Here is a 230686-nt window from a genome sequence, read left to right on the forward strand (position 1 = left end):
CCCATCGTCTGGATGGTCGGACTGTGCATCCCGATGAACCCGGCGAACACGCGATCATCGTGCCGGTCACCAGGACGGCGGCGCCCGTCCCCGCCTCGGCGCCGGAGACCGAGCCCCGGATCGCGTGCACCAGGTCCTTGGTCTCGCCGCTGTTCGGCGCGGTCCGCGGAACGGCGGTGAGGACGGCCGTGTCCTTGGTCCGGCTGAGAACCGGCTCACCGACGGACGCGACGCCGTCCACTCCCCGTACGGTCTTGGCGACCAGGTCCGTGGTGGCCCGGGTGTCCTCGGACTCCGACGTGTCCACGACCACGGTCAACTGGCCGTTGAAGCCGGGGCCGAAGCCTTCCGACAGCAGGTCGTAGGCACGGCGCTGGGGTGGTCTCCACCGACTTGGACTCGTCTCCGGGCAGCCCGAGTTCCAGGCTCAGTGCCGGTAGGGCGACGGCGCCGAGACCGAGTACGGCGATCACCAGCACGGCCGCACATCTTGGTCAGTGCGGGGATCCCGACGACCCCCAGCCCTACCAGGGCGATTGTCAGCCGGTCAGGCAGGGTCCAGGTTTTCAGCAGCCAGCGCCCGCCGCTGCGCCAGAAGGCGTTGATGACGCCGAACTCTGTCCCCGGCCGGCCGGCGTCGCACTTCTCGTCCTTAGTGGTCGGCTCCGACAATCCTTCGGGGCTGCCTGTGGAGCCTCGTGTTGTGTGTGTTGCGGGGTCAGATGCCGGGGCCGGTGAGGTAGAGGGCGAAGCCCAGATACTGGCGGATCCGCCGCAGCGTAGACGCATCTGTTCGCCGTCATTCAACTCGAGGCGTCTGACAGCGAATCCAGTCGTTCAGGCTTCCTCGTCAGCGAACCTGGTCGCTCCTCGGCCCGATGCCATTGACCCTGGTCGGAGTTCCCTCCGGGGCGAACGAGTGGTGGAAGGTGAAGACGTGCGGTGCGGAGCCGTGGTCGTGGAGGTGTTCCAGCCTGGAAACCCCGTCCTCACGCCGTCGGAGACCCACCAGATCACGTAATTTGGGTGCTCTGTCCTCTCGAGCTTCCGCACGCGCGAGATACCCGGGGTTGCTGACTGATCTTCCGGTAGAGCGCAGTGCTCGCCGTGACGAATACGGGCCTTGCTCTCGTCATCATGGTCCACAGCACCGAACCCACCGGGACCAGGGGACCGGCCGGCGATCACTTTGCGGCGCGTGCTGCCGTAACTGTGCGGTCAAGCGGGTGCCCAACTCGGTCGTCAAAAACCGATGTTGGCCACTCGCCTGCCTTCGTGAAGCCCGGAATGTGGAACTACTGGTCTAGCCGAGCCAGGCCTTGACCTTGTCCGGGTTCGCCTCGATCCACTTCTTCGCCGCCGCCTCCGGTGTCATCTTGTCGAGCGCGATGTACTTGGCGACGGTGTTCTGGTCGTCGTTGGCCCACGTGAAGTTCTTCACCAGCTTGTAGCCAGGGCTGCCCGACTTGGCGAACTTCGTGCTGACGATCTTGTCGAGGTCGAACACGGGGTAGTCGCAGGCGACCTTCGCCTTGTCCGCGTCGCAGCCTTCCGTGTGCTTGGGCAGGTCGACCTTGACCAGCGGTACCTCGGACAGGAACCACTGCGGCTCGTAGAAGTAGCCGATCACCCACTTCTTGTTCTTCTCGGCGTCCCGGAAGGCCTGGATCAGGGCGGTCTCACTGCCCGCGTACACCACCTTGAAGTTCAGCTCGAGGTTCTTCGCCAGGGCCTCGTCATTGGTCTGGTACGACGGGTCGCCGTCGAGGAGCTGGCCCTTGCCGCCCGACTCGGAGGTCTTGAAGTTGGCGGCGTACTTGCCGAGGTTCTTCCAGCTGGTGATGTCCGGGTACTTCTTCGCGATCCACGGTGGGATGTACCAGCCGATGATGCCCTTGTTGCCGGTCGAGCCGAGGTTCACGGCGATCTTCTGCTGATCGATGTACTTCTTCTTCAGGTCCTCGTGGCCCCAGTTCTCCACGATGGCGTCGACCTCTCCCGTCTCGAAGCCCTGCCAGCTGATCTCCGCCTTCAGATCCTTCGTGACGACCTTGCAGCCGAGTTCCTTCTCCGCGACGTACTTGATGACCGCCGCGTTGGCCTCGTAGCCCACCCACGGGTTGACCGCGAGGTTGAAGGTGCCGCACTTGCCCGAACTGCCGGCGTCAGCGGCGGAGTCGTCGCCGATCTTCGCCCCACTGCAGGCGGTCAGGGTGAGACCGAGTACGGCCATCCCCGTCGCGCCGGAACGCCAGTTTCCTGTTCGTATTGCCATGGTGCTGCTCCTTGTGCGCCGGGCGCCTCGCGCCGTTGCCGGGGTAATGGGGTCGAAAGAGGTCACGGCATGTCCAGGACGCACCGGAATCCCACGTTGCCGGTTGCCGAGTCCGGGAAGAGGCCCTGCCGCGCGGCGACCCGATATCGGCGGCAGTAGGACGCGTGGCACAGGTAGGAGCCGCCCTTGGCGACGCGCTCCTGTCCGGTTGGAGAGGGAGAGAAGCGGTCCTCGCACCATTCCCAGACATTGCCGGTGGCGTTGTACAGGCCGAAGCCGTTGGGCTCGTACGCATCGACGGGGCAGGTGCCGTACCAGCCGTCGGCAGTGGGGTGGCGGTGGGGGAAGTCGCCCTGCCACACGTTCATGCGGGGACGCCCGCCGGGCTCGAACTCGTCACCCCAGGGAAACACCTTGGCGTGCAGCCCTCCTCGGGCGGCGCGTTCCCATTCCGCCTCGGTGGGCAGGCGTTTGCCGGCCCAGGCGGCGTAGGCGCGGGCGTCGTCCCAGTCGATGTGGACGACGGGATGATCCGGCCGGTCCGCCCAGGTGGAGTGCGGTCCGTCGGGACGGCGCCAGTCGGCGCCCTCGACCTGCCGCCACCAGGGCGCCGCCGCCACTGCCCGGGTGGGCGGGAAGTCGTCCGGGAGCAGCCCGGCGAAGACGAACGACCAGCCGGTGCGCTCGGCCGAGGTGCGGTAGCCGGTGTCAGTGGCGAAGCGCGCGAACTGGGCGTTGGACACCGTGCAGGCGTCGATCCGGAAGGCGTCGACATACACCGTGCGCACCGGGCCTTCCCCGTCGGCCGGGTAGGAGAGCGCGTGCTGGCTGCCCATGAGGAACCGGCCGGCGGGGACGGCCACCATACCCTCGGTGACCGCCGGGCGTACCGTGGACTGCCGGAGTGGCGACGGCCGGTCCGCACCGGGACCGCCGGACGGTGCACAGCAGTTCACTGTGCCCCCATGACGCGTCGGTGCAGTCCGCCGTCGAACTCGGACGACTCGGCGCTCTGGGCGTCGAGGTCGATGCGCACCGTGTGGATGGTCCCGGTGAACTCGTTGTCGAGTACGGGATAGTCGTCGGTCACCGGTGTGCCGAGGTCCACGCCGACGTCCAGCGTCTCGTCGAACGAGAAGTAGTACGGGATGGTCTGCTCGACCCGTCCGTTCGCGTGCTTCTCACCGTCCACCAGGAGCGTGGCGTTCCCGCCCTTGCCGAGCCCTCCGCCGTCGTAGTCGAACTCGAGCCGGATCTCGTGCCGTCCCGGTGCCAAGGGCTCGCCCCCGCGCACGGTGTACAGGTTCATGCCGAAGTAGTTGTACGCGTAGGCCGGCCTGCCCTCGGTGAAGTAAAGGGTCCAGCCGCCGAACCGGCCGCCCTGCGCGATGATCACGCCCTCGGCCGCCGTCCGAGACAGCTCGATGTCGGCCGTGATGCTGTGCGAGCGGTTCTTGACGTTGAGTGTGGTCTCCTCGGTGAACCGCCGCATTCCCGCGCGGTAGGTGACGCAGGAGCGGTCGCCGAGCAGATCGATACGGCCGGCCATGGCCGGGTTCTCCCGCTCGGTGACGCGGTCGTCCAGGGGGAAAACCTGATGCTTCGCCGCCTCGATCAGGAACAGGTCCTGCAACCGGCGCAGCCTCTCGGGCTGTTCGGCGGCAAGGTCGTGCGCCTGACTCCAGTCCTTGCTCAGGTCGTAGAGCTCCCACACGTCGTCGGCGAACTTCCGGTCGTTGTCCGGCACCATCTCCCAGGGGATGCCGTGCCGGGTGACCGCCATCCAGCCGTCGTGGTAGATGCCCCGGTTGCCGCACATCTCGAAGTACTGGGTACGGCGATGCTCGGGCGCGTCGGGATCGGCGAGCGTCTGCCGCATGCTCGTGCCCTCGATGGGCTGCTGTGCGACCCCGTCCACGCTGAACGGTGCTGGAATCCCCACGCAGTCCAGGATCGTCGGCAGGACGTCGATCACATGTGAGAACTGGTGCCGCAGCCCTCCGCGCTCGGAGACTCCCCGCGGCCAGTGCAGGATCATGCCGTCCCGGGTGCCGCCGAAATGCGAGGCCACCTGCTTGGTCCACTGGTAGGGAGTGTTCAGCGCCAGTGCCCATCCCGCCGGGGCGATCGGGTAGCTGAGCGGGCCGCCGATCTCGTCGATGTGGTCGATCATCTCGTCCGGGTCGTCCACCACGCCGTGGCCCAGCCGGTGCTCGACGATCGTCCCTTCGAGGCCCCCCTCGCCCGAGGCGCCGTTGTCGCCCAGGATGTAGAGGACGATTGTGTTATCCAGCTCGCCGAGTTCCTCCAGTGCCTCGAGGAACCTGCCGACCTGCACGTCGGCGTGTTCGGTGAAGCCGGCGAACGTCTCCATGAATCTGGCCGCCAGCCGGCGCTGGTTGTCGGTGAGTTCGTCCCAGTGGGGAACACCCTCCGCCCACGGGGCGAGCTCCGTCTCCGGGGGCACGACGCCGAGTTCCCTCTGCCGCTGCAGGGTCACCTCGCGCTGCCGGTCCCAGCCGTGGTCGAACCTTCCGCGGTACTTCTCCTGCCATTCGGGGCCTACGTGCAGCGGTGCGTGCGCGGCGCCGAGCGCGAGGTAGGTGAAGAACGGCCGGCCGGGAGTCAACGTGCGCTGAGTGCGCACCCAGTCGATGGCGTGGTCGACAAGGTCCTCGGACAGGTGGTAACCGTCCTCCGGCCGGCGGTCCGGCTCGACCGGAGTGGTGCCTCGGTACAGCAGCGGGTACCAGTGGTTCATCTCGGCGCCCATGAACCCGTAGAAGGTGTCGAAACCCTCCCCGGTCGGCCAGCGGTCGAACGGCCCGACCGCGCTGATCTCCCGCGGCGGGGTCTGATGCCACTTGCCGAAGGCGGCCGTACTGTAGCCGTTGCCCTGCAGGATCTGGGCCATGGTCGCCGCACTGCGCGGCCTGAATCCGTTGTACCCGGGGGCCGCGGTGGTCATCTCGGTGGTGCCGCCCATGCCCACCGAGTGATGGTTGCGGCCGGTCAGCAGGGCTTGCCGGGTCGGCGAGCACAGCGCCGTCACATGGAAGCGGGTGTAGCGCAGCCCGTTGTCCGCGAGTCGGTCCGCGGCGGGCATCTCGCACGGGCCGCCGAACGCGCTGGAGGTGCCGAACCCGAGGTCGTCGACGAGCACGATCACCACATTCGGGGCACCATCGGGCGGAGGGACCGGGCCGACCGGGGTGAAGGGCGTCTCCTGATCGTGGACGTCCATGGCGGTCGTCAGGGGCGGACGGGTATCCGGCCGCGGAAGTATGTGCCGACCGGCGTCGAACTCAGTCATGTATTTCTCCGATTCATGCCCGGCCGGAAAATGTCACACCCTATTGGCACGGCTGAATTACGGGCGCAATGCAGCTGTGCTTCAGCGGCCTGGAATGCCTCTACGTGCGACGCAGTCAAAGTGTCAGTGGCCTCCGACGGCGGTCAACAAGGCGCCCTGAATGATGGTGAACCGGTTTTCAATGGAGGCAATAGAAAGCTTCTATACCTCCATGGCCCCAGACCGCGGCGGTGAGGACGCCAGATCCACAAACGCCTGGACGACCGGCGACAGCGGGCTCGACCGCCGGACCGGTCGGGCGTGCGCAGAACCAGCGGCACGATTGATGGCGGCATGTTCTGCCGAGCGATAGAACGATTCTATGGAACGTCGCCAAGTCGAGTACTTTCTCGCCGTAGCCGCGCACCGGAGCTTCACCAGCGCCGCCCACACCCTGCGTGTGGCGCAGCCGTCGCTGTCGCACGCGATCCGCCTGCTCGAGCGGGAACTGGGCACCCCTCTCTTCCACCGGCTCGGTCGCGGAGTCATGCTGACTTCGGCGGGCGTGGCGTTCGTGGAGCCGGCCCGGCAGATCATGCGCGATCTGGAGACTGCTCGGTCGGTGGTGCGCACCATCGCCGGACTGGCGGGCGGCACGCTGGACATCGTCGCGCCGACGACGCTGGCGGTCGATCCGCTGGCGGACCTCGCCGGGGCCTTCCGCCGGCGCCATCCCGCGATTGACATCGTCATCGTCGAGCCGCCGCACGCAGCGGCGGTCGCGGACGTGGTGCGTACCGGCGAGTGTGAGTTGGGGCTGGCCGATGTGAGGACGCACGGCACGGCCGTCGAGACCTTGGAGCTGTGCCGGCAGGAGGTGCTGGCGGTGGTGCCACGGTCCGACCGCTTTCCCCAGGCCGGACCGGTGGAGCTCGGTGAGGTGGCCCGGATGGACCTGGTGGCGACCGCGCGCGGCACCGCGACCCGGGCTCTGATGGATCAGGCGCTGGGCGGAGAGGGGCGCAGTCCACGCATCGCGGTGGAGACGGTTCATCAGGCCGCGGTCGTCCCCCTGGTGCTGGCCGGAGCGGGGGCGACGCTACTGCCGCGCTCTCTCGCCGAGGAGGCGGCGCGGCGCGGCGCGGTGGCGCTGGCGCTCCGTCCGCGCCTTGCCCGGCCGGTCTGGCTGATGTGGCGGCGTGGGCCGCTCTCGCCTGCCGCGCAGGCGTTCATCGAGGTGGCCCGCGAGGTCTTCGCGCGCCCGGTGGCAGCGTTGTCGGAGGACGACAAGCCAGAGTGATGTTCTATCCCTTCAAGCGCAAAGTTCTTCCCATTCGCCTCCTTGGCCGCATTGCCCGTTCGGATCGAGCCCGAGAGCCTGGGGCACGCGTCGCGCCGGCGGCCCGTCGGGAACTCCGAAGGGAAAGCCGGAGCCCGTGCACGCCGCAATCGGGATGGCCTCCGACCGGAGCGCGATCACGGTTGGCCGGCTGGTCCGCGCGGCCTGGGCCGAGGAGGCGGGCAACCGCTTGACGTGAGGATCGTCCGGGGAATCGTGCAGCGGCGGCTCTGGCAGCCGACGTGCAGCATGCAGGAGCCGACTCTCAGCAGCGGTAACGGCTCGCTGCAGCAGGACGGGTGCAGCGAGGCTGTGTTGTACGGCCGTGCTGCACGCGCGCGAAAGTCGTCGGTGCCGCGGTAGCGCAGGCACCGGGCCGGCGGGAGGCCTCGGCCGTCCCCGGCCATTGCCGGCCCGGCGGTATCGGGGACGTCAGTCGGTCGCCGCCGCAGGCCGACGGCACCGGCGCCTCTCCCGCGCCGGCGGGCTCGCAGGGCGGCGCCGCGGTATCCGGGCGATGTCCACCTCGCCGGCGTTGATCAGCGCCTCGCGCTGCCGTATCCAGGTCACCATCGGTGACTGCGCCCGCGCCGTCCACGCTTGCGTCGGCGGCTCGATGGCAGCGTGAGACATCACGGGGTACGGAGGCCCGGCAAGACGACCTGGGCGAGGACCGCGTCCGCTATCTGTTCGATGGTGTGCGCGTCGGTGTCGATGCGCAAATCGCCGATCGCGGCGGCTTCCAAAGCGGTGGCGGATGCCACCGCTTGGTCGGCGGCCTGGACCAGGCGTGTGCCGGACTGCCCGAGCAAGGGGTCGCCCGGCTGCAGCCAACTACCGCCTTGCCCGCGAAGCATGATCCGCCTGGTCAGCTGATCCCGCCCGGCGTGCAGTCGGCATACCGTGAGGTCCGTCGCGGACAGCGCATCGGCGTACGCCTTGGCCACGGACTCGTCCTCAACCGGTCCGGTCATGATCAAGCATTGAGCCCCAGCTGCCCGGTAGGTCCGCCACACAGCAGCCATGTTCCGGGCCTTGACCCGGTGATTGCCGGGATCATCGTTCGGAACCGGGTGGCAGAAGCCGAGTTGGTCGAGATCGAGATAAGCGGCCATGACCCCGGCCCGCAGCACCCTTTGGTAGACCTCGAAGCCGACCGTCGACTTGCCGACGCCGGTCGCACCGCACAGCCACAGAACCGGATCATGAACCAAAGACGCCGCCTGCGCCGAGACCGGGCTCCTGTCCGGTGCGGTCACCGCCGCGACCGTAGGCGGCTTGACCGCGCCGCCCGGCTGGACCGGAGTGAGGGCCGGCCATCCACCGGTGCGCTCCCTGACCAGCTGCGTCACTTCGTGCACCGGCAGGCCGCTGGTGTCAACGCACGTGTCCGCGAAGCTGCTCGCGTCCAGGGCATCGGCTTCCCGCAACACTCCGTCCATCAGCTCGGCAGGCCCACCGCGGCCCGTGAACCGCTGCCGAAGCTCGTCCCGGTCCGCACGCAGACGACACACCGTCACCGCGGCCTGCGGAATCTGGTCGACATGCACTCCACGGACGGGATCGACGACGCCGGAAACGATGAGACACCGCGCGCCGGCCGCCCTGAACCCTGCGGTCACCGCATCAAGGTTGCGCGCCTTCATTCGATGCCGGCCCGGATCCGTCGCGGGCTCGGGGTAGCAGATGCCCAGCTGGTCGATGTCGACGAAGCCGGCCTCTATCCCGGCCCGCGTGAGCTGGGAGTACATCGCCCAAGCGGCCGTGGTCTTACCCACTCCTGGCGGGCCGCACAACCACAGCACGGGAAGCAAAGCACCCCTCACCGACATGCCTCCAGATCCGGGTGACACGCCCCTCCGGGTGACGCGCCCCGACTGCGGGGACAGCCGACCAGATGGGCAGAGATCACGGCACGGATTCTCGCGACCGCAGACGTACCTGTCGACCGATTTAGCTCCCAGGGAGAGTTAGACGAATCCGACGGATGCCCGTCCCTACGCTGCCCAGCGAAGAATGATCATTCAGTACCGTCCACCTACCCAGACCCGCCTGGACGGACGAGCAGCAGACCTCGTGGGAGACCGCTTGGCGGGCCTGGCGAGACCTCGCCGGCGACGTCCAGGCCGCGGTTACGGATTGCGCGAAGGAGCAGGGAACTGCGCGCCACGAGGTCGAGGCGGATGTGAAGAAGGTCCCCGCCCGCCACCCGGGCCTCCTGGCCGGTGGCTGACCTACGAGCCCTCCGGCCAGCTCGCGAGCACCTGCTCGCCGTCGTCGGCGCACTCGGTCAGAGCGATCCGGGCGCCGTCGATGCTGCCCCTTGGGCGGTCGCGGTGATCGTGACGAACGGGCGGGTGACCGCGCCGGCCGTGGACTTCGTCAGGCAGCAGCGGCTGCATGTGGTGGAGCGCCAGACGCCGGCTGTTTGGGCGTCGGGCTCCCGGCCGTTGTGGGAGCTGCTGCGGGCCGTCCCGCCCCCTGGACGGCCAACGTCTTTGAGCTGGACTGCGCTGCGAGTCGGCTCCTGCGCCGTGTGCCCGTCCGTGGCCGGGCGCTGCTGCGCCGGCTGAAACGCTTGCGGCGGGTTCCCGCGCTCTTCCGGTGCGAGAACCCGCCGCTGGCGTGTCAGGGGACGGGGTTGACGGTGACCTCTGTGCCTCACTGGAGTTTCACGGCGGTCCAGTTGGCCAGGTAGTGGCAGCGTTCGGCGGGGTTGTCGGGCACGAGCCAGGTGGTGGGGTCTTGGTCGGCCTTTTGCCGGTCGGAGCGGGCGCTGACTGCCTCGAGGTGCCGCTCGTCGTCGAGGTAGTTGGCGGTTGGTGACACGGCGTTGCTTGGTCCAGGCGGAGGCTCCGGAGTCCCAGGCTTCGGCGAGTGGGACCAGGTGGTGGCAAACCCATCGGGTTGGCCCATGCCGAAATGGAGCCCGGAGGCACACCTGAAGTTCATGCACTCACGACTCCGGCGACTGGGCGTCCACAAGCCCATCCGTGAGACATGTGGACGCCCACGGAATCGTCTACCGCTGCGCTATGCCGGATTTGGGGCACGAGGTTGGCATCAGCGACGGTGTGTCAGATTGGTGTTCATCCACCTGCGCGAACCGCACCACGGTCCTCCGTGGGCCGCGTCCTCGCACGTAGCGCTGTCCCACCCGGTGTTCGCCGTCCGGCCCGACGGTCGGTCAGGCGGGCCACCACCCATTGTCATGCAAGCGACGGATGGACGGGTACCTGCGTTCGGCGGCCCGTCGACGAGGGGCGTCCGAGCGGTGCGAGTGCGCGGAGTGGGGAGATCGAAGATGGGATTGCGCGAGGTGCGGGGCGCCCGGGCCTTTCAAGGCTGCACCCGAGTTCTGGCGGGCCGCTACCGTCTGGATGCGCGGGAGCGCTGCTGAACGCTTCGCGGGTGGATTCAGCGACTCCTACGGGCCCGGCAGGCTACCGACCAGCCAATTGAGATGACCTGTAAATACCTGGCGGCTCACAACGTGGGCGAACAGCCTGGAAAACGGCCCGGCGACACCTCGCGACCTCGATCTCTAGGAGGAAGACGAACGTGATCTCAAGACGGAACAGAAAGACCGACCGGGGGACCGGCCGCCGGGGGTGGCGCGCGCTGCTCGGCGTCGCCTTCGCGTTCGGCCTGGCTGCGCTGACGCCGCTCCAGGCCCAGGCGGCCCCCATCCAGAGCGTTGGCTACGGCGCCCTCCCCAACGAGGGCCTCTACCCCGAGCAGACCTCCTGCTCGGGGAGCTACTACCAGCCCGGCGTGCCCGGCGGGGCGACGAAGACGGCGGTGTACGGCGGGCGCACCATCACCCTGAAGTACTTCTACAGCCCCGGCTGCGGCTCGTTCGCCCGCATAGAGAACGCGCCCCAGGGCTGCGCCGCACACAGCAACCGCCTCACCGATTCCGGGATCGTGTGGGTGCTCGAAACGGTCGACCCGGGCATCAACTACGCCTACACCAAGGTGATCAACAACCTCAACGGCCGGCAGAGCAAGGCGGTGCTGTTCTGCGACAACCAGCGCCTGGCCGAGACCGCCTGGTACTAGGACCCGGGGCCCGGTCCGTTCCCGTCCGGGCCCGCCCCGGACGGGAACGGACCGGGAAGGACCGCCGCCTGCGGACGCGGGGAGCATGAGCGGCGGGCGCCGCAGGACGTCGCCGCGGTGGGACCAACCCCGTCGGTGTGTAGGGAGCAGTCGTTCACGGTCTCCGCGAGGTCGTCGGCCTTGGGACCATCCCCTGGGTGCGCGAGCAGGCTTTTTACCTGCGAGTTTCCGAGAACCGGGCCCCGCTGTCAGCACTCGTCTGCGTGCCCGGAGAAGTACGCGGATGAACGTGCCCAGCTCGCGACACCTGCCGTTCCTTCTTGATCTGAAGCTTGGTTGAGGTATTAACGTCACGGCACGTTGATCACCGTTTGATGACAGGAGAAGTCCTCATGATCCTCGTGACCGGAGCCACCGGGAATATAGGAAGTGCCCTCTTGCAAGAGCTCCAGGCGTTCGGCGCCGGACAGTTGAGGGGGCTCACCCGTGACATTGCACGGGCCGCGTTCCCGGCAGGGGTCGAAGCCGTTGCAGGTGATTTCGATGAGACGGCCTCATTGAAGCCCGCGTTGGAGGGGGTCCGATCGCTGTTCCTTGTGTCACGCATGGGTTCGGACGCCGAGATCATCGAGGCGGCCAGGCGGGCAGGCGTGGAACACGTGGTGCTGGTCTCGTCCATTACCGTCCAGACCCATCCGCACCTGGGCCCCGCCGGCGAGAACCTGACTGTCGAGCAGCTGCTCAAGGACAGCGGCATGACGTGGACGATCCTGCGGCCGACGCAGTTCGCCTCGAATGCCCTGTGGTGGGCGGGAACGATCCGCGAACACGAAACGGTCCGCGTGCCCTTTGCGGACATCGGTCTCCCCACGATCCACCCGGCGGACATCGCATCGGTGGCTCGGGTGGCACTGACCGAGTCCGGCCACCAAGAGCGGACGTATGCGCTGACTGGTCCGGAGAGGGTCACGGCTCGGCAGCAAGTCGGTGCCATCGCGGCAGTGCTGGGGCGGGAAGTGCCGTTCGCCGAGATCAGCCGGCAGGAAGCCCATCGTCAGATGGCCGTCTTCCTGGGCGACGAAGCCGCTGACGCAGTGCTCGACCTGACGGGTGGCAACGTCAACGACGAGCTGCTCATGGTGCGTGACACCGTTCCCCAGATCACGGGTGCCCCGGCCAGGACGTTTCAGCAATGGGCCGCGGAGAATGCCACCGCCTTCCGCTGAGCCGCCCGATCCTCAGCACGTTCATCGTGCCCCGACAGCAGGACGGCTGGCCGTCGGGGCAGGCAGTGAGGCAGAGATCAGCCGGCCTTGGCGGGCTCTGCCCCGGAATCCCCGCGGGCGCGGGGAGGAGTGTCTCGACTCGAACGTTCCGGTGCCGGCCGCGGGACCAGCCTCGCGTGCGCGAGGAGTTGGCGTGTTGGTCCTGGCCAGACACTAAATGCGCGGTCGGCCCTGCTGGTGAGGGCATTGTCGCGTCCGGTCCAGCCGCCGGTGCGTGGTCCGCCGTGCTTGAGGAGGTCGTCGAGGAGCTGCATGTAACGGCCATAGCGTCCCGGTGCGCGAGTGAGGGTGAGGCCGAGGTCGTCCAGAGCGTGTTGGACACGGCGGTCGTAGACGGCCATCCGTGTGGGCGCCGCTGCGGTCAGGACAGCTGACGCCAGGGCATCGCCGGTACGGAAGCCGGGCAGCTCCCACATGATGTCGCGCCCGCGCGGGCAGCCTCACCGCGCGGTACCGCGGTGTCGCGGACGGCCGTGACGGGCCGCTCGGTGACTGCTCGCACGTGGGCGTCGGAGAGTGACATGAGCGCCGACACCCACGGGGTCTGTGCGGACAGCCGTTTCCAGACCACCAGGGCTGCGATGTCCATCTTGCCGAGACTCCCTCCGCGCAGGGCCCTGCTCCCCGCGCCCCCGGGGATGGTCCCCCGCTCAGCACCGACTGCTCTTCTGTCTACACACCGATGATCATCGGTCGCCATTCCGGTTCCCGGACCAGCCCATCAATACGATCACGCCCTGCGGGCGAAGTGAGGCCCGGCCCAACCGGTGGCGGCCACTACCTCCCGCGCGATGTCAACGACGAGCCGTGCGTCCGTCGCCACTCGCACGGTCTCTGCGTGGGCCCGCTGGTCCAGAAGCCGTGCCTTGCGGGCACTTCCTTCCAGCTCCTGCTCCAGTTCTGAGCCGAGTTCTCGTCCCACCAGCCGCTCCCGGGCGGTGGTATCCGAGGCGGTAAGCAGGACTCGTGTGATCCCCACTCCGCCCCCCATGGCACGCTCAAACATGCTCGTCGCCTCCGGCAGCACACTCATGGTGTTCGTGTAGATGAGGCGTCGGTAGCCGCGCTGGGCGAAGTTCGCCCACACGGCAGATAGATTGGTCTCGGTGATCTCCGCGCGGTGGGGGTCTCCCACTGGAGCTGGATGCACCTGGCCCATGAAGTCACCGTCGATGATCGCGTGAGCGACCGCCTCGGAGCGCAGCAGCGCCGAAACCTCCCACCCCACCGTCGTCTTGCCGACGCCAGCTCGTCCGCCGATGAGCAGTACTTCTGCGTGATCCATGGGGGCAGCGTGCCAGGGGGCGACCACCTCACGCGATCTGATATCGATCCGTTCGGGGGGGCCCGCGGCATCGATGAACAAGGTGTGTACGCATTACGCACGAGAAAGGCACCAGGCCGGTCGCCGATCTCCTCGCGGTGTCCCAGCGCACCGTGGAGCGGTACGTCGCGGGCAAGCTCAAGCGGCCCCGCCGGGACCTGCGCGAGCGCATAGAACGTGAGGTCAAGAGGCGGTGGCAGCCGCAGATCCGGGCGAAGGCGAAGAAGGGGGCCGCGAGCACCGGCGGCCTGGTCGTCTCCACTCGCGCATCGTTCGGGTTCACCGCCGCGCCGGGCACGACCGACGACGCCCGCGTCCGCGACATCACCCAGGCCCTCCCGCCACGCTGGGCAGACCGTCTCTTCGAGGCCGGTGACGCCGGCGCCAACGAGCGGCAGCTCCAGCGACCACGCGGACGCACTCCCGTGTGGACGGGTCCCACAGCCGGGTCGTCTGCTCCTGGCAGACCGGGAAGAAGGCGCCCAGTTCTGGCTCCAGTTTCGCCGCCGGGGGCGGCCAGGCCACCGGTGCCATCTGCCTCTACCTCATGCACCTGCGCCGCGGTGAATGGCGGGATGCGAAGTACTGGGCGAGGCAGATCGAAGCCCTGGAGGGGGAACCTTGCCAGTGCGCGCCCGTCCCGCACGAGGTTGTCGACACCAGCACCAGCGCTGCCGGCCCCGATGGCGCCCTGACCGTTTTCCTCGACATCCGGTGCTCTGCTCGGCGGTGTGTCGGGCCAGGCAGTGGCGGCGTGCACGCCCGATTCGACGGCGTGCCGCGGCTGAGCTCGGCCGACCTCGTAGCGGTGACGCTCTCGCATCTCGTCCGGGACGACGATGGCCTGCACAACCCCTACGGGGTCGCACAGGCCGTCGTCATGCAGGTTCCAGATTTACCACCAGCGTCCCGACAGTTGGGCTGGGGTGCCGGCGTGCCTCGTCACTGGTAACGGGCGCGGTGTTCCATGTGCCGACCGTTCTTGGTGAGGCACACTTCGCCAGTACCATCCGGTCCGGCACCTGCCATGAGACCGTCGCACAGCAACGGTTGCGAACCGTTCATTCAGCGATCAGCTGGTCTGGACGAAACGCTTCAGCAGCCGTCGACGTACCACACGGGACGCCAGTCGGCTCGCGCATCCGAAGAAGGAGCGCCCGGGGTGGTGTAGATGAGCCTCTTGTTCTTGTCGTACATGCGGGCCTTCGTCCCGGCCGACTGGTTATTGTACCAGGACCCGCCGCCGTTCAGGCCGTCGGGGATCTCCTGGAGGTAGCAGTCCTTGAACTTGAAGGCCAGGACCTTGAAGTTCGCCTGCTTGTAACCACAGAAGTAGTACTTCGGGCAGTCGGACGGCGCCGCCGCCACCTGAGGCTACGCCGAGGCGGTGGTGGTGAGGGTGCCGGCCAAGCCGAGCACCACGGCCGACGCTGCCAGGCCGAACTTGTGCGATGTCCGCATGGGAAATCACCTTTCAACGGTAGCCACCTGCCACACGGCTGATGGCGCAGATCCGACCTTCGATTCACGGGCACGGCTTGTGCCCACGGCGGCACGCCGTCGGATCCCGGGGCGTGCCGTTCGGTTGGTTCGGCATCGAGTTCATAGGACTGAGGGTTGTTGCACAGCCGGGCCCCGGGCGTGAAACAAAGCAGGTCACAAGCCCGGGTTGGCGAGATGGTGTCTTTCGCGGTGGTGGGGCGCGTGCTGGGATGAGACGCCGCTGCAGGTCACGGGGCGGCACGGGGAGAAGGAAGCGACACGGGGCGTCCGGAGGCGGACGTCGATCCGGGGCTGGGTCCGGTTCAGCGGTTCGCGTTCGAGCTGCGCAAGCTGCGTCAGGAAGCGGGCGTGAGGCTCGACGTTGTACCGACGGATGGGCGGGGGCGGAATGGGCCGTAGTGAACGCGAGCTGGACCCGGCGGCAGGCCCGGTTCAGGCGTTCGCTTTCGAGTTGCGCAAACTGCGTCGAGAAGGCGGGGCTCTCACCTACCGGGTCTTGGCGCAGCGCACGTCGTATTCGGCGGCCACCCTGTCACGGGCGGCGTCGGGGGAGAGGTTGCCGTCCCTCGCGGTGGTACTGGCCTATGTGCAAGCGTGCGGTGCTGATGTCTCGGAGTGGGAAGATCGCTGGCACGCGGCGGCCCGGGAGGTGGCCGCCGAACCGCAGTACGGGGAGGATGCACAGACTGCGCCCTACCGTGGGTTGGCCCGCTTCGAAGCTGCCGACACTGAAATGTTCTTCGGCCGGGACCAGCTTTCGGCTCAGCTTGCCGAGTGGGTGCATGCCCATCGTCTGGTCGCTGTCGTCGGGGCTTCTGGGAGTGGTAAGTCCTCTCTGCTGCGTGCGGGACTGATTCCTCTGCTGCGGAGCGAGGCAGCCACGGATAGGCGGCCGGCGGCGATCCGCATCCTCACTCCCGGTCCCCGGCCCCTGTCCGCCCTCGCCGCCGTGATGAAGGCGAGCGATGAGCGCGGGGACACGGTCGTCATAGTCGACCAGTTCGAGGAGCTGTTCAGCCTCTGCGCCGATCCCGCTGAACGACGGGCCTGCCTGGACCTGCTGCTGACCGCGACGGACCCGGAGAACAACGTACGGGCCGTGATCGCGGTACGCGCGGACTTCTTCGGCCACTGCGCCGAGCACCATGCATGGGCCGCGGCACTGCGCCGCGCCACTCTGCTCGTCGGACCCATGAGTCCCACCGAACTACGCCAGGCGATCGTCAGGCCCGCAGCTGCCGCCGGTCTGATCGTCGAGCGGGACCTGACCGCACAGATCATCAAGGACGTCACCGAGAAACCCGGCGGGCTGCCGTTGATGTCCCACGCCCTGCTGGAGACCTGGCGCCGACGCAAGGGACGCGCCCTCACCCTGACGGCCTACAAAGCCGCCGGAGGCGTTGCGGGCGCTCTCGCCCAGACTGCGGAGCAGCTCTACACTCGCCTGTCCACCCACGAGGCCCGAGCAGCCCGGCTCATCCTTCTGCGGCTGATCACTCCCGGAGAAGGCGTGCAGAACACCTGCCGGCCCGTGTCGCTCAAGGAATTGGACCCGGCCAACGCAGACGCCTTCGCCGCCACCGGTGAGGTTCTGGAGCGGCTGGTCAAGGCCCGCCTCGTGACACTTGACGGGCAGACGCTCAGCCTCGCGCACGAAGCCCTCATCGCGGCCTGGCCGCGCTTGGGCGGATGGATCGACGAGAACCGCGAACGCCTGCGTCTGCACCGGGGACTGACCGAAGCAGCCCGGAATTGGGAGGAACTGGGCCGAGATCCAGGCGCCTTGTACCGGGGCAGCCGCCTGACCGCCGCCGACGAGTATCTGGAGCGCCGGGAGCTCACAGGTCTGGAGCACGCCTTTCTCACAGCCAGCCTTGACGCTCGCGACCACGAGCAGTGGGCGACTCGCCGGGCGGCGCAGCGGCTTCGTCGACTGAGGACGGCCCTGTGCATAGCTGCTGCACTAGTGGTGATCGCAGGTTTGGTGGCCTGGCAGTGGAATCGCATCGGCGAGCGGCGGCTGGCTGAGGCGACATCCCGGCGGGTCGCGTCGGCCGCGGAGAGCTTGCGCTATGCCGACCCGCAGACCGCGCTGCGGCTGAGCGTCGCAGCCTGGCGTATCAGCCCCACCCTGGAAGCCAGGGCTGCCCTGATGAGTGCGTTGACCCAGCCCGAGCAGGACGCCTTCACGGAGCCCGGCACGGCTGTCAATGACCCTGTCATGGGCCCTTTCTTGAGCAACGACGGCGACATGCTGGTCTCCGGTGGCGCCGGACGGGTACGGCTGTGGAACCTGAGCACGCATCGGCTCATCCGTTCCGTGCACGTCGGGAAGGACGACGACTTGTTCCGCATCTCTCCCGACGGGCGGCGGCTGCTGCTTTTCGCGGCGGGCAGATGGCAGCTGAGAGACGCTACGTCCGGCGCGGCGACCCAGCTTCCGTTTACGTTGACCGACGGCACGGTGAGCTTCGGGCCCACAGACGACATGCTCTTTCTGCATGACGACAACGGCCGCTTGACAGCCTTGTGGGATCTGCGACGGCACCGCAGACTGCCGCCGCACGGATCCGCGCAGACCTCGGGTACCTCGCGCGAGGGCCGGAAGCATCAGGCAGAGTGCACGCCTTCCGGCGAACTCCAACTATGGGACGGCAGCTCTGAGCGCCGCTTCCGCAGCACGGGCCCCTTGGCCCTCGCCGTTCGCCTGTCCTGTGGCCCGCGTCCCCCCGACGTCGTCCAGCCGTACCCCCTGTATCCGGGCAAGGAACGCCTGATCGTCGTCACCGGCTCCCGGATACGTACCTGGGACGTGCGAACCGGTAAAGAGGGGCCGCCCGTCCGCACATCCCCACACTCTCCCGTCACCGTGACGGCCGATGGAGATTTCCTTACCCACGCAGATAGAGGGGCCATCCTGGTACGGCGGCTCAGCAACCCCGGCAAGCCGGTCTACCGATACCCGCTGCACGGCCGAATCGTCTCGGACGTGCGGCTGGAACCGCGCCACAAAGTGATCCGGTACATAGAGCAGCAGCCCGCCTCAACACCCGTCGTGCGCTCCCTGTACCTGGGTGACGCCGTGGATCCTGGTTGGAGAGTCCAGGCCTCGGAGGATGCATCTTCGCCCGTGGAACCCGGAGGCCAAGTCACCACCCGCCTGACCTCCGTTGCTGCTGACCCGGTGCACAGGGACCGGATTGCGGTCGGTGACGAGTACGGGTGGGTGACCATCTGGGACCGCCCGCTCAAGCACCGCTTCGCCATGTTCGATGCTCTCTCCGCAGGCAGGGAGAACAAAGCCCCCCAGGCGGTCTCAGCACTCGCCTACTCACCCGACGGCCGCATCCTGGCCGTTGCGGGCGGCAGCACCGTGCGGCTGTGGGATACGACGACGACAAGGCCTCTCGGAGACGGTCTGCTTACATCCGGGGACCAGGTGGGCTCCCTCGCTTTCAGCCGCGACGGAGCCACACTCACAGTCCGTGGCGACCACACCCCACCGCGCACCTACCCTGTAGCCCCCGACCTGGTAGCCAAAGCTGTGTGCGCCCGGGCAGGAAGCGGCTTGTCCGGCCGAGACTGGAGGGCCTACATACCGGGCTTCCCCCACCAACGGACCTGCTGACCGTCCATGGTCCGCGACGTCCTGGAGATCGCTGTGCGCTCCCCGTGGGGTTGGCCCCAGCGGAACGTCGGCGATCCATGAGGCGAGGACGTCGTCCGCGCCGCTTCCATCGGGCAGCTGTCCGCCGTCTGCGTGATCAACCGCCTCACGGATCAGGTCGATCGCCGCGGCCCACGCCGCCGAGTCGGCGCCCTTCGGAGTCACGACGGTGTCGGCGGTCGTCAACGATGCCGCCGCGCAGGGGGGAGCAGCCCGCCACCCGCTGTCCGGGAGTTTGTTCCGCTTTGACGGACACATCGGTGGGGTGGTCAGGTCGCCGAGGCAGCCGGCTCCGCGCCTGAGGTGCTCTCGGCCTTCTTCGGGTGGTGGGGCAGCAGTGCCACCGCCAGGGCGGGGACGGCGGCGAGGATGAGCCATGGGACGGCGGCCGGGAGGTCGAGGAGGGAGCCGGTGACTGAGCTGCCGATGAGGACGATCAGGCCGGAGACGGAGGACAGCGCGCCGGTGTAGAGGCCGATGCGGCCGTCCTCGGCGAGGTCGGGCGCCCAGGCACGGGCGGCGGGGACGACCAGCATCTGTCCGAGGGTGAGCAGAACGACGTACCCGGCGGCGGGCAACAACCCCGCCACCCCCGTCCAGCCGGCGGGCCGGGCGGCGGCCACGACCCCGAAACCGGCCGCGATGAGCAGCAGCCCGGCGATCATTGAGCGGCGCAGGCCGAGCCGGTCACCTGCCCAGTGCGCGAGGGGCAGTTGGGCGCAGACGACCAGCAGGGAGGACAGGGCGAACAGCCAGGACAGGGCCGCCTGGGAGCCGGTCGCGCGCCGCACCTCGTCCGGCAGGGCGAGGTAGAGCTGGTAGTAGGCGAGCAGGTAGGTGCCGTAGGCGCAGCACAGGGCGAGGAAGCTGCGGTTGCGCAGCAGTGCGCGCGTGCCGCCCCGCTGTCGGGTGCGCACCCGGCCGGGGATGTGCTGCGGCATCAGCCATATGTGCCCGGCCAGGACGAGGACGAAAACAGCGGCTCCGGCGAGGTAGGTGGTGCGGAAGTCCACGGCGAGCAGCAGGGCGCCGAGCAGCGGGCCGATGAAGGCACCGGCCTGTCCGGCCGCGCTCAGCAGAGCCAGCACCCGAGTGCGTGAACCGTGGCCCTCCTCCTCCCTGATCACCGCCTGCCGGGCCACTTCGGACTCCACCGCCGGTGAGAACAGCGCGGCGGCGAAGCCGATGAGGAGCACCGCGCGATCACCGTCCAGGTCTGTTCCGCGTACCCCAGCCATGCGAATCCGGCGACCCGCAGCCCGCAGCCGGCCAGCACGATCGGGCGTACGCCGATGGGGGTCCCTCCCGCTCGAGCGAAGCCGAGAGTGGGGGAGGTCGACGAGTGTGCCGCCGACTACGAAGAGGCCCTGCTGGCTGAAGGTGCGCAGACCCAGGACGAAGCCGACCATCCATCCCGCCATGCCGAGCGCGGTGCCGAGGTGCTCGGCGAGGAACGGCAGAACGGCGAAGGAGCCGATACCGGAGGTGAGTTGGGTAAGGATCAGCAGCCGCAGCAGCGGTGACAGATGCTTCCAGGTCCGCTCGCGTGAAGGCTTGGGTCGTCCGGACGGTTCGGCGGGTCAGGGCGCGGGAGATGAGATCGGACATGGTGGTGTCCGTCTGTTCCTGGGTTGTGTGAGTACGGGCGTACGCGGTCGTTCCGACACCGTCTGCGCCGTCCCGCTGGGATGGTCCGTATGCACTCCGGGGTGGGCCGACGCCCGCCGCCTCAGCCGCGGGATGCGTACTCCACCGGCCGCCGTGACCGCGAGCGCCCCGAGCAGGGCCCCAGGACGGCGGCCGGGGCGAGGACGGCCCAGAGGGCGCGTTCGGCATACGGCTGGTTCTCGGCACCGTTGCGGGACATCAAGAGTTGAGTCCTGCAACGACCGTCAGCCGGATGGCGATACCGAGGCCATTGCGCCGAGGCGGCAGGAGTGGGCGGTTACCTGGTCTTGAACCGGTCCGGACGCACGAAGTCCAGGCCTTCCATGGTCTGTTTGCCGAGCGCCTCGTGTGCGGCGATGTGGCCATAGCCGGTCGCCATTTTGAAGCCCTTTCCGGAGAACCCGGTGGCACAGTAGATCCTGCTGTTCTCGTCCAGCCGGCCGACGAGGGGATGCCTGTCCTCGGTGAACAGGTCGGGGAAGGCGTCCGAGCGCGCGATGGTGGGGATCAGGCCGGGGAAGAATTCGGTGACGATCTCGGTGACCTTTTCGACTTCTTCCCGGGTGAGTTCCCTGGGTACGGAGTCCGGGTCGGGGGTTGCCCTTGCGCGCCCGGCCAGCGGTCCGTCCACCGATGCCTTGACCGTCACGCCGTCGACGGCGGGTGCGCCGTACATGGAGCGATCCTCGTACCACCGGCTGAAGGCGGGGAAGTTCTCCGGCGAGAACTGTGTGCCGTCCTGGGCGATGAACCAGGTCAGGACGAGACGATGGGTTTCGGTGACGGCCTTGAGGTGGTCGGGCATGAGTTTTCGGGACCAGCCGCCCGAGGCGACGATGACCTTCTCGAACGTCCAGGTTCTGTCGCCCGAGGTGACGACGACGCCATGGTCGGTTTCGGTGATGCTGTCCACGGGTGTGTTCTGAAGAACGGTGGCACCGTTCGCCTGGCCCGCCGAGATGGCGGCGCTGACGGCGCGGTCGGTGCGCAGAACGCCGCCGTGGGGGTCGTAGACGGCGCAGTCGTCGGGGCGGAGGTTGTGCTGCGGGTAGCGTTCGGCCATCTCCTCCCGGCTGAGGACGTAGTGCTCGGCTCCGGTGATGCGCGTTGCCTCGAGGAGGCTGTTGATGTAGCTGCCGTTCGCTGTCCCGATGGACAGGCCCCCGGTAGGCGTGAGGATGTCCTGCTGCCCGGTTTCGGCTTCGAGCTCGGCCCAGAGGCTGCGGGAGCGTTCGATGATGGGGTAGTACTCGGGCCTCCCGAGGTAGATCATGCGGAACAGGCGGGTGTCCCCGCCCACGGCACTGCGGCCGTGGGCAGGGGTGGCTGCCTCGAAGCCCACCACCGAGCCGGACAGCCGGGAGGCCTGCCACAGGGCCATGCTCCCGATGCTGCCCAGGCCGATGACTGCGAGTTGTGCGTCCATGAGAGCAGTTTCCTTTTCGTCTACTCGTGGAGTCCGGCGAGGCGGCTGCCGAATCGGGCCAGGAGTGAGGTCTTGCTGGAGCCCCTGCGCTCTTCCCACCGGTCGGCGATACCGAAGAGCCGGTACATGGCATGAACACCCAGCCAGCGGATGGGCTCCGGTTCCCACTTCGGCGCCCGGTGGCCCACCCAGGGAAGCGTGGTCCGTTCGGTTTCCTTCTCGAAGGCGAGCTCCACGAGAGTCCTGCCGCCGACATAGGCCGCCGTGACACCGTGTCCCGCGTAGCCGGTGGACGATCCGACCCCGGATGCCGGGTCCCAGTGCACGCCGCCGTTCCAGTCCCGCGTGACGCCCAGGACTCCCGACCAGGCGTGATCCACCTCGAAGGGGATGCCCGGGAAGAAGGTACTGAGCTTGTGCGAGATCAGGTCGATGGTGGACTGGGCGGTCGCACCGGCTCCCCCAGTGCCGGACCCGAAGCGATAGGGGACACCACGGCCCCCCATGGCGATACGGCCGTCCGACGTCCGCTGGGAGTAGATGAACGTGTGAGCGGAGTCGTTGAGGCACTGGGGCCCGTCCCAGCCGATCTGCTGCCACGCCTCCTTCGGCAGGGGCTTGGTCACGATCATCGAGGAATTGACCGGGATCAGGCTCCGGCGGCCCAGCAGCTGTCCCGAATAGCCTTCGGTGCAGATGAACGTCTTGGCCGCGGTGACACGCCCGTCGGCCAGGGTGAGGGTCTTGCCCTCGACACGGTCCACGCGGCTGCTCTCGTAGATCCTGACGCCCATGGAGGTCAGGGTGTCGGCGAGGCCGTAGACGAGTTTCGCGGGGTGGATCCGCGCGCAGTGCTTGTAGAAGAGCCCGCCGTGGACGGTGGAGATGTTGATCCGGGACTGGAACTCGTCCCGGTCGAGCAGGTGGACCTCGTCGTCGGTCAGCCCGTACTTCAGTTCGGCATCACGCCGGGTGACAAGCCGGCCCAGCCCCGCCCGCGTGTGGGCGGCGACGAGCGCTCCGCCCTTGTGCTGATCGGCATCGATCCCCTCGGCCTCAAGGATGTCCAGGACCGCGTCGACGCCGGCGACGAACTCCTGCTGCAGCGCCCGGCTCGCCTCCAGCCCTCCGCCGGCGCGGGCGAAGGTGGCACGGTTTCCCGGCGGCATGGCCGAGAGCCAGCCACCGTTGCGCCCCGACGCGCCGTAGCCCACCTGCTCGGCCTCGAAGACGGCGACCGAGAGCGACGGTTCGAGCTTCTTGGCGAAGTACGCCGCCCACAGTCCGGTGTAGCCGCCGCCGACAATGGCCACGTCGACGGAGTCCTGGCCGGTGAGACGGGGGAACGAGGGCTTCTTGTCGGCCAGTTGGGCCATCCAGAAGCCGAGCTCTCCGTTTCGGGGTGGTGCCGCAAGCGCGTTCATGTCGTGTCCTTCTTCTGTGTCTGGGAACCGTGTGGGCCGGTGCTGGAAGGCGGTGTGGCCGCCGTCGACGGGGCGGGTTGCCCCGGTGATGTACGAGGACTCAGACGACGCGAGGAAGAGGACGGCGGCGGGCGATCTCCACGGGGGAGTGGCGAGGTGCCTGAGCGGCTGCCGGCGCCGGCCCCCAGGCCCCCCACGCCCGCGGATGGGGGCCTCGGGGCCGCTGACCTGCGCTGGAGGGAGGCCTTGATATGTGAGTTGTGACGTATGGCCTGGAGTCGAGGCTGTGCTCGGCGCCGAAGTCCTGCACACGGCCGATGGTTCCCGCATCACGTCGACCGGCACCATCGGCGCTTCGGTACGCGCCGCTACACCGCGGTGCAGATCATCTGGATCTCCACCGGGGTGTTGAGCGGCAGCCCGGCGACACCGATCGCGGTACGGGCGTGCCGTCCGTTCTCGCCCAGTACCTCGATGAGCAGTTCACTGGCCGCGTTGGCGACCTGCGACTGCTCACCGAAGTCCGGCGTACTGGCCACGAAGACCAGCATCTGCACGATCCGGACCCGGTCCAGATCGCCCACCGCCTGCACGGCGGCGGCAAGGCAGTTCAGCACGGCATGGCGCGCGAGCTCCTTCGCGGTCTCCAGCTCCACGTCCCGGCCGACAACGCCCTGACCCAGCAACTCACCGTCCCGATAGGGGAGTTGTCCGGAGATGTGGATGCTGGAGTCCACCGCCCGGTGGTGCACGAAGTATGCGTTGCCGGGAAGGTCGGGCAGCTCCAGTCCGATGTTCTGGAGCCTTTCCGAAGCCGAGTCGCCCTTGACGGTCTGAGGCAGGGGCAGGCTCATGCCGCCACCGCCTTGCTGTGGACCATTTCCTCAGTTCTCCTGTTTTCGGGTTCTCCAGTTCTCCGCTCGGACGTCAGGGGCGCGGCAGGCCGAAGAGGACCGGGAGGTCGGCGATGTCGGTGATCCGCTCGTAGCCGAGCCAGTGCTCGTCATGCTCGAAGCCGCGGTCGACGTACACCTTGTTCTCGATGCCCATGACGGTCGCGGATCGGTGGTCATACATGGGGCTCGCGGAGACGTGGACGATCTCGTCGGGTGTCACGCCGAGCTTGTCAAACATGTACTCGAACGCGCTGAGTCGCGGCTTGTAGACGCCCATCTCCTCGGCGCTGATGACGACCTCGAACGGGGCCTTGAGGTTCTCCGCGAGGCGCACGGCGTGCGCGGTGTCGCTGTTGGTGATGATGACCAGCGGGACCTCCTCGGCCAGGCGGTTCAGCGCCTCGGTGACACCGGGGTAGGGGCCCCAGGTGGGGATGCGCTCGTACACCGCCCGCGCCTCGTCCTCGCGGTACTCGAGGCCGACCTTGCGCGAGGCGCGTTCCATGGAACGCGCGACGACCTGGTGGAACGGCTGGTACGCGCCCGTGCACTCGTCGATCCGGTACGCCTTGCAGATCCGCAGGTACTCATCGGCGACCTCGGCCGGCAGTCGGTCGCCCAGGATCTCGCGCATCGTGTCGTTGATGCTGAACTTGATCAGCGTTCCGTTCATGTCGAACGTCGCGAACTTGGGCTTGATGTCGAATGCCACTGGTCCTCCTGTGTGTTTAAGTGGAGCCGCCTGACACTGTGGTCGATTGTCGACCATCTGTTTGGTCGATTGTCGACCAAACGTGTCTGAGCTGTCAACAGCGCCAGAGGAGCGCCTTGGGCAGGACGGCGCCGACCCCCTTCCGTGCGCATGAGGTGATCCACCGGCGCAGCCCACTCGATGACGTTGATGCAACCGGCGGAGGTATAGTCGACAAACGACCAAGTGGTCGGCAATCACCGAGGGAGGGCCACGGGGTGGACCACAAGTTCGAGTGGCAGGAGCAGCGGATGACGACGCCGGACGGCGTCTACCGCACACTGCGTGCCGCCATCCTCGATGGGACCGTGCCTCCTGGTGGCCAGCTGCGCGAGGCGCACATCGCCGCGGATCTCGGCATCAGCCGGTCCCCGCTGCGCGAGGCGCTGACCAAGCTGGAGGAGGAAGGCCTCGTCGTGAAGATCCCCTACCGTGGGGCGTTCGTCGTGGAGGTGAGTGCTCGGGAGGTCGCCGAGATCGACTCGGTCCGGCTGCGCGTCGAGCCGTACGCCGCCGAGCTCTCGGCCGAAGCGCTGCGCGGTCCTGAGCGGCCCCAGCTGCTGCAAACCGTCGAGGATCTCCGCCGGGCCATGGAGAAGGACGACATCCCGGCCAGCATCGACGCGCACCTCCGATTCCACCGGCTCTTCTACGAGCTCTCGGGGCACGGCGTCCTGCAGAGTCTCTGGAACGGCTGGGAGACCAAGCTGCGCCTCCACCTCAGCGTCGACCACCGCACCTACAGCGACGACCCGCAGCAACTGGTCGTCGAGCACGAGCGGTTGGCCGCGGTCGCCCTGGAAGGCGACACCGACGCGTTCCGCCAGGAACTGGCTGCCCATTTCCCCGTGGGGCTGGGAGCCCGGGCGGGAGACCCGGGGGAGCCCGCGTCCCGGCATGTCTGAGTCCATGCCGCCTGCGTGAGACATCCAAGCCCGCTCGCCACGGCGTCGACGTCGCTGCGTTCGGTGATCGAGGTGTGCGACCACGGGCAGGGCATCGATGAAGGGTCCGCCGGCGGGCGCATGCCGGATCGAGCGGCTGGGCCGAGTCCTGGGTGCCTCCTGTCGTGGCCGCGATCGGTCGGCTTCCGTCCGGCAACTGCCGCGCGCACGGTGACGGACCCGCCCGCGCACCGCGACCAGGCAATGCGCCGATGTCGCCGACTCCGTTCGGGGTGGGGCAGCCGTGGCCGGTCGCGGCTGGTGAGGCGCATGCGTAACCGTTGATCGGCATGCATTCCGGCGGCGCCGTCCGCGCGGTGCCGAGGTTGCCGACGTATCTGCGGGCGACTCCCCCTGGAGCGCGGTGTCGCGAGGCTCGGGGACGCGGGCCGCGTTCGCTGTGCTGTTGAACGGCAAGCGCTGACTGGTAGTCAGGTCGGGCGGATCAAGAGGGCCAAGCGGTTCAGGCGGGTCAGCGGGTCACGGGGCAAGAGGATCAAGGGGCTTCACTTATCGCGCACTGGCCATGCGATCGCGATCGAATCTCAGTCTTGACAAAGTCTAAACTGGAGTTTACTTTTCAAGCTCCTTGAGTAGGTGTGCGTGGCCTGGGTGGGTTTGTTCTTGGGGGTTGGCTGCTGCACCGGGCCCCTGCTGAAATCGGAGTTGAGCATGATGTGCTACGACTGCCTCCAGGAGGCGCGCAGCGACACCACCGGCATCGGTGTGTGCTCGCGCTGCGGCTTGGCCACCTGCGAGAACCACGCCCGCGTACGTCAGGTGCAGGTCACCCGCCCGATCGGCATGGGCGCTTCGTACGGCCGCATCCCGGCACGCAGGGTGGTCTGCCACACCTGCGACATGGCCGAGACGGCGCACTGACCCGCGTGGTGCGCTTGTCGCACCGCATCATCGGTCGCCGAACGCGCGCTGCCCGTCCGGGCGCCCCGTTCTTGGCCTGCCCGGATGCCGCCCCGCACACTGGTGCGGCGTCCGGGCCTCAGTCGCGGCCATGGTGGGTGCGCCGTGCTGGAGGCGCGACCGCGGACGGCAGAGTATCCATGATGTCCTCGCCGGCGGTCGTCCCGGCGCGGTGATGGGGCCGGCGTTCCTCCCGGCCCGCGAGTGCCCGTAGGCACTCGGTGCGTCCCGAACCCGCCTGGCGTCTCACGCCACAGGCGCTTCCCTGAACGGCCGCTACGCAGTGCCTGAACGGCCGCTGCGCGCTTGCCCTGAACCGCCACGTCGCACTCTCGAACTGATTCCGCGGCCGCGTTCGAGGGCGAAGCTCGTATTGACAGTGCTCGACGGGCAGCCATATGGTCGACAAACGACAATAGGTTGACGGTTTTAAGCCAACATAAGGGGTTTTGTCGCCGCCGTTACTCGAGAGGAGAGCCGAGTACAGATGATCAAGAATCATGAGACTTCGGCAGCGAACACCGACTCGGCTTCCGATCGGCTTCAGGCCCTGGGGCTGGCCCTTCCCGAGCTCCGGGAGAACTCGTACTACGTGCACCACCGGACGGTGGGCTCCAGCATCTACATTTCGGGCCAGCTGCCTTACCGGGACGGTTGGCTGCTGGGGCAGGGCACTGTCGGCAGGGACATCGACCTCGAGACGGCGCGGTCACTCGCGCACGATGCCGTGCTGAACTGCCTTGCCGCCGCCGTGCAGGCGGTGGGCGATCTGGACCGGGTCCGGATCGTGCAGATGCTGGTCTTCGTGGCCAGTACGCCGGACTTCGGTGAGCAGTCGCAGGTCGCCAACGCGGCCAGTGAACTGCTCATCGAGGTACTGGGCGAGAACGGACGGCACGCCCGCACCGCGATCGGTGTCGCCGGGCTGCCGCTCAACAGTCCGGTCGAGATCCAGATGGTCATCACCGCTGCGTAGGGCGGCCCCGACGGCGGTGTACCCGAGTGCGCGCGATATCGCGGGGCACGCGCGTTCGGCATCGAGGGGAGTCAGCACCCGCGCCCCCCGATCATTTCCCCTCGATCGTTCCCCTCGATCGTTCCAGGCAGAACCACAAGGAGGGCAGCGTGAATCAGCTGCAACGAGCACTCGACGCTCTGGTCGAGCGGATCGACACCCCCGCGCCGATCGTGCTGGTCGACGTCATGCAGGGCAACATCGACCGCATGCAGGGCTTCGCCGACCAGCACAACATCAAGGTCAGGCCGCACGTCAAGACACACAAGTGCGTGGAGATCGGTCGGCGCCAGATCGAGGCCGGCGCGGTCGGGATCACCGCGGGAAACGTCGGTGAGGCAGAGGTCTTCGCCGCGGCCGGCTTCGACGACATCTTCCTCGCCTACCCGATCTGGGCCTCGGGATCGAAGAAGCCCCGGATCCGCCGGCTCGCCGAGTCCGCCCGGCTGCGGGTCGGCGTCGACAACGTCGCGGCGATCGAGGCCCTCGCCGACGCGATGGGAGACGAACCGGACCGCCTGCAGGTCGTGATCGAGGTCGACTGCGGCGCCCGTCGTTCCGGGGCGCCGCCCGAGCTCGCGGGCGACCTCGCGCTCGCCGCCCGCAAGCGCGGTCTGGTGCCGGCGGGCGTCTTCACCTATCCCGGTCACGGCTGCCTCGGTCGCGACGCTCGCCAGCGTGCCGCGCAGGACCAGGAGGCCGCGCTCACCACCGCGGTACGCAGCCTCGAAGGCGTCGGGGTCACCGCAGAGGTGGTCAGCGCCGGCTCCACGCCCACCGTCGAGTTCTCCACCAGCAGCAGCGTGATCACCGAGATCCGTCCCGGCGAGTACGTCTTCGGCGATCTGAACAACGCCCGGCTGGGCTCCTGCACGGAGGACCAGATCGCGCTGTTCGTCGCCGGGACCGTGGTCAGTGACTGGGTCCCCGACCAGGTCATCGTCGATGTGGGCAACAAGGCCCTCAGCAAAGAAGGCAGCCCCGAGATCGGCTACGGCGGCATCGCCGGCACGAAGGCGGTCCTGTCCAAGGTCAACGAGTACCACGGGTTCCTCCCGCTGCCGGACGGCGACTTCCGCCCCAGCGTCGGAAGCGTCGTACCGGTGGTGCCCAACCATGTATGCCCCGTCGTCCTCGGTTTCGAGGAACTGATCGTCACCGACAGCACGGGCACGTCGCTGGAGCGGTGGCCGGTCGACGCCCGCGGATTCCTCAACTGACCGGCACGGGACGAGACCCCCGTCCTCCCCAAGACCCCACCCCCGACCGACCTCCCCCGTAATGAGGAGTGCCTGACATGAGACTCGAGAACGTCACGGCCTTGGTGACAGGCGCCAGCAGTGGCATAGGGCAGGCGGTGAGTTCCCACTTCCGCCGTGAGGGCGGGCGGCTCCTGCTCACCGGCCGCAGGGAGCGGCTCGACAGCGCTGAGCCCGACGATCTGTACGTTCCCGGAGACCTCAACGACGAGACGTTCGTCGAGCACCTGGCCAAGCAGGCCGCAGAGACCTTCGGCACCGTCGACGTCGTCGTCCTCAACCACGGCCTGCAGGCCGACAGTCCGCTCACCGAGATGGCCTGCGACGACGCGAGGAACGTGCTCGAGAGCAACCTGCTCAGCGCGTTCCTGGTGATGAAGCACTTCGCCCCGCTGATGCCCGAGACCGGCGGCTCGTTCGTCTGCGTCAGTTCACGGCTGGGCATGGTCGGCATGTCCGGGCAGGTCCTGTATTCCGCCGCCAAGGGGGGCCTCATCATGCTCGCCAAGGGCGCCGCGATCGAATGGGCCCCGCGCAACATCCGGGTCAACGTCGTCGCTCCGGGTCTGACCGCCACACCGATCATCGAAGCGGCGTTCCAGCGCAGGCCCGACCCCGAGGGCTACCGCCGTCAGCGCGAGAGCACGATCCCGCTCCAACGCCTCGCCACCCCCGAAGAGGTCGCCGACGCGGTGCTCTTCTTCGCCTCGCGGGAGTCGTCGTACGTGACCGGATCGGTCCTGACCGTCGACGGCGGGTACACCGCTGGCTGAACACCTTGCTGGGCATCACCATCAGCAAGGAGCTGAACGACCTGTTCTCCGTCGCTCCTTCTGCCTCGGGCGTCCGCCGATTGCGACATGAACCGTCGAACAAGCGTCGAGCGCGTGCCCCATTCGCCTGCCCCGCTCGAACGGCGTCACCCTCAGTGCGCCCGTGCCGACAACCGTATCCGAGCCACCCGGGCACCTCGGCACGAGCCACGATGCCTCGTATCGGCCTCCGCACATCGGGAAAGGGCCATGCCCACGAGCGTGTGTCAGATGCCGCTCGGCAGCAGCTCGTCGACCGTGGCCGCGGCCACCAACTTCTCAAGCTCCAAAAGGAAAGACATGTCGCTCCTGAAGGCCATCGACACCAATCCCTCCTTCACGCCGCGAGAGTCCGGCCCGCTCCCGGAACGCCTGATGTCCGGCAACCCTGCTTTTCGGACCTGGGCCCAGGACGTCGCCCGTGGGGAGTCGATCCATACGGGCGTCTGGGAAGCGACGCCCGGCGAGATGCGCTCGATCAAGGGCGAGACCTTCGAGTTCTGCCACATCCTCTCCGGCATCGTCGAACTCACACCCGAAGGCGGCGAGCCGGTGATCTACAAGGCCGGCGACAGCTTCGTCATGAAGCCGGGCTACGTCGGCGTCTGGAAGACCATCGAAACCGTGCGCAAGATCTACGTGACCGTGACGTGATGCCGATGCCCGGCCCCGATCGCCTTCAGGGTTTACGCGAAGCTACCTGCTGAGCAACGTCGCCGTAGCCGATGGTCCGCTCGGCCCGTCCCTCAGCCCCAGGCCAGGATCTGCTTCATCCCTCATCAGAGCCCTCATGCTCCGGCTCTGCTGAGGACCACCCCCACTCCGCTGGTCACCCCCTGTCCCGGCTCCAGTTTCCCCACCGCCACCCACCCGGTCACCCAGCCGACGTCGCTCCCGCGACAAGCTCGTCGGGAACTTCGAGCCACGGCGAACACGCGCCCCAAACGGCGATCGGCAAGGCAAGCGGGCGATGTTCTGTCCGCGTTCGCCGCCCTGAACAATCCCCCCCCCGCATGCGAGGTAAAGCCCCCGCACAGCTGGTCCCAATGCGTCCCCAGATGAGGAGTATTGCCATGAGTGATGCCCAGATCGGTCGTAGAGCGCTCCTGCGCGGAGCAGGCGGTCTGGCCGCCCTCGCCGCTCTTCCCTCCCTCGCCGCCTGCGGCACCGGCTCCAGCCGGACAGCCGGTGGGAGTGGTGGCAAGGGCGGCAAGACGGTGGTCGTCCGTGACAGCGGCGGTTCCTACGGTGCCGCCCTGCAGAAGGCGATCTACACGCCGTTCACGCAGGAGACCGGCATCAGCGTCAAGGTGCTGAACCTGGATGACGCCCCGCTGCTGGCCCAGATCAAGCAGGGCCGGCCGCAGTGTGACCTCATCAACAACTCGATGATGTCGCACACCAAGTACGTCAAGCAGGACGCGCTGGAGGCGCTGGACCTCGACCGGATCAAGAGCGTGAAGAGCGCGAAGATCCCCGAGGCCCAGATCACCGACCACGCCGTCGGCCACAGCTTCTACGGTCAGTGCATCGCGTACCGCACGGACGCGTTCGGGGGTAAGAAGCCGGAGTCGTGGGCGGACTTCTGGGACACCAAGGCGTTCAAGGGCGCTCGGGCGATGGTCCACCCGGACGGTGACCTGCCGGAGCTGGAGTTCGCGCTGCTGGCCGACGGCGTCCCCATGGACAAGCTGTACCCGCTCGACCTGGACCGCGCCTTCAAGATGCTGACCCGGCTGCGGGGCGACATCAAGAAGTTCTGGGACAGCGGCCCGCTGCCCGGTGTGCTGCTGAGCCGCGAGGAGGTGACGATGTCGACCGTCTGGGACGGCCGGATCGCGGATCTGCAGAAGCAGGGTGTCCCGGTCGAGCGGCAGCTCAACGGCATGCGCCGCCAGTTCTCGGGTTACGCCATCGCCAAGGGCGCGGCCAACGCGGACAACGCCTACAAGCTGATGGACTTCGCGCTGCGTGCCGAGAGCCAGGCCAACCTGGCCAAGGCGTTCCCGTCGAACCCGTCGTCTCCGGTGGCTTACGCCAAGCTCACCGAGGAGGAGCGCAACGCGCTGGCGGGTGCGCCGAAGTACTACGACAAGGGTTTCGATGCGGATGTCGACTGGTGGCTGAAGAACGAATCGGCCGTCACCAAGCGCTGGTTGGAGTGGGCTCGTGGCTGAATTCGGTATCGCGGCACCGTCGGTGAAGGTGGCCGGCGTCAAGTCGGCCACGGCGACCGGCAAGGCGCTGTCGGTGGTGGCACTGCGTAAGACGTACGGGGACGTGGTCGCTGTCGACGAGGCGTCGATGGAGATCGCCGCGGGGGAGTTCGTCACCTTCCTCGGCTCCTCCGGGTCGGGCAAGACCACGACCCTGATGATGATCGCCGGGTTCTGCGAACCCGACTCCGGCACCATCACCGTCGGCGGCCGTGACGTCACCCGCCTGGCGCCGCAGAAACGGGGCCTCGGTTTCGTCTTCCAGCAGTACCTGCTGTTCCCGCACATGACGGTCGCGGAGAACGTCGCTTTCCCGCTGACGCTGCGCGGGGTGCCGAAGGACGAGATCCGTCGGCGTGTCGGGGAGACGCTGGAGATCGCGGGCCTGTCCGGGTTCGGGGGCCGTAAGCCGCGTGAGCTGTCCGGTGGTCAGCAGCAGCGTGTGGCGTTGTGCCGGGCGCTGGTCTACCGGCCGCCGGTCATCCTGATGGACGAGCCGCTGGGCGCGCTGGACAAGAAGCTGCGTGACCAGCTGCAGGTGGAGATCAAGACCATCCAGCAGGAACTCGGCCTGACCGTCATCTATGTGACGCACGATCAGGAAGAGGCGCTGGTGATGTCGGACCGTATCGCGGTGATGCGCAACGGTCTTATCGAGCAGTTCGACACCCCCCGCGAGCTGTTCGAGCGGCCGAGGACGCCGTTCGTGGCGGACTTCCTCGGCGCGGCGAACTTCCTGCCCGGGCGTATCGAGCAGCACGACGGCGAGCACACCCTGGTCCGTCTCGACAACAGTGGTGGCCTGATCAAGGCCCGCCATCACGACCTCGCCTCGGGCACCCGGGTCAAGGTCGCCGTCCAGCCCGGCCGGCTGCGGGCCTGTGCCGCCGGCGACGGGTTCTGTACCGGCACGGTGGAGAACGCCACCTACGTCGGCACGCTGGTGCGCGCCGGGATCCGGATCGACGGTGGTGACGGGCCGCTGCTGCGCCTGGAGGTCCCCGCCGGCCGCGGGCCCGTGGCCGGCGAGCGGGTCGGGATCAGTGCGGACCCCGAGGACGTCAACCTCTTCCCCACCGACGAAAAGGCGGGGTGAGTCATGGCAGCAACCCTCACCGCGGGCGCTCCGGCTCGTCCGCGCAAGCTGCTGGCTTCGCGGCGGACGCGGGTCGGGATCCTGTACGCGCTCCCCGTCGTCGTGTATCTGCTGGTGCTGTTCGTCTACCCGATCTTTTCCACACTGCTGCTGAGCCTGAAGGACGCCGACGGCTCGTTCACGCTGCACTGGTACGCAGACGCGCTGACCGGCGTGAACCTGTCGGTGCTGTTCACCACGCTGCGGATCTCCGCCGAGACGGCGGTGCTGAGCCTGGTCTTCGGGTTCGTCCTGGCCCAGGCGATCACCCGGCTCAAGCCCATCCTGGCCGGTCTGGCGATGCTGGTCGTGGTCGTCCCGCACTTCGTCAGCGCGCTGGTGCGCACGTACGGCTGGATCATCATGCTCGGTGACAAGGGCCTGGTGAACGAGTCCCTGACCAGCATGTCGGTTCCCGGTGCCCCGTTCCAGCTGCTCTACAACGAGCTGGGTGTGGTCATCGGTACGACGTCGATGATGCTCCCCTACACGGTGCTGCTCCTTTACGGGGTGATGCGCGGGGTGGACCGCCGGCTGCTGGCGGCCGCGTCCAGCATGGGCGCGGGCAAGGTGACGATCTTCCGGCGTATCTATCTGCCGCTGGTCGCCCCCGGGCTGGCCAGTGCCGGGCTGCTCAGCTTCATCCTGTCGCTGGGCTACTACATCACCCCGGCCCTGATGGGCGGACCGAACCAGACGATGATCGCCACTCTCATCAACCAGCAGGTCACCAAGGAGAACCAGTGGAACGGAGCGGCCGCCCAGGGCGTCATCCTGCTGGTCCTCACCCTGGCCGGACTGCTGCTGGTCAAGGCCGTGACCTCGCTGGGCGCGAGCCGTAAGAAGAGGAGCGCGTGATGATGGAACTGCGCAAGACCCTCGCCGGCCGCATCGCCCTGACCGCGGTCGCCACCGTGGTCCTGCTGTTTTTGGCGCTGCCGATCGTCGTCATCCTCGTCACCTCCTTCAGCAACAACGCCTTCGCCTCCTTCCCCCCGGAGACGTGGACGCTGAACTGGTACAAGGCCCTGTTCGCCGACGGCAGCAAATGGCCCGCCGCACTGTCCCTGTCCGCCCTGGTCGCCGCCCTGAGCACCGTGTTCTCCCTGGTCATCGGGGTCACCGCGGCCACCGCGCTGGTCCGCAGTGAACTGCCGCTGCGCTCGGCGGTGTTCGCCCTGGTCCTGGGACCGCTGGTCATCCCGCAGATCGTCACCGCGCTCGGGCTGTTCCTGTTCTTCGAACCGGCCGCGATGCTGGGCAGCCCCATCGCGATCGCGCTGGGCCACACGGTGCTGGCCTCACCGATCGCGGTGCTGATCCTGATCGCGACCCTGCGCGGCATCGACGAACGCCTCGAGGACGCCGCCGCCAGCATGGGCGCCGGCCGCCTCACGATCGCCCGGAAGATCACCTTCCCGCTCGCTGCGCCGGGCATGATCGCGGCGGCGATCTTCTCCTTCATCACCAGCTTCGACGAGTTCTACATCTCCCAGTTCCTGTCCTCGGTCGACACCGTCACCCTGCCCGTGCAGGTCTACAACTCGCTCACCTTCGAGATCGACCCCAGCGTGACCGCGGTCAGCGCGATCCTCATCGCCTTCGCGATCCTCGCCCTGGGTCTGGTGGCCCTGGTGCGCTGGCTCGGCTCCGGACGGCAGGACTCCCTGCTCTCGGTCGAGAACACCGTCGGTGTCGCCAACCCGGGAGGCGAGGCCGTATGACCACCCACCGATCGTGCTCTCTCAACACACCATCCTGCGATCAGCGAAAGAGCCACGCGCATGACTGACACCCTCACCGCTCCCTCAGTGGAGTCGGCAGTCCTGGAAACCGTCCCCCGTGGCTTCCTCGCCCACGACTGGCAACCCGCCACCGGCGGTCGCACCTTCGAGGTGCGCAACCCCGCGACCGAGGAAGTCATAGCCACCGTCGCCGACTGCGGCGCACAAGACGCGCTGAAAGCACTGGACGCGGCGGCCGCGGCCGCCGACCAGTGGGCCCTCAGCAGCCCGCGGGACCGGGCGACCGTCCTGCACCGGCTCACCGACGCCCTGACCGAACACCGTGAGCGTCTGGCCCGCATCATCACGCTGGAGATCGGCAAGACGATCACCGAAGCCCGGGGCGAGGTCGACTACGCCGCGGCCTATTTCCGGTGGTACGCCGAGGAGGCGGTCCGCCCCCACGCACGCAGCACGCCCTCCCCGGACGGCAAGAGCCACATCGTCACCGTCGCCGAACCGGTCGGGCCCTGCCTGCTGATCACCCCGTGGAACGTGCCGCTGGCCATGGCCGCCCGCAAGGCCGCCGCCGCCCTCGCCGCAGGCTGCACCGCCGTGCTCAAACCGGCAGCGCTCACTCCGCTGTCCTCCCTGATGCTGGGCGAGCTGGCACGCGAGGCCGGCGCGCCCGCAGGCGTCCTGACCGTGATCACCAGCAGCGACGCGGCAGCGGTCACCACGGCGCTGCTGGCCGACCCCCGGCTGCGCAAGCTGTCCTTCACCGGGTCCACTCCGGTCGGCAGGCTGCTGCTTCAGCAGAGCGGTGCCCGGGTGCTGCGCACCTCGATGGAGCTGGGCGGCAACGCGCCGTTCCTGGTCTTCGACGACGCCGACCTCGACCTCGCGGTCCGCGAAGCGATGATCGCGAAGATGCGGCTGGGCGGCCAGTCCTGTGTCGGCGCCAACCGGTTCCTGGTGCAGGAGGGGATCGCCGACGAGTTCGCCGCGGCGCTGGGCGAACGGATTGCCGCCATTCGGGTCGGCTCCCCGGACCGGGAGGACACCGAGCTCGGGCCGCTGGCCGACCACCGTGCGGTGGACAAGGTCCGCCACCTCGTCGAGGACGCCGTGACCCGGGGCGCCGTCGTCATCGGCAAGGCGGAGATCCCTGAAGGGCCGGGCCACTGGGCCGCCCCCACCGTGCTGGACCACGTCCCCGCCGACGCCGCGATCATGCACGAGGAGGTCTTCGGACCCGTTGCCGCCATCCACCGGTTCTCCACCGAGGCCGAGGCCATCACGGTGGCCAACAACACCGAGCACGGCCTCGCGTCGTACGTGATGACGTCCCACATCGACCGCGCCCGCCGGGTCGCCGCCCGGCTGGAGGCCGGAATGGTCGGCATCAACCGCGGCCTGGTCTCCGAGGTCGCGGCACCCTTCGGCGGGATCAAGCAGTCCGGCCTGGGCCGTGAGGGCGGGCCCGAGGGCCTCCACGAGTACCAGCAGCTCAAGTACCTGTCATTGCCCGGCTTTCACAGCTGAGCAAGCCGACACCAGCGGAGCCTTCTCCCCCCCCGTCGTGCAGGGCAAGGCAGTGACCGGGGTGAGGGTCCATTCCACTACGTCCTGGTCACCGACAGCAAAGGACATCCAGCAGTTGGCGGGGCAGGGCGTCTGGGACGTCAAGCAGCCACGGCAGCCCGGTGGGGAGTCTCGGTTCTTCCTCACCGGCACCCCACCATGCTCCGCAGCCCTCATGGCACCCGTGATCCGAGTGCCGTGGGACGGCCATCTCCACCGACTTGACGAAGTAGACGGTTGGCCGTGGACGCCATCGACGAGAAGATCATCGCCGAGCTGACCCGCAACGCCCGCCTCTCGCACTCGGAGCTGGCCAGCAGGGTGCTGCTCTCCCGTAATGCGGTGCGCCAGCGCATCGAACGGCTGGAGCGGCACGGCCACATCGCCGGCTACACCATCGTCCGCCCGGGCGAGGACACCGGCAATGTCGTCTCGGCGCTCGTCCTCGTCTACCGCCAGGACTGCATGCGCGGAGGCGACGTCCTGGCCGCACTCAAGAGCATTCCGGAGGTCGTCATCTGTGAGATCCTCAGCGGCGACTACGACATCATGGTGCGTTTGGAGGCAGCCTCGCTGGAACGCGTACGAGTCGTCTGGGAGAACATCGCCCAGATGCCCGGCGTACGGGACACGGTCACTCACCCTGTCAGCATCGTCAACCGTCCGCGAAGAAAACGGCGTACCACGCCATCGGGGTGAGCAGCGCCGCCATCGCCACTTCCCCGTCCAGTTCACCGTGACCATAAAGACCACCACCTCCACCCCGGTGGCCAGGGTCTCTTCGACACCCAGGCGGTCGCCATAGCGATGTGGGGAGAAGGACAGGCGGCGAGCACACCGACCGGGCGGCTTGGCGGGCCAAGTACTCCTCCTTGGTGGTGATCCTCCGTCGACGTGCAGCACGGCACTCTTGGCGTCGACCATTCCGCCGTGGAAGCGGTCGGAGCCGATCTCGGAGTGGATCCCGCTTCGGGGGATCAGCCGGGTCTCGATCCCGAGCTGGCCGGACATGATCTCGTGGGTCTTGCGCAGGCCTTCGACGTGGGCCGGGCGGCAGCTCCATCCCCGTGGCCGCCGGCGCGGCGGCTTCGTTCGGCTGCTACGGCACGATGAGTGCCATGCCGGGCCGTTCGATCACGCCGGAGTCCTCCGCCCAGAAGCTGCTAGGCATCACCCCGCGGACCACGAGCCAGTGGCTGGCTGACATCGGGCTGTAATCGCGATCGCTGCCGGCTTCCGCTGGGCGGCAGCGATGACGTGGGAGGTCTCCGTTGCGGGCAGCCTGCCACCTGTCCCGAGCAGTCGACCGCCCGCGGCGAGACCCGCTCCGACTTCAACACGCTGAACCTGACAGGGAAGTGCCGGGCGTGCCGCGCCCGGTAGGTCTCGGGCATGCCGGTGACCGCGGTCCGCTCCCGCCCGAACCGCTTGATGATCGTGTCGTACACCTCCAGCAGGCGCTCGGACTCCACATCGATGTCGATGTCCGGCAACGGCGTACGCCGCTCGCTGAGTAAGTGCTCGAACAGCAGCCGGTGTTCGAGCGGGTTGGCCGTGGCGACGAACAGCGCGTGATTCACCATCGAGCCGGCGCTGTGATCCGCACGCTGTAACGCGGATTCCCAGCGCCCGGGTATCCGCCACCACACGGGCCACGGCCAGGAAGTACCCCTTAGGGGTCCTTGCAGAATGATCCTCTTGTGGCACGGTGGGAGGTCAGTGACGAGTTGTGGGCGGTGATCGAGCCGCTGCTGCCGAAGCAGGAGCGGTTCCGGCACCCGGGGTGCAAGCGGATCGATGACCGCAAGACGCTCCAGCGCGTGCTGTTCGTCCTCTACACCGGCGTCCAGTGGGAGTTCCTGCCGCAGGAGTTGGGGTTCGGTTCGGGTCCCACCTGCTGGCGGCGTCTGGCCGAGTGGCAGCGGGCCGGAGTGTGAGAGGAACTCCAGCGGGTGCTGCTGGACCGGCTTCGGGCAGCGGACCGCCTCGACTTCTCCCGCGCCACGATCGATGCCTCGCACGTGCAGGCCAAGCGGGGGCGAGGCAGCCCAAAAGTCGGCCCGAGCCCGGTTGACCGCGCACGGCCGGGCTCGAAACACCACGTGCTGACCGACGCCTGCGGCATCCCGTTGCGCGTGTCCCTGATGGGCGGTCACCGCAACGACATCACCCAGCTCCTGCCCCTGGTCGACGGCCTGCCGCCGGTACGTGGCAAACGAGGCAGGCCCCGGCGCAAGCCCCGCACGTTATACGCCGACCGCGGCTACGACCACGACATCTACCGCCGCCGGCTGCGCGAACGCGGCATCACACCGAAGATCGCCCGGCGCGGCGAGCCGCACGGCTCGGGCCTGGGGTAAATCCGATGGGTTGCCGAGTCCGCCATCGCCTGGCTCCACGGCCCCCGCCGACTGCGGATCCGCTGGGAAGCACGCGACGACATGCACGACGCCTTCCTCCACTCGCCCACTGCATGACCCTCGCCCGGAAGAATCCGGCATTCTGAAAGGACCCCCGAAAGCCCAACCGGCCGATGACCTCCAGCTCGCCGTGCAGAGGCCCTGAACTCCTGGGCACGGCCACCGCAGTCGTCGCAGCAGCGTGTAGCCCGAGCCCGGGACCTGCTGGAGCCGAGCGACCTGTCGGTGGACCAGATCGCCGACCGGGTTCGGCTTCCCCAGGAGCACCTCCCTGCGCCAGCACCTGCACGCGGCGATCGGCATCTCACCCCAGGCGTACCGGCGTACGTTTCAGGCGGCACGCTAGTGCTCACCCCTAGCCACTACTTCGGTGAACTGATTCGGTGCGGGAAGTGTGCCGGCCGGGCCCGCCGGCCTGTCGGCGCGGCGCGGTTCCGCCGGTCGGCGGGGCAGTCCCAGCCGGTCGGCGGGGGCGTTGCCGAAACCTGTCGGATGTTCCACCTCCTGGCGGCACCGAAGGATTCGTCGTATGACACAGGTAAAGCCGCCGCAGGAGCTGTCGGCTCCGTAGAGGAACGCGACTCCACCGCCGAAGGCCTCGTCCGAGTCCGCCGGGCAAGTCTCGGGCCGCCCCTCGATGGGACGCCTGGTCGGGCTGGATCTGGCCCGTGCGCTGGCGGTGTTCGGCATGTACATCGTGCACATCGCCCCGATGGACTCCCCCCAGGGCAGCGTCGGCAGCTGGGTGTACTTCCTGGCCGAGGGACGCTCCTCGGCCCTGTTCGCCACCCTCGCCGGGTTCTCGCTGATGCTGATCGCCGGCCGCCGTGAGCCGAAGACCGGCCTGGCGGGCCGGCAGGCGAGGGCCCGCATCGCGATCCGCGCCGTGATCCTGCTGGCCCTGGGCACCGTGCTGGCGATGGAGTACGGGGACATCATCATCCTCGCCTACTACGGCGTCTACTTCCTCCTCGCACTGCTCCTGGTACGACTGAGCGCCAGGACACTGGCGCTCATCGCGGCCGGGATCGCGCTGGTCATGCCGCAGCTGGCGTTCGTTTTGAAGATGTGGCTGAGCGACTCCGTCCAGCAGACCATCAACGCCTACGACCCGCTGGAACGCCTCAGCACCGTGGGAGTACTCGATCTGCTGCTGACGGGCCTCTACCCGACCATCACGTGGATGGCGTTCGTGACCACCGGCATGGCTCTGGCCCGCCTCGACCTGTCCGCCCCCGTCGTCCGGCGGCGCCTGGCCGTCCTCGGTGCCGGCCTCGCCACAGCCGCCTACGGCCTGGCCACACTGCTGACCGGCGCGAGCGCGGTATGGAACGTCGGCGGAGGTGGGGGACCCTCCAGCGGCTCCGGTCCGGGCTCCATGGGCAGCGGCTCCGCGGTCTCCGGCTCCATGGGCAGCGCACCCGGCGGGCCCGAGCTGTCGGCCTCGGACCTGCTGGGCGCCGTGTCCCACACCGGCACCACCTTCGACACCATCGGCTGCGCGGGCATCGCGATCCTCGTGATCGTGGCCGCGACGGCGGCGATGGACCGCCTGCCGCTACTGCGCCGCCTGGCGAAGCCGGTCATCGCCGTGGGCACCATGTCCCTGACCGCCTACGTAGGCCACTTCCTCGCACAGTCCGCGTGGCCCGCTTCCGGCGCTGGCACCACGACGTCCTGGGTACCCGTGCTCACGTACATCGTGACAGCGATCGTGTTCGCCACGATCTGGTCCCGCTTCTTCCGCCGCGGCCCTCTGGAGTATCTGCTCAACGCCGCAACCAAACCCGCCAAGTACATCCGCTGATGTCCGGTCGGGGTGGCTCGGCTTCCTGCCCCACCCCGGCCTGCACGGCCCGCTCGGCCCGCAAGGGGACAGCCCTTGCGGGCCTCGGCCGTGGACCTGGCCGACTGATCTCAGCTCCGCCTGACGCCGACCTGCCGTCCGCGGCGCGGCCTGGGCAGTGGCCGGCCATGCCTGGCCAGGGGCCGGGACATGGTCCCCGGGGCAGGTTGCCTTACCTGATGGGCGCCACCGTGGCAGGTCCAGATATGCACCTTGATGCCCTTAGTGGTGCCCCCGCCGGCGGCATCGAGGCACTTGCCCATGGAGCGCACGGTGCCGTCGGTGCAGAGCGACCAGGCCTGATTGCACTGACGCTGCAGCCCCAGACCTGGGCGGCGGTCCTCATCGGCGGTGCCGGCACCGTTGAGATCCATTCACTTGCCGGCGATGCCGGACCGCACGAGTGCGGATGCGGGGGCCGGGTTCTTCAGCCAACCGGCGCTGCCCGCGGCTTGGACGCCGCGGTGGAAGGCGTCCGCCATCTTCTGATAGCCCGAGTCGTTGGGATGCAGAGGGTCAGCCAGGTCGGCCGTGGTCAAGCCGCTCATGTCAACGTATGCGACGCGCTTGCCCGCCTCCTGGGCGTCGCTGGCGATTTGGCGGACGGCCTGGCAGCCACGGCTTGGGCGACCAACGCCGCTTGAGGCTACGGGGCTTGGGGTGGTTCACGCCCAACCGGTTGACCGGCCCGACCGCCTGCTCCAGGGACATCCAGGGACTCCCAAGGTCGTTGCCGCCGATCCGGACCAGAGAGAACAGGAGCCCCTGAAGACAGGGCGCCGATGCGGCGCCCGTTGAAGCGCCTTGAGGGCCGCCGAAGAACCACAGACTGTTCGTGAGGCCCGCAGCGCGACCGCCCCACCCGGGCGAAGGGCTCCGGGCACGCTTCTCCGGCTGCGTTTTATCGAATGCGTCGGGCGATCCCGGTCGCCTTGCCCATCAGCCATTCGAGTGGCCCGCGCTGGAAGAAGCGGGACCAGAGGGTGGCGAGGAGGGTGATGGACGCGCTGAAGCCGAGCAGGACGTACAGCGGCGGGACGGCCGAACGCTCGGTGTCCAGTAGCCAGATGGCCACGATGTGGTAGACGTACGCGGTCAGTGACATCGAGCCGACCGCGATGACGGGCTTGGCCAGGCGGCGCAGCCTGGGGAAGGCGTCCATGACGGCCAGGCATGCGGTGATCACCAGGATCGCCACACCCGTGGCGGCCATGATGGACAGGGTCGCCTCGCTGTGCGGGGCTGAGGCCAGCATCCCGGCTGGGGTGTCGCCGAAGATGCCGATGCTGTCGGGCGATACGGATGACACGGACGACATGCCCGACCCCTCTTCGGCTTTCCGGACGGCTTCGGCGGCACCGGGTACGAGACGCACCGCCAGCCAGGAGCCGCCGTAGCCGGTGACGGCGAGGGCCACGCCGGTGAGGGCGAGGCGTATCCGGACGGCCGTGGCAGTCAGGTCGCAGCGGGCGACAGCCATACCGGCGATCACGAACGGGACCCAGGTCAGGGCCGGATAACCGCCCTTGAAGAACAACGAGACGGGGCCGTCGGCCTGGCCGTAGGAGAGGAACACGCGGCCGCCGACCACCGGCTTCAGCGCGTACAGCAGTTGCGGGCCCACCAGGGCCCATCCCGCGGCGACAAGCGCCAGTGGCTTGGCGTCCAGCCGGTACAGCGGCAGCACGAGCAGGAAGAACAGTCCGTAGAAGGCGAGGATCGGCACGACCGGGGTGCCGGTCATGGTCAGGGCGGTGCCGAGGGCCAGCAGGATCACGGCCCTGATGATCACCTTGGCGACGGCCTGACGGCCGGCCAGGCCGGTCTTCGGCGTGCGGCGCCCGGTGATGAGAGCGACCGAGAAGCCGGCCAGGACGGCGAACAGGGCGGAGGAGCGGCCTTGCGCCAGCTCCATCAGGAAGCCGATGACACCGCCCTGAGCCGGGGCGGGGCCCACGTGGACCGCGTACATGCCGAAGACGGCCAGGCCGCGGGCCAGGTCCAGCCCGATCAGCCGGCCCACTCCGGGCGCACCGGTCGAGGGCTCACCACGCTCACCTCCAGAAGACGGGGTATCGGCCGGGAGCAGCGCGGAGTCCGGGTGATGGGTCATAGCCCTCAGACTGGAGGCCGGGCCGATCACGGCCCATCCGACAGAAGGCTGCCGCGGCCCTGCCGAGTGGTGGGTGCTACCCCGCCGTGTGGCTGGAGCTGCAGCTCAGCGGGCCGCCGGGACCGATCGGGGCTTTACGGTCGAGTCGGCGTGGGCCGGACGGTATGAACGAAGGGTAGGGGGAGCGCATGATCCGGGTAGTGGTGGTTGACGACGAGGCTCTGGTCCGCTCGGGCTTCCAGCTGATTCTGGGCGCGTCCGAGGACATCGAGGTCGTCGCGACCGCGAGTGGCGGCCAGGCGGTCGAGACGGTCCGCCGGGAGCGGCCCGACGTGGTGCTGCTGGACACCCGGATGCCGGACGTCGACGGGCTCACCGTGCTCCGGGAACTCCGCACGATGCCGGACCCGCCGGTGGTGGCGATGCTGACCACGTTCGACGCCGACGAGTACATCCTCACCGCACTGCACTCCGGCGCGGCCGGTTTCCTCCTCAAGGACACCGAGCCCGAGCAGCTCGCCCACCTGGTGCGCACCCTGGCCGCGGGCGGTGTGGTGCTGTCCCCCAAGGCGTCGCGGACGCTGCTGCACAGCCACCCCGGCACCGGGACGGCCGTCGACGAGGAGGCCGCGCGGGTCCGGCTGCTCACCGCGCGGGAGCGCGACGTCCTCGTCCTGGTGGCGGAGGGGCTGTCGAACGCCGACATCGGGGCGCGTATCCACCTGGGGGCGGGCACGGTGAAGGACCACGTCAGCGCCATCCTGACGAAGCTGCGCGTGGCGAGCCGGGTGCAGGCGGCGCTGCTGGCGCAGCGGGCCGGGCTACTCGACGAGCGCCTGCGGTCGGAGGTCGGGGGATGAGCCGTGCACGCGCCCTATGGCAGCGGGTTCCCGCGCCGGTCATCGACCTCGCCCTGGTGGCCGCGGCGGCCGTGGACGTGGCTGCTGAACAACTGGGAGCCCACGCGCCTCGAGCTCGCGCTGGCGGCTGTCGGGTGCACCGCGCTGGCCTTCCGGCGCCGGTTCCCGCTCGTCGTGTTCCTGCTCACCCTGCCCGTCGCGCTGATGCAGGATGTCGCCGTCGCTGTGCTCGCGGCGCTGTTCACCCTGGCCGAACGCTCCCGCAACCGCGCTCTCCTCGCCGTGTGCGTCGCCCTGGCCGCCGTCGCGAGCAGCACTCCGTGGCCCCTGGCCGAGGTCGACCGGACCATGACATTGGTCTTCTTCGTGTACGGCCTGGCTACGGCCGCGGCACCGGTCCTCTTCGGCCAGCTACTCCAGGCACAGCGGGACCTGGCGCGGCGGTTTGCCGAGATCGAGGAGGCAAGGGAACACGAGCGGACCCTGCACGCCCAGGCCGTCCTCGCTCGCGAACACGCCCAGCTGGCCCGGGAGATGCACGACGTGGTCTCCCATCAGGTCAGCCTGATCGCCGTACGGGCCGGGGCGTTGCAGGTCGCCGCCCGGGACGTGGACGCCAAGGAGGCCGCCCGCACGATCCGTTCGCTGAGCGTCACCACGCTCGACGAACTGCGCACCATGGTCACCCTGCTGCGGGCCTCCGGCGGCGACGCCACCGAGCTGACGCCTCAGCCCACCCTTGCCGACCTGCGTAAACTCGTGGAATCGAGCGGCACTCACGTACAGCTGACTGGGGAACTGCCGCCCACTGTGAGCACACCCACCCAACGCGCCCTCTACCGTACGGCTCAGGAAGCGCTGACCAACGTCCGCAAACACGCACCTGGCGCCACGGCCAGCGTCGAATTGTGGCAGGACGGCGAGGGCATCGGAGTGACCGTCACCAACACCCCATCCCGCACGGCGTCGAGGAACGCCATCATCACGATCGCCGCGACGAACGCGACCGCACCCGTGGCCGCGGAGACGACCGCCTCCGTGCTGACCGCCCGCAGCAGCGTCGTGTCCGAGGTGACGCGGGACATCAGATCACCCGGCGGGATCCGCTCCTCCGCGATCCGCAGCCGCAGCAACCGCCCCACAAGGGTGCGCCGGGCGGCCAGGACCACCGACTCCGCCGTCCGCTCCAGCACATACGCGCCGAACGCCTCGACCGCCGTGCCCACCACCACCAGCACGGTGAGCCCGATCAGGATCCCGGCGATGGTCCCACCGGAGGCCATCCGGTCCACCAGCGCCTTCGTGGCCAACGGCTGCAGCAGCGCCCCGGCGGCCCCCACCAGGGCACACAACAGACCAAGGGCAACGGCCCAACGGTGCGGCCGGACATACTCGTACAGCGCCCTGACCGTCTCCCGGGCAGACAGGGACGTCGCATCCTTCGCCGGGGCGGATGCGGTGTTCACAACATTCCTTCCTTCTGCGGTCCGCCCGGCACCGCATAGACGGTGCCGGGCGGACCGGGCGTGATGGTGTGCCGGCTCAGCGGACGAGTCCGGCTGTGCTCGAGGAAAGGGCGCGCATCAACGCTTCGGGGAGCTCAGGGCGTACGACGACCAGGACGAGGGCGCCCGCAGCCAGCACCAGGCCGAGGAACTCCAGGAAGTCGCCCCTGCGAGGGACCACGTCATGCCCCGGTTCGTCAGCTGGTGAGGCGTGGGAGGTGTCGGGCTCCCTGTGCCGCGCACGGTGTGTCATGCCTCCACCCTGGAAGCCCGGCCGCCCCGCACCCATCCGGCAACCGTCGGGTCCACCCCCGCCGAGTGGCTGGACAAGACCACCGCCCGGTCGCACCGGACCGGGTCGGGGACGAGGTTCCGCCGGTCGGCAGGGCGGTACCCGCCGGTCGACGGGGGCGTTACCGACGCCTGCCGGATGGCCTGCCCCCTGAGCTCCGCGCGAGGTTTGCCGTATGACACAGACGCAGCCGCCGCAGGAGACGTCAGCTCTCCCGGAGAACTCACCTCCGCCGCCCCGAACCTCCCCCGAGTCCGCCGTGCCGGCCTCGCCCGGTCCCTCGATGGGACGCCTCGTCGGGGTGGACCTGGCCCGCGCACTGGCGGTGTTCGGCATGTACGTCGTGCACATCGGCCCCCCGCTGTCCGCCACGACCGGCGTGGCGAGCTGGATCCGCTACATAGCGGATGGCCACTCGTCGGTCCTGTTCGCCACTCTCGCCGGGTTCTCGCTGATGCTGATCGCCGGCCGCCGTGAGCCGAAGACGGGCCTGGCGGGTCGGCAGGCGAAGGCCCGCATCGCGATCCGCGCCGTGGTCCTGCTGGTGCTGGGCACCGTGCTGGCGATGGAGTACGGGGGAGTGATCATCCTCGGCTTCTACGGGGTCTACTTCCTCCTCGCCCTGCCGCTGGTGCGACTGCGTGCCAGGACACTCGCGATCATCGCGGCCGCCTTCGCCCTGGTCACACCGCAGCTGGCGTTCGCCCTGAACTCGCTGCTGACTTCGTCGGTCCAGGAGAGCATCAACGCATACGACCCGCTCCGCCGCCTCAGCGAGGTGGGAGTGCTCGACCTGCTGCTCACCGGCTTCTACCCGGCGCTCACGTGGATGTCGTTCGTGATCGCGGGCATGGCCCTGGGCCGCCTCGACCTGTCCTCCGGCACCGTTCAGAAGCGCCTCGCCGCGCTCGGCGCCTCCCTCACCGCGGCCGCCTACGGCATGTCCCTGCTGCTCGCCGGATCGGGCGCGTTGAGGAGCCTCGCGGAAGACGGGTCGTCGTCCGGCAGCTCCGGGGCGATGCCCCCCGCCAGCGGTTCGATGCCGCCCGACGGGGGGTCGTTCCCCGAGATGTCCGCGTCGTTCCTGCTGAAGGCCGGGCCGCACAGCGGGACCACGTTCGACATCATAGGCAGCGTGGGCGTCGCGATCCTCGTGATCGTGGGCGCCACGGTGGCGATGGACCGCCTGCCGCGACTGCGCCGCCTGACCAAGCCGGTCATCGCCGTGGGCACCATGTCCCTGACGGCCTACGTCGGCCACTTCGTCGCCCAGTCCCTGCTGCCCGCGGCCCCCGGCACCGACACCCCAGGCTCCTGGATACCCGTACTCACCTACATCCTGGGCGCGATCGTGTTCGCCGCGATCTGGTCCCGCTTCTTCCGCCGAGGCCCCCTGGAATACCTCCTCAACGCCGCCACCAAGCCGGCGAAGCGCATCCGATGAGACCCGGCCGGGGTGGGACGCCCCCTCGCTCCACCCCGGCACCGAGATGCCCGAGCAGTTCCTCATCCCCTTCCCCGACTCCGACTCCGAGCCCCTGTCGGCCCTCGACAGGACGGCACTGCGGGCCCTGAAAAGCACCGCACCGACATGGAGCCCTCGATCTCACTACCGAGCGGCTGCGCCACCTCCAAGACGCCGTCTCATCTCCACCAGCACCGACGGCACGAACTTCACCCAGGTCGCCTCCGGCACCTGGGCCGGCAACCAGGCCCTCAAGGTGGCCGAATGGCCCGCCCGGAACATCGGCTTCGTGCGGCACAGCGGCAAGGCCGCCGACGTGGAGCGCGGGGGCACGGCGAACCGCACCAACGTCCTGCAGTGGCCCTGTCTCAACAAGGCGAACGAGAAGTGGACCTTCTCCAAGACCGGCGACGGCTAATACGAGATCAAGGGTGGGCAGCGGCAAGCTCCTGGAGGCCGCGGGTCTCTCCCGCGCCGACGGCGGCAACGTGGCCATCTGGGGGGACGCCAACGCCGCCAGCAGCACTGGGCCCTCACGCCCACGGGTGACGGCTACTACTTCCTCATCAACCGCTACAGCGGGCTCTGCCTCGCCGTCGACGAGGGCAGCACCGCCGACGGAGCCACCATCGAGCAACAGCCGTACCCGTCACTGACGCGGCAGCAGTGGTAGATCATCGCCGTCTGACGATCCCGACGACGGTCGTCGCCTCTACCGACGCCCACCGCTGGTGCCGATGCGGAGCCGTGCGAGCGTCCGCTCGCACGGCCCGGCGCGCGTTCGGTGGGGGTGGGGGGGGCACCGCAGGCGGTCCGGGCCCGGGCACCGGCCGCTGGACGAAGCGCAGGTGGCGCAGTTCCGGGACAGCGCCAGACGGGCGACCACGGCCCGGCTCGCTGCGGTGGCACGGACCGCACCGCGTGGCGGTCTGCCCGTCCAACGGTCTGCCACCAACTCGTCGCCGGTCTCCCCATACGGCGCGCCCAGCAGGGTGCCCCGGTTCTCGTTCGTCACATGACGCCTCTTGGGCACCCCCTGCTCCTCTCGGATGCAGTGGTGCCGACCACCGGTGGGCGGCAGAGCGGCTCAGGTACGGGGTTCGAGGCCTGGGCACCACTCGCACGGAGGTGCGTCATCCCCCGAAACCGGAAGCCTCCGGGAAGAAGTCGGCACCCTGGACGTAATCCATCGCCTCGGCCCACATGTACACGGCCTCCCACACCCCGCACGGGATGAAGTGCGTGAACAGCGCGATGTAGGTGTCCGAGACGTGGTGGTAGGCGATGCCGCCCGGCTTGCCGTACCTGACGCTCGTCTCGGAGAGCAGGTTGTCGAGATAGGTGTCCATATGGGTGCCGTCTGCCGCAACGGCGGTCCCGTCACCCCACGCCTGCGAGATGTCCAGGCGGGCGTGCGCATTGACCAGGTCGGAGACCGCCTCGTTCAGCAGCGCGATCGAGAAGTGCCGGTTCGCCGTGTACGACAGCTCATGCCCGCTCTCGCCGGGGGATGTGCCGGGCGGCCTCGTACGGGCCCATGTTGGTGCCCTTCACGAACATCGTGATGACGTACCGGCCGAACGGATCATCCAGCTTGGGCTCGTTGCCGGAAGGCGGGCCGAAGCGGCGCCACCATTCCACCCAGTACGCGGTCCGGGCCACGATCCCCATCAGGGAACGCTCCGGCATCCTCGCCTTGATCTCTTGCTCCAGCCGCTTCGCCGAGGGCCGCTGGCCTTCCGCCCGGTATGCCTTCAGCGACGGCTCGCTGAGCCTGGTCAAGCAGTAAGTGATCCCCGCCATCAGCCGGGAGACCCTGCGCCGGATTCTGCGCGCCGGGAAGGTCTCCTGGAAGACCACCACCACGTGCAAGGCGTCCACCGACCCCGATTTCATCGCCAAGATGCAGCGTGTCCTGGCGCTGTAGGACCCCCGCCGGCCGACGGGCGATTGATCTGCGTCGATGAATTCGGGCCGCTGAACTTGATGCCCCGCAAGGGCAAGGCATGGGGGCCGGTACGGCGTCCGCGCCGGCTGCGGGCCACCTACAACCGCTACGGTGGTGTGAGACACATGCTCGCCGCCCTCGATCTGGCCACCGGCAGGCTGTACTACCGCATCCGCCCACGCAAGCGGTGGCGCGCAAAAGCTTTCATCGGAGGCGATGGCGGCACTGCTCCGGTGAACTCCGGACGGCGGCGGTTGCGGTGGCGCCTGCGCGGTCCCCAGGGCCTCACACCGCTGCGCGCCGATCTTGGGCGCAACACCGCCAACGTGATCTGTCCAATCACCGCGCCATGTCAATGCGGTTGCGGAAGTCTCGTAGAATTTTGGTGATCATGCTCAGGGGTTTCGGTGACGGCATGACGGTGAGGATGGGGGCGGGGTGGGCGGTGAACAGGCGTCGTTCGGGGCTGTATTGCGAGAGTTCCGGCTGGCCGCGTCGTTGACCATGGAGGGCCTGGCGGAGGCGTCGGGCGTGAGCGTGCGGGGCATCGGGGACCTGGAGCGGGGGCGGCGGGCCGCTCCGCAGCGACGTACGGTGGCCGCGCTCGCCGACGGTCTCGGGCTGAGCGAGGCGGACCGGGAGCGGCTCCTGGAAGTGGCCCGCAGCGGTCGCAGCGCGGGCTACAGCCCCACGGGAGTACGGACCTTTCCCCGCGGCATAGACGACTTCGTCGGGCGCGAGCAGGAACTCGCCCGGCTCACGAAACTCGCCGAGCGGGCTGTCTCCCGGAGCCTGACCGAGGTGACCAGCGGACCGGGGAGCGGCAGTTCCCACCCGGTGGCGGTCGCCGTGTCCGGCCCGCCGGGCACGGGCAAGACGACGCTGGTCCTGTACGCCGCGAGGGAACTCGCCGACCGGTTCCCGGACGGGCAACTGGTACTGGATCTGCGCGGGATGGACGATGCGCCGCCGGGCCCCGCCGAGTTGATGCTCGGTGTGCTCAAGGCGCTTCAGGTGGCCGACCGGGAGCTCGCGAAGGCCGGGCCCCAGGGACACGCCGGACTGTACCGGCGGCTGCTGGCCGACCGGCGGGTCCTGCTGGTCCTCGACAACGCCCGCGACGAGGCGCAGGTCCGCCCGCTGCTGCCGGGCGCCGGGGCGGGGATGGTCGTGGTGACGAGCCGCCGCATGCTCACGGGCCTGGAGAGCGTGCACCGCATCCCGCTGGGCGAGCTGAGTCCTGACGAGGCCGCCACGTTCCTGACCACGCTCGTCGGGCCGAAGCGGGTGGAGGCCGATCCGACCGCCCTCGACGATGTCGCCCGGCGCTGCGGACATCTCCCGCTGGCGCTACGGGTGGCGGGCAACTGGCTCGCGACCCGCACCGGTTGGTCGCTGCGCCGCCTCGCCGACCGCCTCGCGCTCGACGAGCGGCGACTGGACGCGCTGGCCGCCGGTGACGTACGCGTGTCCGCCGCGTTCGACCTGTCCTATCGGCAGCTCACCCCGACGGCCGCCCGCCTCTTTCGCCGCCTCTCCCTCGTCCCGGGGCCGGACACCGGCGCTCCTCCTGCCGCCCGGCTGACCGGACAGCACCTGTTCGACGCCGAGGACACCCTTGAGGAACTGGTGGAGGCCGGGCTGTTGGGCACCGACCGGGACCGCTACCGCCTGCACGACCTGCTGTGCCTGTTCGCCCGTAACCGGCTGGAGGCCGAGGAGAGCTCGGACGACATCCAGCGGGCCCGCACCGATCTGTACCGGTGGCTGCTGGAGACCGCCGTGGTCGCCGGCCGCTGGTTCGAGCCGGACCACGGTGCCCCGCCCGCCACCTGGCGCGGGACCGTGGACCTGTCCTCCGCCGACAGGGCGCTCCAGTGGCTGAAGGCCGAGAGCGCCAACTGGCTGGCCGCCTTCCGCGCGGCCGCGGAGGCCGGTGAGCACGCCACGGTGGTGGAGGTGGCCGAGGCGCTGCACTGGTTCTCCGACCAGTGGATCTTCTGGGGGCACTGGCCGGAGGTCTTCGCGACCGCCGCGCGGGCCGCGCGGGCGCTGGGCGATCCGCTTCCCGAAGCGACCCAGACCAACTACCACGCCTGGGCTCTCATCGTGTGCGAAGGGCGCCCGCGCGAGGGCGTCGACCGTGCTACCGAAGCCCTCGCCGCCGCGCGGCGAGCGGGCGACACGTCGCAGCAGGCCTGGGCCCACAGCTACCGGGCCTGGGGCCTGCGCAAACTCGGCGAACAGGAGGCGGGGCTCGAAGACATCCGCGAGGCCGCGGGCCTCTTCGAAGCGGCTGGAGACCTGCACGGAAGCCTTCAGGCGAAGCAGGGCCACGCCCTCGGTCTCATGGAACAGGGCCGGACCGAAGAGGCCCTCACCGCCTATCAGGGTGTCGACGCCCTCCTGGAGGAGGCCGGCGATCGCATCGAACCGCACGTCGCCGTCATCACCCGCATTGAACTGCACTCGAACATCGGCGTGACCTACGCGCAGCTCGAACAGTGGGACGAGGCGGTCGCGCACCTGCGGATCGCCGTCGACCTGTACCACGAGAACGGCAACACGGCCATGGAGAGCCGCCGTCTCCACACACTGGGCATCGTCCTGCTGGACGCCGGACGAACAGCCGAGGCGCACGAGGCCTTCCGGCGTACCGCGGCCATGGGTCCCGGTGCCGATCCGCGGATCGTCGCCGACGCCCGCGAGCGCGTCGCTCGCCTCGAAGCGTCCGGCGCTTGAAGTCTTCTCGGTCTTCTGCGATCTCTGGCCTTCTGACGTCTCCTGACAACTCCTGACGGCTCCTGAACGAGAGGCTATGTCGGCCGGGCGCAGAAGTCCGTTCTCTGAGCGCACTGGTTCCGTTCTCTCCCTGCACAGCACCGGTCATCCGCACCGGCAGGACTTTCTGCCTGCTTTCTGCCTGGAGGTCGCTACAGCCCGCTGATTGTCTGGACACGGCGGAGAAACCGGGCGGCGACGTTGCCGACCGGACATCCGCGCAGGACCAGGTACCGGCCGACGCCCTTTCGCGGCAGCGGCGCCGGCCCCGGATCCTTGTGCGCTCGGATCCGAGGTCTCCGTCACAGCGCGTGGAGGGAGAGGAGAACCGGATGGATCTGGTGCTGACCACTGCCGCGGTTTCCGAGAACGATCAACTCGCCTACTGGTGCGAGGCGATGGCCGGAACGCGGGTGCCCATGGCCGTCACACCGAGAGGCGACGGACCGTTCGCCGGCCGGATCACCATCGGACGGGTGGGGTACCTCCGGGTCGCCACCGTGGAAGCGGACGCGTACCGCGCCGGCCGGACGGCGTCGCACATCGCGCGCTCGGCCGAGCAGTTCGTGGGGATCGGCGTGCAGGTCTCGGGCCGGACGGCCCTCGCCCAGGGCGGTCGGCGGGCCGACGCGGGACCGGGCGACCTCTACGTGTACGACACCGCGCACCCGTACATCCTGGAACACCCGGAGCGGTTCTCCGTCCGTATCGTTCATATGCCCCGCCGGGCGCTGGGCCTGTCCGACGCGGAGCTGCGCCGTGTCACCGGCACCGCGATCGGCACAGGGCAGGGGTGCGGCGCGGTCCTGATGCCGTTCCTGACGACGCTGGTCAACTCCACGGACTCGTACTCCCCGACGGCCGCGGGCAGGCTGGCGGCCAGCGTCATCGAACTCTTCGCCACCCTCGTGGCCGAGACGGCCCCGGACGCGGGCGCCGAGGAGGAGACCTCGCGCGGTCACCTGGTGGCGCGTATCCGCGACCACATCGACCGGAACCTGGGCGATCCCGCCCTGGCACCGGAGGGCATCGCGAAGGCGCACCACATCTCCGTGCGCTACCTGCACCGGTTGTTCGAGGACGAGGGGATCACCGTCGGGCGGCTCGTCCAGCGGCGTCGGCTGGAGGAGTGCGCCCGCGAGCTGGGCCGGGGCGGAAGGGCCGCCCCGACCGTGTCGTCCGTGGCGCAGCGGTGGGGTTTCGTCAACCCCGCCCACTTCAGCCGGGTGTTCCGCGGCGCCTACGGAATCTCGCCCCGCGAATGGCGCAGCGTGCGGGCCGCGTGGAACGGCGACGGGAGCGGTCCCTTCGTCGTCCCGGACCGCCGTTCGCTGCGCCAACTGCCCCGGCTGCCCTAGACCGGTGACTGGCCCCGCACCGGCGACGTCTTGCCGAGCCGCCGGAGCGGGTCGCCTCGCCTCGCAGGTCATCGCCGCAGCAGGAAGACCGTGCACGGCGGGTGCGGTGTGGCCCGACGGGCCCACTCGGCGTCGTAATGCACCGGGTGGTTGTCCGCCGCACAGTCTGTAACGCGGCGGCGTGGGCGTCGGTCAGGGTGCGGCAGGAGGCCCGGAACACCTCGCCGATCCTCAGGTCCGCGAATGTCCTGGCCGGGACCACCAGGAACGCCCGGGGTCGAACTCGGCTGCGGGGGAGGGGGTTTGGGTTTCGGAGTGCTGCGTGTTCACCATCACGGGCTCCTCCAGCTGGATACGACTGACGATTGACGGCTACGGCTACGGTGCCTATCGGCCGGGCGCGATCCGCGCGGCCAGCACATGGGGATCCTCGTCGGTGAAGTGCACACCGCTGGCGACGTAGGCGGTGGCGCCCCGCACGGCGAGGGAGGTCGGATTCTCCAGGCCGTCGGCGCCCGTCAGGACGACACGGTGGCTGCCGTCCGGCCGTACCAGGGCGACCTCGTTGTCCGCGTTGACCCGCGGCCAGCGTGACGGCGCGATGTGGGATCGGTGAGTTCATGGGTTCAGCTCCTCGAAGTGGCGGGCGGAGGCAGGCGTGGAGGGCGGTGGGTCAGGCGGTGGTGGCCCGGACGGCCTTCTCGATGAGGTCGACGACCGCCTCGGGGTGGGCGAGCATCACCAGGTGCGAGGAGTCGACCTCGACGGTGGTCATGCCGGCCCGCTCGTAACCGAAGCGCTCCACATCGGGGTTGATGGTGTGGTCGGACGAGGAGACCAGGCCCCACGAGGGCTTCGTCTCCCAGGCCGCAGCCGGGGCCGCCTCGGTGAACGCCTGTGCGGCCAGCGGGCGTTGGGAGACGGCGAGCACGGAGGCGAGCTGCGGGTCGACGTCGGCGGCGAAGACGGCCGGGAACTTGTCGACCTGGACGGACACGTCGGTGCCGGGGGTGGTCGAGCCCTCGATCGGGAAGGGCGTCTGGACGAGCGCGGCGGCGAGGTCGGAGTCCGGGAAGCGGCCCTGCAGCTCGCCGAGGCTCTCGCCCTTCTGCAGGGCGTATCCGGCCAGGTAGACGAGCGCCCGCACGTTGTCCTCCACGCCGGCGACGGTGATGACGGCGCCGCCGTAGGAGTGCCCCACCAGGACGACGGGGCCGGGGATCTGGCGGACGATCGAGGCGACGTACGCGGCGTCCCCGATCAGGCTGCGGTTGGGTACGGCGGGTGCCACGACGTCGAGTCCGCGGGTGATCAGTCCGGGGATGACGCGGGCGTAGCTGGAGGCGTCGGCGAAGGCGCCGTGGACCAGGACGACGGTCGGCTTCTCGGTGGTGGACATGGGTGACTCCCTTGAAATGTGGGCTTGTTGGTGGGTGGTTCGTGGGCTGTGGTGACCGGGTGCTGAAGTCCTCACCCCAGTTGGTCAGGACGGGGCAGTCGATGAGCCGGTCGGCGTCCTCGTCTCGGGGCTGAGCATCTCGGGGTCGTAGGACCAGCTCCGGTAGAAGTGGGTGAGCCAGGTCTCCTCACGGCCGGCGATCAGCGCCTCGGGCAGGTCGGGCACGCCGAGGAACGTGAAGAACCAGTAACCCATCCGCGCCAGACGCACGTCGTACGTCTCGGCGATGACACGGGTGGGGATGTTGTCCATCGCCACGAACCTGTCGACGCGCTCCCGGTGGTCCTTGGCGAACCGCGTGCCGACACGGGCCCCGCGGTCGTGGCCGACGAGGGCGATCCGCTCGTGGCCGAGGTGGTCCATCAGCGCGACGACGTCGTTGGCCATGGTCCGCTTGTCGTAGCCGGCGGCGGGCTTGTCGGTGTCGCCGTAGCCGCGCGGGTCCGGCGCGATCACGGTGAATCGTTCGGCCGGCACCGGGATCTGCTTGCGCCAGCCGTACCAGGTCTCGGGGAAGCCGTGCCGCAGATGGACTGGCGGGCCCTGCCCGGCGCTGACCCAGTGCTGCTTGATCCCGTTGAGTTGCGCGGTGTGGTTTGTGAGGTCGGGCGGTTCCGGCATGGGCGGTCCTTCGCGGAAGCGAGGGGAGGCCGGCGGAGGGGCCCGGCCGCGCGGCGGCGGGGCAACTGGTGGCGCCGCGTCAGCGCGTGCCGAGCATGCCGCGGAGGGTGGAGATCGCCAGCGCGATGGCGGTCCCGGCGGCGTGCGTCTCGCGCAGGGCGTTGAGCATCACGAAGTCGTGGATGACGCCCTGGAAGCGGACCGCGGTGACCGGGACACCGGCCTGACGCAGCTTGTTCGCGTACGCCTCTCCCTCGTCGCGCAGCACGTCGGCCTCACCGGTGACGACCAGCGCCGGCGGCAGACCGGCCAGCTGCTCGGTGGTGGCCCGCAACGGGGAGGCGGTGATCTGCGCCCGCTCGGCCTCGTCGGTCGTGTACTGGTCCCAGAACCACTGCATGCCGTCCCGGCGCAGGAAGTAGCCCTCGGCGAACTGGCGGTACGAGCCGGTGTCGAAGCTCGCGTCGGTGACCGGGTAGAACAGCACCTGGCCCAGCAGCGGCACCTCGCCGCGCTCCTTGGCCATCAACGTCAGCGCGGCGCTCATGTTGCCGCCCACCGAGTCGCCGGCCACCGCGAGGCGCGCCCCGTCCAGACCGAGCGCGGCGCCCTGCTCGACGACCCACCGGGCCACCGCGTAGTTCTGCTCGATGGCCACCGGGTACCGCGCCTCGGGCGAGAGGTCGTACTCGGGGAACACGACCGCCGCGCCGACACCGACCGAGAGCTCGCGCACCAGCCGGTCATGGGTGTGCGCATTGCCGAACACCCAGCCCGCACCGTGGATGTAGAGAATCACCGGCAGCGTTCCGGCGACACCCGCGGGCCGCACGATCCGCGCCCGCACGCTCCCCGTCGGACCACCGGAGACCGTGACCCACTCCTCGTCCACCTCCGGCAGCTCCACCGGTCCGGACTGCACCTCGTCGACCGCCTTGCGCCCCTCCGCCGGCGCCAGCTCGAACAGGAACGGGGGACGGGACGTCGCCTCCGCGAACGCGGCCGCAGCCGGTTCGAGTACCGGTACGACCGGCTCCACAGCATCCGACATGAAAGGCTCCTCAAGGACTTGCCGCACACCGGACCGTCCGGCGCGACGCCCCCGACCGGAAACGACGTCCGCTCGGGGCGATGCCGTAAAGCTAGAAGCGCCAGAACGCCGGGAATTGCCCGCCAGTGCACCGTGTATGCCCTGACAGCGCACTGCGCCCGGCCGGTGCGCTCTCGGTATCAACGGAGTGCGCTACGGGGATACTTGGCCGTCACGGACCCGCATAACGTGGCTTTGCAGCCGCAGGCCGGCCGTCCCTTCGTGGAACCGGCTGCCGGGGGGAAGAAAGCCGCGTGAATTTCCCGGGAATTCACGCCGGTTGTTCCACGAACCGGGTGGGCGCCGCAGGGGCGCGCGTCCCCGTTCTCCTCCGCTTCGCCGCTGACAGCGAACGCAATCGACGTTGCTCATCCCGCAGGAGGGTGTCCAAAGGTGTCGACGATGCCGGTCGGGGGACTCACGCCCCAGGCCACCGACGACGCGGCGGACCTGATCGTCCGCAACGCGAAGATACACACGGGCGACCCGTCCAGGCCCCAGGCCGAGGCGCTCGCCATCCGGGCCGGAGTCATCACGGTCGTCGGCGACGACACCGACGTGGCCCCGCAGACCGGGCCGGGCACGAAAGTGGTCGACGGCCTCGGCCGCCGCATGATCCCCGGGCTCAACGACGCCCACCTGCACGTCATCCGGGGCGGCCTCAACTACGTACTGGAGCTGCGCTGGGACGGCGTGCCCACGCTGCGACAGGGCCTGGCGATGCTGCGGGAGCAGGCCGCCCGCACCCCGAAGGGGCAGTGGGTACGGGTGGTCGGCGGCTGGTCGGCCGAACAGTTCGCCGAACGCCGGCTGCCGACCGTCGCCGAACTGAACGCGGCCGCGCCCGACACTCCGGTCTTCGTCCTCCACCTGTACCAGGCGGCGGTCCTCAACCGTGCGGCGCTCAAAGCGGCCGGGTTCACCCGGGACACCCCGGAACCCGGGGGCGGGCAGATCGTCCGGGGCCGGGACGGCGAGCCGACCGGCATGCTGCTCGCCGCCCCCAGCGCCCTGGTCCTCTACTCCACCCTGGCCAAGGCGCCGGTGCTCCAGGGCGAGGACAGGAAGACCTCCACCCGCCATTTCCTGCGCGAGCTGAACCGTTTCGGGCTGACCTCCGCCATCGACGCCGCCGGCGGATTCCAGAATTTCCCTGACAACTACAGCACCGTCGTCGAACTCGCCGAAGCCGGCCAACTCTCCGTGCGCATCGCCTATCACCTGTTCCCGCAGACCGCGGGCCAGGAGATCGACGACCTCACCCGCTGGGTCGACATGGCCAGGCCCGAGGACGGAGACGAATGGCTGCGCCTCAACGGCGCCGGCGAAAACCTCACGTGGGCCGCCGCGGATTTCGAGAATTTCGCCCAGCCGCGCCCCACACTGTCCTCCGGATACGAGGAGCAATTCGAGAAGGCCGTACGCCTCCTCATGGAGAACGGCTGGGGTTTCCGGCTGCACGCCACGTACGACGAGACCATCCGCCGCGATCTCGCCGTATTCGAGAAACTGGCCGCGGAAGGGCTCTTCCCGTCAGGGAACCGCTGGTTGTTCGACCACGCGGAGACGGTCTCGGCGGACAGCCTCGACCGCATCACCGCCCTCGGCGGCGCGCTGTCCGTGCAGAACCGGCTGTCGTTCCAGGGCGAGGCGTTCCTCCGCCGCTACGGACCGGGCATCGCGGCGGACGCCCCGCCGATCGGTGCCATGCTGGAGCGCGGTCTGACCGTCGGCGCGGGCACGGACGCCACCCGGGTCTCCTCCTACAACCCGTGGATCGCCCTGCACTGGCTGATCACCGGACGCAGCGTCGGCGACCTCGTCATGCGCCCGCCGCACAACCGCGTCGACCGGCGCACGGCACTCGCCATGTTCACCGAGGCGGGCGCCTCGCTGACCGGTGAGCAGGACGTCAAGGGCGTGCTGCGTCCGGGGTTCCTGGGCGACCTGGCCCTGCTGTCCGAGGACTACTTCACCGTGCCCGAGCCGGACATCGCACACATCGAGTCCCTGCTGACGGTCGTCGGGGGCCGCATCGTGCACGCCGCGGCCGAGTACGAGGGACTCGACGAGGAACTCCCGCCGGTCAGCCCGGCCTGGAGCCCGGTGGCGCACTACGGCGGCTACCGAGCCACGCCCCCTACCGGCCTGTCGGGCACCCGCCAGGCCGAACTCCTGGGCCAGGCCGTCGCGGAATCCGAACAGCACCGCCAGTGGCGTGCCCGACGCGGCCTCACCCCGCAGACCGCGAACACGCCCTTCGATCCCTGCTTCGCGCTGTGAACTCCCGGGCGACCTGAGGGCCTCGCCGCCCGTTCCCGGGCACCACCCGCACCCCGCCGTTCGCCGAACGGCCGCCCACGACTCCACTCAATGCACTGATCACCCACTCAAGAAAGGCACCCCCATGGTCGACGTCTCCGAGGTCACCGCGGTCCCCAGCCCCGACCTGCTGACCCCCGACAACTGCGCCGTGCTGTTCGTGGACCACCAGCCGCAGATGTTTTTCGCCGCCGGGAGCGCCGACCGCTCCTCGGTCATCAACTCCACCGTGGGCCTGGCCAAGGCGGCCAAGGTCTTCGATGTCCCCGTGGTGCTGAGCACGGTGGCCGCCGAATCGTTCTCCGGGCCGCTCATGCCGCAGCTCGCGGACGTCTTCCCCGACCAGAAGATCGTCGACCGCACCTCCATGAACGCCTGGGAGGACGCCCCCTTCGTCGAGGCCGTCAAGGCGACCGGCCGTAAGAAGCTCGTCATCGCCGGTCTGTGGACCGAGGTCTGCGTCGTCCTGCCGACCCTCTCCGCCCTCTCGCAGGGGTACGAGGTGTACGTCGTCACCGACGCGTCCGCCGGGGTCAGTCCGCAGGCGCACGAACACGCCGTGCAGCGCATGATCCAGGCCGGTGCCGTCCCGGTGACCTGGGTGCAGGTGCTCCTGGAACTCCAGCGGGACTGGGCGCGCACCGAGACCTACGTCCCGGTCACCGACGTCGTGAAGGAGCACGCCGGCGTCTACGGCCTCGGCGTCGTCTACGCGCAGTCCGTCATCGGAGCCCACGCGGCCGGCTGACCCGCCCGGAGCCGGTCAGCAGCGGCCGGTCAGGAACAGGCAGTCAGGAACAGGCAGTCAGGAACAGGCGGGAGTGAATGGACAGCGGACTCTTGGTCCTGCGGCTGGTGGTGGGACTTCTCCTCGCCGGGCACGGAGTGCAGAAGGTGAGCTTCCGGCTGGGCGGCAGGGGCCTCACGGGCGGAACCGACGAGTTCCGGCGCGACGGCTTCCGGGGCGGGCGGCTCACGGCGCTGGCGGCGGGCGGCAGCCAGATCGGCGGCGGCCTGTTCCTGGCGGCCGGGCTGCTCACCCCCTTGGCGGGCATGGCCGCCATGGGCGTCATGACGGTGGCGAGCACCGTCAAATGGCGCAGGGGACTGTGGGTGCAGGACGACGGCTACGAGTATCCGATGGTTCTCGTCGTCGTCGGCGCGGCCCTCGCGCTCACCGGCCCCGGCCGTTTCTCGGCCGACCACGTCGTCGGTCTCGACCCCTGGCCGGTGTGGAGCGGCGTCGCCGCGATCGTGCTGGGCCCGGCCGGCGGACTGCTCACCCGAGTGGCCCTGCACCGTCCCGCCGTCCTGGAAGGAACATCCCGCCATGCGCAAGCTGTTGACTGACGCGGCCCTCACGCTGGCACCGCCCAAGGGGGACCGGCACGGCCCGCTGATGCCGCTGATGTTGACGCTGACGGTGGTGACGGGTCTCGTCGACGCGGTGAGCTACTTGGCGCTCGGCCACGTCTTCGTCGCCAACATGACCGGCAACGTGGTCTTCCTCGGATTCGCCCTGGCCGGCGCCGATGGCCTGTCCGCGCCCGCGTCCGTCGTCGCCATGGCGGCGTTCCTCGCCGGCGCGCTGGTGGGAGGCCGGTCCGGCACCCGGTTCGCGGCGCACCGGGGGCGGCTGCTGACCGTCGCCACGGCCCTGCAGACGCTGCTGGTCGCCGGGGCCGTCGTGACGGCCGCCGTCACGCACGGCACGGTGGGCACCGGGGCTCAGTACACCCTGATCGTGCTGCTCGGCCTGGCCATGGGACTGCAGAACGCGGTCGCCCGGCGCCTCGGCGTCCCGGACCTGACCACGACGGTCCTCACCCTGACCCTGACGGGGCTCGCCGCCGACTCGTCCCCAGCGGGCGGGGCGACACCCCGTCCGGGCCGACGCCTTCTCTCCGTCCTGGCCATGTTCCTCGGTGCCCTGGCGGGTGCGGTGTTGCTGCTGCACACCGAACTCGCGCTCGCCCTCGGCCTCGCGCTGGTGTTGCTCGTCGTGACGTCGGCGGCCGTGCACCGCCTCTCCGGCTCGGACGACCCGTGGATCAAGCCGCTGACCTGAAGCGGCGCCCGTACGTCACAGGGCGCTCGGCAGGAGATTCCCGAGCAGCGTGGACGTCTCCTCCCGCAGGTCGAGCTGGTTGTCCTCACCGTGGTCGGCCTCCGGGCACGACAGGGGCCGCGCGTCCGGGGCCGCGTACCGGTGGCCAGCACGACACCGCGCCGCGCCTCGAACGAGCGATCGCCGACAGTGACCTGCCGCGTGCCACGAAGCCGCCCCCTCCCACGGACGAGCCGGGCGCCCTTGCCCGTCAGTCCTGACCTCGGGCCGGGTGGTGATCGCTACCCGCGACCGCTCACGGTCAGACCGCCTCCTCATATGGGCGCCAGTTACACAGCGGCGAATTGGAGGAGTTCCGCAACGCCTTGGGCACGGGCGTAGGGCTGGAAGCGGGGGAGCAGGTCCTTGATGAGGTGGTGGCCGCGTCCGGTGTCGCCGAGGTCGAGGAGGGCCCTGGCCGGAGTCCACCGCGAGGTCGGCTTCGGACACCCAGGCGCACCAGGCGGGCGGCCTGCGCCCGGGCACCGCCAGTGCCGCATGCGGGGCGCTGTTCCAGCCGATCTTCTCGGCGCGCTTCTCGATCGCCTCTCGTACAGCGTGAGCTGCGGCTTCGTCCTCGAAGAAGGCGATGGACAGTCCGTTGCCGGTGGCGGGGTCGACGAGGTGATACGCGCCATGGACGCCGGGCACCGTGGCGGCGGCATCCAGCACCCAGTCCCGGTCGTCAGTCGGCATCGGTTCCCACACGGCCACTCTCGCGATCATCGCAGCCGTCAACGACGCATTTGGGACGACGTCACAGTCACGGCCTCGGCGAGTGCGGGTCCACGCTGGACGTCAGTACCGGGTTCTGAACCCACGGAGCGACGGGCTCGGCAGCCTGAGAGACTACGAGGTCCCTTCATTTCTGTCCGTTGTCCGTGCCACGGACCGGCCCTGAAACAGGCTCCAGACAGTCTGCTGCCCACAAGGCAGTGCGGCGAGCGCTGCTAAGCGATCAGCGAGTTGTAGAGCTCGGTCATTTCGGTCTCGAAGGGAGGCGCGTTGAGTTCCTGGGCTGCCGGGATCACCCGTTCGCGAAGAAAGCGGTCGTGATGTTCCGCAGACTCCCAGACATCGACAACCTGCCAACCGCCTCCCTCCAGCGGCGCGGCGTAGTGGGCGATCATCCCACTCGGCAGGTTGTCAGGGTCAGGAATGACCTGGTCGATGGTCGCCTGGTAGAGCTCCTGGGTCCAGTCAGGGCTGTGGTGATACGCAAGGATGGGCATCCGCCAGCCCTCCTTTCGTGCTGGTCGGGCTTTGCTCACGACGCTAGGTATCGGGGCTGAGGGCCGCGACCGCTGATACTCCAACCAGCGTGCTGCCGCAGCATCCGCTTGGCCGCCGGGGCGAGAGACGGCGCTTCAAGCGGCTTGGCGAGGCCCTGATGGCGGCCTGCCCGCCGGGAGCCGACACTCGCTGGCCCGCCCTGTACGTCAAGGCCCGTGTGGACGGCGACCGCGCGGTGCGCCCGAGGCGTTCGACGCGATGGCACGCGGGAGCTGGCTGCCGGGCGATCCCGGAGGCGGCTGCCCGTGCGGCCGCCTCCGGCGCGCAGTGGGTCGACACCGCCTTGAAATACGCCACCGGCCGTGCCCAGGACTTGCTGGCTCCGGCCCTGGCCGCCCACCCGTCCTTGCGGGTCTCGACGAAGGCGGGTACTTCACGACGGCCACCGGCAGCGGCGCCTGAACGCCGGTGCCTCACCGCAGACCAGGCCTCAGCTGGGCACAGCCTCGCCCCGGACTACGTGCACTGGCAGATCCGCCGTAACCGCGAGCAGCTCGGGCGTGAGCGGCTGGACCTGGTCCTGCTGCACAACCCCGAGCACGCCCACGCCGGCGAACGTCCCGCCCTGCGCCGCGCGATGCGGGACGCGTTTGTCGTCCTTGAGGAAGCCGTGGCGGCCGGGCAGGTGGCCGGGTACGGGATCGCCACCTGGGCGGGGCTGGAAGAAGAAGAGTTCACGTGGCGCAGCTGCTCGCCCTGGCCGTCGAAGTCGCGGGCGGGCAGCACCACCACCTGGTCGCTGTCCAGCTGCCGGTCCGCCTGGTGATGATGACGCCGATTGTCCAGGCCCTGGACGGCGCGGGCCGATCCCGGCCGCCGTGGGCGCGGGCCTGCGGGTGATGGCCTCAGCTCCTCTGCACGGCGGCGAGCTCCCCGGCGTGGTCGACCAGGAGCTTGCTGACCTCATCCGGCCGGGCCTGACCCCCGCACAGGCGTGCCTCCTCACCGTCGCGTCATGCCCAGGAGTGACGGACATCCTCATCGCGGCCTCGCTACGCCACACTTGAGGGAGGCTGGCTGACGCCGTCGCTCAACCCTCCCTGACCGCCGCTAAGTTGCGGGAGATCACTGGTGTACTCGCCTCCCGCTGACCCGGACACCGAACAGCGCATGCGCACGCACCACGCCCGCGCCGCGAAGGCCCTGGACGTCCAGACCGAGCCCGGCGGGGAGTTCTGGGGGCGCCCCGGTCCGCACCGCCGCTGGCGCCCCGGCGTGGCTGCGGCTGGTGTCCGCACCGGCGGACAAGGCGTCGGGGAAGCTGTGGGACGGAGCCCTGAACGCACAGCACGTCTTCGGCGACCTCGACGGGCACCGGCCCGAGCTCCTGGGCGTGCATGACGCCTTCGACGACGGCACCGCCTACCGGGCGGAGCTGTCAGCCCGCGTCGACCACCCCGTCCTGTCCGACGACCCAATCCTCCAGCACGACCTCAGGCTGCCGGGCTCCTGGTGGGACGACCTGACCAAGGCGAGAAGGTGTCGGCAACTGTTACCGACCGTGTCGCCGTACGACAGCAGTACATGGACCGGGCGATCCCCGAGTTCGTCGGCATCCCAGCCCCGGCCGTGACCTGCTGGACCACCGCCCACGCTGACCTGCACTGGGCGAACGTCACCTCGCCCCTGCGGCTTCTGGGCTGGGAGGGCTGGGGGCGCGCTCCGGAGGGGCTCGACGCCGCCACCCTCTACGCCTACTCACTGCTCCGAAGGCCCGCTCCGAGACTGGTCCGAGGAACTTCGCCGGAATCTCTCCCACAGGACCAAGTCCATGGCCTGGCGCACCTCGTCAGTAATGTCACCGGGTCGGAGCTCGCTCATCGCCCCACCTTGGGCGACCGCCCTCACTGGCCAGACCGACCACGACGCCGACAATGGGAGTCGTTTTGGCGTGACTTCGGGAGTCGTTTTGCGATGGGCGTCATGATCAATGTCGGTGACTTTTGATGTCACCCGGGTGCTGCGGGGCCGCCCGCTTGGTCATGATGAGAGCCGGAATGGCTATAGGGCGGCCCCTCCCGTGTGCCGCCTGTCGGCCTGTGGAGGAGATACGTGAGGAAGGGGCCACATGTCATCACGGTGCCGCTCAACGCGTTGCGGGCGGGCGGCGGACTTCGTTATGAAGCGGCTGGATCTGCAGGCGACGTCGTGAACAGCTCCGCGAGCAGCTTCCCGAAGGCTTCAGGGGCTTCGAGCATCACCATGTGGCCCGTCCCGGGCAGCTCCGTGTAGCTGGCTGCAGCGGTCAGCGCCCATGCGGGAACGTCCCATCCGCCGCGTGAGCGCGCTCCGGCGACCAGATGCACCGGAGTGCGCTCGAACACCTCGCGCAGCAACTGCTCATAGCTGGTATTTGCGGTGTAGCCGACGACGGCACGGGCCATCGCCTGAATGGTGGTGGCGGGCTGGTAAGCCAGGGCCTGCGTGGCGGCGCGGATGCGCTCGTCGGTCGGCTCGATATCTCCGTTGCGCAGCCAACGCTCGGGGTCGGCTCGGTTGGCCCGCATGATCTGCTCCACTTCGGCGGTCGTTTTCGCCGCCATCTGGGCTGACCAGAAGGCATCTTGGAGGGTGAAGTTACCTTCAACGTTGACGAACGATGCCGTTCGTTCTGGGAACCGGTGGGCGAACGCGGCGGCGATTACACCGCCGACAGAATGGCCGACCAGGTGCATCGGTTTGCTGGGCGCCGTCCGGTCAACGGCGGCGAGCAGGTAGTCCACCTGCGACTCAATGGTGATGCCTGCGTGGTCGGCCCCTGCGTCCGCTCCGTAGCCCAGCAGGTCGGGGCTGAGAATCTGCGCTGGATGTAGACGTGCAAGGGCACGAGGGTCAGAGAACGGGCCGATAAGACCGTGAAGGAAGATCACTGGTAGCACGGGACGTCAGTTTCTCACCCGTCGTCGGGAACCGTCTACCAGGTGGGAGAGACCTCTGCGGTGGCCCAGGCGCGGACACGGGGCGCCACGCGGCGCTTACTGCGACTGGGCCCCGTGCTGCACCGGCGCAGTTTGGCCCGGTCAGCTGGCCTGGGCTTGTTCGGTTTGGGCCTTGGTGTGGGCGAGGCGGTAGGACTCGGTGCCGCTCTGGATGATGGCGCCGTTGAAGGTCAGCCGGTCGACGATGGCCGCGCAGAGTCGCGGGTCGGTGAACGTCTTCGTCCAACCGCTGAAACTCTCGTTCGAAGCGATCGCGACGCTGTTCTTCTCCTCGCGCTCGGTCAGAACCTGAAACAGCAGCTCAGCGCCCCTGCGGTCAAGTTCCATGTAGCCCCGAGTTCGTCAATGCACAAAAGATCGACACGGCCGTAGCGGGCGATCGTCTTGGACAGTTGCTTGTCGTCGGCGGCTTCGACCAGTTCGTTGACGAGTTTGGTGGCCAGCACGTAGCGGACGCGGTAGCCGTGCATCGCGGCCTTGTGCGCATGCATCCGCGACCTGTACGAATCACGATGAAACTTCCTCATGGGGTTGCCGTGGAACTTCGACCAGATCGAGCCGGGACTGGAGCAGCGCGGGTCAGGAGCGGCAAGGTGCCCTGGTGGTGCTTCGTATGACGAGGTGTGGTGTGACGACGACTTCTCGTTCCTCGTCCACCGCCCCACCCTCCAGCCGGGCGACGGCCCGGCTCACGGCCCGGCGCGCCAGCTGGCGGGCTTCTTGCCCGACCGTGGTGAGTTGGACGTGGGCGAGGCGGGCGAGGTGGCTGTCGTCGAAGCCCACGACCGAGATCTCGTCGGGCACAGGGATACGGGCGCGCAGGAAGGTGTCGAGGACGCCGATGGCGCAGTGGTCGTTGAAGGCGAGGACGGCGGTGGGGCGGGCAGCCTCGGCGAGGAGTGTTCGTGCGGCTGCCGCGCCGTGGTCCTCGGTCAGCCCGCCCGGCACGAGGCGGACGCGGTCGGTGAGGCCGTGGTGCTTCATGGCCGACTTGTAGCCGCGGCGCCGATCGGCAGCGCCCGGCGCCCTGCCCCCGTCGATGTGGACGATGTCGCGGTGGCCCAGTGCCACGAGGTGGTCGACCGCCTGGCGGGCGCCCTCGTCGTCGGCAGCGCGGACGACGTCGACGCCGTCGGTGAGCGGACGCAGCCGGCGGGCCACGGAGACGACGGGAAGCTGCGCCGCGAGTTCCGCCAGCCGGGCCGCCGGGGCATGGGGGCTGAGCAGGATCAAGGCCTCGCAGCGGTCGGCGAGCAGCGCCTCCACCGCCTCCTGTTCGCTGCGGCTCGCGGCGACGGCGCTGAGCGCGATCTGATAGCCGGCCGCCCCCGCCGCGGCGTAGAGCGCCTCGACCATGTCGGCGTGGAAGGGCTGTCGCAGGTCGAACTGCACTCCCACCAGGTGCGAGCGGCTGCTGCGCAGGAGGCGGGCCCTGCTGTCCGGCCGGTAGCCGATCTCCTGCGCGGCCCGCAGCACCCGCTCGCGACTTGCCGCGCTGGGCCCCTTGGCACCGCGCATGACCATGGAGGCGAGCGGCACGGAGACACCCGCCCGCGCCGCGAGGTCGCTGAGCGTCGGCCGCTTTCCGTCCGGAACGGCAGAGCGCGATGGCACCGTCGGCCTTCCTGATCGAGGGTCTTCTCCGAGGTGATCGTAGACCGAGCCAAGCAGGACACGTAGTGGTCAACGTTGTTACAACGTTATAAATCAAATGTCCGCACAAACCCTTGACAGGCGGCCCGGCGCCTGGCGTACTGCTCCTGTTCTCTTAGAACGTTATAAGTCTGGAGCTGCGATGTACACGTTGGCGGTCTGTGCCGAGATGGTCTACCGCGACCTGCCGGTCGAGGAGCGGGCCCGGCGCATCCACGAGGCCGGCTTCCAGGTGGAGATCTGGGACTGGACCCGGCACGACCTGAACGCACTGGCCCAGACCCCCGCCGAGTTCTCCTCGATGACCGGCTACATCCGCGGCACCCTGACCGACCCGGACGGCGCAGCCGAACTCCTGCGCACGGCCGAGGAGTCGATCAAGGCCGCCGAGCATCTCGGCTGCCCCCGGCTCAACCTGCACGGCACCGGCCTGGACAGCGAGGGCCTGCCCGTGGTGCCGGTGACCGGCGAGGCCACCGGCGATATGTGGATCACCGCCCACCGCACGCTCACCCGCCTGGCCGAACTGGGCGAAAGCGCGGGCGTCACCTTCACCTTGGAGAACCTCAACACCGCCGTCGACCACCCCGGCGTCCCGTTCGCGCGGGCCGCCGACACCTACGCCCTGGTCGCGGCAGTCGATCGGCCCGGTCTGCGGATGAATCTGGACCTGTACCACGCCCAGATCGGCGAGGGAAACCTCATCGAACTGATCCGCCGCGCGCACGGCGCCGGCCTGATCGGAGAGATACAGGTCGCCGACGTGCCCGGCCGCTGCGAACCCGGCACCGGAGAGATCAACTATCCGGCCGTCGCCCGCGCCCTCACCGACCTCGGCTACGACGGCACGGTCGCCCTGGAGGCATGGCCCTCCGGCGACAGTCACACCGCCATGGAGCGGTTCCGCGCCGCGTTCACCCTCTGATCCCACCTCCAGTCGCACAGCAGGCCACCCAACAGCTCCCCGCCCGACCCACAACGGGATGTGTTGCGTCCCGCCGGTGGATCACCCCTTCCCGCAAGTCAGCACAGTGAGGTGCCGAAATGAACCGCTCGCTTCCCTCCCGCTCCCGCAGATTCACCATGCTCGTGGCCATGGCCGCCAGTACAGTCCTGGCACTCGTCGGCTGCTCCAGCAGCTCGGGCGGCAAGAAGTCGGATGAGAGCGCCGGTGGCGTCTCGGCCGGCAAGGCCACCACGCCCCGCATGACCATCGCGATGATCACCCACGCCGTCCCCGGTGACACGTTCTGGGACACCATCCGCAAGGGCGCCCAGGCCGCGGCCGCCAAGGACAACGTCAAGCTGGTCTACTCCTCCGACCCGAACGGGGGCAACCAGGCCAACCTGGTGCAGAACGCGATCGACCAGAAGGTCGACGGCATCGCCGTCACCCTCGCCAAGCCCGATGCCATGAAGGGCACCGTGGCCAAGGCGGTGCAGGCCGGTATACCCGTGGTCGGCTTCAACTCCGGTGTGGACGACTGGAAGAAGCAGGGCCTGCTCGAGTACTTCGGCCAGGACGAGACCGTCGCGGGCGAGGCGGTCGGGAAGAAGCTGAGTTCCCTCGGCGCCAAGAAGGTCGCCTGTGTCATTCAGGAACAGGGCCAGGTCGCCCTCGAGGCACGCTGCGCGGGCGTGAAGAAGGGCTTCTCGGGCACGACGGAAAACCTGTTCGTCAACGGCGCCGACATGCCGTCCGTGAAGTCGACCATCACCGCCAAGCTCAAGCAGGACCCTTCCATCGACTACGTCGTCACCCTCGCCGCCCCGGTCGCGCTGACCGCCACGCAGGCGGTGTCCGACGGCGGCAGCAAGGCCAAGGTCGCCACCTTCGACCTCAACAAGGAACTCGTGAAGGCGATCCAGGGCGGCAGCATCGAGTTCGCCGTCGACCAGCAGCCTTATCTGCAGGGCTACCTGGCGGTCGACTCTCTCTGGCTCTACAAGACCAACGGCAACTACAGCGGCGGTGGCGTGGCGCCCGTGCTGACCGGCCCGGCCTTCGTCGACAAGTCCAACGTCGAGGCCGTCGCCACGTTCGCCGCCAAGGGGACACGGTGACGACCCGTACGACCCGGGTCACGGCCGGACCCGTGTGGGTTCGGTCGGCCCTCTCCTGACCGTCACCGCCATCGCCCACCCTCAAGTCAAGGAACCACATGACCTACCGCACCTCCCTTGGAGTCGCCGTGATCGGCGCCGGCCGCATGGGAGCCGACCACGTACGCAGGATCAGCGAGGTGACCAGCGGCGCCCATGTGGCCGCCGTCGTCGACGTCGACATCGATCGCGCCAAGACGGTCGCCGCCGACGTCGACGGATGCGCGGCCTATGGCGACGTCGCCGAAGCGATGGCCTCACCCGACGTCGACGCGGTGCTGCTCGCCTCCCCGGGCGTCGCCCACGAGGCGGCACTGCTCACCGCGTTCGAGCACGACCTGCCCGTCCTGTGCGAGAAGCCCCTCACCCCCGACGCCGCCTCCGCCCTGCGCGTGCTGGAGGCCGAGCAGCGGCTCGGGCACCGCCGGGTGCAGGTGGGCTTCATGCGCCGTTACGACCACGAGTACATCAAGCTCAAAGCGCTGCTGGACAGCGGGGAACTGGGCCGGCCGCTGATGTTGCACAACCGGCACCGCAACCCGTCCTGTCCGCCGGACTTCACCAGCGCCATGCTCATCAACGACTCCGTGACCCACGAGATGGACATCACCCGCTGGCTGCTCGGCCAGGAGATCACGTCCGTCACGGTGCTGCGGCCGCGGCCCTCCGGCAACGCGCCCGAAGGGCTGGCCGATCCGCAGTTCGTCGTCTTCGAAACCGACGGCGGCGCCCTGGTCGACGTCGAGATCTACGTCAACGCCCGCTACGGCTACCAGGTCCAGGCCGAGGCGGTGTGCGAGCACGGCACCGCCCGCATCGGCGACCGGCACGACATGCTCGTCAGCACCGGCGGACGCTGGGGCGGCACGGTCACCCCCGGCTTCGTCGAGCGGTTCGAGGAAGCGTACGACCGCGAGGTACAGGCATGGATCGACGCCACCCGGCGCGGCGAGGTCACCGGCCCCAGCGCCTGGGACGGTTACGCCGTGGCCGCGGTCTGCGAGGCGGGCATCCGCGCCCAGACCGAGGGCCGCCGCGTCGAGGTGGAACTCGCCGACCGACCGGCCCTCTACATCTGACCCCACCGCCGGCACGCCGAACCAGCGGGGAACGACCCTCCCCGCCCGACCACACCGCAGACGGGACGCATCATGAAAATCGGTCTGAACACCGACAGCGTCGGGCAGCTCACGCTCGACGAGACCCTGGACCTGGCCGCCGAACTCGGCCTGGACCACGTGGAGTTCGCCACCGGCGCCTGGTCCACCGCCCCGCACATCGACATCGACCGGCTTCTCGACAGCGACGGCGCGCGCCGCGAACTGCTGGCCAAGCTCGCCGACCGAGGACTCACGATCAGCGCCCTCACCTGCTCGGGCAACCCTCTGCACCCCGGGCCCAGCGGCCGCGAGCACGACCAGGTCGCGCGCAGGACGATCGCTCTCGCCCCGCTCCTCGGCGTCGACCGCGTGGTGATGATGTCCGGGCTGCCGGGCGGGCCGGGCGACGCCAACCCCAACTGGATCACGGTCTCCTGGCCGCCGGAGACCACACAGATCCTCGACTGGCAATGGACCGAGGTCGTACTCCCGTACTGGCGAGACCTCGTCGCCCACTCCCGTGACCGGGGCGTACCCAAGCTCGCTCTGGAGATGCACGCCCACCAGGCGGTCTACAACGTCCCCACCCTCCTGCGCCTGCGCGAGGAGGTCGGGCCCGTGGTCGGAGCCAACTTCGACCCCAGCCACCTGATGTGGATGGGCGCCGACCCGCTCGCCGCCATCGAGACCCTGGGCGAGGCGATCTACCACGTACACGCCAAGGACACCCGGCTGGAACCCTCCCGCCAGGCCCTGACCAGCAGGCTGGAGACGCTGCCGGTCATGGCCGCCAAGGAACGCTCCTGGAACTACGTCACCCTCGGCTACGGCCACGACGACGCGTTCTGGCGCGCTTTCTGCCTCGCCCTGCGCCGAGCCGGCTACGACGACGTCCTGAGCATCGAGCACGAGGACGTTCTTGTGGCCCCCGTCGAGGGCGTCACCAAAACCGTCGACCTGCTGCGCCGCGTCATCCTGCGCGACCCCAGCTCCTACAAGCCCCAGGAGATCTGAGCCGTCCTAAGCCGCACGGACACGAGTTCCGCGCGGCTCGGTCCGCCAGGCCGAGGTCGACCGCGACGACAGGCTGTCGACCGCCGAACACGAGGAACTGAAGCAACTTTGGGCGCTACGGGTCAGCGGGGTGGTCATCGTGCCCGCGGCCTTCCTCTTCCTCGCCCTGGGCCGGCAGATCTCCTCACTGCTGTTCGCCCACGGAGCAGCCGACGTCGCCTCGGCCCGCCCGCTGGGCTACATGCTGCAGGCCTTCGTCTCGGGCTCATCCCGTTCTCCGCCCAGTACCTGCTGCTGGGCTGGGCCGCAGCGCGTGCGCCGGCCTGGGAGAGGGAACGTGGCCTACTGCCGTCGCATTGGCTGCCCGGGCACTCGCGACAGCGGCGCGCTCATGGAGGATTTCCCCACCGGCCAGCAGGCAGCTGGTGGTCAGCGCCTGCGGGTAGACACCGCCGACGCTGGAGACCAGCACGTCGATGGTCCGGTCGACGCCGCCGTTCCAGCCTTCACCGCAGGAGGTACCGCGGGCACCGGGTGCGCCGCCGGGCAGTTCTTCGACCGAGCAGTGGGCTCCAGCCACGGCGCCGGCCTCGACACCACAGACCAGTTCGTCCGCGTCACCGGGCCTCACTCCCCGTGGCAGCGAGGACTGCGAGTATCCGCATCCGGTCGTACCGCCGTCATCTGGTAGTCGCTCACCCGTAGCCGCGGGCCAGCGCTGACCTCCCGCATCCCCGCACCCTCTGAGCGTGTGGTCATCGGCCTGCCCCTTCTTCCGCCGCCCACTCCAGCCCGAGGCCGGCAGCGCCGACAGCAGCCAGCGCCCGCCGGACAAACCCCACATACATCAGGAACCCGGCGCCGGGGTCATCGCGGGATCCGGTACGTGGCCGGGTGCGGTAGTGGCGGCCGTCAGCCGTGCGGCCGCTTCGGCGTTGAGGCGTCGGAAGTCTGCGGCCTCCGTGGGATGACGTTCGGCCCAGTGGCGGGTGGCTTGCTCGTACAGGCTGCGGTGGGTCTTCGAGCGGCCCACCTGGCGGTCGCACTCGGCTGTGGCGACGGCGAGAGAGATGGCCTGGTCTCGTTGCAGGGTGCTCGCCCGGGCGCGGGCGTTGTCCGGGGTGGTGAAGTGGTGGCCGCGGGCGCCTACGCAGGTGCTCCAACGGGCGGTGGCCTCCTTGTAATCGGGGCTCTTCTTGACCTCCTCGTCCACGGGGCGGAAGCGGGCGTTCACGAATGTGTCGGCGCGGGCCCACCTCTCGTAGTCACCGAACAGTCTGATGCGGGCCTCCGCGAAGCACCCGGCCGTAGGGTGCTCCATGGTGCCGACTCCAGGGACGCTGACCTTGATCCTGCGTTGTCCTGGCTGCCCCATCAAGGCCTTCTCCCAGGCGTTGCGCCGCTGGGGGGACAGCCCCGCGAGGTACGCCTGCTCCTGACGCTCCGCGGGGGAGGACGACCGCGCGGGTGCACCGGGGGCTGGGCCGAAGCCCTCACGCCGGGCGCGGGGCACGTCATCCAGCGTCAGCTCCCGGTTCGTCGCGGCGGCCTCAGCCCGCAGCTCGGCGAGGTCGGTGGAGTCGTAGAAGAAGGAGAAGCCCTGGCGGGCCATGCAATCCCGTACCAGGGCTCGTTCCGCGTCCGCGAGCAGCGCCCTGGTCTCAGCCGGCAGGTCGAGGGCTCCGGGCCGCGCGGCTGCCGGAACGGGTGCGGGAGCGGGGGCCGACGGGGAGGAGCACGCGGACGCCGTGACGACGAGTGGGGCGGCGGCGAGGAGGAGGATCAGGGCTCGGGCGGTATCGCTGCGCGTCATGGGGGGTCCTTCCAGTACCCGTTGCGGGCACGCGGGCGGTACCGGCCGGACACGACCAGTACCGCCCGCGTGTGGACATCGCGTCCGTCAGCAGGTGGACACCTTGCTGAGGGACGCCAACTGCTCCGCCGGGCGGTGCTGGTACCACAGGGTGCCGGGGCGGGAGCAGGCGTAGACGGAGCTGCTGGTCCGGTTGGGCTGGTAGTGGAGCTTCATGGCGTACGACGACATGCGGTTGAAGGAGGAGTTGTCGGCCTGGAACACGGTTCCCGGCACAAGGTTGGAGTTCCAGCTGAACTTCTCCCAGAACCCTGTGTGGTTGGGACCGGTCCACACGCAGTAGTTGCCGGACGGGCAGTCGTGCGGGACAGCCTGTGCGGGGGCAGCGGCGAGAACGCCCCCGACGAGGAGCGCGCCCACGACGGACGCCACGGAAACCGTTTTCTTGATCACGGAGTCACCTCTGTTCGAAGAAGGTACGGAAACGCCCGGCGGCATGGCGTCGGGCGAGGTAAATGCTGTGACCCGTTCTTCCGGTGCGGCAACGGACGCGGACTGTCCCGGACAAGACTTCCAGCGTCCGCGCTGGTCGGACGCTTGTCCGGGAGCGCTGTCCCGGACAGGCTGACGAATGAACACCTGAGGCACGCGGGCTACGCCCCCGGCCAGCACCTGCCGCAGCCAAATCCAGTTCGAGTGAGGTTCGCGCTGGTAAGCGACTCAGGCGGCAACCAGTGACGTGTGGATCCGACGGACGGCACGCAGGACCTCGTCTCGGTTCTTCGCCCGCTTGATCCATGCCGGAAGACGGGCCACCAAGGTCATGGTCGGTCCGGTTTCGTACCAGGGCGCCCGTTCCCGCAGCGACGCTTGGACGAAACGGCGGATCAGGTCGAGATGCTCGAGGTTGTACGCCCACAGCCACCCATGCCGGGTCTCAACCTGGAGCCACAGCGGCATACCGAAGTATGGATCCGTCGCGGGTTGAGCTGTACCACGCGACAGCGTGACAACGCGGCCGCTCCACACCCGTGACAGTCCGCAGCCACGGCAGACCAGACGTCGCGGCCTGAACAGCATCCGACCTCCGGGGTCGGAGTCGTCGGGCGCTGGAACGACACGAACGGCCTTCGCGCAACCGGGGCATCGCACCATGATCGAGCTGATGAGGTCGTAATCGGTGCTGAGCGGATCCCGGAACCGACCGGAGAGCAAGGCCATGCGCTGAGTGTGCAGATGCCGCGCAGATCAGCGCATCCCGATTCGACCACTCTTCGAACCTCGGGCCGGAAGGCGGCTGTGACGATTGCGGCCAGTACATCGGCGGTCCGTACTTCGCCGAGGCGATGCTTCACGCGACCATGGTCGGGACCAATTGAGTCGTCGGTTGATTTCTTCCAGGGCAGAGGGCGCGTATGGACATTCGGCAGCTGGAGTACTTCCTTGCGATCGTTGATCGTGGGGGCTTCAACCGTGCGGCCTCGGCTCTGTACGTGTCGCAGCCGTCGCTGTCGCAGGCCGTGCGGGCACTGGAGCGTGATCTCGGCTCCGAGCTGTTCCATCGCATCGGGCGCAGGGCAGTCCTGACGGAGGCCGGAAGGGCCCTGATCGAGCCTGCCCGGGAGGCCGTGCGGAGTCTGGAGACGGCGCGGGCGAGTGTCGCGGCGGTGCATGAGCTGCGTGAGGGGCGCCTCGACGTGGCGTCGATGCCGTCGCAGGCGGTGGAGCCGCTGACGACCTTGGTGAGTGCCTTCAGCCACCGGTATCCCGGCGTCTCGGTGGCCATCCATGCGGCGTTCACGTCGCGCGACGTGATCGACATGGTCCGCACGGGCGCCGTGGAGTTGGGGCTCCTGGCGTCCGCCGGTCCGGTCTCCGACAAGGAGGTCGTCTCACATGAGCTGGGGCGGCAGCGTTTCGTGCTGGTGGTGCCGGCCGACGGCCCGTTCGTTGACCGGACGGCGGTGGATTGCCGGGAGCTTGCGGGACAGCGGCTGATCGTCGGGCAGGCGGGTACCGGGATGCGCGCCTACGTCGACACGCTGCGGGAGCAGGGCATCGAGTTCACCGTCGCCGCCGAGACCGAGCACCGCGTGTCGCTCATGCCCCTGGTCCTGGCCGGGGTCGGGCTCGCGGTGGTCACGGATTCCTGGCGGGACGTCGCCCGGCGACTGGGCGCCCGCGTCCTGGACATCGAGCCGGAGACCAGCTTGGACATCGCCCTCGTCAGCCGCCGCGGCAGCCTTTCGCCCGCAGCCGCCGCGTTCGTCAGGAGCGCCACCTCGGCCACCGACAGCTGATAGGCACCGCTTATAAGGGAGATCCGCTTTGCGTCTTGGACGCCCCACGGACCGCCTTGCTGCAATGACGGCATGACGACGAACCACCGCATTGCCCTGATCCCCGGCGACGGCATCGGCGCCGAGGTACTGCCTCCAGCACAGCAGGTGCTCGATGTTCTCGGCCGCCGCCACGGCTTCAGCCTGTCTTACACGTCGTACGACGACTGGTCGTGCGAGCGGTATCTGCGGGAGGGCGCCATGATGCCCGCCGACGGGATCGACCAGCTGCGCGACAAGGACGCGATCCTGCTGGGCGCGGTGGGGTACCCGGGGGTGCCCGACCATGTCTCGCTGTGGGGGCTGCTGATCCCGATCCGGCGCAGCTTCCGCCAGTACGTCAATCTCCGGCCCATCCGTGTCTTCGAAGGCATCGACAGTCCGGTGCGCGGCGCACGGCCGGGCGAGGTCGATTTCGTCGTCGTGCGCGAGAACATGGAAGGCGAGTACAGCGAGGTCGGCGGCCGGCTCAACAGGGGCTTCCCGGACGAGATCGCCGTGCAGGAGGCCGTGTTCACCCGGGCCGGCGTCACACGCCTGCTGGACTACGCCTTCACGCTCGCCTCCCGGCGCGGCGGCCGCCTGACCTCCGCGACCAAGTCGAACGGCATCGTGCACACCATGCCGTTCTGGGACCAGCTCGTCGCCGAGCGGGCCGCCTCGTTCCCGCAGGTAGCCTGGGACCAGGAGCACATCGACGCGCTCGCGGCCAAGTTCGTCCTCGAGCCGGCCCGCTTCGACGTCGTCGTCGCCTCCAACCTCTTCGGCGACATCCTCAGCGACCTCGCGGCAGCGGTCGCCGGATCCATCGGCATCGCCCCGGCGGCCAACCTCAACCCCGAGCGGGACTTCCCCTCGATGTTCGAGCCGGTGCACGGCTCCGCGCCCGACATCGCGGGCCAGGGCATCGCCAACCCGCTGGGCGCGATCTGGTCCGCGGCCATGATGCTCGACCACCTCGGCCATCCCGCCGCGGCCAGGGACATCACCGACGCGATCGCCTCGGTCCTGGCCAAGTCCGATGTCCGCACCCGTGACCTGGGCGGAACCGCGACCACCGTCGAGTTCACCGACAAGCTGATCGAGTTCCTCTGAGCCATCTCCCCCTCGGTGGGCGCTGGCACGGCGCCGCCGCCGACCGCTCACCGGGCACTCCCGCGCCCTCTCCGCTTCCCTGAGCCGCGCCCCCACCGGCCCTTCCGCGTGGCGAGGACCGTTCTGCGTCGCCGACATCCTCACGGCTGGCTGTGTCCCTCGGCCGGCACAGCGATGGAACCGGTCGGCATGACCTTCGTCGCAGCCATCGGTCCGCACAGTGTCCGCACCGTGTCCGCCCCGTGCTGGGGCCCGCCTACCACCCAGACCACATCATCGAAAGGAGCGACCTCATGCGCATCCCGAAGCGCGTCGCCGTCATCGGCGCCGGCACCATGGGCAGCCAGGTCATGTGGCGACTGGCCGCCCGCGGGGCCGAGGTCGTCGGCTACGACCGGTACGCGCCGGGTCACGACCGGGGCGCGGCCGGGGGAGAGAGCCGCATCTTCCGCGCCGCCCACCTCAGCGAACCCGGGTACATTCCGCTGCTGCGGCTCGCCGACCGGATGTGGGAGCAGCTCCAGGCGGAGACAGGACGGTCGCTGCGACGCCGCAGCGGCTGCCTCGTAATGGGAGAGACCGCATCACCGGCCATGCGCCAGCTCCTCTCCTCCAGCTCCACCCATCGTCTGGATCACGAGGTACTGGACCGGGAGGAACTCGCCCGCCGCTACCCGCAGCACCGCCTCCCGGACGGACACACCGCCGTCCTCGACCGCGAGGGCGCCGTCATCCGGCCCGAGGCGTCGGTCCAGGCGGCGGCCACCCGAGCCGAGCAACTTGGCGCCCGGCTGCACCGCTACACCCCGGTGCGGGAGATCGTCCCCGCGGCGGGCGGCGGGGTGCACGTCGTCACCGACCAGGGAACGGACCACGTCGACACCGCCGTGGTGACCGTGGGCCCCTGGATCAACACCCTGCTCCCGGACCTCCCACGGTCCGTGGACGTCCGCCGGGTGGTCTGCTCCTGGCACCTGCCCACCCGCCATGACTGGTTCGCGGGCGGGGCTCCCCCCTTCGTGCGCGCCACACCCCACGACTGCTTCGGGCTCCCGTCGCCGGACGGCATCTCCGTCAAGCTCGGTCTTTCCCTCGCACGCCATCTGCCGGTGCCCGAGCCCGAACGGCTCGACCGTACGGTCCGCCCCGAAGAACTCGGCATCTTCCGCGAGCTCATCGCCGAGCTGATGCCCGACCTGAACCCCGACCCCATCAGGATGTCGGCCTACATGGAGGGCTACACGGAGTCCGGGAACCCGCTCGTGGGTCATCTCCCCGGCGAGGACGACATCATCGTCATGGCCGGATTCTCCGGAAGCGGCTTCAAACTCTCGCCCGGCATGGGCGAGATCGCCGCCGACCTTGCGCTCAACGGCACCACGGAACACCCCATCGACTTCCTCGCTCCGGCAGGTGTCGCCGCCGCCTGAGCCCCGTCGATGCCGACGGCATCACGCCTCACCCCGACACCTCTGTCATTGGCATGCCTGAAACGGCGAGCACCGGCCACAACCAGTTCCCCGCAGCAAGACAGGAGCATCCTCATGCCCATTCCCTCGTTCCAGTTCCGCCCGAAGTACGTCTCGTTCGACTGCTACGGCACGTTGATCGAGTGGCCGATGAACCCCATCACGCGTGAACTCGTCGGCGACCAGATCCCCGCCGAGCACTGGGACCAGTTCGTCCGGGAGTTCCGCGGCTACCGCTACGACCAGGTCCGTGGCGAGTACTACCCCTACGAGCAGGTGCTGCAGGACTCCTTCGAGCGGGTCTGCCGCAAGTGGGGTGTGAAGGCGGCACCGGACGCGGGCAAGCGGTTCGCCGACGGCGTGCGCAGCTGGGGCCCCCACCCGGACGTCGTGGAGCCGCTGAAGAAGATGGGCGAGCACTACAAGCTGGTGATCCTGTCCAACGCCGACGACTCCTTCCTCGCGGAGAGCGTGCCCCGGCTCGGGGCGGACTTCCACGCGGTCTTCACCGCGGAGCAGGCCGGCTTCTACAAGCCCCGCTACGCCGCGTTCGAGTACATGCTCGACCAGCTCGACGCGTCCCCCGAGGACTTCGTGCACGTCTCCTCGCACACCCGCTACGACCTGATGCCGATGCACGACATGGGTTTTCGCAATCTGGTCCTGCTGGACCGTGGCTGCGACCCGGTCACCCACGGCTATGACTACGTGCCGGTGAAGTCCCTGGACGAGCTCAACACCATGCTCGGCATCTGACCCGCGACGCAGATCGTCGTGCACGGACATCCGGTGCCCGGGCTCCTCGCAGGGACCGCCGGCTGCATCGGCGAAGAACGGCATGCGGGGGTCGTCTCGTTCTCCGGCTATGGACACTGACGTCTTCGCCCTACGCTCGAGGAGGTCATCGACTGCCACATGACATCTGCCCGCTGACGGAGTCGGCGTGGGGTGCGCGTCCCCGCTCCACGCCACCACTGGACGGCTTCGGGCGCAGCCACGGGTCTGCACATCCGGACGTCGGCGACCCGTTTGGCGCGTCCCGCCGGGCGGCGAACCGTCGCCGCGTTCGCCGTCGGACGCGGCACGCCGGACGCGGCAGCTCTGCTCTACCTAGCTTCCAACTGCACTGACCTCGTGGGTGGTTGGGCCTACTGAGCACGGCGCCACGGTGGCTCACCCCGGCGCCACCAGGCTGCAGCGGCCGCATGCCAGCGTCGCACCATGCCGCCCCTCACCGGCCGCGCCGAACGCCGGCACGCCGGACGCGCCCTGCTCCGCTCCCCATTCCTGCGGCAGGTCGCGCTCGGCCTCGCGCTCGGAGTGTTCTTCGGCGCGATGCAGGTGCTGCCGCCGGCCCTGCGACCAGAGTCTTTGGCGGGCCCCATCGAAGAGCCCTGCCCCGGACCACTCGAACACACCGAATGTCGGCCACGGTCGAAGGCTTGCCCGGCCCGGAGGAGCCGGGCACAGCCCCGTCAGCCCGCCGCGGGAGCGTCCGAGCGCGTGATCGGTGGGCTCCCGGGAGTGGGCCGCCCCCTTTGAGTGCTCCGGCAGCGTGCTGGTGTGCCCGGACGATCACTGACCGGCCGGGCACATCCGATGAACTGACCAGCCCATCAAGGAGACACGACCTAGTCGTGCACGGTGATGCAGGCGCGGTCGGTGGTGTCCGTCCAGCCGAGGCAGAGTTCGGTGTTGTCGGGCATGTAGATGTTCATCTCGAAGTCCTGGCTGAGGAAGCCGTTGCCGCAGACTTCCGATCCCATCCTGAACAGACGCCCGTTGGCGTACAGCAGCGGCGTGGCGCAGCCGTAATCTCTGAACGACTCGTAGCTCTCACCGGCACCGAGTGTGTCCACGTAGAGCCCGGTGCCGCGGACGGCCACGCAGACCGACCGGTTGCTGAACCAGTGCCAGGTGCAGTCACCCGCGGTCTGGGTCCCCAGCTCGCCGGTGACGGACTGGCTCATGGCCTTGTCCGGCGTCTGCCCGTCCCCCTGCCGGGATGCCGCGGATGCGTCGGTGCCCAGGCTCGTCTGGGCCGCGGCGAGGGCGAATGCCACCAGTGCTGTCCTTGCCCATGCTCTGCGCATGTGAGTTCCCCCTTCGGATCATGGTGTCGAGCCCGCACAGAACTGCCGGCCCGGTGTGCCGGGTGGGTGACGGCAGGTCAGGTGATCCGCGTGCACGCCTCCCACTCGTTGCTCGCCGACGTCCCTCCCCGCGAGGTGTAGGCCGTGACGACGTTGTTCGTGTCGGCGTTCACGATCACAACGGCGTCCATGTCCCTCGTGGACCGCCGGTACATGACGTTGTCTTCGCCGGTGGCCGGCAGTTCGTAGGGGGCCGTGGCGAGGACGTGCTCGATGCAGCGCACGGTGGTGTCGTTGAAGGGCGGGTGCCCTTCGTTGATGTGGAGCACCCCGAACCCGGTCTCGCCCGCCCTGCCGCAGCGGAGCGTCGATGTCCGGAAGGTGAGGTCGCTGTGTGTGGTGGAGACGACGAGATTCGGGTCCGCGCCGGGAGTGAAGCAGTCCTGGTAGCCGGCCGCGGCAGTCGGTGCGGCAGCAACGGTCGCGGCTCCCTGCACACCCAGGGTGAGTGCGCCCGCGAGCATGGCGGCACCGGCCGCTCTGATCAAGTTCATGACAATCCCCCTTGTTGTGTCTGATCCAGTCACGTCGTTCTGGTGCGAGCGGTGTGCGCGTCGGCGTACCGCTACCGCTCGAGTGCGGCGCGGATCGCGGCGACCGTGTCGGCCGGGTAGGGATGCCCCCATCCCTCGATGTGTCCATTGGGCCTGACCAGAGGGGCGACTCCGGTGAAGCCGGCCAGGAAGGCGCCGAGGAGTTCCCTGCGGGGCTGAAGCGAGGTCAGCAGTACTTCGCCCCGAACGGGCATCCAGTTCGGTGCCGCCACTCCCGCGATCCAGTTCCGTTCCGCCATGCCGTGTACGACGAGCGCGACATGGTCGGGAACGACGGAAGCAAAGTCCAGGAAGACGCCGCCGGGTTCACCACCCCACAGCACCGCCCGCAACCGGGTCTCGTGCCCTCCGGCCGCCAGGTCCGCGACCGCGGCTACCAGACTGGCGAAGGCGTCGTTGAGGGCGGTTGCCCGGAACGTACGCATGTCGTGCTCTCCGACGGCCAGCGTGAGGTCACACCAACCCGCCTTGAAGCGGAACGTCACCGTCCCGCGGCCGGCACCGTCGTCGAGGTGATGCGACATCGCTTCCGGCCTCCCCCCCTGGTGCCTGTGCCGGTCCTTACTCGGACACTCGACAACCGTCCGCTGTCCGTTGCCCACATTCCCAACTTTCCGTCCGCCGCACATCGGCCTTTCGCGTCATCACCACCCGGCTGGGACACGGCGGTTGTGTGCAGCGATTCACAGTCCGGAGGAACGGGGACGGGCGCCGAAGCGTCATCGGGATGGATATGCCGAGGTTGACCCCGGAAGATTTATGGAGAAGGTGAGGGAGAAGAGAGGAGTGTGCCCGAGGAGTATCTCCTCGCGTGAAGGGTTCCGGTCGAGGGGCGGGACGGACGAGGCGATCGGCCTGGCCGGATCGAGGCGCGAGCGGTGATACGCGGCGTCGGTGCCCATACCGTGCGAATCCGTCCGGACCGTTGACGGCCGTACGCGCCTGCGGTTGCCCGCTGTCGTGGATGGGGAGCGAGTGTCACGGGCTGTGGTCTCGTCCGTCCCGTGGGGCGAAGGCGGCGAGGGCGTCGGCGTCGGTCGCGCGAGCGTGCAGGAAGTAGTCGGCAAACTCGGTGATGCCGGGGTAGGACGAGTCCTGGCTGAGTTGGGTGGCTGCGGCTTGGAGGTCGTAGTGCGTGGTCCGGAGTTCGACGCCCGGGCCCAGGAGGGCCCAGTGTGCTCCCGTTCCGCATGGCAGAACAGCACCATTCCCAGGCCGTCCACGGACAGAGTGAGTGATCGTGGGAGCGAGCTGAGAAGGTCGAGATGGTCCTCGCGGAGCTGTTCGGCTGCCCAGGGGGCGATCGGGTCGGGAATCGTGTCGCGTTGCCCCCTACGGTATTCGAGGAGTTCGCGGTCGGCGTTGCCGCTGATCCACATGACGCGATCGCCGAGGCTGGTCAGCAGGTCGAGAACCTGGGTGGGTTGCGGGCCGGCGGTGATGTCGCCGGTGAGCACGATGTGATCGGCGGTGCTGACGTCTGGTTCCGCGAGCACTGCCTCCAGGGCCGGCAGGACTCCGTGAATGTCGGACAGGACGGCTACTCGGTTCAGCATGGTCACCACTGTGGGGTGAGGGCAGCCGAGCGGCCCGATCTTTCGCCCGGCGCGTAGTGCAAGGTTCAAGGGGGCCGTTCAGCGTGTGTGGTCGCCGGGTGCGTAGTTCTTCCAGGGGTGCTCCGGCCTCGGATGCAGCGTCCCGTCCACCCGCCGGTCGGCGTTGGCGACCTGGCGTGTAACCGCTTCTCCGCCACCGCGCGCACCCTGGCGACCCGCCGGGCCAACACCGACACACCCGACAGCAGCACTCCGTGGCGCCGCAACTGCTGGTCAGTGTTTCCGTCCGGCCACGTTCCTGGGCCGGGCTGCCCCATGTCATGGTGGTCGCGTGGACAGTCAGGTGAGATTCGACCCCGACCTCTACCAGGGGACGGCCCGGTACTACGAGCAGTTTCGGCTCCCCTACCCCGACGCGATGATCGCCGACCTCGCACGCCGAGCCGCCCCCTCAGGGCGCGGACGCCTGCTGGATCTGGCGTGCGGCACCGGCCAACTCGCCTTCCCCCTGCGCGACTGGTTCACGGACGTTTGGGCTGTGGACGCCGAACCCGGCATGACCGAGGTGGTCCGCGCCAAGGCAGACGCCGTCGGCGCAGACCACGTCCGGGCGGTCACCGCCCGTGCCGAAGATCTGGATGCCGAGCCGGGCGGCTTCGAGCTGATCGTCATCGGCAATGCGTTTCACCGGCTGGACCGCTCCCTGGTGGCTCAGCGCGCCTACACCTGGCTCAAGTCCGGCGGCTGCCTCGCGTTGTGCTGGTCGACCTCGCCATGGGCCGGGCCCCGGGACTGGCAGCAGGCGCTCGACAGGCTGCTGCGCTCGTGGCAGAACACTCTCGGCGCGTCCGGTCGCGTCCCGCCCGGTTGGGACCGAGCACGGCAGCAGGACCCAGACCACGCAGTACTGTCCCGTGCCGGGTTCGACGTCGCCGGACGCCGCGAGTTCTCGGTCGAGTACCACTGGACGATTCCGGAACTCGCCGGCCACATCCGGTCCACCTCGTTCCTACCGCCCTCAGTGCTCGCCGACCATGCTTCCGAGTTCGACGCCGACCTCATGGCCGAACTCGGCCGCCATACGGCCAACGACCGCCTCACCGAAACGGTCGAGTTCGCCTACGAACTGGCTCGCGGGTCAGCTCGCGCGTGACTGCCAGGACGTTGGGAAACAGGTGTCGCTCAGCGCCGACAACGCCTCGGATTGAGGCGTGTGGATGTCGGTGAGTTTCGGCAACACCGGGATGCTCGCGGTGGGGCATGGATGTGCTCCGTGCTGCACCGGGGGGGCCAATGGCGCCCGAAGTCGAGCAGGCCGCCGTGACTTGAAGCGGAGGTGTAGTCAGTTCACCAGGGCGCGATGGTGAGCTTCCCGGATGATGCGGTCGGCAGTCTCCTCGGGAGTGAGGGCGGCGGAGTCGAGCCACCAGCCGGCATCGCCGAGCTCGCGTTTCATGTCGGCATCGAGTGCTTCATAGCCGTCGAAGTCGAACCGTTCTTGTGGGTCACGGATGGTGTTTCGGTATTGGCAGACCTCGATGCCCGGTGCGAGAACTACGAACAAGACCTGCAGGGCCGGCAGGAGAGAGTCGACGAAGTTGTTCGCCAGCGTGCACAGATTGCGGTTGCACAGCTCCACCTGCCGCGCTGCCTCGTCGGCAGGCTCACCCAGCGCCCAGACACGGCCGCTGACGATCAGCCTGCTGATGAAATCTCCATCCAGCCGAGCGGAACATGGCAGGCGCTCAGCGACGAGCCTGGTCACCGTCGACTTCCCGGCCCCCGGCATCCCCGTCACGATCAGGCAGTCCGGTGTTTCAGCAGCGATCACCCCCGCAATCGTGTCAGCGCGCTTGGCGGTCGGCAATCACAATTTCAAGGCGCGGCACCCGTGGGCTGTCCGCTCGGCTTGTTCTTCACCTTGGCCTGAACACATGCCATTTGGCCCACTCGTAGGCTGGTGGCAAAGTGAGCCGGATGATCGGACGCCTGTACACCGTTGTCATCGACTGTCCCGACCCGGGGGAACTCGCCGGCTTCTACGAGAAACTGCTGTCGCTCTCGCGGCAGGAAGACGCCGGTGACTTCATCGTGCTCCAGAACGCCGCGGGCATCCCGGTGGTCGCCCTCCAGCGCGTGGACGACTTCCGCGCGCCGCGGTGGACGGATTCCGCGCACCCTCAGCAGATGCACATCGACGTGATGGTCGCGGACCTCGATGTAGCCGAGGAGCAGGTGCTCGCCCTCGGTGCGACGCTGCTGGATGGTTCGGACAAGCCGATCGGGTACCGGGTGTACGAGGATCCCGTCGGCCATCCCTTCTGCCTGATCACTCCCGAAGGAGCTTGACCTTGGCGTCTAGGCTCCAGCGTCGAAGCTGCGGTGGGGGAGCGTCAGGGGAAGCGAGCCCTAGAACTGCGTGCCGGCCAGCACCGTGCGCAGGATGCCAGGGATGTAGTACGGGGCAACGGCGTCGTGGGGATCTCGTACAGGAAGGAGATGCCGTCCTCGCCGACGTCGTACTTCTCGTCCTTATTGGTTGGCTCCGAACATCCAATCGAGGTGTTTGACAGCGAACCCATTCGTTCATGCTTCCTCGTCAGCGAATCTGGTCGCTCCTCGGCTCGATTCCTTTGATCCTGGTCGGAGTTCCGTCCGGGGCGAACGAGTGGTGGAAGGTGAAGGCGTGCGGCGCGGGGCCGTGGTCGTGGAGTTGTTCCAGCCTGGAAACCCCGTCCTGCCAGGTGGGTATCACGCCGTCGGAGACCCACCAGCACACGTAATTCGGATGTCCTGTCCTCTCGAACCAGTCGTAACGCCTGTTCAACGCCTCACGGTGCAGACCGGTGTAGACGGCGTCGAAGGCGGGGCGCAGGTCGGTCCAGAGTGAGAGGGTCGCGGCCAGGGCGGTGGTTTCCACCGTACGCCCCTTGCCGTACCAAGTCGGTACGGTGAACTCTCCCCATGCACCCCAGTCCGCCTCGAAGAGCATGCCCCGGTCACCGTCTGCCGCTTCCGCACGCGCGAGGTACCCGGGGTGCTGACTGATCTTCCGGTAGACGGTCTCACCAATGTCGTAGAACTCGCGCGTGAGAGGTGCGGGATCGGCGAGAGGTGACTTCAGGACGCCGAATGTGTACAGCGCAAGATGGGGCATGAGTCTCTCCCTGATTGGGGGGCCTGGTGTGGACCCGGTTCGGTGGCCTACGCATGGGGCGAGGATTCGTGGGGCGTGACCAACTCACCCCGTCGCGGTGGCTCAGCCTGAAGGAACTCCTGTGCGACCGTGGGCGATCGCCGAAGACCAGGTGAAGGTAGCTGCCTCTGCGGGCCATGTCGAAGTTGCGTTTCCTCTGTCAAAGTGGCCTCTGCACCGGTCATTGCTGGCGCTGGGCGGGGCAGGCTGCGAGGTACCAGTGATCCACTTCGGCCGATCGGTTCGCCCGCCAGGACCGTCCGCACCCCCTGTCCGATAGCCCCGTGCGCCGCCGAAGGTATTTGTGGTTGAAGAAGATGGCCTACGGCCACATGACCGAGCACCGGCTGCGGGTACGTGCACAGGCAGTGCTGCACGCCGCGCATGGACGCTCCAACGCATGCCTCGCCCGGGAGACGGGCCTGCGTTTGGACACCGTGCGCCGTTGGCGTGGCCGGTTCGCCCAGGCGGTCTCCAGGCCCAAATACGCAGGTAGCGCCCGGTGTCGGCCGCGGGTCTGCCGCTGTGTCAGCGCGTACCTTTGCGACGAGGTTCGGCTGGACGGTGACGTACTACCGGAGTTTGTCCCGGAGCCTCATCCAGTGCCACGCGGCGGGTCCCGGACGGGTGCGGCGAGGGCGAGCGGCACAGGGACTCCACCCGCCAAGGGTGACCCGGCACCGTGAATTGAATTGATCGGCGAGGCGCAATGCTCAAGCGCGCACGCTGGGATGTCGAGGAAGCATGTGAAAAAGGCGCAGACGGCACGCTGCGGCTGATCGTCTTCATGGGAGCGGCCACCTGTGCCGCACCCACCCTCGGTGGTGGCGCCTGGCTCGCGGGTCTGCTGTAGCGGTCTGAGGCGCGGTCCAGATTCTTCGGAGTTCGGCGGTCTGAGGATGTCGAGAACGTGCCACCAGCTCCGTCCCAGGGACATCAGCGGCCACCACCGGCCGCACGAGGAAGAAGGAGAAACGAGCATGGCGATTCAGCGGATGGACAACGTCGGCATCGTCGTCGAGGACATGGATGCCGCCATCGCGTTCTTCGTGGAACTCGGTATGGAGCTGGAGGGCAGGGCGGAGGTCGAGGGCCTCGTCGCCGACCAGTGCACCGGACTCGACGGCGTCCGCTGTGACATCGCGATGCTCCGGACCCCGGACGGTCACAGCCGGCTCGAGCTGGCGAAGTACCGCAGCCCCGCGGCTGTCAGCGCCGGGCCGCGCAACCGGCCGCACAACATCCTGGGCACGCACCGCGTCATGTTCGCCGTCGACGACATTGAGGACACCGTCGCCCGCCTGCACCCTTACGGCTCCGAACTCGTCGGCGAGATCGCCTGGTTCGAGGACAGCTATCTGCTCTGCTATGTCCGCGGCCCGGAGGGCATCATCGTCGGACTGGCCGAGCAACTGCGCTGAGAAGGAGGAGCCGAACCATGCAGCCGAACGGGATCATCGAGGTTCTGGACCGCCCGATCAGCCAGGAGCTGCCGGCACGCCCGCCACTCGTCGCTGTTGCACCAGACCTATCAGCACGGTTCGGTGCTGCTGGGCAGCGACAGGCCTGGTGAGTGCTGGACCTACAGAGCGCAGCTGCTTCCGTCCGATCGATCAAATCCTATGTTTGACAAAGTCTAATCTTGGCCTTAGTTTCAAGCTCCTTGAGTAGGTGTGTGTGGCCTGAGTGGGTTTGCTCGTGTTGGCCGCCACGCCCAGCCCCTACTGAAATCGGAGTTGGACATGAGGTGCTACGACTGCCTTCAGGAGGCGCGCAGCGACACCACTGGTATCGGTGTGTGCTCGCGCTGCGGCCTGGCCACCTGCGAGAACCACGCCCGCGTACGTCAGGCACAGGTCACCCGCCCGATCGGCATGGGCGCTTCGTACAGCCGTATCCCGGCGCGCAGGGTGGTGTGCCACACCTGCGACATGGCCGAGACGGCGCACTGACCCGCATGGTGCACTTATCACACCCGCCCCCGGTCGCCGAATGCGCGCTGTCTCTTCCGAGCACGCGCTCTCGCTGCCCGGATGCCGTCCCGGAGCACTGGCGCGGCGTCCGGGCCTCAGCCGTGGTCACGGCTCGGTGCGCCATGCTGGAGGCCGACCACGGACGACAAGACGTCATAGGAGCAGGACGATGACGGATCAGTGGCCAGGTGACCTGCTCAAGGGCAAGTGGCTGCGCAGCACGGCCTAGCCGCGCGCCCCTCGTCATGAGAGGCGCCCGTGGCGTCGTACGAGGCCAGTCCGGGGGGCTCAGGGGACGCGTACCCGGGCGCGTGGGACGTGCGTGGGCCGACATCGCCGGGCCGCCTCCCGGCGGCCTCCTCGCTCCCGGACCGCGCCCGGATCCGTGCTGTCAGGAGATGCGGATGTCCGACCAGTTGGTGGTCTTGCCGACCTGGGACCGGTTGTCGAAACCGCCCTTGCCGTTGCCCCGGTTCAGCCAGGCTCGGCCGTCCTTGTCGAGTGAGACCAGGTCGGCCCGGCCGTCGCCGGACAGGTCGAGTCCGCCGACCACGTCCTTGTAGGACGTACCCCAGTCTTTGAAGACCAGCGACCGCGGCTCGAAGGCGCCGGCGCCGGTCCCGTTGAGCCGCCACAGCTCGTTCGACGCATCGATGGCCAGCAGGTCGTTCTTGCCGTCGCCGCCCAGGTCTCCCGCGGCGATCAGCCTCTTGTAGCCGCCGAAGCCGGACCCGGCGAGCGCTCGGGCCTTGAAGCCGCCCGCGCCGTTGTTCGCGTACACGTACAGCTTCCCGGTCGAGGCGGACCGGGTCAGCAGGTCGGCCCTGCCGTCGCCGGTCACGTCGCCGGGCGAGACGACCGCGTTGTACGCGCTCCAGTCCGAGGAGACCTTCACGGAGAGCGACTGCTGGTCGGGCAGCCCGCCGCCGCAGATCGTCGGGTGGACGCGGGCCTCGCCCTTCGAGGAGCGGACGAACACGTCGTTGCAGCGGTCGCCGTCGAGGTCACCGAAGGGCAGGACGAGCTCGCTCGTAGCGGAGCTGCTCGCGCGCTGCCCCGCGGTCAGCTTCGTCGCGTCACCCGCGTACACCTTGAGCCCGGTACTGCCCCGGCCGAACAGGTCGGCCTTGCCGTCGTCCGTGTAGTCACGCCACTTGGGCAGCGCGCGGGCGGTGGTGGTGGCCTGGTACACGCCGTCCAGGACGATGCTGTTGGTCTCGCTGCGCAGGTACTCGTCCCACAGCACGACGGGCCGGCCGAGCGCGTCGGCGGCCACCTGCGGTACCCCGGTGAACTTGGCGCTCTTCGCGCTCAGCCGTCGCGGGGTGGACCAGGTGCCGCCCTTGAAGACGGCGGCCATCGTGTACTCCTCGTACGAGTAGCCCTCCCGCCACGTCACCGTGACCGTGCCGCCCGAGGTGGCGGCCGCGGCGACATGACGCACCTTCTGGTGGGTGGAGAAGCGCTGCGAGTACGGCAGCCAGAGGCCGGTGGCCGCTGAACGCACCGCGTACCAGGGGGTGGTGGGCCCGCCGGCCACGAAGAGGTCGCCGTTGGGCAGGTAGACGGGCGCCGTCATCCTGTACGTGCTGCCATGACTGTCGGCGGACTGCGGGGTGCTCCACTGCGTGGCGCCGACGGGCCGGCGGGAGTGCATGAGGTGCGCGAGGTCGTCGTAGAAGACGTCGAAGCCGCCCTGCGGATCGGCGAACACCTTCGGGCGCGCGAGGTCCTTGTCCGGGACCGGGAAACCCTGGACCGCGATCCAGGAGGAGGCGCCGGGGGCCTTCTCCAGGGCGACGACGGCCTTGCTCGCCTGCCACTGCCACACCAGCAGGGCGGTGCCGTCCTCGGCGACCGCGAGGTCCATGTTGGCGATGTCGCGGCTGCCGGACGGCGGCTGCTCGTTGAGGTCGGCCGGAGCGGTCCACGCGGCCTGTGGGCCGGTCTTCTCGGCCGCCCTCACGACACCGGAGACCGACCACACGGCGACCAGCCGGCCGTCGGGGGCCGCCGCCAGGTGGTGGTAGCCCTTCTCGGGGACCGCGGCGACGTATTCGGGCTCGGAGAAGGCGGTCGCGCCGGGCGTGAGGGTGGCGACCTTCAGCCAGTGGTTGCCGTGGTCGTCGGCGCGCTCGGCCCGCCAGGCCAGGCGTACCGAGCCGTCGCCGAGCGACACCAACTCGGTGCTGTATCCGCCGGCGTCCGGCCAGGTCTGCGGGGTGAGCCAGCGGGTGCTGCCGGCGGGCCGGATCCGGGTGGAACGCCCGTCGTGGGTGAGGGAGACGAGGGCGCCGTCCCCGGCCGACACCAGGGCGGTCAGCCCGCCCGAGGCTTCACCCGGGTTGGGGGCCGGGGCGTGGAGGGCGCGGGTGCCCCACGGGCCCGGCGCACGCGCCTCGACGGCGGCTACAGCGGTGCCGACGGCCGTGGCAGTGGTGTCGGCGCCCGTGGCAGTGGTGCCGGCGCCCATGGCGGCGTTGGCCGTGGTGGTGCCAGTGGCCGCCGTGGCGGTGGTGTGGGCGACGGCCGGGTCGACGGCCGCCAGAGCGAAGACGGGAGTGAGCGCGATGCCGAGCACCGCGCGGGACTGCGAAGTCATGGAAATGCCCCCCCGGGCAGGACGAATCGGTTGGCATGGATTCGCCGAACTGTTCGAACAAGTAGGCGCAGCGTATATCAACCAAGATCGCCCCGCGTGGGGGAATTCCCTCACCGTGCCCGGAGGGGTTCGGCCGGCGTGCCGGGAGCCGCCGTGAAGTCCGACGCCCCGGCCCGGCAGATGCCACCTGGCTGGCGGTGCGTCTCCGCGACCTTGGCCGGACGTACTGACGCATCGCGAAGAGGCCCTCCTCGTTTGCACGGGCTGCCTCGTGATCACCTCATCGGGATGCTCCGTTCTTCGGCGCACCCGAAGATCGTCAGGGCATCAACTGCCTATCAGCCCAGCTTGCCGACGATGTCGGCCACCTGTCCGGGCATGGACAGGAATGGCGAATGGGAGGAGTCGAGTGCCACGACTGAGGTCGGGCTGTCCGGGAAGGCTGGGAGAGCCGCGTTGTGTGGCGGCTGGCCGTCACGCTCGTTGCCGAGCTCGGCGGGCCTCACGACGGCGCCACGCTCTCGATCGGCAGCGGCCGGAACACTACAGCGCATCCGGCGTCGGCCACCGCCGGCGATGGTGATCGTGCCGCAGACCGAGCAGGTCGGCAGCCGGCTGATGCCCGTGCCGCCGTTCCCGGGTCGGCACCCGAAGGGGCCGGGGGCTGTTCAGGGAGGCGCGGAGTAGGCCGGGCGCCCAGTGTGACGCCTTCCGCTTTCATTTCCCGGCCGCCGGCGCTGGCGGGCAGGGGTCAACAGCACCCTCAAAACATGACGCAGCGCCCAACAGCCGACGTGGCCGCTGCACCTGCCCCGTCAACGCTTCCACTTACCCCCGGACGGTGGATCACCCGTATCGTCCTCAGGCAGTGAGGCCCTCGGCGATGCGCCTGCTCAGTTCCCTGGCCGCCAGGCCGCCCGGCTCCCGGCCCCGGGACACGCTCTCCCGGGCGGCGTGCTGAAGGGCCGCGTTCACCGGGGTGGGCACGCCATGCTCCCGGCCGAGCAGCACGATTTCGCCGTTGAGGTAGTCCGTCTCGATCGATCCCGCGCCCCGCGCCAGGCTCTGCCAGGACGAGCCGCGCGTGGGCTCGCCGGCGATCGGCTGCGGGTCGACCGTCCCGCCGCGCAACTTGGTGATCTCGGCCTCGCTCGCGTAGGCGATGCCCGCGGCGTCGAGGGCCGCGGCACCCTCGGCCTTCGCCCGGGCGACCAGGTCCTGCGCGGCGGCGTCCGAGGCGGAGCCGCACACGGCCTCGACCACGTTGGCGAGGTTGCCGAGGAGTTTTCCGTACTTCCAGCGCATCACGTCCGTCGTTACCGGCGCCAGGAAGTGGGCCTTCTCCAGATCGTCCGCGATCCGCCGGGCGGTCTCGTCCGGGCCCGTCCCGTACCGGCCGAGGACCAGGGCGCCGGTGTACGGGCCGCAAGGCGCGACGACCTCACCCGGGTCCAGGTAGGTGCTGGGCAGGACGACGCACATGCCGTACACCTCGTGGAAGCGGCGCAGTGCCAGGCGCTCGTTCTCCACTCCGTTCTGGGCGCACACCAGCGGCAGGCGTTCGCCTGCCGTGCCGCCGCCCGCCACCGGCCGCGCGGCCCAGGCGTCCAGGGCGGCCACGCTGTCCTGGGTCTTGACGGCGAGGACGAGCACATCGTCCTCGCGCAGTTCTACGTCCTCGGGACCTGCCACGACGGGCACGTCGAGGGTGAGCGTGCCGAAGGGGACAGTGAGCCGCAGCCCGTTGTCGCGCAGCGCCTCGTAGTGCGCGCCGCGGGCGACCAGGACGACGGACCGGCCGCTTTCGTGCAACCGTCCCCCGATCGAACCGCCGATGGCTCCGGCCCCGATGAAGATGTAGCGCATTCCGCTCCCTGGCTCTCCGCTTCAGGCGTCGTACGGGTCGTGCAGGGCTGTACGGCTCGAAGCGGGCTCGAACTGAGGTCAGTCGAGGGCCGCGTGGTCGTCCTCGCCGTGGTGTCCCGTCCACCGCACCCCCCGTGGCGTACCACCGGGCGAGTTCCTGTGCCCGCCGCTCGATCTCATGGTCGTCGGCACCGGTCAGGACGTAACCCGCCACGGGCACACCGGACTTCACTCCCTCCGGTACGCCGTTCCACCGTACCCCGCAGGCGGGCGGGGGTGGCGACGTCGCGGGCGACGTCGACGCCGACCTCCACTACGAGCTCGGCACGCACGAGCTCAACCAGGATCGGGAACATGTTCAAAGAAGCGTGCGTCAAACGCCCTTCAGGACACGATCAAGTGCCGCCCGGCCTACAGGGCCCCAGTTCGGCTTGCCCCCGGGAAGACCCCGCTCTCCGTTCTGCCCCATGAGCAGCAGGAAGAGGCTCTTCATCGCGGCCAGCCCGCGGGCGCGCCGGATCGCCGCCTCGTCTGCATGGGCGTACGTGTCGAAGAACCGTGAGGCCGTCCCCGCGGGGAGCAGCACCCATGCGGCTGCGAGGTCCCACGCCGGATCGCCGGCGAACATGGCACCGAAATCGATCACGCCCGAGAGCGTCCCGTCCGAGACCACGACATTCGCGGGATGAAGGTCACCGTGCACCCAAACTGGCGGACCCTCCCACTCGGGCGCCGCAACGGCATCATCCCAGACGGCCCGAACATCCTCGGCAATGCCGTCGGGGACTACGGCTTGAAAGAAGTGGTCGAAGCCGTCCGTGCACTTCTTGGGGTGAGCGCCGAAGTCCGAACTGGTCGGCGCCTCAGCGGGCGCCTCCACGTGGAGCGCTCGGAGGAAGCCCGCCAGCGTGTCGGCCGCGTGGTCGCCGCGGCTGATCGAGCCGTGGTCCAGCGGCTCGCCGGGAACCCACGTCATCACGGTCCAGTGCTTGGGGAAGCGCTCGGACGGTGCGCCAAACCGCACCGGAGTCGGCACCGGGAGCGGCAGGCGCGGAGCCAGCACGGGTAGCCACCGCCGCTCCTTGAGCTGGAGCTCCGGTGTGGGGTCCATGCGCTGCATGCGCACGGCCAACTCGTCCCCGAGACGCCACATTTGGTTGCCCCAGCCGCCCGCCACCTCGCGGATGGCCAGCCCTGCAAGGTCTGGATGTTGCTCCTGCAGCAGGTCGCGAACCAGGTCTGCCGTGATCTCGGTGTCGGTGCCGGTCATGCGAAGTCACAGTACTGAGGCGGCAGGCGGAGCGGCTCTCGCTCTCCGGAACATCTCGCTGTGATTCCTCTGTCATCGCAGATTCGGTTTCAGAGTGCTACAGATCAGAGGCTTCGGGACGGACCGGCCCTCCAAGTTCAGAGAAGCCTGCGTCCGTTGCTCCCTTCTTCGCCCCGAACACGCCCAGCGCGGCCGTGGTCAGCCAGATTGACACGGTGTCCGAAGGCGGTCCCGTGCTCCTAGGCATACCGGCACAGCGATAGTCCCTCGGCACCTGCTCTTCCGTCGCCGATCCGGCCGCGCGCCGCCGCTCACCAAGGTGAGCACGGGCACCTAGAGCGAGCTGAACCGCAAAGGGTTCTTCGCGAAGGTCTCTTTGCGAAGAACCCTTTGCGGACTACTGTGCGTCGCATGGCTGATGCAGTGGATAGGCCGGATGGCCTGGACGTTGAAGACTCGGTTGTCCTGGACGCCACGGGACTGCGCGCCCTGGCACATCCGGTGCGCGTGCAGTTGGTCGGGCTGCTGCGGAAGTACGGCCCGTCAACGGCCACCCGCCTCGCGGAGCGACTGGGCGTGAATTCCGGTACGGCCAGCTACCACCTCCGGCAGCTCGGCGCGGCCGGTTTCGTCGAGGAGGACACCGAACGCGGCAACGCGCGAGAGCGCTGGTGGCGTTCGGTGCACCGGACGACCTGGTTCAACGATCCGGAGCTGGCCGAGCGGGAGCCCGAGGCCGCACTGGCCTACCTGCAGTCCGTGACCGCCATCTACACCCTGCGCACGCAGCAGACCCTGAACGGGCTTCAGACGATGCCCCGCGCATGGCGGAACACCTTCGACATGAGCGACTGGGCCTTGCGGCTCACGCCCGAGGAAGCTGCCGCCCTGTACCGGGAGTTGACGGAAGTCATCGCGCACTACCGGCGAGACGCGCCGGAGACGGCGGCAGGTGCCCCCGAGGGAGCCGAACGGGTCGCCGTGATCACGCAGATCCTGCCCGAACTGGATGCGCCTGCCGCGTCGTCGCTCCCTTCCGGCCCTCAGGGAGCTGAAGGAAGCCCGACGTCATGACCGACGACGCCTCGGAGGCCGGCGGCATACCCGGCAAGAGATCCTTACGGCCGCTGGGCGGGGTGTTGGCGGCCATGGCCGTGTCGCTGACCGGCACTCGGATCTCGGTTGTGGCACTGCCCTGGTTCGTCCTCGTCACAACCGGCAGCGCCACCCAGACCGGACTGGTCGCCTTCTGCGAGATGACTCCCTACGTCGTGGTCAAGGCGTTCACCGGACCGCTGGTGGACCGGATCGGCCCCCGGGCCGTTTCCTGGACCACCGATCTGGCCAGCGCGACCGCCACCGCCGCCGTTCCCCTGCTCCACACCCTGGACCTGCTGTCCTTTCCGCTCCTGCTGGCACTGGTCGCGCTGATCGGCGCGGCCCGGGGGCCCGGCGACCTAGCCAAGGAGGTGATGGTCCCGGAGGCGGCCGACCGCGGCCGGGTGCCACTGGAGCGGGCCACCGGTCTATCCGGTGTAATCGAGCGGCTCGCCTCCACCGTCGGCCTGGCGGCCGGCGGATCCCTGGTGGCGCTGCTCGGACCTCTGACAGGGCTCACCGTCAACGCGGGCTGCTTCGCCCTCGGATCGGTGATCATCAAACTCGCGCTGCCTCGCGACATGGGGCACACGGTCGAGGAAGCCCCCTCACAGGCCGGGGAAACGGAACCGGGTTACTGGCGGCGATTCGGCGAGGGCTTCACCTTTCTGCGCGGCGAGCCGTTGCTGATCACCGTCATCGTCATGGTCGGCATCACCAACCTGCTGGACGCGGCGTTCAACTCGGTACTCGTACCCGTCTGGGCCAGGGAGTCCGGCAACGGGCCGACCGCGATCGGCCTCACGGGCAGCGTCATGGGGGCCGCGGCGGTCAGCGGAAGCCTGATCGCCGCAGTGGTCGCGCACCGCGTGCGGCGGCGGGTGGTGGTTCTCACCGGCTTCCTGCTGGCCGGGGCACCGAGGTTCCTGATCCTCGCCTTCGATGCCCCGTTGGGGGTAGTACTGGCCGTCTTCGCGGTCAGCGGGTTCGGTGCCGGCTTCGTCAACCCAGTGCTGGGAGCCGTCCTTGTCGAACGGGTGCCGCGCCGGATGCTGGGCCGGGTCAACGCGCTTTTTGACTCGCTAGCCTGGGCCGGTATCCCTCTCGGCGGCCTGATCGCCGGGGCGGCGGTGACCGCTGCCGGACTCGTTCCGGTGCTGCTCGCCGGCGGCGCCGCATACTTCCTCACCACGAACCTGGCTGGACTGCGGCCGGAATGGCGCGAGATGGACCGTACACGCGGGCGTGGCGTCCTGAAGCCGCATTCCAAGGAAGACGCCCCACAAGGCAGTGCGAATGTAGCGACATGACGTCCACGGGAGGGAGGCCGACATCTGGTTGCCTTCCGCTGTCCTGGTCGGTGACGGAGACCGGGGCCACGATCCGCTCGGTGCTCTCCACTGTCAGCCGCAGTGAGATCCTCGCGTCAGTTCAGAGAAGTCACCAGCCCGAACGACACCACGCCGGTCCAGATCGCGCGTGCCATGACCGCCCACTCCCATCACCGCTCGGTCAGGGCTCCGGTCGGCCTCACGAGGCACGTGCCGGCCTCGCGGCCGACTCGCAGTTGGCCACCGTGGCGCACAGTGGCAACGGTGGACTGTAACGGGCCGGCACCGCGTCGGCAGGATGTCGGCCGTCGAGCGGGCCTGTCGGTGATCCGTAGGCGATGTGTCGGGGGCCGCTGGAACCGTGGGCGTCGAGCTGGCCTGCAAGCCAACCGCAGTCGCCTTCAATAGCAAGGGAGTGGCCCCGCCGCCATGTCGTCCACATCCTCCATCCTGCCCTGGGATGTTCAACGGCTGCCGCGTGCCGATGGCAGCGTCTTCCTAGTCACCGGTGGCAACGCCGGCATCGGGTACTTCGTCGCGGAGCAGTTGTCCGCAACCGGAGCCACTGTCGTACTGGGCAGCCGGAATCCCGCGAAGGCCGAAGTCGCCACGGCCTCGATCCGCTCGCGTGTCCCTGGCGCGCGGGTGCGGGCCGTGCGGCTGGATCTCGCCGACCTCTCGTCGCTCAGAACAGCCGTGGAATCACTGGAGGTGGCATGCCTCGACGCGGTGGTCCACAACGCCGGCGTCGCGCTCGACGACCCGCCGCGCCGGGAGACCGGGGACGGTCACGAGCTCATGTTCGGCACGAACCACCTCGGGCACTTCGCGCTGACCCACTGGCTGATGCCGCTGTTGTCGGCCGCACCGGCGGCCCGCATCGTGACCATGGGCAGCTTCGCGGCGAAGTCCGAGCGGCTCGACCTCGACGACCTGCAGTCCCGGAAGGACTACCGGCCCAAGCGCACCTACGGACGCTCCAAGCTGGCGCAGATGTACTTCGGCCTCGAACTGGACCGCCACCTGCGCGCCGCCGACAGCACGGTGGCAAGCGTGGTGGTCCATCCCGGCGGCGCGCTGGACTCCCTGACCCCGTCACGGCCGCCAGTCCATGTGCGGACCGCTGGTGCTCGGCTCTGCGGGGCACCAGCCGCCCTCCTCGTCCAGGGCAAGCACGCCGGCGCATGGCCCGCGGTCCGAGCGGTGCTCGATGCGACCGTGCGCGGAGGACAGCTGTGGGGACCGCGCGTCTTCAGCCTGCGCGGCAAGCCCCAACGTGAACCGGTGTGGAACCACCTCGCCGACACCTCCGTAGCGGCGCGGTTGTGGGACGCAAGCTGTGACCTGACCGGCGTCGACCTCGGCGCCATCCTCGGATAGCCCCAGGCGCGCGCCGGCCGACAAGGAACCTCCGCCATCTTGATTTCGGCTGGTCGCGGGCACCGGCGTGATGGTGGGTGGGGCTGCTCGGGCTCGCCGCCCTGTACAACGACCTGCTCAGCACGGCCAAGGAACTCGGCAGCGGCGTCCCGTACGTCGTCTTGCTGCCGGCGGTCCAGTGTTTCCCACGGCCTGCGGGGAGCGGTCGATCTCACCGACCGCTGCGACCGTTGACTGCTGATCGTGAGCGACGAACTCCCGCTCAGCGAATGCCACCGATGGCCGTGTCCTCGCCCTGATCTCAGGCGGGGACGCTCCCCCCAGGCGCGCGGCGGGGTCAGTTGGCGTTCACCAGCTCGTGCGCCGGCACGGTGACCGTCCGCTTACCCGGCTTGCCTCCGAGCACGATCTTCCGCAGGGCACTGTTGTTGTCGAGGTTGGTTTCCTTCAGCCGCTTCTCCGGGTTGGCCAGCACCTGGATGTAGTAGGTGCCGTTGGGCACGTCGGTGATGTCGAAGGACTGGCCCGGCAGGTCCTGGGTGTAAGTGTCACCGGAGCCGACGTCCAGCACCTCGCGGACGGAGATCGAGGTCTCCTCACCGCAGGCGGTGGCCAGGTCCGTGTTGTACGGGTGCCAGTTGGCGTTCTTCACCGTGTAGTCGATCGCGTCGGTGTTGGCCAGGCAGAAGGCTTCCTTGCCGCTGCGCACGGCCTCCTTCTTGTCCGCCTTCAGCAGCCGGTAACTGGCGAAGTCGGTGAAGTGCCAGTGCACGTGCCCCGGGCGCGGGTCCCACTCCATGGTGCCGGTCGGGGTGTAGCCGACCTGCTTGCCCTTGGCGTCGTAAAAGTACTGGAAGGCGTCCATCTTGGCCTTGCCGGGCGAGCGGAACCCGTCCACCACGAGCTGCGCCGGGCCGGCGTTCCAGACGTTGGCGCTGAACGCCAGGTGGTCCTTGCCCGGGATGTCCTTGCCGCCGTCGCTGATGGTGATGCCGTAGGCCGGCAGCGAGCGCAGGTCCGGCTTGGGGACGTCCGGGACGGAGGGCTTACCGGTGGGCCGCTTTGACAGCGGTTTGAGGGCGGGCGCCTGACGCGAGCCGTCGGTCTGGCCGCCGATGTCCCCGGCCTGTGGAGACAGCGCGGACTTCTGCTTCTTCTTCAGCGCCCACGGCAGGGCCGGCGGCGCGGCCTTCAGCGGACCGTGGCCCACGTTGTACGAGGGACCCGCACCGCTCGTCACCGGCGCGGCGGCCTCGGCGGGGGCCGGGGCATGCCCGGGCCCGTGACCGGCGTGCGCGGTCGGCGCCTGGTGACCGGCACCGTGCCCGGCGTGCTCGCCGACCTTCGCGGACCGGGACACTGCCTCGGTGGTGCCCTCTTCGTCCTCGTAGCTTCGTTCCACCACGGTCACCTTGACCGTGGCCGCCTTCTCGGCGATGCCGAACAGGTCGCGGTACTTCTTGGCGACACCGATCTTGGCCGTGTACGTACCGGCCGGCAGCTGGACCGGCTCGGTGTAGGAGCCCGCGTAGGTGTTGGCCGCCCAACCCTTCTCGACGCCCCACACGGAGCCGAGGGTGAAGGGGTTGGTGGGGCAGCTCTCCGGATACTTGGAGGTGGAGGGTGCGTCGGGCCGCACCCGGCCGGTGGCGTTGTTCGGGCAGAAGCTCTCGGTGCGGGTGAGGACCTTCTTGCCGGCTTTGTCGGTGAGGGTGATCTCTGCGAAGCCGGGCAGCCCGGAGAAGTCCTTCACGGTGCCCATGGGTAGCTTCTTCGCCTTGGCCTTGCCGCCCTCGTACACGGTCTGGGCGACAGTCACCGGGTCCTTGTAGGACTTCCGGGTCACCTTGAGCTCCAGCGGCGTCCCCTCGGCGATGAGGTAGGTGCCGAGGTCCAAGTACACACCCGGCTGCTCCTTCCAGGAGGTGAGCGTCACCGAAGTGGTCGCCGCGATGAGGCTCAGCTCGGGGCCCGTCGCGGCCTTCGCCGGCTCCTGCGCTGCGGCCACGATGCCGGCCGTAACGGCTGTCACGGCTATGGCCGTGGTGCCGGCGAGCAGCGTGCGCCGCAGCCGAGCGGTGCGCTTTCTGGTCATGGTTCCCTCGTCCTCCGGTGCTGTGAGAAGGATGCAGGCGGCACGGCCCGTCCGCGATGTCCGGGCCGGGGCCGTCACCTGAGAGGCGTTTGCTTCGCCCGCGCTGTGAGAGGAACGGACCGGTTACTCGGTTGTCCGGAAGGTGGAAACGGGCGGTGTGTTGGCCGAATGCCGTCGTAGTGACGAGATCCGGTCGTCGATGCGGGCGCACCTCACTCAAGGACAGTCCTTCTGACCCGTATCTGCCATCCTGCTGCGGCATTTGACGGCGTGTGGGAGCGCCCGCCCCGCATCTCCTTCGGAGCGCGCGCTACTGACTCCTTTTATTCCGCGTGGAGTTCGGCGAGGAAGCGGAGTGCGTGGGCCGGGACGAGAGTAGGCCGCCAGTCGTGGATGGCTATATGGGAAGGGCCCGAGGTACGTCATCGGGCCCCTTTCACCGGGGCAGAGCACGCGATCTAGCCCTTCAGACCTGGACCGAGGCCGGCAGGCAAGGCGGGAGCGCTGCGGAACGCTCAGTGTCCTTTGTCATGCTGCCGATGGAGAAGCGGCGGCTCAACCGGGCGGTGTGACCGGGGGCCACACGCCGAACCACTGCTCGGCGCCGTACTCCTCGAACCGCTCCGCCTCGGTGAATCTCAGCTTCGTCGGGCAGGGGCTGCACTCTGCCGTATGACCGGCCCTTGAGCCAGCCCGCCACGACCGGGCTGTGGACACACTCCGCCTACTGGGACCTCCCAGAACTTGCTTCAGCGATCAGCGACATCAGCTCTCAGTAACCGCTCCAGCCTCAGGAGGATGACGCCTGAGGTAAACCTCTGTGCTGCTCACCGGCCACGGCGGCGTCGGCGTACGGCTCGTTCTGGGGCCACCTGGTGGGGCTGCGAGCGGGAGAGTTCGCCAGGTGGGCAAGGGATGTCAGATCGCGGCGCTCGCTGAATGTTCCATGTCGTCGCGGGAGCTGCCGGGCGGGGGCGTGCCACCCCGGGTGAGCAGCAGTGCGAGCACGGCGATCAGGGAACAGCCGGCCATGCCGACGAAGAGTGGCACGGCGGTGTCCTCGCCGCCCAGGCCGACGATGGGTGGGGCGACGCCGCCCAGGACGCTCTGCAGGGTGCCGAGTACGGCCGAGCCGGTGCCGGCCGCGTGGGGGACCCGCTCGAGGGCGAGTGCCGTGGCGGTGCCGAAGACTTGGCCGATGCCGAGGAAGGCGATCGCGATGAGCCCGAGGGCCAGGACACGGTTGAGCTGACCGGCGAGGGTGACCAGCAGCGACGAGAAGGCTACGGATGCCTGGCTCACGGTGAAGCCGAGGACGTTTTGGAGCAGGAACGCCGAGCCGGCGATGCAGCAGAACAGCGCGCCGCAGGCGAAGGAGAAGGCGAGGGTGTAGCCCACGTAGGCACGGTCGGTAAGCACGGACCGGGCGGCCTGCAGGGTGGCTCCGACACCGCCAGGGCGGCGCCGCTCCTTGGGGAGGCTTTCGGGGATGAAGGACAGCGCGGCCAGGAACATCAGCAGCGATGCCCCCGACAGGATCCAGAAAACGGCCCGACAGCCGCCCGCGTTGCTCACGAGGGCGCCGCCGGCCAGGGGAGCCACGATCGGGGCGATGCCGCCGAGGGCCATCAGCCCCCCGAAGACCCTGGCCGCGACGGCACCGGTCGCGACATCGGAGATGACGGCCCGGCCCACCACGAGGCCGGTCGCGCCACTGAAGCCGGTCACGAAGCGCAGCACGATGAGCACGCCGAGGTTGGGAGCCGCCGCGCACAGAGCCGTGGCCAGGGTGCATACCGCGGCGCCGGTCAGGATCCGCATGCGCCGTCCGTAGCGGTCGGAGAGCGGGCCGAGTACCAGATGGCCCGCTGCGGTGCCGAACAGGAAGGCGGTCAGGGTGAGCTGGACACCGGAGGCGTCGGTGCCCAGGTCATCGGCCATCGCCGGGAAGGCTGGGAGGTACATGTCCGTGGCGAGCGGTAACACGAACGACAGCAGTGCCAGCGTTGCCGTGAGCAGCGCCGCCGGCCTCTGCGCCGCGCCAGTGGACGGTATGGGCATCTCGTGCGGCGTGCGGCACGGGATGTCCCGTGCTCTGAGTGAGCGCGGCAGTTGGCAGGTGAGCGTTCGGCCGGCTCACCAGCCGGAACGGGCTGCGGGGAGCCGCCCGTTTCGGTGCCCGTCAGCCCCAGTAGTCCCGGTGGTCCTGTCTGCGCCAGCGGTCGTAGTCGCTGTAAGGCGTTGGCAGCCCCAACTTCAGCCAGACGAGGCGACCGGCTCCATAGACTACCGGGAGTGCCGCGCCGACCACCAGGCTCTGCTGTTCAGACAGGTCGAAAACCTGGCGGGTGGTGAAGTAGCCGATTGCGAAGAGGATTCCGGCTCCGACGAGGTACAGCAGGAAGCTGACGAGGCCAACCGCATGGCTCATCACGGCCCCCATCAACGTGAGCCAGACGAACGTGCCCAAGCTGACAGTGGCGATGATCACGAGCAGCACCATGGTGCACAAGGCTACTCAAGGGGCCGTGGCCTCGTCTGCTGTCGGAGCGAGTACGCCAGGCTCCCCATCCGAAGAACGCGGCCGAGCGGACCGGCGGTCGACGGCTACACCGACGACGAAGTTTTCGACTGCGGCGCCGGCTGACACCCCACCAGCCGGAAAGGGATCACCACGTGTCCGTCCGCACCGCAGTGCGCCCCTTGCCGTTGGGGACGAGCCCCCGGCTGGAGGAGCTATGAGCGCCCAGCCCCACGACGCGCCCGTCCCGACGGCTCGGACGGCCCCGGCGGGCCCGACCGAGCCGACCGCGGTCGTGCTGCTGCTCGCCCAGCTCCGCGAGAGCCACGGCGCTGGTGCTGTGACCGGAAACAATCACCGGCGTGGGTGTGGCGGCCGGGCCGACACGCGTACCTACCGCGGCCAGGCCTGCGTGACACCCGAGGGCGCGACGGACGCCTTGGGCGTATGGAAGGACCGACTCACCGCCATGTTCCCCGAGCCGACCGACCGCGACGAACGCGTGCGCTGGCGGTGGGCGCGTGACCACGGCCGCGGGTACGCCTTCGAGCACGACCTGCGGACGTTTCGTGGCTACCCGCGACTTGGAGACCGGGCAGTCCACCACTGCCCACTGATCCGAAAAGGAGTAAGGGGCTGTCAGTCGTTGGCCTCGGGCTCGTCAGATCAATCGGCCGGTGTCTGCCGTCGGGCCTACCGGCTGAACCGTACGGGCAGGCTGCGCGGGCCGCGGATCATCATTCCCGGGCGCCAGGTGATCGCTGCGGGGTGGATGTCCAGGGTCAGGCCGGGGCAACGGTCCAGCAGTGTCATGACGGCGATGCGTGCTTCCAGGCGGGCCAGGGGCGCTCCCAGGCAGTGGTGGATACCGTGCCCGAAGGCCACGTGGCCGCGGGCGTCGCGGGAGATGTCGAAGCGGTCGGGTGCGGGGAAGCGGGCCGGGTCGCGGTTGGCGTCGGCCAGGGCGACCAGGACGAGTTCGCCGCCTCCGGGGATGAGCGTATCGCCGATCGTGACCGGTTCGGTGGTGAAGCGGTAGGTGGGGGTCTCCAGGGGGCCTTCGTAGCGGAGCATCTCCTCGACCGCGGTGTCGATGAGGGAGAGGTCCGCGCGCAGGGTGGCCAGTTGCCGCGGGTGGGTGAGCAGGGCGAGGACGCCGTTGGAGATGAGGTTCACGGTGGTCTCGTGTCCGGCGACCAGCAGCAGCCAGGCCATGCCGAGGAGTTCGTCGTGGGAGAGCGTGTCGCCGTCGTCGTCTGTGCCGTGGATAAGCGCGCTCAGGAGGTCGTCGCCGGGCCGCTGCCGCTTGCCCTGGACCAGTTCCGCCATGTAGCGGGCCATCGAGGTCGCCGCTGCCTTGCGCGCTTCGGGGTCGGTGGCGCCAAGAGCGTTGTTCGACCAGGTCCTGAAGGACTCGCGGTCCAGGTCGGGCACACCGAGGAGTTCGCAGATCACGGAGATGGGCAGCGGGAAGGACAGCGCTGTGACGAGGTCGGCGCGCCCGTCGGGTGCCGTGAGCATCCGGTCCAGCAGCGCGTCGGTGGTCTGCTGGATGCGCGGGGAGAGTTCCGCCACCCGGCGCGAGGTGAACTCCCGGGCGACGAGTTTGCGAAGCCGCGTATGGTCCGGCGGGTCGGCCCTGAGCATGTGCGGGCCGGAAGAGACGGCACCCAGCGGCAGCGAGGGAGATGCCTTGCTCCAGTCCTTCGACAGCCTGGCATCCGCCAGTGCGGCACGCCCGGCCTCGTATCCGACGACGAGCCACGCAAGAGCACCACCCTCGGGCATGCGGATGCGGTGCACCGGGCCCTGAGCCCGTAATCGGCTGTACACGGGATAGGGGTCGCGGGTGAAGGACTCACCGAGCGCGGCGAGATCGATGATCTTCATGGAACTGTCCACCTCGTTCGTGGGGATGGATATCTGGTCGGGGAACCTCACGTTCGCCGGGTCCCCTGGGGCCAGGGGCCGCGGCCGGTGTGCGGCAGCGGCCCCGGAGTTGAGGGTGACCCAAGGCGGGGCAGGGTGCGTCAAGCGTGTGGCTCACTTGCCGGTCGTCGCCTCGAGCGTCGCTTGAGCGGACGAGGGGCGCCGTCACCCGGAGCGAGGTCGCGTCTTCGGGTCAGCTTCCGCTGTCGGCGGGGCGGCGGACCTTCAGGTCGTAGGCGAAGGCGGCCTCGCACGTCAGATCCACCTGATGTCCAAGCGCGTTCACGGCGACAGCGGCCGACAGGGGCGTCTTCCACCCCTTCGAGACGACCCGGCCCCACGGCTCGTCGTACACCTCATGAACCCACTGGCGTGGACCGGTGGGTGCGTAGGAGCCGTTGATGAGCACCGTCTGCGAGGATCCGGCTGTCTCTTCCTGCGGTTCGATGACCAGCCGGCGGGAGATCGTGCCGTTGTTGAACAGGCCGCCGTCCGTTTCGCCGCCGCGCAGGTACTCGGTCTGTGCCGTCTGCACGGACACCTGAGCATGGGTCCCGAAGGCGGAGTTTTCGTAGAGGTCGATACTCACGCGCACCCCGCCCTCCTCTCCGGCGCAGGCGAGCAGGTGGCCCTTTTCCACGATCCAGGTGTACGGCCCCGCGGCGCCGGGCGTCGCCGCGACGGCGGGCGTGGTCGCGAGCAGCACCGTGGTGAGAGCGCCGGGCACCGCCAGATGGGTGCGGTAGATCATAAATCCCCCCTGAGTTGAGTTGGTTGGTGCGACAACGCCGGCGGAACAGGCAACGTTCACCGCGGTCGGGCTGCGCGTCCGTCACCGACGGGTGTGCGGAACGGGCCGTCCAAGGCCGCCCACTGCAGCAGCATGATGGTCTTGGCGTCGGCGATCTCGCCGCTGCGGATCATGGCCAGCGCCTTACGGAAGGGCAGCTCCATGACGGTGATGTCCTCCCCCTCCTCGGTGATGCCCCCCAGGGTCGCCATTGCGGTCGTGGTCCGGTAGGGGGCGGCGAAGAAGTGCAGGCGTTCGGTGACCGAGCCGGGACTCATGTAGACGTCGAAGAGGTGCTCGGCCGCACCGATGACGTGTCCCGTCTCCTCGGCCGCCTCCCGGCGGATGGCGTCCTCGGGGCTGTCACCGTCCAGCAGGCCGGCCGCCGCTTCCAGCAGCATCCCGTCGGAATGCCCGTTGACGTAGGCGGGCAGGCGGAACTGACGGGTCAGCAGGACGGTTTCGCGGTCGGTGTCGTAGAGAAGGATGGTGGCGCCGTCGCCGCGGTCGTAGGTCTCGCGCTGTTCGCGACTCCAGTGGCCGTCACTGTGCTGGTAGTCGAAGGTGGTCTTGCGCAGGACGTACCAGTTGCAGGAGAGGACCTCAACGTCGACGATCCGCACCCGCGGGTTGCCGGTCAGGTCACGGCCATGCCGGTCCAGGCCGGTGCGGCCGCGCCGGTCCGGCGTGTCGATGCCCGCGGTCATCGGGCGGCCGGGACATCGTCGAGGCTGGTGTAGACGGCCTTGCCCCCGGCGCGTGCCCGGGCGGTCATCCGGTCGGCGCCCTCGGACGGGCCTCCGATTCGCAGCACCGCGTCGCAGCGGGCCAGCAACTGCTCGGCGACGGGGTGGAAGATCTCCTCGTAGGCCGCGTCACCGGGGCCGGTGCTGCCTGCAGTATCTAGCAGCGGCAGGGCGAGGGCCTCACCGGTGACTCCCAGATGGCCGGCGCGGAAGAGCTTCAGGGCGACCTCGTTCATGGTACGGACGTTCGCCTCCAGCTTGTGCGGGTCGTCACCCGTACCCGACCGGTACGGTCCGGCAACCAGGATCATCAGCGAGCGCGCGGCAGTAGGCACAGAACTGCTCCTTGGTCAGAAGTCATTCACGGCATGTCAGATCAGGTGGGTCTCGACGCCCGACTGCCGTAGGGCCTTGAGGGTGGCCTGGCCGTTGGGATGGGTCTGGGGGTCGTCGGCGGCGGCGTCGGTGACGAAGTGATCGGCGGCGTTGAGTGCGGCGACCTGGCTGAAGGCCCTCACACCGAGTTTGGTGGCGTCGGCGACGGTGATCGTGCGGGCGGACTGGGCGAGCCCGACCTGCTTGACGGCCGCGTCGTCCAGGGAGAACTCCGACCAGCCGTGCTCGGCGTGCACGCCGCCGATGGACATCACGAAGCAGTCGAAACTCAGCGACTCCAGCGTGCGCAGCGCCAGCGGCCCCACCAACGAGCGTTCCCCGGGGCGGGAGCGTCCGCCCACGACGAGGAGGTCGATCCCCGGGCGGTCCGCCAGGGCGAGCGCCGTCTGCAGGCTCAGTACGGCGACCGTAAGCGGGGCGCGTTCGGCGAGGTGCTCCGCGACGTGCACGGTGGTGGTCCCGGCGTCCAGCAGCACGCGTGAGCCGGGCTCCACCATCGCCGCAACGGCCGCACCCAGAAGGTCTTTGGTGGCGGTCTGCCACTGTTCCCGTGCGATGAACCCTCCCCCCTGCTCGGGGGGACGGCTGGCGACCGCCCCGCCGTGTACTCGCCGTACCAGGCCCCGCCGCTCCAGCGCGTCCAGGTCGCGGCGCACGGTCATCTCCGAGACCCCCAGACGCTGGGAGAGCTCCGACACGGACACCTGGCCGGAGCCCTGCACCAACCGCAGGGTCAGGTCCAAACGATCAGCGACACGCATGACATCTTTCTAACATAGCGATGTTCGTTTGAACATAGAGTTGTTTGATACAGGCGTCGGAGCAGTCCGGACCGGCACCAGAGGCGGGGCGGTCGTAAAACCTGGGTGCGCATGCGGCCGGGTTGTGGGCGCATGCGGCGATCGGAACTCGCGGCCGGAATGAGCGCGCGCGGGCCGAGAGAAACGCCCGCCAAGGCGGAGGCAGGAGCCGCCTGGTGGTCGAGTCGGCAGGATGTGCAGGCCGGCCGGCGGTGCTGTTCGACATCGACGGTGCCCTCGGATCGGCCAGTGACGCCGAGAACGCGGTGCAGGAGGCGTGGATCGCGCCGCAAGGCGCCGATCTCACCAGGTCGTCAACTTCCGGCGGTCCCTGACCACCGTCGCCAGCCGACTGCGCCCGGCCCGGCCCCGCCCGGCCTGGTCAGGACAGGCGACACTCCGGGCGCCGCCCTGTTCAGTGGTTTGGCAGGCCGCCGCTGCGCTGCTGGGCCGGGTACTGGTGGCTCGGCTTACGAAGAAGCCACGGACGTGGGCGGTTCGCTCACACTCGGCGAGAGGAAGACTGCCCCACCGGATCCGGCGGGGGAGAGGGGCGGTTGTGTGGTGTACGGAAGGTGCGTCGGTAGCCCTGCGGTGTGATGCCCATTCGCCGGATGAAGTGGTGGCGCAGGCTGTCGACGGTTCCGAAGCCGGTGCGCCCGGCGATCGCTGTGATCGGGTCGTCGGTGGTCTCCAGATGGTGCTGGGCGAGCGGCCGTCCGTCGTCCTCGAACGTCACCTACACAGGGCGAAGTTCGAGCAGCAGGCCACCTTGGGGGGCTTCGACTTCAACGTCTCCCCGAAGCTGCCCGCCGCCCAGATCCGTGACCACGCGGCCCTGCGCCGGCTCCACTCCGGCGAGTCCGTCATCCTGTTCGGACCCGTCGGCTCGGGAAGCCACACGTCGACGCAGGCCCTCGGCCACCAGGCCGTCCGCCAGGGCGCCAATGTCCGCTTCGCCAAGACCAGCCGCATCCTGGCCGAGCTCGCCGGGGGCCACGCGGACCGCACCTGGGACAAGCGCATGCGACCTCATCCGCCCCGACCTGCTCATCCTCGACGACTTCTCCATGCGCCAGCTCACCGCACCCCAGGCCGACGACCTATACGAACTCGTCTTCGAGCGGCAAGGCCGATCCCTGATCATCACCAGCAACCGAGTGCCCAGCGACTGGTATCCGCTCTTCCCCAACGCCCGTCCTCGCCGAGTCGCTCCTGGACGGCCTGATCAACGCCAGCCACCAGGTCATCATGAACGGCCCCAGCTACCGGTCCAACAAGCGCCCCAGAAACCCAACCGCCAAGCCGCCGACCGATGAGAACAGGCTCGGGATCGGGCTCCGCAATGATCCCCGCGAAGCGCGTGGATCAGGAGACCATACGGCGAGCGTGCTGGATGCACCTTGATCCGCTTGGATATCACCGCCGGCTTCGCGACGCGTAGCCATCATGCAAAGGGGCGCGACCACAGTGGACTTGCTGAGAAATGTGCTGGCCGACAACGACTACCCTGGCCGCGGCGTGTTGTGGTGCACCACCGGCGACGGCACCACGCTCGGCGCCTACTTCCTCACCGGGCGCAGCCCCGCCTCCCAGGCTCGCACCCTTCACCGCACCTCCACAGGGGAACTGATCGTCGCGCCCTCCGACGTACGCGAACACGACCACCTGCGGCACTATGTCGCCGCCCGTCAGAGTCCAAACTGGCTGGTCTTCGGCAACGGAGAGCAGGTCTCCGCTGTCGCCGACCAACTCGCCCGCGGACAGGCTCCGCTCCTGGCCCTGGACGGACTGGACTACGAACCCGACAGCCCGATCTTCACCCCCCGCCTGACCGTGATCGCAGACAACCACGAAGGCGGCCAAGCCTGGTTCGGCTCCGCCCGACACAGTGCCGGGGACCGCACCGCCACCAACCGGCTCACCGTGCACATCAGCGACCTGCGCCCCAGTGAGGCAGTGCTCATGACGACCTACCACTCGAACGGACAGGAGATCGCCACCGGCGCCCCATTCACGGAGATCCGCACCACCGCCGAGACCAGCGGCGACCTCCTCGACGAGCTGTGGTCGGCGCTGCCACCTCATCTCCGCATCGCCGCGGCTGTCTTCACCCCCGGGGACCTGGCGGGTTCCAGCATCCGACAAACCCCACGCACACGCGCCTGACCTTCCTCCTGCCGAGCCGGAAGGATCAGCACCGGAGAACCCAATCAGCAAGATCACCACAGAGGGCAGGGCCCAGACCAGGGGCTGTGGAATTACGTGGAGGCTCCGGACTTCCCGGCGGCGATGGAGGGCTACAAGGAGCGCGACCCGCAGCTGGCGATCGCCGTTTCGGCGATCAGGGCCACGACGAAGGGCGGCCTGGGCAAGCTGCCCGCGCACCCGCGCGACGAGGGCTGTCGGCCGGGTGAGCCGTGGCGGGCGCTGTCCCGGCCGACATGGCGGCCGGACATCCGGGCGGCGGTCATCTCCCGCACGCGGATCAACCTGCACCGCGAGATCGTCAAGCACGCGCCGTTCACTGGCCATACCCCGGTGGGGATCCTGTCCGACCGCGTCGTCTGGCGGCCGACGGAACGTCGTCGCTGGACCTCCTGCCCTACCGGGACGGCAAGCCGCTGCCGGGTGGCTTCAAGCTCGGCATCGACCCGGGCTTGGTCAAGCGCGAGGGCACCCAGAGTGTCTGTGGGGCGAGGAGGTCCCTCAGCGGTTCAACACGCCGGAGCTCAACCTCGCCCAGTACGTCAAGGGCGGCACCGTCACGGACGTCGACAACGGAGAGTAGGAGAGGGCGACGATGAGCCTGTTCGGGGACGGCCTGGAGGCCGCGGTGCAGAAGGCGTTCCCCGCCCGGCACCCAAGAGTGCGGGCGCGGAGATGCGGTACCTGGTCAAGCAGCTCAAGGCACCATGGCGGTCGCAGATGCTGCGGATCTCCCAGCGCACCGTCGAGCGGGTACGTGAAGGACCAGGTCAAGAAGCCACGTCCGGACCTTGCCGCGCGCTTGAGCGCGAGGTGAAGAAGCGGTGGCAGCCGCAGATCCGGTCCCAAGGCACGACAGCAGGCGGCGATGACCGGCGGGCTCATCGTCGACACCCGGGCCCGGATCGGCTACACCGCGCCGATCGACTCCACCGACGAGGACCGCCTCCGCCATCTCACGGTGGCGCTGCCGCCCCGCTATGCCGCCCGTCTCTTCGAGGCCCAGGAGCAGGGCGCGACCGAGCAGCGTCTGCGGGAGATCGCCGCCGAAGGGCTCAAGGAGGTGTACTTCCAGGACAACGGTCGCCGCGCCGGCCGGCTGGAGGAGGTGCGCTTCACGGACATCGAGCACTTGCAGTTCGATTTGTAGAGGCCGTCCCCGAACAGCCTGCGAACCCGGACGTGAGTGGGCTTCGGCCGGCGAGTGAACGCTTGAGTTGGCGGAGGGGGGCAGCTTCCGCGGTGGAGATGAGTGTCGACATGCTTACTGCGGCGCATGATACGACCACCTGGTCGTGTCGGTCCCGGACAACCGCAGCAGATCGAACGCGACGAAGTGCACCGGCCGCTCATCAGCCGCCCGGGCCGCCGCCCCGGCGCCGCGCCGCTGAAGCCGGTTCTGCAGCGAGCGCCACCCGAAGCTGCTGCTGGGGCAGGAAAACCACCCCCGACGGAGATGGCGTTCGCCGGGGGTGGTTTCCTGCTCGTCCCGGGCCGCGTACGCCGGCACGTCGATGAGGGCGCCGCGGTGAGGCCGTTTCACATGTTCATCGGGAGGATCTGTGCGTTCGGCGCTGGTATGGCTCGTACGGCTGTGCTCGCTCGCGGCGTGGGTCGCGGCCGGCGTCGCCTGCATGTGGCTGCTGGGGGCCACCGCCATGGCCCGGCCCTGGCACGAACCCTTCGTGTGGGGTGCCGTCGCCGTAGGGTGTGCGGTGGTGCGGGTTGCGGCGCTGTGGGTGCTGCGCGGTGAGCCCAAGGACGACGGGTTCACGGACGGGTTCTGGGTCAAGCTTCGCACCGGTGCCCTCTGGGTCCTCGTCGCGTTCTCCTCCGCTGTGTTCGCCGTCGCTCTCCTTACCTCGTCCAATGCGGGCGACAAGCTCGACGCCCTGCGAGACGCGGGCGCGGAGGTGAGCACCGCGGCGGTCGTGGAACGGCAGTCGACACGACAGGAGTTGAGCGACGGCGTCGTGAAGGGATACGTGTCCCGGCTCGTGGTCTCCGTGCCCGGCGGTGCGGAACGGCTCACCGTGCGCGGTGCTTTCACGCGCGACAAGCCCGGCAAAGGAACCGAGGTCGACGTCCTGTGGGCCCGGTCGGACCCCGGTCTCGGCGGTTACGTCAATGAGAGCAAGGACCTGCCCACGCTCGCCGAGAACCGCTGGAAGGCCTTCCAGGACGACGAGTTGGGCATGGGCTCGTTGATCGCCTTCATCGTCGTCGCGCTCATCGGCGCGATCCTGACCCCGGTGTTCGCCCTCGTGCCCGACGCCGACCACCTTCAGGAGATGGCCTGGTCGGCGCCGTTCCAGACCGTGCGCACGGCGCTGACCGTGCTGGTGTTCTGGGGCTGGAGTCCCCTGATGCTGGGGAGCCAGCCGAGCCTTCCGCAGATGCTCGTCGTCGTCGGCAGCTGCTGCCTCGTACTGCTGGGGTACGTCGCCACCTCACTCCGCGGCTTCGGCTGACGTACGACGACGCCCTTTCGAATGAGGCGAGCCCACCAGGAGTGTGGGTGGCGCCGGGACGTTCTGACGAGCGAGTACGCGGCCGAGCCAACCGAACGCCAGGCCGGTCCCCGCAGCATCGTCCGAGCGGCCGCGACGAAGGCCCCGACCGGGCTGACCGGTCGGGGCCCTGAAGTCCGCGAGGGCTACTTCTTGGCCGTCACCCGCAGTGGCGCGAGATCCGGGCTCGGCGCGGACCCGGTGCCGCCGGACAGCGGCTGCGCGGTCGTGGTCTGCGGTGCCACGCCCTTGTAGTACGGCGTGTAGACGTAGCGGGTGCCCACGCCGATCGCCGCACCGATCTTGGGGATGACGGAGGCGTCGACCGATGCCGAGCCGCCGAAGACGGCCACGTGGTACATGCTCGACGACATCCGCATCAGGTACCGCTTGGTGTCGTACGGCAGCGAGGTGACGTCGGTCCACAGCAGCGGGCCGTAGGTGGTCATCGCCGAGGACGCGGAGACACCGCCTCGCCAGCTCCCCACGGAGGCCACGGCGGCGTTCGACGGCAGCGACCACCACAGGTTGGCGAGCTGCACGGAGTTCGACTGCGGCGTGGAGCCGGCGACCCGGTAGTAGCTGTACGAAACGGGCCAGTTCGGCATCTTCCCGGCCTTGTATGCCTTGGTCAGCGCCGACTCGGCGTCGGTGCCCACCGTGATGATCTTCGTCGTGCCGGGACTGTACTTGTTGAGGTACCCGTAGACCGATGCGGTCATGGTCGAACCGTCGGTCAGCAGGACGGTCGCGGTACCGGCGGAGCCCATGGAACCGGCGGCGGAACTCGCCGCGAGGGCGTTGTGGTAGTCGGTGCCGGTGGCGAGGAAGACGTACTTCGGCGTGCTGGTGATGGCCTTGGCCACGGCCACCGAGGTCGAGTAGCGCGAGACGTCGGACAGCCGCTTGGCCACGTACCCGAGCGAGGTCACCTTCGACGCCACCGCGCTGCTGAGGATTTTGGTGCCGCCGACCAAGTACACCGTCCTGCCCTTGGGCAGCATGCGCTTGAGCTCCGTCTGCACCGAGGAGTCCAGGCCCGTCCCGGAGGTCATCAGCACCGGCCCCCGCTTCTTGCCGGCCAGAGATGTCGCGGTGGTGGCGTAGGCCGCGTCGGACTTGCTGATGAGCACGGCCGCGTTCGCGTTCGGCAAGCCGGTTGCGCCCGCGCCGACCGTGTTCCAGGTCCACTTGGACGACGCGATGTTGGTGTCGTAGGTGTCGGAGCCGTAGACCCGGGAGATCGCGTTGTCCCTGAGCGGCTGCCAGGCCACGTCGGTGCCGGTGCCCTGGGGCACCTGCGTCTGCGTGCCCGTGCCGAGGTCGTGGATCCACACCTGGGGCCCGCTGGGGATGTCGGGGTCGCCGGAGACGAAAACGTCGTACGCGATCCGGTTGCCCTGCGGCGACCAGGCGGGCCGGTTGTGGTCCACGGCGTCCGTGGTGAGCTGGGCGAGCCCGGTGCCGTCGGTGTTGACCTTGAAGAGCTGCCTGTGCCCGTCGACCGACCGTGTGAAGGCCACCGACCGGCCGTCGGGGGAGATGCTCGGGTCCTTCGCGTTGTCGGCCAGCTTGGTGAACGCCCCGGAGCGGCCGTTGTAGACCCAGACGGCCGGGGCGCCCGCGGTCCCGCAGCTCGTGCCCGTGCGTACGAAGGCCAGCATGCCGTTCACCGCGCCGCTGGGCTCGGAGTCGCAGCCGTCGACATCGGTGCCGAACAGGGCCTTCGGTGTGCGGGTGCCGTCGGCCGCGGTCAGCCGCAGCCGGCCGCCGGCCGTGAAGACGATGTCGCCGCCGCCGTACCAGAAGGTCGGATCGGCAGGATGCCAGCCACTGCCCGACGGCATGGCGATGTCGACGCCGGTGTCCTCGGAGTCGGCCCATGCCGTGCGGATGTGGTCGTCGTAGTGGTTCACGAAGGCGACCTGGCTGCCGTCGGCGGACCAGGTGCCCTGGTCTCCGGTCGGGTGGAACTGGGACCACGATGACCCGTCGGGACGGACGAACGCCATCTGGCCGCCGACGTCCGTGTAGAGCAGCTTCCCGTCGGTGGCCGGCCAGTTGCCGGGAACGGCGGCGGCCGGACCGGGAAGCGCGGCGATGAGGCCCGCCGCGAGCGCGGCGGCAGTGGTGAGCGCCGCGGATCTGCGGCGCGTACGCAGGTTCAATGTGCCCCCACAGTGAATGGATGGCTGCCGATCCCCTCCCCCAAGGCGAATGGACGGTTTCACGTTCGTCCGCACGACAGCGGCGAAACAGTAGCCGCAGGTCACGACCGCTGTGAAGGCAGGGGCTCTCGGCTTTACCGGCCGGTGACCAAGCGGCCGGAACCTGCGGTCGGCCGGCGATGCGTGTCGCCACCTCGCTCCGCGGCTTCGGCTGACGTACGACGACGCCCTTTCGAATGAGGCGAGCCCACCAGTACCACCCCGAGACATGAGTCTCACGTGCCGCCGACTACTTGCCTCACGTGCCAGAAGCGCAGTAACCCATGTTGTGCTGCAAAGAAGACTTGACAACCCTGTAGGTGTCGCGGAACTCGGGATCGTTGAGGTCGTCGCAGCTCATGATGTCCATGAGGGCGAGAGCGCTGTCGATCTCCTCGTCGGTCAGCTCGACGAGGAGGGGGCAGTAGTTCCTCCGGCGACCTGATTTCGTCGGGCCAGCGCATGGCGTGCAGCACGATCACGCCATCCCGCACTCGCAGCAGGCCCCATCTCTCCCGGCCTGCCAGGCGTACTTCGTGACGGCCACCTTCGACGACCGGGCGAGCGCTTCCCGCAGCCCCGTGTACGGCTTGGCCGCGACCTGCCCGGACGGCTGGGAGTAGTAGCCCTCGCCGATGCGGACCGGGTCGACAGACCCCAGCGGGGGATCGCTTTCGCTTGGTCCAGCGGAGGGAGGTCGACACAGTGAACGTTTGCGATCAGCGCGGCCTCCACAACGTCCGCCACCGTGCGGTGAGTTCGTCGTTCATATCGATTCGCGGTTCGGCGAGACCAGCCAGCTCCGCAGCGGCCAACCGTCGGTTGCCATCGATGACGACGTACTCGGCTTCCTCCCGGAAGGCCGTGCCGCACCACGGTGAGGGGGCTTGATCTGCTTGATACGCAGCGACTCCGCCGTCTCTTCGATCTCGGTGAGTTCCTCCCGCGGATTGAACGGGTTACCGGCGAGAAAGCTTGACTCCACCTCGGCCGGAGGTGCGCGGGTTGGGACATTATCGGCGAGGCCGGCCAGGACGTGCGCCGCCTTGTGGCTATCGAGCCCCGTCGATCACTCAACGCGCGGTCGGTTCAGCCGTTTCGGGCTCGTCCGGCACGGGCCCCGCCTCTGCCGTAATCCGGGCGGTCGCAGTCCCGGAAGGCTCGCTTCCCCTCGCGCCCGGATTCGCCGTGGCCTCCTGTCCCCGCTCGATCATGCCCAGCGCCACCCCGACGATGATGATCACGCCGCCCGTCACCTGGGCGAGTCGGATGGACTCCCCGTTGATCACGACGGCGCCGATGACGCCGAAGACCGGTACCAGGTTGAGGATGTTGACCGCGACGCTCGACGCCATCCTGCGCAGGCCGTAGTTGTAGAGCAGGAAGCCGCCGACCGAGCACGCCACGGCCAGGTAGACCAGCAGTGATGAGGCGGTCGCGCCCGGCATCCGCCAGTCGTCGGCCTCCAGCAGGGACGCGAGCAGGAAGCCGGCCGCACCCGCCAAGGTCTGGTAGTAGGTGACGCTCGCGGCGTCCTGGCCGGCGCTCGCGCGCTTGCCGAGCACGTTGTAGCCGGCCCAGGCCAGCCCGCCGAGCAGCAGCAGGACGTCCCCCAGCCAGCGCGAACTGCCGCCGACCTCGGCCCCGTTGCGTACGACGAGGAACGCGCCGACGGTAGCCAGCAGCACGCCCGTCACACGCGGCAGCGGCATCCGGGTGCGGAAGACGACCAGTTCCACCAGCATCGTCATCAGCGGGTACGTGGCCACGATCAGCGACGCGTCGGATGCCGTGGACAGGTCGACGCCGACATTCTCAAGGATGAAGTACACGGTGATGCCGAGGAACCCGCTCAGGTAGAGCTGCCGCCGCTGCCGGGGGTCCGGACAGGCCGGGCGGTGCCTGCTCAGCCGTACCATCACGCCCAGGAGTAACGCCGCAAGGGTGAACCTGATGGCGCCGATACTGAGCGGGCCCACATCCTCCAGCACCTGCTTGGTCACCGCGTACGAACTGCTCCAGAACAGCGCCGCCGCCATGACCGCACACACCGCCCACACCGTGGGTCCTCGTTTATGCATAGCAAGTCGCCCCTCTCCACTACCCATTGCCGCCCACCGCGCTGTGACCGAACAAGCATCGGTCAACTAGGCTGGAGGTTAACAAGATCATCGAAGGTGATGCGAAGAGTCCGAATTACCTTCGGAATCCGGCGGGGTGAGGCAAGCGTGGACGAACTAGATTCGGCGTTGGTGCGGATGCTCCAGGAGGACGGTCGGCGCACCAACCGGGACATGGCCCAGGAACTCGGTATCGCCCCGTCCACGTGTCTGGAGCGAATCCGGTCGCTGCGCAGGAGCGGCATCCTGACGGGATTTCATGCGGAGGCAGACCTCGCGGCGATCGGCCGCGGGTTGCAGGCGGTGATCGCCGTACGGGTCCGCCCGCCGACACGTGCTGTGATCGAGGCCTTCCAGACCTTCTTGGAGGGGATGCCCGAGGTCGTCTCGATCTTCGTCCTCACCGGGAACGACGACTTCCTCGTGCATGTCGCCGTCCGGGACACCGACCATCTGCACGCAGTGGTCCTGGAGAAGCTGGCGAAGCGCCCGGAACTCGCCGACGTACGGACGTCGGTGGTTTATGGGCACATGCGCAAGAAGGTCATCGGTCCGGCGTGAAACCGGCGCGGACCCCGCTCGCGGCGGCCACCGGTTCCGCGGTGCGGTCTCCTTGGCCGCCGCAACCAGCAGGTCGTTCGCCTCAGGGCGGCCCATGGTCCCTCGCAGGCCGCTGCCCGGGAGGCCCCGGACCAGCAGACCGCGGCGCTCCCAGCTGTTCTGCAAACCGGCCTCACCACTTGGACCTGGTCCGTAGGCGACAGCGCCGCCCACGACTAGCCCGTCGAGGGCGGCTTCCTGCTACTGGGACAACGGTGCGACGGCCGCAGCCCTGCGCCGGGCGGTCAGGAAGGAGCCTGCCGCGACGACGGCCGCGGCCAGGCCGAGCAGGCCGACGGCGGCGGCCAGAGTGCCGAGGGCGGACTCGGCCGCGATCAGCACCAGCGGGCAGATGAACCGGCCGATGAAGAACGACGCGGTCCACAGGCCGGTGCCACGGCCGCGGTCGGCGAAGTCCAGCCTGGACATGGCGATGGTGAGCAGGGAAGGCAGCAGAAGACCGGTGCCGAGGCAGTTGAATACGGCGCCGGCGATCAGCAGCGGCGCGCTGTTGGCGAGCCACATCACCGCGAACCCGGTCGCGCACAGGGCGAAGACGAGTGGCAGCCGGGGCCCCGGGGTCCCGCGCAGCTTGGTAAAGGTGATCGCGCGTATCAAGCACGGGTGGTCGGGAGGGGCAATACCTGAGCGATGCGTCGGGCTTGCGCTGAAGCCCCCGCTTTCTCGATGGGACAGGGGCCTCTACGGCGTGTGGGCCATCGCTCAGGGACAGCGGTTCAGGCGATGGAGGCCGATATGACAGCGGACACAGCGAGATTGCAGGACGCTGTGACCCACACCGCGGGATGAGGCTCTGCCTCGACCAGCGTCGCACCCAGGCGCCCCGGCGTGATCAGGTCCACCACCAGGAACGCCACAGCCATCATCACGAGCCCCAGCAGCCCGAACGCGGCGGTCGAGACCAGCCCCTTGCCGAAGTCCTCGTACGTCGTCCAGATGGACGTGAACACGATGCCGCCGATACCGAGCAGTGCGGAGCTGAGGACCATGGCGGCGTTGCGATTGCGCTGCTCCCAGATCTGTCGGCCGAGCTTTCCAGGCGTCAGCACGTCGACCAGGACGATGCCGAGGACCAACAGGACCAGCCCCAGGCCGCCGTACGCAGTGGCCCGACCGAGTCCGTTGACGATGTCGCTCATGGGGTTGCCGACTCCGAAGGGTAGAGATCGTGAGTGATCGCGGTCAAAGAGAGGCAAAATCTAGCGCATGTGTTCTGCCTGCTGATCGGCGCCCCACACAGCGGAAAGGTGGCTTCGTCCATGGGGGAGGTGAAGTTCGAGCGGACTCCGTCGACAGTCCCGTGACGGAGTCCGCTCGGCCGTGCTGATGAGGGATCAGGCCGTGTGCAGTGTCAGCCCGTACCGGTTGAGGATCTCGTTGACGGGCTGGTGCCAGGTCTGGCCGCCGCCGCTGCAGTTGCCCCAGCCGCCGGAGGTGACGCCTTGGGCCTGATCGCCGCTGATGAAGGAGCCTCCTGAGTCGCCGGGTTCGGCGCAGACGCTCGTTTTCGTCATCGGGTCCACCAGCCGCTGCCCACGTTCACCCAGGCGTAGTCGTTACCCGGGAACGATGACCCCTGGAAATTGCCGATGTAGGACCGGTCCCAGCCGTACACGGCCGCACTCGGCGAGCCGCAGTGCCCGGCGGTGACGAAGCCGCCGTGCACGGAGAAGCCGATGGAGCAGCGGACGTTGCCGGTGTAGTAGGGGTCACCGCCCACGGTGCCGGCGGCAAAGGTACGCGGTGCGGTGGGGGTCTGGCGCACCGTCACGGGGCCCGCTTCGCGGGCTCGGGCGAGAAAGGCCCGGACATCGTTGTCGTCCCGGTGAGCGGCGACGATGTTCACGACGACCTTGTTGGCTTTGGGATCCACGTGCCAACTGGCGACTTTGGCGGGCGCGGACAGCGAGTCGATGCTCTTCTTCGCCGCGTCGAGCTGCCGTGCGTCGTAGCGCACGAGGCGTACGGCCGCTCCGGTCGCGCGTACGGCGTCGGCACGCGCGGCACGGGTGACGGCGACGGTGAGTCGGCCACTGCCGGCGTCGAACCAGGAGCCGCCGTAGGCCGAACCGGCCGCGCTGCGCGCCTTGCGTTCGACGGCCGTAGCGGTCTTCTCCGCGGCCAGGCGTGCCACGGCCTCGTTCCGCGTCAGCGCCAGGTCGCGCTGCATCGCGGACAGGAGCTCGGGGGAGGCCGGTGCTTCGGCGGAGCGCGCGGGAGCATCCGCGGCGGAGGCAGGCAGGACGCTCGCGGTCGCCCAGGTGCCGAGCAGGAGGAGTGCGGACAGTGCGGTGCGCAGTGTTGTGGTGCGTCTCAAGGGAATGACCCTTCGTTGTTCCAGCAGGGTGAGGGTGGAACAGCAGTGCTTGAGAGCGCTCTCGTGATGTGCGCGGCAGAGCCCAGCCCGTGCTGACGTAAAGGTCTATGCCAATTCCGGTAGCAGTTGCGGGCGTTGCCCCCCATCGCAGCGGTGTTCGATGTCCTCCTCCGCCTTACAGCCGCACGCATCAGACCCCGCTCGCCGGCGCTGACGAGATGGGGCACGCTCCAAGGAGCGGACGGTGACGTGCCGGGAGTGGGCGTGCGACAGCGCACCCGCCGGACATCGCTGCGTTCGCCGTTCCCGGGGTCGCCCCCACGCGCCGGTGGCGAGCCAGATGCTCGGGTCGCCGCCGCCGCTGGGTCGGCTCGTGCCACTACCCCCTAACCACCGAACGGGAAGCGGCCTTTGCAGGCTGTTTCGCCGGATCGGGGCTGTTGTGAGGCCTGGTAGGTCGTCCAGACGAGGGTCAGCACCGCCAGCACAGCGGCCAGCAACAGCAACTTTGACGGCGGCACCGCGTGTTCGATCAGGGCGAGCAGATACGGTGCCCCGAAGCCCAGGTAGGCGAAGGCCTGGAAGATCGCGGTCAGCCGGCCCAGGTTCTCGGTGCCCGCCAGGCGCTGGACCTCCATCAGCCCGCACACCAGGCAGCAGCCGTAGCCCGCGCCGAGCACCAGCGCGGCGACAGCGACGATCCACCAGTGCGCGTCCGCCGCGGCCACCGCGCCGAGCACCAGCCCGCCCACCACGATGCCCAGGGCGGTCGCGATCAGATACGGCTTGTCCGGATGGCTGACCCGGCGCGCCAGCGGCTGGACAGCGATGCCCGTGACCATGGTCAGCATGGTCACGACCGCGCTGAACATCAGTGCGTTGTCACCGAGCCGGTCCAGCACCAGGCCGGGCAGATAGGCCAGTGCGATCGCGGACGCGGCGAACACCCAGGGCGCCAGCGGCGCGACGACCGTCCAGAACCGGCGGCTGCTCTCCTCCGGCAACCGCAGGCGGGACCAGAGCGGGGCGTCCCCGTTGGCCGTGTGGGTCTCCGGGGTGCGCAGTACGAACGGCACGGCCGCCAGGGTGAGCACCACGTGCGGCACGTAGGAGATGACGACCGGATCCGGTGCCGCCTGCGCCAGCAGACCCGCGATCAGCGGGCCCACCGCGAAGCCCGTGGTCATGCCGATCGTCGCGCGGCGGGCGCCGGTGTGCTCGTCCCGGCCGGAGCCGCTGACGGTGAGTTCCTTGATCCACGCGGTGCCCGAGCTGAACGCCGCTCCGCTGGCGGCACCGGCGACCAGCCGACCGACGAACAGCCACCCGATCCCGGACTCGGCCAGCATGAGCAACCCGCTGGCGAGCGCGGAGATGACCAGCGCGGGCACCAGCACCCGACGGCGGCCGTACCGGTCGGAGAACGGGCCTCCGAGCAGCAGCCCGGGGATCAGTCCCACCGCGTACAGGGCGTAGGTCGCCTCCACCGTCGTCGTGGGGACGCCCAGCTCCGAGCGGTACATCAGCAACAGCGGCGCGAACTGGTTCGCCCCCAGCCGACGGCAGCAACCCCCAGAGCGATCGCCAGCCAGGCCCGGCCGCCCGCATCGGAGAACCGGGCCTCTCCCCGGGGAGCTTCATGGGACGTAGGCGATATCGGATAGCTCATGAATACGACACTGACGGCGGCCCCACGACGTCCTCAAGCGGCCGAAACGACATTCACCGTACAATTTGTGCCATGACGCTTGTCGCCCTGGCCGTCACGGACGGGATGCCGCTGTTCGAGCTCTCCATCCCCTGCGCGATCTTCGGTCCCGGTAACCCCGAGGCCGCCGGGGCCGGTTACGAGCTGGTCGTCTGCGGGGCCCCCGGGGCCAATGTCGGAGGCTGGCTGCGCTCGGAGACCCGGCACACGCTGGACGACCTGGTGGAGGCCGACACAGTGATCGTCCCCGCCTGCGACGAGGCCATGGAGCGGGCGCCCGCCGACCTGGTGAAGGCGGTGCGCGCGGCACACGAGCGGGGCGCGCGGGTCGCCTCCATCTGCACCGGAGCGTTCGTGCTGGCCGCCGCCGGGCTGCTCGACGGACGCCGCGCGACCACCCACTGGATGCACACCCGGCGACTGGCCGACGACTATCCGCGGGTCGACGTGGACCCCGGAGTGCTCTACATCGACGAGGGAGACGTCCTCACCTCGGCGGGGCAGGCGGCAGGGATCGACCTCTGCCTGCACATGGTCCGCAGCGATCTCGGCGCGACCATGGCCAACACGCTGGCCCGGCGGCTCGTGGTCGCCCCGCACCGCGCCGGCGGACAGGCACAGTTCATCGCCAGCCCGCTGCCGGACGGCCACGGCTCGGGTACCGGAGGTGACCCGTACGGTCTGCCGGCCCTGCTGGACCAGACGAGGCAACACCTCCACGAGCCGGTCACGGTCGCCGAACTCGCCCGCCGGGCAAACATGAGCCTGCGCCACTTCAGCCGCCGCTTCATCGCGGTCACCGGGACCAGCCCCCTGCAGTGGCTCCTCACCCAGCGCATCCGCCGCGCGCAGGAACTGCTGGAGACGACCGACAACAGCATCGAGCAGATCGCCGAACAGGTCGGCATGGGCACGGCCAGCACCCTGCGCCGGAACTTCCACCGCATCGTCGGCGTCTCTCCGAGCGCCTACCGGCGCACGTTCTCCGAATCCCGTGGCACGGCCGGAAGCGAGGGAAACCCTGACCGCGCGCCCACGCTGGATTAGCCTCGCCCTGCCACTACGACGAACTGGCGTACGTGAAATGGGCTTCGGGGACCGTGTCGGAACAGCGGTAGGTGCCGTCGGACTTACGGCTGAACGAGACCACCGCCGTGCGCTGGACCGGGGCGTAGTTGAACTGGCCGACGAGGTCGTCCCGCCCCGGACGACCCCAGGGCCGTCACCGCGGCATGGGAAGCGTGGGGGACCGAGGTGGCCTTCGCTGAACGGTTCGTCACCGAGGCCCCGGACCTGGAAGTGGAGCCCGCACCAGTGCCGGACTTCCAGCAAGCAACGTTGCGCGACAGAACACTTGGCGGTGTCACCTGAGACGGTGCGCAGGTTGGTAGAGCAGCAGTTTCCTGAGTGGCGGATCCTGCCGGTCAGGAGCATCGTGGCGCAGGGTACGGTCAACGTCATCTTCCGCAGTGGCGATCGGTTCGCAACCCGATTCCCTCTTGAGTCCGCAGACGTCGAGTCGACCCGGCGCCGGCTGGAGTCCGAAGATGAAGCCACCGCACCAGATGTCGGGACGCGCCCAGCACACAGGCCCGGGAGCGACTGGTCTAGCACGGAGCCCGAGTGCCCGCAGCCATCCTTGCCCTGCTGTCGGCTGGCTCATCCTGCTTACGGGCGGACACGCGGCAACTGGCCAATCTCCTGCGCGCTATGCCTGGCAACAGCTGGAGACCCAAGCCCGTCTGGTCCCAGCGCATGAGGCGTACGACGGCTTTGACCGACGCCACACAGCCCTCGGCGGCCTGATTGAACTTCGTGCTGCCATTGCGCACGCTGAGTGTCGGCTGATCACTGCGGCTCCACACAGCCGGACGGGAACAGTTGCGCCCGGAACTGGCCGCGGACGTACAGGTGCCCGCACGACCGGTGAACACGCATATGATCCGGCTGACCGGGAGGAAGAGTCGTGTCGAAGTCACCGCGGGCTGACAGGTCCGGACATCAGAGGAAGCGCAGCGATGACCAAGAGGGCTGCTGCCTCGGAGCACTCGACACCTACATCGGGTGCAGCCGATGCTGTCCTGCCGCGTGGCTGACGGTCCTGTTTCTCGCTGTCTTCCGGCCCACTGCGATCGCCGGATCAGGCGAAGACCGTGCAGCCCCGCGGCCGGCGGGCCGCGTAGCCTCCGCGATGTACACGGCGGTTCGCCACTACCGCGTCGCGATCAGTCCTACGCGGCGAGCGTGCTGCGCGTACACCCCGACGTGCTCCACATATGCCGTACAAGCTTTGCACGAACACGGGGCACTTCATGGGGGGCGGCTGATCCTGGCCCGGTTGCTGCGCTGCCGTCCACGGGCAGCCCGACGACGCGGCTTCCATGACCCGGTACCGAAATGAATCCCCGTACCGCAGACCTCTGGCACCACTACGGCCGCACCCGCGCCGACACCGACCGCGAGGTGCCCGCCGCGTTCTACTGGAACTGGGGCCAGGACGCCGGGCCCGGACCGGAAATCCTGGGCGACCTGACGGACAAGTGCGTGGGCGACCTCGGCGCCGGAGCGGCCCGGCACGCCGCGTACTTGGTGACTCGTCACCACCCCGCCCAGGTCATCGCGGTGGACGCCTCACCCGCCCAGCACGCCATGGCGACCGACCTGTACGGGCACCTCGCCCCACGCCTGCGCCTCGTGCACTCCGACGTCGTCAACCACCTGCACGCCAGGGCCGCCACGTACGACGTGCTCTACAGCGTCTTCGGGGCCGTCGACTTCACCGACCCGGGCAAGCTGCTGCCCGCGGCGGCCGCCGCGCTGCGGCCCGGCGGGCGACTGGCGTTCTCCACCCTCGCCCACTACCTGTCCGGGACGAGGGCCCAGCCCGATGTGGTGCCCGCCGGCATCCCGGCGAAGACGCCGGATGGCGAGCCAGCCACGATGCGCCGCTGGGTACTCCAGGAGCACGTGTGGACGACGGCGCTCGATGCGGCCGGATTCACTCGGATCGATGTCGGTGTGCTGCCCGCCACCGGTGAGGGCCCTCGCACGGCCGACGCACTGTTGGTGAGCGCCCACCTTCCGAGGTGACGCGAATTTCCGCACGAGATCTATGCACGACTGCTGGATCAATGCCTCGGAGCCCTGGTCGGGCCACAGAAGGGAACGAAGTCGCCCGCCCTTGCTTGGCATAGGGGACCCTGCCAGAGTGGCGAGGAAGGAAGGTCATGGCCCTGCTCGGTGGGGCTGACCCGGCTGCGAAGGTACGGCAATCGGAAAGCGGCAGCGAACCGTGGGAATGGCCACGGCTTGTGGCATGGCCTGGCAGACTCCGCGCTCATGGAGTCGGAAGTGATAGCCGCGCTCATTGGCGCACCGGCGGTTCTCGTCACAAGCGGCGGCGGCGTGGGCTGCCGGCCGTACGCAGAGCCGAGGCGCATACCACGGGCCTGTCGACGCCGTTCGCCGCACTGCTCAGCGTACGGGGGCCCGCCCGGTTGACCCGACCGGCGACCCGCGATTTGGCGTCTGTTGTGGGCGGCTCCGGTCAGGCATGCGGCACCGACTGCAGGGGCCGACGGCCGCTCACACTCTCGCATCGTGCCGTGATGATCTCGGTGTGGGGCGAGGGGATCTTTCTGATGACCAGTGGGCAGTGTTGTGCCCGTTGCTGCCGGTCGCGGTGTTGGGCAGGCCGTCGGTGCGCCAGCGGAAGCTGATCAACGGGATCCGCCGGCGGGTTCGGACCGGGGCCCCGTGGCGGGATCTGCCGGCGGAGTACGGTCCGTGGCAGACGGCCTACGGGCTCCTCCGCCGCTGGCAACGCGCTGGGGTCTGGTCGTCGGTACTGACCAGACTGCAAGCGCGGGCGGACGCAGTCGGGCTGATCACCTGGGAGGTGAACGTCGACTCCACGATCTACCGGGCACACCAGCATGCGGCCGGTGCCCGGCGGGACGACCAAGCACAGAATGAACCGCCGGGCGGCCACCAGCGAACCTGACGATCACGGCTTGGGCAGGTCCCGCGGCGGCTGGACCACGAAGATTCACCTGGCCTGTGAGCAAGGGCAGCGGCCGTTGTCGCCGCTGGTCACAGCAGGGTAGCGGGGTGACAGCCCGCAGTGCACGGCCGTGCTGGAAGCCATTTGGGTTCCTCGTCTCGGACTGGGGAGGCCCCGGGTCCGTCCGCTGTTGGTGCGAGGCGACAAAGCGTATTCATCGCGCGCGAACCGTGCCTGTCTGCGGCAGCGCGGGATCCGCTGCACGATCCCGGAACCTGCCGATCAGGCAGGCCACCGCGACCCCCGGGGAGCGGCCGGTGGGCGTCCACCGGCCTTCGACCGCGAGGACTACAAGGCCCGGCACGCGGTCGAGTGCGGCATCAACCGGCTCAAGCGGAACCGGGCCGTGGCCACGCGGTTCGACAAGCTCGCGGTCCGCTTCAAAGCGACCGTCCTCATCGCAGCGATCAACGAGTGGCTGTGACCTGTCGGACGTCTGGTCCCGCATCTCATTCCGGCCGCGATCAGGTCAGCGGATCGAGGGGAGACAGCGGCGATGGGCGCCGCGTAAGGCGACGTCCAGTTCGGCTACGAGATCAGCTCCTCGCCCGGCGGCCAGACCCGACAGTGGGGCCGGGGCCGGGGACCGCTGCCGCGGTGAGCCTGTCCCACAGCGGACCCCCGTAGCTTTCGCCCGTGCTGCTGCTCTCGAGCCAGGTGATCAAGTCGCCCAGCGGCAGGGCACGCAGGGGGGTTCCGGAGGCGACAGCGGGAGGTAGCAGTCCCTGGCCCGGTTCACGGGTGACCATGTTCCTTACCATCCCGTCGGCAGGCTCCTGAGGAACGGGGCAAGCCGGTCGGCGATCACCCGGTCGTCGTGAGCCGAGGTGTGCCCGTCAGATCCGAGGAAGTCCAGGCCCGACTGATCGAGGAACCAGTAGTGGACCCCGCTGTCGCCGGCGTCGTTACGCGCCTCGACCACCTGCCGCACATGCTCGGCGTTTCTGTCGAAGCCGACGGCCACGAGGGTGGTGCCGGCACCGTAGCGAGTCCGCAGTTTCCGGAGGAACTCGCCGTAGGCGGTGCGGTAGGCGGCCGCGAGGCTGTCGGGCGTCCACGGTTCACCGGGGGTGAGGTCGGAGAAGTCGTTGGAGCCGAGGTTGACCACCACGATCTGGGGGCGCCACGTCCCCGGCTGCCAGACGTCGCCGTCCACGTTCAGCAGGGCGCGGTCGTAGTAGGTCCGGTAGGTGACGTCCGGGCAGATGCCGGCGACGTTGCGCACCATGCCGAGGCCGGAGAAGCCGTTGATCTGGTAATCGGCGTCCAGCTGCTGGGCGGTGAGGGCGCCGTGGCTCACGTCAGTGTTGGTGTTCCGCTTGAGCTGCTCCGGATTGCAGTCGCGGGTGCCCGAGACATTGCCGTAGCCCACCGTGATGGAGTCCCCGATGAACTCGATCTGGCGGTCCCGGGGCGCCGGCTTGCTCAGTACGGCGCCCCCGGGCGCGGCGACGAAGCCTCCGAACGTGCTGGTGTCTCCCGGCGTGTCGTTGCGTTTGACGACCCGGACCGTGTGCTCGCCGTCCCGCAGGCCGTTGATCCAGTGCGTGGTGTCGCCGGGTGTGACCAGGGTGGCGACGGTGGCCCCGTCGACCTGGACGTCCTAGTCGGCGGCCGCGCAGTCGAGTACCACCCCGAGGCCCGTCCCGCGGAAGCGGCCCTCGAAGTACACCCCGGGCCAGCTGAACTGCACCGCCTCTCCCAGGTCCCTTACCCGCCCTGCGGTGTACACCTGCTCCGAGACGCTCTTCACGGGGACCAGTTGTCTCAGCTCATACCACGAGCCCGCGTCCACCGCGGCAGGCGCCGCCGGGCGCCTCCCGCGCCCCGGCTTCGGGTTCCCCCCTCTGAAAGTCATCTGCGTGCCATCTCTCCGTCCCTGTGACGCATCGGTGGGTCACGGCTGAACGTCCGACATTCCACCCCTGAATGTCAACCAATTTGAAGGGAAGAAATAGATCAACAGGCACCCGATTTGCGCGACTTGTGGGGCGGACCTTGGCCAGCGCGCGCCAGTTCTTCAGGTGCGCGAAGCCCGTGCTCGAGCAGGGCCTGGACGGCGGCCAGGGCCCAGGTGTATTGACCCGCAGCGTCGTGACGCCCGGCACGCCGAGAGCACGCTAGTCGACCGTGCCGCCGGCGCGGCGCTGTTCGGCAGCATCATGATCGGTGCCCGGCTGGAGAACCTCCGGAACTGGCTTGAGCGGACCGGTAACCGGGAGCGGTGGGGCCTGCCCGCAATCCCGGACGGCCCGGTCAACGCCCGCATGTCCAGTCGGCGGGCGGCCGCGGCGGCCTTGCCCGCCGCGAGCACGCCCTCCGCGACCGCACACGGTCCGAAGGTCTCCACACATGGGCGCCAGCTACGCGACGGCGAGCTGGAGGAGTTCCGCAACGCCCTGCGCACGGGCGTAGGGCTGGAAGCGGGGGAGCAGGTCCTCGACGAGGCGGACGCAGCGGGGGGCTCCGGTGCGCCGGGCCAGGAGCAGGGACTGGGTAGCTGCGGCTGCGGCGGGCTCGGGTTCCTTCAGGTCGAGGTAGCTCGCGGCCCGGTAGGCGAGGAACACCCCTCGTGTCTTGCCCCGGCTCTCGGGCAGCAGTCGTTCGCCTTCGTTGATGAGGTGGTGGGCGCGGCCGGTGTCGCCGAGGTCGAGGAGGGCTTGTCCGGAGTCCACCGCGAGATCGGCTTCGGACACCCAGGCGCACCAGGCGGGCCGGTCGGTGCCGGCGTCGTTGAGGTGTTCTCCGCTGCGGTGAGGGCGCGCCGCACGGCGCGTCCTTCGTTTCGGTCGCCTCGTGCGGCGAGAGTGCGGGCGAGGCGTAGCTGGAGCAGGCAGCGGGCGGCGGGGTTCTGGGCCCGGGCCAGGGCGTAGTTGAGGATGTTCTCGGCTGTGGTGTGGTCGCTGCGCCAGGCGGCCTGGTAGGCGAGGTCGCTCAGGAGTCCGGCGCCCATGTCGTGGTCACCGGCGGCGTGGGCGTTGTGCAGACCGGCGATCCAGTGCTGGCTCGCGTGGCTGTGACGGCCCAGGTCGAAGCGGTGCCAGGCGGTGGTCTGGCACAGGGATGCTGCAAGGGTGTGCAGCCGAAGCCCGAGGGCGGGTGTGTAGCGGCCGTGTTCGAGTAGTTCGGTCACCGTGGACAGGTGGGCGTCCAGCAAGGTCAGGGTGTGCTGGGGCTGCGCGGCGGCGTGAGCAGGGAGTTGCTGGGCGGTGCTCTCCAGGAACGCGACGAACTCTTCGCCGACCGGTTGTCCGTCGTGGCTCTGGGCAATTGCGGCGAGCGGGCCGGTGGCCCAGTCCGAGGCCAGCTCGGACAGGGCGGCGCCGGTGATCGTAAAGAAGGTTCGGCGGTCCATCGCGGTTCGCAGGGCCTCCCGTAGTGCGGGCACGGAGCTGTGGGGCCCGAGCGGGACCACGCCAGGTGGTGAGCTGCAGTCACACGCCGACCCGTGGCTGAGGCCCTGGCGGCCGTGGAACCGCCGACGTGCAACCGTGCCTGCTTCGACGTCCTGGATCAGGTCTACCAGGTGCTGCGCGTTCCGGGTTGGCCTTGACATAGGCGTCGCGGTTCATGGCCGTGATGGCGTTCCGCGCGGGAACGAGTATCGGCAGAGCAAACCAGGTCCTCCACAGCGTCACACTCGTGGCCTGCGATGGCAGCCGCGAGGCCGTCAGCGCTCGCCGGGCAGGTGCGGAGAAGGGCTAGGCCGTGCGTACCCCGCCGAACAGTGTTGCGAGCAACTCGCCGTCGGCTTCCGGCTGATGCCCGCCACAGGCCAGAGAGGATTTGCAGGCTATCTGTCCGTTGTCCGTTCCACGGACCGGCCCTGAAACAGGCTCCAGACAGTCTGCTGCCCACAAGGCAGTGCGGCGACGACTGCTAAGCGATCAGCGAGTTGTAGAGCTCGGTCATTTCGGTCTCGAACGGGGGCGCGTCGAGTTCCTGGGCGGCCGGGATCACCCGTTGGGCATGATGTTCTCCAGCAGGCGGCGCAGCTGCTCGGGGAAGTCGGCGTCTGGGTCGGCCGGGAGGTCGAAGCGCAGATGGAGGATGTGACGGCCCACGATGATCACCCAGCGCTTCCCTGACTCCGGTGACCGAGCCGGCGCAGGTCCGCCGAGCGGGTACCGGCGGGCAACATAGTGGAGATCCAACGGGTTCCCCGGTTTGCCCTGACTCCGCCAACAGCGCTGTTCAGGCTGGTCAAGGGGTCTCATGGAAGTTCCACTCGATGGTGTGAGGTTCTGACGATTGCTGGCAGATTTCGCGCTCCGTCGCGCACCTCGACCACACGCCGGGGAACTGCGACCCGGCCCAGCCTCCGCGCCATGTGCCAGGGCTGCCACCTGCACTACGACCAGGACCACCGCGCCCGCACCTGTAGGTTCGCATGTCGCGTGTCCCGCAGTAGCCTGATCGGGCGGAGTCCGTGAGACATGGGGGGTGGTGAGTGCAAGCGCCTGCGACCGGTGTGCAGCTCGCTCTGCTCGTCCTTCTGGTGCTGCCCGGGGTCACCTATCAGTTCGTCCGGGAACGCCGCCGTGGGCCGGTGCCCGGTGAGCGTGATCTGGGTGAGCGGGTGTTGCGGGCGATCGTCGCCTCGATCGCGCTGGACGCCCTGTACGCAGTGGTGGCGGGGCCGGCGCTGGTTCGCCTGGCTCGAGGCGCCGGCGGCGGCTGGGACGGCTTCGTGGAACGGCCGCGAGTGGTCGGCTTCGTCGCCGTAGTGCTGTTCCTCGTCGTGCCGGCCGTGGCGGCGGTCACCGTTTCCCTGGTGGATCGGCAGCGGCGCAAGGCTCGGTTCCTGCGCACGCCCAGCGCCTGGGACCACGCGTTCCGCGACCGCGAACCGTGCTTCGTGCGCGTGCGGCTCAAGGACGGCAACTGGGCGGGCGGCTGGTACGGCAACCGGTCGTACGCCTCCTCGTACCCCCACCCGGCCGAGCTGTACCTCGAATCGGCGCGCGTGATGGGTGCCGACGGGGCGTTCGGCGCGCGCGTGCACGGGACGGCGGGCCTGCGGTTGCGGGCGGAAGACTTCGATGTGCTGGAGTTCGTCGAAGCCGGAGAACCGGCGGCCGTGCCGGGGGAGGAGCGATAATGGCGCACGAACCCGAGCTCTCGCACGAACCCGAGCTCACGCCCGAAGAGGCGGCGCTGCTGCAGGAGGGCACGGAACGCGGCTACACCCCGAAACGCACGGTCGCCGAGCCGGACGAGGCGCCCGGCGGCCCGGCCGGCACCTCGAACGGCAACGAGGACTGACGCGTGGGCGGCGGGCCCGCGAACGGTCTGGCCGAGCGGTTCTGGGAGGCGTTCCGGGTGGCCCGGCACAGCGCGGACCCCGCGTCGGTCGAGAAGGCGATCGAACTCGGCCATGCCCTGCTGGCCGCCGAGGACGTGGCCGAGCGCCGCTCGGTCCTGTCCAATCTCGGGGGCCTGCTGCAGACCCGCTACCACCAGACCGGAGACTTCGAGTTCCTGCAGGAAGCCGTCCGGGCAGTGACGGAGGCTTACCTCCTGGCGTACGGAAGCCCGGAGGACTCGGCCAGCTACGCCAACAACACCGGCATGCTGCTGCACACCGCGTTCCAGCAGAACCAGGACCGCGGAACCCTGGCCGACGCGCTGGACTGGAGCAGGACGGCCGTCGACGAGGAGCCATCCACGAAGAAGGCGTTCTACCTGGGTAACCTCGTTGTCGCGCTGCGGACGGCGTTCACCGTGACGGAAGACCTCGCCCCCCTGGCGGAGGCCGCCGAGCACGCGCGGGCCGCCGTCGCATGCTCCCCCGATGACGTGTCCACCGCCAGGAGTCTGCACTTCCTCGCCGTCGTCCTGCGCGACTGGTCCCAAGAGACCGGGGAGACCGGTGTCGTGGAGGAAGCCGTCGACGCCGCGCGGCGAGCGGTGGAGCTCACGCCGGCCGGGTCGTCCGACGTGCTCGACCGGATGAAGATACTCGCGTACCTTCTCGACGACCGCTACCGGGCTCGCGGAGCGCGGGATGATCTGGCCGAACTGCTTCGCGTCCGGCAGACGTTGGTGGCCCACACCCCGGTCACCGATCCGCGGCACTCGCAGAACCTCGTCGAGCTGACGACCACGGAACGCGACTGGACCGCGCTCACCGGCGAGGGCCCGAAATCGGACCGTGGCTGGGAACGCGCCGACACCGAAGCCGAAGTGTGCGGCCGGTACGCCGCCGAGTTCGAGCAGACCCGGGACTCGGCCCTGCTCGAGCGGGCGATCGAGCTCGGACGTTCGGCGGCGGCCGCCACTCCCGCCGGGCACCCCCGCCGCGGCGTGCGGCTGGACCACTTCGCCACGGCGCTGGCCACCCGGGGTGAAGCGTTCGGGGACCGCGCCGCGCTCGCGGAGGCCGTCATCATCGAGCGGGAGGCGGTCGCGTGCACGTCGGCGGGCCATCCGCTGCGCGTCCAGTTCATGGGCAACCTCGCCGTCAACCTGAACGCGTTGTTCCACGCGACCGGAGACCTGGCCCACGTCATGGACGCGATCGACGTCGCTCGCCGTGCCGCCGAGGCCACCGCAGGGCAGGGCGACCACCCGCGTTCGCTCGGGATCCTCGCCGTCGTGCTGCACAAACGGTTCGAGGTGACCGGCGAACTGCAGGTGCTGTCGGAGGCGGTCGACCACGCGAGGGAGTCCGTCCGCCTCGGCGCGAGCCTGGTCGCCGGGCAGGCCCAGCGGCTCTCCAACCTTGGCGCCATGCTGTCCGACTTGTTCACCAGGACGGGCGAGGCGAGCGTGCTCGACGAGGCGATCGACGCGCACCGCGCGGCCGCGGATGTGACGGCGGACGACGACCCGGGCCGGGCAGTGCGGCTGGCCAATCTCGGCGGTGTCCTGGGGCTGGCGTACGAGAAGTTCGGCGACCGGAACGCATTGCGGGACGCGATCGCCGCGCGTCGCGCGTCCGTGGCCGCGACTGCGCAGGACAGCCCGCACTGGCCCGGGTACACCGCGAGTCTGGCCGCCGCGCTCGGCGACTGGTGCACGAACCCCGTCGCACCCGCCGCCGCGCGACGGGAGCCGCCGGATCCGCAGGTCCTCGCCGAGGCGGTCGGCCTGGCCCGGAGTGCGGCGCGAAGGCCCGAGCAGGACGCCTATTCCCGGGCGGGTTTACTGACCCGCGTCGCCAACGTCCTGGCGCTCGGCTTCCGGCACCTCGGCGACGGCGATGCGCTGACCGAGGCACTCGGCTGCTACCGGGAGGCCGCGGCGTCTGCCGGATCGCCGGCGGAGAGCCGGGCGGAAGCGGCGGACCGGTGGGGCGATCTGGCCGCCGAGGCCGGGCAGTTCGACGTGGCCGCCGAGGGGTACGCCGCTGCGGTCCGGCTGCTGCCCCGGCTCGCCGGGCGCCGCCTGGGCCGCGAGGACGCCCAGTACTGGCTCGGCCGGTTCGCCGGGGTCGCCGCCGACGCGGCCGCGTGCGCGCTGGCCGCCGGCGACGAGGTGAGCGCGGTGACCCTGCTCGAATCCGGGCGCTGCGTGCTCGCCGCCCAGGCACTCGACAGCCGCGGCGATCTTTCCGACCTGCGCGAGCGGGCACCCGAGCTGGCCGAACGCTTCCGGACGCTCACCGCGGAGTTCGAAACCGACACCACGAGCGACCGCGTGGCCCTCGCCGACGAGCTCGACGCGGTGACCGACCGGATCCGCGCGCTGCCCGGGATGGAACGGTTCCTACGGCCCCCGCTGCTCACCGACCTCACCGCGCAGGCACACGAGGGCCCGATCGTGTACGTCAATGTCAGCCGGCACCGGTGTGACGCGCTGATCATCACTCCGGACGGGGTCCGGTCACGCGCGCTGGACCGGCTGAGCGAAGAGACCGTGAGCCACCGCGTACGCGCTCTGCACACCGCGTTCACGAAGGGGCGGCTGGCCGCCGAGCAGGCGATCCATGACACGCTCGAGTGGCTGTGGGACACCATCGTGGGCCCTGTGCTCGGCGAACTGGGGCTGACGGCGGAACCGGCGGCGGATGGTCCGTGGCCAAGGATCTGGTGGGCCCCGGTCGGGCCGCTCAGCCTGCTCCCCCTGCACGCGGCGGGCCACCACCGCGACGGCGGACCTGTGCTCCTCGACCGCGTCGTCTCCTCGACGACGCCGACGATCCGCGCCCTGGGGCACGCCCGCGCGGGCCGCCGCGACGACCGGAACGAGCCGCGGCTGCTGGTGGTCGCGATGCCGCACACTCCGGATGCCCCGGACCTGCCCGGCGCACAGGCCGAAGCCGACCACCTGGCCGCGCTCATACCCGGCGCCACGGTCCTGGTCGGCGCGGACGCGACTCGTGACGCCGTTCTCGACGCCTTGCCGGCCAGTGGCTGGGCGCACTTCGCCTGTCACGGGTACAGCGACCCGGACAACCCTTCGGACAGCCACCTCGCGCTGCACGACCACGACCGCGCGCCGCTTCGGGTGCTGGACCTTTCCCGGCTGCGTCTGCGGAACGCGGAGTTCGCGTTCCTGTCGGCCTGCGACACGGCCCGCACCACTGCGCGCCTGTCCGACGAGGCGATCCACCCGTTGGCGGCTTTTCAGATAGCCGGTTTCTCCCAGGTGGTCGGCACGCTCTGGCGCGTCGACGACGTGGTGGCGCCAGCCTTCAGCCAGCAGCTCTACGGCGAGTTGATCGCGGACCGAGCCGGTGCGTTGTGCGCGTCGGCGGCGGTCCATCGCACGGTCAGGCAGCTCAGGGCGAAGTATCCGAACCTGCCGTCGGTGTGGGCCGCACACGTCCACGCGGGCGCCTGATGACGCGCAAAGGGCGGGATAAGGCCACCGACTCCCGGGCCGCTGACTTCATCGCCGTCCGGCCGGAGATCCACGCCCGCCACGGTTTCGGGGCGGACGAGAAGGACCGGCCGTACCCGGTGCAGGTGGAGCTGGACGCCGTGGACCCGGGTGAGCTGCGCGGCCTGTACCAGCGGGCGATCGACCGGTATTGGGACGCCGCCGCTTTCCGGGCGGCGCTGGCGTCGGAGAAGCAGCACCGGGCGGTTCTGCGGCGCCTCGCCGCGGACCTTTGAACCAGCGGTGCTGTTACTTAACAGGGACACCCGTGCTGTTCTGCCAGCGGCAGAACACCGGCCGGGCCGGGCTCGAAGATCACTACAGTCCAGGCTCATGACGGCGATTACGACGCGTACGGTCGAGTACCCGGCCGACGGTTTGACGATGATCGGGCACCTCGCGCTCCCGGCCGGTGTCGACCGCCGGCCTGCGGTGCTGCTCGGACCAGAGGGCATGGGGCTCAGCGACGTCGAGCGCCGCCGGGCCGATGCTCTCGCCGAGCTGGGATATGTAGCGCTGGCCTTCGACCTTCATGGCGGGCGCTATTTGGGTGACCCCGAGGAGATGCTGGCCCGTTGTATGCCACTGCTCGCTGATCCCGACCGGATGCGGGGGATCGGCCATGCGGCGCTCGACGTGTTGCGCACCGAGCCCCGGACCGACCCCGACCGGATCGCCGCCGTCGGCTACGGAACCGGGGGCGCCGTCGGGCTGGAACTCGGGCGCGGCGGCGTCAACCTGCGCGCGATCGGGACAGTCAACGCAACTACCACGGGCCGACCGGGCGAGGCGGCGCGCATTCGCTGCCCGGTGTGGGCCGGGGTCGGGTCGGAAGACCCGATCATGCCGCCCGGGCAACGGAACGCGTTTACCGCTGAGATGCAGGCCGCGGGCGTCGACTGGCGCCTCACGGTCTACGGCGGAGCCTTGCACGCCTTCCATCACCCGCCGGTAGACCACCCCGTGGTACCCGGCGTCGGCTACCACCGACAGCACGCGCAGCGAGCCTGGCGCGACGTCGTCGACCTGCTCGCCGAGTGCCTGCCCGTGACGGAGGACCTGGAAGCATGACTCAGGCAAACATGCTGGTGCCAGGCCTGGTCGGCGTCGCGCACTGACAGTCTCCTCCCCTCAAGCCCTCACAGCAGACCCGCATTCGGACAGTTGTGCGGTCGCGGAGACGTATTCCCAACTACCGCAGTAAATAGGGGATTTACTGCGACGGAGCCCTAGCCGTGATCGTCGCGACCTGCGGCGGACCGTTCCGGCTTCCGGGGCGAGATGTACCCATTTACTGCGGCGTCACTGTGCTGACCACGCGTAAAGCCGCATCCGGATCTACTCATTGCCCCCTTGCCGCGTATCTCGGCTGAATCCCGACTCGGCGGCCTGTTCCAGCACGGCTTGTGCGGGCACTGTCACGTTGGCTGGCCAGTGGGATGATCTTCGGGTTGATCAACCTGAGAAGGGTCGTCCCGTGGGGAGCACGTCGCTGTCGTACAAGGGGCACCGGAAGCCGGTCGAGGTCATCTCCCACTGTGTGTGGCTGTACTTCCGTTTCCCGTTGTCGTTCCGCGAGGTCGAGGAGCTGATGCTCGAGCGCGGTGTCGTCGACTCGTACGAGACGGTGCGCCGCTGGTGCGGCAAGTTCGGGCAGGCCCACGCCAACGCGCTGCGCCGCCGGCAGCCCCCCAGTTGGGGGGCAAGTGGCACCTGGACGAGATCTTCATCAAGATCAACGGGCGATTGCAGTACCTGTGGAGGGCCGTCGACCAGGACGGGAACGTCCTCGACATCGCGCGGTGCCGCGGGTGGTCGTCACCGACAAGCTCCGCTCCTGCGGAGCGGCCCACCGCGAGGTCATGCCCTCCGTCGAGCACCGCTCCCACAAGGGCCTGAACAAGCGGGCGGAGAACAGTCATCAGCCAACCAGGCAGCGCGAACGGGCGATGAAGGGCTTCCGCGGCATCGGCGCAGCCCAGCGGTTCCTGTCCGCGTTCAGCGGCATCTCACCCCACTTCCGACCCCACCGCCATCTGATGCCCGCACACGACCACCGAGCCGAGATGACCGTCCGCTTCGCAATCTGGGAGCAGATCACCGGCGCCGCCGGCCTCTCCACCACGGCCTTGGCACAACCCGGAACCGGGCTCCACCACGCCACGACGCACCATCAGCCACCTACCCCCGCAACAACGTGACAGCAGCGCCCCGGCGGGCAATGATGCTGCTGGCCTCGGCCGGCGGTAACCGGGTCCCCGTGATCGCAAAGCTCGTGCAAGCCGATGAGGACACCGTCCGCGACGTCATCCATCGGTCGCCTGCACACGTGCAAGCGCTGGCGCAACGCCAACGCCCGCCACCGCGACCTCCTGGCCGCCGAGAGCAAGGAACGCGCCTGCATCCGCGCCGCTGACGACAGCATTGGATGTCGTTCGGATCATCCAGAGAGCGCCAAGAGGATCAGTTGCAGGGGCATCATGAGGAACGCGAGTGACAACAGCAGTCCGCCGGCCAGCGTCACGCCCGCTGTGCGCCACACCAGGGTTGAGGCTGCCAGCGAGCAGATAGCCCTGTCGGGCTGCTGACGGTCGTAGACGACTTCGATGCGTCTCGGGTCGCCGCCGATGCGCCTGGCCGCGTAGTCGGGCTCGATCTCGTGAGTCTCGCCTTCCAGGTCGGTGTACCGGAAGAACGTCCGCTTGCCCTCTCTCCGGTCGAATGCCGCGACGACCGTGACACCCCGCCTGCGCACGGTCCACCGCTTCCACGCCCACCGGAGCGAGGGCACCACGATCAGCAGACCGAAAAGGGCGGGCGCCGCCCCGAGAAGCCACCACGCCGCCTGCTGCGGTTCACCGGCCGACGCCAGCAGGGCGAGCCCGCCGACGTATACGAGAAGGAGAACGATTCCCGCGGCGCGTTCACGGCGTGTCAGCCCCAGGCCCTTCTTCCCGCCGGAGGTGCTGACCGGCCGCTCCTCGACCAGGGCTGCCCCGCCCTGCGGCGGACCGCTCCTGGACCGTGCTTGGTTGACCGCCTCGACGAGCCGGCCCGCCGAGGCGGCGTCGCGGCCTTTCAGGGTGAACACAGGCCCCGGAGTGCCGTTCACCCCCCACAGCGCGATCTCGACCGAGCGCCTCCCCCGGCCCACGGCCCGCGCCTGCTCCACGGCCTCGACCGGTATCCGCCGTAGCAGCCCCTTCTGCTCCAACACCACGGCCCGGCCTTCCAGCCACATGGTGTCGCCATACCCACGCAGCGAGATCGACGGCAGTGGCGACGGCGGTGACGGCTCGTACCGACGGGACATCAGAACCTCATTCGTCGAAGTCGGAGGGGGCGGCACGAGCACTCAAAGCATCCTATGCATCCCGCCGGTTCGGCGTTGCCGTTGACGGGCCTGGATCGGGCACGGGCCCTGCAGCATCCGGGCAAACGCTGTGAGTGCAGCACGAGTTCCGGTCCATCTGCCCGTGATCAAAAGGCGCCCGGTGACATCAAGTCTCCGGGTGCCTTTTGAGGAGCGGACCCACCGCCTACGAAAGGAACTTGTAGCCGCTCCAGCCGCTCGCGATCTGCGCCCGCGGACCGAACGAGCCTTTTCCGTCCCCGCTGTTGCGCCACACGTTGCCGCTGGTGTCGCGGGAGACCAGGTCCGGCCTACCGTCGTCCGTGATGTCGCCGACCCCGACGAGGGTTGTCGGTTGTCCGAAGGGGGCGGGGTTGGTGGGGGAGTGGGGGGTGCCGGATGAGTCGGTGTGGGGGAAGTCGAGGGGGTTGGATCCGGGGGTGGCGCCGTATCCGCTGATCCGGCATCTGTTGGATGCTGCGGCGATGGCGCTGCACTTGTGGGATGCCTACTTGTCGGGGAATCAGCGTGTGTGGATCGCTGAGGGGATGGGGCTGGCAGGGGAGGTGGACCGTGCCAGGGCGGTCGTCGGGCTGTGTGCCGGTCTGCACGATGTCGGCAAGGTGTCAGGTTTCCAGTTCTGTTCTAGGCGCGGTGGCCAGTTCCTCAGTGGGGAGCTGGGCGGTGACCGGGTGAGGATGTCCGCGGAGCGGGTCGGGCATGACGTGGCCGGCGTGCAGAGTGTGAAAGAGGTGCTGGCGGGTCTGGGTTTTGCCGGTGACGCGGAGTTGTGGGTCGCGGAGCGGCTGGCCGAGGTTGTCGGTGGTCATCACGGTCGTTTTCACCGTCTTGAGGACGGTGTCGCTGCGGCGTTTTTGGGTGGTGTTGCGGCTCTCTTGGAGCTGAGCAGTCCTTTAGAGCTCGTAACAGGATCTTGGTGGGATGTCCTGGTCGGGCGTGCCCGATGTGCCGATTTAGCCGTTGGCGATGCCGTGAGTACTCGGCCGTGGATCGTGGACGACGACTTGTGGGCCCTGATCGAGCCGCTGCTGCCACCCTGGGCTGAGAGGTCACCGGGGCCACGGCCGGTGGAGGACCGGCTCTGCCTGCAGGGCATCCTGTACGTCCTCTACAACGACATAGCCTGGCAACTCCTCCCGCCGGAACTGGGGTTCGGCTCCGGGCAGACCTGCTGGCGACGCCTGGAGCGTTGGCAGCGGGCAGGGGTCTTCGACCAGTTGCACCGGATCCTGTTGGTCGAACTGAACGCGGCCGGCCGCCTCGACTGGTCGAGGGCCTGCGTGGACGGCTCCCATGTCCGCGCGAAAAAGGGGCTCCGACACCGGTCCGTCGCCGGTCGACCGGCGGAAGACGGGCAGCAAGCACCACTTGATCTGCGACGGGCGCGGCACTCCGCTCAAGGTCGTCACGACTGCGGCGAACGTCAACGACGTCACCCAGACCCTCGCCCTGGTCGACGGCATCCCACCGGTCGCGGGCCGCCCCGGCCGTCCTCGCAGACGCCCCGAGGCTCTGCTCGGTGACAAGGGCTACGACTCCAACGTGAATCGGGAAGCGCTGCGCAAGCGCCGGATCCTGCCGGTCATCTCCCGCAAAGGTGCCCCGAACATCCAGGGCATGGGCAAGCTCCGCTACGTCGTCGAGCAGACCTTGGCCCTGCTCCACCACTTCAAAAGGCTCGCTGTCCGATGGGAACGCCGCACCGAACTCCACGACGCATTCGTATCCCTGGCCTGCAGCCTCATCTGCTGGCGACGTCTCAACAGGCCCGCGTCATGAGAGTTCAGAAGGGCAGCGGTTCGGCGTGCAGTGGCTCGGTGTATCCCAGGGCCCAGCGCCCGGGGACGGTCTTGCAGATCGTCTCCAGGTCGGCCCGGGTCCGGCCCCGGACGTGCAGCCAGCTGTGCACGCCCAAGCCATCTTGGCGTAGCAGCTGCCCCGGAGCGGAGTACCAGCGCACTGGAAAGTCCTCCGGACCCGTCCACATCGGGTAGTCGGGCAGGGCGACCCGCTGGAAGCGTTCGGGCACCGCACCAAGCAGGTCCGTCGGCAGCTCGCACGCGTTGTACAGCCGACCTCCACCGCCGAACAGTGCCTCGCTCAGTACGAGCTCGACGCAGGCCAGAGAGACCCGGTCCAAGAACGGCACCCATCCGTGCCGCGCCTGGACGAATACCGGCGGATCGTCCTGATCAAGGTCGCGCAGGCGCACCCCCCAAAAGGCACAGCCCTGATTCTCGCTGCGGAAGACGAGGACACCGCCGCACTCGTCATGCACGAACATCTCGGCGGGCGGCAGCAATGGATCCTGGTTGCCTATCAGGTCAAATCGCGCGCACAGGAGCGTGTGGACCTCGCGCAGCGCGGCCGGCAGGGAGTGGCCGAGTGTCGCCTCGGCCCGCGCCAATTCCGCTGCTGGCGTGCCGTCGCCCTCGGTCAGCGGCTCGCCCCAAGCAGCGGCGAAGACGCGAATGAAAGCCCACGCCCGCTCCCGGTCGGAGATTCCGCCGTCCAGAGCCTCGGCCGCATCGAACGCGCCAGTCATGCCGCGAACCGTACCGGATGCAAACGCCGCATCACCCAGAGACGATCAGGCCGCCAGTGCGAGCAACCCTGCCAGGCTGGTCCGAAGCTCCGGTGGGTCCCCCGAGTAGGGCATGAATCCAGCGAACGCCATGTCCCGAGCACAGTCACCAAGATCGTGTTACGAGTTCTTAGGTGCTGACCAGGGTGTTGCTCGGTTTTAGAGAGCGGAGTTCGATAGAAGTTACTGATTGGTAGTTTTCTGGTGCTGTGCTGAGTGTGTGTCTGAGAGTTGGCTTGACCTGCCGCTTTGCGGGGCGTCTCCGTGGCCTGCTCAACAGGAGCGTTGACTGCTCAGGGCTGAGGAGTCGCCGGTGGTGGCGGTCGAGGGGGCGCCGGTCGACCTCGTCGTGGAAGCAGGCCTCTGACGCGTACTTGCCGCGCCAGAAGAGGTGGCAGAGGTGGGTTCGGCGGCCACAGTGGTAACAACAGGTCGCCGGGCTGCCCATGCGATGCGCGGCGGTCAGTAGCGCACCTGAATGCCATAATTGAGACGCATGTTTGAATTGGGATAGGAGGGACCCGTGCCGTCCTACGAGCTTGCCAACCGTCTGGTCATCGGGATCGCCTCCAGCGCCCTCTTCGACCTCGCAGAGGCGGACACTGTCTTCCGTGAACAGGGAGAAGAGTCCTACCGGGCTTACCAGGAAGAGCACCTGGACGACACCCTGAGCACGGGGGTCGCCTTCCCCTTCATCCGCCGCTTGCTGTCCCTGAACGATCTGAGCTCACCCGACGACCCCCTGGTAGAGGTCATCGTCCTGTCGCGCAACGACCCCGACACTGGCCTGCGGGTCATGCGGTCCATCGAGGCGCACGGCCTGGCGATCAGCCGGGCCATCTTCATGCAGGGGCGCTCGCCCTACCGTTTCATGCCGGCCCTGAACATGTCTTTGTTCCTGTCCGCGAATGAAACCGATGTCCGCGAGGCGGTTGCCCTGGGGTTGCCAGCAGGCCGCGTGCTTGGCCCCGCCGCAGCCGATGACGCCGACGACCAGGATCTGCGGATCGCCTTCGACTTTGACGGAGTCCTCGCCGACGACTCCTCGGAGCAGGTCTTCCAAGCCGATGGCATCGAAGGCTTCCGTTCCCACGAGATCATGAACGCTGCCACGCCGCACGACCCGGGCCCGCTGCGGGACTTCCTCGCCAACGTCAACCGGCTCCAGCGGCGCGAAGAAGAGCAACGGACCGCAGACCCGGACTACAAAATCCGCGTTCATGTCTCACTCGTCACCGCCCGCAACGCACCTGCCCACGAACGTGCGGTGCGCAGCCTGAAGGGATGGGGCGTGACCGTCAACGACGCCTTCTTCCTCGGCGGCATAGACAAGAGCACGATCATGCAAGTGCTCAGGCCCCATATCTTTTTCGACGATCAGGTCAGCCACTTGGCCGGAACCTCCCGAAGCACCCCCAGCGTGCACGTTCCCTTCGGCAAGATGAACGAATGAAACCCGGAGGGAGGGACCTCTCCCACGACGCTTCGGCCACCGCTACGGGCTGCAGGACACAGTGAAGGATCCCTTGGCCAGGGTCTTGGTATAGGCGCATGCGCCAGCGAGGAGGTGCTGCTGCCCGCTGGCGCATGCGGCTGCCGACAGCCCAGGCTGGGCGATCACGCAGGTCTGGCCCGCTCATCCCGGGCTCTGGTCGGACGGGGCATCGGCTTCCAACGAGGTATCCAGAACGCAGACATGGGCGGTGATGCCTTGCCCGGCCAGATCGGCTGCATGCTGACGGAGTTCTTGCCGGAGCCGGTCCAGGCTACGGCGGGCTGACTGCGCGCGTCGGCTGTCGCCGGTGTCCCAGGCGCTGCCGCCGAAGTAGACAGCCACATACACACCCGTCGTCCCGTGGGGGCCCTGCAGGTAGCGCAGGCCGAGCTGGTCCCGGATGGCAGTGACGACCTGTCTGTGCCAACTGCACTTCACCTCGCCAGGCACGGACAGCGCCTGGGTACCGGTGGTGTGGGCGACGGCCAGCAGGTCGGGGATGTCACCATCGGTTTCCGCCAGGCGCGGGTTGATTTCGACCTCCCGCAAGACGGCCGCCCGGTCCCGCAGCCGTCGCTCCAGCTCACAGGCCAGCCAGGTCGACACCTCGCGCTCTTCGGCGGGCACATAGCTGACCCAGTCGTTGTCCCGGCGCTGGCGATGCCAGAGCTGGGCGCGCAGCGCCCGGTCGGTACGCAGGTCGTCAGCGATGCCCCTCAGCGCTTCGGCGACCACGGCAGCGAACTGCTCCCGGGACCCGATGAGCCGGCGGGACGGTGAGGTGAGAACCTCTCGTACTTCCGCGACGGTGGGTGGCCGCCACGCCTGGGCTCGCAGGGTGGCTCGCATCTGCACCGCGTCCGCCTGCAGCCACACGCTGCCGGTCTGCGCGGCGAGGCCGGCCAGGATTGCGGCGTTGTCCAGGGAGGGCTGCGAGATGAGCGGGCCCGCGATGGTGGAGGCGAATTCGTCGACGGGGCTGCTGCGCACGATGCGTCCGGGGGCGGTCAGCTGTCGAGGAAGTGCCCGGTGCGCCCACAGGTACAGCTGTCCGCGCTGCGACGGGGTCAGAGCGGACCAGGCGTTGTTCGCGTTCCTGTGGGCCTGGTCGATGATGTCCCGCGCGAGCAGGACGTCGTCCTCGAATATCTTGATCAGGGCGTCGAACACGGGCGCAGCCATCGGGCACGCCGCCAGGCAGGCACCTGACGTCACCGCGGTCTCCCGGTCAGCGGAAGTATCCGTGCCGCTGTCCGCGCAGACGGCAACGCTGCGTTGCAGCAGACCGAGGGCCGTCTCGGCCGCCTCTGCGGGCAGCGCTGCGGCGGCGATGTCGAGAAGCGCGGCCAAGGCGTGGGCCGGGGGGTGCCCTTCGTAGAGGCAGTCCAAGGCCTGCGCACTGAGCTGCGGTAGTCGCATATGCCGTTGGTGGAAGGCGACGCCGGTGACGTCCGAGGTCATCGTCTGTGTGAGGAACGCGAGTGTGGCGCCCTCGTTGTGTGCGGCGGCCCGCTGGAGTGCCGAAGACAGCAGCGCGTAGCCGCCCGGCACCTTCCACAGACCGGGCAGCCACTGCAGCCAGTGCGCGGCTGGCACACGATCGAGCAGGGTGGAGTCGCAGGCCTCGACCACCCGGCAGGCGTCGGTGATCAGGTCGGCACCGACCTCGTCCGCGGCGTCCGGACCGGCACACAAAACGACAGGGCCCGCTCTGCGACGGTCTGTTGCTGGGCTTCGGTCAGGGCCGGCCAGGCGGGAACAGGCCGTGCTCCGCCCGAAACGTCCGCCTCACGGTGCAGGGCGCGCATCAACGCGGCGAACTCCCTCTCGCCCAGGGCGTCTTCGGCGCTCCAGCGCTGGCCGTCGCCGCGACAGGACACCTGCCGCTGACGGGCGCGCTCGGCGCGCGCGGTGGGAGCGAAACGCACGGTCAGAGCCTCCCACCGTGGGGTGGCTGCCTCGGCCGCAGCAACGACCCGGGCTGCGTCCTGTTCGTCGACGGCGTCCGCCAGCACGTCCAGGGCGAAGAACGCCGGTGCGCTGCCCATCGAGCCGGGCGGCTGCTGCTGGGCCTGTTGTCGGACCTGCCCCGCAAGAACTGCTGGACGATCGCGGAGTGGGCCGGGGGGGCCAGCCCTCACGGTATGCAGCATCTGTTGTGCCGGGCCGTCTGGGAAGCCGATGCCGTCCGCGACGACGTTCGCGAATACGTCGTCGAGCACCTCCATGACGAGGCCGCGGTGCTCGTCGTGGACGAGACCGGCGACGTGAAGAAGGGCATGCACACCGTCGGGGTCCAGCGCCAGTACACCGGCACAGCCGGACGGATCGAGAACTCCCAGGTCGCGGTCTACCTCGTCTAAGCCGGCGCCCGGGGACACGCGGCGGTGGACCGGGAGTTGTATATCCCGCGTTCCTGGACGAGTGATCCGGATCGCTGCCGGACGGCGGGGCTCGGCGAGGACACCGTCTTCGCGACCAAGCCGGACCTGGCCCTCAGGATGATCGAACGGTTCTGGGATGCCGGACACCGCGTCGGCTGGGTCACGGGTGACGAGGTCTATGGCGGCAACCCGAGACTGCGCGCGGCGCTGGAGGAGCGCGGCATCGGCTATGTCCTTGCCGTTGCCTGCTCGGCCGAAATGGCCACGGGCGCAGGGAGGTGCCGCGCTGATGCCCTGGTGAAGAAGGTGCCGAAGCGGGCCTGGCAGAAGGTCTCGGCCGGACGCGGCGCGAAGGGACAACGGTTCTACGACTGGGCCGTCGTCGACTTCGTCGCCCCGACGCCGGGCAGCAACCAGCTCCTGATCCGACGCAACCGCACCACCGGCGAACTCGCCTATTACCGCTGCCACTCCACCGAGCCAGTCCCGCTGACTGTGCTGGTCAAAACCGCTGGTTCGAGGTGGCGTGTGGAAGAGACCTTCCAGGCCGAGAAAGGGCTGGCAGGACTCGACGAGCACCAGGTCCGCCGCTACCGCTCTTGGACCCGCTGGGTCACCCTCTCGATGCTCGCCCACGCCTTCCTCGCGGTAGTCCGTGCCGACGAACACGCCCGCAGCCCCACCCCGGACGGCCTGGTCCCGCTGTCCTGCAACGAGATCCAGCGCCTGTTCATCACGCTCACCGCGCAGCCTCGCCACGACATGGCCTACCGGCTCGGCTGGTCGCACTGGCGGCGGCTCCATCAGCAGCGATCCCTCACCAGCCATTACCGGCGACAAGCCGCATCCCCGACATGAAGATCGCGATCTACAGCTGGAGTACTAGGTCGTGTCCGCAATGTCAGGGCAGCCAGAGCTGTAGGACGGCGATGGTGACCAGGGCCTGGTAGTGGCGGGCGAGTTTGTCGTAGCGGGTGGCCAGGGCTTTGTTGTGCTTGAGCCGGTTGAAGCAGCGCTCGATCATGTTGCGCCTCCGGTAGGTCACCCGGTCGAACCCTGGGGGCCGGCCGCCGTGGCCACCGCGCCGCAGCCGGTGTTGTCGCTGGTCGGCCTTCTCGGGAATGGTGTGCGCAATGCCGCGTCTTCTCAGGTAGACACGGAAACCGCGGGAGCTGTAAGCCTTGTCTGCGATGACCTGGCCGGGGCTGCACCGGGGCCGACCCGGGCCGGTGCGGGGAACGCGGATCCGTTCCAGCAGGGGGCGTGCGCAGACGCTGTCGTGGCGTTGGCCGGGCGTCACCAGGATCGCGAGCGGGCGGCCCTTGCCGTCGCAGGCGATGTGAATCTTGGTCGTCAGCCCGCCTCGGGATCGGCCGAGGGCGTGATCGTCCGGTTCGTCCCGCCAGTGCCGCCCCCTTTTCGGCCGGTGGCGGCGGCGTGCTGGTGGGCGCGGACGATGGTGGAGTCGATCTGGACCAGCCAGTCGATGTCGCCGTCGGCATCGGCCTGGGCCTGGATCTGCTGCAGAGCCCGTGTAAAGACTCCGTCGAGTGTGTAGCGGCGGAAGCGGGTGTACACGGTCTTCCACGGCCCGTAGCGCTCCGGCAGGTCACGCCAGGAGATCCCGGTGCGGATCTTGTAGACCATCCCGTTGATGACTTGCCGGTCCTCCATGCGGGGCCGCCCCGTCGCGGCCCGGGGTATCAGCGGAGCGAGCAACTCCCACTCCTGGTCAGTGAGTTCATGACGACGTACCACGACACCATGATCTACCACCCGGATGATCTTTGAAGACGGACCCTAGTGCGGGTCGCCGGCTCCCGCTGGGCGATCGAGTCCTGCTTCCAGAGCGCGAAGAACGAGTGCGGCCTGGACCAGTACGAAGTCCGCCGCTACCCGGGCTGGTACCGGCACATCACTCTCGCGATGCTCGCCCACGCCTTCCTCGCCGCCATGCAAGCCCAGGCCCAAGACGCAAAGGGGGCCGCAGAAACGGATCTTTCCTCGTCCCGCTCAGCCTGGCAGAGATCCGCAGGCTCCTGGCGACTTGCCGCCCCAGGACAAGCCACCACCGCCAGCACACCCGTCATGCCCTGAGGTGGTCCTGCTTCCGACGCCGACACCAGGCCACCGCCATGCGCTGCCACTACAAACGCCGCACCGCCGGTCACGAACTCCCGCCACATGACAACACGTCAGCTGAGTACGCTCAGAAACCAGCCTCTGACCAGCGGCAATAGCGAAGTGCAACTGGAGTATTAGAAGACGGTGAGCCAGTCGCGGTCGGCGATGTGGCGGCGCATGTCGGCGGTGAGGTTGTCCCAGACCAGCCCAATCGGGCCGCCAAGCTGCTGATGGGCGGTCTGGATCAGGTCGCGGTAGTCCCTACAAGAGAAGCTTTTGCGCCCATCGGGCCGGGCGTCTGGGCAGGGCCGGTAGACCAGCCGCGAGGATTCGCCGGCCTTGCAGCAAACCAGGGCGGCCACCGATAAGCGGCGGCGAGAGCGGCCCCGGACGCGGACCACAGAGCTGTAGCCGCGGCGAGACCAGGTGCGGGTGGTCGGCGGCGTCATCGAGAATCCGGCCTCGTCCTCGAAGACGAGCCAGGCGTCGAGCGCCGCCACGGTCCTTCCACCTGAGGCCAGGTCTCCTTCATCCAGCCGGCCACCAGGTTCTCGTCCCGATCGATCGCTCGCAGGGCGGGGACCTGGCAGCTCCAGCCGTGTTGCTTGAGCAGGGCGGCCACCCCTTGCACGGTGTAGCTCTTGTGGAAGCGGTGCCTGATCAACGTCTTGTGTGTGTTTTCCGGACTGGGGCCCGTCTTCATTAGGCCGCGACACCACGGCCGTGACTCTCTCAAACGCTGAAGGCTCGGCGTGCCGCATTCGACAGCCGCCATGGGAGGTGCGGACTGTGGATGCTTACCCAATGCCAGTGCCCGGGATACGCTTTCGGCCTCGACGGGCCCGCGCACCCTGGGCGCTTGTGACGAGGGTAGGGCCATGAGCTTCCACATGCACCTGCGCGTCGTCCAGAAAACCGACTTCCGGCACGCCACTCCCTGTGGCTCAGGATGCCCGCGCTTTCCGGCTGTCCGTGTTCCGCCGGGTACAGGTAGTGGTTCCGGTCCTCCTCCGGCTTGTCCTCCTCCACGTGGATCCGGTGGGCCTCGGCCCAGACGTCCTGCCGCACCCCTGTCACCTGCCAGGACACCTTGATGCCCGGCTGATCGGCGCGCACGGTGAAGCGGTTGCCCTTGATCTCGCTCGTCACCGCCACCTGTGCCAGGGAGCCGATCGGCGTGAGCTGTTAGCGAAGTCGCGGTTCAGGGCTTCGAAGTAGTCCGGCAGGACGACCGTCGCCTCACCCACGTCATCGGTCTCCACCACTCCGGCGTAGAGGTTCGCCATGTCGGGGGACTCCACGAAGGAGTGGGACAGGTCTCTTGTGGGAATGCCCTGAGCGAAAGGGAGGACTAGGCTGGTTCGTAGTTCCTCAAGGGGTAGGGCATGGGGTACGGCATGCAAGAGTTCGCCGAACGGGAGACGAGGCCGCTGCCACCGGCATCCCAGAAGCCCGAAGCGGTGCGGTACGGCTTGCGCACGCGGGGCGAGGCACTGGAGCCGTCCGTACGAACCGCGATGGAGACGCGGTTCGGCGTCGACTTCTCCCGGATCCGCGTGCACACCGACGCCGCGGCGTCCGAGTCCGCGCAGGCCATGTCAGCCAGGGCCTACACGTTCGGCCATCACATCGCGTTCGCCCGCGGCCAGTACGCGGCCGGCACCGCGGCTGGTCGCCGTCTACTCGCCCATGAACTCGCGCACGCGGTCCAGCAGTCCCGGGGAACGGGAAGGCAGGCCCCGGGCGCACTCGCCGACCCGGGGCTGGAGCACGGCGCGGAGGCCGCCGCGCGCGAGGCGGAGCTGCCTGGTGGCGCGACCGTGGAGGTCGCCGGAGCCTACTCGCCGGGCGTGATGCGGCAGCCCGCCGCGAACAATCCGCTGCTGCTGCCTGCCGAAGTCGTCGAGATGCCCTGGGTGGGCAAGGGAGAGGGAACGACATCCAGCCAGCTCGGCTATCTGCGTGACTCCCAGCTCTTCTGGCAGCGCTGGAGGGACCACTACGGCACCGGCGGTGCTCTGAGCCGGAGCAACCTCGATGCCATCGCGCATGGGCGCTCGCCGGTGGTCGACGACGTGTGGGTGAGCAGGTACCCGCAACACGCGGCGTACAAGGGCCAAGTACTGGAACACCACCATGTCGGCCAAGGCGCGCTGGCGACTCCGGTACCGCACGACCTCCACGCGGCGCACTCCGTGCTTCACCCGAAACGGCAGACGGTCGGCGCACCCAACCGCCCGGTGAAGGCCATGAAGCCCCAGCCCGACCGGCCCACTACCGAGGCCGACGTGGCGCGCCACACCGCTTCGGGAAAGATCAGGGGAGAGGGTGTCACACCCACGGCACCGCCCAAGGTGGGGCCTATCCCGCCCTCGTCACCGGCCGCCGTCGCCCCCACCGCCGGACAGCCCAAGGTCGAGCTGCCGCAAGCGCTCAAACAGGCGACGGAATCCGGGGCGACGGCCGGGGTCGAGGCTCTGCCCCGGTCGGAGCCGGTGATACCGCTGCGAGCGCCGAGGGGTATGGCATCCGGAGTACGGGGCGGCGGCCTCACCCAGGCGGTGGAGGGCTTCGCGGGGCGGATGATGGCGGTCGCGTCCGTGGTGGACGTCATCCTGATGTACCGGAAAGGCGCATGGGAGACACCCGTCGGTACCTGGATCATCGATGAGCGCAAATACTTCAAACACCTGATGTTGAAGTACTACGGGCTTGATGTCGACCAGCTCGAAGGGAAGATCATCGAAGAGAACGGCGAGAAGTTCATCATCATCGACGGACTGCCGCAGGAATGGGACGAGGTGAACAAGAGAGCCAGGCCGCTACGACCGCGCTCACCGGCGGTGGACCCGGACAAAATGGCCTGATGGCGGGGCCATGACCGGCGCCGATCCCGAGCTCGGAATTCGAACTGGACGTCGTTCTGCTCGCCCTCGCACCGGAGGTCGACCCCCGGTACGAGCGGCTGTACGGCTATCTCCAGGACGACGTCAACCGCAGGCTCCCCACGGTCGGCCTCGCGCTGGACCTGCTGACGGTCACCGCGCGGGAGCGCACGCGCCGCCACTTCGGCGCGGAGGCTCCGCTGCTCGGCCGACGCGTACTGAGGCTCGAACCGGATCCGCACACCGAGGCGGCGCCCGTCGCCGACCGATTCCTCGTGCTGGACGAGCAGATCGTGGATGTCCTGCTCGACCAGGGCAGCCTCGACCGCAGGCTGACGGCCTACTGCGAGCTGCTGGCACCGCCACCGGCCCCCCTTGAGGACGAGGCGCTCTACCGCATGGTGCGCGACGCGTGGGGACGCGCACCGCTACGGCTGTACTTCCAGGGCCCGCCCGGCGCGGCACAGCGGCGCACCGCCGAAGCACTCGCCGGCGCACTCGCCGTACCCGTCCTGGCCGTTGACACCGAGGACATCCTGCATGACGACGCCGTCCTGGAACTGATCTTCCGTGAGGCGACCCTGCAAGGCGTCCTGCTCCACCTCGACGACGTCGAATCCCCCTGCACACCGGCCCTGGCCGACCGGCTGGCGGCCTACGCCGACGTCGTAACCCTGGCCGGCAGCCGACCATGGGCGCCGACCAAGCGTCGACCGCTCGGCGTGCTCACCGTGCCGTGCCCGCCCGGGGAGGCCACCCGGCGGCGCACCACCTGGCGACAGGCCCTCGCGGCGTATGGAGCCGAGGCCGCCCCCGCGGACCTCGACGCACTCGCCGTGCGGTTCCGCCCTTCACGCAGACCTACTTCGACGTGCCGGTCTTCCGTCGAGGGATATCCGTCGAGGTGAAACAGGGGCCGAACCGGATCGTCGGCGTCACGAACAACACGGACGCCGGTCTGGAAGGCGAGCTGCCGAGCCAGGAACGGATCGACTACTACCGCAGGCTCTTCCGGGACGGCGACCGGATTTCCTGGGCCGCGTCACGCACCGCGAGAACGCTGAGGCCGACGTCCCGACCGAGGTCGCGGAAGCGACAGACGTCGTCCGGCGCGCGCTCGGGCTCACCGGACCGGCCGCCAGGAGGCGAGAGGGACAGCCCGCCGCGACCAGCCTGATGAACGGGCGGTTCGTCGCCTACCGCTACCGGCCGGATCTCCGCTTCGACGGCAGATCCGGGCCCACCCGCAACGACCTTCCCCGCCCGGAAGGCGAGGAAGAAGTCCCTGAGGATGGGGCCAGGGAGGGCACCACACCGCCGTTCCCGGACATCCCCCCGGTCGACGCATCGATCGAGCCCGGACGCACCTATCTGTGCGCCGAGATGATCGTCCGGCACGCCCTTCCGGAGTACGGCGACCTGGTCTGGCTCGTCCTCGCGGAGGTGGAGACCGGATCAGTGCTCTACATCGAGTGCCAGACCTGTTTCGTCAGCGGCATGGTCTTCCGGGTCGACCCGCAGGTAGGCAGTGGCGACTTGAGCGTCACCTCCGACGACAGTGACACCATTCTGCAGAACCACGACTCCAGCGAGGTGCTCAACGATCTGGACCCGCCGGTCGCGGGGAAACAGAATCTGCGGGGCGCGTTCGTGGAAATCCAGGACGTCGAGGCACCGGACGTTGCTCCTCCCAGCCGCCCGGCGGGGTCGGACTTCAACTTCCCGCCGAGGACCGATGACTTCGCGGCCGTGAACGCCTACTACCACCAGACCCAGCTGTTCCGCAGAGTCGCCGATCTGGGCTTCCCGATAGCCAGCTACTTCGACGGGACGGACTTCCCCATCCCGATCGACCACCGCGGCACGGGCGTGGACGACATCAACGCCCACTGGTCGCCCAACGGCTTCGGCGGCACAGGCCACCAGTGCTATTCCCTGTGCGACCTCACGAACACCGCCCAGCCCCTGGGCCGATCGGTCGACCCGTGGGTGCACTGGCACGAGATGGGTGGTCACGGCACTCTCGGAGACCATGTGGGCAAGGGCACGTTCGACTTCGCACACAGCGCCGGCGACGGCCTGGCCGCTCTGCAGATGGATCCCGAGTCCGCGTTGCGGGGAACGACGGAGCGGTTCCGCTACGCCATTCCGGCGCGGGCCGCCGCGGCGCTTCGACCGCACATGGCTCTGGGGGTGGCCCCGAGGACGACAAGCAATAACAGAGCGAACAGAGCCTGGCCACCTGCCACTTCCGGATCTACCGCTTGATCGGTGGCGACCACGCGGACCTGGGAAGGCGGTTGTTCGCCTCCCGCGCCGCGACATACCTAATTCTGCGGGCCATCGGACCGCTCACCCCGCCCACCAACCCTGACAACGCCGACCTGTGGTGCGAGCAATTGCAGAAGGCGGACCTGCAGAACTGGCTGTCCGAGGGCCTGTCCGGCGGCGCCTACAACAAGGTGATTCGCTGGGCGTTCGAGAAGCAAGGATCGTACGGCGGCAAGCCACCGGCCGTCGACGTGTACATCGATGACGGGCGCGCCGGTGAGTACCAGTTCGAACCGGTGCACTGGGCCAATCAGTCCATGTGGAACAGGAACGCGCCCGACGGCCTGCCGGGACACCAGAACGCCATCGCGGGCGCAAAGAATTTCTTCTACGTGAAGGTCAAGAACCGCGGTACCTCGGCATCGGGGACAGTGACCGTCCAGGGCTACCACTGCCTGCCGGGAGCGGGGCTCACCTGGCCGGACGACTTCACGGCCATGTCACCGGCAGGGCTCACCGTACCCAGCATTCCCGCCAACGGCGCGGGGGAGGTCGTCCTCGGTCCGTTCGAATGGACACCCAACGAGAACGTCCACGGCCACGACTGCGCGCTGGTGATCGCTACCACGGCGGGCGACCCGAGCAACGTGGTGCACATCACCGGCTCGGAGTCGATCGAGGAATGGCGGCTGGTGCCCAACGACAACAACATCGGCCGGCGCAACGTCGTCGTCGTGCCCGGCGGCGCGGGGTCCGAGGCGCTGCTCGCGTCAATGGCCGACGCCGTTTTCGTCGCCGGCAACAATCTCCCGCGGCCCGTGCATATGAAGCTCAGGGTCATCATGCCCAGCGTCCTCGCGGAGAAGGGGTGGGCGCTCGACCTCGACGACGTGGTGAACGGATTCCGGCTGGAGGCGGGGGCGAAGCGCAGACTGAAGCTGCAGCTGGTGCCGGGCGAGTCCTTCACCGCCGAAGAGCTGCGACAGGCCGGGGATCACTCGATCGAGGTGGGCCTGCTGGCCTACGTAATGGAGATCGGTGGCATGCGTTACACCGTCGATCCGGGCCGGGCGAACCCGGAGAGCGGCCTGCGCGAGGCACGCGTCGCGGGCGCCCGGAGCGGTAACACGGACTTCGGCCTGCTGGAGAGCCTCGGCGTGGGGGAAGCCGACGTCACGAACGTCACGGTGAAAAAGGTCAGCCTGGACATCGAGTTCGGGCACGCCGACTGACCATGCGACAGTCACGACTGGCGACTGGGACCACCACCCGCGTCGGATAGCGCCTTCACGCAGCACTGGAACCAACGCCCGTCCGCTCGTCGTGGCGATCAGCAAGGCACGGATGCCGGTCCGGTCCCATGAAACCCACCCCGTGCACAGCACCTGGAACTACACCCTCCGCGCGACGCCGCCCGACCAGACAGCCGCACCAGCGCCTTCCCTGACAGGTCTTGGGGCCATCGGCGTGACAACGTGCGCCAGGTCTGCGCCGGAGATGCCGCAGCTGTTGCGCAGCAACTCCCGGCAGACCAATCTAGTCCGCGCTTACATCCCCGCCTCGCCACCCGCACACGACTAATGAGCAAGTTGTGTTGCGACAAACGTCAGAACCCAAGCGTCGATACCGGTCCACTTCTTTCATCCGTCGCCGGCAGTTCTGACCAGGACGGCGAGTAGTATCGCAGCCGCAATTGCTTTTCACGGATGGTTCGGCAGGTCGTTGAGATAGTGGCCGGAGGGGGTCCCAGACGGCCTACAGCGCCTGATGGACGAGGCCGATCGGGACCCCGATGCAATGCGGGACGCGGTCCGTGGCTTGGTACTGGAGAGGGCGTCTACTCAGTCGGGCGCGCAGGCTGGTCGGGGGTCGCCCTCGCGCAGCGGTTAGCCGATTCGCCCCGGACGTGGTGGGCCGACTGCGTACCCCTCACTTCCTCGCGTTGCCGCAGCGCCAGGCCAGGCGGACACTGTTGGTATGTCCCCGCGGGCCTGCCCGTGGACCGGGTCGGCGAGCGGCACAAGGTCTCGGACGCTGTCGGCCCCCTTTTACGGGTCTGCCCCTCCACCACTGGCTCCGGCGATTCCGGGGCTGCGATCCGGTCGTGGGAGGGCCCATGTCCACGACATTGCGGTTGGCGACCTTCAACGTCGAAAATCTCTTCGCCAGATGGCGGTTCAGAGACGGTTTCAACCCCGCTCACGCGAACACACGCGGCTGGGTCGTCGATCAGACCCAGTTCGAGGAGCTGGGCGTCGACGACAAGGCCATCACCGGAGCAGCCGTGCGTGAGGTCCGTGCGGATGTGCTCGCCTTCCAAGAGGTCGAGAACGTCGACACCCTCAAGCACTTCCGGGCACAAGCCCTCGGCGGGCGCACCGAGTACCCCTATGCCGCAGGTGTGGACGGCAACGATCCACGCCTCATCGACGTCGCCGTGCTGTCCAAGTTGCCCATCACTCGTATCCGCTCGCACCAGCACCTGATGGACCCCGGGAGTCCGACCGCGACGCTGTTCTCGCGGGACTGTCTTGAGGTCGATGTCGAGGTGCGGGAGAGCGAATCGAAGAGCACGACCGTGACGCTCTTCGTCAACCACTTCAAGTCCATGATGGGCGGCCGCCCTCAAACCCGTGGAAAGAGGCAGCGCCAAGCCGCCAAGGTGAAGGAACTCATCATCCAGCGCTTCGGATCCGCCTCTCCCGGAGACCATCCGTTCGTCGTCCTCGGCGACCTCAACGACTACCTCGGGCCGGACGGCAGCTCCGGCATCGACAGCCTCGTCGAGTGGGACCAGGTTGAGAACGTGGTGACCCGCCTTCCTGAGGCCGACCAGTGGACCCACTTCTTCAAGGGCGGCAACGAGTACCGGCAGCTCGACTACCTGCTCTCCTCGGCGTCCCTGGCCGAGGCATCCGTTGAGTCGGTGCCCGAAATCCTTCGCATGGGCATGCCGCTACGAGCCGACCGTTACACCGGGCCGCGGTTCCCGGGCGTCGGCATGGACAAGCCCAAGGCCTCCGACCACTGTCCCGTTGTCATCGACCTCACCATCGCCTGACAACTTCTGAGTGACAACGCTTACGGAATACGGAGCTCCAGATGGCTCGCATCACCATCAACGGCGTGACGGTCGACCCGCTGGCCCAGAGAACCGAGTTGGCCGACGCCAACCTGATCGCCGAGGACGCCTCCCAGTCCAACTACCTGCTCGTCCAGACCGACCACGTGCTCTCCCCCGAGGAGAAGGCAGAACTGGCGCAGCTGGGCGCAGTAATCCACGAGTACGTGTCGGTGAACACGTATCTGTGCGGCTACCAGCCGTCCGACCTGGCCGCGGTCCGTGACCTGCCCTTCGTGACCTGGGCGGATGTGTATCTCGAGGGTTTCAAGATCGCTCCTTCGCTGCGCGGGGAAGGTATGCGGCCCGATATCTCGGTCCTTCGAGCACCCACCGAAGCCCTGGTCCCGGGGACGCGCACGGTCGACGTCGTCCTCCACGACGATGTCGACCCGGGCTCGGACGAGGTGCGGCAGCGGATCGCGGCGGCCGCCGGGATCAGTCCCGACGACCTGTATCCGGCCCGTGACAAGCTGCGTGTGGAGGTGCCGGAGGAGTCCCTGGCGGCTCTCACGGCCATGGACGAGGTGCGGCAGATTGAAGAAGTCCCCGAGCGGAGTCTGTACGACGGCGTCGCCAGGCCGATCCTGCACGCCGACGTGCTCGTGGACGGCACCCCGCAGCAAGGCGAGGGACAGATCGTGGCGGTGGCCGACACTGGCTTCGACCTGGGCTCCACCACGAATGTGCACAGCGCATTCACCGGCCGGGTCGCCCGTCTGTATGCCCTGGGCCGGCCCACCCGGGCGGACGACCCCGACGGGCACGGCACCCACGTCGCGGGCTCCGTGCTCGGTGACGCCACGTCCGCCGCGATGGGTGGAGCCGTCCAGGGCACCGCACCCCGGGCCACCCTGGTGCTGCAGTCGCTCCTGGACCGACGCGGGAAGCTCGGCGGAATCCCCGTGGACCTTCGCGACCTCTTCACGCCTCCCTACGACAACGACGGCGCCCGCGTGCACACCAACTCCTGGGGCTCGGTGCAGCCCGGGCTGCCGTACGACCGCAGCTCGTTCGAGATCGACGACATGGTCTGGAACAACCAGGACCTCGTGATCTGCTTCGCGGCGGGCAACGACGGCAATGACCGGGACCGTGACGGCCGCGTCAACCTGGGAGACGTCGGATCGGAAGGGGCGGCCAAGAATGGCATCACCGTCGGGGCCAGCGAGAGCGGCCGCCCGGGAATCCGCTCCACCTACGGCCAACTCTGGAGCCGAGACTTTCCGGTCAACCCGATCCGCGACGACCGGCAGGCGGACAACCCCGACGGAATGGCTGCCTTCAGCAACCGCGGACCGACGCGGGAAGGCCGGATCAAGCCGGACGTCGTCGGCCCGGGCACCTCGATCCTCTCCGCACTGTCGCGTGCCGCATCAAGTCTCCCCGGCGACCCCTTCGGCGCCTCTGCGGACCCGAAGTTCTGTTTCCTGAGCGGTACGAGTATGGCCACGCCCCTGGTGGCCGGTTGCGTGGCGGTCCTGCGCGAGACCCTGGTGAAGAACGGCACCCCCCGGCCGAGCGCGGCCCTCATCAAAGCCATGCTGATCAACGGCACGGTCAAACTCCTGGGCCAGTACTCCCCGTCGGAAGCGGGCCCGTCGCCCAACAACAACTCCGGCTTCGGCCGCGTCGACCTCTCCCGCTCGGTGGTCCTCCCCGGAGACGACGCGCGTGCGGGCTTCCACGAGGGCGGCCCGCTGGACCAGGGCGAACAGAAGCTGCTGCGCATACGGATCCCGGAGCGGGACGGTGGCCCGGAGCCGACGTTCAAGGTCACGCTGGTCTGGACGGACCCTCCCGGCGCGGCTCTGCAGAACGACCTCGACCTCGTCGTGCAAGCCACCGACGGCCGGGAGCGCCACGGAAACATGGGCACGTCGGCAGGGTTCGACCGCATCAACAACGTCGAGCAGGTCGAGTGGGAGGACATCCCCACCGGAGAAATCGCGGTCATAGTCCGCGCCCACCGCATCACCCGATTCCCGCAGCCCTACGCCGTCGCGTGGCGCATTGCCTGACCGGCTACCGGCTGTCGGCCGTAGACCGCCGGGTGTCCTGAGCGGAGTCCCGCAGAGGCGGCATGTCATCGGGAGGCGTCCCGCCCGCTCCGCACGGGACGTGACGTGGCCCGCCGCGAAGCTTGATCGTGTCGGTGGGCCATGGGTCGTAGGGGCGGCCTCACCCATCCGCGCGTGGGGTGGACAGCGCGAGCGGACGTCATCGTGCCGTCGCTGGGGTACGGAGCGGCCAGTGCCGTGCAGAGCCGCTTCGAGGGGCACGCTGGGCTCGCAACCGGGAGCCGCATCTCCAGCGGGAGGCAGCCGAGTCAGTGCCTTCGCGAGCGACGCGTGCAGCAGTAGGCAGCCAGCCGCTCGGCGGGATACCAGCTCTCGGAGTGCTTCCGACCGCGAAGGGCGAGTGCGGGCGACCACTGTCAAGTCAGAGCTGAAGTACCTGTGGCGGGCCGTGGACGCCGAGGGCAACGTGCTCGACATCCTGGGGCAGAGCCGCCGGGACAAGGCTGCGGTCCGGTGCTTCTTTCGCCGCCTGATGAAGAAGACGCGTACGGTCCCGCGGGTGGTGGTCACCGACAGGCTCCGCTCCTACGGCGCCGCCCACCGCGAGGTCATGCCCTCCGTTGAACACCGCTAGCACAAGGGCCTGAACAACCGGGCGGAGAACTCTCATCAGCCCACGCGGCAGCGGGAACGCGCGATGACGGGCTTCCGCAGTACCGGCGGGGCCCAGCGGTTCCTGTCCGCGTTCAGCGGCATCTCCCCGCACTTCCGGCCGCACCGGCACCTGATGACCGTCCTTGATTGTCGAGCCGAGATGACCATCCGCTTCGCCTCGCCATCTGGGGTCAGGTCACCGGCGCTGCCAACCAGGCCTGAACGCAGGTCCTGACCGCGGGCCCACCACGCCCTGATGCACGCACCATCGGACAGTCACGCACCCAACAACGTGACAACACCGTGCCGCTCGCGGCGACCCTCAATAGTTCGATCCGGAGTGGTGCGCGCCGGTGAAGCGGCCGGTGCGCGGGTTGTGGTGCACCGTCCACTGGACGCCCGCGCTATCCACCACGTACCAGGTCTTGGTGAACCCCTGGGCGCGCAGAGCCGGATTCTCGGTCTCCACCTTGCCGACCACTTGGGCCCGCCCTTCGACCTGGCCGATCGCCGCCTCGGGTGTGGGATACAGCTCCGCCAGCGTGTTTCTCGGAGTCGCGGTTGCTGCTGCTTGCTGTTTCCGGAGGGCGTCCTGTGCCTGCTGCCACTTCTCGTCGTCGGTGAGCTGCCGCGGCGGTGCGGGCCCACCGCTCCCGGATCCGGACCCGGGGGCGCCGGTGGCCTTGGCCGGAGGGGTCCCGGTCGCCGCGGGCAGCGGGGTCCTCGGACCTGGTGTTCCTGGTTTCGTGGTGTACGTGGTGGGCGGCCGGGGCTCGTAGCGGCGGGTCACGGGAGCCGATTTCACGAGGCCTTGGGAGGCCGCGCCCGTCCGGGTGCCGGACAGCCCTCCGGCCATTCCGGAGAGGAAAGCGTCTCTCACGGCCTGTTGGCCGGCTTTCTTCGCCCGGTCCACCTGGGACGCACGGCCGACCCGGCCCTCGGTGACGAAGGCGTCCCTGTAGGGATCGGGGACGAGCACCTCGTCGATGACGACAGGCTCTGACGTGTCCATTTCGGGGCGCCGCAGCGTGCCGTTTCTCACGAGCTCCGCCTCCAGCTCGCGGGGTGTGATGACGATGGGACCGCGGCCGAGACGGAGGACGAGTTCAGCGAAGCTTTTGCCGGTCAGCCGTTCGAGCTCGCTGCGGATCCCGGAGTCGGTCCGGCCGTCTGGCCCGGGCTTCTCCTGGCGTGCGACGACGGAATGGCCGGAGGCGTCGTGCTGCACGACATGGGCGAGCTCGTGAGCCAGCAACTGCCGGCCGGCCGGGCCGTGCACGGGTTCCCCTCGGCCGACGACGACGTCCCGCCCGTAGGTGTAGGCGCGCGCACCCAGGGCCCGCGCCATCCGGGCGGCCTCCTGTCCGCTGTGCAGGCGTACGCCGCGGAAGTCGTGGCCGAAGGCCGATTCCATCTCCACGCGTATGGGTGCGGGCAGGGGCCGCCCGGGGCTTTCCGGCACGACTCCGGCTGCGGAGGAGGGGCGTTCCTCAGGGTGTCGGGCGGAGCGCTCGGCCGGTTGCCTCCAGCCTGCTGCGCCGAGCCGGTCGGCGACGGCCAGGGCGCGGTCGGCGAGCATGTCGGCCGCCTGCTCGACGGGGCTGCCACGCCCGGTGACGACCTGGGTGCGCGGGGGTTGCGCGGTCTGCAGGGCTTGGCCGGGGCGCTCTTCACGGTGCGTGCGAAGGAAAGTGTTCATCACGGCGGCTTTCTGGTTCCGGGATCGTCGGTGCTCAGGAGGCGAGGCGGCTGCCGATGGAGCGGGCCGCGTGGACGTGGACGAGGTGCTCGGCGATGGTGTGGGACGGTTCGCGGGCGTTGAGGACGGCCAGGTCGGTGAGTGCGACCGTCGGCCCGAATCCCCAGTCGTCGGTCAGCGGGCATCCGATGGCCACCGCGTCGGTCGGGCACCACACGTTGAGCCAGTCCGTCACCTTCTCCGGGTCCCGCGGTCCGCCGCAGAGCAGCCGACTGTACGGCTGTCCATGCCGAGCGGGCTGCCCGCGGTGGGTAGGAGGACGGCCTCGACACCAGGCGGCAGTCGAGTGAGGAGGTCCATGCCGACGATCGTGCCCAGGCTGTGGCTGACCAGGAAGGACGATCTCGCCGGTGCCAGGAACGGTTTCGAGCACGCAGCTCAGGACCTCGTCGCGGACGCGGCGGTCGTCGAGGTAGGTGGACAACTCGCGGAAGATGAGGGAGATGGTTCAGGTCTCGAGGTCGCTCCTGGCGGCCAGCCAGCCCAAGTGCCGCCTCAGGGCTCCGATGGCCGGGTCCAGGCCGATCCGCGCGGGGCCCTGCTGTGTGAGGGGGCGGTATGTGCCAAGTCGTGGCTGCCTCGGTGAGGAGTTCTTCGTAGAGGGCCCGGGGGGTGGGGGCGGTGGGAACGGCGGTGGCCGGGGTGACGGGGTCATCGGTGTCGAGTGGGGCGGCCATGGGGATCGCAACGTGTTCTGCCGGGGTGTCCATCAGCCGGTTGCCGTAGAACGGGAACCAGATGTCGGTGGGGTCGACGGGGGGCTGTCCGGCCCAGAGCAGGTCCTGGTTGAGTTCGGCCGCCCAGTCGCGGCGCAGAAGTTCCGGGTCCTTCCCCGGCTGGGAGCGGCCCTGCAGGAAGAGGAGGTGCTGGCAGCCGCCGAACGCGCCGTCGCGGGCCCGCAGGCCCGTGCAGGCGGGTGCCGCCTCGGTGGTGGCCCGTGCGGGGACAGGATCCGGTGCCGGGACGGGAGCCGGTCCGCCGGTGTCCGTGGCCGTCGGGGAGGCCGTGGGCGGCGGGTTGCCGGTGCCGGTGGTGGCGGTGGTGGTGTCCAGTCCCGATTCAGGGCTCATCTCGGCGAGCAGTGCCCGTTGTGCGGGGGTGACGGGCAGGGAGGCGAGGTGCCGCAGTATCGAGCTGATGCGCACTCCCTCGTTGGACGTCCAGTTGGCGGCGTCCTGGCAGTCGAAAGGCTGCCATACCTGTCCGTCGCGGCGCAGGACGCGGCCCTGCTCATCGGTCTTCGGCACGCCGCTGTGGTGGAGCGCCACGACCTCCCTCTGGTCGCTGAAGACGGGGGCTCCGGAGTTGCCGGGTTTGGTATCGGTCCGGTAGCGGGCGAAGTCGTCGAGGCGTGCTTCGAGGGCGTTGTCCCGTACGGCGATCTCCTTGAGGCGTCCCATAGGGTGGCCGATGACGTTGACGGGTTCGTCGATGACAGGTTTGTCAAGGTGGGCGCTGAGCCGGTGCCAGTCGAACGTCTGTCCTGGTGGGGTGCCCTCCGGGCCGGGGGCGACCATGACGGGGGCGAAGTCGAGGCGTTTGTCGGCCAGGAACAGCGTGTCGGGCGCGAAGCCGAGCCGGATGGGCAGTTGGGGGGTGTTGTCGACGGTGACCTGGGCGTCGAATTCGAGGAAGCACGTGAGTGCGGTGTCCGCGTCGGGCAGGACGTGGTGGTTGGTCATCAGCAGGCTGGGGGAGACGAGGAAGCCGGTTCCGACGGGGAGTTCGCGGCCGCACTCGCAGGCGGAGATCCGGGCGACGCTGCGGGCGCGGCGAGGCAGGAAGTTCCATGCGTGCAGTTCCTTGGAGACGCCGAGGATCCGTTCGAAGGCGGCGGGTGCGTCCAGGGGTTTGAATTGGACGGCTTCCCCAACCATGGCGGCGGGTACGGCCTGCCGCTCAAGCAGGCGGGCTGCGCGGGTGGCGAGTGCTTCGGGCGAGTCGGGGAAGGGGACCACGGCCTTGAGCTGCTGGCGTGTCTGTCGGCGCCGTTCGCTGGTCTCCTCGTAACGGCTGGCGGCGGCCGCCTGTCGCTGTTGTTCCTGGCGGGTTTCGTCCCTAACGCCCATGGCGGTTCACGGTCCTTCGGCGGCGTCGTCCCGGGACGGGGCGTACGTCGTGGTGGGGGAGGACATCGGCCGCCCGGTCATGCCTGGTGCGTCCGGTGCCGACAGAGGCGGTGGGCGGCAGCACCGGGCCGGGCCGGTGGGGGTGGTGCCGATCGCCGTTCGGCTCCTGGTTCCGCGGGTCCGCCTCGGCGCTCCTCGTGTGTTGTGCCGCGTGGCCTTCGTGAAGGAAGACTGCGCCACCAGGGTAGGCGTGGCTGCCGGCGTCGGGGCCGAACGCCTTGCCTGCCCGTCCCTTTCATGGTGCGCCTTGCGGGGGGTTGTGACCAACTGGAACCGCCCGGAGGCACCTTGCGGCGCCTTCCTCAAAGATTCAGGCAGAAAGCGTCCGCCTGACCTTTGCCCTGCTGTCAGCCTCAGGTCCCGTCGTGGTCCGTGCCAGACCATGTCGGACCGTACCGGACCCTTCACGGTTCCCATACAGGCCCCTCCCCGTCGGGGTCTCACCTGCCTCCTTTTCACCGAGGCCCGCCCGAACCGCGAGGCCCCGGCCAGGGCTGCCGAGGCTCCGCCCCGGACGGAACGGGCAGTTACGGCACGTTCACCGCGCGGGCAGGGGCCGGCGGCGAGGCACCGTCGACACTCTCGCCCTGCTTCCGGTCCGGGCCGTCCCCTTCCTGGGACACCATCTCCTCCAGCACCTTGATCGCCCCGCTCACCCGCAGCAGCGCCTCACGCGTCGCCGTCTCCTGTGCCACCAGGCCACGCAGCTGCTCCTGCCCCTTGCCGTACTCCGCCCTGAGCTCGGCAAGACGCTCCCGCATCCGCCTGGGCGCCGTCACCTGCTCACTCATCACACACTCCTTCCCTGTGCTCCGGCAGACCAGCACTTCTGGGCCGGCCGTGCTCCACCGGGTTCTGGAAACAACCACGCTCCGCCGGCGGCTTGTCCTCCTCCACGGCGATACGGTGCGCCTCGGCGAAGGCGTCGTGCCGCACCCCCGTCACCTGCCAGCTCACCCGCACACCCGGCTGATCCGTGCATACCGTGAACCGGTTCTCCTTGATCTCACTCTCCACCGCCGCCTGGGCCAGTATCCCCACCGGCGTGAGCTGATAGCGGAAATCCCGGTTCAACGCCTCGAACCAGTCCGGCAGCTCTACACTCGCCCTGCCGTCCTCATCGGTCTCGACCACACCGCAGTACACGTTGGTCATCTCCGGGGACTCCACGAAGGAGTGGGACAAGTACTTGTTCGCCGGATCCAACGGATGGTCGATCCGGAACGATCCGGCCGGCTTCACGATGACGCCGGTGGTCCGCATGTCACCCCTGACATCCAGCTTGAACGAAGGATTGATCGTCCCGACGCCGACCCGGTCGTTCTCACCGTTCATTGAGACGACATCGCCACCGCTCTGCAGACTCAGAATGCCCGGTTCGATGTCCCGGACTATCGAACCGAACAGGTGCAGCGTGGCCTTCCCGTCACGCCGGCCGAAGTGCGAGCCCAGAGCCGCCTCCCCCGCGACGGACAACCCGTCACGGCACGAGACATGCCCCGAGCCCGTGTCCATCACCAGGCCCCAGCCCGCATTGGTGTTGCCCCAGAACCCCACGCTGGTGTCCGTCTCCATTCCGACGAACGCCTGGTCACTGTCGGGAGCCGTCTGATGAAACCAGATCCCGGCCGAATGGTCGGGCGGCATGTCACCCTGCCGGACTCGCATCCGGCGCCGCACGTCCAGCGCGTCACCAGACCCCATGCCCGACGTCACCAGGTCCAGACCCGACCACAACCGGGCCTTCCCGTCGAAGGCGTACCAGACCCAGCGCTCCCCCGCCGAGGGCCGCTCGACGAAATCTCCGCGGGCACGGTCCGCGAAGGAATACCCGCCCCCGCCGCCCCCCGCATGGAACCCCACCCCGTCCACATGCACACCAGCCTCAGGAGAGCCGTCCAAGGCGACACCCAGCCTGCCGGCCACACTCGTGTCGCCCGTGACATTCACGTCGGCATCGACGTCCAGCCCGCCGGCCACGGCCAGCCCGCCGGCGATCTCCAGCGAAGCGTCAAAAGACGAGTCACTGCCCACGGACAGGACTTGGGTCTGCACCGCGTCACTGACGCTCACCTCACCGGCCACACTCATGGAGCCCTCAATTCGCGCGTCCTCAGCGAACTTCAGCCCGCCGCCGACCTGCAGCAACGCGCCCACCTCCAGGTTCCCCGGCACCGCCGCCCCGCCGTCTGGATCCACCACCAGCAGATCCGTCCCGGTCTCCACAGCGCGCAGACGCCATTTCCCGTCATCACCGGCGGAGAGCGCGTACCCGGGGCCGACGTCGTCGTTCGCGAGCTCGATCTTCGCCTGCTCAGCCGAGGGTGCCGTGATCCGCAGCCCCGATGCGTTCGACGTACGCGTGTCGATCTCCAGTGCGGCGCCTGGGGACGATGTACCGATCCCCACCCGTCCGTCGGTCCCGAGGGTCGAGAACGCGATGCGCCGGGCACCTTCGGCGGTAGGCACGGTGAGGTCCAGGCCGCCGTCGGCGCGGGACCGCAGCTCGGCCCCCTCCCTCTGGCCGACGCTCGTGCCGGTTTCCGCAGTGACCCGTGGGTGCCGCAGCTCTACCCGCTCCACAGGAACGCCCACCGCACGGCGCGGACCCGGCGACAGAGCCGTGACGGCACCGGCCTCGCCGAGGGTCACCTCGGCGAGCACCACCTGCCCGCCCGTGTCCTCGAACCCGTCCTTCGGCACCAGCCGCAGCCACGGGGCGTGGAACCGGAGCAGGCGGTTTTCTCCAACCGTCTCCCGCCAGGTCAGGGTCAGCAGCCGGGTGCTCGGCTGGACACCCGAGGTCGGCAGGCGCGCCCCGTCGGCGGTGACCTCCACGGTGGGGACGTTCAGCATCTGCTGGGGATCGAGGTCCTGCTTGACGACGGCAGTCCCACCGGCCTCGAGGAACAAGGTCCGCCCCGCCGCGTCGAGCGCGGTCCCGGGCCGGACCGTCATCCCGGGCTGCCCGGGCACCGCGCTCACCTCCAGGCCGTCCGCCACGCCCCAGGTGTGCAGGGCGGCTCCCCGCGCCTCGTCGAGCCTGCGGTCGTGGTTCTCCCGGTCCATCAAACTCTCGGAGCGGGCCGTGTCCCCGCTCCGCGCGTTCGCGGTGTCGAAGTTGAAGTACTCGGTGCGCCTCACCATGGCGATCAGCGCTCCTCTCGGTCAGAAGGTCGTCACCGCACTGAACCGGCAGTGACCTGGCTTGTATCGCGCGACGATGGACCGGATGTCGCCCAGCGCCCCGGTAACCTCCCGTCGTCGCTGCTCCGGGTCCTGGGAGAGGTCCTCGGCGCAGAAGTGGACGGCCACGTTGATCTCGTAGGGCGCCAGCCGGGCCCGGTAGTCGTCGAGGGTGTCGTTCCTGGAGTTCTGGCCCGGGTCACAGACGACCACATGGCGGCCTGCCGCCGTCATCCCGGTGGGACTGACGAACTGTCCCGGTTCGGTGACCCGAACCACGGCCGCCGTCGGCCCCGGCGCGCCCGTCACCCGGTGGACGCACGCGGGTACCGCGTCAAATAGAATGAACGGATCCCCCGTGCTCTCGGGCCAGAACGGCCGGAGACCGGCGTCCAACACGTACAGGCCGTCCGGACGGGTGCGGACCGTCGCGGTCGGCGCGACCAAGCCGTTGTCCGGCGGGAGAAGAGGTGTGTGGGTCCAGTCCGGGGCGCCGCGCACGATCCGCACGAGGTTGCCTCCGCCGGCGCCCCGTGCCTCCGCCTGTTGGTCGCCGCCGTCGCCGACGACGAGGGTGTCGTCGTGGTCGACGAACAGGGACAGGGGCTCCCTGACTGCCGTCGCGTCGAGTTCCTTGACCGTCACCTGCGCGGACTGGGGGCGGACGATGAACACGCGCGGTGTGGGCTCCTCGCCCGGCATCAGCCTCCGGTCCAGCACCAGCAGGTCGCCCGCGTGGTCGACGGCCATGGCCAGCGGGAAGACCGGGCCGGACGAGGAGAGCCGGGCGACCTCCGTAGCGGAGGCGGCGTCGAGGTCGGGTACGGACAGGACGGTCCCGCCGCGGTCCAGGACGAACAGTGTCTCCGGCATGCCGGTCAGAGCGGGGCGTACGGCGACGGCGACGACCGGCCCCAGGGTCTGGTCCGGGATCAGCGGCCGTGGCACGGGCGGGCTGCCGGCCAGGTCCGGCTGTCCGGTGGTGTCCAGGCGCCACACCCTGCGCCGGTGCGGCAGGGACACCTCCTCGGGCAGTCCCCGGTCGCCCACGAACAGGCTGCCGTCGGATCCGTGGGCGACGCACCAGGGGCGCAGCAGCCCCTCACGGGTCACTGCGGCAGGCGTGTCTTCCGTCAGGCCCTCCAGCAGGGGGCGGAACGTGGGCAGGGCATGGACCGGCGCGGGTGCGCCCTCCGTGAGGCGCGTGGTGAACAGGCTGGAGCCGTCGTCAACCGCCGCCCGCGGGCGTACCTTCCCCACGGAGTGCAGGTCCAGGATGCCGTTGAGTCCGGCGCGCAGTCCGCGGGCCCGGTGGATGCGGCTGATCACGGCGATCGCCTTGCGTCGCTGGTACTCGTCCCACAGTTGGCGTCCCTGGAGTTCGGGGAAGCGGAGGGAGACCCAGGAGGCCAGCCAGGGGAGGAACTCGGGGGGCGCGGCCCACGGGTCGTAGAGCTGGTCCAGGCGGGCAATCTGTTCTGCGATCGGGCGGTGGGGGTGGCTCTCGTCCCCTGCCCGGGTGTGATTCTCGTGGACGACCGGGACGGGGTCCGCGACACCCGTGAGTATCTCCTCGAAGACGAGGAGCATGCTGTTAAGCGAGAGTTCCGGTTCCTCGGGGGAGTCCTCCCACAGCTCCGGGGGAAGGTGGCGCAGATATCGGCTGTGGGGCATGGTCTGTCCTCCTCGCCGCCGTCAGGCGGACCTGCGGACGTCCACCTCGGCCGGGCCGGCGCAGACGAGTTCGAAGTCGGCGACCTGGACGGAGGCCCCGGGGTCCGTCCCGAGGGGCGGGCGGTCCTCGGGTTCGGCCATGGCGGGTTCGATGCTGATCGTCTCGATGTAGCCCACGTCCTCCGTGGGCATGACCGCCCGGAAGAGGTCGGAGCTGAAGACCTGCTGGCCGACCTCCCAGCCACGGCCGGTCGGGCCGCCGCGGGTCGGGTGGAAGAAGTCCGCGATTCTGTTCTCCACCTCGGTCTTCACCTGCTCCAGGTCGACGCCGGCGTTGACGGCGTCGTTCCACACCACGACGGACAGGTCGGTTTTGATCGGCAGGTAGCGCGGGCCGTGAACGAACAGCCGGACGGTGAGGTCCCGGCGCGGGTCAAGGTATTCCCTGACGGTGTGGAGCAGTTCGGGGGGTGGCTCGGGTCTGGGCACGTCAGGACCCTGGTCGGGGACGACGATCACGGTGACGTTGCCGGGGGCCCGGTCGATCCCGCCGAAGGTCCAAGGGTCGCCGTGGGGCGGGTGCGGGGGTAGGCACTTGCTGATCCGGACGTCGCTGCTGGCCTGGCGGGCGAGGTGTGCGTAGTCGTCGGCGGTGAGGGCGCGGTCTTGGATCTTCAGTGCCTCGGGGGCTCGCCGGAGGGTCTCCTCGACCGGTTCCTCGTCCCTCCCGCCGACGGCCGCGCGGGCGTTGGTGACGGTGAGGCCGGTGGGGACGGTGCCGTCCGGCCTGGTGCTAGTGACGACGATCCGGCCGGCGGAGACATTGCCAGCCGTGCCGGACACGACGTGCCGGTAGATCCTGGCGCGGATCAGGCTGCCCGGCGGCGGGATGCTGCCGTGGCCCTCGTTGTTGCGGTCGTCGTGGCTTCCGAAACCGATCTCCCCCGTCACCGGGTTGAGCCGGTAGGACCGGTGGGGGCCGGGTAGGAGCTCCGGCACGAGCTGCCAGGTCTCCCAGACGGGGGGTGTGCCCTGGCCGACCTGGACCTCGAGGTCGGCGTACGGCGCCTCGGGGTCGGGCCTGCGGTAGAGGGGGCTGTGGCGCAGCCGGAACACCTGGAAGGGGGTTCCGTCGCTCTCGCCGAGCGTCTCCCCGGCGCGGACGGTGAGCGCTGTGTGGGCGGGGGCGGCGTTGAAGAGGACGCGGTCCAGGCCTATCTCGAGGTCGGTGTCGGTTTCGTTGGTGAGGCGAAGGCCGATCCAGAAGCGTGGTTCTCCGAAGACGGCGCTGCCTTCGGGGGAGACCAGGTTCTCCCAGTCCTGCCTGGGGTTCTGTGCGGCCCAGTCCTGCGGTGTGGGCAGGCGTACGCGTGTGTCGTGCAGGTCCTTTCCGGTGCCGGTCGGGCCGGTGGCCGGCCAGTCGGGCGGCTGTGCGTCGGGGGCAGAGGCCGCCCAGGTGACGGTCACCGATGGAGGCTGCGGTGGGGTTTGGGGCGAGGTCTGCGGGGCAGGGCGGAACAGCCGGGGACGGAGTTCGATGTCCTCGGTGGTCGCCTCGTCGAAGCCGAGGCAGACGTGCGTCGTCGTGCCGGCCCGTACGGGGAGGGGCCGGTGGGTGGTCGCGGCGCCGGTCAGGCGGGCGGTCACGTCCTGGTGGACGAGGAAGCTGCTGTCGTCCGGGTCCGGGGTGAGCAGGACGGCGGTGGTGAGGTTGACGGGCAGTACGGTGACGGCTTCGTCGGTCTCGAAGACGACAGGTGCCTGCCCTTCCTCGGGGAGGGTGTGTGCCTGGCTGCCTGTCGGCAGGGCGAGGGGCGGGCCCTTGGTGCCGAACGTGAGGTGGGTGGCGGCGGGGGCGGCGGGGTCCCGAGTGATGCCCATCAGGTCGAGAAAGGCCAGGTAGTTCTTCTCGGGGACCTGGTTCAACCGGTAAATGACGCCCTCGCCGAGCCAGGCGAACAGTTCGATGAGGGTGATGCCGATGTCGCTCGGACTGTCGTCCGTCCATTGCGGTGCGTAGGTGGTTCTGAGGGCGCGCATCTCGGCGGCGAGGTCCGCCCAGGTCCGGTCGTCAAGGTCCGGGGGCAGGATACGTCCGCGGTTCGATTCCGGGGTCATGGCGACTGCTCCAGCGGGAAAAAGTGGACGAACCGGTCGGCGGCGCCGGTGGCGCGCAAGCGGTAGCGGATGTCGATCAGCAGGGCCGAGCTGCCGGTGTCGTTGTGGACGGTGACGTCGAGGAGTTCGATACGGGGCTCCCACCGGCTCAGCCCTTCCTCGACGTAGTACCGGGCGAGGCTGGCGGTCGACTCGTTGTTGGGGGCGAACATCAGGCGTTTGAGGTTGCAGCCGTAGTCGGGGCGCATCAGGCGCTCGCCGTGCTGCGTCCCCAGGATGATCCGTATCGACTCCTGGATCTTGCGACGGCCCGCGGATTCGGCGAGTCCGGCGTTGCCCCACCGGACGGGGTGGGCGAGGCCCCGGCCGTGGAATTCGGATTCCATCAGTGCCTCCGGTCACCGGGCGACGGAGAGGACGGTGTGGCCGGTCTCCGGCTTCAAGGGAAGCGGCACGAGGGTCGGGGAAGTGGTGAGGGAGAGAATGTCGTCGAGCAGGACGGGATCCCCGCCGACCTTGAGCTTCAGTGATTCACCGGTGACGAGCGTGACGGTCTGCTTGCAGCTCACCGACGGATCGAGGGGGCAGTTCTGGACGGTGAGTCCCTGGAGGCTCGCCCTCACGAGGACGGAATTGTCCTTGACCTTCAGCTTCTTGCTGCTGGACGCCTTGATCAGTCCAGGTACCCCCGGCGGTGGCGGCACCACCGACTGTGGCGGAGTGTGTCCGCAGGTCACGGTGGACGCGGTGGTGAGTACCAATCCCATGACTGTCCTCCTCACTCGACGTTGACCTCAATGTCGTTCATGGTGATCCGCGTGGCTCCTCCGGCCGCTGCCAGGGTGATGGTGCCGCCCGCCGAGATGTCCAAGTCGCCCGCGGCGTCGATGGTCACCGCGCCGCTGGTGGCGTCGAGGGTGATGGTGCTGCCGCGGCCGCCATCCTGGATGACGAGTTCGCCGCCCGCCCTGGTGTCGTCGAAGGTGATGCGGTGGCCGGCACGGCTTTTGATGACGCGGGTGCTGTTGGTGCCGTCGGTGTTGGTGACCGGGGGACGCTGCCGGGCGTTCCACAGGCTGCCGAGGACGTACGGCTTGCTCAGGTCGCCGTGTTCGAAGGCCACCAGCACCTGTTCCCCCACCTCGGGGAGGCTGAAGAAGCCGGTGCCGTCTCCGGCCATCGGGCGGGCACAGGGCGCCCAGCCGCTGGTGAGGCGGTTGGACAGGCCGGGGTACGACACCTTGACGCGGCCGATGGGCACGGTGGGCGGTACGGCCGCCACCTCGTGGTTGTCCTCGACGACCGCGACGACCACGCCGTAGAAGGGTTCGGTGCGGTTGGGGGGCGGTTTCTCGGTGATCTGCTTGCGGAGCGCGCCGAGCAGGCTGGAGTGACCACCCTGGCTGATCGAGAACTCCGTCATGAAGCCGCTGTCGTCGAGGCGGTGGGTGACCTTGCGCAACCGGTAGGTGCCGCTGAAGCGTTTTCCGACCCCGCGAATTTCGACGTACTGGCCGGCCGCCAGTCCGGGGACGCCGACGCACGAGCCGCTGCCCTCGTACATGCCTTCCAGCAGTTCGGCGAGGAGTGATTCGGCAAGGACCTTGGCGTCCAGGGGGTTGTCCAGGACGTGCCTGCGGATCCCTTTGCGTACCAGGTGGGTCAGCAGGTCGGCCGCGGAGGAGCCGAGCCGCTCGGTGAGCTGGTCGGCGTCGAGGTCGGCTGCGAGGGTGAGGCCGTGGATGGTCTGGGCGAGTTCCTGGTTGTAGCCGCGTACGGCCTGCAGTCCGGCGGCCGCGGAGGCGGTGATGCGTGGGGAGAAGCTCGACAGGTTGCGGCCCCGTTCGAGGACGTGGGCGGCGGTCTGCGGGCGGGGGAACTGGAAGTGCAGCCTGTCCCATTCGACGTAGACATCGAAGTGGTAGCGGCGTGCGCGTTCCTTGAGGAACGCCATGTCGTTCTCGACCTGGACGATTTTCTCCTTGAGCCCGGGAGTGGGATCCACGACGGGGACGAGGCCGTTCTCCACGGCGATGAGCGCGGCCACCAGGCTGTCGTTCATGAAGGTGTACTCGGTGGGTTCCGGCTGGCCGCTGCGCAGGCGGTAGGACCGGTCGTAGCCGGACACCTGCACGGTCGGCGGGCCGTTCCGCGGGAACGACGGTTCGATCGCGGTGATCTCTCCGAGGAAGACGGGCCGGAGGTCGTCGCCGTAGCCGAGGTGGATCTCCACGCTCTTGCCGGGGTCCAGCAGGGGCGAGTCGAGCAGGGTGTTGTCGGGGTTGCGCAGGACGAGGCTGAAGGTGCCGGCGATGTCCAGGCTGGTTTCCACGGTGAGCGACAGGACCTGGCCGGCCAGGTCGGCGGCCATGGTGAGTCCGGCGACACGGATGTCGAAGCGGGGCGCGTAGAAGGATGTGCTGGTCATCACCGGGTTCCTTCCTGCCGCCCCGGTGCGGGAGCGGCGGCCGGGTGGCGCGGGGGGATGACCAGGCGGGTGCCCGGGGTGAGGGTGAGCGGGTCGGCGACGCGGTTGGCGTCAGCGATCTCCCGCCACCGGGCCGGGTCGCCGAGGTAGCTCGCGGCGAGGCCGCTGAGGGTGTCGCCCTCCACCGTGACATGGGCGGTCCGGGTGTTCTCCGGCGCTGCCCCGGCGGCCGCCAGGGCCCGGTTGGCGAGGGCCGACGCGGTCGGTGAGGCGAGGAACACGCCGCGGCGCACCTCGACCTCGACCGGTGTGTACTCCTGGAGGCGTACGGAGAGGGCGGCGCGTACCGGGGTGCCGTTGCGGAGGAACATGGTGAAGCGCTGGTTGGCGTCGACCAGGACGCAGCGGAACTGGAAGCCGCCCAGTGAGAAGAGCAGGACCGGCGGTGCGTGGGTGCCGGGCTGCTTGTCCAGCAGCCGCACGATGGCGCCCGTGTGGGCGCGGACGTCGGTGCCGGCCTCGTAGGTGTCGAAGAAGAGGTCCATGCTCAGGGTGCGGGCGCGGCCGCGGACGTACTGCAGGGGAGGTGTGTTGAGCCCGGGTATGCCAATCTCGGCGAAGGTGTTGCCCTGGTCGAGTTTGAGTTCCTCGGGGTTGAACATCACCGTGGTGCTCTCTCCGGAGGCCGTGTCAATGATCTCGGCCTTGGCGAGGGCGGCGCTGACCCGTGCCGGGCCAGGTGCCGGGGGCAGGCGGAAGGCAGGGGCGGACATGTCAGCCTCCCCGTTCGGACTCGCTGCGCAGTTGGCGCATCAGGTCGTTGATCACGTCGCGGCGCAGCGCGGCCACGTCGAGAGGTGGCGGGCCGGCTGCGGGGGTGGTGTCGCGGTCCGCCGGGGCTGACAGGGGGCGTGCGTCGGGGACTGCGGCGGCCGCGGCGTCCGCCATTGTGGCGGAGGGTGCCGGAGCGGGGGCCGGGGACAGCGGTGAGGCCGCGGGGCCGGCCGGCGGCGTGGGGGACCGCGTGCCGGGCGTCGGCGGTACGGCCGGCGGCGTGGGGGACCGCGTGCCGGGCGTCGGCGGCACGGCCGGCGGCGCGAACGACGGCACAGGGGGCGCGAACGTCGGCGCTGACGGATCGGGGGGGCCGCCGGTCGGCAGAGCGGGATCCGGCGGGGCAGGTGGTGGCGGGGCCGCGCCGGCGCGTGTGGCCTGCTCGTTGCGGAGCGCTGCGGCCTCCTCGGCGCGGGCGCCGGCGCCGGTGGCCCGGAGCCAGGAGGCGCCGGGGCGCAGCACGGCGAGGACGTGCGTGGCCTCATGGACCAGCAGGCCGAACCCGCGGGGGTCCTGGGGGCGCAGCCTGCCATGGCGGAAGTACACGTCCCGCCCGACGGTCACAGCGTCCGCTCGGCGGCTGCGCGCCAGAGCGTCGGCCGAGGCGCCGTGGTGCGCCCGCAGCGCGTCGGCTGCGGGGCCGACGGCCGCCCGCAGCCTCGACCTGGTGGGGGCGGGCAGGGGGTCCCCCGTCTCCTCGGGCGGTTGCGCGCCGGGCGGTGGGGCCGGGGGCCGCGGCGGCTCCGTCGGTTCGGGCGGGCGGCGCGCGCCTCCCACCCGGACCGGCTCCGGGGCGCCCCCCGCGCCGGAGCCGGGGACGGGCCGGCGCGGGTCGGACGGGGCAGCCGGTGCAGGGGCGGCCGGCCACGGACGGTCGGAAGGGACGTCGATCCGCTCGAAGCGGTCGGCTCCCGCCGCCAGTGCGGCCGTACGGTCCATCAGCAGGTGCAGGGGGCCCGCCCACGGCAGGTGCGCCTGCAGGCGGGCGGCGAGGAGCCGTCCCTCGGCCTCGAGGCGCTCGCCCAGGGTGGGTGGCGGTGTGCCGTCCTGCGTCATGGCGCTCCTTCTCCTTCCCGTTCCCGTGCGGCGGCGATCTCGCGGATCCACTCCCGCCGTTCGGCGTGGTCGAGGGCGAGCGCGTCGGTCAGGGTCCAGTGGACGTGCCGTCCGAGAAAGGCCACCTCCTGGCGAACCCGTTCCACGGGGTAGCCCCTCACCCCCCCGGCCATGACAGCTCCGTCTCGTGTTCCTGGCCGCAGTGCGGGCAGGTGACCAGGAAGGTGGCGGGTGCGAGGCCGTTGATCCGGTTGTAGAGGCCCTGGAGGTGTGCCAGGTCCTCCGAGTACAGGCCCTCGATCACGGCAGGCGTGATCTCGGGAACCCGGCCAAGCCTCGTCACCACGCGGGAGAGGAGGACGACAATCAGGTACGCGGGCCAGTCTCGTACCCGCGGGTCCCGCAGGGGGTAGATCTCGTCGGCCGCCGTCGCCAGCCGCATGACGCCGTCACGGTGCAGGTTGCCGGCGTCGTCCACGTAGCCTTTCGGGAGTTCGAAGTCGACTTCCGTGACCAGCATGGCCTGTCACGCCCGCGTGAGGCCCTCGTGGGCCAGGACGAGGGTGTCGACGGCGACGTCCGTACCCTTGGCGTTGAACGAGGCGCCCTCCCACTTGGCGGGCCAGGCGCTGACGAAGTTCCAGCGCGCCACCTCGGTGTGGTTGCTCAGGTCGAACACGACGATGGAGCCGTTCTTCCTGGCCACGTTCCCGTCTATCACCTGCTGCCGCCAGGACCACAGTTCCCGCGACTCCGTGACACCCCACTTCAGGGTGATGTCGGTATAGCTGGTCCTGCCGGGCAGCTTGCGCACGGTCGTGTTGTCGCCGCCCTCGCGGTTTTCGATGATCTCCGTAGTCGATCCCAGGCCGCTGCACTCGGTGAAGCTGGCCTGAGCGATCCCGTCCAGTTCCACCAGGAAGTTGAAGTTGCGGAAGGGATCAACCCGCTGGCCTGTCTGGGGCATGATCCGTCCTCCTCGTCTATGCTTCTTGGGCGCTGCCGCCGCCGGACCACAGGCCCAGCCGGACGACCACGTGCTCGGCGGGCCGGGTAGGTGCCAGGCCGATCTCGATGAACACCTGGCCGAGTGCTCGCACCGGTTCGGGGTTGAGCTCGTCGTCGATCTTGACGTAGAAGGCCTCCGCAGCTGTACGCCCGAACAGCGCGCCGGCCTGCCACACCCGCGTCAGGAACTCGATGACGGTGCGCTCCAGGGCCTTCCACAGCGCGGTGTTGTTCGGTTCGAAGACGGCCCAGTGCAGGCCCTGCAGCAGGGAGTCCGAGATGTATGCGACGAGTCTGCGCACGTTGACGTAGCGCCAGGGGGTCTGCGTGGTCAGCGTGCGAGCTCCCCACACCACGGGCGGACCGCCGGGGAAGGTCCGCAGCGCGTTGATGCCGAGATTATTCAGGACGCTCTGTTCCTTGTCGTTGAGGTTGTACTGCAGGGCGAGCGCGCCCCGTACGACCTCGTTGGCGGGCGCCTTGTGAACTCCGCGCTCGTTGTCGCTGCGGGCCATCACACCGGCGATGTGGCCCGAGGGGGCGACCGGCAGGGTGGCCGCTTCCCCGGCTGCCGCCTCGGGGTCGTCGGTGACGATCCACGGCCAGTAGAGGGCGCCGAACCCGCGTTCGGTCGTCAGTGCGGGTTGTTGCGCCTTCACCGCCTCGAGGGGGTTCGAGGGCGGGGTCGGCTCATCGGTGGGCTCGTCGGTGGGCCCCGGCACCCGCGGGCCGTCCAGGATCGCGAACCGGTCCCCCATCACCTCGCAGTGCTCGATCACCTCCTTCTGCTTCGCGGTGTCGGTCACCCCGGGCACGCAGACGATGCTGACGTCGGGGACCCGGGTCAGCGCGTCCAGGGCGCCGGTGATTCCGTCCGTCCCTGACGCGTCGTCGACCGGAACGACGTAGGCAAGGTTTCCGCCGTTGCGGAAGAAGCCGCGCAAGGCGTGGGGCAGGCTCAGTCCCTGGAGCTCGCCGAAGTTCTGGGTGTACTGGGTCCAGTTCGTCACCAGAACGGGTTTGTCCGGCGTGACCCCCTCTTTCTCGACCTTCCCGATCAGCGCTGCCGTGCTCGTGCCGGCGCCGGCGATCGGGCCGGGCGTCTTCGTCTCCAGGAGATGGATGCCGGGGGCCTTCGTCTCGATGGCCGTGGTCATGAAAATGCCTCCTTGCCTGGCCGTGGTCCGTCAGGGCCGCGGAAGGATGATCTTGTTGATGTCGCCGCCGGACCTGTACTCCACCTCGGTGCGCAGGTCAGGGCGGCCGGAGGGCCGGACCAGCAGCGTGTACCCGCCGAAGTCCAGCCCCTGGAACGCGAAGTCCCCCTGGGCGTCGGTCACCTGCGTCAGACCCTCCTCCACCACCTCCACGCTCGCCCCGGACACCGGACGGTGCGTGCCGTCGGCGTCCTCGAGCAGCCGCCCCCTAAGGACGGGATGAACGACGGACGGCCGGATACTGATCTCCCGCACCGGCGGTTCGGGTTCCGTGGGCTGCGCGGGCTCCATGGCCAAGGTCACGGTCAGTGACAGCGCCGGGCGGGGTGTCACCCCCAGGGCGGTCCAGAACGGGCCCGCGCCCGCCGTCTCGGGCGGTGAGCCGATGGAGGCCGGGAGCGGGTGCAGCTGCGGCGGCTCCGCCACGCTGCCGCGCAGGAACCGCTTGTCGAGCACCGGGAAGCGGCTGAACCACAGGAACAGTTCGCCCAGCATGCGGTGCTCGTCCTCGGCCCGGATCGCTCCTGTCTTGTGCGACCAGACCGTCGCCAGATACGTGCAGTCCACCCGGACCGGCGGACGGCGGGTGACGAACGTGTCGTCGGGTGTGCGGCTGACGAGGGGTGCCTGGTCCCTGAGGGTCCTGTTCTCCCGGATGTCGTGTAGGAAGAGGTTGACAGTGTCCTGGACCGGCTTGAAGTCCTTGTCGGGGGTCAGGAAAGTGACGTCGGCCGCCTGGAGCACCTCAGGCGCCGCCTCGTCCCCCAGCATCGCCTTGAGCGTCGCGTCGAGGTCGTGGAACACGGCTCATCCCTCCCCGCCGTCCGGCAGCCGGCCGGGCATGACCTGGTCCAGCTTCTGGAACTCCCGCCCGATCGCCATGAGCAGGTGGCTCATGCCGATCGAGACACCGTCAGCCGCGGCGAGGAACGCCGCGTGCAGCACCGCGTCACGGATGCTGCCCCCGGTCAGCCGGAAGTCGCGGGCGAGCCGGCCGAGGTCCAGGGCGGGGTCGCGCGGCGCCCGGGGCGGGAAGCACGCCCGCCAGATCCGCTCCCGTTCCACCACGCCGGGAAACGGGAACTCGACGACGAACTGCAGGCGCCGGGTGAACGCCTCATCGAGGTTCCGGCGCACGTTGGTGGTCAGCACGACGAGGCCGTCGTGGCGCTCCATCCGCTGCAGGAGGTAGGCGATCTCCATGTTGGCGAAGCGGTCCTGGGCGTCCCGGACCTCGGCGCGCCTGCCGAACAGGGCGTCCGCCTCATCGAACAGGAGGATGGCGTCGGTGTCCGCAGCGGCGGCGAAGATGCGTTCCAGATTCTTCTCGGTCTCCCCGACGTACTTGCTCACCACGGTGGCCAGGTCGATCCGGAAGAGGTCGAGGCCGAGCTCACAGGCGATCACTTCCGCCGCCATCGTCTTGCCCGTGCCCGGCGGGCCGCTGAACAGGGCGCCCACTCCGCTGCCGCGTGCCACCCTCCGCTCGAACCCCCAGGCGTCCATCACCTGATGGTGGTGTGCGAGGCGGGCACGGAGTTCGGCGAGCTGGGCCGCCACGTCGCCGGGCAGCACCAGGTCGTCCCAGCCGTGGACGGCCTCGACACGGTGCGCCAGGGCGGCGAGCGCGTGCCCGCTCTGGCCCCGGGCCGAGGCGAACAGTTCGGCCCGCGTCGGCCTCGTCAGCCGGGGCGGCACCCACTGTCCCGCGTCCGCGGCGGCCCGCCTGCGGGCCGTGGCGCAGGCGGTCAGCGCGGCGTCCGCGATACGGCGCGGGCCGAGTCTGAAACGGGCGGCCAGGTCGCGCAGGTCGGCCGGGCCGGTGTCGGCACCGTGGGCGGTGAGTTCCTTCTCCCAGAGCGCGCGGCGCTCGGCGATGTCGCAAACGGCGACCGGCACCGGCAGCACACCGAGCACGTAGCGGCCTCCCGGCTGCCAGTCCCGGGTCCCGGTGATCACGACGTCTCCGTTGTGCCCGGCCAGCAGGCCCTCCAGGGTGCGTTCCCGCGGGAGACGCTCACCGCCGAGGCGGTCCAGCCCCTCGAGGTCGTCGACGCAGAGCACTGCGCCCAGCAGGAACGCCTCCCGGAAGGCGAGCGCGAGCATGCTCGCCGCGCCCTGGGCGTCGTCGGGCAGGCAGCGGGTCTCCACGGTGAGCAGCGGCCGACCGTCTCGCGCCGCGAGTTCACGGGCAGGACCGTCCCGGTCGGCTTCCTCGGGACCCTGGGCGTACCACCGGACGGGACCGCCGTACGGACCGGCCCATGAGGGCGGTGCGGCCGGGGCGGCGTAAACCGACCCGGCCAGGGTCTCCCGGCCGACGGCATCCTCCGCTTGGTCCGCCTGGCCGGGGACCTCGGGACGGGTGATCTCCGGGCCGGGGATCTCCAGCCGACAGCAGGAGGCGAGCCGCCAGTCCAGTCCGGGCTGTTCCAGCAGGACGTCGACGATCTGGTCGTCGAGCACCATCGCGTGCGCGAGCAGCGGGGGCGCCGCCACTCCGGGATCGGGGACGAGCGCTAGGATCCGGTGCCGGGTCAGGGGCGCCTGGGGGCCGAACGCACTGCGGACCGCGAGCCGCTCCTCGGGCGTGGCGGCCAGCAGGTCCATCGCCAGGCCGACCAGCGGCCGCCCGCGGGCCGGGTCGTCCTGGAGGCATCCGTAGAGACGCCCGTAGCGGAGGTTTGCCTCCGGCGCCAGTGCCAGCAGAACCAGGTCGAGCTCGATGTCCGACAGCCCGTACCGGGTTCGCAGCCACGCCCACGCGCCGTGGCTGGCACAGACCTGTTCCCAGGAGGGCCGTGGTGGGGGGCGGCTGAGCGGGCCGTGCGCGCCCCGGCCGGTGGTTACGGCGTCGTCGGCCTGTGCCAGCAGGTCGTCCAGTCGGGAGAACGCGCTGAGCCGCGGAGAGTTTGGAGATTCTGCGAGGGCCTGAGGCATGGCAGTCTCCTCGGGAAACCTCTGCAATCCGGTCCTGGTAGGCCGATTGGCCAGACGTTTTCTATCCTATCCATTTCGGTCCGCCGTGCGACCTGACGGATCGACGGATCGGCGGGGCGCCGGAACCACGGATCGGCCGGTCGCGGTTCTAGTAGGGCTTGGTGTGCTTCCCTCGTGAGTGGCGTGTCTGTTTGCTCGTTGGCTTCCTCAAGGACGGGGACGCCTCGGCGTGCGTGGCGAGGCAGTACACCGGCACCGCGGGCAAGGTCACCAACTGCCAGGTGGGCGTCTCCGGGCATCTGGCCACCGACCGTCCCTCGGCCGCGGTCGACTGGCGGCTGTTCCTGCCCGCCTCCTGGGATCCTGCCTCGCCACAGGCCGATGCGGTCAAGGTCGCCCGCCGCACCCGCTGCGGCATTCCCGACCACGTGGGCCGTGTGGAGAAGTGGCAGCTGGCCCTGGACATGATCGACGAGACCCTCGCGTGGGGCATCGACGTCCCCCTGGTGGTCGCGGACGCCGGCTACGGCGATGCCGCCGCCTTCCGCCTCGGCCTGGAGGAACGAGAACTGCCCTACGCGGTAGGCGTCTCGGGCCGGCACACCGCCCACCCGGCCGAAGCTCGGCCCGTCCAGCTCACCTATGCGGGCACCGGCCGGCCACCGAAAATGCAGTACCCCGAGCCCGCGCGGACGATGAAGGACCTAGTAGTACTTCGTTACGTTGAGTGATCTAGGCTGATCGTGGGCAGCTTCCCGGAGTGAGGTCGGGGGAAGTGGAGCGACTCCGGGGCGAGTTGGCGGAGTTCGTTGCCGATGTGTTCGGGTCGTTTCCGCGGCGGGATCAGCGGCGGTGGGGCGAGTGTTATCTGCGGGGCCTGATGCTCGATGGTCGGCGCAAGTCGATCCAGCCGATGGCCGAGCGTCTGCCGGACGGGAACATGCAGGCCCTGCAGCAGTTCGTGAATCAGTCGCCGTGGGATCCGCTGCCGGTCAGGCAGCGGATCGCGGAGCGGCTGTCCGAGGCGATCACGCCCGAGGTGTGGGTGATCGACGATGTGTCGTTCCCCAAGTGCGGCAAGGCGTCGGTCGGGGTGGCCCGTCAGTATTGCGGAGCGGTCGGCAAGCGGGCGAACTGCCAGGTCGCGGTCAGTGTCCATGCCGCCACCGACACTGCCTCGTGCCCACTGCAGTGGCAGTTGTATCTGCCGCGTGAGTGGACGGACGAGCCGGACCGATGCCGCAGGGCAGGAGTCCCCGACGACGTGGCGCACCGGGAGAAGTGGCGTCTCGCGCTCGGTCTGCTGGACGCACTCGCCCAGTGGCAGTTGAAGGCGCCGGTCGTGGTCGCCGACGCCGGCTACGGCGTCAGCACCCCGTTCCGGATCGGTCTCCAGGAGCGAGGGCTGTCCTATGTCCTGGCCCTGAACGGGAAGGAAGTCGCCCACCCGGAGGATGTTGAGCCGCACCAGCCTGCGTATGGCGGGCTCGGACCGCCCACTCTTGCCCGCTACCGCACCCCACCGCGAGCCGTCTGCGTCCTCGCGGCGGAGGCGGCTCGCGGTGGGGTGCGGTTCACCGAGGTGACCTGGAGGCAGGGCAGTAAAGGCGCGATGACCTCACGGTTCGCGGTGCTGACAGTGCGGCCCGCGGGCAAGCAGTCCCTGGCCGCAGCCCAGGAGGCGGGCGGCGGCCGCAACCGGTGGGACGGCGTCCTGCCCGTCCAGACACTCCTCGTCGAATGGCCACACGGCCAGGACGCTCCGACGGACTACTGGATATCGAACCTGCCCGCCACCACACCGGCCGCTGACCTGGTGCGGTGGGCCAAGATGCGCTGGCGGATCGAGCACGACTACCGCGAACTCAAGCACGGCCTGGGCCTGGACCACTTCGAGGGCCGCACCTGGCGCGGCTGGCACCACCACGTCACCCTCGTCACCGCCGCCCAGGCCTTCCTCACCCTCAGGCGCCTCGACCCAAAAGTCCGCACACCGGCCTGACCCTCTACCAAGTCCTCGACGTCCTTCAGGACCTGCTGAGGTGCTGGACCGGTACCTGCACCACCTGCGGACGGCGCCTACCCAGCCCTCGGAGCAGCCACAGACAGCCCAGAACCTAACGAAGCACTACTAGGCTGTTCCGTTCGGATCAGTCGGTCGTTGGTGCGGGTGTGCCGTCAACCGATGCGCAGTGGGCGCGGATCGAGCCGTTACTCCCGGACCGGACGCCGAGGCGGGGTGGTCGCTGGCGGGATCATCGTGAGGTGATCGACGCGATCGCCTTCAAGTTCCAGACTGGGACGCAGTGGGTCCATCTGCCGGAGAAGTACGGCAACTGGCGAGGCGTTTATAACCGGTTGCGGATGTGGGCCGTCGATGGCACTTGGGAGCGGGTTTTCACCGCGTTGATGGCCCAGGCCGACGCCGATGAGGACCTGACCTGGGCTGTGTCCGTGGACTCCACGAGCGTGCGAGCTCACCAGCACGCGGCCGGGGCCCGCAAAAAAGGGGGCTCCAGTCGGCGAACCGGCCGACCACGCCATCGGCCGGTCCCGCGGCGGACTGACCACGAAGATCCACCTCGCGGCCGACGGCAACTGCCGACCCCTGGCATTCGTCCTCACCGCAGGACAGGCCGGCGATGCACCGACCTTCACCGACGTCATGGCACGCCTGCGCGCTCCCCGGCGACGAGGACGGCCCCGCACCAACCGGATCGTGCGCGATACCGGCCGCCGTCCGGAAGAAGCCGCCCGCCTCCGACGCGGCTGTGTGCAGCGCGACGGCAAGCCCACCGTCGGCTACGACAACCTCCAACGCCGCCGCTACGGGCGCCGGCTTCCCATCACCGAGGAGACCGCACGCAACATCGAGGCATGGGAGAAGGAACTGTCGGGCCTTCCGGTGCGCGCCCTCGCACAGGAATGGCTCTTTCCCGCCCCGGGCCAGAACCGCACCGGCCGCGGCCACATGTCCGCGCACCACTTCTCCGCAAAGATTTTCCGGACCTGGCTGGACAGCATCCCCGTCCTGCTCGGCGAAGGGCTCGACGACCAGGGCAGCCCCGTGCCGTACGACCGCTCGGAGATCGTTCTGTACGGGTTGCGCCACGCCTACGCCGGCGTTCCGGTGGGCCACCGGCGCGAGCTGATGGACCATCGCGAAACCGACACCACCATGGGCTACTACAAGGTCTCCCTGGAGCGGAAGCGCAAAGCCGTGGAGACCGTCGCCCGGCTGACCATCGACCGGCACGGTAACCCCCGCGGCTACAGCGACGCACTGGCCTACGAGGGCCAGACCGTCGCGGTCCCCTACGGCGGGTGCAGCGAACCCAGCAACGTCAAGGCCGGCGGGCAGCACTGCCGTATCCGCTTCCAGTGCGCCGGCTGCGGCTTCTGCCGCCCCGACCCTTCCTACCTGCCGGCACTGGAGCAGCAGGTCGCCGAGCTGCGGACCGACAAGGAAGCAGCCCTGGCCATGGGCGCCGCCGACTGGGTCATCCGCAACTTCGACGACCAGATCGTCGGCTACGGACTGCCTCTGTCACTGGGCATCTCCGGCGCGAACATGCACGACAGCCTCGGTCTTGAACCACTCGTGAGTGGGATTCCGCCGATCCGTTCCCGGCGAGGACCTCGTCGACGGCGCCCCGCCAAGCTTCACGCAGACAAGGGCTACGACTACGACCACCTGCGTCGATGGCTCCGCAAGCGCGGCATCCGCCACGGCATCGCCCGCAAAGGAATCGATCGCTTTTTGGATGAACGGACTGATCGGACATGCCGTCACCCTTCGCAATGGACCTCGGTGGACAACGACCAACCGCTGTCACCGCCCATGATGGCAGTCCCAGGTCCGGTCCGCACGGTCTGGGCCCGCGTAACCGCAATCGCGTCGTTGGCTCCGTAAACGCGGCATCCGCCACGGCATCGCCCGCAAAGGAATCGAGTCCTCCGAGCGGCTCGGCCGCCACCGATGGGTCGTCGAACGGACCGTGTCCTGGCTCGCCGGCTGCCGTCGGCTCCAACGTCGATACGAGCGCAAGGCAGAACACTTCCTGGCCTTCGTCGGCATAGCAGCAGCCCTCATCTGTCACCGCCGCCTCACCAAGTGAAACGACCTCTCAGAGAGCCTCAGCAGGGGGCGGATGTTCGTCACGCGATGCCGTGCTCAACGACGTCCTCGTGTGCCGGTGACCCCGCGCCGGTGGCGCCGGGAGTAGGTCGGCATTCTCCGCGACGACATCGAGGTGACCGATGTCCCCCTCATCCAGATGATGCTCGCAGCTGGCACGGGGTCAGCAACTGGACGAAGGACGTCATAGCGTCCGAGGTGACCGCGCTCGTGCATGCCTTCGTCGACGCGGCACTCGTCGCGCAGGACCGCCGGAACATCCGTGTCATTCATGCCGTACCCTGCGGTCGAGGCGACCGGTGCCGGTCGCCCAGAACAGGACTGCCCCACTGCCGCCGGGCCATGATGACGGGGAAAGCGCCCCTCGTCCCGGCCTGCCCCGAATAGCCCAGACAAGGGGCCCTGAATGCCTCTCGCGACCTGGAACGGCGCCGATCACGTCGATCTGATCAGCATCCTCCGCCGCACGCTCAGCTGGCCAAATTGCGACGCTCAGTGGCCAACCAAACCGCTCCTTACCTTGTTGAAGGGTTGATTCCGGTCCTTCGTGCGATCGGGAGCCCAGGGGCCCTGGGTGTGGCTGAAAGCGCTCATGCCGTACGTGTGGCTTTGGCTGATAGGCCGCCCAGTGCCCCGCGACGACACGGCCACTCATTGGGATGAGCGAACAGATCGCTTCGTAAGGACACGTCGGCGTGGTCGTCTGCAGGGCCAGTCAACCGATCGACGAGGGAGGCTCGGGTGCCCGAGCTCTGGGCGGGGACGGATGCCGGCAAGGCCGCGCATCACTGCACGGTGATCGACACGGAGGGGGCGACGGTGCTCTCGCGCCGAGTACCGAACAATGAGGCTGAACTGCTGGAGCTGATGGGCGATGTCCTCGCACTGGCTGAGGGTGACCCGGTGAACTGGGCAGTCGACCTGAACGCGGGCGGAGCCGCGTTGTTGATCGCATTGCTCACCGGTCGCGGCCAGGGGATTCTCTATATTCCTGGCCGCACCGTTCACCATGCCTCCCGCAGTTACCGGGGCGACGGCAAGACCACTGCGGCAGCCGCCCCAGCACGTCCAACCTCAACTACTGCGCCGGGCAGACCGTTTCCAACCTGGTCGTGACCAAGGTGTGCACCGGCGGCCAGGGGCACGGGTGCCCCCGCCGGGCGGCTCGGCGCGAACAGCACCCTCACCGTGAAGGTCGCCGGCGTCCACGGCGTACCGGCCGGCCGACGCGACCGCTGTCCTGGTCAACAGTCCACCGGTCGGGGCGACAGCCATGGCCGTGGCGAGAGCCGGGCGACGGTCGGTGCGCGTGAACACGACGCTCCTGCGGAGCGCGTGGCCTGTGGCAGCCCGCGATGATCTGAGTGCGGCGGGAGGGGGACTCACCACGCAGCGCAATGGTTGCACGTCCAGTGCACCATGGGGTGGCCTCGCGAGCCGGGCTTCCCCGGCGGCTGGATTACGGGCGCATTCCCGCTCGGTCGGTGAACGGTCTGGAATTGGTCAATACCTTCCACCTCCCCTTGGCCGGGGCCGGGACGCGCTTGTTCACTGCGCCCTATGACACTCACGAGACCTTCGGCACCCATGAGATCCCTGATCCGTCCGGGAAGGACGGCCGCCGTGCTGGCCGGCGCGCTTGCCGCTCTCAGTCTGTCCCTGGGCACAGCTTCCGCCGACACGGTGCCGGCGGAGTTCGGGACCGACTACCACGACCCGGTGGCCGCCGCCCCGGCCATCTCGACGCCGCACACCAAGTCGTGTTCGGTCACGATCGCCCAGGCGCAGTTCAAGGACTTCACCCCCTACACCGGCACCTACACGCCGCCCACCGGCTGCGGCACCCCCGGCCGCTGGTCCAAGGTCGTCCTGCGGATGGACGGGAGTGTGAAGGGACGGCAATACGACCGGCTCGGTTATCTGGACATCGGAGGTGTACAGGTCTTCCGTACATCGACGCCCGAGCCCTCGCAGGACGGGATCAACTGGTCCGTCGAGAAGGACGTGACCGAGTACGAGAAGACGCTGAGCAGCGCACAGTCGGTCGACATGCTCATAGGCAACGTTGTCAACGACACCTACACCGGCGTGCTCGACGTCAAGGTGACCCTCACCTTCTACGCCCCCGAGCCCGGCCGCACACCCTTCGCCCCCGACCGGGTCATCCCCCTCAGCGACGGCGACAGCGTGACGACCGGCGCCTCGCTGACCACTCCACGCAACTCCACGCGGATCCTCGCCGAGGTGTACGCCACCGGCTCCGGCGGCGGCTGTGAGGAGTTCTGGTACTCGGTGGTCACGCCGTCCGCGTCGTACTCCTGCCAGGGCGGGGACGACGGTCCGTACCGCGAGGTGCAGGTGAGCATCGACGGGAAGGTCGCCGGAATCGCCTCGCCGTATCCGAACGTGTGGACCGGGGGCTGGTCGCCTTATCTGTGGTCGGTGATCCCCGCCCCACACGCCTTCGACGTACGGCCGCTGGAGTTCGACCTGACTCCGTTCGCGGGGCTGCTCAACGACGGCAGAGCGCACAAGGTCGACGTTTCGGTGGTCGGGGTGCCTAGCGGCCAGACGGGGTGGAGCGCGCCGACGAACATCCTGGTGTGGCAGGACGCACACAAGTCGGTGGTGACGGGGGCCGTGACGTCGTACACGAAGGCGGATCCGGCGGTGAGCAACACCTACACCGACGGTTCGCTGCGCCACCTGGTGACCGACGGCGAGGACCGGTTGAAGGTCACCGGCTACCTGGACACCTCCCACGGCCGGGTCACGACGACGGTCGAGCGGACCGTCACGACCGCGATCGACCACCAGTGGACGCCGGACGAGAACACCGACGACCAGACCGGTACGTGGAGCGACCACCAGGCCGTGACCACCAACGGCCAGGTGTCCCGCACGAACCGCACCTACACGCTCGACGGCCGCTCCACCATCGACAGCGCCAACCGCCTCCGCGTGATCATGTCCGTCGGCGACCACGCGCTCCTCGACGCCACCCGCATCGACGACATCTACCAGGGAGACGCCACCTTCACCCTCGGCGTCCCTCGCGAGGACCGGCACGCGGTGGCCACAACCAGCGAGCGCTACCGGCTCCGGGCTCCCGGCGCGTGCTACGACCACACGCTCGCGACGGAGCAAGGGGTGCTGACGAAGGACGTGCGCGGCTGCTGACCCCGGACCCAGCCCTTGGCGCGCAGTCGCCGGCAGCGTCATGCTCTTGTGGAACCTGCGCCCGATCAACGTCTTGATGCGCGCCAGCGTCCACGTCTGGTCCGGCCATCCGTGCGCGACGGGACCCTTGGCGAGCTCCTGCTCGAGCACGGTGAACAGGGCCTCACTCAGCTCGGGCCGTGATACCGGCCCGGCAGACCGCAGGGTGCCGGCGTCGTGCCAGGCCCGGCGCCAGCGCTGCGCCGAGCGCACACTCACCCTTAAGTCCTTGGCGACCTCGGCGTTGGAGGCACCGGCAGCGAATCGCTCCGCGGCCTCCAGCCGGATCCGCTCGCGAAACCCTGCCGTTCAGGCGTCAGCCCACCACCCTGCGGATGTCTCACACAACCGGCATACCGCGACGATCACGCATCGTCAGCCCCCAACGACATCACGCCGAAAAGGTCAGTGACCCAAGGCTTCCGCGGCCAACAGCGGCAGAACGCCACGCCATCGACCGCTGAAGCACCCAGTGTGCCCAAATCGTCATGGGCTGCCGTACCTTCAGTGCCCGGGGCGCAGCTCTGCCGACTGAAATCTTCGGTGCGGTCCGACAACGAGCCGCGGTTCACCGGGAAACTCCATAGTCCTTCGCGGGGCTCCCATCCCGCAGAGGGCGCGTTTGAGCAGGTCAGCGAATTCCGTCGGTTGGCCACTGAAGGAGATCGTGTCGCCGGCGAACTCTGAGGCGGTGAAGTCTCCGCCGTCGAACACGACACTGGTGAAGTCGAAGTCGTGGCCCTGCCAGGAGCGTGGATGCGGGTGCGACAGGCGGAGGTTGTCGCGGATGAGCCGGAGGTAGGCGCACACGACGTCGATGCAGGTCTGGCGGAGTTCGCGGTTGGGTGCGTCGTCGGCGAGTCCGGCCAGGGCGTGCACTCCGCCGAGGCGGACTGCGGCGGAGTCGTCGCCGAGTTGGGAGACGGCAGTGGTGAAGCGCTCGGTGTGCAGGCGGGTCGCCTCGCGCAGGGCGCCGTCCTCCTCGACCCGCTGGCGCCGGTAGGCCACGACCAGGGCGACCAGGGCGCCGGCTCCGGCGACCACGCCGAAGGAGAGCTTGACCAGGTCGAAGAGTGTCTTGGAGTCGATGCGGGGTTCGGGCTTGAGTTCCCGGGCGCCGAGTAGGTAGGTCCCACCCGGTGAAGAACACGCCGGCGGCGATGGCGATCGCGGTGACGAAGGCCAGGGGGAGGACGATCCAGACGTGCCACAGGCGCAGGCCGCGCCGTTCAACCCGGCGCCGGCGTGGAGAGTCTTACGATCTGCAGGACAGCGTGGCACCCGTTGCCGGTTGTGCCCCGTTCCGACGCAGAGGGGGGCCGCGCCGTCTGCGTCCGGTACGGACCCCGCCCAGCGGAGAACGCCGTCCACCGGCGCCGAGGCGTCATCTTCCGGGCCGGCGTCCGGTCGGAGCCGCTCACCACCATGACCGATCAGTTCGGCCGGCGCCGCCGGTGCAGCGCGGCGTGTGCGTGTTTCTGGTCCCCGATGCTTCTCGATCTTGAGACTTCGTTGCCTGCGAGGAGGCGCGTGGCGGCACATATGGCCGACGTGCTGCTGGACTGCGTACGTTTCCCCGTGCCACGTTCGAAGCCGCGAGAAAGCCGGCTGCGGGGGTGGGAATGCTGGTGACGGAGTTCAGCACGGAGGCCCCTGCCGTCCGGTTGGCATGCTCTCGTCATTCATCGACCGGAGTAGTCCGAGCATCCGAAAGGCGGAATATCAGTGACACCTGCAAAGGAGCAGAAGCAGTGGGTTATGGCGTTCGACGCCACCTGCGGCACGTGTACGGCGATCTCCTCGGCCGTGGCCGAGGCGAGCGACGGCAAGCTGAAGGTGCTTCCGCTGACCGACCCCGACGTGCAGGGGTGGCGGCGCCGGAGTATGGGCCTCGACCCGGAGTGGACCCCGACATTACTCCGCGTCGACGGACCTGCCGTCCGCGCGTGGACGGGACCCGCCATGACGGTTCCGCTGGTAAGGCGGCTCGGGCCAGGCGCGACAGTCCGGGTCCTGCGCGCTCTGGGCCGTTTGCGCTACGAGGCCAAGCACGGCTCGTCGCAATCCGACAGCATGTCGATCGGTCGCAAGCGGTTCTTGCAACTGTGCGGCGGGATCGCTGCGGCGGCCGCCCTGACGGTGACGGGCAAGACGCCTGCCTTCGCACAATCGGGCCAGACCCAGGCGCGGGCATGGGTCGAGGCCAACAAAGGCAACCTGCCGCGCACCTATACGGAGATAGCCAAACACTCGGAGCCGTACCGCAAGGCGATTCTGAGTGCGCTGCCACCGCAGGACCGAACGCAACTCTGGCTGGACCACCTCGAGCACTACCGCGCGGCACATCCCGACCTGTCGGCCCCTCAGACGCAGGTCATCGACCAGGCTCGCGAACTGGCGCCCAAGGTGTTTCTGTCCGAGGAGGACGTCTCCCAGAAGGTACGGCGTCTGGAGGACGTGGCGAAGCGTGAGTTCGGCCGCGAGGGAGCTGCCGACCTGCTCGCCCGGCTCGGACCTGCGGACGCCGGGCTCGGACCACTGGCCTACTGCTCGTGCGCGACGGAGAGCGACTACTGCAGCGGCTCTTGCCGACGAGGGGGCTGCACCATAGTTCCCTCGGACTGCGGGACGTTCTGGGCGTACGACTGCAACGGTCTGTGTGCCTGATCACGTAGCGGAAACCTGAGTAGGCCACGGACTGTCGGCTGTCTGAGTTCCAACGGCGGCAATGATCTGGTCGCCCGGGTGCCGCGCACGTCGCGGCACCCGGGGCCCTGCCGAGGCTGACGACTTGGCGGCAGTGGAGAAGCCGGTCTGCCGAAGTCGACGGCCTATCGCGTCCTCAGGATGCTCGTCCGGGTGGGGGCGGTCGAACATGAGGGCACCGGCTACCGGATCGCGTTACAGATGATGGCCATCGTGCAGCGTCGCCCGAAGGAGCGATCCGCCGTCGCGCTTCCGTACGTGCTGCATTTGCACTGGGCTAGGGCACACCGTCCATCTGTGTGTCCTTGCGCGGCTGGCGGGCAGCACCACCGGCAGGACATGCAGGTCCCGCGGAACGTGCACCACCGTCCGCCCGTGTTCGGCGCACCACAGCAGGTCTGGGAGGATGGCCGGCAGCCGTCCGTAGCGGGTCCGGGAACCCGCAGCGGCGAGAGGCGGGCGGGTACGGGCAGCTGCCCGGTGGGCGGGAGAGCGGAGCGGTGCGGCACATGCCGGAGTACCCGGAGTACCTCGCCGCGGTCGTGTTCGCCGCGGGCGGCGTCGTCAACGCCCTGCTGGCACCGCACCGGTTCTCCACCGCCGTCCTGTTCTGCCTCGCGGTGACCTCTGCCGGACTCGGCGTGGCCGCTCGCAGTGCGGCAGCCCCCCCGACCATCGCCACCGTCCTCGCCGTCGCCGCCCTGCTCCTGGCGCTCGCGCTGGGCCTGCTGCTGCTGGCCGACGGTGTCCTCCTGGTCCGGCGCTACGGACCGCAGGCAGCCCTGCTGGCGACCGGGGCCGCCGGCTGCGCGGCGCTGGCGGTGCTCGGCCTCAACGCGGTCTTCCACGCGGTCGGCGGCGAGGCGTTCGGTGCCCTCGTGGTCGCGGTGAACGCGGCCGCGGGATACCTCACTCTGCTCTTCCTCGTCTTCGCCGGCTACGTGTTCGTCCGGGGCCGTAGCACCCCCCTGCCGGAAACCACCCATGTCGTCGTCCTGGGCGCCGGGCTCAACGGCGACCGGCCCGGCCCGCTGCTGACCGGCAGGCTGGAGCGCGCCCTCGCGATCGACGCCGCCCGCGCACCGGACACGCCTCGTGTGGTGTTCGTCGTCTCGGGCGGCCAAGGCCACGACGAGGTCCGCTCCGAGGCGGACGCGATGGCCGACTATCTGCGCGGACGCGGAGTGCCCGCCGACCGGATCGTGCGGGAAGACCGCTCCGTCAACACCGGGCAGAACCTCCGCTTCAGCGCGGCCCTCGTGGACGGCACCACTGCCGGCCACCGTGTCACGGTGGTCACCAGCGGCTTCCACGTCTACCGCACGACCCTGCTGGCCCGCCGCGTCGGCGTGCTCGTGCACGTCGTGGGCGCGCCGACCTCCCCCGCCTACTGGCTGGCCGCGACACTGCGCGAATTCGCCGCCATCCTGTGGCTGGACCGCCTTCCCCTGGTCGGACTCAGCCTGCTGCTGGCAGTGCCGGTGGCGACGGCGGTCTTCGAGCACTGAAGCGCCGGCCGCACACCTCTTAAGAGGTCCCAACAAAGGCGCCGTACATGGCGCGGTTGAGGAGGGGAGAGGGCTGGCCGGGCTTCCCGACCGGTGCACGCAGCCCGCTGGGCGGGGTGCGCGCGGCTAGCTCGTCGACGATGAGGATTGCTCCGCACAGGCTGCCGATTGCGACGTAGGCCGCGGCGGCGGTGATGGCCCAGAACAGGATGTCGCACACCATCCGCGCCCACAGCGGGAACGGGGCACGCCACGCGTGGTAGCGGCGTTACATCCGCACGAGCTTGCACGAAGCGCGCTTGGATCGGCCGGCCTTTCTCTGACTTGTCCTTCCTGTGTGGCCGTTGCCGTGCGGACGTCCCTTTTTCTCGCTCACGGAGCTCGTTGTCCCTTCGAGTGCCCGTGACCACAGCAGCTCTCTCCTCTGTGGCGGGCAGCGGTCGTTCAAGACCCGATGCGCGCGAGCGAGAGGGTGAAGCCGCGCGGGCGTTCGGTGTGCTCGCCGACCGGCGGGGCGTTGGTGCGCTGGGCACGGATGCGCTGGGATCGCAGTGTTGGCGCCTTCGGCTCAGCGCCCCAGCCTTAGAACTCATAACAAAATGATCTTCGAGATGGTTGGATCACTCCGGGACCGTTGATCCGGGGGTGTGGGATGGCTCGGCCGAAGCCGTGGGAAGTGGATGACGAGTTGTGGGCGGTGATCGAGCCGCTGCTGAATACCGCCGCCTTGTCTGGGACCTCGGTGTGAAGCCCGTGATCGCTCGACGCGGCACCGAGCATGGCTCCGGGCTGCGCACTCAACGCTGGGTCGTCGAGCGCTCCTTCGCCCACCTGCACTGGTTCCGCCGACTGCGGATCCGCTGGGAGATCCGCGACGACATCCACGAAGCGTTCCTCGCCCTCGGATGCGCCCTGATCTGTTGGAGGCGTCTTGCGGCGTCACGACGGCAGCCGGTTCCTGCTGCAGAAGGTCCTTGAGGCATCGGAGCCAGTCAGTGCACGCGATCCCCGCACTCGGCCGCAAACAGCACGGCACCTGGCGGTAGTTCGCCCGGATGCCGGGCGAAGACCCGCAGGCATGCGTCGAGAGAGCCCTCCGCGGGCGGGTACTCGAGGGTGAGCCCGCTCAGCACGGTGATGGCTCCAGCGAGATGCATTTCCGCCGCGTGCACGCCGTCGGGGAGACAGCCGGCCAAGATGCCGAAGGCCGCCGTGTCGCCGCTGCCGGCGACGCACTCGCGGATCTCGAACCGCCAGTGCGCGGCCGCGTCGGCCAGCAATGACCTTCCCCTCTTGCCCAACCCGACAAGGAAATCGGCACGATCTTGCAGATAGTGGGCGATGGCACAGCAGATGGGAGCCGCAGTGCTGCCAGAAGCCGCCACCCGCGTGTATCCGACATGCGGATAGCATGACAAAGCCTCATCAAGCAGCCCCAACGCAGTGTCCTGTGCCGCCGGGTGACCCCGCTGGGCGATGTCCAGAAGAAGCGGAGTCGCAACCACAGCCGCTGGGAACACCGCGGCGCTGTGGCCATGAACAATTCCACCGCCGCCGAGCTGCGAGCCGGCCTCCGCCGCCTGTACCAGGTTCGCTGCCTCGGACAGGGCACGTAGACCACCGGCGGCACGATCCGGTTCATACCAGTCGGGATGGCCCGGTATGGAGTCCCAGTCCACCGCGTCGATCTCATCCAGCACAGCAGCATCCTCGCACGCGGCCGCTATCCACCACGAGCGAGCCGGGTGAGCGCCACCACGTTCACGGCGATCACCTTCTCCAGCAGTGCTGCATCGGTCTCGGCGAAGGGGCCGTAGCCGTTGATGCCCGCCTTGTTCACCAGCAGCTCGACGTCGTCCTCGGCGGTTCGCCGGGCAACCCGGTCCAGGTCACCGGCATCGCCCAGGTCCGCGACGACGGTTTCCACTCGTACGTCGTGCTGCCCGGCCAGCTCCGCGGCAAGTGCGCGGAGACGCTCTGCGCGGCGCGCCACCAGCACCAGACCGTGACCATCCGCAGCGAGCCGACGTGCGTAGGCCGCACCGATGCCCGAGAAGGCACCGGTCACGATGGCTGTTCCCCTGGCGGGAAGGGATTCGGGAAGGGATGCGGGATGGAAAGTCATGAAGTCCTCCTTGCGTTCGTGATTCGACGGAGGCGTCTCTCAGGTGGACACCACCCGGGTCCAGGGCCGTCGCCGGCTACGCGGTGGTGCGGTGCTTGGCCTCGGCAGTGATGATCCGCAGCGCCTCGGCGATGCGGTCGTGGTGGGTGCGGTGGGAGACCACGCACACGCGCAGGGTGTAGCGGCCGTCGACCACCGTGCTGGAGAGCACGATGCGCCGGTGGCCGTTGATCCGCTCCAGCAGACGGCGGCTTGCTTCGTCCGCCAACTGGGCGGAGGCGTGGCCGGTGTCAGCGGGACGGACGCGGAAGATCACGGTGGACAGGTCCGGGCGCTGCGGGACCTCAAGCTCCGCGACGCCGGACAGTGTCTCGTGGACGTGTTCGGCCAGGTCGAGCTTCTCGTCCAGAGCCTCGCGGAAGGCGTCCACCCCGTGCAGCTGCAGGGGAAGCCAGGCCCGCAGACCACGGATCTCGTGGGTCAGCTCGGGCCCGAGCCGGCCGGAGTCCGGGACGCTCCCCGCCGCCCCCATGTCCTGGAGGTAGCTGCCGGTGCCGTCGTGCGCGGCGTGCAGGGCGGCGAGGTCGCGGACGACCAGGGCGCCGGTGCCGAACGGCATGAACAGGGTTTTGTGCGGGTCCAGGGTGATCGAGTCGGCCTCCTCGATACCGGTGAGGCGTTCCGCGCCGCGTGCGGTGAGCCGGAAGAAGCCGCCGTAGGCCGCGTCGATGTGGAACCACACGTCCTCTCGGCGGGCCAGGCCGGCCAGTTGAGGCAGCGGGTCGACGGTGCCGGTGTCGGTGGTGCCGGCGGTGGCCACCAGCAGGAACGGCCGCAGCCCGGCGTCCCGGTCGGCGCGGATCATCGCGGCGGCGGCGTGGGGGTCCATCCGCAGGTCGGGGGTGTGCGGCACGGTGCGTATGTGAGCCGCGCGGATGCCGGCGAGGCGGGCGGCCTTGGCGACGGAGTGGTGGGCGAAGGCGGTGGTGTAGACGGTGCCGCCGGTCAGATCGTCGCCGAGCCGCTCGTGCCGGGCGGCGACCGTCGCGGAGAATGTGGCCATCGAGCCGCCGCTCGTTAGCAGGCCGCCGCTGCTGTCCGGGAGGCCGCACACATCGCGGGCCATCCAGCGGATCACGCTCTCCTCCAGCGCGGCGAGGGCCGGGGCCACCGAGGCCAGGCCGCCGTAGCGGTTGACGGCACGGTTGTAGAACTCGGCGAGCGCGGCCGAGTACAGACCGCTGCCCGGGATGTAGGCCAGGTGGCCCGGCCCGGCCGTCTCCAGAGCGCAGTCGGCGGCCTCGTCCAGGCGCGCGAGCAGGGCCTTCAGGTCGCCGCCCCGGTCGGGCGGAGGAGCCAGGAAGGACTTGACCAGGTCGGCCTCGGCCTGCGGGGACAGGGGGCTGGTGGCTGGGCGGTCCGCGAGCTTCTCTGTGCGGTCGACGACACGGTCCAGGACCAGACGGCCCATTTCGTCCATCGTGGCGCGGTCGGGTTCCAGGGGGGAGTAGTGCGTGAGGCAGTCCGGTGTGCGTGAGAGGGGTGTGAAAGCGCGGTCCGGCATAACGGCCGGAACACGTGACCAGGATGCGCCGCCGAGTGCGGCACGCGATAGCGCATACAGCGCCCGGGCGGCCCTGCAACGCAGGATTGTGCGCTGATTCAGCCATGACGCTGCATTTCATGCCACGCCCCCTGTACGACCGCATCGACCGGGCGATCCTGGACCACCTCCAGCGCCACGGCCGCACCCCCAACGTCGAACTCGCCGAGGCCGTACGACTGTCACCCTCGTCCTGCCTGCGCCGCACCAAGGCGCTGGAGGAGGATGGGGTCCTGGCCGGCTACCGGGCCGACCTGGACCGCGAGCGCCTCGGCCTCGGGCTGACGGTGTTCCTCTCCCTCAAGGTCGAGCACTCCCGCACCACCTCCCAAGTGGTCGAAGAGGCACTCAAGGCGATCGACCACGTGGTCGCCTGCCACGGGGCCCCGGCGACGCCGACTTCCTCGTCGAACTCGCCGTACCGGACCTGCGCACCTTCGAGAGAGTGCTCACCGACCAGATCCTGTCCATCGGCCCTGTCCGCGACGCCCGCAGCACCTTCTGCATCCGCACCGTCATCGACCGCGGCCCGCTACCCCTCACCTCCTGGCCTGCCCCACGCCCGTCTGACGTTCAGCGGCGACAACCTGGTTGATGAGTTCGCCAAGTCCCCGGTAGTAGGGAGTGGTTCCGTGCTTGATTCGGACATTCAGCAAGACCGCCGTCGCCATCACCGCGAAGTCCGCCGGGCGCAAGGTCTTCGGCCTCGCCACCGCAGGCGTCCGTCTCGCTTGACCTCTGGCGCGTCAGTCCGGCAGCCAGTGCAGCTCGTGCGCCAGGGTCTTGGCGACGGCACGGATGCGGCGGTGTAGCGGCGACTGCTCGCGTGGGAGGACCAGGTGGATCGTCAGGCTGGGCGCGCCCCGCAGCGGTCGCCAGGTGAGACCGGCCGGTTGCGCCGTGACCGCGGCTTCTCCGGCCGGGGCGAGGGTGACCCCGTCGCGCAGGTCGCGCTGAGACATGTCGAAGGAGACTGCGGGCGTGTGGAATCGGGGGTGTGGTCGGGTGTCTCGGAACAGTGCGGATAGCTGATCGTGGATCACCGGGTTGGCCGCACGGTCCGGGAGTCGCAGCGGATACGCGGCCGCGTCGGCGATCTCGATCTCCGGGTGTTCGGCCAGCGGATGGTGCTGCGCCAGCTGGACCCCGATGCGCGCACGCCGCAGCAGGAACCGGCGCACGCCACGGCCCGGCTGTTCACCGCGGGTGATCCCGGCATCGATGCGGCCGTCGGCGACCGCGGGGGAGATCTCCGGTGTCGCCATCGGGACCGCGCCGACCTCGAGTCCGCTGTTGCCGCGAATCAGCCTGTCCACCAGGGCCGGTGCCGTCTCGGCCCCGGTGCTGAGGCTGTATCCGATGCGCAGCGTGCCCAGTTCACCGGCCGCCGCGCTCCGGGCGGTGTCCCATGCCCGGTCCAGCGCCGCCAGCGCGGGCGGCGCGGACTCCGCCAAAGCCGCACCGGCCGTGGTCAATACGACGCTACGCGTGTTGCGGACCAGCAGGGCCGTACCGAGTTCCGCCTCCAATCGGCGCATCCGGGCGCTGAGTGCGGGCTGTGCGATACCGATCTGTGCGGCCGCGCGGGTGAAGTTCAACTCCTGCGCCAGCACCAGGAAGTACCTCAGGCTCACCGTATCCGGCGCCACGTGGCCTCCCTGCCGATTGATAACGATCCGTTCTGAGTCTATCCCGTACCGGTCTTTCCCTCGACCGCACATCAAGCCCTAACCTGCGCATATGGCGATTCAACTGACCGCAGTACCTGTCGCCGGGATCGATCGATCTGAGTGTCAATTCGAAGTCGGACGTGTCCGGCCGAACACAGGAGGTTTCCATGGCTAAGGGCTACTGGGTCAGTGTCTACCCCGCCATTTCCGACCCGGAGAGGCTGACTGCCTACGACAAGCTGGCCGGTCCGGCTGTCCAGGCTGGGGGCGGGCGCACCCTGTCCCGGATCCCGTCCCGTGGCGGTCGAGTCGTCGCCCACGAGGCCGGAATCACGCAACGCGTCGTTCTGATCGAGTTCGACAGCTTTGAACAGGCCGTCGCGGCATACGAGAGCGAGGCATACCAGAAGGCGCTGGTGGCCCTCCCTGACGGCGTCGAGCGCGACTTCCGCATCATCGACGGCATCGACTGACCGGCGAGCCCCACCATCGCTGAGCATCCGTAAGCCGGCCGCCTAGCCACACCACAGGCACCACCCTCACCCGAAAGCTCGGGCAGGGTGTCACACACTGCACACTGTCGGGCGGACCCACCCAGGCCTGCCCGACAGGCCGTCTCCGGAGAGATCCCGCACAACTTGTCAGCCCATAGCGAGAAGGCTGAGCGGGCCGCTGTCGGGAGGGTCTCCCGCGTGGCGGCCGGTCAGCTGGCTTCGGCGCACTCGGCCACCGCCTTCGTGTGGGCGAGCCGGTGGGACTCGGTGCCAGTCTGGATGATCGCGCCGTTGAAGGTCAGCCGGTCGACGATGGCCGCGCAGAGCCGCGGATCCGTGAACGTCTTCGTCCACCCGGAAAACGACTCGTTGGAAGCAATCGCGACGCTGTTCTTCTCTTCCCGCTCCGTCAGCACCTGGAACAGCAACTCGGATCCGCGCCGGTCGAGTTCCATGTAACCGAGCTCGTCAATACAGAGAAGATCGACGCGCCCGTAGCGGGCGGTGGTCTTCGACAACTGCTTCTCGTCGGGGGCCTCGACCAGTTCGTTGACCAGCTTCGCGGCCAGCACGTAGCGGACGCGGTAGCCGAGCATGGCGGCCTCGGTCCCCAGCGCGATCAGCAGGTGGGACTTGCCGGTGCCGGAGTCGCCGATCAGGCAGAGCGGCTCGCCCTTCTTGACCCAGTCGCAGGTGGCCAGTGTGTTGACCGTGGCCGGGTCGATACTGGGGTTGGCATCGAAGTCGAAGGCCCTCAGCGACTTGTCCCGGGGAAAGGACGCGGCCTTGATCCGGCGTTCGGAGCGTCGCCGTGCCCGGTCGTCGCACTCGGCCATCAGCAGTTCCGCGAGGAAGGCGCGGTAGGACCTCTGGTCGCGGGCAGCACCTTCGGCGAGGTCGTGGAACTGTTGGCGGATGGAGGGCAGCCGCAGCAGTCGGCATGCCTGGTCGATCGAGGCGGTGGCGGCTTCTTCGGTCAGGCCGCGTTTGCGTGGGCTCATGATCCCTCTTTCTCGCCGGCCGTCCGGCCGTGCCGTTGGCGCAGGAGCTGGTCGTAGTGGGCTACTGATGGAAGAGGTCGGATGTCGGGCGGCAGATGGGAGAGCTTCCAGTCGGCAAGTGAAGTGACCGTCGCCGATGACTCATCGCGGGGCGCCCCCGTTCTGGCGGAGGTTTCCGTCGTCTCGCCCTGTGCGGCCTTGCGTGCTTCCAGCGCGACCGCGTCCGCGGTCAGTGCCCCGGCCCGGTGGGCGGCCGCGAGTCCGTTGACGACGTGGTCGTGCTCCATGTGCCGGGCCAGCAGCAGCACCTCGATCAGGGCCCGGGTGCCCGCGGCCTCGCCGTGGGCTGCGCGGGCGGCAGCCCACCACTTGTCATGGATCGGGGTGAACTTCCCCGCTGCTTTTGCCTGTTCGAGCGGCGTCGACCCGGGAAAGGCGCCGGGTTCGCGCATCAGGGCTTCCAGGTAGTGGTCCAGGACCAGCCGCGAGCCCCCGCGGCCCACTACCCGTTCGTGACGGGCGACTCCCTCGCGGCCGTCGTAGACCGCCAGGTCGTTGGCGTGCAGCAGCACGCGCATCTGGCGGCCGATGAACCGGACGGGAACCGGGTAGGCGTTACTGCGGACGGTGATCTGTCTGAAGCGGTTCACGCGCGGGGTGAACCAGCGGCCGGTCTCGAACACCTCTCGCGGGAGGGGGTTCAGCAGCGGTTGCTCCTGGGCGAAGGACTCACCGATCGTGCGGGTGCGAGATCGCAGCCGGCGGCTTTCGTCCGCCACGTCCCACCGGTCGACCATCTCGTTCAGCTCCGCCAGCGAGGCGACCTCGGGAACGGGGACGAAGTGATTGCGCCGGAAGTAGCCGATCTGCCTCGACCCCGCCCTTCTCGTGCGCTCCCTCGATGCCGGGGCAGCAGTAGAAGGCGTCGATGCCCCAGTGCGAGCGGAAGGCCGTCCACCGGTCGTTCTCGACCCGGGTCCAGGCGGAGAGGCCCAGCACCCGCTCGACGGCGGCCCGCAGATTGCCGTAGCGGATACGTCCCCGCGGCAGGCCGCCGAGCACCGAGCACACGGAAGGCGTGGACGTGTCCTTCGAAGAAGGCTTCATGACCGCAGGAGGCGAACACCCGGTGGACGGCCTTGCCCGAGTAGGGCAGCCGCAGCGAGAAGAGGAAGACCTTCGTGGGCACCCCGGCCAGCACGATGTGGACGTCGCCGAAGTCAACCTCTGCCTCGGCTCCGGGCAGGTGCGTCTGCGGGATGAACGCCGCATCAGGGTCCACCCCTGCCTGGCCCCGGATCTCAGGCCGGCGGGCCTTCACGTAGACGCGGACCATGGAGTACGAGATGTCGTCCGCCCCATGCCCTTCGACCAGCCGGTCGAAGATGCGCTGTGCGGTGTGGCGCTGTTTGCGCGGAGCGTCCAGGTCCGCGCGCAGCATCCCGTCGATCAGCGGCTTGTAGGCATCGAGCCGGGACTCCTTGCGCCGCTGCTTCTTCCGAGCCTCGGGCCAGTGCCTGTCCAGAGCCCGCCGCACCGTACGCCAGGACACGTTGTGCGTCCGCTGCGACAGCCCCAGCAGATGGTCGCGACGGATCGCCGCGTACAGCGCGACCTTCCGCCTCCAGGGCGGCGAGCACGCAGACTTCCTTGACCCGCTCCTGGAGCTTCTCCAGGCGCCCGGCCACGTGAGCGGCGTCCTTCTCGTGCGTCAGGGCGGACTGCCGGCACGGCTCAAGGGTGGAACGCGTGAAATCACCGATCGACTGCTCGACCGCCCACACCGCCTCCCGCGCCGTGTCCTCCGTCTGCTGCGCCCGTGCCAGCTCGGTCTCCAGCCGCCCGTAGGCCTGCCGCGCCGAGGCGAGAGCCTGCTCCGCCTCCGCCAGCCGAGCCGCCTGGTCCGCAAGCCGCTCTGCGCGCAGCACGTCCTGCTGTTTGCACACCCGGCAGTGGTCATCGGGAAGGGTTTCCACGCGCAGCACCTGAGCGCACTGCGGGCAGTGCTGTGGTGCGACGACTGCTGGCTGAGCCCCTCCAGGTGGCCTTCGAGACGGCCCTCATGGCGCTGGGCCTGCCGCAGCCGCTCCTCCACCGGGCCGGTACGGCGGCGCGCCGACTGATGTGCCGTCTTCGCCTGGTCGCGCTGCCTGTCCAACTCGGCCAGGTGCTGCTGATGCCTGCCCAGCTGCGCCTGAGCGTGCTGCGCCCGCTCGGCCGCGGCCGCGTGTTCCTGCTTCCACAGCTGCTCAGTCGCTTCCAGGTCCAGGGGGCCGGGAAGCCCGGCATCCCAGCGCGCCGTGAGCATCGCTGCGGCCGAGGCCTTCGCCTGGGCGTGCGTGGGCCGCCTTGACCTCCTGGAAGCGCTGCTGGAGTTGGTCGATGTGCTCGTCGTGCAAGCCCAGCAGCACCCGCCCCGTCAACCGGCGTACCGCGTCGCTTCCTCCCGATCCCCAGCAGCTCCATGACGAATTCGCTGGCGCTCTGCTCTCCGCCGCGCCCGCGAGCGACCGGCCGACGCAGCACGCCGACCGCCGGTGCTCGGTGCCGGTGGCCTGGTGGTCTGCGCGCAGAAGACGGGGCAGTCGTGTGGCGAGACTGCCGTCGTCGGAGGCGTTGCAGTGGGCGGCGGCGATGACCGCCAGGCTCGCGAGCAGTTTCCTTAGATTCACCGCTTCTTCACCGTCCTCACTCCCTGGATGTCCCGCAGCAGGAGCGGGAAGCGGCGGGTACAGGCCGGTTGAAACACTGTGTCGGGATGGCGGCGCGGCATGCGCGGGGAGGGGCCGAGGTCTTGGGGCGGGATGTCGAGGGCCGGGGCGAATCTCTGCAGCACGTCGAGGATGGGGCATCGGTGACTCGCCCCGTTCCAGGCGAGGGACCCGCGCTGTCGAGTAGCCGTTGCGGGTTTTACGGGACCATCTTGCGTTTCGGGGGAGCCCTGGACCCGGGCGCTTGTCCTGCGCCTTCGTGGTCGTAAGCGGCTATGACCTCACGCTGGGGAGGCGCACTTCGCTGCTTAAGGCATGCCCGATCGCCGCAGCCGTGGCCTCGTGCGCTGGTTTTGGCGAAGCACTGTCGTGTAGCCCCCCGCTGCAGTCAGTTGTCCGACGGTGCCGTGGAAGGCAACGCGCCCCCGGCTGAGGACGGTTGCGGTGGAACATGCTTCGGTGATGTCCTCAAGCAGATGGGTTGTGAGCACGACGCAGGCAGCTTGCCCCATGTCGCGCAGCAAGGCGTGGAATTCACCTCTTCGTTCGAGGTCGAGGCCTGCCGTGGGTTCGTCCAGGAGGAGCAGTTCGGGATCGTTGACGATGGCCTGAGCGATTCCGACCCGCTGCTTCATCCCGCCGGAGAGAGTTCGCAGTCTGCGGTCGATTCGGTCGGCGAGACCAACCTGGTCGGCGGCTTCCTCCACCGCGGCGGGGATGGTGGTGCCCGGCATCTCCTTCAGCCATGCGGCATAGGAGAGGAACTCTCGCACGGTGAAGTTGCGGTAGACGCCGAACTGCTGCGGCAGGTAGCCGAGCCGGCGGCGGATCTCCAGGCGTTGGGATGGGATGGTGGGGTCGCGGCCCAGCAAGGTGAGGGTGCCCTCGCTGGGGGCGGCCGCGGTGGCGAGGGTGCGGATCAGAGTGGACTTGCCTGCGCCGTTGGAGCCGAGTACGCCGTGGACACCTGGGCCGAGGTCGAGATCGACGCCATCCACGGCGAGGGCGCGGCGCAGGCGTACGGACAGGTTCACCGTGCGGATCATCGGCGTCCTTCTGCGCGGTCGAAGGCATGGCGGCGCTTTGCCAGAAGGTGAACGAGCACGGCCGCGCCGATGGCCCACCACATCTGTGCCGAGCCCCCGATCAGCTCCCTGAGCACCTCGGGCAGCAATTCACCCAAGCCCTTGTGCCGGTTGCCGCGCTTCTTGTCGATTACCTCGGTGAAAGCGCCCACGATCACCATCCAGCCGGTCGTGGTCACCAGCGCGGCTGGCCAGCCGCCGATGTAGGAACTGGCCAGCAGGGTGAACAGCGTGAGGGTCAGTGCCGGCAGGAGCCACGTGGCGGCGCCGGGTGCCCAGCGGTTGTCGGGTAGCAGCTGGGCCATCGCGGTGAGCAGGGGAAGGCAGATCAGGAGGATTTGCCCATTGCGGATCAGTAGGATCCGCAGGCCGCCGGCCGGGGTGGTGCGGGTGACTTCGGCGAACGGGTCGGCGCGACCGCCGTAGCTGCTGGCCACGCACATCAGGGGCAGTACCGGGGCGACCGCTAGCAGCATCGGCAGCGCGGTCTCCGAGTGCCCGGCGTGAGCGAGCCACACCCCGACGGCGCACACGGCGATAACGGCCAGCAGCCATGGCAACCGCGGCCCTCGTGCCGCCCGCAGCGACGGTGCGGACGTCAGCCGGCGCAGGGCCATGGTGGGCCGGGAGGCTGGGCGTGTAGCTGGCATCACTGTGCTGCCTCGGGTCGTTGGGTGCCGTACCGCGGCAGCGGGGGCAGTTCTGGGCAACGTGATCCGCTGAAGTAAGCGTTGAGCCATGCGATGCGCTCTTGACGGGGCAGGGAATCAAGCCTGGATGTCCTGGCCGGGGTGTAGGGGGAGTACCACCACGACGTCACCAGACGCAGTTCCGGAGGCACCAGCCAGGTATAGGCCTCGCGGACGATTTCCCAGTCGCACCTGCCCCGACCCGCGTCCGTGATGATTTCGTCGGCGAGCTCGCCTTCCAGGAGCGGGTCCGGCCGGTCGGTGTCCTTCTCGACCACCACAGCGGCGGACCATGGCTGCTCACGCTGCCAGTGCTGCGGAGAGGTGACACTCACTGGCTCGGTTGTGGTGATCACATAGTGGGTGGGTGCGCCACGCACCCCATCGAGCCGCTGAGCCACGTGCCGCACTCGCTCAAGCAGTTGGTCATCATCCCAGGCGACGTCCGCGCCGACACAGATCCGCGGTTCGCTGCCGAAACAGGCCAGCTTCACGGGGGAAGCGGCCATGCGCTGGTCACCGTCAAGGGTCGCAGACACAGCCAGCCAGAGCTTGATCGGGATGACCAGCATCAGCACCAGCACCGCCGGGATCCAACGACGCGCGCTCAGCAGCACCGCTGCTGCCGCCAGGGCAAGGAAGACGGCCGTGACCAGCCAGGGGAGCCATGCAGGGATGGGGGCGCCGTAGAGAGCGTCAAGACCGGGGACGCCGGAGCCCGTGTACGTCTGCTGAGCGAAACCGTTGGTCAAACCTAGCGGTTCGCCCAATCCTCCGGCACACAGCAAGAGAACCGCCATACCAATGAGCGGGGCCGCAGCGCGCAGCGGAGCCAGGCGACCCTGGGCATAGCCGACGCAGGCCACAGCCACCAACGCCCCCGCATTCGAAGCCAGGGCGTCAAAGGGAAACCCGCCAAGGTTCGAGCTCCAGGTCCTCGCCGCGGAGGTCAGGGACGCCACCGCATAGCCGGCCAGCGGCCACAGTACCGCCGGCGCCATGCCGTCCATGATTCGTGGAAGCGCACGTCGGACAGCGGTGTCAGCGAGCCACCCCGTCCCGGCACGCGCATCCGTTCCACCAAGCCAACAGGCGAAGGCGGCGGCCAAGGGCAGACCGAAGCCGAAGGTGATCTCCCCGAGCCTGTTGCCGAAGTCCAACCACGTGCCGTCCTGACTATGAGCGCCAGGAAGGATCAGCAGGCCGAGAGCCAGCACCACCGCTCCCGACGCCCCTACCCCGTGCCGCATCCTGGGCTGCAGCACAAGTCCGTATCCGCCACCTTCGCGACGCTGCCTCCGCCCTCGCACCATGCCGAGGAAGGCCCCCACCGTCGTCACCGTGCTCCTCATGCGCTATCGCCAAAGGTAATCGTTCTATCACCGGACGTGACAGCGTGTGCTCCTATCTGCAACGCCTTCACAACAGGATCGAATCTGATCGCACGAACCCGCTTCGCACGATGGCAGGCACAGAGCAGGACCTCTTGCTCCGAGCGCGACGAACCGTTGGCCCGCCTTGCGCTGCTCGCTTCCGGCAGCGATCTCCGAGAAGCCTGCCGAGCCGAACTGGGCACTCGCGAACTCGAAGATCGACGAGCGGGAATTGCTGGCCTCGATGCTGTACCGCGAGCCGCGTCTGGCCACCGACCGGCCGGGGCTGCTGGTCATCGCGGGCAAGGGCTTTGCCTCCACGGAGTTCGAGAACGACCTCGTGAGGCGAGGCGCTGAACTACTCCGACCGTCCTTCAAAGGCGAGAAGCGCCGCAAAGGCGAGTCCCTGCTGAAGTCGGTGTGGCAGCTTCGGTCAACGACACCATAAAGGGGCAGTTGGACCTCGAACAGCATGGCGGACGCACCTTCGAAGGCGGCGCCGTCCAAGTCGCCCAGCGCATCCTCGCGATGGCCGCCGCGATCTGGCCCAAACCACAAGACCGACGCCCCCGTCCTACGGTCACTGACCGCATTCGATCAATGAACCGCCACGAACCGAACCGTGCCTCGTGCTCAACCGGCGACATGGTCTCGTCGAGCAGGGGTTTTCACGGGCGGCTGGCGTCTGGCCCAGTCCAGCCAGCTACGCCGACACACGCCTCGTTCCCCTCAGGGTCGGCGAGCACCCAGTTCGACGGCGCGTCCGCATCATTCACCAGGCGGCCGCCGGCAGCGAGCGCCGCTGCTATCCGCGCCTCGGCCTGGTCGTATGGCACCCAGACGTCGATGTGGACCCGGTTGCGCTGCGGGCGCGGTGCGTCCATGTGCTGGAAGTAGAACGGTGCCCCGCGGCGGTGCGGGTCGATCAGGTCCTCGCCGCTGTTCGCGCGGCCCTGGTACCCGAGCAGGGCACGCCAGAACGGCACCACGTCCGGACCGGCGAGGGCGTCGATAGTGACCTGGACGGTCTGCACGGTGGATGAGTCGGCCGCGATGTCCAGCGTGCGCGCCACTGCGTGGATCTGCCGGGCCAGCTCGATGTGCCGCTCGGTAAGCCCGTAGTAGTCGTCCGTGATCGTGATCAGTCGTACGGTCACGCCCTCGTGCCGCAGGTCGATGTCCGGGTGGCCGTCCCCAACGCCCGGCAACTCGCTGATCGCCTGCACGAGTCGGGCGCCGACCGTGAACGACCCGGTGCGGAAGTGCGCGCACGCCCCCTCGCCCAGCACACGCCAGTCCTCCAGGCCGACTGTCTCGTGGAACACGACTGTTCGATCTCTCGACGGCCCTGCTGCCGGAGCCATGCGTACGGGGGCATGCTCCCCACGTATGTCGCGGCGCGTGTGGTTGGGGAGCGCCCCCAACCGCCTCCGGCCGGGTGATCAGTCAAGGATGCGGAGTTCGATGTCGGGCTGGCAGTGGGGGCAGGCGGGCAGTCCGGAAGCCAGAAGGCGGCGGGCTTCGTCCCGGCCAACGGGGCGGCGGCGGTTGCCCGCGGCGTTGCAGTCGCCGGCGTGGACCTGGACAGGTGGGCGTCCGGTGCCGATGCCGAGCTGGACGATCCACTCCGACCTGGCGGGCCGGACGCGCCGACCGTGTTCCCGCTCGGCTTCCCGCCTCTGGAGTTCGGTCCGGGGACTGTGCCCGTCCTGTTCAGCGGCGCGGTAGCAGCGTTGGCGTTCTGAGTCGAGCCGCCCCGATACGCCGACGTTCGCACCCGTTGATGTCAGCCGTAGATGTCAGGTGATCAGGGCCCACCCGCACAGCACTGCAGCGAGATCCGGGCTCCTGTGACATTGACGGCTTACGCGAAGCCAGCGATCGCGTGGGGCGCGTAGCCCGCCTCCAGATACTCGACCTCGCTCTCGGTGAGCTCCAACTCCAGTGAAGCGATGGCGTCCTTGAGGTGCTTCGGCTTGGTGGCGCCCACGATTGGTGCGGAGACGACCGGATTGCGGGAGACCCAGGCGAGGGCGATCTCCGCGGGGGAGACCTCGCGCTTGGCCGCGAGCTCGTTGACCCGGTCCACGATCATGCAGTCGCTGTCCTGGTAGAAGCTCTTGACGTACTCGTCGGTTTCCGAGCGGGAGGTGGCCGCGTCCCAAGGACGGGTCAGCCGACCCCGGGCCAGCGGGCTCCACGGGATCGAGCCGACACCCTGGTCCGCGCAGAACGGGAGCATCTCGCGCTCCTCCTCGCGGTAGATCAGGTTGTACTGGTTCTGCATGGAGACGAACCGCGTCCACCCGTTTGCCTTGGCTGTGAACTGGGCCTTGGCGAACTGCCAGGCGTACATGGAGGAGGCGCCGATGTACCGCGCCTTCCCGGCCTTGACCACGTCGTGGAGAGCCTCCATGGTTTCCTCGATCGGTGTCCGGTGGTCCCACCGGTGGATCTGGTAGAGGTCGACGTACTCCGTGCCGAGTCGGCGCAGGCTGTTGTCGATCTCGGACAGGATCGCCTTGCGGGACAGCCCGGCGCCGTTGGGCCCCGGCCGCATCCGGCCGGTCACCTTGGTCGCAATGACGACTTCGTCACGAGCAGCGAAGTCCTTCAGCGCCCGCCCGACGATCTCCTCGCTCGACCCGGACGAGTACACGTTGGCTGTGTCGAAGAAATTGATTCCCGCCTCGAGGGCACTGCGAATGATCTCCCGGCTCGGCTCCTCCTCCAGAGTCCATTCGGGGGCCCCCAGGGTCGGTTGGCCGAAGCTCATACAACCCAGGCAGAGCGCCGATACCTCAAGTCCGGTGGTTCCGAGTCGGGTGTAACGCATACGCTCCTCCTGTTTGGTAGCCGCCTGGGAGCAACACCCCATCACTTGGAGCGCGCTCGAGGTCAAGTCCCATCACGAGGGGTCTTGTCGTCGAGGCCCTGGGTAATCGGGCAGCGCTCGCTGCGCCCGCCACGCTGACCCCCTCCGCCCCTGCGGCTATTCGGTCGCTTCCGCCTGCTCGGCCGTGAGCCGTGCTGTCTCGTTCTGCGATCGGCCTGTTGGCACGCTCGGCCGCAATCCCTCAGTCGGGGGAATGAGACCAACATTCCGGTGGCATCACCCCTGAGGGACGGTAGGGAGCGGGGGCGGATTGTGCGGCTGATCGTCGTGGCGCTGGTGACTCTGACATGTTGGCTGACGGCATCGGCGGAGGCGTACCGCACCGTGGGAATCGCGGGCGACTGTGCCGTTCACCGGCTCACCTCCGCACACGCCTCCGCGTCTTTGCGTCTGCTCCACCACGGCCGTACGCACAGCAGGGCCGAGAGCGCGATGACCGTGCGCGTGCCCACGTCGTGGCCACTGGCGCCGAAACTCCTGATGGGCGAGGACAGCGGAGCATACCGGCAGGCCCTGGGCTGCCTGGTGCGGGAGGAAGCCGGTGCCCAACTGCTCCGCCCGGACGAGTGGAGAAAGGCCCCTCCCCGCATCACCTCCGACGGCAAGGAGGTGCGCATCCGGATGGAGACGCACGCCTGGGTCAACGAACGCCATGTAGCGCTCGGGCCCTGGCAGATCGAGGCGGGATTCGCCCGCTGGACCATCCGGTTCAAGGCACCCGAGGCCCTGCGGGCCGCGCGGTGGGACACCATCGAGATCGACCCGGGCACGCAGGGCGCAGAGTGGGCACGGCCCGAGCCGTCGGCCAGCCGAGGCGCCCACGTCCTGGTGTGGAAGTCCTCGACGGGGTCGGCGCGATCGATTCCCGAGATCGAGGTACGAACGACCCCGCCTTGGCAGCGGGCGTGGGCGGCGCGCGACGGCCGCGACATGAACAACGTCAGTGTGGTGGGCAGCTTTCTCTGGATGGTTGGGATCGCCGCGGTCGCCACCACGGCGGTCCGATCGGCCCGGCGCCGACCGGCGGGTGCGCTGGGCACGCCGGAGGAGACGAGCGCCGCTCGACGACTGGTCGGCTGGGTGTGGCTGAGCCCTGCCCTCGCCGCCCTGAACGGGTTCAGGATCGACCCGCCCAACGCAGCGGTCGTCCTGGGGGTCACCCTGTCGGCGGTGACGGCGGTCGCCCTGGCCGCGCTGTGCCACCGGGGACCCGCCGTCTTAGCGGTGACCGGAACTCTTGGGGCCGCAGCCGTCACCTCGGTTCTTGTCTCCTCCTCCACTGGGGCCCTCATCACGGCGAACCTGCTCGCTCAGTCGGCCCTGCTCTGCGGCGCCCTCGCCTGGGCCCGGCAGCTGTCGGCGCCGCACCGGCGGCCCGGACTACCCGTGCTGGTCCCGTTGTCCGTGGCGCTGGCGGCCGTACTGGTCGGCTGTCATCTGTGGCTGTCGGAGCGCGGATGGGACCGTGTGTCCTGGCTCAGTGACCCGACCACCGACGAGTACGCCACGCGGCACGGCGAGCATCTGACCAGCGGGCTGCACGAGCTGGCGGCCGACGGCGCCAGCTGGCTGCTCGGCTACGACACCGTCCTGACAGCGCTGGCGATCGTCGCACTGCTGCGGGCACGAGGCACCGCGCCGCAGTCCCAGCACGCTGCCCCATCCGCACCGGACATCCTGCTGATGATGCTGCTCTACACCGTCTTCGTCACACCCCTGATCGGGTCCTACCTCAACAACGGCGCCCTTGTATGGCTCCAGATCGGCCTAGACGTCGCCGTGCTGGGATTGCTCCTCATCGTCGGCGGCCGGCGCTCGACGCTCGCGCAGCGCCTGGACGTCTCCGGACGGCCACTGCGCGAAGTCTTCGCTGAAGCACACCGCGTGGACTTCCTCCACCGCGCCCGCCAGTACCGGGAACTGCACGCCACCCTGCGCCGACTGGACAACGGCCAATCCGACGAGACGACGATGACCCGAGGTGCGGTGGAGCGTCGGCTGCGTGGGCTCCACCGCTGGCGGATACCCGGGCACACCAACGGACAGGCCTCGGACCGGCTTCCCTCCGACGTGACCGTCGTCGACGTCGTCCTGGCCTGGGGGCCGCGCGCGACCTGGTGGAAGAACGGCCAACGGGCGGCCACGTACGCCGCCTTCCTCGCCGCCCCGGCGAGCGCGCTGATGACATGGCGGACCTGGATCGAGAACGGCTCGTGGGAGCAGACGTCATGGGGCGCGGCGGACACGGCGCTCATGCTGTTGCTGTGGGAACTGGGGTGGGTCGGCGCCGGCTTCCTGCTCGGAGCCCTGTGGCGGCTGTTGCCCGGGCGCCGTGGACCCGCTCGCGCCCTGGGCTTCGGGTTGGCGTACGCCTTGCCCATCGGACTCGACGCGCTGGCGCTCCTCGCAACCGACGAAGGCCACGGCGAGGCCGCGCTGGACGTGTCCCTCACCCTGCTGATCCTTACCGTCACCGCCCTCGCCATGGACCTGGAGACCTTCCGTGGAGAACGACGCTACTGGCCGTCACGGCTCAGTCTCCTGCTGTCCGTTTACCAGATGCGCTACCTCGCCTTGCAGGCGGCGTATCTCATCGCCCAGATCGTCGCCGCCATCACCATCTGGCAGTTCGTCACCGACGGCGGTGGGCCGACGGAGACTCCAGTCAAGTTCCAGCCTTGAACCGGCAGCACCGAAACCCCGCACGCACCGGACTGACCGACCCGGGCCGGCCAGTCCTGGCACATCCTTACAGACTGGACCGACCTTCGGGCTATTCGCCGACCGGCCGGGCGGTGGTGCGCTGAGCACGGATGCGCTGGGATCGCAGTCCTGGCACCTTCGCCTCACCGACGCCCCCAGCCAGGGCCTGAGGCGGGCTAGGCAGCCGGCCCGGGGCCGGGTGGTGGTGGGGGCTCAGCCGTGGAAGTGGATGTAGCCGTTGCCGTCAGGGTCGTCGTTGCGGTTGGTGTAGGCGTGGACGTCGGCGCGGCTGCCTGAGGGCTTGTATAGGTAGATGGTGTCCTCGTCGTCGTTCCACAGGAAGTTGCAGTTGTCGCGGTAGACGACGTTGTGGGTGTCGGAGTCGGTGCCGTGGCCGCCGCGCAGCTTCACATAGTCGCCGGGCTGCAGGTAGTGGTTGGCGGTGAAGGTGAAGCGGTTACCGGTGGCGTCTTTGACGACGTATCCCTTGAGGTTGATCGTCGAGCGGGATGAGTAGTTCTTCACCGTCAGGTACTCCTCGTCGGTGTTGCCCGAGGAGCAGCTGTTGGAGTCCCGGCCCGGCGCGTCGTACTGGATTCCGCGGATCTTCAACGCCGAGCTGTACTCGGCTGGTTTCGTCGACGGGATCCGACACCACTTGTCGCTCAGGGCCGAGAACGCCTCGTTTCGCCGGAGGGCGATGTCTGTGAGTTCTGGCAACGCCGAGGGGTTGCGGTGGGAGCATTGACGTGCCCTGCAGGATGAGGCTGCGATGACGCCACCGAAATCCAAGGTCGACTTGTACGCGGCGATCCGCCGTGATGCCCGGGTAGGGATGTCATACCGGGCCTTGATGCGTGAGTACGGAGTCGGATTCCGCACGGTGAAGGCCGCGTTGGAGTCGGTCTGGCCGGAGCCGCGGAAGAAGCCGCGGCCGCGCGGGACCCGCCTGGATGCCTACAAGCCGTTGATCGACCAGATGCTCCGGGCGGATCTGGATGCGCCGCGCAAGCAGCGTCACACGGTCAAGCGGATCTTCGACCGGCTCCTGGACGAGCACGGGGCGGAGGCGGTGACCTATCCGATGGTGCGGGCCTATGTCGCCGACCGTCGCCCCCAGATCGCTGTTGAGGCTGGCCGCGGGGTGGTACACGCGTTCATTCCGCAGTCCCACAGGCCGGGGGCCGAGGCGGAGGTGGACTTCGGCGACGTGAAGGTACGTCTGGCCGGTGAGCTGGTCACCTGCTTCGTGTTCGCGATGCGCCTGTCGTATTCGGGCAAGGCCGTGCACCGCGTCTTCGCCTCCTGCGGCCAGGAGGCGTTCCTCGAAGGCCACGTCCACGCTCTCAGCGTGCTGGGCGGAGTGCCCACCGGCAAGGTCCGTTACGACAACCTCCGCTCCGCGGCCTCCCGGGTACTCAGCTCGCGCTCCCGCGCGGAGAACGAGCGGTGGACCGCGTTCCGGTCGCACTACGGCATCGACGCGGCCTACTGCCTGCCCGGCATCGAGGGCGCCCACGAGAAGGGTGGGGTCGAGGGGCAGATCGGCTGGTTCCGCCGGAACCATATGGTCCCCGTCCCAGAAGTCGTCTCCCTTGCCCAGCTGAACGCGATGATCGAGCAGTGGGATGAGGAGGACGAACAGCGCCGGATCGGCTCCCGGCCGCGGCCGGTGAGCGAGTACTTCGCCGTCGAACGGCCACTGCTGCAGCCGTTACCGGACGAACCCTTCGAGACCGGGCGGTTGTTCAGCCTGCGGGTCGACCGCTTCAGCCAGATCAGCGTCCGCACCAACCGCTACTCGGTGCCGGTGCGGCTGATCGGCCGGACGCTCCGGGCAATGCTGCACGCGTCCGAGCTGGTGGTCTACGACGGCCAGCAGGAGGTCGCCCGCCACGAACGGCTGATCGCCAAGGGACAGACTCGGCTGGATCTGGACCACTACCTGGAAGCCCTGGTCCGCAAGCACGGAGCGTTTCCCGGGGCCACCGCCCTCGAACAGGCCCGTTCCGCAGGGAAGTTCACGCCGGTCCATGACGCCTGGTGGGAGGCGGCGAAGGCCGCCCCCGGCGAGCGGGACGGCACCCGGGCCCTGATCGAAGTCCTGCTGATGGGCCGCCACGTCCCCCACGAACACCTGGTCGCCGGGCTCGCCTCCGCGCTCAGGGCCGGCGCGTTGACCGCGGACGCGGTCGCCCTGGAGGCGCGGAAGGCGGCCGAAGCCGACGAGGTCGCGGCTCCTGTCGTCCCTGCGGAGCCGGAACGGACGAACGTGACCTCGTCGACCGAACGGCGGCTTGCCCAGCTGCCCGCCCGACGCCCGGCCGCTGCCCTCGGTCGCGGCCTACGACCAGCTGCTGCGAGCACGGCAGCCGGCCGACCGCCCCGCCATCCAGGGAGAGATGCCGTGACACTCAAACGACACCGAGGGCTGACCGAACAGGCCGCCACCGCCGCCGTCGACCAGGCATGCCGCATGCTGAGGCTGCCCACCATCCGGGCCCAGTTCCCCGAACTGGCCGAAGCCGCCGCCCGCGACCAGATGTCGTATCGCGGCTTCCTCGCCGAACTGCCGATGGCCGAGTGCGACGACCGGGCCCGCCGCCGCTCCGAACGACGCATCAACGCGGCGCAGTTCCCGCGGGAGAAGTCGATCAGGGCCTTCGATTTCGACGCCAACCCGAACATCGACCCAGCCGTCATCCACACCCTGGCCACCTGCGAATGGGTCAAGAAAGGACTGCCGCTCTGCCTGATCGGCGACTCCGGAACCGGCAAGTCCCACCTCCTGATCGCGCTCGGCACCGAGGCCGCCATGGCTGGCTTCCGGGTCCGCTACACACTGGCCACCAAGCTGGTCAACGAGCTGGTCGAGGCCGCGGACGAGAAGATCCTGACCAAGACCATCGCCCGCTACGGGCGCGTCGATCTCCTCTGCATAGACGAACTCGGCTACATGGAGCTGGACTGCAGGGGCGCTGAGCTGCTGTTCCAGGTGCTGACCGAACGCGAGGAGAAGAACAGCGTCGCCATCGCCTCCAACGAGTCGTTTGGCGGGTGGACCAAAACGTTCACCGATCCGCGACTCTGCGCGGCCATCGTCGACCGCCTCACCTTCGGCGGGAACATCATCGAGACCGGCACCGACTCCTACCGGCTCGCCAGCACCCGGGCCGCCCGGGCGCAGAGCGCAGCCTCAGGCTGACCCGTCCGAGCCTCAAAAACCGGCCAGAGACGCGTTCACCGCTATCCGTGCCACGACCGAGTGCGCGTGCGCTGAACGCGCTAAGCCGGGCGGGGGAGCGAGTTGAGGCCGTCGATCGCGATGTCGGTGGCCCTTTGAACGGCTTTGTAGGTCTGCTCCGGCCGGTTGCCCCGCTTTTGGCATGCGGCGACGACGACCTTGATCGCCCCGACCAGCGAGCCCACCGCCGCGGCGGCCTCGACGAGGTCCAGCTCGGGGCAAGCGAGGTGGAGCGCTTCGGTCAGCTGTAGCTGGATGTCGAACAGCAGGTGCAGTTCGCGCGCCTGAAGTGCCGGGACCGACGCGATCAGCCGGGTCCGAGCCGGGCCGACCTTCCGCGCCAACTCCGAGTCCGTGTCCGCGAAAACACTCTGGTCGATGACGCGCCGCAGCAGGTCGGCCACCGGTTCGCCGGGCTGCCGTTCTCCGATGATCTCGACCGCGCGCTCCAGCCGCGACCTGTCGTCGAAGAAGACGATGTCGTCCTTGCTGTCGAAGTAGCTGAAGAAGGTCCGTGTCGCGATGTCTGCGGTGGCCGCGATCTCCGCCACGGTTGTCTGGTCGTAACCCTTCTCGGCGAACAATCGCAGGGCGCCTTCGATGAGCGCTTGCCTCGTGCGCATCTTTTTCCGCTGGCGCAGCCCTGGGTCGCTGGTCACGACAGCACCTTACCGCATGCGATGTAATTTTGCATTCATTGACGTTTTGCATCGAGTGCTGCTTTATTGGGAGGTCCGTACCGACCGAGGAGCGGCCGATGGAGAGCACGTCCCCGGCAGGAGTCATGCCCACGGCCCGCCAGAACCCGTTCGATCCGCCAGAGGAACTGCGCCGCCGGCAGGGGCTCGGCCCAATCCATCGGATGACCTACGTCGACGGTGGTCAGGGGTGGTTGGTGACCGGCTTGGCCGCAGCGCGGGCGATCCTGGCAGATCCCCGGTTCAGCGTCCGCCCGGACCACATGCGCTCACCGATCGCCCAGCCGGCAAGCGTGCCCGTGCCGCCGGGGTTCTTCCTCCGCATGGACCCGCCCGAGCACGACCACTATCGGCGGTTGCTCACCGGTGACTTCACGGTGCGCCGGATAAAGCTCCTCGAACCGGAGATCGAAGCGATCGTCAATGACCAGTTGAACGCGATGGAGCTCGCCGGAGGCCCGGCCGACCTGTTCAAGGCATTCGCGCTGCCGATCCCGTCACAAGTGATCGGCGAACTGCTCGGGGTGCCCTACTCCGACAGGCAGGAGTTCCAGCGGAACGCCGCCACGCTCTTGAACGTCGACCTCACACCGGAACGCCGGCAAGAGGCGGTCAGCGAGCTCATGGCATATCTACGGGACCTGCTGCGCCACAAGCGTTCCTGGCCAGAGGAAGACGTGCTCAGCGGGCTCGCTGCGCACGAGGGACTTACTGCGGACGAGAGGGCCGGACTGGCGCTCCTGCTCCTGATCGCCGGGCATGAGACGACGGCGCACATGCTTGCGCTGGGCACTTTCGCTCTGCTGGCCAACCCCGCACAGTTAGCCGAGGTCCGCGACAAGGAGGAAGACGCCCCTGCAGTGGTCGAGGAGCTGCTGCGCTACCTCACGATCATCCATCACGTGGTCCGCGTCGCGCTCCAGGACATCGAGCTCCACGGCTGCCCGATCAAGGCCGGCGAGTCCGTCACCGTCGCACTGTCCGCGGCGAACCGGGACGCTGACCATTTCGCCGACCCGGACGCGCTTGACCTCACCCGCTCCACGGCCGGACACCTCGCGTTCGGTCACGGCCTCCACCGGTGCGTCGGGCAGCGACTGGCCCGCGCCGAAATGCGCATCGCCCTCCCCGCACTGCTTCGCCGCTTCCCGGCACTACGTCTCACTGTCGCGCCCGAGCAAGTGCCACTGCGGTCGGCCATGACGGTCTACGGCGTGCGTGAACTTCCGGTCACCTGGTAGGCAGATCAAGGTCGAGAAGAACGACGGGTGCTCGGCGACTTGCAGCGCGACGTCTGTGAGTTTGAGCAATGCCCCTTCACTGCCGGCTCCCCACCGCCATCCGGCCCTTCAAGCACCGCCCGCATCGGACCACGATCGTCTGGATCAAACTCACCCAGGCGCACGGCATGGATCAGTTGCGGCCTCCGGTGTTGTCACTTCTCATAGACATTTCCGACCCGAGTGATCGCTAAGTGCTTCCGGAAACCGCCGACAAATGTTGTCCGTTCCCACCTACGAAACCAGTCGCTCGTCGTTCGCGCGTCTCGAGTACGAAACCCCGGCCAGGCGTCGGGTGTCCCCGGCGCCGCATGTCACCGGGACTTCCAGACCTTGACCCAGAGCCTGAAGGAGCCGGTGTTGTCCCAGGTGACGTCATCGTTGATCAAGAAGATGAGTCGGGCGGGCACCGACGGCGCAGCTCGGCAGGTACCGAATTCCGAGGTGTGGCCCCATTCGCCCACCCAGCCGGTCGGGTTGTGGTTCCACCGCCACAACGAGGCGTACTTCCGCATCCCCGGAACGGGGTAGCCCTGGGGGGCGATCTCCGCCTTGCCGGAGGGGCCGTACACCTCGTACACGGGCCAGGAGTTGATGTAGATCCATCCGCTGGCGTAGATGGTGACCGCGTCGCCGGGACCTACTCCGTTGGCAGGGTTGTCCCCGAGTGGCCAGTTGGTGGCCCTCACTCCGGCCTCGTGGTCCAGAATGACATCCACGTCGGGTGCCGTGCCCCGCATACACCGGCTCAGACCCGACTCGGCGGCGTTTGCCGCGGGCACGGCGACGAGGAGAACCGCGAGCAGTGACAGTACGGACGTCACCGCCGTGGTCCGGACGCGGGTGTACCGGCTGGTCGTGGTGGTTTCACGTGGCGCACGGTTCGCGAACAACGCTCGTTCCTTTCACGCGGAGAGAAATGCGGCGGGCGGGCATCGACCTGGTGCCGGCAGCGAGGAGTGCGCGTCGCCACGGCACAGCTTCAGCGGCTGGTGCGGTGGGGTATGCCTTCGCTCCGGAAGGGGGTCGATCGGGTGCTCGAGGCGCCCGGTGGACGAGTCGCAGCGGCGTGCAACACGACCGCGTCCGTCCGAAGCGGTCGGGCCGTCGCGACGGGGAGGATTTTAGCCAGGCGCGCTCGGGACGGCTGTGAAGAATTCGGAGACCGCGCTGAACGCCCAGATGATCACCACTACCGCGACACCGATCACGACGAGTGCGAACAAGATGAGCGCGATTGTGGCGCAGGCCGCCATCGCCGAACCGCCGCCGTTTCCGTGCGCCCCCGGCCTGCCGCGGTGGGCAGCGGGCGCGCCGGGATCGGCGTGAGGGCGAGGCGACGTCTGCAACCGTTCCCTGAGCTTCCTCTGCTGCTCGATCATGCCTTGGTAGCGCTGTTGCGCCGCCCTGGAATAGTCGTGGTTCTGCCAGCCTGGCATGCGGCTTCTCCTTCCAGGCGCCCCTCTCTGTTCCCAGCCGCTCGGGGCCCCGTGACCATCGTGCGCGGGCGAGCCGATGCCGAGCCAGCCACAAAGAATGCAGCTGCAGCAACATGCAGACGCGCCGTCACGTTTGGCCGCCCAGCGCTCCTGGCAGGTTCAGACGATGACGAGCAACCCCCTGGAACCGTGGGGCATCGACCATGCGGCCCTCGCTGTCTACGAGGCCGTTCTGGCGCGGCCCGACCGCCATCCGGCCGAACTTGCCTCCGAATTGGACCTGTCACTGGCCCGCACCGGCGCGGCGCTGGAACTCCTGACAGACTTGGGCCTGGTGCATGGTGAGGAGGGGCGAGTGCGAGCTGGCCGCCCGTCCACCGCGATGTTCCGCCTGGTGCGGGACCAATTGCGGCAGGCAGCAGATCAGGCCGCCGGGACCACCGCGCTCCTCAATGCTCTGGAGCGGTTCACCAGTCTCGACGCCGCAGGCGGCGGCTCCGGAAGTCCACTCGTGACGGTTCGGGACGTGTCGGACCACTGGCAGCGTTGCTCGGCCACCGCAGCCGCTCATGCGCACGTCGAAAGCCTTTCGGTCAACCCTCATCCGGGAACGTTCGAGCTGCTGACCCCCGACTACGTGGCGCGCTTCGCCGAGCTGCTCCGCGCAGGCACCGTCACCCTGCGGTGCATCGTCTCGCCTCACCTGCCCGAGATGCCGGGCGTCAGGGCGGCCATGGACGTGCTGGCCGAAGCAGGTGGAAAGTTCCGCTCCGCGCCCGGCCTGCCCAGTTGGTTCCACATCCTTGGACCGCACCATGCCGGGATCCCCTTCATCTGGGGCCAGGACCCGTCAGCAGACGGCATGGCCCACCACCTCGTGCAGGCACCGCCCCTGGTCTCCGTACTCCGCGCGCTGTTCGAGGAGCTCTGGCGCAGAGCCGTCCCCACCACTGCCCAACCAGCAGCCGCCCGTGACCAGCGCACTGTTCTGCGTCTGCTCGCACAAGGACTGTCCGACGAGGCAGTGGCCCGCCACATGGGCATATCGGTCCGGACCGTCCGCCAACGCGTTGCGGGAGCCATGGAGGAACTCGGCGTCCGAACCCGCTTCGCGGCGGCCGCGACCGCCGCGCGCAACGGATGGTTCACCTGACCCGACGGGAACGACCAGGGCACGCCCCCACGACTCTGATCGCGGCCTGCGAGGCCGGCCCCTATCCGGCCGCATGGATGCCGCCGCCCGGCGCGCACTGCGGCGACGGCTGCTCTCGCTACGCAGGGTCAGAGTCACCCTGGCCACCACCGAGAACTGGCGACAGTTGAACACGCGAGCCCACGGGACGCCACCCCGAACTGGCCGCCGTGGTCCCACGTGGAGGGCAGAGCACGAACCCGTCCACCCATCCCTTGTCACTTCTTCGATACGTGACGCCGCCGCTCACACACCACCACTTCAACATTGCGCCGCCGACGCCCCAGGCCTGGTGACAAGTGGTACCTCGACGAGGTCTTCATCAGAGTCAATGAGTGAGCAGAAGTACCTGTGGCGGGCCGTCGACCAGGACGGCAAGGTCCTCGACATCCTGGTCCAGAACCGGCGTGACAAGACCGCGGCCAGGCGATTCTTCCGTCGTCTGGTGAAGGCGACCCGTACCGGGCCAACCGACGGAATTCGCTGAACTGCTGAAACGCGGCTCCCGGAGGATAGGCATCCCGTGAAGGCTCGTGGAGTCTCCCGGTGAACTGCAGTACGCGAGTGTCGTCGGTATGGGTGGTCATGGCCGGTTCCCAGATTCGGAGGCGGCTGGTGGCGAAGACTTCGAGCGTGGTGAGGAAGAGCTCGAAGGCGGCCGCGAAGCCCCGCCCGAACCGCCCGCCGATCCGTCTCGAGGAGATCGAGACCGGTCGGATCGTGAACCGGCTGCGGGAGCTGCACGAGTTGGGGTCCTGGAATGCCAGCTCGGACACCCAAGGACAATGAACCAGCCGGTAGCTGGTGCGAACCGGATGTGACACGTCGATGGGGCTTGACCTTGGGTGAGATGTGCTGAAGCTTCGCGGGTGGAGGCCTGGACATCGAAAGCTCCCCGGCCTTCTGCTGCCTTTGGCGTCACCCTTCCGAGCCGGTCGACGGTTGGAAAGGTCCCCAGTCCTGCGGGGCGCCTGTCACGTTGTCGAAGTCGACCCTGCCGCCGCTGGACTTCGCAACGGTGAAGGACACCGTGCCGCCGTTGAACTTCGCGCCGGTGAAGGACACCGCGCCGCCGCTGAACTCCGCAAGGGTGAAGGACACCTCGTCTCCGCTGAACTCAGCCCCGTCGAAGTCGACCGTGCCGCCGTTGAACCTCGCAAGAGTGAATTCGACAGCGCTGCCGCTGAACTTCGTGCCGGTGAAGGCCACCGTGCCTCGCTTGAACGCCGCGCGGACGAAGAGGATCGTGCCTCCGCTGAACTCAGCCCCGTCGCAGGCGATGGCGCCTCCGCTGAACTTCACGTCGATGAAGACAACCGTGCCGCCGGTGAACTTCGCCTTTTTTGAAGGTGACCGTGCCGCCGTTGAACTTCGCGCCGGTGAAGGACACCGTTCCGCCGCTGAACTCGGCGTCGACGAAGGCAACCGTGCCGCCGTTGAACTTCACCTTGCTGAAGGAGACCGTGCCGTTGAACTTCGCTTCGGTTAAGAAGTCATTTCAGTTGGCGTGATCTTGCGGCAGTCTGGGGTGATGACTGCTGCGCTTGTCGAGCGGATGGCGCCGGAGGACCTGTGGACGTTGTTCCAGCGGGTGGTGCCGCCGGCGCCGGTTCGCCCGCAGGGTGGAGGGCACCGTCGGCGAGGGGACCGCGAGGTGCTGGCCGCCATCATCTTCGTGGCCACCTCGGGTTGCACCTGGAACCAACTGCCGCCGGGATTCGGTCTTTCGGGTGTCACCGCCTTCCGGCGGTTCACCGAGTGGACCGAGGCCCGGGTGTGGGCCAAGCTGCACCGCCTGGTCTTGGACGAGCTCGGTGCCCGGGGTGAGCTGGACTGGTCGCGATGCGCGATCGACTCCGTCAGCGTCCGGGCCCTCAAAGGGGGCAGCTGACGGGACCGAATCCGACCGACCGCGGCAAGAAGGGATCGAAAATCCACCTCATCGTCGACCGCCAGGGGCTGCCCCTGTCGGTCGGTATCTCCGCCGCCAACCTCCACGACAGCCAGGCCCTCATCCCGCTGGTCCGTGGCATCCCGCCCATCCGCTCACGTCGCGGCCCGCGACGCCGACGGCCCGGCAAGCTGCACGGCGACAAGGGCTACGACTACCGCCACCTGCGGCGATGGCTCGCTTCTCGCGGCATCCGGCACCGCGTTACCCGCAAGGGCATCGAGTCATCCCGCCGCCTGGGCCAGCACCGCTGGATCGTGGAGCGGACCGTGTCCTGGCTGTCCGGCTGCCGCCGCCTCCACCGCCGCTACGAGCGCAAGCCGGAACACTTCCTCGCCTTCACCGCCATCGCCGCGACCCTCATATGCCACCGCAGACTGACCAAATGAAATGGCCTCTTAGCCGTGGAAGTTGATGTATCCGTTTCCGTCGGGGTCGTCGTTGCTCTTGGAGTAGGCGTGGACGTCGGCGCGGCTGCTCGAGGGCTTGTACAGGTAGATGGTGTCCTTGTCGTTGTTCCACAGGAAGTTGCAGTTGTCGCGGTAGACGACGTTGTGGGTGTCGGAGTCGGTGCCGTGGCCGCCGCGCAGCTTCACATGGTCGCCGGGCTGCAGGTAGTGGTTGGCGGTGAAGGTGAAGCGGTTACCGGTTGCGTCCTTGACGACGTAGCCCTTGAGGTTGATCGTCGAGCGGGACGAGTAGTTCTTCACCGTCAGGTACTCCTCATCGGTGTTGCCGAGGAGTAGCTGTTGGAGTCCCGGCCCGGCGCGTCGTACTGAACTCCGCGGATCTTCAACGCCGAGCCGTACTCGGCGGCGTGTGCGGGAACGACGGACAGGGCGGTCAGCGCGCCGGCCGCAACAGCGGCAGCCGTGACGAGGTTCTTGCGCAAGAGCGGGCTCCCCATGGTTGAGCGGGTGGTGTCGCCTGTGCAGGACATGCACCCGGGTCCGCTGGTTGCGCACATACAAGGACCTTCACCCGTTCGAAGGACGTAGAGGCACGTTGCCTGCGATGGTGGAGGCCCGGCCCGGGAGCCGCCTGCCTCCGCACGATGCTCCTGGGCCGCGGCGAGTGATGAGACGCGAAGTACCGGCGCAGATCGAGGCCCGGAACGACCCGGCCAGTACGGGCCCTTCAACGTCGGGCCGCGCGCTACTCGAAGGTCAAGCCGGGGGCGGCCGGAGGCGGTGTGATCCCGGTGGCGGGCTGGGTTACGGTGCCGCGTATGCGCACCGAGGACGCGCTCATCCGACCCCTGCTCCGGATCTGGGACGTGGCGGCGCGTGGGGTCCTGTACGGGCTGGCCGGCGTGCCCCTGCTCGGGGTGGCCTCCCTGTTCTTCGGCGATCACCACGACCGGACGACGTTCCTTGCCGTCGCCGGAGGGTTCGCCGCCGCCATGGCCGTGGTGGGGATTCTCGTCGGGCTCTTCTTCTGGTGGGCCTGCGGGGGAGAATTCTTGCCCGTCATGACCAGTGCGGCGAGTGTGCGCGGATGACCGGCTGGCCGCGCATGAACCTGGCTCCACTCATCAGCTCCCCTTGGAATCGATCATCTAGGCTGGCGCGGTGACTGTTGAGCAGGAGCGGGTGCAGCCGTCGGGAGTGTGGGCCACGGCGGTGGGGGTGGCCCGGGTGCGGGCGCTGGAGACCGAGCGGGAGAACGCGTTGTTCCGCGACCCGCTGGCACAGGCCTTCGCCACCGCCGGCGGCCTGTGGCCCTCCTCGCCGCCGCTGCCCGATGACGAGGCCGCGCGCCGTCGCCGGCTGGCCGTGTCGTTCTCCATCGTCATCCGGACGAAGTTCCTCGACGACCTGTTGCAGCAGGCCTCCGCGTCCGGGGTCCGGCAGGTCGTGCTGCTCGGTGCCGGCATGGACAGCCGGGCCTTCCGGATGGACTGGCCCGAGGGCACCCGGCTCTTCGAGGTCGACACCGCCGCCCCACTGGACTTCAAGGCGTCGGTGCTGCGCCGGGAGCGGGCCGTCGCACGCTGCGAGCGGATCACCGTCGCGATGGATCTGCGGGAGGACTGGCCAGGCGCGCTGGCCGCCGCAGGGCACGACCCGGCGGTGCCGACCGTGTGGATCGCCGAAGGACTGCTGATCTATCTGCCCGAGGACGCGGTGGAACTGCTGCTGGCCCGGATCAGCGCGCAGTCGGCGGCAGGCAGTTGGATGGGGCTGACGTTGGGCTCGCGCGGCGTGATCGAGCGCTTCGGCGCGGACGCCGTGCCGGGATCGGCGGCGTCCATGTGGGTCTCGGAGATGCCCGACGACCCGGTGGGCTGGCTGGCCGGGCACGGCTGGGAGGCCGACAGCCACACCCTGCGCGGGCGCGCTGCCGCCTACGGCCGCCCGATCAGCACCCCGCCGCAGCGCGAGGAGCGGCCCGGCGGACTGATCGCGGCGGTCCGCCGGTAGAGCGCCTTTTCCCGGTTCCTCACCGAGGACGTAAGCTCCCCATTTCCGGAGCCGAGGCTGTCGCACAGAGAGCAGAGGATGGGCTCCCTCGTGCCCCGTGCCCCGAGACCGATCTCACCGCCTTGGCGGATGAGGGGCTTGATCACTTTGGGCCACCGATAGGCGCCACACCTGGACCGGCAGCTCCGGACGCAAGGACCGCCCGATGCGCTCCCCGCGTGCCCGCGCCGCCGCTAGGCCCTCGTGGGTCCCCTGCACGATTAGTGTCAGTATCCGAAGTCGGCTGCGCAGATGACTGGAGTCGTGTGCACTGAGCACGGCCTCCGCTCGGGGGCCGCCGGCCCCTGGCGGCTGCTCAGTCGGGTGGGACGGCTGGGTCGATGATCCGATACCCCACACCAGGTGTGGTGGCGATGACCGGAGGGTCGCCGAGTTTGCGGCGCAGGCGGCTGATGGTCACCGTGACGGTGTTGGTGAACGGGTCGGCGTGTTCGTCCCAGACCTGTTCGAGGAGGTTCTCCGTGCTGAGGAAGGCGGGGCTCGCGTTCAGGAGGGCTTCGAGTACCGCGAATTCCTTGACGGAGAGGTCGAGTTGGTGGCCGTCGCGGCTGGCGGTGCGGCGCATCGGGTCGAGTTCGATGCCCGCCGTGCTCAGGGTGCGGGACCGGGCGGCGGGGCGGCGGCGGGCCAGTGCGCGGATGCGCAGGACGAGTTCGGGAAAGTGGAAGGGCTTGGCGAGGTAGTCGTCGGCGCCCAGGGTGAGGCCGCTGACGCGGTCGCCGGGTGAGTCGGCGGCGGTCAGCATCAGGACCATCACGCGGCCGTCCCGCTCGGTGATCATCTGGCAGAGGGTGTCGCCGTGGATGCCTGGCAAGTCGCGGTCGAGCACGACGACGTCGTACGCGTTGACGTCCAGCTTGGCCGCGGCGTCGAGCCCGTCGTGGGCCACGTCTACGGCCATGCCCTGGTCGCGCAGTCCCTCGGCGATGACTTCGGCGAGGGGGCGGGCGTCCTCGACCACCAGGACTCTCAACGCGCCACGCCCGTCTCTGAATCGGGGGCTTCCGCCGTCGCCCTGCCGTCCGCACGAGGGAGGGTGATGGTGACGCGCAAGCCGCCGTCGGGGCGGGCGCGCAGGTCCAGGGTGCCGTGGTGGGCCTGGGTGATGGCCGCGACGATGGAGAGGCCGAGGCCGCTGCCCTGGCCGGTGCCGGTCCGGTCGGCGCCAAGGCGGCGGAAAGGCTGCACGAGGTCCGCCACCCGCTGCTGGTCGAGGACCGGCCCGCTGGACTCGACGACGAGGGACACTGCGCCTGCGTCGTCTCCTTCAGCCCGTACCGCGACACTGATCCAGCCCCCGGGGTCGTTGTGCGCGATCGCGTTGTCGACCACGTTGTCGGCCACGCGGCGCAGCAGCGTCTGGCTGCCCCACACCCACGCGGAGTCGTCGATCCGGTTTTCACCCACGGTCAGTCCCTTGGCCGTGATGTCCTTTGCCCGTCCGGTCAGGGCGGTCAGCGCGAGTTGGCCGAGGGCGAGGCGCGCCGAGTCGGTGAACTCGCCGTGCTGGGTGCGAGCCAGGACGAGGAAACTCTCCAGCAGCCGGTCCACCTGGTCGAGTTCGGCGCGCATCCGGGCGGCCAGCGTGGCCGTGGTCTCTGGTACCGGGCCCGGCTTGGCGAGGGCCACGTCCAGGGAGGCCCGCATCGTGGTGAGCGGGGTGCGCAGCTCGTGGGAGGCGTTGGCGACGAAGAGTCGCTGGGCGTCGAAGGAGCCCTCCAGGCGGCCGAGGAGGTCGTCGATGGTGTCGGCGAGGTCCTTCACCTCGTCGCCGGGGCCGCCGATGGCCAGGCGTTCGTGCAGGCTGTCGGCGGTGATCCGGCGGGTGGCCGCTGTCATCACGCGCAGCGGGCGCAGCACCCTGCCGGCGACGAACCAGCCGAGGCCGACCGAGATAACCGCCATGACGCCGAGGGCGATGGCGGAGCCGATCAGGATCTGCCGGGACTGGGTGTCGTGCGCCTGGGTCAGCTGCTGCTCCAGCTCGTCGATGCGGCCCTGGGCGTATGCCGCCGTGGCGGGCTGATCGGTGCCGCCGTCGGGGGCGGTCTGGCTGGAGCGGGATCCGCCGGATGCCACCACGGCCGCGATGGCGAGCAGCGCCGTTCCCGACAGCAGGAACAGAGTCACGTACAAGGCGGTGAAGCGGGTGCGGGCAGTGCCACGGCGCAGGCCGAGCCGGGCAGTCAGGCCCGCGAGCCGTCGGGACGGAACCCATTTCATCCGCATGCTCCCCTCTCGCCACCGCATCAGGACACGTACCGGGCCAGGCTAAGCCGACGCGCCTAACAGCGAGATGACAGTGGCCGTTCGGCCCCTGTAACTCGCTCCGTCACAGAGTGGGGCCCATGAGCGATGAGAGTACGAAGGCGACGATCGAGGTCATTGGTCTGCGTAAACGCTTCGGGCCGCAGCTGGCTCTGGACGGTATGACGTTCACCGTGCGGCCCGGACGGGTGACCGGCTTCGTCGGCCCGAACGGCGCGGGCAAGTCCACCACCATGCGCGTGATCCTGGGCCTTGACGCGGCGGAGGAGGGAAAGGCCCTGGTCGACGGGGTGCCGTACCGCACCCTGCGTCGCCCGCTTCGGCATCTGGGGGCACTGCTCGACGCCTCCGCGCTGCAGCCGAGCCGCACCGCCCGTAACCACCTGCTGTGGCTGGCCCACTCACAGGGCTTGTCGGCCCGGCGGGTGGACGAGGTCATCGAACAGGCCGGCCTGGGCACGGCGGCCCGGCGCAAGGCCGGCGGCTTCTCGCTGGGCATGCGCCAGCGCCTGGGGATCGCGGCGGCGCTGCTGGGGGACCCGCCGGTGGTCATGCTGGACGAGCCGTTCAACGGCCTCGACCCTGACGGCATCGTGTGGATGCGCGGCTTCCTGTCGTCGCTGGCCCGGCAGGGCCGCGCCGTCCTGGTCTCCAGTCACCTGATGAGCGAACTCGAAGACACCGCGGACCATCTTGTGGTGATCGGCCGCGGCCGGGTCGTCGCGGACACCAGCGTGTCCGAGCTGCTCGCCGAGGCGTCCGGCGGCCGGGTCACCCTGCGTACCTCCGCGCCTCCGCGCGCCGCCCAGGTCCTGCACGGCGCGGGCGCCACCGTTCTCGCCACCGGCCCCGACACCCTCGGCGTCACGGGCCTGCCCGACGAGGAGATCGTGGCCCTGCTCGCCCGGAACGGGGTGCCGTTCTCCCAGGTGTCCGCGCACCGGGCGACGCTCGAAGAGGCGTACATGGAGCTCACCCGGGACGCGGTGGAGTACCGGGGCATCCCGGCGGGGGAGGCTACGCGATGACCGCCACCGTCACCCCTCGCCCCTCGGCCACGAGGCGCGCTGAGCAGAGTGGGTTCCTCAGGACGCTGCACGCCGAGTGGACGAAGTTCCGTACGGTACGCGGCTGGGTCCTCGCCATGGCGGGCGCGCTCCTGGTGACGATCGTGGTCGGCCTGCTCGGCACGGCCGCCCCCGCCCCCGGCGGTCGCGGCGCCGACTCCGCCTCGTACCCGAAGGGACCCGGCGGCGAGGCCGTCAACGACAGCTTCTACTTCATCCACAAGACGCTCACCGGCGACGGCACCCTCACCGTTCCCCTGCGGTCGCTGACTGGTGTGGCCGACACCGGGACCGGCCAGACGGCCCAGGGCGCCCAGCCCTGGGCGAAGGCCGGGATCATCGTGAAGGAAAGCCTCACCCAGGGATCCCCGTACGCGGCGGTCATGGCCACCGGCGGCCACGGCGTACGCATGCAGTACGACTACACGCACGACACGGCGGGCCCTTCCGGCAAGGTCACCCAGGAGTCCCCGCGCTGGCTGCGCCTGGTCCGCTCCGGTGACAGTCTCACCGGTTCCACCTCCACCCACGGCTCCCACTGGACCAAGGTCGGCCATGCGAAGCTGCCGGGGCTCGCGCGCACCGTGCAGGCCGGGCTCTTCGCGACGTCACCGGAGGCGAAGCAGGACACCGCGGCGGGCACGGGCTTCAGCCCCGCCGTGGCCACCGGCACCTTCGGCCGCCCCGCCCTCACCGGCGACTGGTCCCAGAGCGCGTGGAGCGGCACACAGATGAGCGGCGACGCGGGCACCTCCGGCAGCTACACGAACACCACCAAGGGTGGCTTCACCCAGACCGACGGCGGCGGGTTCACCGTGACCGGGGCCGGTGACATCGCACCGGTCGTCGGCGGGCCCGTCATGGGCGTCGGCTTCTCCGTCGAGAACTTCCTCGTCGGCACCTTCGCCGGGCTGATCGTGGTGATCGCCGTGGGCACGGTGTTCATCACCGGCGAGTACCGGCGCGGTCTGCTGCGTACGACCATGGCGGCAACTCCCCTGCGGGGCCGGGTGCTTGGTGCCAAGGCGCTGGTGGCCGGGGGCGTCGCGTTCGCCATCGGCCTGGTGGCCGCCGCGATCACCATTCCCATCGGGGAACGCAGCGCGCGCGGCAGGGGCTTCCATGTCTTCCCCGTCACGTCGGCGACCGAAGTGCGCGTCATGGTCGGCACCGGCCTGCTCTGCGCAGCCGCCGCCGTGCTCGCTCTCGGCGTCGGTGCCCTGCGGCGGCGCAGCGGCACGGCGGTCGCCCTGGTCAGCGCGTCGATCGTGCTTCCCTTCCTGCTTGCCACCTCCGGCATACTGCCCCCGGGCGTCTCGGAGTGGCTGCTGCGGGTGACCCCGGCTGCGGGCTTCGCCATCCAGCAGACCCTGCCGCAGTACACGCAGGTGCTCAGCGTGTACGAGCCGTCAACCGGCTACTACCCGCTGGCGCCATGGGCCGGCCTCGCTGTGCTGTGCGGATACGCCGCGCTCGCCTTCGGTCTGGCCGTGGTGCGGCTGCGCGGGAGGGACGTATGAGTCTCCTGAGCGGTGCACGACTCACGAGCACGGCTGACGGCGCGTGGCGAGGGGGCTTCGGCCGCGCCCTGCGCGCGGAGTGGACGAAGCTGCGCACCGCAGGGGACATGGGCAGGTTGCTCCTGCTCGCCGTCGCGCTGACCGTGGCCGTCGGCTGCGGCACCGCCAAGGCCGTGAAGTGCCCAGATGCGGGGTGCGGCCAGGACGCCGTCAAGCTCGCCCTGACCGGCGTCACCGTCGGGCAGGCGGTCATCGCCGTCTTCGCGGTGCTGGCCGTCAGCGGCGAGTACGGCACCGGGATGATCCGCACCACGCTCACGGCGGTGCCGAACCGGCTCACCGTCCTCACCGCCAAGGCGACGGTCCTCGCCACGGTCATCCTGATCTCCGGGACGGCTGCCGTCCTCGCCTCGCTCCTTGCCGGCCGCTACATCCTGCCCGGCAACGGATTCACCGAGGCCCACGGCTATGCCCCACTGTCCTTGGCCGACGGCTCGACCCTGCGCGCGGCCGTGGGTTCGGTCCTCTACCTCGTCCTGATCGCCCTGATCGGTCTCGGCGTGGCGACGGCGGTGCGGGAGGCGGCGACCGCCATCGGGATCGTGCTCGGGCTGCTCTATCTCTTCCCGGTCGTCACCCAGGTGGTCAACGACCCGGAGTGGCAGCGCCACCTCCAGCAGATCTCGCCCATGACCGCCGGACTCGCGGTCCAAGCCACCGTCCATCTGCACGAGCTGCCCATCGGCCCATGGGCCGGCCTGGGCGTGCTCGCCACGTGGGCCGCGGCCGCGCTGCTGGTCGGCAGCCTGCTGCTGCACAGGCGCGACGCGTAGCCGAATCGAGCCGACAGCGAGCACGGTGGCTTCGGGCCCCAACGACGCTAGGAAACGGACCGATAGCAGGTATGCGACGGCCACCCCGGCTCCCTGCACCGCTACCCCTTCAGGTAGCGGTGCAGGGAGGTCTTGGGGATGCCGGTCTTGACGCTGATCTCCCCGTAGCTGGCGCCTTGGCCTTGGAGCAGACGCGCATACTCGATCTTGTCGGCTGGGTGGGCCACGGGCCAGGCCACGACCAGCCAGCACAACCTCGATCTACACCTGCGTCTCCTCCGACTTCCGTACCCGCACTCCGCGGCGGGCACTGGACGGCACCTGAAACGCCAGGTCAGCTACCAGTGGCGACTGCGGGAGCGGATGGCCGCCGCCGGAATGTTCACGATCAGCGAGCTGGCCCCGCCGCTGGCCGAGCGGGGCATCAACCTGTCGCTCTCCCAGGTCCACCGGCTGGTCACCGGCACTCCTGAGCGGCTGTCGCTGCCGGTGCTGGCCGCACTCTGCGACATCTCGGCGTGTTCGAATGCGCCAGAGCGGCCCTCGACAGCAGCCTCAGCTCTGAAGAGAAGACGCAGATCGAGCAGGCCGATGGGCCAGACTGCGGTAGTCCCTGGGTGACATGTCATAGGCCGTGCGGAAGGCGCGGGTGAAGTCGGCGGCGTGAGAGAAGCCCCAGCGGGCAGCGATGGCGTGGATGGGGGTGCTGCGCATGGCGGGCTCTGCGAGGTCACGGCGAGCGTGTTCCAAGCGCTGGCGGCGGATCCAGGCAGCGACTGACTCCTCTTCGTGCTCAAAGAGGCGGTACAGGTAGCTGCGGGAGATGTGGTGCGCGGCAGCGATGGTGCGCGGGGTCAATTGCGGGTCGTGCAGATGCTGCTGGATGAAGGCCCGGATGCGCAGTACGAGGGTCTGTCGGTGGGTTTCCGGTGGGAGCGAGTTGTCCGCTTCGAAGGCGTGGGCAATCAGCGCGGACAACAGGTCGACCACCACTGCCCCGAGCCGGGGTCCGTCGGCAGGCTGGTAGGAATCGGTGCCGTTCGCCAGCTGGGTGAGCAGTTGTGCCAGCAGGGCGCCGAATCCCTCCTGCGTTGATAGCCGCAGCCTGGCAGCCTGATCGACCCTCTTCCTGGGCAGTGTCAGCAGCGCTTTGGGAACCTCCAGCCCCACTCCGGTGTGCGGGCTTGAGCCATCACCGCCGTGAACGTCGACGGGACGGGAAGTGTCGACGACGCACAGGCTGTCCGGGCCGTATACGGCCTCCTCCTCGCCCCGGATTGTGCGGAGCGCCCCGCTCAACGGTAGAGAGAGGTGAAGCCCCTCGGGGTCGGACTGTCGGATCAGTTTCGGCGTCCGCCGAAAGCACACCGGTTGGAACGTTGTCGGCCACACCGATACGGCACCGAGGTCCAGCACACGTTGAGCAGCCCGGAAATCCTCTCGATGGTCACTGCGCAGTTCCAGCGGAGCATGCGTTTGACCGACCAGTTCGCGCCAGCAGTCGAACCGGTCCGCCGTCGGCAGATCCTCACTCCGGAACACCGTCTCGATCAGCATGTCCCCCTCCTCGTCGTCTCACCAGTCCCTGGACGGCTTGCCTACCCCCTCAATAAGGGCATGGGCACGGCAGGGTGCACCAGTTGCATACACATCTGGTGAACGGCCTGGCGGGTGCGTTCCCCGTTGTGACCCACCGGTGTTGAGGATCCCTGGAAATGGCTCAGTCCGCCGGATGCTGTTGGTGATCTCTGGACGGTCGTCCGAGGTGCCTGAACCCGCTGACCTTCGCCCGGGCGGGACGGGCAGAGGAGGAGGGGCGGATACGGCGCTTCGTCACTGAGCCGCAACTGCGCACCGTCTGTACCGCCGTGTGGACTCACCGTTAAGAAGTGTGGACCAACTGCCAACGATTTCCCGGGGTGGGCACGCCACTCTGATGAAGGCAACACTCACGGGGAAGCGGGAGGTTTTCATGCAGCACAGGGTCAATAGCAGTCTGGTCGCGGGCGCGGTCGCAGGCACGATGGCTTTGAGCATCCTCGGCGCAGGCACGGCCACGGCCGCACCCGCCGGGACCACCGGGACCGAGGCCACGACCACCAAAGCGTCGTCCGTCAGCAAGCCGCTCAGGTGGATCGAGCTGCGTCACGGGAAGTACCTGGGGCGCAGCTGCGGAAAGAAGTCGATCGCGGAAGCCGACGGCCATGGGAAGACAACCCTGAAGCTGAACTTCTCGAGGTCGGTGGAGACCGCCTTCTCGACGGAGACGGGGTTCACCGCCGGCGAAGTCAGCGGCAGCGTCGGGACCGAAGTGCGGAAGAGCCACACGGTGGAGATTGAGACGCGCTTCGAGGTTCCGAGGGGGAGGGTGGGCCATGTAAGGGCCTACCCCAAGTACAAGGTCTACAAGTACGACGGATACATGAAGGCCGGCGGCACGTATCTGGGCAAGGCGACCGTGGGGAAGCCGATCGGGATCTGCTTCAAGGAGTGGACGACGAAGGCGTGAACCGCACCTCTGGCGGCTACGTCTGCAGACCACCGGCCGCGAGGACGCGGGCGGGTTGGGCGAGGCGGTGGCGATCTGCGACCGGTCGGAACCGAACGGTCTGGGTGTGAGGCAGTGGCAGGAGTGCGCTACTGCGACAGCCGACTGGCAGGAGTAGCCCGCATCTGGGGCTACCGGTAGGCGAGGCCGGGACCTTACCTGTACGCCACCGGAATCGCAGTGCTGCCGAAGTTCATCCGGTCCGGATGAGGGCCGGGCCGTCTCATTACATCCTGTCCGCGTCGCCAAACAGGACGCACGCGCCCGCCCTGCAGACCTTTCGCCGCGTTGGTGACCGCCCTTCACGACCGCGCATGCTGATCAGCCCCGACCGGGTGGTGCTGCCGGGCGGGGCTGACGGCTGTGTGCGAACCCGGTTTTTCGGCTCGGTGGGTTGGTGTGGTCAGCCGAAGTCGTTGCGGTTGATTTTCAGGGAGCGGGTCTGGTCGTTGAGGTTGTAGCCGCGCAGGTCGTGGATGGAGCCGCCGCTGCGGGTGACGCACACGTGCCGGCCGTTGTAGTCGCGCTTCTCATAGACGCGGGCGGTGCGGTCGGAGTTGTTGCGGATCGAGCTGCCGCGGTCACGGATCGCGGAGGGCAGGTCCTTCACGCCGCCGTCCACGGCACGCCGCACCCATGGCTGGCCGCCGAAGTTGATCTCGGGGTAGATGCACACGTAGCCGGAAGGGCAGTCGATGGCGGCCCGCTGTGTGCTGGGCTCGCCGGAAGCGGAGGCCGTGACGCTCATCGAGGACAGGACCAGGGCGGCGACGGCGCCGGCACGCATCAGGTTCTTGATCACGGCACTGGAGATACGGGCTGTCGAGGGCCGCGGGGCGGCTTTGCCCGCCGGTTCACTCCGGTGGAGGAGCCAGCGCGGTTCGGGCACTGGTCACGGGATGTCGCGGTGGCAGAGCAGCGGGGTCAACGTGACGCGCCCGGCCGGGGAGGGCCGGGCACGTCGTTGTTCTATCGGGGCGTGGGTGGGGTGCTCAGTTCACGCACGCGGTGGTGGGTCAGCGGCGGTGGCCGCCGTGGCGGTGGTGGCCCCAGGACTCGTCGTCGATGAAGCGTCCGCGGTCGTTGCGCAGGGTGGCGGTGTCGGAGCGGTTGTCCCAGACGTAGTGGCGGCGGTCCTGGTAGAGGTCGCTGTCGGTGTCGCGGCCTTCACCGGTGTGGATGCGGACTGTGGCGCGGCCTTCCAGGCGGTAGTGGTCGAAGGTGTAGGTGCGGCCGTCCTCGTCCTTCAGGGTTCAGCCGTCGAGGTTGACGGTGCGGCGGCCGGTGTTGGTGACTTCCACCCATTCCCGGTTCAGGGAGCGGTTGGAGCGGTCGTCCCGGCCCGGGGAGTTGTACTGGACGTCCGAGATCTTCACCTTCGGCCGCTCGGGGCGGGCGTGGTCGGCGGCGGATGCCGGCAGCGAGATGACCGAGACCAGAGCGCCGGCGGTGAGCGTGGCGGCGGCGAGACGGCGAGCGGTGACAGAAACCGAGGTGGACAAGAGGGTCCCCTTTATGGTGCGGACACCTTCCCCCAGGAGCCGCTGAGGGCTGCCCGGGTTATCGGGTGTCGTGTGCGGTGACGGCCGGCTGGCCGCCCGCACACTCTGTCCACGCCATGGAGAAGTTGAGGGGAAAACATGGCCCCTGTTACCTGTTGTCCAATTTTCCATGACTTTCGGATGCAACATCCATCTATATCGCCCTTGCGTGATGTTGACGCGGTGACACATGGAGAGGCCGTGCGGGGGTTGAGGTGCGGCGTCTCTGCGCCATGGTGCGCCACCCCACAAGGGATCGGGCCGTCACCCGAAAGTGATTAACAGCAGGCTGGTTGCCGAGTCTTCGGGGTTCTGGCCTGGAGAACCTGTCTGGGTAGTCAGGGCGGGGTGCTGTGGGCGGTGCCCGGTCAGATGCAAGGCTGTCAGCGCAGCTCTCGCCCGTCCCGCTCGTGTGGAGTGGCCCTTTCGACGGAACTTGTAGCGCCTCCTTGGCGGCCGGGCCGACCGCTGGCCCCCGACCGCGCCCGAGCATCGACCCGCGTCCGGTCATCCCGCGCACGCTGTCTGCCTCAGCCACCGTCCGCTCCACCTCCCCCGGCACACGCTGGACGGCGCCGAAGTCCGTGCTGCCCTGCTCGACACCGTGGTTCGACTCGCGCTGCTGCTGCGCCGGTGTGGCCCAGGTGGCCCGCGCGCTGACGCTGACGGTGGGGTTCGTCGGTGGCAGCAGCTGGGAAAAGACCCGTCGCCTGGCCGAGCCATCCGCACACGCGCCGTGGTCTACCAGTTGATGGACGCCGCCGGTCTCCAGCGCGGCCGGCTGGTCGCGATCGGGCTCAGGGGCGAGGACCTTGTCGACGCCGGCAAGGTTGCCCAGCAGATCAGCCTCGATGACGCCCGCGAAGCCCGGCTGGTCGCCGAAGCCGCCGTCGACCGCGTCCGCGACAAGTACGGCCCGGCCATCATCGGCCCCGCCACTACCTTCCGCCGCGCCTCATGACCCGACCACGTCCCGCCGTGTGGAGGTGAGCCTGTGCTGCTCGATCCGCTCGGGTGGCACGGGCTCTGGTCACAAGGGCTGCCGCACTGGCCCTGGCGTGGCTGATCCTCAACCAGAAGAAGTGGAACCGATGCAGCGGTGCGGACACTTGTTGTTGTGGACTTCCTATTGCATGAACGGGTCCGGTCTGGCGATCGGACGGCGTTCGCCGAGATTTTCGACGAGCATGCGCGTGTCGTCTATGCCCATGCGATCAGGACGACGGGTGACTGGGCCCTCGCTGAGGACGTCATGTCCCTCACCTTTCTGGAGGCCTGGCGGCTGCGCGACAAGTTGCGCGAGGAAGTCAGAAGCGTCCGGGCGTGGCTTTTGGGCATTGCGACCAACGTGATGCGCAACATCGCCCGGGCTGCACGTCGGCATCGGGAGGCGATGTCCCGTCTGCCGCCGCCGGAGGCGTTGCCTGACTTTTCGGATGAGGTGGTCGGCCAGATGGCCGACGCTGAGCGGCTGGCCGCCGCAGCCCGAGCGTTGCAGCGTCTGAAGCGGACCGAGCGCGAGGTCTTCACTCTGGTCGGCTGGTCCGATCTGGGGTATGCGGCGGCCGCTGAGGCGTTGGGGATTCCTGTAGGCACCGTGCGTTCCCGGCTCTCACGGGCGAGAGAGAAGCTGCGCCGGCTCGTCGAGGAGGAGCTTGTATCGGTGCCGCATGGCGTGGAACTGCGCACTGGCAGCGGACACATATCGCAGAGCGGGGAAGCAGCAGCCCGCCCTTCCCACAGGAGGAGTGCACGATGAGCCTGGAACAGCGTGAGCAGTCCGAGCGTGAGCAGGCGAGCCGGATGCTGCCTCCGGCTCCCTACCCGGAGCCGCCACCGGGACGAGTGGAAGCTCGCCGTGAGCACTTCCTGGGTGAGATCGACCGGCAAGCGCGGTCCCGCTCTCCCCGTCTGGCGCCGCGGTCGAGAGGGCGTTGGGGGTTGGCGCTGGGCGCGGCAATGGCCGCCGGAGCGGCCGTCGTCGTTCTGACTCTCGACTTCGCATCCCCTGGTGCTTCGCCTAACCTGCCACCGGCTTCGGCGGCGTCGGTCGAATTGCTGGAGAGAGCGGCTCTGGCCGCTGCTACGACGCCGCAGACGAAGGTGCGCGCCGGGCAGTACACGTATGTGAAGACGGTCGGCCACACTTCGGTGCTGTCAGAGACCAAGGCCGGCGAGATGGAACTCCTGCGCGAAAACGAGGCCATGGAGCAGTGGACCTCGGTGGACGGCAGTGAACAGACTCTGCAGCGCAAGGGCGGCAACGACAAACTGCTGCCGGGCACTCCGGGCCGGGGCAATCTGAACTCACCGACCTACAACTTCCTGGCTGCCCTGCCGACCGACCCCGGCGCACTGCTGGAGCGGATCCGCGACGACGCTGAGAAGAATCACGGAGCCGGTTCCGACTCCACGACGGGACCGGACCAGGAAGCCTTCGTCACGATTGGCGACTTGCTGCGCGACGGGGTGAGTCCCCCCGAGACCACTGCGGCCCTCTACCGCGCCGCTGCCCTCATTCCCGGAGTCGACGTCGTCCCCGACGCCGTCGACGCGGCAGGCCGAAACGGGGTCGCCGTCGCCCGAACACACGACGGCGAACGCACGGAGTGGATCTTCGACAAGAGCACGGCCCGACTGCTGGGTGAGCGCACAGTCCTGGTGGAGGACAACGCCTGGGGCAAGGCCGGCACCGTCGTCACCTCCGTCGCCGTCATCAACAGCGGCATCGTCGACGAGGCCGGACGAACCAACTAGAGGACCGAAAGGTTCCGCAACACAGCGCAATACATCGATGACAGTGAGCATGCAAGGTCGAACATTAGGACGGTTGTGATCGGGAATTCGACATTCTCGATCACAACCGCACTCAAACTCCAGAGCCTTGCTGTGAGATCCCTGTGACACATCGACACACAACCATCACAGGAGTAACAGCATGCGCCCTGCACGCGTCCTCGTCCCGGTCGTTGCCGCCCTCTGCGCCTTAGGGATCCTTGCAGAATGATCTTCTCGTGGCACGGTGGAGAGGTATGTGTTCCCGTGTTACTTGGGGGTGACCATGGCACGGCGGAAG

188 protein-coding genes and 42 pseudogenes (2 of these 230 only partly in view) are annotated in these 230686 nt (G+C 69.0%); 115 read left to right on the forward strand and 115 right to left on the reverse strand.

The window, feature by feature from the left end; all coding sequences use genetic code 11:
- The 5 genes and pseudogenes from MQE23_RS43715 to MQE23_RS42120 form a co-directional block, all read right to left on the reverse strand.
- A pseudogene (locus MQE23_RS43715) lies at positions 1–482 on the reverse strand (MMPL family transporter); its annotated part reaches 224 nt to the left of the window's first position; the annotation flags it as partial.
- Positions 483–850: 368 nt separating this feature from the next.
- Positions 851–1041 (reverse strand): annotated as a pseudogene (locus MQE23_RS42105) (DUF3291 domain-containing protein); the annotation flags it as partial.
- 262 nt (positions 1042–1303) lie between these two features.
- On the reverse strand, positions 1304–2275 hold the full coding sequence (locus tag MQE23_RS42110) for an ABC transporter substrate-binding protein (RefSeq protein ID WP_243382076.1): 972 nt from the start codon (positions 2273–2275) through the stop codon (positions 1304–1306).
- 62 nt (positions 2276–2337) lie between these two features.
- Entirely contained in the window at positions 2338–3141 is an 804-nt protein-coding gene (locus MQE23_RS42115) for a formylglycine-generating enzyme family protein (RefSeq protein WP_020272740.1), read from the reverse strand.
- An 86-nt stretch (positions 3142–3227) separates the two neighbouring features.
- Positions 3228–5588, reverse strand: a complete 2361-nt coding sequence (locus MQE23_RS42120) for an arylsulfatase (RefSeq protein WP_037669320.1) — start codon at positions 5586–5588, stop codon at positions 3228–3230.
- A gap of 361 nt (positions 5589–5949) precedes the next feature.
- On the opposite strand from MQE23_RS42120, the gene MQE23_RS42125 reads away from it, so the two are divergent.
- The gene (locus tag MQE23_RS42125; protein WP_020272738.1) at positions 5950–6867 is read left to right on the forward strand and encodes a LysR substrate-binding domain-containing protein; all 918 of its coding nucleotides are present in this window, start codon (positions 5950–5952) and stop codon (positions 6865–6867) included.
- Positions 6868–7538: 671 nt separating this feature from the next.
- Here MQE23_RS42125 and MQE23_RS42130 read toward each other — a convergent pair.
- Positions 7539–8657 carry a hypothetical protein gene (locus MQE23_RS42130; RefSeq protein ID WP_020272736.1) on the reverse strand — a complete coding sequence of 373 codons (1119 nt, stop codon included), beginning with the start codon at positions 8655–8657 and terminating at the stop codon, positions 7539–7541.
- Positions 8658–9236: 579 nt separating this feature from the next.
- Between MQE23_RS42130 and MQE23_RS42135 the strand changes: the two are divergent.
- Positions 9237–9410, forward strand: a pseudogene (locus MQE23_RS42135) (restriction endonuclease); the annotation flags it as partial.
- A 157-nt stretch (positions 9411–9567) separates the two neighbouring features.
- On the opposite strand, the gene MQE23_RS42140 reads toward MQE23_RS42135, so the two are convergent.
- Positions 9568–9735 (reverse strand): hypothetical protein, encoded by a 168-nt coding sequence (locus tag MQE23_RS42140; RefSeq protein ID WP_020272302.1) that lies wholly within the window; start codon positions 9733–9735, stop codon positions 9568–9570.
- A 732-nt stretch (positions 9736–10467) separates the two neighbouring features.
- Here MQE23_RS42140 and MQE23_RS42145 point away from each other — a divergent pair.
- Positions 10468–10968 carry a hypothetical protein gene (locus MQE23_RS42145; RefSeq protein WP_243382078.1) on the forward strand — a complete coding sequence of 167 codons (501 nt, stop codon included), beginning with the start codon at positions 10468–10470 and terminating at the stop codon, positions 10966–10968.
- A gap of 392 nt (positions 10969–11360) precedes the next feature.
- Entirely contained in the window at positions 11361–12194 is an 834-nt protein-coding gene (locus tag MQE23_RS42150; protein ID WP_243382080.1) for an NAD(P)H-binding protein, read from the forward strand.
- A 421-nt stretch (positions 12195–12615) separates the two neighbouring features.
- On the opposite strand, the gene MQE23_RS42155 is transcribed toward MQE23_RS42150, so the two are convergent.
- Both MQE23_RS42155 and MQE23_RS42160 read right to left on the reverse strand, forming a co-directional pair.
- Entirely contained in the window at positions 12616–12843 is a 228-nt protein-coding gene (locus MQE23_RS42155) for a hypothetical protein (protein ID WP_020272299.1), read from the reverse strand.
- A 141-nt stretch (positions 12844–12984) separates the two neighbouring features.
- The gene (locus tag MQE23_RS42160; protein WP_243382082.1) at positions 12985–13539 is read right to left on the reverse strand and encodes a hypothetical protein; all 555 of its coding nucleotides are present in this window, start codon (positions 13537–13539) and stop codon (positions 12985–12987) included.
- Positions 13540–13643: 104 nt separating this feature from the next.
- On the opposite strand from MQE23_RS42160, the pseudogene MQE23_RS42165 reads away from it, so the two are divergent.
- A pseudogene (locus MQE23_RS42165) lies at positions 13644–13982 on the forward strand (XRE family transcriptional regulator); the annotation flags it as partial.
- Between the two features lie 691 nt (positions 13983–14673).
- Here the strand turns inward: MQE23_RS42165 and MQE23_RS42170 are convergent.
- Entirely contained in the window at positions 14674–14946 is a 273-nt protein-coding gene (locus MQE23_RS42170; RefSeq protein ID WP_243382084.1) for a hypothetical protein, read from the reverse strand.
- Between the two features lie 523 nt (positions 14947–15469).
- Between MQE23_RS42170 and MQE23_RS42175 the strand changes: the two genes are divergently transcribed.
- A complete protein-coding gene (locus MQE23_RS42175) occupies positions 15470–18709 on the forward strand; it encodes a helix-turn-helix domain-containing protein (RefSeq protein ID WP_243382085.1) in 3240 nt (1079 codons plus the stop codon).
- Positions 18710–19017: 308 nt separating this feature from the next.
- Here the strand turns inward: MQE23_RS42175 and MQE23_RS42180 are convergent.
- The 6 genes and pseudogenes from MQE23_RS42180 to MQE23_RS42205 form a co-directional block, all read right to left on the reverse strand.
- Positions 19018–20356 (reverse strand): annotated as a pseudogene (locus tag MQE23_RS42180) (MFS transporter).
- Positions 20357–20477: 121 nt separating this feature from the next.
- Entirely contained in the window at positions 20478–20615 is a 138-nt protein-coding gene (locus MQE23_RS43565; RefSeq protein ID WP_279345176.1) for a hypothetical protein, read from the reverse strand.
- A gap of 78 nt (positions 20616–20693) precedes the next feature.
- Complete coding sequence (gene solA / locus MQE23_RS42190) at positions 20694–21842, reverse strand: N-methyl-L-tryptophan oxidase (RefSeq protein WP_243382087.1); 1149 nt, start codon at positions 21840–21842, stop codon at positions 20694–20696.
- Positions 21843–21862: 20 nt separating this feature from the next.
- Positions 21863–23266 (reverse strand): FAD-dependent oxidoreductase, encoded by a 1404-nt coding sequence (locus MQE23_RS42195; RefSeq protein WP_243382089.1) that lies wholly within the window; start codon positions 23264–23266, stop codon positions 21863–21865.
- 368 nt (positions 23267–23634) lie between these two features.
- The gene (locus MQE23_RS42200) at positions 23635–24120 is read right to left on the reverse strand and encodes a RidA family protein (protein WP_243382091.1); all 486 of its coding nucleotides are present in this window, start codon (positions 24118–24120) and stop codon (positions 23635–23637) included.
- A 73-nt stretch (positions 24121–24193) separates the two neighbouring features.
- Entirely contained in the window at positions 24194–24874 is a 681-nt protein-coding gene (locus MQE23_RS42205) for a haloacid dehalogenase type II (RefSeq protein WP_020272288.1), read from the reverse strand.
- A gap of 257 nt (positions 24875–25131) precedes the next feature.
- Between MQE23_RS42205 and MQE23_RS42210 the strand changes: the two genes are divergently transcribed.
- The 12 genes from MQE23_RS42210 to MQE23_RS42265 all read left to right on the forward strand — a co-directional run bounded on the left by MQE23_RS42210 (position 25132) and on the right by MQE23_RS42265 (position 37222).
- Positions 25132–25818 carry a GntR family transcriptional regulator gene (locus tag MQE23_RS42210; RefSeq protein WP_020272289.1) on the forward strand — a complete coding sequence of 229 codons (687 nt, stop codon included), beginning with the start codon at positions 25132–25134 and terminating at the stop codon, positions 25816–25818.
- Positions 25819–26529: 711 nt separating this feature from the next.
- Entirely contained in the window at positions 26530–26739 is a 210-nt protein-coding gene (locus MQE23_RS42215; protein WP_243382093.1) for a DUF2180 family protein, read from the forward strand.
- Between the two features lie 526 nt (positions 26740–27265).
- Positions 27266–27754: a RidA family protein gene (locus MQE23_RS42220; RefSeq protein ID WP_243382094.1), complete on the forward strand. Its 489-nt coding sequence runs from the start codon at positions 27266–27268 to the stop codon at positions 27752–27754.
- A gap of 149 nt (positions 27755–27903) precedes the next feature.
- The gene (locus tag MQE23_RS42225; protein ID WP_020272286.1) at positions 27904–29013 is read left to right on the forward strand and encodes an alanine racemase; all 1110 of its coding nucleotides are present in this window, start codon (positions 27904–27906) and stop codon (positions 29011–29013) included.
- 77 nt (positions 29014–29090) lie between these two features.
- The gene (locus MQE23_RS42230; RefSeq protein WP_037668842.1) at positions 29091–29825 is read left to right on the forward strand and encodes an SDR family NAD(P)-dependent oxidoreductase; all 735 of its coding nucleotides are present in this window, start codon (positions 29091–29093) and stop codon (positions 29823–29825) included.
- 249 nt (positions 29826–30074) lie between these two features.
- Positions 30075–30518, forward strand: a complete 444-nt coding sequence (locus MQE23_RS42235; RefSeq protein ID WP_243382096.1) for a cupin domain-containing protein — start codon at positions 30075–30077, stop codon at positions 30516–30518.
- A gap of 419 nt (positions 30519–30937) precedes the next feature.
- Positions 30938–32041 carry an ABC transporter substrate-binding protein gene (locus tag MQE23_RS42240; protein WP_020272281.1) on the forward strand — a complete coding sequence of 368 codons (1104 nt, stop codon included), beginning with the start codon at positions 30938–30940 and terminating at the stop codon, positions 32039–32041.
- Complete coding sequence (locus MQE23_RS42245; RefSeq protein WP_020272280.1) at positions 32034–33176, forward strand: ABC transporter ATP-binding protein; 1143 nt, start codon at positions 32034–32036, stop codon at positions 33174–33176. Before MQE23_RS42240 ends, MQE23_RS42245 begins: the two co-directional genes overlap by 8 nt.
- Positions 33177–33179: 3 nt before the next feature.
- Complete coding sequence (locus MQE23_RS42250) at positions 33180–34073, forward strand: ABC transporter permease (protein ID WP_020272279.1); 894 nt, start codon at positions 33180–33182, stop codon at positions 34071–34073.
- Complete coding sequence (locus MQE23_RS42255) at positions 34073–34939, forward strand: ABC transporter permease (protein WP_020272278.1); 867 nt, start codon at positions 34073–34075, stop codon at positions 34937–34939. Before MQE23_RS42250 ends, MQE23_RS42255 begins: the two co-directional genes overlap by 1 nt.
- Before the next feature lie 60 nt (positions 34940–34999).
- Positions 35000–36484: an NAD-dependent succinate-semialdehyde dehydrogenase gene (locus MQE23_RS42260; RefSeq protein ID WP_243382098.1), complete on the forward strand. Its 1485-nt coding sequence runs from the start codon at positions 35000–35002 to the stop codon at positions 36482–36484.
- 282 nt (positions 36485–36766) lie between these two features.
- Positions 36767–37222 carry an Lrp/AsnC family transcriptional regulator gene (locus MQE23_RS42265; RefSeq protein WP_243382100.1) on the forward strand — a complete coding sequence of 152 codons (456 nt, stop codon included), beginning with the start codon at positions 36767–36769 and terminating at the stop codon, positions 37220–37222.
- A 665-nt stretch (positions 37223–37887) separates the two neighbouring features.
- Here MQE23_RS42265 and MQE23_RS42270 read toward each other — a convergent pair.
- A pseudogene (locus tag MQE23_RS42270) lies at positions 37888–38191 on the reverse strand (DNA polymerase III subunit alpha); the annotation flags it as partial.
- Positions 38192–38223: 32 nt separating this feature from the next.
- Between MQE23_RS42270 and MQE23_RS42275 the strand changes: the two are divergent.
- The 3 genes and pseudogenes from MQE23_RS42275 (at position 38224) to MQE23_RS42285 (ending at position 40750) form a co-directional block, all read left to right on the forward strand.
- Positions 38224–39029, forward strand: a pseudogene (locus MQE23_RS42275) (IS5 family transposase).
- Positions 39030–39117: 88 nt separating this feature from the next.
- Positions 39118–39289, forward strand: a pseudogene (locus MQE23_RS42280) (helix-turn-helix domain-containing protein); the annotation flags it as partial.
- A gap of 291 nt (positions 39290–39580) precedes the next feature.
- On the forward strand, positions 39581–40750 hold the full coding sequence (locus tag MQE23_RS42285; protein WP_347710152.1) for a DUF418 domain-containing protein: 1170 nt from the start codon (positions 39581–39583) through the stop codon (positions 40748–40750).
- Between the two features lie 110 nt (positions 40751–40860).
- Here the strand turns inward: MQE23_RS42285 and MQE23_RS43720 are convergent, their stop codons facing one another.
- From MQE23_RS43720 to MQE23_RS42295, 3 genes are all read right to left on the reverse strand, one after another.
- On the reverse strand, positions 40861–41163 hold the full coding sequence (locus MQE23_RS43720; protein ID WP_347710153.1) for a ricin-type beta-trefoil lectin domain protein: 303 nt from the start codon (positions 41161–41163) through the stop codon (positions 40861–40863).
- Positions 41164–41337: a hypothetical protein gene (locus MQE23_RS43725; RefSeq protein WP_347710154.1), complete on the reverse strand. Its 174-nt coding sequence runs from the start codon at positions 41335–41337 to the stop codon at positions 41164–41166.
- 353 nt (positions 41338–41690) lie between these two features.
- The gene (locus tag MQE23_RS42295; protein ID WP_243382101.1) at positions 41691–42902 is read right to left on the reverse strand and encodes a DUF418 domain-containing protein; all 1212 of its coding nucleotides are present in this window, start codon (positions 42900–42902) and stop codon (positions 41691–41693) included.
- Positions 42903–43090: 188 nt separating this feature from the next.
- Here MQE23_RS42295 and MQE23_RS42300 point away from each other — a divergent pair, with 188 nt between their 5' ends.
- Both MQE23_RS42300 and MQE23_RS42305 read left to right on the forward strand, forming a co-directional pair.
- Positions 43091–43762: a response regulator transcription factor gene (locus MQE23_RS42300; RefSeq protein ID WP_243382103.1), complete on the forward strand. Its 672-nt coding sequence runs from the start codon at positions 43091–43093 to the stop codon at positions 43760–43762.
- Positions 43759–44716 (forward strand): annotated as a pseudogene (locus tag MQE23_RS42305) (histidine kinase); the annotation flags it as partial. The gene MQE23_RS42300 and the pseudogene MQE23_RS42305, both read left to right, overlap by 4 nt.
- 11 nt (positions 44717–44727) lie before the next feature.
- On the opposite strand, the pseudogene MQE23_RS42310 reads toward MQE23_RS42305, so the two are convergent.
- Positions 44728–45228 (reverse strand): annotated as a pseudogene (locus MQE23_RS42310) (ABC transporter transmembrane domain-containing protein); the annotation flags it as partial.
- Between the two features lie 76 nt (positions 45229–45304).
- Positions 45305–45520 carry a hypothetical protein gene (locus tag MQE23_RS42315; protein WP_128092541.1) on the reverse strand — a complete coding sequence of 72 codons (216 nt, stop codon included), beginning with the start codon at positions 45518–45520 and terminating at the stop codon, positions 45305–45307.
- A 214-nt stretch (positions 45521–45734) separates the two neighbouring features.
- Here MQE23_RS42315 and MQE23_RS42320 point away from each other — a divergent pair, with 214 nt between their 5' ends.
- The 3 genes from MQE23_RS42320 to MQE23_RS43735 all read left to right on the forward strand — a co-directional run bounded on the left by MQE23_RS42320 (position 45735) and on the right by MQE23_RS43735 (position 47697).
- Positions 45735–47003 carry a DUF418 domain-containing protein gene (locus MQE23_RS42320; protein WP_243382105.1) on the forward strand — a complete coding sequence of 423 codons (1269 nt, stop codon included), beginning with the start codon at positions 45735–45737 and terminating at the stop codon, positions 47001–47003.
- Positions 47004–47049: 46 nt separating this feature from the next.
- Entirely contained in the window at positions 47050–47442 is a 393-nt protein-coding gene (locus MQE23_RS43730) for an RICIN domain-containing protein (protein ID WP_020272261.1), read from the forward strand.
- A 78-nt stretch (positions 47443–47520) separates the two neighbouring features.
- Positions 47521–47697, forward strand: a complete 177-nt coding sequence (locus tag MQE23_RS43735; protein ID WP_347710170.1) for an RICIN domain-containing protein — start codon at positions 47521–47523, stop codon at positions 47695–47697.
- A 460-nt stretch (positions 47698–48157) separates the two neighbouring features.
- Here MQE23_RS43735 and MQE23_RS42330 read toward each other — a convergent pair whose 3' ends face one another.
- Positions 48158–48511 carry a Tn3 family transposase gene (locus MQE23_RS42330; RefSeq protein WP_347710171.1) on the reverse strand — a complete coding sequence of 118 codons (354 nt, stop codon included), beginning with the start codon at positions 48509–48511 and terminating at the stop codon, positions 48158–48160.
- Between the two features lies 1 nt (position 48512).
- Positions 48513–48806: a Tn3 family transposase gene (locus MQE23_RS42335; protein WP_243382107.1), complete on the reverse strand. Its 294-nt coding sequence runs from the start codon at positions 48804–48806 to the stop codon at positions 48513–48515.
- Between the two features lie 7 nt (positions 48807–48813).
- Between MQE23_RS42335 and MQE23_RS42340 the strand changes: the two genes are divergently transcribed.
- The 3 genes from MQE23_RS42340 to MQE23_RS42350 all read left to right on the forward strand — a co-directional run bounded on the left by MQE23_RS42340 (position 48814) and on the right by MQE23_RS42350 (position 53111).
- On the forward strand, positions 48814–48951 hold the full coding sequence (locus MQE23_RS42340; protein ID WP_020272258.1) for a hypothetical protein: 138 nt from the start codon (positions 48814–48816) through the stop codon (positions 48949–48951).
- Between the two features lie 459 nt (positions 48952–49410).
- Positions 49411–51714, forward strand: a complete 2304-nt coding sequence (locus MQE23_RS42345; protein WP_243382109.1) for an XRE family transcriptional regulator — start codon at positions 49411–49413, stop codon at positions 51712–51714.
- Between the two features lie 371 nt (positions 51715–52085).
- Entirely contained in the window at positions 52086–53111 is a 1026-nt protein-coding gene (locus tag MQE23_RS42350) for a helix-turn-helix domain-containing protein (RefSeq protein ID WP_243382111.1), read from the forward strand.
- Positions 53112–53784: 673 nt separating this feature from the next.
- On the opposite strand, the gene MQE23_RS42355 is transcribed toward MQE23_RS42350, so the two are convergent.
- From MQE23_RS42355 to MQE23_RS42365, 3 genes are all read right to left on the reverse strand, one after another.
- Positions 53785–54510, reverse strand: coding sequence for an alpha/beta hydrolase (locus MQE23_RS42355; RefSeq protein ID WP_020273605.1), 726 nt, complete (start codon positions 54508–54510; stop codon positions 53785–53787).
- 84 nt (positions 54511–54594) lie between these two features.
- A complete protein-coding gene (locus MQE23_RS42360; RefSeq protein WP_243382113.1) occupies positions 54595–55191 on the reverse strand; it encodes an alpha/beta hydrolase in 597 nt (198 codons plus the stop codon).
- 79 nt (positions 55192–55270) lie between these two features.
- Positions 55271–56242, reverse strand: coding sequence for an alpha/beta hydrolase (locus tag MQE23_RS42365; RefSeq protein ID WP_243382115.1), 972 nt, complete (start codon positions 56240–56242; stop codon positions 55271–55273).
- A 441-nt stretch (positions 56243–56683) separates the two neighbouring features.
- Here MQE23_RS42365 and MQE23_RS42370 point away from each other — a divergent pair, with 441 nt between their 5' ends.
- The 4 genes from MQE23_RS42370 to MQE23_RS42385 all read left to right on the forward strand — a co-directional run bounded on the left by MQE23_RS42370 (position 56684) and on the right by MQE23_RS42385 (position 60671).
- A complete protein-coding gene (locus MQE23_RS42370) occupies positions 56684–58564 on the forward strand; it encodes an amidohydrolase (protein WP_243382117.1) in 1881 nt (626 codons plus the stop codon).
- 124 nt (positions 58565–58688) lie between these two features.
- Positions 58689–59351, forward strand: coding sequence for a hydrolase (locus tag MQE23_RS42375; RefSeq protein ID WP_020273601.1), 663 nt, complete (start codon positions 58689–58691; stop codon positions 59349–59351).
- 77 nt (positions 59352–59428) lie between these two features.
- Positions 59429–59953, forward strand: a complete 525-nt coding sequence (locus MQE23_RS42380; protein ID WP_243382119.1) for a DoxX family protein — start codon at positions 59429–59431, stop codon at positions 59951–59953.
- A complete protein-coding gene (locus MQE23_RS42385; RefSeq protein WP_243382121.1) occupies positions 59934–60671 on the forward strand; it encodes a YoaK family protein in 738 nt (245 codons plus the stop codon). Before MQE23_RS42380 ends, MQE23_RS42385 begins: the two co-directional genes overlap by 20 nt.
- Before the next feature lie 989 nt (positions 60672–61660).
- Here the strand turns inward: MQE23_RS42385 and MQE23_RS42390 are convergent.
- Positions 61661–61942, reverse strand: coding sequence for a hypothetical protein (locus tag MQE23_RS42390; RefSeq protein WP_020273597.1), 282 nt, complete (start codon positions 61940–61942; stop codon positions 61661–61663).
- A 158-nt stretch (positions 61943–62100) separates the two neighbouring features.
- On the opposite strand from MQE23_RS42390, the gene MQE23_RS42395 reads away from it, so the two are divergent.
- Entirely contained in the window at positions 62101–62769 is a 669-nt protein-coding gene (locus MQE23_RS42395; RefSeq protein WP_243382945.1) for an aldo/keto reductase, read from the forward strand.
- 462 nt (positions 62770–63231) lie between these two features.
- Entirely contained in the window at positions 63232–63576 is a 345-nt protein-coding gene (locus MQE23_RS42400; RefSeq protein ID WP_243382122.1) for a hypothetical protein, read from the forward strand.
- Between the two features lie 544 nt (positions 63577–64120).
- Here the strand turns inward: MQE23_RS42400 and MQE23_RS42405 are convergent.
- The 3 genes and pseudogenes from MQE23_RS42405 to MQE23_RS42415 form a co-directional block, all read right to left on the reverse strand.
- Positions 64121–64873: an alpha/beta hydrolase gene (locus MQE23_RS42405; RefSeq protein ID WP_243382124.1), complete on the reverse strand. Its 753-nt coding sequence runs from the start codon at positions 64871–64873 to the stop codon at positions 64121–64123.
- Positions 64874–65023: 150 nt separating this feature from the next.
- Positions 65024–65406, reverse strand: a pseudogene (locus tag MQE23_RS42410) (ATP-binding protein); the annotation flags it as partial.
- A 115-nt stretch (positions 65407–65521) separates the two neighbouring features.
- Positions 65522–66556, reverse strand: a complete 1035-nt coding sequence (locus MQE23_RS42415) for a LacI family DNA-binding transcriptional regulator (protein WP_020272556.1) — start codon at positions 66554–66556, stop codon at positions 65522–65524.
- Positions 66557–66737: 181 nt separating this feature from the next.
- Between MQE23_RS42415 and MQE23_RS42420 the strand changes: the two genes are divergently transcribed.
- The 5 genes and pseudogenes from MQE23_RS42420 to MQE23_RS42440 all read left to right on the forward strand — a co-directional run.
- The gene (locus MQE23_RS42420; RefSeq protein ID WP_243382126.1) at positions 66738–67520 is read left to right on the forward strand and encodes a TIM barrel protein; all 783 of its coding nucleotides are present in this window, start codon (positions 66738–66740) and stop codon (positions 67518–67520) included.
- A gap of 119 nt (positions 67521–67639) precedes the next feature.
- Positions 67640–68659 (forward strand): sugar ABC transporter substrate-binding protein, encoded by a 1020-nt coding sequence (locus MQE23_RS42425; protein WP_037669116.1) that lies wholly within the window; start codon positions 67640–67642, stop codon positions 68657–68659.
- Positions 68660–68757: 98 nt separating this feature from the next.
- The gene (locus MQE23_RS42430; RefSeq protein ID WP_243382128.1) at positions 68758–69777 is read left to right on the forward strand and encodes a Gfo/Idh/MocA family oxidoreductase; all 1020 of its coding nucleotides are present in this window, start codon (positions 68758–68760) and stop codon (positions 69775–69777) included.
- A gap of 72 nt (positions 69778–69849) precedes the next feature.
- The gene (locus tag MQE23_RS42435) at positions 69850–70812 is read left to right on the forward strand and encodes a sugar phosphate isomerase/epimerase (RefSeq protein ID WP_020272552.1); all 963 of its coding nucleotides are present in this window, start codon (positions 69850–69852) and stop codon (positions 70810–70812) included.
- Between the two features lie 115 nt (positions 70813–70927).
- A pseudogene (locus MQE23_RS42440) lies at positions 70928–71109 on the forward strand (lipid II flippase MurJ); the annotation flags it as partial.
- A gap of 550 nt (positions 71110–71659) precedes the next feature.
- Here the strand turns inward: MQE23_RS42440 and MQE23_RS42445 are convergent.
- The 3 genes from MQE23_RS42445 to MQE23_RS42455 all read right to left on the reverse strand — a co-directional run bounded on the left by MQE23_RS42445 (position 71660) and on the right by MQE23_RS42455 (position 73846).
- Positions 71660–72625, reverse strand: a complete 966-nt coding sequence (locus MQE23_RS42445; RefSeq protein WP_243382130.1) for a hypothetical protein — start codon at positions 72623–72625, stop codon at positions 71660–71662.
- Between the two features lie 87 nt (positions 72626–72712).
- The gene (locus tag MQE23_RS42450) at positions 72713–73078 is read right to left on the reverse strand and encodes a peptidase inhibitor family I36 protein (protein WP_020272549.1); all 366 of its coding nucleotides are present in this window, start codon (positions 73076–73078) and stop codon (positions 72713–72715) included.
- 267 nt (positions 73079–73345) lie between these two features.
- Positions 73346–73846, reverse strand: coding sequence for a hypothetical protein (locus MQE23_RS42455; protein ID WP_243382132.1), 501 nt, complete (start codon positions 73844–73846; stop codon positions 73346–73348).
- Between the two features lie 194 nt (positions 73847–74040).
- On the opposite strand from MQE23_RS42455, the gene MQE23_RS42460 reads away from it, so the two are divergent.
- From MQE23_RS42460 to MQE23_RS42475, 4 genes are all read left to right on the forward strand, one after another.
- Positions 74041–74925, forward strand: a complete 885-nt coding sequence (locus tag MQE23_RS42460) for a LysR family transcriptional regulator (RefSeq protein WP_020272546.1) — start codon at positions 74041–74043, stop codon at positions 74923–74925.
- 72 nt (positions 74926–74997) lie between these two features.
- Complete coding sequence (locus MQE23_RS42465; protein WP_243382134.1) at positions 74998–76059, forward strand: tartrate dehydrogenase; 1062 nt, start codon at positions 74998–75000, stop codon at positions 76057–76059.
- A gap of 293 nt (positions 76060–76352) precedes the next feature.
- Complete coding sequence (solA, locus tag MQE23_RS42470; RefSeq protein ID WP_243382136.1) at positions 76353–77489, forward strand: N-methyl-L-tryptophan oxidase; 1137 nt, start codon at positions 76353–76355, stop codon at positions 77487–77489.
- Between the two features lie 114 nt (positions 77490–77603).
- Positions 77604–78284 (forward strand): haloacid dehalogenase type II, encoded by a 681-nt coding sequence (locus MQE23_RS42475; protein ID WP_243382138.1) that lies wholly within the window; start codon positions 77604–77606, stop codon positions 78282–78284.
- Between the two features lie 875 nt (positions 78285–79159).
- Here MQE23_RS42475 and MQE23_RS42480 read toward each other — a convergent pair.
- The 4 genes and pseudogenes from MQE23_RS42480 to MQE23_RS42495 all read right to left on the reverse strand — a co-directional run bounded on the left by MQE23_RS42480 (position 79160) and on the right by MQE23_RS42495 (position 81791).
- Positions 79160–79591 carry a hypothetical protein gene (locus tag MQE23_RS42480; protein ID WP_243382140.1) on the reverse strand — a complete coding sequence of 144 codons (432 nt, stop codon included), beginning with the start codon at positions 79589–79591 and terminating at the stop codon, positions 79160–79162.
- A gap of 107 nt (positions 79592–79698) precedes the next feature.
- On the reverse strand, positions 79699–80175 hold the full coding sequence (locus MQE23_RS42485; RefSeq protein ID WP_243382142.1) for a hypothetical protein: 477 nt from the start codon (positions 80173–80175) through the stop codon (positions 79699–79701).
- A gap of 71 nt (positions 80176–80246) precedes the next feature.
- Positions 80247–80759 (reverse strand): hypothetical protein, encoded by a 513-nt coding sequence (locus tag MQE23_RS42490; protein WP_243382144.1) that lies wholly within the window; start codon positions 80757–80759, stop codon positions 80247–80249.
- Positions 80760–81213: 454 nt separating this feature from the next.
- A pseudogene (locus tag MQE23_RS42495) lies at positions 81214–81791 on the reverse strand (metallophosphoesterase).
- Between the two features lie 331 nt (positions 81792–82122).
- Here MQE23_RS42495 and MQE23_RS42500 point away from each other — a divergent pair.
- Positions 82123–82944 carry a class I SAM-dependent methyltransferase gene (locus MQE23_RS42500; protein ID WP_243382146.1) on the forward strand — a complete coding sequence of 274 codons (822 nt, stop codon included), beginning with the start codon at positions 82123–82125 and terminating at the stop codon, positions 82942–82944.
- 189 nt (positions 82945–83133) lie between these two features.
- Here the strand turns inward: MQE23_RS42500 and MQE23_RS42505 are convergent, their stop codons facing one another.
- Entirely contained in the window at positions 83134–83622 is a 489-nt protein-coding gene (locus tag MQE23_RS42505; protein ID WP_243382150.1) for a phosphotransferase, read from the reverse strand.
- Positions 83623–83768: 146 nt separating this feature from the next.
- Between MQE23_RS42505 and MQE23_RS42510 the strand changes: the two genes are divergently transcribed.
- Positions 83769–84140, forward strand: a complete 372-nt coding sequence (locus tag MQE23_RS42510) for a VOC family protein (protein ID WP_243382151.1) — start codon at positions 83769–83771, stop codon at positions 84138–84140.
- 250 nt (positions 84141–84390) lie between these two features.
- Here MQE23_RS42510 and MQE23_RS42515 read toward each other — a convergent pair whose 3' ends face one another.
- Entirely contained in the window at positions 84391–84948 is a 558-nt protein-coding gene (locus MQE23_RS42515; RefSeq protein ID WP_243382153.1) for a DUF3291 domain-containing protein, read from the reverse strand.
- A gap of 371 nt (positions 84949–85319) precedes the next feature.
- Between MQE23_RS42515 and MQE23_RS42520 the strand changes: the two genes are divergently transcribed.
- The 3 genes from MQE23_RS42520 to MQE23_RS42530 all read left to right on the forward strand — a co-directional run bounded on the left by MQE23_RS42520 (position 85320) and on the right by MQE23_RS42530 (position 86939).
- Positions 85320–85673 carry a helix-turn-helix domain-containing protein gene (locus tag MQE23_RS42520; protein ID WP_243382947.1) on the forward strand — a complete coding sequence of 118 codons (354 nt, stop codon included), beginning with the start codon at positions 85320–85322 and terminating at the stop codon, positions 85671–85673.
- 294 nt (positions 85674–85967) lie between these two features.
- Complete coding sequence (locus MQE23_RS42525) at positions 85968–86408, forward strand: VOC family protein (RefSeq protein WP_243382156.1); 441 nt, start codon at positions 85968–85970, stop codon at positions 86406–86408.
- Positions 86409–86729: 321 nt separating this feature from the next.
- Positions 86730–86939, forward strand: coding sequence for a DUF2180 family protein (locus MQE23_RS42530; RefSeq protein ID WP_243382159.1), 210 nt, complete (start codon positions 86730–86732; stop codon positions 86937–86939).
- 412 nt (positions 86940–87351) lie between these two features.
- Here MQE23_RS42530 and MQE23_RS42535 read toward each other — a convergent pair whose 3' ends face one another.
- The 3 genes from MQE23_RS42535 to MQE23_RS42545 all read right to left on the reverse strand — a co-directional run bounded on the left by MQE23_RS42535 (position 87352) and on the right by MQE23_RS42545 (position 92698).
- Positions 87352–89562, reverse strand: coding sequence for a VCBS repeat-containing protein (locus MQE23_RS42535; protein ID WP_243382161.1), 2211 nt, complete (start codon positions 89560–89562; stop codon positions 87352–87354).
- Positions 89563–90423: 861 nt separating this feature from the next.
- Positions 90424–91428, reverse strand: a complete 1005-nt coding sequence (locus MQE23_RS42540) for a 2-dehydropantoate 2-reductase N-terminal domain-containing protein (protein ID WP_243382164.1) — start codon at positions 91426–91428, stop codon at positions 90424–90426.
- A gap of 373 nt (positions 91429–91801) precedes the next feature.
- Positions 91802–92698, reverse strand: a complete 897-nt coding sequence (locus tag MQE23_RS42545; protein ID WP_243382165.1) for an aminoglycoside phosphotransferase family protein — start codon at positions 92696–92698, stop codon at positions 91802–91804.
- Positions 92699–93109: 411 nt separating this feature from the next.
- Here MQE23_RS42545 and MQE23_RS42550 point away from each other — a divergent pair, with 411 nt between their 5' ends.
- The 3 genes from MQE23_RS42550 to MQE23_RS42560 all read left to right on the forward strand — a co-directional run bounded on the left by MQE23_RS42550 (position 93110) and on the right by MQE23_RS42560 (position 96507).
- Complete coding sequence (locus MQE23_RS42550; RefSeq protein WP_243382166.1) at positions 93110–93772, forward strand: winged helix-turn-helix domain-containing protein; 663 nt, start codon at positions 93110–93112, stop codon at positions 93770–93772.
- Positions 93769–95106 carry an MFS transporter gene (locus MQE23_RS42555; protein WP_243382172.1) on the forward strand — a complete coding sequence of 446 codons (1338 nt, stop codon included), beginning with the start codon at positions 93769–93771 and terminating at the stop codon, positions 95104–95106. The genes MQE23_RS42550 and MQE23_RS42555 overlap by 4 nt, the downstream gene beginning before the upstream one ends.
- A 450-nt stretch (positions 95107–95556) precedes the next feature.
- On the forward strand, positions 95557–96507 hold the full coding sequence (locus tag MQE23_RS42560) for an SDR family NAD(P)-dependent oxidoreductase (protein ID WP_243382174.1): 951 nt from the start codon (positions 95557–95559) through the stop codon (positions 96505–96507).
- A gap of 337 nt (positions 96508–96844) precedes the next feature.
- Here MQE23_RS42560 and MQE23_RS42565 read toward each other — a convergent pair whose 3' ends face one another.
- The 10 genes and pseudogenes from MQE23_RS42565 to MQE23_RS42610 form a co-directional block, all read right to left on the reverse strand.
- Entirely contained in the window at positions 96845–98602 is a 1758-nt protein-coding gene (locus MQE23_RS42565) for a lysyl oxidase family protein (RefSeq protein WP_243382176.1), read from the reverse strand.
- A 555-nt stretch (positions 98603–99157) separates the two neighbouring features.
- Positions 99158–99247: pseudogene (locus MQE23_RS42570) on the reverse strand (GNAT family N-acetyltransferase); the annotation flags it as partial.
- Between the two features lie 273 nt (positions 99248–99520).
- Positions 99521–100663 (reverse strand): MFS transporter, encoded by a 1143-nt coding sequence (locus MQE23_RS42575; RefSeq protein ID WP_243382177.1) that lies wholly within the window; start codon positions 100661–100663, stop codon positions 99521–99523.
- Positions 100664–100784: 121 nt separating this feature from the next.
- The gene (locus MQE23_RS42580) at positions 100785–101105 is read right to left on the reverse strand and encodes a hypothetical protein (protein ID WP_243382179.1); all 321 of its coding nucleotides are present in this window, start codon (positions 101103–101105) and stop codon (positions 100785–100787) included.
- A gap of 711 nt (positions 101106–101816) precedes the next feature.
- Positions 101817–103013, reverse strand: a complete 1197-nt coding sequence (locus MQE23_RS42585) for a cytochrome P450 (protein ID WP_243382181.1) — start codon at positions 103011–103013, stop codon at positions 101817–101819.
- 232 nt (positions 103014–103245) lie between these two features.
- Positions 103246–103803 carry a hypothetical protein gene (locus tag MQE23_RS42590; protein WP_243382183.1) on the reverse strand — a complete coding sequence of 186 codons (558 nt, stop codon included), beginning with the start codon at positions 103801–103803 and terminating at the stop codon, positions 103246–103248.
- Between the two features lie 56 nt (positions 103804–103859).
- Positions 103860–104549, reverse strand: a complete 690-nt coding sequence (locus tag MQE23_RS42595; protein WP_243382185.1) for an NUDIX domain-containing protein — start codon at positions 104547–104549, stop codon at positions 103860–103862.
- The gene (locus MQE23_RS42600; RefSeq protein ID WP_243382188.1) at positions 104546–104923 is read right to left on the reverse strand and encodes a DUF4406 domain-containing protein; all 378 of its coding nucleotides are present in this window, start codon (positions 104921–104923) and stop codon (positions 104546–104548) included. Before MQE23_RS42600 ends, MQE23_RS42595 begins: the two co-directional genes overlap by 4 nt.
- Positions 104924–104959: 36 nt before the next feature.
- Positions 104960–105745 (reverse strand): DeoR/GlpR family DNA-binding transcription regulator, encoded by a 786-nt coding sequence (locus MQE23_RS42605; RefSeq protein WP_243382189.1) that lies wholly within the window; start codon positions 105743–105745, stop codon positions 104960–104962.
- Between the two features lie 541 nt (positions 105746–106286).
- Positions 106287–106496 (reverse strand): annotated as a pseudogene (locus MQE23_RS42610) (helix-turn-helix domain-containing protein); the annotation flags it as partial.
- Between MQE23_RS42610 and MQE23_RS42615 the strand changes: the two are divergent.
- The 5 genes and pseudogenes from MQE23_RS42615 (at position 106482) to MQE23_RS42635 (ending at position 110463) form a co-directional block, all read left to right on the forward strand.
- A complete protein-coding gene (locus MQE23_RS42615) occupies positions 106482–107012 on the forward strand; it encodes an ATP-binding protein (RefSeq protein ID WP_279345177.1) in 531 nt (176 codons plus the stop codon). The pseudogene MQE23_RS42610 and the gene MQE23_RS42615 overlap by 15 nt on opposite strands.
- 242 nt (positions 107013–107254) lie before the next feature.
- A complete protein-coding gene (locus MQE23_RS42620; protein WP_243382192.1) occupies positions 107255–107953 on the forward strand; it encodes an IMP cyclohydrolase in 699 nt (232 codons plus the stop codon).
- Between the two features lie 108 nt (positions 107954–108061).
- Positions 108062–108575: pseudogene (locus MQE23_RS42625) on the forward strand (transcriptional regulator); the annotation flags it as partial.
- A 12-nt stretch (positions 108576–108587) separates the two neighbouring features.
- Positions 108588–109142 (forward strand): annotated as a pseudogene (locus MQE23_RS42630) (XRE family transcriptional regulator).
- Positions 109143–109554: 412 nt separating this feature from the next.
- Positions 109555–110463 (forward strand): hypothetical protein, encoded by a 909-nt coding sequence (locus MQE23_RS42635; RefSeq protein WP_243382194.1) that lies wholly within the window; start codon positions 109555–109557, stop codon positions 110461–110463.
- Between the two features lie 185 nt (positions 110464–110648).
- On the opposite strand, the gene MQE23_RS42640 is transcribed toward MQE23_RS42635, so the two are convergent.
- From MQE23_RS42640 to MQE23_RS42650, 3 genes and pseudogenes are all read right to left on the reverse strand, one after another.
- Complete coding sequence (locus MQE23_RS42640; RefSeq protein ID WP_243382197.1) at positions 110649–112670, reverse strand: cell wall-binding repeat-containing protein; 2022 nt, start codon at positions 112668–112670, stop codon at positions 110649–110651.
- A gap of 355 nt (positions 112671–113025) precedes the next feature.
- Positions 113026–113367: pseudogene (locus tag MQE23_RS42645) on the reverse strand (Ku protein); the annotation flags it as partial.
- Positions 113368–113782: 415 nt separating this feature from the next.
- Entirely contained in the window at positions 113783–114790 is a 1008-nt protein-coding gene (locus MQE23_RS42650) for a DMT family transporter (protein WP_243382200.1), read from the reverse strand.
- Between the two features lie 147 nt (positions 114791–114937).
- Between MQE23_RS42650 and MQE23_RS42655 the strand changes: the two genes are divergently transcribed.
- Positions 114938–115390 (forward strand): Lrp/AsnC family transcriptional regulator, encoded by a 453-nt coding sequence (locus tag MQE23_RS42655; RefSeq protein ID WP_243382202.1) that lies wholly within the window; start codon positions 114938–114940, stop codon positions 115388–115390.
- A 240-nt stretch (positions 115391–115630) separates the two neighbouring features.
- Here MQE23_RS42655 and MQE23_RS42660 read toward each other — a convergent pair.
- From MQE23_RS42660 to MQE23_RS42675, 4 genes and pseudogenes are all read right to left on the reverse strand, one after another.
- Positions 115631–116038 (reverse strand): annotated as a pseudogene (locus MQE23_RS42660) (MFS transporter); the annotation flags it as partial.
- Between the two features lie 128 nt (positions 116039–116166).
- The gene (locus MQE23_RS42665) at positions 116167–116589 is read right to left on the reverse strand and encodes a DUF350 domain-containing protein (RefSeq protein WP_243382203.1); all 423 of its coding nucleotides are present in this window, start codon (positions 116587–116589) and stop codon (positions 116167–116169) included.
- Between the two features lie 195 nt (positions 116590–116784).
- Positions 116785–117767, reverse strand: a pseudogene (locus tag MQE23_RS42670) (S1 family peptidase).
- A 386-nt stretch (positions 117768–118153) separates the two neighbouring features.
- The gene (locus MQE23_RS42675) at positions 118154–119359 is read right to left on the reverse strand and encodes an MFS transporter (RefSeq protein WP_279345205.1); all 1206 of its coding nucleotides are present in this window, start codon (positions 119357–119359) and stop codon (positions 118154–118156) included.
- A gap of 149 nt (positions 119360–119508) precedes the next feature.
- Here MQE23_RS42675 and MQE23_RS42680 point away from each other — a divergent pair, with 149 nt between their 5' ends.
- From MQE23_RS42680 to MQE23_RS42700, 4 genes and pseudogenes are all read left to right on the forward strand, one after another.
- Positions 119509–120522 carry a helix-turn-helix domain-containing protein gene (locus MQE23_RS42680; protein ID WP_243382207.1) on the forward strand — a complete coding sequence of 338 codons (1014 nt, stop codon included), beginning with the start codon at positions 119509–119511 and terminating at the stop codon, positions 120520–120522.
- 1144 nt (positions 120523–121666) lie between these two features.
- Complete coding sequence (gene yidD, locus MQE23_RS42690) at positions 121667–121876, forward strand: membrane protein insertion efficiency factor YidD (protein WP_243382209.1); 210 nt, start codon at positions 121667–121669, stop codon at positions 121874–121876.
- A complete protein-coding gene (locus MQE23_RS42695) occupies positions 121873–122565 on the forward strand; it encodes a class I SAM-dependent methyltransferase (protein ID WP_243382211.1) in 693 nt (230 codons plus the stop codon). The genes yidD and MQE23_RS42695 overlap by 4 nt, the downstream gene beginning before the upstream one ends.
- 529 nt (positions 122566–123094) lie before the next feature.
- Positions 123095–123962, forward strand: a pseudogene (locus tag MQE23_RS42700) (IS5 family transposase).
- A 330-nt stretch (positions 123963–124292) separates the two neighbouring features.
- Here MQE23_RS42700 and MQE23_RS42705 read toward each other — a convergent pair.
- The 4 genes and pseudogenes from MQE23_RS42705 to MQE23_RS42720 all read right to left on the reverse strand — a co-directional run bounded on the left by MQE23_RS42705 (position 124293) and on the right by MQE23_RS42720 (position 126893).
- Positions 124293–124967: an SGNH/GDSL hydrolase family protein gene (locus tag MQE23_RS42705; RefSeq protein WP_347710172.1), complete on the reverse strand. Its 675-nt coding sequence runs from the start codon at positions 124965–124967 to the stop codon at positions 124293–124295.
- Positions 124968–125129, reverse strand: a pseudogene (locus MQE23_RS43570) (acetylxylan esterase); the annotation flags it as partial.
- Positions 125130–125141: 12 nt separating this feature from the next.
- On the reverse strand, positions 125142–125291 hold the full coding sequence (locus MQE23_RS42715; protein ID WP_243382216.1) for a hypothetical protein: 150 nt from the start codon (positions 125289–125291) through the stop codon (positions 125142–125144).
- Positions 125292–126065: 774 nt separating this feature from the next.
- Positions 126066–126893 carry a hypothetical protein gene (locus tag MQE23_RS42720; RefSeq protein ID WP_243382218.1) on the reverse strand — a complete coding sequence of 276 codons (828 nt, stop codon included), beginning with the start codon at positions 126891–126893 and terminating at the stop codon, positions 126066–126068.
- Positions 126894–127988: 1095 nt separating this feature from the next.
- Between MQE23_RS42720 and MQE23_RS42725 the strand changes: the two genes are divergently transcribed.
- The 7 genes and pseudogenes from MQE23_RS42725 to MQE23_RS43740 all read left to right on the forward strand — a co-directional run.
- Positions 127989–128639 (forward strand): DUF6338 family protein, encoded by a 651-nt coding sequence (locus MQE23_RS42725; protein WP_243382220.1) that lies wholly within the window; start codon positions 127989–127991, stop codon positions 128637–128639.
- The gene (locus MQE23_RS42730) at positions 128639–128803 is read left to right on the forward strand and encodes a hypothetical protein (RefSeq protein WP_243382222.1); all 165 of its coding nucleotides are present in this window, start codon (positions 128639–128641) and stop codon (positions 128801–128803) included. The genes MQE23_RS42725 and MQE23_RS42730 overlap by 1 nt, the downstream gene beginning before the upstream one ends.
- 3 nt (positions 128804–128806) lie before the next feature.
- Positions 128807–132325 (forward strand): CHAT domain-containing protein, encoded by a 3519-nt coding sequence (locus tag MQE23_RS42735; RefSeq protein ID WP_243382224.1) that lies wholly within the window; start codon positions 128807–128809, stop codon positions 132323–132325.
- On the forward strand, positions 132325–132600 hold the full coding sequence (locus tag MQE23_RS42740) for a hypothetical protein (protein WP_243382225.1): 276 nt from the start codon (positions 132325–132327) through the stop codon (positions 132598–132600). The genes MQE23_RS42735 and MQE23_RS42740 overlap by 1 nt, the downstream gene beginning before the upstream one ends.
- A 97-nt stretch (positions 132601–132697) precedes the next feature.
- Positions 132698–133435: a dienelactone hydrolase family protein gene (locus MQE23_RS42745; RefSeq protein WP_243382227.1), complete on the forward strand. Its 738-nt coding sequence runs from the start codon at positions 132698–132700 to the stop codon at positions 133433–133435.
- A gap of 406 nt (positions 133436–133841) precedes the next feature.
- Positions 133842–134424: pseudogene (locus MQE23_RS42750) on the forward strand (IS6 family transposase); the annotation flags it as partial.
- A gap of 161 nt (positions 134425–134585) precedes the next feature.
- Positions 134586–134681, forward strand: a pseudogene (locus MQE23_RS43740) (IS630 family transposase); the annotation flags it as partial.
- A 123-nt stretch (positions 134682–134804) separates the two neighbouring features.
- On the opposite strand, the gene MQE23_RS42760 reads toward MQE23_RS43740, so the two are convergent.
- Entirely contained in the window at positions 134805–135719 is a 915-nt protein-coding gene (locus MQE23_RS42760; protein WP_243382231.1) for a hypothetical protein, read from the reverse strand.
- A gap of 323 nt (positions 135720–136042) precedes the next feature.
- On the opposite strand from MQE23_RS42760, the pseudogene MQE23_RS42765 reads away from it, so the two are divergent.
- Positions 136043–136513, forward strand: a pseudogene (locus MQE23_RS42765) (HD domain-containing protein); the annotation flags it as partial.
- A 195-nt stretch (positions 136514–136708) separates the two neighbouring features.
- A protein-coding gene (locus MQE23_RS42770) for an IS5 family transposase (RefSeq protein ID WP_243382949.1) occupies positions 136709–137516 on the forward strand; the annotation gives its coding sequence in 2 pieces (ribosomal slippage) (positions 136709–137023 and positions 137025–137516; 807 coding nt in all).
- A gap of 4 nt (positions 137517–137520) precedes the next feature.
- On the opposite strand, the gene MQE23_RS42775 is transcribed toward MQE23_RS42770, so the two are convergent.
- On the reverse strand, positions 137521–138282 hold the full coding sequence (locus tag MQE23_RS42775; protein WP_243380430.1) for an SMI1/KNR4 family protein: 762 nt from the start codon (positions 138280–138282) through the stop codon (positions 137521–137523).
- 562 nt (positions 138283–138844) lie between these two features.
- On the opposite strand from MQE23_RS42775, the gene MQE23_RS42780 reads away from it, so the two are divergent.
- The gene (locus tag MQE23_RS42780) at positions 138845–139774 is read left to right on the forward strand and encodes a 5'-nucleotidase (protein ID WP_243382233.1); all 930 of its coding nucleotides are present in this window, start codon (positions 138845–138847) and stop codon (positions 139772–139774) included.
- 183 nt (positions 139775–139957) lie between these two features.
- Here the strand turns inward: MQE23_RS42780 and MQE23_RS42785 are convergent, their stop codons facing one another.
- Complete coding sequence (locus MQE23_RS42785; RefSeq protein WP_243382235.1) at positions 139958–141448, reverse strand: hypothetical protein; 1491 nt, start codon at positions 141446–141448, stop codon at positions 139958–139960.
- 17 nt (positions 141449–141465) lie between these two features.
- A complete protein-coding gene (locus tag MQE23_RS42790) occupies positions 141466–141864 on the reverse strand; it encodes a hypothetical protein (protein ID WP_243383014.1) in 399 nt (132 codons plus the stop codon).
- On the opposite strand from MQE23_RS42790, the pseudogene MQE23_RS42795 reads away from it, so the two are divergent.
- Positions 141805–143058, forward strand: a pseudogene (locus MQE23_RS42795) (IS701 family transposase). The gene MQE23_RS42790 and the pseudogene MQE23_RS42795 sit on opposite strands and share 60 nt — an antisense overlap.
- A 43-nt stretch (positions 143059–143101) precedes the next feature.
- Here MQE23_RS42795 and MQE23_RS42800 read toward each other — a convergent pair.
- Positions 143102–143958 (reverse strand): IS5 family transposase gene (locus tag MQE23_RS42800; protein WP_243382237.1). Its coding sequence is split into 2 segments (ribosomal slippage): positions 143102–143623 and positions 143626–143958, totalling 855 coding nucleotides; the frame shifts between segments, so codons are not numbered across the junction.
- 42 nt (positions 143959–144000) lie between these two features.
- Here MQE23_RS42800 and MQE23_RS42805 point away from each other — a divergent pair.
- Positions 144001–144297 (forward strand): annotated as a pseudogene (locus MQE23_RS42805) (IS701 family transposase); the annotation flags it as partial.
- A gap of 164 nt (positions 144298–144461) precedes the next feature.
- On the opposite strand, the pseudogene MQE23_RS42810 reads toward MQE23_RS42805, so the two are convergent.
- The 3 genes and pseudogenes from MQE23_RS42810 to MQE23_RS42820 all read right to left on the reverse strand — a co-directional run.
- Positions 144462–144773 (reverse strand): annotated as a pseudogene (locus MQE23_RS42810) (DDE endonuclease); the annotation flags it as partial.
- Positions 144770–144994 (reverse strand): annotated as a pseudogene (locus MQE23_RS42815) (winged helix-turn-helix domain-containing protein); the annotation flags it as partial. The pseudogenes MQE23_RS42810 and MQE23_RS42815, both read right to left, overlap by 4 nt.
- 475 nt (positions 144995–145469) lie before the next feature.
- Positions 145470–145610 carry a hypothetical protein gene (locus MQE23_RS42820; protein WP_243382238.1) on the reverse strand — a complete coding sequence of 47 codons (141 nt, stop codon included), beginning with the start codon at positions 145608–145610 and terminating at the stop codon, positions 145470–145472.
- Positions 145611–145721: 111 nt separating this feature from the next.
- Here MQE23_RS42820 and MQE23_RS42825 point away from each other — a divergent pair, with 111 nt between their 5' ends.
- The 7 genes and pseudogenes from MQE23_RS42825 to MQE23_RS42855 all read left to right on the forward strand — a co-directional run.
- Positions 145722–147191, forward strand: coding sequence for a DUF4157 domain-containing protein (locus MQE23_RS42825; RefSeq protein WP_279345207.1), 1470 nt, complete (start codon positions 145722–145724; stop codon positions 147189–147191).
- Between the two features lie 293 nt (positions 147192–147484).
- Complete coding sequence (locus MQE23_RS42830; protein WP_243382242.1) at positions 147485–148117, forward strand: hypothetical protein; 633 nt, start codon at positions 147485–147487, stop codon at positions 148115–148117.
- Positions 148118–148385: 268 nt separating this feature from the next.
- On the forward strand, positions 148386–149477 hold the full coding sequence (locus tag MQE23_RS42835; RefSeq protein ID WP_243382244.1) for a hypothetical protein: 1092 nt from the start codon (positions 148386–148388) through the stop codon (positions 149475–149477).
- Positions 149474–150712 carry a hypothetical protein gene (locus MQE23_RS42840; RefSeq protein WP_243382246.1) on the forward strand — a complete coding sequence of 413 codons (1239 nt, stop codon included), beginning with the start codon at positions 149474–149476 and terminating at the stop codon, positions 150710–150712. The genes MQE23_RS42835 and MQE23_RS42840 overlap by 4 nt, the downstream gene beginning before the upstream one ends.
- An 884-nt stretch (positions 150713–151596) precedes the next feature.
- Entirely contained in the window at positions 151597–152541 is a 945-nt protein-coding gene (locus tag MQE23_RS42845; RefSeq protein WP_243382248.1) for an endonuclease/exonuclease/phosphatase family protein, read from the forward strand.
- 41 nt (positions 152542–152582) lie between these two features.
- Complete coding sequence (locus MQE23_RS42850; protein ID WP_243382250.1) at positions 152583–154622, forward strand: S8 family serine peptidase; 2040 nt, start codon at positions 152583–152585, stop codon at positions 154620–154622.
- A 433-nt stretch (positions 154623–155055) separates the two neighbouring features.
- Positions 155056–155364, forward strand: a pseudogene (locus MQE23_RS42855) (DDE-type integrase/transposase/recombinase); the annotation flags it as partial.
- A 234-nt stretch (positions 155365–155598) separates the two neighbouring features.
- On the opposite strand, the gene MQE23_RS42860 reads toward MQE23_RS42855, so the two are convergent.
- From MQE23_RS42860 to MQE23_RS42940, 17 genes are all read right to left on the reverse strand, one after another.
- On the reverse strand, positions 155599–156975 hold the full coding sequence (locus MQE23_RS42860) for a DUF4157 domain-containing protein (protein WP_243382252.1): 1377 nt from the start codon (positions 156973–156975) through the stop codon (positions 155599–155601).
- On the reverse strand, positions 156975–159104 hold the full coding sequence (locus MQE23_RS42865) for a serine protease (protein WP_243382254.1): 2130 nt from the start codon (positions 159102–159104) through the stop codon (positions 156975–156977). The genes MQE23_RS42860 and MQE23_RS42865 overlap by 1 nt, the downstream gene beginning before the upstream one ends.
- A gap of 587 nt (positions 159105–159691) precedes the next feature.
- Positions 159692–159955: a hypothetical protein gene (locus MQE23_RS42870; protein ID WP_243382256.1), complete on the reverse strand. Its 264-nt coding sequence runs from the start codon at positions 159953–159955 to the stop codon at positions 159692–159694.
- Positions 159948–162122 carry a hypothetical protein gene (locus MQE23_RS42875; RefSeq protein WP_243382257.1) on the reverse strand — a complete coding sequence of 725 codons (2175 nt, stop codon included), beginning with the start codon at positions 162120–162122 and terminating at the stop codon, positions 159948–159950. The genes MQE23_RS42870 and MQE23_RS42875 overlap by 8 nt, the downstream gene beginning before the upstream one ends.
- Before the next feature lie 210 nt (positions 162123–162332).
- A complete protein-coding gene (locus MQE23_RS42880; protein ID WP_243382259.1) occupies positions 162333–164024 on the reverse strand; it encodes a phage tail protein in 1692 nt (563 codons plus the stop codon).
- Positions 164025–164045: 21 nt separating this feature from the next.
- Entirely contained in the window at positions 164046–166142 is a 2097-nt protein-coding gene (locus MQE23_RS42885) for a putative baseplate assembly protein (RefSeq protein WP_243382261.1), read from the reverse strand.
- Positions 166139–166528, reverse strand: a complete 390-nt coding sequence (locus tag MQE23_RS42890) for a GPW/gp25 family protein (protein ID WP_243382263.1) — start codon at positions 166526–166528, stop codon at positions 166139–166141. The genes MQE23_RS42885 and MQE23_RS42890 overlap by 4 nt, the downstream gene beginning before the upstream one ends.
- Before the next feature lie 12 nt (positions 166529–166540).
- Positions 166541–166909 carry a hypothetical protein gene (locus MQE23_RS42895; protein ID WP_243382265.1) on the reverse strand — a complete coding sequence of 123 codons (369 nt, stop codon included), beginning with the start codon at positions 166907–166909 and terminating at the stop codon, positions 166541–166543.
- A gap of 11 nt (positions 166910–166920) precedes the next feature.
- Positions 166921–168570, reverse strand: coding sequence for a phage baseplate assembly protein V (locus tag MQE23_RS42900; RefSeq protein WP_243382267.1), 1650 nt, complete (start codon positions 168568–168570; stop codon positions 166921–166923).
- The gene (locus tag MQE23_RS42905; protein WP_243382269.1) at positions 168570–169343 is read right to left on the reverse strand and encodes a LysM peptidoglycan-binding domain-containing protein; all 774 of its coding nucleotides are present in this window, start codon (positions 169341–169343) and stop codon (positions 168570–168572) included. The genes MQE23_RS42900 and MQE23_RS42905 overlap by 1 nt, the downstream gene beginning before the upstream one ends.
- A 1-nt stretch (position 169344) precedes the next feature.
- Positions 169345–170460 (reverse strand): DUF4157 domain-containing protein, encoded by a 1116-nt coding sequence (locus MQE23_RS42910; RefSeq protein WP_243382271.1) that lies wholly within the window; start codon positions 170458–170460, stop codon positions 169345–169347.
- Positions 170457–170606, reverse strand: coding sequence for a DUF6760 family protein (locus tag MQE23_RS42915; protein WP_243382273.1), 150 nt, complete (start codon positions 170604–170606; stop codon positions 170457–170459). The genes MQE23_RS42910 and MQE23_RS42915 overlap by 4 nt, the downstream gene beginning before the upstream one ends.
- A gap of 11 nt (positions 170607–170617) precedes the next feature.
- Entirely contained in the window at positions 170618–170980 is a 363-nt protein-coding gene (locus tag MQE23_RS42920; protein WP_243382275.1) for a hypothetical protein, read from the reverse strand.
- A gap of 6 nt (positions 170981–170986) precedes the next feature.
- Entirely contained in the window at positions 170987–171427 is a 441-nt protein-coding gene (locus MQE23_RS42925) for a phage tail protein (RefSeq protein ID WP_243382277.1), read from the reverse strand.
- Positions 171428–171443: 16 nt separating this feature from the next.
- A complete protein-coding gene (locus MQE23_RS42930) occupies positions 171444–172625 on the reverse strand; it encodes a phage tail sheath subtilisin-like domain-containing protein (RefSeq protein WP_243382278.1) in 1182 nt (393 codons plus the stop codon).
- Between the two features lie 30 nt (positions 172626–172655).
- Positions 172656–173489, reverse strand: coding sequence for a Pvc16 family protein (locus MQE23_RS42935; RefSeq protein WP_243382280.1), 834 nt, complete (start codon positions 173487–173489; stop codon positions 172656–172658).
- Between the two features lie 3 nt (positions 173490–173492).
- Positions 173493–175625, reverse strand: a complete 2133-nt coding sequence (locus MQE23_RS42940) for an AAA family ATPase (RefSeq protein ID WP_243382282.1) — start codon at positions 175623–175625, stop codon at positions 173493–173495.
- 191 nt (positions 175626–175816) lie between these two features.
- On the opposite strand from MQE23_RS42940, the pseudogene MQE23_RS42945 reads away from it, so the two are divergent.
- The 6 genes and pseudogenes from MQE23_RS42945 to MQE23_RS42970 form a co-directional block, all read left to right on the forward strand.
- Positions 175817–176338: pseudogene (locus MQE23_RS42945) on the forward strand (transposase); the annotation flags it as partial.
- A 47-nt stretch (positions 176339–176385) separates the two neighbouring features.
- Entirely contained in the window at positions 176386–177627 is a 1242-nt protein-coding gene (locus MQE23_RS42950; protein ID WP_243382284.1) for an IS701 family transposase, read from the forward strand.
- A 1533-nt stretch (positions 177628–179160) separates the two neighbouring features.
- Positions 179161–179379: pseudogene (locus tag MQE23_RS42955) on the forward strand (transposase); the annotation flags it as partial.
- Positions 179380–179521: 142 nt separating this feature from the next.
- Positions 179522–179743 (forward strand): annotated as a pseudogene (locus tag MQE23_RS42960) (transposase); the annotation flags it as partial.
- Positions 179744–180504: 761 nt separating this feature from the next.
- Positions 180505–180813 (forward strand): annotated as a pseudogene (locus MQE23_RS42965) (transposase); the annotation flags it as partial.
- A gap of 537 nt (positions 180814–181350) precedes the next feature.
- Positions 181351–182943 (forward strand): peptide-N4-asparagine amidase, encoded by a 1593-nt coding sequence (locus tag MQE23_RS42970; protein ID WP_243382286.1) that lies wholly within the window; start codon positions 181351–181353, stop codon positions 182941–182943.
- Between the two features lie 267 nt (positions 182944–183210).
- On the opposite strand, the pseudogene MQE23_RS42975 reads toward MQE23_RS42970, so the two are convergent.
- Both MQE23_RS42975 and MQE23_RS42980 read right to left on the reverse strand, forming a co-directional pair.
- A pseudogene (locus MQE23_RS42975) lies at positions 183211–183270 on the reverse strand (hypothetical protein); the annotation flags it as partial.
- A gap of 216 nt (positions 183271–183486) precedes the next feature.
- Positions 183487–184026 carry a hypothetical protein gene (locus MQE23_RS42980; RefSeq protein WP_243382288.1) on the reverse strand — a complete coding sequence of 180 codons (540 nt, stop codon included), beginning with the start codon at positions 184024–184026 and terminating at the stop codon, positions 183487–183489.
- Positions 184027–184740: 714 nt separating this feature from the next.
- Between MQE23_RS42980 and MQE23_RS42985 the strand changes: the two genes are divergently transcribed.
- The 4 genes and pseudogenes from MQE23_RS42985 to MQE23_RS43000 form a co-directional block, all read left to right on the forward strand.
- Positions 184741–185649, forward strand: a complete 909-nt coding sequence (locus tag MQE23_RS42985) for a bacteriocin fulvocin C-related protein (RefSeq protein ID WP_243382290.1) — start codon at positions 184741–184743, stop codon at positions 185647–185649.
- A 147-nt stretch (positions 185650–185796) separates the two neighbouring features.
- Positions 185797–186312: a hypothetical protein gene (locus tag MQE23_RS42990; protein ID WP_243382951.1), complete on the forward strand. Its 516-nt coding sequence runs from the start codon at positions 185797–185799 to the stop codon at positions 186310–186312.
- On the forward strand, positions 186198–187196 hold the full coding sequence (locus MQE23_RS42995; RefSeq protein WP_243382292.1) for a YdcF family protein: 999 nt from the start codon (positions 186198–186200) through the stop codon (positions 187194–187196). Before MQE23_RS42990 ends, MQE23_RS42995 begins: the two co-directional genes overlap by 115 nt.
- Positions 187197–187913: 717 nt before the next feature.
- Positions 187914–188174 (forward strand): annotated as a pseudogene (locus MQE23_RS43000) (transposase); the annotation flags it as partial.
- A 14-nt stretch (positions 188175–188188) separates the two neighbouring features.
- Here MQE23_RS43000 and MQE23_RS43005 read toward each other — a convergent pair.
- From MQE23_RS43005 to MQE23_RS43015, 3 genes are all read right to left on the reverse strand, one after another.
- A complete protein-coding gene (locus MQE23_RS43005; RefSeq protein WP_243382294.1) occupies positions 188189–188896 on the reverse strand; it encodes a hypothetical protein in 708 nt (235 codons plus the stop codon).
- A 23-nt stretch (positions 188897–188919) separates the two neighbouring features.
- Complete coding sequence (locus MQE23_RS43010; RefSeq protein WP_243382296.1) at positions 188920–189321, reverse strand: SDR family NAD(P)-dependent oxidoreductase; 402 nt, start codon at positions 189319–189321, stop codon at positions 188920–188922.
- 76 nt (positions 189322–189397) lie between these two features.
- The gene (locus tag MQE23_RS43015) at positions 189398–190792 is read right to left on the reverse strand and encodes an aminotransferase class V-fold PLP-dependent enzyme (RefSeq protein WP_243382298.1); all 1395 of its coding nucleotides are present in this window, start codon (positions 190790–190792) and stop codon (positions 189398–189400) included.
- Positions 190793–191004: 212 nt separating this feature from the next.
- Between MQE23_RS43015 and MQE23_RS43020 the strand changes: the two are divergent.
- Both MQE23_RS43020 and MQE23_RS43025 read left to right on the forward strand, forming a co-directional pair.
- A pseudogene (locus MQE23_RS43020) lies at positions 191005–191100 on the forward strand (AsnC family protein); the annotation flags it as partial.
- 269 nt (positions 191101–191369) lie between these two features.
- The gene (locus MQE23_RS43025) at positions 191370–191519 is read left to right on the forward strand and encodes a hypothetical protein (protein WP_243382953.1); all 150 of its coding nucleotides are present in this window, start codon (positions 191370–191372) and stop codon (positions 191517–191519) included.
- A gap of 151 nt (positions 191520–191670) precedes the next feature.
- Here the strand turns inward: MQE23_RS43025 and MQE23_RS43030 are convergent, their stop codons facing one another.
- On the reverse strand, positions 191671–192573 hold the full coding sequence (locus MQE23_RS43030; RefSeq protein ID WP_243382300.1) for a LysR family transcriptional regulator: 903 nt from the start codon (positions 192571–192573) through the stop codon (positions 191671–191673).
- Positions 192574–192761: 188 nt separating this feature from the next.
- On the opposite strand from MQE23_RS43030, the gene MQE23_RS43035 reads away from it, so the two are divergent.
- Positions 192762–193067, forward strand: coding sequence for a DUF1330 domain-containing protein (locus MQE23_RS43035; protein ID WP_243382301.1), 306 nt, complete (start codon positions 192762–192764; stop codon positions 193065–193067).
- 230 nt (positions 193068–193297) lie between these two features.
- On the opposite strand, the gene istB (MQE23_RS43040) is transcribed toward MQE23_RS43035, so the two are convergent.
- Both istB (MQE23_RS43040) and istA (MQE23_RS43045) read right to left on the reverse strand, forming a co-directional pair.
- The gene (istB, locus tag MQE23_RS43040; RefSeq protein ID WP_279345208.1) at positions 193298–194092 is read right to left on the reverse strand and encodes an IS21-like element helper ATPase IstB; all 795 of its coding nucleotides are present in this window, start codon (positions 194090–194092) and stop codon (positions 193298–193300) included.
- A pseudogene (gene istA / locus MQE23_RS43045) lies at positions 194086–195698 on the reverse strand (IS21 family transposase). The gene istB (MQE23_RS43040) and the pseudogene istA (MQE23_RS43045) overlap by 7 nt, the downstream one beginning before the upstream one ends.
- 432 nt (positions 195699–196130) lie before the next feature.
- Here istA (MQE23_RS43045) and MQE23_RS43050 point away from each other — a divergent pair.
- On the forward strand, positions 196131–196442 hold the full coding sequence (locus MQE23_RS43050; RefSeq protein WP_243382305.1) for a hypothetical protein: 312 nt from the start codon (positions 196131–196133) through the stop codon (positions 196440–196442).
- A 666-nt stretch (positions 196443–197108) separates the two neighbouring features.
- Here the strand turns inward: MQE23_RS43050 and MQE23_RS43055 are convergent.
- The 3 genes from MQE23_RS43055 to MQE23_RS43065 are packed head-to-tail and all read right to left on the reverse strand — an operon-like array spanning position 197109 to position 199791.
- Positions 197109–197846, reverse strand: a complete 738-nt coding sequence (locus MQE23_RS43055; RefSeq protein WP_243382307.1) for an ATP-binding cassette domain-containing protein — start codon at positions 197844–197846, stop codon at positions 197109–197111.
- Positions 197843–198502 carry a hypothetical protein gene (locus tag MQE23_RS43060; protein WP_243382309.1) on the reverse strand — a complete coding sequence of 220 codons (660 nt, stop codon included), beginning with the start codon at positions 198500–198502 and terminating at the stop codon, positions 197843–197845. Before MQE23_RS43060 ends, MQE23_RS43055 begins: the two co-directional genes overlap by 4 nt.
- A 32-nt stretch (positions 198503–198534) precedes the next feature.
- Positions 198535–199791: a hypothetical protein gene (locus tag MQE23_RS43065; protein ID WP_243382311.1), complete on the reverse strand. Its 1257-nt coding sequence runs from the start codon at positions 199789–199791 to the stop codon at positions 198535–198537.
- A 301-nt stretch (positions 199792–200092) separates the two neighbouring features.
- On the opposite strand from MQE23_RS43065, the gene MQE23_RS43070 reads away from it, so the two are divergent.
- Positions 200093–200395 (forward strand): hypothetical protein, encoded by a 303-nt coding sequence (locus MQE23_RS43070; protein WP_243382314.1) that lies wholly within the window; start codon positions 200093–200095, stop codon positions 200393–200395.
- A gap of 220 nt (positions 200396–200615) precedes the next feature.
- Here the strand turns inward: MQE23_RS43070 and MQE23_RS43075 are convergent, their stop codons facing one another.
- From MQE23_RS43075 to MQE23_RS43085, 3 genes are all read right to left on the reverse strand, one after another.
- On the reverse strand, positions 200616–201272 hold the full coding sequence (locus MQE23_RS43075) for a VOC family protein (protein ID WP_243382317.1): 657 nt from the start codon (positions 201270–201272) through the stop codon (positions 200616–200618).
- Between the two features lie 117 nt (positions 201273–201389).
- Positions 201390–201737, reverse strand: coding sequence for a DUF6233 domain-containing protein (locus MQE23_RS43745; protein WP_347710173.1), 348 nt, complete (start codon positions 201735–201737; stop codon positions 201390–201392).
- Between the two features lie 74 nt (positions 201738–201811).
- Positions 201812–202783 (reverse strand): aldo/keto reductase, encoded by a 972-nt coding sequence (locus MQE23_RS43085; protein ID WP_243382320.1) that lies wholly within the window; start codon positions 202781–202783, stop codon positions 201812–201814.
- 312 nt (positions 202784–203095) lie between these two features.
- On the opposite strand from MQE23_RS43085, the gene MQE23_RS43090 reads away from it, so the two are divergent.
- Positions 203096–205525: a DUF6185 family protein gene (locus MQE23_RS43090; RefSeq protein WP_243382323.1), complete on the forward strand. Its 2430-nt coding sequence runs from the start codon at positions 203096–203098 to the stop codon at positions 205523–205525.
- 234 nt (positions 205526–205759) lie between these two features.
- On the opposite strand, the gene MQE23_RS43095 is transcribed toward MQE23_RS43090, so the two are convergent.
- Positions 205760–206215, reverse strand: a complete 456-nt coding sequence (locus tag MQE23_RS43095) for a lamin tail domain-containing protein (protein ID WP_243382958.1) — start codon at positions 206213–206215, stop codon at positions 205760–205762.
- A 184-nt stretch (positions 206216–206399) separates the two neighbouring features.
- On the opposite strand from MQE23_RS43095, the pseudogene istA (MQE23_RS43100) reads away from it, so the two are divergent.
- Positions 206400–207209, forward strand: a pseudogene (gene istA / locus MQE23_RS43100) (IS21 family transposase); the annotation flags it as partial.
- A 744-nt stretch (positions 207210–207953) separates the two neighbouring features.
- A complete protein-coding gene (gene istB / locus MQE23_RS43105; RefSeq protein ID WP_243382960.1) occupies positions 207954–208751 on the forward strand; it encodes an IS21-like element helper ATPase IstB in 798 nt (265 codons plus the stop codon).
- A gap of 80 nt (positions 208752–208831) precedes the next feature.
- Here the strand turns inward: istB (MQE23_RS43105) and MQE23_RS43110 are convergent, their stop codons facing one another.
- Positions 208832–209449 carry a TetR/AcrR family transcriptional regulator gene (locus MQE23_RS43110; protein ID WP_029181127.1) on the reverse strand — a complete coding sequence of 206 codons (618 nt, stop codon included), beginning with the start codon at positions 209447–209449 and terminating at the stop codon, positions 208832–208834.
- 98 nt (positions 209450–209547) lie between these two features.
- Between MQE23_RS43110 and MQE23_RS43115 the strand changes: the two genes are divergently transcribed.
- Positions 209548–210729 (forward strand): cytochrome P450, encoded by a 1182-nt coding sequence (locus tag MQE23_RS43115; protein ID WP_243382326.1) that lies wholly within the window; start codon positions 209548–209550, stop codon positions 210727–210729.
- 353 nt (positions 210730–211082) lie between these two features.
- Here MQE23_RS43115 and MQE23_RS43120 read toward each other — a convergent pair whose 3' ends face one another.
- Both MQE23_RS43120 and MQE23_RS43125 read right to left on the reverse strand, forming a co-directional pair.
- Positions 211083–211661, reverse strand: a complete 579-nt coding sequence (locus MQE23_RS43120) for a hypothetical protein (protein ID WP_243382329.1) — start codon at positions 211659–211661, stop codon at positions 211083–211085.
- Positions 211662–211892: 231 nt separating this feature from the next.
- Complete coding sequence (locus MQE23_RS43125; protein ID WP_243382331.1) at positions 211893–212207, reverse strand: hypothetical protein; 315 nt, start codon at positions 212205–212207, stop codon at positions 211893–211895.
- A gap of 97 nt (positions 212208–212304) precedes the next feature.
- Here MQE23_RS43125 and MQE23_RS43130 point away from each other — a divergent pair, with 97 nt between their 5' ends.
- The gene (locus MQE23_RS43130; RefSeq protein ID WP_243382334.1) at positions 212305–213360 is read left to right on the forward strand and encodes a helix-turn-helix transcriptional regulator; all 1056 of its coding nucleotides are present in this window, start codon (positions 212305–212307) and stop codon (positions 213358–213360) included.
- 306 nt (positions 213361–213666) lie between these two features.
- A pseudogene (locus tag MQE23_RS43135) lies at positions 213667–213862 on the forward strand (DDE-type integrase/transposase/recombinase); the annotation flags it as partial.
- Between the two features lie 455 nt (positions 213863–214317).
- Here MQE23_RS43135 and MQE23_RS43140 read toward each other — a convergent pair.
- On the reverse strand, positions 214318–214701 hold the full coding sequence (locus tag MQE23_RS43140) for a pentapeptide repeat-containing protein (protein WP_243382337.1): 384 nt from the start codon (positions 214699–214701) through the stop codon (positions 214318–214320).
- Between the two features lie 4 nt (positions 214702–214705).
- On the opposite strand from MQE23_RS43140, the gene MQE23_RS43575 reads away from it, so the two are divergent.
- Together MQE23_RS43575 and MQE23_RS43150 are read left to right on the forward strand one after the other, a co-directional pair.
- Positions 214706–214888: a hypothetical protein gene (locus tag MQE23_RS43575; RefSeq protein ID WP_279345178.1), complete on the forward strand. Its 183-nt coding sequence runs from the start codon at positions 214706–214708 to the stop codon at positions 214886–214888.
- A 42-nt stretch (positions 214889–214930) separates the two neighbouring features.
- Positions 214931–215739 (forward strand): IS5 family transposase gene (locus tag MQE23_RS43150; protein ID WP_243382342.1). Its coding sequence is split into 2 segments (ribosomal slippage): positions 214931–215278 and positions 215281–215739, totalling 807 coding nucleotides; the frame shifts between segments, so codons are not numbered across the junction.
- Between the two features lie 9 nt (positions 215740–215748).
- Here the strand turns inward: MQE23_RS43150 and MQE23_RS43155 are convergent.
- A pseudogene (locus tag MQE23_RS43155) lies at positions 215749–216257 on the reverse strand (lamin tail domain-containing protein).
- 321 nt (positions 216258–216578) lie between these two features.
- Here MQE23_RS43155 and MQE23_RS43160 point away from each other — a divergent pair.
- On the forward strand, positions 216579–216851 hold the full coding sequence (locus MQE23_RS43160) for a DUF6336 family protein (RefSeq protein WP_243382344.1): 273 nt from the start codon (positions 216579–216581) through the stop codon (positions 216849–216851).
- A 106-nt stretch (positions 216852–216957) separates the two neighbouring features.
- Positions 216958–217773 (forward strand): class I SAM-dependent methyltransferase, encoded by an 816-nt coding sequence (locus MQE23_RS43165; protein WP_243382962.1) that lies wholly within the window; start codon positions 216958–216960, stop codon positions 217771–217773.
- A gap of 355 nt (positions 217774–218128) precedes the next feature.
- On the opposite strand, the gene MQE23_RS43170 is transcribed toward MQE23_RS43165, so the two are convergent.
- Together MQE23_RS43170 and MQE23_RS43175 are read right to left on the reverse strand one after the other, a co-directional pair.
- The gene (locus MQE23_RS43170) at positions 218129–218806 is read right to left on the reverse strand and encodes a response regulator transcription factor (RefSeq protein ID WP_243382346.1); all 678 of its coding nucleotides are present in this window, start codon (positions 218804–218806) and stop codon (positions 218129–218131) included.
- Entirely contained in the window at positions 218803–220056 is a 1254-nt protein-coding gene (locus MQE23_RS43175) for a HAMP domain-containing sensor histidine kinase (RefSeq protein WP_243382348.1), read from the reverse strand. Before MQE23_RS43175 ends, MQE23_RS43170 begins: the two co-directional genes overlap by 4 nt.
- Before the next feature lie 125 nt (positions 220057–220181).
- Here MQE23_RS43175 and MQE23_RS43180 point away from each other — a divergent pair, with 125 nt between their 5' ends.
- Genes MQE23_RS43180 through MQE23_RS43190 form a run of 3 tightly spaced genes read left to right on the forward strand, consistent with a single transcriptional unit; the run spans position 220182 to position 223521 of the window.
- The gene (locus MQE23_RS43180) at positions 220182–221129 is read left to right on the forward strand and encodes an ATP-binding cassette domain-containing protein (protein WP_243382350.1); all 948 of its coding nucleotides are present in this window, start codon (positions 220182–220184) and stop codon (positions 221127–221129) included.
- A complete protein-coding gene (locus MQE23_RS43185) occupies positions 221126–222688 on the forward strand; it encodes an ABC transporter permease subunit (RefSeq protein ID WP_243382352.1) in 1563 nt (520 codons plus the stop codon). The genes MQE23_RS43180 and MQE23_RS43185 overlap by 4 nt, the downstream gene beginning before the upstream one ends.
- Positions 222685–223521: an ABC transporter permease subunit gene (locus MQE23_RS43190; RefSeq protein ID WP_243382354.1), complete on the forward strand. Its 837-nt coding sequence runs from the start codon at positions 222685–222687 to the stop codon at positions 223519–223521. The genes MQE23_RS43185 and MQE23_RS43190 overlap by 4 nt, the downstream gene beginning before the upstream one ends.
- A gap of 101 nt (positions 223522–223622) precedes the next feature.
- Here MQE23_RS43190 and MQE23_RS43580 read toward each other — a convergent pair whose 3' ends face one another.
- Positions 223623–223748: a hypothetical protein gene (locus tag MQE23_RS43580; protein WP_279345210.1), complete on the reverse strand. Its 126-nt coding sequence runs from the start codon at positions 223746–223748 to the stop codon at positions 223623–223625.
- On the opposite strand from MQE23_RS43580, the gene MQE23_RS43585 reads away from it, so the two are divergent.
- The gene (locus MQE23_RS43585; RefSeq protein WP_279345179.1) at positions 223729–224142 is read left to right on the forward strand and encodes a helix-turn-helix transcriptional regulator; all 414 of its coding nucleotides are present in this window, start codon (positions 223729–223731) and stop codon (positions 224140–224142) included. The genes MQE23_RS43580 and MQE23_RS43585 overlap by 20 nt on opposite strands.
- On the opposite strand, the gene MQE23_RS43200 is transcribed toward MQE23_RS43585, so the two are convergent.
- Positions 224077–225078: a helix-turn-helix domain-containing protein gene (locus MQE23_RS43200; protein ID WP_243382356.1), complete on the reverse strand. Its 1002-nt coding sequence runs from the start codon at positions 225076–225078 to the stop codon at positions 224077–224079. The genes MQE23_RS43585 and MQE23_RS43200 overlap by 66 nt on opposite strands.
- A 379-nt stretch (positions 225079–225457) precedes the next feature.
- Here MQE23_RS43200 and MQE23_RS43205 point away from each other — a divergent pair, with 379 nt between their 5' ends.
- Positions 225458–226030 (forward strand): hypothetical protein, encoded by a 573-nt coding sequence (locus MQE23_RS43205; RefSeq protein WP_243382358.1) that lies wholly within the window; start codon positions 225458–225460, stop codon positions 226028–226030.
- 442 nt (positions 226031–226472) lie between these two features.
- Here the strand turns inward: MQE23_RS43205 and MQE23_RS43210 are convergent, their stop codons facing one another.
- Together MQE23_RS43210 and MQE23_RS43215 are read right to left on the reverse strand one after the other, a co-directional pair.
- Positions 226473–226871, reverse strand: coding sequence for a peptidase inhibitor family I36 protein (locus tag MQE23_RS43210; protein WP_243382361.1), 399 nt, complete (start codon positions 226869–226871; stop codon positions 226473–226475).
- Positions 226872–227085: 214 nt separating this feature from the next.
- Positions 227086–227571 (reverse strand): annotated as a pseudogene (locus MQE23_RS43215) (lamin tail domain-containing protein).
- Between the two features lie 775 nt (positions 227572–228346).
- Here MQE23_RS43215 and MQE23_RS43220 point away from each other — a divergent pair.
- The 4 genes from MQE23_RS43220 to MQE23_RS43235 form a co-directional block, all read left to right on the forward strand.
- The gene (locus MQE23_RS43220; RefSeq protein WP_243382363.1) at positions 228347–228571 is read left to right on the forward strand and encodes a hypothetical protein; all 225 of its coding nucleotides are present in this window, start codon (positions 228347–228349) and stop codon (positions 228569–228571) included.
- A 156-nt stretch (positions 228572–228727) separates the two neighbouring features.
- The gene (locus MQE23_RS43225; RefSeq protein ID WP_243382365.1) at positions 228728–229369 is read left to right on the forward strand and encodes an RNA polymerase sigma factor; all 642 of its coding nucleotides are present in this window, start codon (positions 228728–228730) and stop codon (positions 229367–229369) included.
- Complete coding sequence (locus MQE23_RS43230; RefSeq protein WP_243382368.1) at positions 229366–230367, forward strand: CU044_5270 family protein; 1002 nt, start codon at positions 229366–229368, stop codon at positions 230365–230367. Before MQE23_RS43225 ends, MQE23_RS43230 begins: the two co-directional genes overlap by 4 nt.
- A 304-nt stretch (positions 230368–230671) precedes the next feature.
- Positions 230672–230686, forward strand: the 5' portion of a protein-coding gene (locus tag MQE23_RS43235) for an IS5 family transposase (protein WP_243382370.1). 804 nt of this gene lie beyond the right edge of the window; 15 of the gene's 819 nt are visible here — the first part of the coding sequence; the start codon lies at positions 230672–230674; its stop codon lies beyond the right edge, outside the window.

It is taken from the genome of Streptomyces sp. HP-A2021 (genome assembly GCF_022807935.1).
GTDB lineage: Bacteria > Actinomycetota > Actinomycetes > Streptomycetales > Streptomycetaceae > Streptomyces > Streptomyces afghaniensis.

Excerpts from the sequence above, each read along its gene's own strand:
- MQE23_RS43160 (WP_243382344.1), top strand. The coding sequence starts at position 216,579 with ATGCGCACCGAGGACGCGCTCATCCGACCCCTGCTCCGGATCTGGGAC.
- MQE23_RS42820 (WP_243382238.1), bottom strand. The coding sequence starts at position 145,610 with ATGGCGAACCTCTACGCCGGAGTGGTGGAGACCGATGACGTGGGTGAG.
- MQE23_RS42240 (WP_020272281.1), top strand. The coding sequence starts at position 30,938 with ATGAGTGATGCCCAGATCGGTCGTAGAGCGCTCCTGCGCGGAGCAGGC.
- MQE23_RS42195 (WP_243382089.1), bottom strand. The coding sequence starts at position 23,266 with ATGAACGCGCTTGCGGCACCACCCCGAAACGGAGAGCTCGGCTTCTGG.
- MQE23_RS42590 (WP_243382183.1), bottom strand. The coding sequence starts at position 103,803 with ATGATCTACCGCACCCATCTGGCGGTGCCCGGCGCTCTCACCACGGTG.
- MQE23_RS43200 (WP_243382356.1), bottom strand. The coding sequence starts at position 225,078 with ATGCTGATCGAGACGGTGTTCCGGAGTGAGGATCTGCCGACGGCGGAC.
- MQE23_RS43035 (WP_243382301.1), top strand. The coding sequence starts at position 192,762 with ATGGCTAAGGGCTACTGGGTCAGTGTCTACCCCGCCATTTCCGACCCG.
- MQE23_RS42790 (WP_243383014.1), bottom strand. The coding sequence starts at position 141,864 with ATGGGCAGCGCACCGGCGTTCTTCGCCCTGGACGTGCTGGCGGACGCC.
- MQE23_RS42565 (WP_243382176.1), bottom strand. The coding sequence starts at position 98,602 with ATGACCAGAAAGCGCACCGCTCGGCTGCGGCGCACGCTGCTCGCCGGC.
- MQE23_RS42920 (WP_243382275.1), bottom strand. The coding sequence starts at position 170,980 with ATGCTGGTCACGGAAGTCGACTTCGAACTCCCGAAAGGCTACGTGGAC.
- MQE23_RS42485 (WP_243382142.1), bottom strand. The coding sequence starts at position 80,175 with ATGAACTTGATCAGAGCGGCCGGTGCCGCCATGCTCGCGGGCGCACTC.
- MQE23_RS42220 (WP_243382094.1), top strand. The coding sequence starts at position 27,266 with ATGATCAAGAATCATGAGACTTCGGCAGCGAACACCGACTCGGCTTCC.
- MQE23_RS42375 (WP_020273601.1), top strand. The coding sequence starts at position 58,689 with ATGGTCGACGTCTCCGAGGTCACCGCGGTCCCCAGCCCCGACCTGCTG.
- MQE23_RS42215 (WP_243382093.1), top strand. The coding sequence starts at position 26,530 with ATGATGTGCTACGACTGCCTCCAGGAGGCGCGCAGCGACACCACCGGC.
- MQE23_RS42535 (WP_243382161.1), bottom strand. The coding sequence starts at position 89,562 with ATGACTTCGCAGTCCCGCGCGGTGCTCGGCATCGCGCTCACTCCCGTC.
- MQE23_RS42235 (WP_243382096.1), top strand. The coding sequence starts at position 30,075 with ATGCCCACGAGCGTGTGTCAGATGCCGCTCGGCAGCAGCTCGTCGACC.
- MQE23_RS42510 (WP_243382151.1), top strand. The coding sequence starts at position 83,769 with ATGATCGGACGCCTGTACACCGTTGTCATCGACTGTCCCGACCCGGGG.
- MQE23_RS42370 (WP_243382117.1), top strand. The coding sequence starts at position 56,684 with ATGCCGGTCGGGGGACTCACGCCCCAGGCCACCGACGACGCGGCGGAC.
- MQE23_RS42490 (WP_243382144.1), bottom strand. The coding sequence starts at position 80,759 with ATGTCGCATCACCTCGACGACGGTGCCGGCCGCGGGACGGTGACGTTC.
- MQE23_RS42665 (WP_243382203.1), bottom strand. The coding sequence starts at position 116,589 with ATGAGCGACATCGTCAACGGACTCGGTCGGGCCACTGCGTACGGCGGC.
- MQE23_RS42740 (WP_243382225.1), top strand. The coding sequence starts at position 132,325 with ATGACGCGCAAAGGGCGGGATAAGGCCACCGACTCCCGGGCCGCTGAC.
- MQE23_RS42455 (WP_243382132.1), bottom strand. The coding sequence starts at position 73,846 with ATGGCCTTGCTCTCCGGTCGGTTCCGGGATCCGCTCAGCACCGATTAC.
- MQE23_RS43175 (WP_243382348.1), bottom strand. The coding sequence starts at position 220,056 with ATGAAATGGGTTCCGTCCCGACGGCTCGCGGGCCTGACTGCCCGGCTC.
- MQE23_RS42540 (WP_243382164.1), bottom strand. The coding sequence starts at position 91,428 with ATGCGCTACATCTTCATCGGGGCCGGAGCCATCGGCGGTTCGATCGGG.
- MQE23_RS43125 (WP_243382331.1), bottom strand. The coding sequence starts at position 212,207 with ATGCCAGGCTGGCAGAACCACGACTATTCCAGGGCGGCGCAACAGCGC.
- MQE23_RS42880 (WP_243382259.1), bottom strand. The coding sequence starts at position 164,024 with ATGCCCCACAGCCGATATCTGCGCCACCTTCCCCCGGAGCTGTGGGAG.
- solA (WP_243382136.1), top strand. The coding sequence starts at position 76,353 with ATGCGCATCCCGAAGCGCGTCGCCGTCATCGGCGCCGGCACCATGGGC.
- MQE23_RS42835 (WP_243382244.1), top strand. The coding sequence starts at position 148,386 with ATGAACGGGCGGTTCGTCGCCTACCGCTACCGGCCGGATCTCCGCTTC.
- MQE23_RS42940 (WP_243382282.1), bottom strand. The coding sequence starts at position 175,625 with ATGCCTCAGGCCCTCGCAGAATCTCCAAACTCTCCGCGGCTCAGCGCG.
- MQE23_RS43185 (WP_243382352.1), top strand. The coding sequence starts at position 221,126 with ATGACCGCCACCGTCACCCCTCGCCCCTCGGCCACGAGGCGCGCTGAG.
- MQE23_RS42745 (WP_243382227.1), top strand. The coding sequence starts at position 132,698 with ATGACGGCGATTACGACGCGTACGGTCGAGTACCCGGCCGACGGTTTG.
- MQE23_RS42870 (WP_243382256.1), bottom strand. The coding sequence starts at position 159,955 with ATGAGTGAGCAGGTGACGGCGCCCAGGCGGATGCGGGAGCGTCTTGCC.
- MQE23_RS42895 (WP_243382265.1), bottom strand. The coding sequence starts at position 166,909 with ATGGGATTGGTACTCACCACCGCGTCCACCGTGACCTGCGGACACACT.
- MQE23_RS42175 (WP_243382085.1), top strand. The coding sequence starts at position 15,470 with ATGGGCCGTAGTGAACGCGAGCTGGACCCGGCGGCAGGCCCGGTTCAG.
- MQE23_RS43015 (WP_243382298.1), bottom strand. The coding sequence starts at position 190,792 with ATGGGCCGTCTGGTCCTGGACCGTGTCGTCGACCGCACAGAGAAGCTC.
- MQE23_RS42985 (WP_243382290.1), top strand. The coding sequence starts at position 184,741 with ATGGCGTTCGACGCCACCTGCGGCACGTGTACGGCGATCTCCTCGGCC.
- MQE23_RS43115 (WP_243382326.1), top strand. The coding sequence starts at position 209,548 with ATGGAGAGCACGTCCCCGGCAGGAGTCATGCCCACGGCCCGCCAGAAC.
- MQE23_RS42155 (WP_020272299.1), bottom strand. The coding sequence starts at position 12,843 with ATGGACATCGCAGCCCTGGTGGTCTGGAAACGGCTGTCCGCACAGACC.
- MQE23_RS43060 (WP_243382309.1), bottom strand. The coding sequence starts at position 198,502 with ATGGCCCTGCGCCGGCTGACGTCCGCACCGTCGCTGCGGGCGGCACGA.
- MQE23_RS42580 (WP_243382179.1), bottom strand. The coding sequence starts at position 101,105 with ATGGTGCTGCTCGTGATCATCGCCACTGTCAGCTTGGGCACGTTCGTC.
- MQE23_RS42255 (WP_020272278.1), top strand. The coding sequence starts at position 34,073 with ATGATGGAACTGCGCAAGACCCTCGCCGGCCGCATCGCCCTGACCGCG.
- MQE23_RS42525 (WP_243382156.1), top strand. The coding sequence starts at position 85,968 with ATGGCGATTCAGCGGATGGACAACGTCGGCATCGTCGTCGAGGACATG.
- MQE23_RS42315 (WP_128092541.1), bottom strand. The coding sequence starts at position 45,520 with ATGACACACCGTGCGCGGCACAGGGAGCCCGACACCTCCCACGCCTCA.
- MQE23_RS43190 (WP_243382354.1), top strand. The coding sequence starts at position 222,685 with ATGAGTCTCCTGAGCGGTGCACGACTCACGAGCACGGCTGACGGCGCG.
- MQE23_RS42365 (WP_243382115.1), bottom strand. The coding sequence starts at position 56,242 with ATGTCGGATGCTGTGGAGCCGGTCGTACCGGTACTCGAACCGGCTGCG.
- MQE23_RS42320 (WP_243382105.1), top strand. The coding sequence starts at position 45,735 with ATGACACAGACGCAGCCGCCGCAGGAGACGTCAGCTCTCCCGGAGAAC.
- MQE23_RS42545 (WP_243382165.1), bottom strand. The coding sequence starts at position 92,698 with ATGACCGGCACCGACACCGAGATCACGGCAGACCTGGTTCGCGACCTG.
- MQE23_RS42395 (WP_243382945.1), top strand. The coding sequence starts at position 62,101 with ATGGCGGCCTGCCCGCCGGGAGCCGACACTCGCTGGCCCGCCCTGTAC.
- MQE23_RS42730 (WP_243382222.1), top strand. The coding sequence starts at position 128,639 with ATGGCGCACGAACCCGAGCTCTCGCACGAACCCGAGCTCACGCCCGAA.
- MQE23_RS43725 (WP_347710154.1), bottom strand. The coding sequence starts at position 41,337 with ATGAGCGGCTTGACCACGGCCGACCTGGCTGACCCTCTGCATCCCAAC.
- MQE23_RS42930 (WP_243382278.1), bottom strand. The coding sequence starts at position 172,625 with ATGACCACGGCCATCGAGACGAAGGCCCCCGGCATCCATCTCCTGGAG.
- MQE23_RS42860 (WP_243382252.1), bottom strand. The coding sequence starts at position 156,975 with ATGAACACTTTCCTTCGCACGCACCGTGAAGAGCGCCCCGGCCAAGCC.
- MQE23_RS42425 (WP_037669116.1), top strand. The coding sequence starts at position 67,640 with ATGAACCGCTCGCTTCCCTCCCGCTCCCGCAGATTCACCATGCTCGTG.
- MQE23_RS43010 (WP_243382296.1), bottom strand. The coding sequence starts at position 189,321 with ATGACTTTCCATCCCGCATCCCTTCCCGAATCCCTTCCCGCCAGGGGA.
- MQE23_RS42910 (WP_243382271.1), bottom strand. The coding sequence starts at position 170,460 with ATGACGCAGGACGGCACACCGCCACCCACCCTGGGCGAGCGCCTCGAG.
- MQE23_RS42650 (WP_243382200.1), bottom strand. The coding sequence starts at position 114,790 with ATGCATAAACGAGGACCCACGGTGTGGGCGGTGTGTGCGGTCATGGCG.
- MQE23_RS42230 (WP_037668842.1), top strand. The coding sequence starts at position 29,091 with ATGAGACTCGAGAACGTCACGGCCTTGGTGACAGGCGCCAGCAGTGGC.
- yidD (WP_243382209.1), top strand. The coding sequence starts at position 121,667 with ATGTACACGGCGGTTCGCCACTACCGCGTCGCGATCAGTCCTACGCGG.
- MQE23_RS42995 (WP_243382292.1), top strand. The coding sequence starts at position 186,198 with ATGCCGGAGTACCCGGAGTACCTCGCCGCGGTCGTGTTCGCCGCGGGC.
- MQE23_RS43130 (WP_243382334.1), top strand. The coding sequence starts at position 212,305 with ATGCAGCTGCAGCAACATGCAGACGCGCCGTCACGTTTGGCCGCCCAG.
- MQE23_RS42845 (WP_243382248.1), top strand. The coding sequence starts at position 151,597 with ATGTCCACGACATTGCGGTTGGCGACCTTCAACGTCGAAAATCTCTTC.
- MQE23_RS42250 (WP_020272279.1), top strand. The coding sequence starts at position 33,180 with ATGGCAGCAACCCTCACCGCGGGCGCTCCGGCTCGTCCGCGCAAGCTG.
- MQE23_RS42885 (WP_243382261.1), bottom strand. The coding sequence starts at position 166,142 with ATGACCCCGGAATCGAACCGCGGACGTATCCTGCCCCCGGACCTTGAC.
- MQE23_RS42560 (WP_243382174.1), top strand. The coding sequence starts at position 95,557 with ATGTCGTCCACATCCTCCATCCTGCCCTGGGATGTTCAACGGCTGCCG.
- MQE23_RS42775 (WP_243380430.1), bottom strand. The coding sequence starts at position 138,282 with ATGACTGGCGCGTTCGATGCGGCCGAGGCTCTGGACGGCGGAATCTCC.
- MQE23_RS43055 (WP_243382307.1), bottom strand. The coding sequence starts at position 197,846 with ATGATCCGCACGGTGAACCTGTCCGTACGCCTGCGCCGCGCCCTCGCC.
- MQE23_RS42355 (WP_020273605.1), bottom strand. The coding sequence starts at position 54,510 with ATGTCCACCACCGAGAAGCCGACCGTCGTCCTGGTCCACGGCGCCTTC.
- MQE23_RS42150 (WP_243382080.1), top strand. The coding sequence starts at position 11,361 with ATGATCCTCGTGACCGGAGCCACCGGGAATATAGGAAGTGCCCTCTTG.
- MQE23_RS42615 (WP_279345177.1), top strand. The coding sequence starts at position 106,482 with ATGGTGCTGGGCGAGCGGCCGTCCGTCGTCCTCGAACGTCACCTACAC.
- MQE23_RS42385 (WP_243382121.1), top strand. The coding sequence starts at position 59,934 with ATGCGCAAGCTGTTGACTGACGCGGCCCTCACGCTGGCACCGCCCAAG.
- MQE23_RS42465 (WP_243382134.1), top strand. The coding sequence starts at position 74,998 with ATGACGACGAACCACCGCATTGCCCTGATCCCCGGCGACGGCATCGGC.
- MQE23_RS42695 (WP_243382211.1), top strand. The coding sequence starts at position 121,873 with ATGAATCCCCGTACCGCAGACCTCTGGCACCACTACGGCCGCACCCGC.
- MQE23_RS43730 (WP_020272261.1), top strand. The coding sequence starts at position 47,050 with ATGCCCGAGCAGTTCCTCATCCCCTTCCCCGACTCCGACTCCGAGCCC.
- solA (WP_243382087.1), bottom strand. The coding sequence starts at position 21,842 with ATGGACGCACAACTCGCAGTCATCGGCCTGGGCAGCATCGGGAGCATG.
- MQE23_RS42585 (WP_243382181.1), bottom strand. The coding sequence starts at position 103,013 with ATGAAGATCATCGATCTCGCCGCGCTCGGTGAGTCCTTCACCCGCGAC.
- MQE23_RS42970 (WP_243382286.1), top strand. The coding sequence starts at position 181,351 with ATGAGATCCCTGATCCGTCCGGGAAGGACGGCCGCCGTGCTGGCCGGC.
- MQE23_RS42520 (WP_243382947.1), top strand. The coding sequence starts at position 85,320 with ATGACCGAGCACCGGCTGCGGGTACGTGCACAGGCAGTGCTGCACGCC.
- MQE23_RS42125 (WP_020272738.1), top strand. The coding sequence starts at position 5,950 with ATGGAACGTCGCCAAGTCGAGTACTTTCTCGCCGTAGCCGCGCACCGG.
- MQE23_RS42595 (WP_243382185.1), bottom strand. The coding sequence starts at position 104,549 with ATGACCGCGGGCATCGACACGCCGGACCGGCGCGGCCGCACCGGCCTG.
- MQE23_RS42200 (WP_243382091.1), bottom strand. The coding sequence starts at position 24,120 with ATGAGCCTGCCCCTGCCTCAGACCGTCAAGGGCGACTCGGCTTCGGAA.
- MQE23_RS42605 (WP_243382189.1), bottom strand. The coding sequence starts at position 105,745 with ATGCGTGTCGCTGATCGTTTGGACCTGACCCTGCGGTTGGTGCAGGGC.
- MQE23_RS42460 (WP_020272546.1), top strand. The coding sequence starts at position 74,041 with ATGGACATTCGGCAGCTGGAGTACTTCCTTGCGATCGTTGATCGTGGG.
- MQE23_RS42350 (WP_243382111.1), top strand. The coding sequence starts at position 52,086 with ATGGATCTGGTGCTGACCACTGCCGCGGTTTCCGAGAACGATCAACTC.
- MQE23_RS42360 (WP_243382113.1), bottom strand. The coding sequence starts at position 55,191 with ATGCCGGAACCGCCCGACCTCACAAACCACACCGCGCAACTCAACGGG.
- MQE23_RS42120 (WP_037669320.1), bottom strand. The coding sequence starts at position 5,588 with ATGACTGAGTTCGACGCCGGTCGGCACATACTTCCGCGGCCGGATACC.
- MQE23_RS42905 (WP_243382269.1), bottom strand. The coding sequence starts at position 169,343 with ATGTCCGCCCCTGCCTTCCGCCTGCCCCCGGCACCTGGCCCGGCACGG.
- MQE23_RS42865 (WP_243382254.1), bottom strand. The coding sequence starts at position 159,104 with ATGGGCGTTAGGGACGAAACCCGCCAGGAACAACAGCGACAGGCGGCC.
- MQE23_RS42160 (WP_243382082.1), bottom strand. The coding sequence starts at position 13,539 with ATGGATCACGCAGAAGTACTGCTCATCGGCGGACGAGCTGGCGTCGGC.
- MQE23_RS42900 (WP_243382267.1), bottom strand. The coding sequence starts at position 168,570 with ATGACCAGCACATCCTTCTACGCGCCCCGCTTCGACATCCGTGTCGCC.
- MQE23_RS42420 (WP_243382126.1), top strand. The coding sequence starts at position 66,738 with ATGTACACGTTGGCGGTCTGTGCCGAGATGGTCTACCGCGACCTGCCG.
- MQE23_RS42850 (WP_243382250.1), top strand. The coding sequence starts at position 152,583 with ATGGCTCGCATCACCATCAACGGCGTGACGGTCGACCCGCTGGCCCAG.
- MQE23_RS42680 (WP_243382207.1), top strand. The coding sequence starts at position 119,509 with ATGACGCTTGTCGCCCTGGCCGTCACGGACGGGATGCCGCTGTTCGAG.
- MQE23_RS42380 (WP_243382119.1), top strand. The coding sequence starts at position 59,429 with ATGGACAGCGGACTCTTGGTCCTGCGGCTGGTGGTGGGACTTCTCCTC.
- MQE23_RS42890 (WP_243382263.1), bottom strand. The coding sequence starts at position 166,528 with ATGGAATCCGAATTCCACGGCCGGGGCCTCGCCCACCCCGTCCGGTGG.
- MQE23_RS42925 (WP_243382277.1), bottom strand. The coding sequence starts at position 171,427 with ATGCCCCAGACAGGCCAGCGGGTTGATCCCTTCCGCAACTTCAACTTC.
- MQE23_RS42430 (WP_243382128.1), top strand. The coding sequence starts at position 68,758 with ATGACCTACCGCACCTCCCTTGGAGTCGCCGTGATCGGCGCCGGCCGC.
- MQE23_RS42130 (WP_020272736.1), bottom strand. The coding sequence starts at position 8,657 with ATGTACTCCCAGCTCACGCGGGCCGGGATAGAGGCCGGCTTCGTCGAC.
- MQE23_RS42300 (WP_243382103.1), top strand. The coding sequence starts at position 43,091 with ATGATCCGGGTAGTGGTGGTTGACGACGAGGCTCTGGTCCGCTCGGGC.
- MQE23_RS42875 (WP_243382257.1), bottom strand. The coding sequence starts at position 162,122 with ATGACGGTCCGGCCCGGGACCGCGCTCGACGCGGCGGGGCGGACCTTG.
- MQE23_RS42390 (WP_020273597.1), bottom strand. The coding sequence starts at position 61,942 with ATGCCCATCCTTGCGTATCACCACAGCCCTGACTGGACCCAGGAGCTC.
- MQE23_RS42825 (WP_279345207.1), top strand. The coding sequence starts at position 145,722 with ATGCAAGAGTTCGCCGAACGGGAGACGAGGCCGCTGCCACCGGCATCC.
- MQE23_RS42550 (WP_243382166.1), top strand. The coding sequence starts at position 93,110 with ATGGCTGATGCAGTGGATAGGCCGGATGGCCTGGACGTTGAAGACTCG.
- MQE23_RS42295 (WP_243382101.1), bottom strand. The coding sequence starts at position 42,902 with ATGACCCATCACCCGGACTCCGCGCTGCTCCCGGCCGATACCCCGTCT.
- MQE23_RS42435 (WP_020272552.1), top strand. The coding sequence starts at position 69,850 with ATGAAAATCGGTCTGAACACCGACAGCGTCGGGCAGCTCACGCTCGAC.
- MQE23_RS43205 (WP_243382358.1), top strand. The coding sequence starts at position 225,458 with ATGAAGGCAACACTCACGGGGAAGCGGGAGGTTTTCATGCAGCACAGG.
- MQE23_RS43720 (WP_347710153.1), bottom strand. The coding sequence starts at position 41,163 with ATGGATCTCAACGGTGCCGGCACCGCCGATGAGGACCGCCGCCCAGGT.
- MQE23_RS42475 (WP_243382138.1), top strand. The coding sequence starts at position 77,604 with ATGCCCATTCCCTCGTTCCAGTTCCGCCCGAAGTACGTCTCGTTCGAC.
- MQE23_RS43085 (WP_243382320.1), bottom strand. The coding sequence starts at position 202,783 with ATGCGTTACACCCGACTCGGAACCACCGGACTTGAGGTATCGGCGCTC.
- MQE23_RS43180 (WP_243382350.1), top strand. The coding sequence starts at position 220,182 with ATGAGCGATGAGAGTACGAAGGCGACGATCGAGGTCATTGGTCTGCGT.
- MQE23_RS42575 (WP_243382177.1), bottom strand. The coding sequence starts at position 100,663 with ATGCCCATACCGTCCACTGGCGCGGCGCAGAGGCCGGCGGCGCTGCTC.
- MQE23_RS42720 (WP_243382218.1), bottom strand. The coding sequence starts at position 126,893 with ATGGACCGCCGAACCTTCTTTACGATCACCGGCGCCGCCCTGTCCGAG.
- MQE23_RS42285 (WP_347710152.1), top strand. The coding sequence starts at position 39,581 with ATGGGACGCCTGGTCGGGCTGGATCTGGCCCGTGCGCTGGCGGTGTTC.
- MQE23_RS42530 (WP_243382159.1), top strand. The coding sequence starts at position 86,730 with ATGAGGTGCTACGACTGCCTTCAGGAGGCGCGCAGCGACACCACTGGT.
- MQE23_RS42115 (WP_020272740.1), bottom strand. The coding sequence starts at position 3,141 with ATGGTGGCCGTCCCCGCCGGCCGGTTCCTCATGGGCAGCCAGCACGCG.
- MQE23_RS43230 (WP_243382368.1), top strand. The coding sequence starts at position 229,366 with ATGAGCCTGGAACAGCGTGAGCAGTCCGAGCGTGAGCAGGCGAGCCGG.
- MQE23_RS42110 (WP_243382076.1), bottom strand. The coding sequence starts at position 2,275 with ATGGCAATACGAACAGGAAACTGGCGTTCCGGCGCGACGGGGATGGCC.
- MQE23_RS42555 (WP_243382172.1), top strand. The coding sequence starts at position 93,769 with ATGACCGACGACGCCTCGGAGGCCGGCGGCATACCCGGCAAGAGATCC.
- MQE23_RS43575 (WP_279345178.1), top strand. The coding sequence starts at position 214,706 with ATGAAGACAACCGTGCCGCCGGTGAACTTCGCCTTTTTTGAAGGTGAC.
- MQE23_RS43565 (WP_279345176.1), bottom strand. The coding sequence starts at position 20,615 with ATGTCCCGCAACGGTGCCGAGAACCAGCCGTATGCCGAACGCGCCCTC.
- MQE23_RS42260 (WP_243382098.1), top strand. The coding sequence starts at position 35,000 with ATGACTGACACCCTCACCGCTCCCTCAGTGGAGTCGGCAGTCCTGGAA.
- MQE23_RS42445 (WP_243382130.1), bottom strand. The coding sequence starts at position 72,625 with ATGACGCGCAGCGATACCGCCCGAGCCCTGATCCTCCTCCTCGCCGCC.
- MQE23_RS42515 (WP_243382153.1), bottom strand. The coding sequence starts at position 84,948 with ATGCCCCATCTTGCGCTGTACACATTCGGCGTCCTGAAGTCACCTCTC.